Here is a 186,352-nt window from a genome sequence, read left to right on the forward strand (position 1 = left end):
AAATATTCGCTGTTGCTGTTTACCACATCTTTAATGTGATTTGCATCTTCTGCACTCAAACGTCCCTGCGCGGTTGCACCGTTATTACGTATTTTATCGGTATATGTTATTTTTTTCTTCGCCATAAATTGGTATTGGTATATAGTAGTTAGTGTTGCAATCGGGGTAATTGCTACAAACATGAAAACCCCATTACGGGGTTTCTCATGTTCTTTATTCAGTATTGGTTTGTTAAAATATTATGTCCAAGTCGTAGTCAAAACCAGCCTTTACAACCACCTCTGGAATCTGCATCATTTCCAAACTCAAATTCGCATTACTTGAAAAATCTAAGATCATCCTGTTGTGCTGTTTGGTGTACTTTCTTTTTAAAACGTCAACGCTGGAAGTATCCAAAACGATTGGATATAATTCACCACTACCAGCTAATTCACAATAGACATCCCGACTATTGATAATACTACTCATATATGTAAATTCCTGATCGGTTAGTGATTGACTGGTGATGTTATACGTGTTGGTTATACGATTAGATATTACTTTTTGAATTGGACTATAAACACCGTTGGTACGCTCTAAATACCCATTAGTGTTATAGGTGGTTTTCTCAATCTGCTTACGCTCTTTTGGTGCTTGAAACGTGTTACTTGACATACCGCCAAACTCATTGATCCAATTCACATTACAGATTGATATCCCACATTGGTAGTTTACTATATTATATTGACGGATTTCAGATATCGCTGTACCTGCTGAATTATGTAGTGATACTTTTAAGTTTTTTAGATTCCTGACTTGGAAATTTAGTTGACTTGATAACGTCCGTGGACTAAGATTTAAACGGTGAAGCTTGTGATTTGATGGATTGGTGAATGCAGTATTTATTGTTCTTGACGTACCATCCTTGTAGCTTAAAACAGTTCGGATATTTGCTATACCAGATGTATTATCTGCCAAAAAATATAAGTGTTCATTCGCTACATAATGTAGATATGATGCAGTTGGCTTATCGGATAAAAAACTATGCTGGTAACCCGATTGTATGAAGTAACTATTCATTTTGTTGTTGAACAGATCAAAATTATTCAACCGTCCATTGAACGCGTGGAATGTACCAGATGTTACTTTATTGTCTGTTGTTGTACCAGTTGCACTAATTCCTGTAACTTCAACTATATACGTTACTGTACCGTTCAGATTTGATAAAAATTGCGATCTGTTATCTATTGGAGTAGATGTGATATTATCAATAATCTTACTGATATCAGTATAGCTAGTACGTGCATTTGGTGCTATAAATAATTTTAGTTTACTAAGTATCTCGTTACTTCCAGATCGCTTGATTATTAGATCAAAATATAGCGTATTGGCATTATCGGTTGTGAACTCAAATACCATCGGGTTCTGTGATGGTGCGTATGTATAGGGTTGTTTGGTTATTTGAATCATTAAATATCTAAATTTGATAGTATATCGGTCACGGTTATTTGCCCGACAATTTGTGCGGCATCTGCTACAAGCTTTGGAATTTCTTTACTGAAGATCGGCACTGGTTTAGCACCGTTTTTATATCTGTTTAAGGCCATCGCATACGCGGCTTGCTTTATCTGTTTGTCATCATCGCCAACATCTATTTTGGTATCTGATCCTTGCCCCGTGTAATACTTGGTGTTTCTAACTTTGATGTTTTTGCTTTTTATCCATTCTTCAAAAATGGCTGGATCTGGCATCTTGGTTGTGTACTTATAAGGACTAAGCGGTGCGCGTGTGTTATTTACTGCACCCTGCACACCTTGATCAATAAAGTTGATGTATTTTTGTCCCGTGATCTGTAGTTGGATTGGACTGACTACGACAATGTTTAAATCTTGTATTCTACCACTATCAACAGTATCGGCTTGATTGATGTTCTCAATTACACGTTTTACAAAGTCACCTGCAACAGATTCTAAGCCTGCACTAGGATCACGGAAATTTGATTTATCCGATCCAAGATTATCTAAAAAATCAAGTGATTGCTGTCTCGCTTGTGATTGTGATGCCATATAATAATAGTGTTGTTATTGAACATGGAAAAACCCCTTTCGGGGTTTGTCATGTTCTTACTTGCTATTACTTTGGATTGTATTTAACTCACCTTCCATTATCATCATTTTGGCAATACCAAAAACTTCAACCGCCAACCGATCAAAGATTATAAAGAGTGAACAATTGCAATGATCTGCGACATCTTTACACATCTTAATCCATCCGAATTGCGCATTAAACTCCTTCTTCTGCTCCGCTATTTCTTCTGCCAAAACCGAAATTTGTCCTTCAGTCTTTGCTTCGTCACTCGCCAAAGTAATGACCTCGCTGAATGCTGTATATATTTCGTTGATACTTTCTGAAGCAAAAAAAAACCGTTCAATACATCTATCGTTGACATCTTCAATATTACATCTACCTTAATTCCTGACATCATTGATAGCAATGCTGGATAATGATTATAATCTTTTTTCATTGTTTCGAATTCAATAAAATTGTCCATTGTCAATGTATCAAGTGTTTTGAGCGGCCAAAAAACTGTAGATGTAGATGTATCTGGTGTCTCTAACAAAAAATCTGCATTCGCAACAAGGGGTTCAAATTTGAACTTTGGAATATTGCCAATTTCTTTAACATCTTTATCAGCTAGAATAGCAATCAGGTTGATCGCGTCGGTAAGTTCACAATCCGTTTTTTCGAGGTGAATTATCTCTAAAAATTTTGAAAATGGCAATGATTGCCACGTGTTAATTATTTGCATATTTTAAATTTTATAAAAACGACATCGTCCAATTTGATGATCGTCTGGTTCTGCGGTTATAGATGTGCCAACATAAGGCAAGCGAAATTACACGGTCATCGTGTCCTGTAACTGACTCATATTTAGTATGTCCGTTACTTTGTATAAAATATTCAAAATTTAACATCTGATCCGCAACCTCTTGGTTATACTTTACCTTCCCTTGCTCCACCGCTGTAATCAATTCTCGGATCAATTGCGGCTTTGTTTGTGCAGTAAATTTGAAAGAATGTAGATTGGGTATTGTTAACTTTAAATCATCGTACAAAACTTGTCCAACACCACTAGTATCTAAGTTTTTAGGTGCTGATCTTGGCAACTCGGTTATCCTAGCCTTGGTTACATTCCAATCCCCTTGCCACTCGCTGTAATAGGACATTAAGCCTTCATCGTCTAACCCAATTGCTACGGAAAAATCGACCGTACTAGCAACGTCAATACCAAAACAGGTACTTCTTTTTTTGGATAATTTGTCTATTACATTCTTCTGGATGTGTAAGCCAAAACAGTTTGCACCACTCGCTTGTGGTATTGCTAAATACTCCTGTGCAAAGATTAATTCTGGTAACTCTGCTTTTGCTTCGTCAATAACTTCTTTGCTGATATACGGATTTTCATACGTGGAATATCTAAAACTTTCCCACCCTAATTCATAACTCTCACCACGCATATAATAGCGATAAAAATCTCCTTGGCCTCTTGGTGTACTAATAAATACGGCATCACCGTTATAGTCGGCTAGTGTTGGCTGGATTGCTTCATCAAATACGCTTTTTAGATTTTTGATGTATGCACATTCGTCTAGGATAACTAAATGGAATTTATGACCACGAAAATTATCGGGCGCTTCTCCAGTGAAGAATCTAATTGATCCACCTGTGACCAGTTTGATGTAAAGGTCTGTGGTGTTTGATTCGGCTATGATTTCACGTGGAATGGTTTCTAATAACTCTTTAAAGAAAACTTTACCTAGTGCAAAGGTTGGGGTTACATAGGCTACAAGCTGCTTTTTGGCGATCGCTCGTTCAATCGCTAAAGATTTGCAAATCAAACTCTTTCCCCAACGCCTACCGCACATTAGTACGCGTCTTTTTGCTTTACTCTGAAGGAATTTCTTTTGTCCTTTGTGTGGTGTTGGTAATGATATTTTCAATTAAAATGGTTCGGTATCATCGATGTCTTCAACATCATCATCAGCATCGTTAATGCTGTCAGTATCTGCATCCTCAATCGGAGTGATATCTATAGTTTTTTGGTCGGCTTGTGGCTTTTCGTAAGAGATTTTTATCTCGGTTATCTGCTTTGGTTTCTCGTTTTCCTTCGCCAATACTTCAACATCTTTTGATGAAGTTGGGGTAGAATATTTCATCAATTCGGTAAGCATTTTGGCCTGATCACGTGTACCTAACGAATCATATAGGTCATCAATTTTCTGCATCTTTTTGATAACAAACAGATTGATAAGCTTCTTCACTTCTTCTCTTGCTAATTCGCGGTTTTTGGCTAATACAGTTACAGATTTTAATTTATTTGGTGATCCTGCTGGTCTACCTCTACCACGTTTACCACCGTTATTATTGTTTCGGTTTTGATCGTCTGCCATTTGGTTTTGGTTTAATTGGTTTTGTTGCTTCCACCTGTACAGGCTCTTGTGGCTCTACTGATTTTTCAACCTCGGTTTCTTCAACTTTCGCGGATTCTTCCATTTCAATTTCTTTTAATGCTTTCTTGCGGTAGTTGTCGCAAATAATTAATGCTTCTTTTACACACGATCCGCACCCTGAATTAAATTTCAAATACTTCCGTCCTGTAATCTCGTTATATAGGTCTTCCAAGATTTGCACCTCGGTAGCTGGATTGAGAAACTTCACATAGTTCTTTTCAACTAGTGATGTTATATAGGGTTGTATCGTTTGGATTTTCTCCAACATTTGTTCTCTCGTCATAATTTTTTATTAATATTTATATTGGTCTTTATAGATAGTGTATTGGTCTTAAATGCAGAAAACCCCTGTTGGGGTTTTCATGCTAAAACATTAAGTCGATATCATTATCATCGGCTATCTGCCTAATCTTTTCTATCAACGTTGAATGCTTAATTAGTGCGTTTTTTTGCTTTGCACCGTTGTATTGCATAATGTTGATTAATAGATCTTTTTCATCGTCATCCAAGAATGACATTAATAGATAGATTGGGTGATCTTGGTGATCATCTGGATCAATATCTTCTGAAAGATGACAATCGTAAATCTCACCATCGGAGTTTGAAAAGATGTTAGAATTATGCTTAATACCGCATAACATATTATGGCGTGGATTACCATCTGGGTGACTCATTAGTTGGTAGCGCAATATCCCCAATAGATAACCCATCATCCTGTTGTCACCACTTTTCTTTGGTGACACATACATTTGGTAAATGAGTTCCGAATCTTTGGATAAAGCAATCATTGCGACTTGCTGAATTAGGTCATCGATTAAAACGGGATCAGTGATATTGTGCTTTGATCGCTTGCACTTATTTTCTACTTTTTTTCGAAATTCCTCGGACGTGATAACGTCGCTTATTATTTTATTTTTGGCTTTCTCGTAGTCAATTAGCTGTAATCTGCTTTGTACATTTTCAGTCTTTTCACTAGGCTTAAATATATTTTCACCACTAATAGTGACTGGTGTACCGTCCTCTTTTGGCACATAGTTAACAGTCGGATTTTTAGGTTTTTCAAGTTGACTTGTACGATTATCTACATCTACTTGACTTATGTATTTACGTTCTTTTGGTGGGGTTGGTGTACCCTTACAGAATATGTTTTTTGTTTCTTTTTTCAATTGGTTTATAGGTTAAAAAATCATTGGTAACATCTTTACCAATCTTTCAATGATGATCGCAAATAGCGCCCCCATTGGCGCAATCATTAACATTGCTAAGGAGCTATAAGTAGCTATTGTGTAAGCTATTCCCAACCACCAAGACAAACACAAAGCACAATTTAGTGGCTTTCGGTTAAGTCGTAATCTATCTAATAATGATAGATAAGGTGCATTGTAATTCGTGAAAAACACAGCTGTACACGCTATGTAAAGGCTGATAAGTAGTATGTCTATCATTATAATGGGTACTTAAATTGTTGGGTTTTTTCACCAGAATCGGTATACCGCCATTGAGCTTGATCTAACGGTAAATTGATAATGTCTTTGAACTTGGTTTCATTGTAATTTGCGGTACTATCAGGACATCTAACAGGTTGAAATTTTGTTATATCTATGTTCTCCAAGTTCCAAAAAGCGGTCTTGTTGTTCGTGTAGTGCGCAACGTAAACCAAAGTATTAAATTGGGTTTCCTGACGCATCCGAAATAGTTTGTCAACCTCCAAAAAACAGGTATCGAATTGGTATGACTCAAAAGTCCGTGTCTTTATTTCTACACATATTTCTTTATCGCGCACCGATACATAAGCATCATAGGTGCTAAATTCTGGCTCTGTGAAATTCCATTTAATATGGGGTAATGCCGTGGCTAGTTTATTACGCCCTTCTATTTCATAAGCGTAAAATGATTTACAGTAATTGTTTCTATTATCAAAAATTTGCATTATTATTCTCTTTCTTTATTATAAATATCTCTCCAAGTAGTAAATGAAGCTTGGTGAGCAATATTTATTTTCTTATTCTATAATAATGCAGTTCTAAGACACTATAAAGGCTATTTTTGGTCAATAAAAAAAGACCACACATGGTGGTCTTTGATATATGAGTACTAATTTTCAAACAGCGGCCTTATTCGAGGTGACCGCCATACCTCTATCCACGATCTTATTTAGAGTACTGCTAAGACTGCTATTAGCAAGCAGAACAATAGCGTACAAATCCAATATCTTGTATCTTTTTTTCTTTCCATTTTTTATTTTAATTATCGAAATCTCTTAACGCTTCTTCCAAGCTCATTGTATTATCTCCCCAAGCGACTGTTGGATTAAATCCATCATCTGGTATTAGATAATCATTGTTAATATCTACTGGCTTACCCTCTACCGTTACCTGCACTTCTTCTTGTTTGGAAAGTGACGTTATTACATCTTCTACTATTGGTGTAGGTACATCATTTGCCACACCAGCATTTGCCAAATTTGCCATAATGGTATTGATGATGTTATCATCTTCTGTGTTTTCGTTGTTCACATGGCCGTTGGCCATGTTATCACCTTCTGCATTTTTATTAATTTCATTCATATTTTGTTCTATTATTTTCAGCAAATCACCAGTTATTGGTGACTCATCTACCTTCGTATATTTAATTTTATTTTGTTCGTATTTGGCGATATCCTTCTCACTTGCTGGTAACGCGATAACATCTAAAAGTTCCATCAATTCAATACCATAATTACCGATCAATGATCTGGCATCAGATGATAGCAATGTATATCCTACTTTTGCTGTCTGATAAGTACCGATATACATATCATACCCTTTTCTGTAGAATTGACCGTTTGAATCCTTTACATAAGATGCACGATCAGTAGACACTATGATTCCCATACCCAACATATCCAATCTTATATCTTTACCCTTGCTATCCTTAATTCCTAAGTATTTATTAAGGGTTGAAGCATTAACGATTGTATCACTATTGTAGTAGTATTGCGCGAACAATAGATATTTCGCTTGCTCAAACCTATTGAGATTTGATGACAAGATTTTGTTTAACACCTGTTGAGGTAGATGTAATTTTACTTTGATTTTTTTTTCACTTTTTTTCATTTTTATTGTTGTTCTTACTATCTCACCTTTTCAATTCATTGCTTTTAGTAATGGTGGGGTAGCTACTCCCCACCGTAAAAACAACAAAAACGAATATGGTGACCGTGAGACAATCACCCTATTTTTATTATAAATATATGCTCGATTGGAAAGTGATAGTTTTATCATCACTTTTTTTCGAAAATAAATTTATAACTGGCTACCCATGCGGTAGCCTATAAAACGAATATATATCAAAACCCATTTTTACCAAGTCCAACAGTAAATTATTTTATAATAAAAAGTTTCCTGTACGGTAGATGGGTGAAAGTTTCCTATACAGTCATCTTCTAACTAAAAGTTTCCTATACGGTTATATGTACCAAAAAGTTTCCTATCTCCGTCAGATTGCTTTAAACGTGCTTTTTGATGTTGGTAGTGGATGATTAATTTCTTATTAAAGTTTCCTATATGGGTTGAATTGGTGATAAAGGCACTTTAAAAAAGTTTCCTATTATTATAGAAGAATATCAATAACATATTTTTATAAAAGAAAGAAATATAGATAATATGATATAATATAAATCTCACTACGTTCAATTTATATTATATATACCACCTATTGCTTTGTTGAATAAATAAAAATTTACTATCAAGAATCATAATTGAGATATATTTAAATATTGATAATATAAATATATAATTATTAGTAAAATTAATGATAAAAGAAAAAATCAGTAATATTGATGATAATATTGGTAATAGAATAAGTATGGTTAATATTACTTATAAGTAAGTTTAGATAAATCTATCTCAATAGGTATTATTTTATTCTTCAATATTGAATATTACCAATAGTGATAAATATACCGTGAGGTATTGATAATAGATTGGTAATGTTATTTTACTACGATATGGTATCAGTTTTGGTATTATTATTTATCTACTTCAATGGGTAAGAAAATTTGCAATAATTATCAATAGGAAAAAATATAGTTTATCTTATCTCAATAGGTATTACCGAGATGTTGAGGTTAGGACAAATTAGATATCTCAATCATTCACAATGTCTCACGACAAAAGGTTACTGAGATAGAAGGTATGAATAACCAAAAGATTGAGAGAGTTCCGCGCCAGACCACCCACAAAGGGTATTACAGTCACCAAATAATAAAAAAATTGTCTCCGAAAATAGCTTCAACTATTTTTGCTGATTTAGAAATTGTATATATTTGAATTTTTAACCGTATTGTGAAAAACTTTTATGATCCCAAACCTCCCTACAGATAATCTATACAAGTTCTCTTTTGTGGGGTGTTTATTCCTTATCGGTCTTACCGCATACTTAACTGGTAGATACCAAAGTGACTTATTAGCAAGCTACGATAAATATAAACTTGAAAGCATAGCATTAGATTATCAATACGAAGAACTTCTTGAAGAGTATCAAATGATTGATGAGAAGGTAGCGATTGATAGTACACTTTTAAATGGAAAAGAGGTTTTAGACTTTCGAAAAAAGCGTAATCTATTCAAAAGAACTCAAGCCAACCTAAATGCAAGAATTGATATAGCACAAGAGAAATTAGACTACTTTGCTTGTAAGATTTTACCCTCTGCTAGCTTATTTGCGTTTATTTTGTTTCTTTTAGCTATTTATAGTTGTTACCTATGGTATATTCGTCTACAATATTACCAAGATGAGATTTTAAAATCAGAATTAACCAAACCATAAAATATGCTTATAAAATGCCCAAGGTGCAATAATTCTTTCAGGGGTAGATCAATCCATATTGCAAATTCAAAAAATGTAACTTTTCAGAACAACTATTTTGAGGAGATATGTCCACGGTGCGGAAATAGATTCAATGGTGCACCCAAGGATGGTGTCTATGATTTTGTAGGTGACGTACCCGTCCTCATTAAAGATTTATCAAGTTTAGTAATACCGAAGATTGAAAAGATGCAAATTGCAACTTTGCAGTTCAACAAAATTACTACAGAAGAAGATTTAGTAAATAAGACTAAGGACATAGATAGAAGTTTATTTGAAGTAATTTCTAACTGGATCGGCAAGGGGGTTGCATTTATCTCTATAATTGCTGCATTAAACTCTTATAGCACGGAAATAACCAAGAGCTTCGACTCATATACTTCCCAGATAGTAAATACTGTGAATAATGCTAAAATGATTCCAGATAGTGCAAAGAGGTCATATATAAAGTCGTTTGAACCATTAAAGAAAAATCATAATCTTGATGTAATTGATCCAGCAAATTTTGGTAAAAAAGGTAAAGACATCAATAAATAAGTAGCAAAACAGGAATGAGAAACATTTATTATCAACAATTTGTAAATCTTCCTTACTATAAACAAAATGGGGTTAAGAAAATTTTCTTAACCCTATTTTGTTTCTATTTGAATGTGTCAGTCGTTATGTCTAAACACCAAGCAAAAATAAAAGCAAATAATTTACTATCCCTTGGATAAGATGTATTATTTAACGTAATAACTCTTAAAGAATGATCCAACTGTCCAAGAATCTGTGCTTCATCACCCTCCAAAATTGTTTTCTTTAAATTTTCAATATCTTCAAAATATGCGATAAGAGCAGTTTTCGATACGTCACCTTTATGAGGCATCAGGATAAAATTTAAAGCATCATATACTTTAGATTTATTGGATTCAGCTTTATTGAATTTTAACTCTATACACCTTATATCGGAGGTATTATTTTTTTCATCAACAAACTGTTTCTCTCTAACAATTATATTAAACATAATAATATGACTTTGGTTAAATCAAATATACACAATACTATGAATTTATTTATCTTCTTTGCTATTTATCCATCTACCCAAATACCCTTTCACCTTATCAAGAATTTGCACACCCGTATACCGTTCAACAGATGCAACAATTCCCAACGTCTCCGCGATGATTGGTATCGCCACAACCAGCTTAAAGAAATCAAAAATGTCTTCAATTAGATACACTTGAACCGCGTGAACCACGATTACCAATAGACTGTACATAATAATCTTTAATACAAATGGTAAGGTTACGGTGGTATGCTTTGATACTTTTCTTTGGTTGATATACCAAACAGTAATATCTATACAATAGTCTACAATCGTTAAGAATAACAACAGCAAATACAGCTTCATCAACGGTGCGAAAAAAGCACTAAGAAACATTAAAATCTTCATCACCAAAGGCGAAGCAAAGAAGTCAATGAAAAATTGTTTAATAGCTAACATCTCTTAACCCCTCCAAAATCTTGTTCTACCCGTGTCGATGTGAACAAAGGTTTGGTATTGCCCTATTCCACCAGTCTTTTTGTTCTTGACCACTGTAGTAGTCCAGCCTTTAATGTCTCCATTAACAGGGAATGTATCAAGTGCATTTCCCAATACGTGTTGACTAGATGTTGCACCGTTAACGCTCTTATTATAAGCTGGTGATCTGTATGATGAAGATATCCGTACAGGTGATCCAAATAAGGTACGTAGTTTCTGTAATTCTAGTACGATATTCAGGTTGATAATTGTGGTGGTATCCTTTGTGTTTTTAGTTAAAAATTCGTGGAGTTTGAAGTTAGTGGTGATCTGGAAGTTGGATGTATTTTTATCAAATGTGATGTGATCACCATTGATAGTAATGTTATGTTTGGTACATAATTCTTTGATTTGGGATAAGGTCATTAAATAGGTTGATAATTGGGTATTAGTGGCGCACATGCTGTGCGCATTTAGGGAATGATTATAGAAGAAATCTATACATCCAATTGTTAGTTATATTGGTTTGGGTAAGTTTTTGTAGATTAATAAATAATCGCTTATTATCTTCAAAATTGACCGCAATAGATGCGATATAAGGCACTATCTCGAAACTTTGATACCAGTATTCCAGAATGGATTACAGTGTCTTAAATCCCTTTATATTGAGTATTTTCAAACTAGTTAGTTTAAAACGATATTATTGTCTTTATCGTCGGTTAAATCGTCACCTAAGTCACTTGTTAGGATGATTCCAGATGATATTTTTGGCAAAATACAGTTGTTTTTGGTTCTAAACACTGATAACCTTATAGCGAATGTAACCCCTGCGGTACGATCTGTATTTTGGTCGTCAAATGGGTTGATCATAACATTCTCATCCATCTCAAAAAACTCATTGTTTATAGAGTGAAAATCAATAAAATCCTGCGCTAATAGGTTACAATCGTTATGAATTTCATCTACATTACGGTGATCTAAACTGTTATTCTGGATATCTGCAATTGTTATCACGAAATTATACACGTTATACACGCTAGATGTACTATTATTAACGTATTCAACGTGCGCAAATGGATAATTTACATCTCTTTTGTCGTTATAATCAGATTTTGAAGATACTTCTACAGTATTGATGAAAGGTGAAGATGCAAACCATTGTTTCAGGTATAATTTTACTTGATTTAGTGTCATTAAAAACCTCTCCTTCCAAGCTTGTTTGCACGTGCGGTAACAATCTTTTGAGCATTGACACGATTTGGTAAGTACCAACCAGTGCTATATGGAGCAATACTAGTATTACCTACACCACAACTGGTTTTGACAAATACCATTAGTCTTAAACGGTAGGAATCAAATTTGGCGCGGTAATAACGCTTTACATTTTCAATTTCTCCCCCAATTATAGCCGTAGAATTAGCATCTGTGATGTTTTTAACACCTTTATTGGTAAATTTATAGTTTAAACTGGTCGGGATATTCAAAAGAACTCCATAAACTAAAAAATCTTTGATGTATCTATTCAACAAGACCGCTATTTCTGAATCAATGATATAGTTGGGATCAGCAATCTTGTTTTTAATCTCTTCTTCAACCTCATTGTATAATTTTTCGCCCAATATTTGGTATAATTCTAAGTCCTGAAGTTCTTTGAGCGTGATTTTGATCAGCTTACTTTCTAAATTTTCCTCCAAGATCGAATTGTCTTTGATTGATCGTTCGCTTATGAATAGTATTGTCTTACTCATTATTTAGTTCCTCCTTTCTTTACAACTGAATGTGCCACCCATGAGTGGCGACAGTTACGCCCTCCAATATTGACAAAGCAGTCATAACCCATTGTTTCACTGATAGTTTGTATGTCTTCGCGTGACCAGTAACGATCCAAATTTTGGATTCTTTTGCAGAAATTCCTTGTTTTATCATCTATTGGCGCACCTTCATATGTGTACATTACTTGAATCTTTTCGTAATTCGGCCTATTGTCAATAGTCTCAACATCCAAATCCCTTTTCGCCTTATCAACATCGATTTGATCAATGATCTTGGTAGCAGGGATAACTTTGGAAACAACAAGTTTTGCTATTTCTTCCCTGATCGCTTGCAAGCTGTATGAATTATCAAGTGCCGATCTAATATCTGTTAGGCTCTTACCGACAAAAGGACTTTTTTGCACTAAGTAATTGGTCAAACGTGAATCTTCAGCATACTTCAAAGTCTTGCTAAACGCGTGTTTACGCAAATGCACAAAATCCTCTTTCGAATATCCAAGGTGTGAGATTGAATTAAATTTTAGTTCATCCTCGTCTTCATCATCTTTTGAAAATTTGGATGTTGTAGGTGCAGGTGTTGCAATCGGAGATTGCATGACTGCAAATGTTGCAGGTGCTGCTACTTCACTTTCTAACTGATCTCCATTTTTTAAAGGGGGTAAATTTTTCTCAGCTCTCATCTCATTTATGGTCATTATGCCGTTTTTATCAAAGATTTTTACAGCTTCAACAATGTCAATTTCGCGGTAAGTACCTCTAATCAACTTATTGAATGACTCAACAATCTCATCACGTCTATTAGATAAATAGGTTCTGAAGATTTCATACGAGTTTTCAAGCTCAACACCACCGCCTAGTTGCCCTGGTGTTTTAATCCCCAATAATAGTGGATTGGTGACATTATGTGCGGTAATAATATCTTGAATAGTACTATCCTTCAAAGTTACCAATGCTGTATTCCAGTCGTTTGAGTTTAATGACGTAATTTCTGCGCCACGGGAATCATCATTTGCATAGTTGATAATTAGCTTTTTACCAGATGTTCCTGTGAAATTCTCTGTAATTTGCTTTTCTAAATGCTCCTTGATTGATTCTTCTGGCTCTCCATTATGGAATGTGAGAATATTTTGCCCACTAAACCCGTTTTCAAGATTATTCTTATGGAATAGCTGAATACTTATTTCATTTTCTATGCTGATTTTTGAAGAATGATATTCGGGTTCTCGGTAAGTTTGATGTATTGACGGGTTACTGCCAATATGGAAGTATATTTTACTAGTGAAATCATCTTTAACATCTCGCTTCCACGCATCAAATTCTATTACTTGATTACTATTGTAACACCAATCATCGCAATACCAGAATTTGGAATATGATTTATTAGTCCTGATTGCTTCCGCTGGAATGTGATTTAATTGTGTTAATTCACCAACGCTATTATATATACATTCAATACTGTAGTAACCAAAGATTAGGTAATCTTTAGTAACAAGTTTCAATAATTCTTTTACGGTTTTATCTTCGTTAACGAAAAATTCCGCTTTCTCTTTACCGCCTTTATACACCACATCCGCGCCCATAATCATATCGGCTTTGTTCTTAATGATTGCTTGGTGCGTAGTACTATTGGAATACAGATAAAGTAACCAGTTAGGATAAAGGTTATCCACTCCGTGCATCACCATAACGTCACTCCCTCTCCGATTACCTTTATTCCGTTCTGTTGGAATTGGTGTGATATTACTATTGAATTTTAAATTGGATATTTGGTTTTTACCCATAATCATTTGGGTAGTAGTCTTTCTTTTATTCGTCATAAAATTGGTTAATATTGGTCATCGTCATACACGATGTAATCGTCATCCTCTGATTGATAACTTGTATAATTTGGTGTACCGAAATCTTCACTTTGAATCTTGATACTGCCCGATTCTAGGATTCCAAAAGCATCTGTTAAGACATATGTATATAATCCATCAGCGTAATCTTGGAATTGATTAAGTAAAGAATAAGCCGTGTATCTTTCGTTGCTTGTAATTGGTGATGATAGTGTTATGATGGATTCTGTTTTATCATAATCGCTAGTAACATTTAATAGCACATCACCCATTGCAACACGATCAAGTGTAAAAAACAGGTCTACGTATAATTGGTCTTTATTGATTAATTTGGTCATCTATAAGTTAGTGTGCTGACCATAAAAAAACCGCTACACGGGGAGTGCAACGGTTAATAATTGATATAAGACTGTCCAGAATTTATCCTGTCTTATTTTTTTAGTATCGGGGGTTGATACTTATGCTTCGATTAATCCAGTTATGATGGTTGGATCAACAAGGTGTAGAAAATGATTTTCATCGGATGTCAATGTAATTGTATATCCTGCACCGTCACCTGAATTAACACCAGATGTACCAGATATAGCGGATACGTCCATCATTCCCGTCAATCCCAACGCTACAAAACGTCCAGATTTAAGCTTAACTAATGCAGATACTGCACCAGCTTCAACTAATTCACTAATGAAATTTCTACCATCGGGTGTAATACCAGATACATATAAGTTTAAAGTACTAGTAATAGTAAATGAGTTAGTTTCTGGTGTAGATGCGTATTCTTCGGTAATACCTAATGTATTTTTGATTAAGCCAACGGAAACATATTTTTTTCCTGTAGCTAATCCGATTTCATCGATAACATTACCTGTGCTATCGGTTGAGTATTTTTCTAATGAGCCGTCAACATTTTTAAGGTCGGAATATGAGATTAACCATAATTCACTTGCACCACCTTGTTGTTTAGCACATTGTTTTGAATATTTTGTGATTGATTTTAAACAAGCCATTTTAATATAATTGGTTATGAAAAAAGGTGATGGAATACCACCACCTTTCTATTAGTTCAATGATAACCCGTAGGGGTTATCATGTATTTGTTGTTACTTCTTGAAGATGTAAATTTCTTCTGGACGAGCGATTTGAACACCCAATTTCCATTTAAAGTCTAAATACAAGTTTCCACCAGTTTCTTGTGAATGGAATAAATTAACAGAGTTAAATTCGTTTTCCATATCAGTTGCAACGTAGAAATTTGATGCTCTAGCCATAACGAAATATTCAGTATCGACAGCATCAAAACCTTCAACACCTTTAAGGCGTTTAGTTGTACCGTGCAAATGCGTAATACCATCTTCTGCTTTAAAATAGTTATCGTTGCTTACTTCAATACCCATTGCATCCTGATTACCTTTAGACAATAGAATTACAAAATCTTGTTGTCTCTTGATAGCGTTGGGAATAGTGGCTAATGCAAGCTGTAAACGCTTGTACAACTTATCTGCTTCTGGTAATGTAACTGCTTTATTTTCTGCATCCATTAACTTGAAAAATCCATCGAAGTGCATCATATCGGGATCAATACTTTCAGTATCACCAGCCCATATCAAGGCTTCATTACTCAAAGCCAACTTGTCGGCACGTAGATTAGTTACCGAATCGATAAAGTCAAAACTTGTATAATTACTTCCACTTTGAAGCCATTGGTTTTGGTAGGTGGTCTCAAGGTCGGCAATACAGAGGTTCTGGTCTGATTGTAAGGTGTGTACTTTAATATTTACAGCACCTAATTCAGTTGTATTTAATGGTTGACGACCACAACCTTTAGTTGTTTTTCTTACTACTGCGGTAGTATCTAGTAAATTGATTTGTTCTTCATTCTTTACGTTAACTAGAAAAGTACCGTTTTCTTGAATGAATTTAATTGTATCTGATTCGCTTAAAGAACGATAAACGAAATCGCGGCTATTTGCCGTTACGTGGTTTGGTAATCCTTCGATTTGAAATGACATAGTTTAATTAGTTAGTTTTTCTTTTGTTAGCCAAATAATCAGCTAGTTCAGCACGTTTATCAACGGCTTGGAATTTTTCTTTTGTTACTGATTTGCTGAATGGTTGTTTTTTAAATTCTGCCGTAGCATCAACTACTTCAGCTACCGTTTCAGCTACTTCTGCAACTTCTTCGTGGATAGTTGCTACTTCTTCAGCTACTGCTTGGATAGCATTAACACATTCAGCAATAGCATCCATTACTTCTTCAGCTACTTCAGCTGGAGCATCTTCACCTTCAAAGTCTTCAGATACTTCTTCTGCAACGATTTCTGCGATTACTCCGTCTTCAACTCTGATATCTCCGTCCTCCGTGCTGTACCAACCGTCAGGTGCTGGTGTATTTTCATCTCCTGCTGATCCGATAGACACAGGTGCGCCAATTTCTAAAGTTGGGTAAGAAAGTACTTGACCATCTGTATCTTCAACTATTTCAAAGCGATATTTCACTTTGGAAAATTTGGTTTTTGTTTTGCTTGAGAACGCCAACTTTTGAAGTTTGGCAAAAGCCAATTCTAAAGCACTTTTTTTATTTTTTGATTTATTCATAATTTGGTTTATGTCTTATATTATATTAGTGTGATCGGTCAATCACTACTTTGTCAGGTACTTGGAATAAGCAGATATTTGGCGTAATAAAGCATCAATATCTTCGTCATCTTCTTCTTCATCAGGGGTGATATCGATGGTATATTTTTCTTCTTTGTCGATTTGAACCAAGTTAAAAAGTCCTTCAACGCTGAAGCCGTTACGCTTACCATCTTTAATATCTGTCCACAAATCTTCATCCTGTACCTGTACGCCAATAATCCAACTACCGCTAGGAATGTCTTCACCCAAAATGCTTGGTGCTGGTAAGATGTCAGAGGTTATAAATGATTGAAAAATGAATGAATGAGCATCTTTTGCTGAATGTTCTACATTGAGATTGTTGTTTAATCCGCGCTTCATAAACGCCTTTACGATAGTTTCAATTTCTTGTGCAGTGAATACCACATAATACTCTGTACCATCTTCATCTTGTCTGTAAATAGGCTGATCGGGAATCAATGCTAAACCAAGTAATTGATGTTTTTCTTCATCACTAAACTTGTACTTAATCTGTGTTTTTTGTTTACTGTTGAAAGCTTGAAAGTTTCGTTCAATTGCTGGATGCGCAACAATACTGACCATATCAACGATCATATCATCATCTTCGCTAATGTGTATAGAATATACTGGTAAGTCTTTATTCATAATTTGGTTATATAGTATTAGTGTGATCATGGAATCCCCATAGGGATTTCCATGTTACATTAGAAGGATGAATTAGCTTTATAGAAATTCTCTTTATCTGCATTAGTAGATAAGTCTTTGTTTGTTATGTACGCCTTGACAGGTTCAATCTTTATATTCTGTTGTTGTGGTTGGTTTGCAATCCTCACATCCTGTACACCTGATCTACTTAGAGTAGTAGTATTGATTGTTGGCGCTTGTATGCTTGGTGCTGGTGTAGCTCCTTTTGCACCTTCTACTTTAGTGCTTAATATCTTACGAACGTTAGCAAGACCACTAGCAATTACGGCTGTAGCCATTCCAATACCAGCAAAACCACCTTGTGCTAATGCCTTACTTGCTCCGCTATATGTATCGATTGTTGCCGATGCAACCGCCATTGTACGCCCAAAGGCCGTGGTATCACTAGCCAAAGCACCAAGTGATCCAGCTACGGCTGAAGCAACACCAAGATTGGATTCTAATAAGGCATTACGATTATCAGATGTTTCTTTCTCGGTCAATCTGACATTTGCGGCATACTCTGCATCAAGTAACAATAGTTGTTCTTTATTATCGGCATAGAGTTCTTTCTCTGCATCATATTGCAACTTCAAAGCTGATAACTTTGCTTGACCAACAGCTTCAATTAAACTGACTGTATTGAGGTCGTAACCATCAGTATTGAACATTGAGATTTCACCAATCGCAATGGCTTTGTCTAAGGCTAGTTGTTTCTCTTTCTCTTGAATTTCTTTCTTCTTATTGGATAGATCGGTTTCAATTTGCAAGACATCACTAGCGTATTTGACATCAATCAATGCTAACTGCTCTTTATTGTCTGCATACAATTCACGTTCCTTTTGGTAAGTATCAGATAGGGATGATAAACGTGCTTCAGCGATTCTATTTTGATCGTCAATACTAGTAGCACTAGCACCCAAACCAGCCGATAAAACAGATGTTTCACCTTGTAACTTGGTCTTATTTAGTTCGGCTTCTCTATCACTCTTATCATACTTAGCTTTAATTTCAGCTTCTTTGATTCTACGTGCTTCTAATAAATCAGTAGTAGATTGATTAGCTTGTTTAGCTTTATTGATCTGCTCTTGGTAATGAAGATCTAAGTCATTCAACTCCTTTGCTCTCTCTGATCGTCCAGCATCAGCGATATCTTTTTGTGCTTGGGTGATGAATGTCTTTACTTCATCTAGTAATTTTTTATAGTCCTCTTTCGCTTTATCAATCTGCTTCTGTCTCTCTGCATTTGCTTTGTCGCTGATACCTTTGAGAAACTTACCGTATGATGCATTTTCCTGCGATAAATTATCATTCAATTCATCTATTCTCTTTTTATCTGCATCACTGATATGTTTGTTTTTTGACTGAAGTAGTTTGATTTCATTTTGCCATTGCTTAACCTTTAAGGCGTGAATCTCTTTCTCTTTACCACCCTGCTTTTCTAAAAGGGCAATAGACTTTTCTGTCTCTTCATTGAACTTAGCAATAGATTCTGTGACCTCTTTACGGATGATTGCCGTTGACATACCACTTTTGAAATCTTTGACAACACCATTTAATTTTTCTAAAGGATTGATAGCATTTAATATCTCCATACCTGCACCTTTCCAATCACCATCACGTAATAAATTGAATGCTTTGATAGCTTGACCAATTGGTCTAACTATGAATCCAACAATCGCTTTACCAACACCTTCAACAATTGGCATTAGGTTACTAAATACTTTACCTACACCATCTACTTGTGGGATGAACTCCTTAACAGTATTCTTTAATTCTTCCCAATTGTGTGTTAGGTATACAATAGCACTAATTATTAAACCGATTCCAAGGGACTGAAAACCTAACTTCAATAAGTTGGTAGCAGAGGTTGCACCATTAGTAGATGCAGATAACGCTTTCATTCCTGAAGCATATTTACCCAACGATTCTATACCATCTTTCAATGACATCAATGACATCATCTTAGCGATACTTTCGTTTACACTCTCTGACTCGATGCCTAGGATTGATATGCCAGCGGTCAACAATTGTCCAGCCCCAACCACGCCCATAACACTTGCTTCAATCCCTTTGAATATCTTATCAGCTTTCATTCCTGATAGATTATCCTTCAGTTTATTCACGGTTTTACCCATATCATCAAGCTGTTTTGTACTCGCTAATCCAGTATCTTTTAGTGCTTGTAGATTCTGTTTAGCTTTTTCTAGATGATCGCGTAATTCGCCAATTGATGAGTTGTTATAGTCAATCTTTTCAAACTCTTCTGCTTGATCGGATAAGTCCTTAAACTTCTTCTTTAAAGCTTCAGTCTGTTGCTGTGCTTCTTGATTCTGGACTTTTACGTCTATTAATATTTCTTTATGATTTTGATTTTCTTCTGCCATATATAATTGGTTGTATATATGGATAGTGTTGGTATATTTAGTAATCAAACTAATTACATATGAATATCGTCGAAAAACTAGCGGACATAATTGTTACATTACTTGGTACTGGTTTAGGATGGTTTTTAGCAAACACGTTTTATTACAAGCAAAAAAGATGTGCTTTTTATGTGCAAGCAAAATATAATATCAAAAGACGAAAAGCAGGTGATGTGAATTTTAAGAACTTACGTTTTACATTCAAGAATGAAAGTCACGTAGATGCATACGATATCGTATTTACCATTTATTTTAATGATGGATTCCAGTCAATAGAGAAAAAAATTCCTAATCTTAAAAAGTATGAAACTGTTGAATTTGAAGACTCATTTATATCTTTCGACGATGAGCCAATTATTTATTTAGATAAACATATTGATTACTTACGTTTTAAATACATAACAGAATATGGCTACGCGAAAGTGTATACCAAAAGTGCGATAAACAAATTCGAAATAGATGAAATAGCAAGAAAGGAAATAAGCTAATATCAATAAAAAACCCTCACCAGCATTGGTAAGGGTCTAACATAATTTGGGAATTACGATTGGTCTAGTTTTTTAATTTAATTTTCAATCTCTGCATCAGCAACCAAGTATCTATTACAAGATTGGTGTTATCCGATTTAGCCAGTAAAGGGAAACAATGGTCAAGCACCGTTAGCATATACTGGTATTTATTTTCTTTCTTGTTATGCATTATGTCCCATATTTCTGCAACTAGTTTAAGTCCTCTGTATCTTGGATCATCAACAAATAAATCTTGTATCTGCTTGATAATGTCGTTATATCTGTCTTCCATTACTTGCTACCTCCTTTGATAAACTCGCTAATAAAATTACGTCCCACACTTCTCAAGAAATTGGATTCTACTACTTCTTCACCAACATCAAGTAAATATTTTCTGCTGAAAGTCTCATTACAAGATTTTTCAATTTTGGGAAAGTAAACGATGTAAGTTGTTTCAGTAAATGTTTTTTCAACTACAATTTTAGCATCTTCTATAATGCTTTCATAAGCATCACAAAAAGATTTGTAACCTTTTATTAGTTCTGATTTGTGTTTTGCTGTCTTCTCTGCCAGCGTGGTTGTTTTTATATTTTTCATAATCTATTTTTATTATAAATACCACACAGAAATAAATTATACTCTTTTATTTTCCCTGTGATCTACAAAAACTAATATAAACCAACTTGAAAGTTATTTAAAGGTTGTTTTTCCTAGTAAAATATTTTTATAGACTTCTTTGTTTAGCTCCTTCAGATCGCTATCAACCACCTCATTCAAGCGTAGCAAGGTGAACAAATGTTGACCATCATCGGGAATCATTGCGGATGTATGCAGTGCGGTTATTAATGCTTGATGGAATGCTTCGTGGCTGTTGAAATGTCGTTGGTCTGGTTGGATGCAATACGCACCAAGTGCTAGAGATAGTAAAGATTTGTCTACCTCGTAATCCAGACAATACTGATAGAGGATGCCAACTAAATCATCATTGTCTTCGTGATATCCAAGATCATAAAAATCAGTATCGTCAACCTCGTCACTAAGTAATGAATAGATAGATTTTAAAATAAAATAATCATCGGTCACTTCCTCACCATAAAGGGATTCTAAGAGTTCAAATAGTTCGGGGTTGATTTCTTGATCGTAGATGATAACACCTAGGTTGTAAAGTTCGGATCGGTAGTAGCTCATACAAGTATGTTTGGGTTTATACTATGTGAGTGTCTTCCTGCTATTTTTTCGTCAAAATTACCGTAGATTTATGAGAAAGTATTTGGAATACCTCAAAATTCCTAACATACTTTTGATCCTGTAAATCAGAATATTACCAAACAACACATTCGGGAAGCGAACTTTAACCGCTATCGGTATTTAGCTTGTGGAAAAGTCCAGTTAACTTACCCATCAAAAAATATATGATCTTTGTTATTCACCGAAGGGAAAAAACCTGAAACGCTAATACGTGTCGACCAAACTTTGTATTAGCACATCAGGTCTCTGGTAGTGGGATGGTTTCATTAATAACACGTGTAATGTTTTATTTCAACTACAAGGGAGTCCAGATAATACACTCCCCCAAACCACAAGTCAAAACTACGGATAAGGGTTTGACGTTGCAAAAGTTTTTGCTAACAATTGTTAACTTATCCACGATACCTAAGATAGTCAAGGTGGTAATGCCTCTATTCTGGTTATTAAAAAGCTATTTATTGAACCTGATCGAATAGTAGCTGTAACAACAAACTGCTCCTAAAGGAGTTACTTAGGCTGGTATTAATTTATCAGCCTATTCTATTTGCTACCTAATTTATATCTTTATAAAAATATTAACCTGTGGAAATTTTCTCAAATCTTATTAATACGATTATTACTGTTTTCGTTGGTGGTATATCGATTTACGGTTTCTTCTTCGTTCGCGCTTCAAAATTTGTAGCTGTTATCGAGAATGAAAACGATATAGTCAATGTTGATTCTAATTCCGAAATAAAATTTAATAACACATCAATTAAAAATAGATTAAGATATTATAAGATAATCGTTAGTTATACTGGTGTTGCAGATTTTAAAAAAGAAGATGTAGAAAAACCATTTACAATATCAAATGTAAGTGAAAATTCAACATACCATAATCCTAAAATACTTCAAACTTCAGAAGGATTTGAACCAAAACTGCAATGGCATAAGAATGAACTTACAATAGATAGCTCATTATTCAAGATGGGTGATACAGTCGAACTTCAATTTTATTTAGAAAGCGATAAGCATAATCTTAGATTTAAGAATAGAATCTTTAATGTTAATACTCAACCAGAAATTTACAATGATTCATTAAGTACATACAAAGCCACGTCGATCATAGGAATTTTTGTTTTTTTTAGTCTGATCTACACCTTCCTTTCATTATCTGACCATCTAATAGGTAAGTTTGATTATCGTGATGAATTCTTAACAGAATATAATTATAGAGGTTACAAGGCTTCTGAAGCAGAAGATTTCCTAATTTATCTGAAAGTTGATAGTATATATGCTGACCTTGAATTAGCTAAAAATCCACCCGTGGATATCCAAATCATTGCAAGCAACAGACCTTCGAAATTAGCTGATTCAATTTATTATGCAAGAAAGAGAGATCAGACATTAAAGTTTGGAGAAAAAATAGATGTTAATAGTGATTTATCAATAGCATTTATTGACAATCGCAAACGCTCTATACACGACTACATTTCAGATTCACTAATGATATTGTTTTTTGCAACCATCCTAATAGGGGTTGCTTGGATGTCTTTCAAGAGTTTAATAAGTTTTATCTTAGTGAGAAAAGTCCATAAATTCCTGAAATAAAAAAGGCCATTCGTTTTGAATGACCAATATAGCAGTCGATGGTTATAGATTATTACTCTCTGGACCGAATAGATACACCAATAACAACCGAAATAATTAGAGACAGGATATATAACTTGATAACATCGTTAAATAAAAGCGACCATTTATTATTTTCAAGTACATATCTTGGAAGTGATTGATCGCCGTAGGCGTAAACCTCAAATGTAAAACCGACAGGTTTTCTACGTATTGTCTGTACAAAATCTTGAAGATCACTTCTCCAACCAATTTCATCTGAATAATAACTAAGCGAATCAGAATGATAACTACCTTTACTGAAATATGAATACTTTAATAGTTTTTTACTTTCTAACCGCTTGCTGATTAAATACTCACGAAATTTAATATCATTGAAATCGTTATCATCGTATCTAAATTTTTCTCCCCTAGACATCTCTAAATACTCGTTTTCAGTAATTTTTGCGGTTCTCACGTCACGATCTAATGCAACTCGAAAGAGTTTCCATCCGCTAAAGTTGTCCGTCATATCAACTAAAACGACTATCAGAATAGGAATAAAAATCAGTAAATACCTCATTTGGGCAAGTTTGATATTAAATATAATAAGTTTACGATATATCTATATAGCTGGTACTGTTTTCTTCGTGACATCGATATAGTCAAGTAAGTCTTTTAGGTACACTTCGGTAATAGATATTGAACCGTGGCGATTTGCTTTGCTGATCTCGCTCAAAGACCATCCCCCTGTACCATCACCATTTCCAAGGAATTTTTGCACATTGCTGTAATGCTTCACCGAATACAATGTGTACCCTTTACCCTTCAAACCTAACTTATCAAGTATCACAATAAATCGTGCATATGGTCTATTGAAGTGTATCACCTTATCACCCCAAAGCGTATCATCATTACAAAATAGGTAAGCATCTTGTGGTGCATCACCATATATATCATACATCAGATCAAAATAAACATCATCCATATGGCTGTATCCATCTTTCTTATTCTTGCTAATAGATGCAGGTATGAAGATTCTGCGCTTATTGAAATCAATATGTTTTACTTGCAATCCGATAAGCTCCTTTGGCCTGATACACGTGAAATAGATGCTCTTTACGAATGTTGTTAATAGCTTATCCCCCTCCATTGCCTTCATTATCTTCTGGAAATCCTCTTTAGTGAACGCCTTGTTTCGTTCGGACTTACCAACATATTTTATCTTCACGCGTGATACGGGGTTATTCTCAATCCACCGATTATCAATGCAGAACATAAAGAACGCACTATAAATGAGCTTTGTATTATTGTATGTTTTTGGCGACCACTTGTGAGTATTGAATAAGTCTAGTAGTACGTCACTGATCTCTTTATGGTATGCATAGTTTACTGACTGTTCACCCATTGCATCTACTAGATACTTTAGTTTGGAGTTGTATGACTGTACTGTCTTTGGTCTACTACCCTTTTGTAGATGCCATTGCATGAATGCAATGCTTGCATCTTTGATTGATGGTATTAGTGTTGGAGCTTCTTTAACAAGGGGTTTACCATATGTACCATTATTAAGCTTTTCAATGATCTCATCTTGTAGTTTGGTGAACTCCATTAATTTTGTGCTGAAATCTTTGATCCTATTCAGGTTATTGGTTACACGTGTGCGTTTACCATCTAGATAGAATTGAACGCACCAAGATTTAAGTGCTTGTTCCTTGTCATTTTTACATCTCGCACCTTGCAAGATTTGTACATTTTCGCTGTTAAATACCATTTTTTCTAGTGTTGAGGCAGAGTTTATAGTAACTCTGCCAAGATTATTAAATGTTATAACACATAGAAAACATTAGGTAACTAATTGATCAACGGGGGATTAGCTCATTTGGCTAGAGCGCTTCGCTGGCAGTGAAGAGGTGATCGGTTCGAATCCGATATTCTCCACCAATCAAAAAGCGACTAGAAATAGTCGCTTTTTTGGTTTTATAGAATGAATATATTCACTCATATATTGACATCACTCCTCCCACCGGATATAAGTTTCCTCAGATTGAGCATGTGACAAAACTAATGTATCATAGTGAAATTCGACCTTGTATATCCGACCAGCGTAGGTCAATTGATCTTCTACTAGTTCAAAGTTTCCTTCTACAAACTCAATCGACACCTTATTCTGGGTATTATAATGTGTAATCAAGTCCTCACCACCATTTGTTGACACCCGAGTGAGTGTATTGACATAGCGCCACTTGCCTATCAATTTCGCTTCCAGCGATTTGGCGTGACTACGGAAAATAAGACGAGATAGTAGGTTTAAAATTTTCATTGTGTGTGACCAATGTGCAAATCTATGTTATTTTAATATCAAGCGAAAGATATAAATGCCATAAAAACCGTAAATAACATAATCCTATGTTAATACTTAAGGTAACGTGATGTAGCAATTTGGAATAATTCGCACTTATAAATAGTAGAGATTGCATTGTCGGACTACCTCCGTGTAAAGACGATATTGCGAAATTCAATTCTTTCAAGTGGCTGTCTATTTTAGATTTAGTTTTGCTAACTTACGGCAATAAAAAGTGCTTCCATTCAACTGATATTGTTGAGTACGTAAAGATTTTGAGGGATTATATCGTAAATGTTCATTCATAATCACACTAACAAAGTATTGACCTTTCTAATATAGATCGATGAGAGATAGGGATCAGAAGAAACAGTTCGCAGCAAATAGTGACTGGAATAATTTCATTCAACTCTGCCTCCATGTTCATCCGATTATCAGTACCATGCTGGTTGCAACCCAGATGGTTAAATACAATTTGATCAATAATAAAGCGATAATTGTGTTCACCTCTATTCTTTATGAAGTGGGCTTTCTAATTATTTTGCCCTTCTTGGCTGTAAGCCTGATTATATTCCTATTTCAGTTTGTCCGACCATCTATCTCATTCAGCAATAATCTTTGGTTGATCGCATATACGCTTTTGAGCATTGGAATTATTTTTCTGCCTGATGCACTTGGTATTCTGCCCTCTCTAGGTAGTTCAATCCCTTCTAATCCATAAACTACTTCTTCTTCCAGCATAACCAAGCTAATGGTAACTGCGCGCTTAAGACAAGTTAGCACGCGTTGTAGTGCAACATAGATTGCTGATGTTTTTCTAGAAATTTCGGAATTTGAATGTTTTTTTCTAATTGCAGACTTGCATATATGCAGCCCAGCTATTACATTTGTAGTGTTGTTTATATTTAATCTAAATAAATATTACAAACAACTTCTAAGTACATTATCTCTTCTCAATACAAATGTCGTAGTCTCCCAAGCTACGGCATTTTTTGTTTTATATGCTCACGGTGTTTATTGGTGCTACTTTAGTTGTTCACGTCTTTGCGAAGGCGAGGAACGAGGCTGAAGCAATCTAAAACCATAAATCACGTTCAAACAATTTGAGATCGCTTTGTCGTACCTCCGCGCGATGACGACGAAGTAAAGACGTCTTTGTGAAGCCGAGGAACAAGGCTGAAGCAATCTAAGTTTAACGTATCCTGATGTCACTAGGTTATTAGTAAGTCAGAGCATTATCAACCTTCTTAACTTTCTAAACCCTATTAACTCCCAAAAAAACACCAAAATATAAAAGGCGAAACCATCTGGTTTCGCCTTTTATATGTACGGATTCGAAATCTGCTTGGCGCAGATCCATCCAGTTTTACAATTGCTTGTCTAATTTCTCCGTCAATACCGATTTAGGTACTGCGCCAACTTGCTTATCTACAATCTCTCCATTTTTGAAAAACAACAATGCAGGGATGTTGCGGATACCGTAACGCACAGAAATATCTGGGTTGTTATCTACGTTTACTTTACCGATAACCGCTCTACCGTCATAGTCTTTCGCGATCTCATCTACTACGGGACCTACCATACGGCAAGGACCACACCACTCTGCCCAGAAATCTATTAAAACTGGTTTATCCGATTTCAAAACAACTTCTTCGAAGTTGCTATCTGTAATTTCTAATGCCATAATTTTATTCCTATTAATTTATCTCTAATAACAAATATAGCTATTCATTTGTTAGTGCCGTGTCCAAAAAATGTAATTAAATATTCCCAGCGGATTAATTTAATTTGTACTTGACGTATTCCAGTTCTTCTAAGCCCTCTAGGAATTCATTCGTGAGGTTAATCTTGATCTGCTTAGCTGGCATCTCAATAGCCAGTTCATCCTGCATGTCGAATATCTTGAATTTGAGCTGACAGTTTGCTTGCTGATCTTCCACGACGGTGAGCGCAATTAGTTCCTCTAAGTTTTGGACGAACTCATCATTCAATGATTGCAAAGGCACCTGAATGGTAAATGACTTGGCCATTTTATCGCGCAGATCGGACAGCAATTGGATGCTTCTTAATTCAAATCCCCAATTGCCGACTTGCTTGAAGCGCTCTTGTACAATACCTCTTACCTGAATGAAATAGCCTTCCTGCAAATAACCTTTGAACTTCACATAATCCTCACCGAATGCCATAATCTCGAAAGAATCAGAATAGTCCTCGATCACAAAAGAGCCGAATGGCTTGCCATTCTTTTGCGACACACGATGTGAGGCAGCAGCTACGATGCCACCGATTACGATTTCTCGGTTTTTGATTTTAGCAAATTGTTGGGTGACTTCCTCGTCCACTTCCAACGCTTTTGCCTGATTAATAAGCTGTAGGTCTGAAACTTTGTTGGCGCAAAAGTGCGTCATCTCAAACTTATAGCTATCCAAAGGATGATTGGTGAGATAGATACCAATCACATCCTTTTCGTATTTCAGTTTCTCAACTAAACCCCATTGCGCACAAGGCGCAAATACCGGTTCAGGCAACTCCGCTGAACCGCCACCGCCGAATAAACTGGCTTGTGCAGAGCTTTCATTTTCTTTAAACCGTTGGCCGAAGCGGATCGCTTTTTCTAAACCCGTCGCTTGCTCCCCGTCTTTGTTGAAGTATTGTGCCCGGTGCGTGTCCGTGAAACTATCAAATCCCCCCGCGTAGGTCAGACTTTCAAAAGCCTTTTTGTTAGCTGCGCGCAAATCAATGCGCTTAGCCATGTCAAATATGGATTTATACAAACCTTTGTCACGATTTTGCACAATCGTATCAACCGCACCAGCTCCTACTCCTTTCACGGCACCCATTCCAAAACGGATCGCGCCTTCGTCGTTTACCGTAAATTTATAATGTGATTCGTTGACATCTGGTCCTAATACCACCAAACCCATACGCTTACATTCTTCCATAAAGAAGGTGACCTGTTTGATATCGTTCATATTATTGGAAAGCACGGCAGCCATGTATTCGGCTGGATAATGTGCTTTCAAATAAGCAGTCTGGTATGCGATCCAGGCATAACAGGTGGAGTGCGATTTATTAAAGGCATAACTCGCAAAAGCTTCCCAGTCGGTCCAGATCTTCTCCAGCGTTTTCGGGCTATGCCCTTTGGCTGCAGCCTGATCCACAAACTTCGGTTTCATCTTATCCAAAACCGCTTTTTGCTTCTTACCCATCGCTTTACGGAGTACGTCGGCATCACCTTTGGAGAATCCGGCCAGCTTTTGCGACAGCAACATCACTTGCTCTTGGTAAACCGTAATTCCATACGTTTCTTGCAAATATTCTTCACAAGCATCCAAATCGTAAGTAATCGGCTCTATGCCGTGTTTACGTTTGACGAAGGAAGGTATATATTCCATCGGGCCGGGACGATACAGCGCATTCATCGCAATCAAATCGGCAAAAACCGTTGGTTTCAGCTCCTTCATGTATTTCTGCATGCCGGGCGATTCGTATTGGAATACCCCCACCGTTTCTCCACGTTGGAATAACTCATACGTCAGTCGATCATCAATCGGGAATAGATCGGGATCGAGCTCTATATTGTGCCGTAGGCGCACATTGACTACGGTATCTTTGATTAGCGTCAGCGTTTTCAGACCGAGAAAGTCCATCTTCAACAAGCCGGCGCTTTCTACCACCGAGTTATCAAATTGGGTGACGTACAAATCTGAATCTTTAGCCACTGACACCGGCACAAAGTTGGTAATATCATCTGGCGTGATAATAACTCCACAGGCGTGAATTCCGGTATTGCGCATGGATCCTTCCAATACGCGCGCTTGCTTGATAGTTTCTGCTTCTAGACCAGCACCATCGGCAATATCTTTTAGCCGCTTTACCGCTTCCAATTCATCGCCCCGCAAGGCTTCTTTCAAAGCCTTCTCTTCCAGATGGAAGATTTTGCTCAGCTTTAAATTAGGAATCAGCTTTGCGATTTCGTTAGCATCCGACAATGGTAAATCTAGGACACGCGCGGTATCCTTAATGGACGATTTGGCCGCCATGGTACCGTAGGTAATGATTTGTGCTACTTGCGATGCGCCATATTTGTCGATCACATATTGCATGACGCGACCACGGCCTTCATCATCAAAGTCAATATCAATATCGGGCATGGATACCCGATCCGGATTCAGGAAACGCTCAAAAAGCAAATCGTACGCGATCGGATCGATATTGGTAATTCCAAGACAGTATGCTACGGCTGATCCAGCTGCCGAACCCCTGCCCGGCCCTACGGAAACGCCCATTTTTCTTGCTTCTGCAATAAAATCCTGCACAATCAAGAAGTAGCCAGGATATCCGGTATTTTCAATAGTGGCTAATTCGAAATCCAAGCGTTCGCGAATGTCTGGGGTAATCTCGGGATATCGCTTTTCGGCACCTACGTAGGTAAGATGACGCAAAAAGGCGTTCTCACCGCGTTTGCCACCATCTAATTCATCTTCCTCGGATTTGAATTGCTCTGGAATAATAAATTTCGGAAGTAAGACATCACGGTAAAGAGAATAGGGCTCAATCTTGTCGATGACTTCCTGTATGTTGATAATCGCCTGCGGCAAATCGGCAAAGGCCTTTTTCATCTCCGCATCAGACTTGAAATAGTATTCCTGATTCGGAAAACCGAATCGGTATCCACGACCGCGGCCTTTCGGCGTGGAGAGCTTTTCGCCGTCCTTCACACACAACAAAATATCGTGGGCATGCGCATCTGCTTTGCTGACGTAATAGGTATTGTTCGTAGCGAGCAGCTTGACGTTATGTTTTTCGGAAAACTGGATTAGGGTTTCATTTACCCGAGATTCATCTTCCTGTCCGTGGCGCATAATCTCCAAATAGAGATCTTCACCAAATTGTGCTTTCCACCACAGCAAAGCTTCCTCCGCTTGGCTTTCACCCATATTCAACACCTTCGATGGAATCTCGCCGTACAGGTTACCTGATAGCACAATGAGGTGTTCTTTGTATTTTTCGACCGTAGTTTTATCGATACGTGGCACGTAATAAAATCCTTCGGTATAGGCCACCGAAGACATTTTAGCGAGGTTGTGATAGCCTTGCTTATTTTTCGCCAAGAAGACGACTTGATAGCCATTGTCTTTACGCGTTTTGTCTGTACGATCTTCACACACGTAAAACTCACAACCAACGATTGGTTTCAGAGTTTGTCCTTCGAAATGTTCGCCGCTTTCTTCGGCTTCTTTTCGCTTGCTCTCGACAGATTTATTATGATCGAAGATCTTGCTCACAAATTTAAAAGCACCCATCATATTACCGTGATCGGTCAACGCCACGGCCTGATGACCTTGCTTGATCGCGGCATCGACAAGCCCATCCACCGAAATAGTAGATTGCAAGACGGAGAATTGCGAATGATTGTGTAAGTGTGCGAACGGTGCATTTTCTAAATCCGCCAACAAACTTTTGTCGACCACAATCCGGTCTGCATCGCTCGACTGCTGCGCGCGCAGCGCTTGCGAAGCAGCTTTGAGGTTGACGTGACGCAGTCCGACTGTTGGAATAGTTTGTGGATTGTGCGTTTTGAAGTCTACAAAATATCCGGTATCGGCTTGTAGATCTTCTGCTGTGAAAACTTCCTGACGTACCAATTCAAAGAAACAACGCGTAGTTGCTTCCACATCGGCAGTCGCATTGTGCGCTTCCGCGAATGGTACACCGAAAAGGTATTGGTGTAGTTCGGTCAGATTTGGCAGTTTAAAACGGCCGCCTCTTCCGCCCGGAATTTTCAATAAATTGGCCGTTACTTCGGTACAAGTATCGAGCAAGGGCATCGTGGCCATAGGTGAATCTATTCCAAAGCGATAGAATTCACTTCCCATGATATTGATATCAAAGCCCACATTTTGCCCGACCACAAATTTGGCCTTGCCGAGTGCATCATTGAACTTTTGTAGCGCATCAACAATGGAAATACCTTCTTCTGTGGCTAACTCGGTAGATATCCCGTGGATCTTTTCGGCGTCGTAAGGGATGTTGAAACCATCCGGTTGGATCAGAAAATCTTGATGTTCGACCAGATTACCCATCTCATCATGCAATTGCCAAGCAATTTGAATACACCTTGGCCAATTATCCGTGTCGGTAATCGGTGCATCCCAGCGTTTGGGTAATCCGGTGGTTTCGGTATCGAAGATAATATACATGTACTATAAACCTGATTTATGTATAACGACAAAAGCAGCACATGGTATATGCTGCTCTTTCTTTTTTTTATATGTATTGGCAAACAGCCTTTTAGTCGAGGATCACGATCTCTACTCTTCTGTTTTTCTGACGACCTTCTGGCGTTTTGTTATCGCCAACTGGTGCAGTTTGTCCATGCCCTTTGGTACTGATACGAGAACCATACACACCAGCTGACTCAAGATACGCTTTTACGGAAGCAGCGCGTTTCTCGGATAGCCATTGATTGTAATTAGCTTCGCCAGTAGAGTCTGTGTGGCCATCTACACGTATTTTCTTTTTAGTATCTGCGTTCAACAAATCAGACAATTTATCCAACTCCGCTTTCGCTGCATTGGTTAGGTAAGAGGAATTACTTGGGAACAACAAATCGGACGAAAGCGTAAATTTAATACCTTCATTCGTACGCGCTGCGTCTTTGAATTCGCCCTTCACATTATTGAGGCCGTCATCCGTACCATCTTTAGAAATAACTGCTCCTGGATTTACCATGATATTCTTAGACTTACAAGAATAAAATGCGAGGGTAGCAGCGATAGCAACAGGGATAAGGTTGATCCTTTTTATCATGTCTGGTAATATTTAATCGTTTTTGTAAATATAGTAAATCTAATTCAAACTGCTTTGGACAAATATCTTTTCTTGCACGGCTTTGATTTCCGGTATCTCACGATACAGCTTCCAAATCAGACCACTACGTGCATTTTCGATCATAATGGCTACGGACGCCTGATTAATGGATAAGTATTCGTCGGATACGTCTTGATTCTTCAAATCTATCCATGCGCGAAAGCCATACTCGGTCAATAAGATATCTCCATACTCCTTGTATAAAGTCAGCAATGCTTGCAAACCTTTTTGATAGTCTACCGCCACGGAAGCTACACTGATTGCAGGATTAATTCGAGAGATAGCACGAGGATCTGTTTCTGACTGATATCCCCAAACCGCTACATTGCGCGTACCGCGACCAGATTCGTTATCCCTTCTTTTCACGTATTCTGTGTAGCTTTTGAGCACATCGCCAAAAGCAAAATCAGCGGTATTGGCTAAGGCCGGATCAATAGTTAGAAAAGGCATATACATCGACAATAGATTGCGATTATTCAATTCGCCAAATGGAATACGCACACCGTACAACACCGTATCGCGCAACATATTTTGCCTTTCTAATGCTTTATCCAGATCTTTCATATCCGACTCCAAAGTAGCATTAAGCTGGCGTTGATTCTGCTGCAGAAGATCTGAATCAAAATCGTCTATACTATCTGTTAGCAAAGAATTCTGCGTATTGTACTCGTAATTTAGATTATTAACAAACCCACTAGACGAGATACCATTCTTGGTAGATGCCGCCGCTAATATGTAAGTATTCATACTTTCATTAAATCCACCTAATGGTTTAATTTCGGTCAATTCCTCAAGTACGCCCACATCAGCAACTAATACGTCTTCTGTATTGGCCATCACTAAGGCTGGCCAATTGATATTGTCCCAAAGCTTATTAATTTTGTCACGAATATACACCTCATCATCACTTTCGCCCTGTAAAAACTGCCGCACAACCAATAGCGACTGTAGCATCGTTGTGGTTGCTGTTACACTATAATTAGGGCGAGCATCCATGTAGATCGGTTCTTTCTTCCTACCATCATAATATGACGCAAAGACGCCATGTTTTTCGGGGACAGATTCTAAAAAGTCTACCACGCGTTTTACGCGGTGGATAAAGGTATTTTTGGAAACATACCCTCTCTCCACGCCCACCAATAAGGCCAATAACGCAAGTCCCGTTTCATTGGTGGAAACGACGGTCTTCCCTTGTTGACGAAATGGGGTGTGCATGCCACTATTAATATCGAAATTATCCACGAAGTAATTGACATGCGAACGCTGAATGAGATCAAACACTTGTTGATCTGCGAGCTTTACCGGCTTCACTTCTAGAATCGTTGAGTAAGGGGATTCTTTGTAATCGTAATCTACCCAAGCAATCTTATAGTAGTATGTTTTGTCTAAAGCAGGAACATAATCTAACCCGCCTTGCATGCTGATCGGGCGAATAGAAACCGGTTCGAAGGTTTTTTTATCTTCTGAACGATAAATTTTTACGTACCGGATGCTTGGGGTCAAAGGCAATTGCCACTGTAAATGAATATTTCTATCGTAGGGTGTTACTTTAGAAAGTACTGCCGGTGAAGTCAGGCGTACTTTGGAGTAATTGGCAGGAAGAAACTCCACCTGATCAATATAGATATGGTGCGAACCCATACCTTGCTGATGCAAGACCACTGCTTTGATCGCACTTTCGACATCTAAGCCGCGGATCTTGGCGATGGGAATACGTACGTCCAACCACGTATTTACATTGTAGTCTTCGATGAAATTGGCTAAATTAACTTTATCGCTATCTCTATTTTTCTGCCGAATAGACAGTGTAGGCAGCTGTTTACTGGTCGTTTTGTCCGAATGCACGTATAATTTGAGCACCAAAACATCTTTATTCGATATGCGATAATGGTATTTTTGACGGCTGTATTTGATCGCTGCCTCCCAATTGCCACCATCTGCATTCACATAGCGCAGTGAAAGGGAATTCCCAGGGGTGAAAAATATACTGTCGGATACCGGAAGATGTTTGTCGACATTCTCGATCCAACTCCCTCCTTCAGAGCGAATTTCACTTTTAGCATATACTCCCATAATGAGACTATTATCAAAAACAACCTCTGGATACGTATCTGCATGCGCAGTCAGCCCGAGTAAAAGTGCTATGCTTAAAAGTAGATGTGCAATTTTCATATTTCGTAATTATTCCATCAATATGTGACATGCTGAGCAAAAATCAAACCAGTAAGTCGATTCTTTGAACAAAGTGATACGATCCCTAATCTTGAAAGTTCTAACAAAAATAATTAACGCAGTACTAGGCTTTTAGTGTACTTGACTGCGCTGAAACGAACAAATAATTTCTGCATATCATTTTTCTAGCTATATTTGCAGCACCAAAAGCGAAAGTAGCTCAGTTGGTAGAGCACGACCTTGCCAAGGTCGGGGTCGCGAGTTCGAATCTCGTCTTTCGCTCCACAATTGCCTAGGTGGTGAAACTGGTAGACACGCAGGACTTAAAATCCTGTTCCCGTTAAGGGAGTGCGGGTTCGATTCCCGCCCTAGGTACAAATCCCTCTTTATCAGCAAGATAAAGAGGGATTTGTTGTTTTATACCTTTTCTTAACCACCCTCTCAACGTCTTTAAGAACAGTCAATTCCTAGTTTTGCAGACATTTTGAAAACACGATTTAAGAATCCGTCAATTCTGATTTAATTTTCCAATCAAATACGTAGCTTTATAGTGGGCATTGCATCTCATAACCAAATGTATAAACCGAGAATATGTTTACAGCAGAGCAACTAAAAGAAGCACACAGCAAAGTAAAATCAGGTGCTGATTTTCCAGCGTATGTTCAAGAAATTAAGGCATTGGGCGTTACCCACTATGAAGCATACGTCAGTGATGGACATCTTGTCTTTCATGGAGAAAACGACCATACAACACAAGTACCGGCAGAATATGAACCTCTAACGATTACGGATGTGGTACATAGCGATGAATTCAAAACGCAATTGCTTGCCCATCAGCAAGGCAAAACAGATTATAGCACATTCATCAAAATGTGTGCTGAAACCGGAATGGAAAAATGGATCGTTTACACGGAGAAGATGACGTGTACGTATTTCGACACGGAGAAAAATGAAATACTGACCGAGCAAATTCCGCAATAGGATTGTAGTGTGACTGGCCATACTTCGCAAGTTTGCGTAGATCAAACCAGGGCCGTCGGTCAAAGTAGGCCATTCAAAAAAATAGCCGCTATAGATACATCTGTAAAAAATACTGTATGTAATGTACTGATTGAAATGTTTGAAATCTAAGTTTTATATGATGACAAAAATCATTGATGAAGTCGCGCTAATATGCATCAAGGATAGACGTATACTCACTACCCTTTCCAAGAATAAAACCAAACTTTACTTTCCTGGCGGTAAGAGAGAAGGCACTGAATCTGATCTTGAATGTCTCGCGCGCGAGGTCCGCGAGGAACTTAATGTAAAGTTGATTGAAAGTTCGGCTAAATTTTTAGGCGTTTTTGATGCGCAAGCCGATGGCCACGACTCGGGAATTGTAGTTATCATGCGATGTTATTTTGCTGATTATGACGGCACGCCCCAAGCCTCCAATGAAATTGAAAGCTTTGAATGGATTTGTTATCAAGACAAAATAAGAACATCTGCCGTTGATCATCTCATAATGGATCAATTAAAGGAAATGAACTTAATTAATTGAGTAATGGATAAGGAGTTGTATACTATTTGCTATTATTATTATTCAATGCCATTAAGTACTTATCAATATAAAGCTCTTTTTCCCGAGATTTATATTGCTGAATGTAGCGCGGATGATCTACCGTGATCAAACGGTCAAAAAGCTTTACTTCTTGATTGAGCTTGTGTATAAATTGCGTGTTTTTCTTCCCCAATACAATTACTTCTGACGTATCCAACCCCAAACTGATATGCTTGCGAAGTGATGCGATCATAAAATCCTTGACCATCTCAAAAAGCCCCTTATCGTCGTAATAATTAGCATTGATCCACTTACCCTTTTGTAAACGAGTCAATGCTAACGGAAAAGGAGAATTAATATAAAACTGGCGATAGAACGCTTGTGCACCACCATACGCTGCAATCACATCATAGATAAAGACAGATGAAATCTCGTGCGTATGTGCTGACTGCATCGGTATACCACAAACGCTTTCCAATCGTTTGGTATCGGTAAATGGTACGCCCGTGACCCCGGCACCATGACGGCTGGGATTGATACCAATGATAAATCTGCGTTGCTCCGTATCGTTGTAATATTTTTTATAAAACTGCCGCATCACGGGCATCGTTTCCGAATTATCCATATACGGATTGAGCACACGAAATCCATCTGGCAGCAAACCATCGTAGTGTAGTTTTTGATTAAAATCGATCACTCTATCTGCAAAGGTCTGTGCTAACATGATACTTTATTATTCCAATTCTTACCTATACTCTTGCCACTGAACTGCATATACTATACCGCCAACTTGAAAAGAATGTTTGCCTAATTGCAAGACATTTGTTCCCGCATTAATTTTAGCGAAAACGTTATAGTACTGATATTGAGACGATTTTACAATTTATTGAGACAAATTGTAAATTTTATGATCTGCACAATGGTCAAATTTGACTTGTTGAATAATGTCTAACCAACTTATAAACTCAATAAACTTCTAAGCGCAAAGTCCTAATAGGATTATTCAGCAACACAGCGTGGTCAAATTTTATGCATTAGCAATACCCAGAGAAACAGATATAGGACATAAATACGGGCATTTGCCGTAAACCACCAATCCTACAGTTCAATATTCTGTCATCTAGCTTAAAAAAGCGATTTTTTTGAGCAAGGAAGTCTTTTGTCCAAAAATTAAGCATATCACCACACTGTGAACCATTGCCATAAAACCTGTACAATACAGCGTGGATTGGACGACATGTTATTAATTCTAACTAAATAATAATTATGATGGAAAACAGACTTAACAGAACCTACAATCTATGGTTACTCAAAATCGCTGTAATCTTACTCGGGTATCCGCCCGGAGCAGCCGACGCATTTGAGCGAGCGCATGCAGATAGAAAGATCGACGGTCCTATTGATATTTTAGCTTCTCCTATTGACAGCAAAGATGACTATATGCGTGAAGACCACGCGTTGTCCTTCGCTACTGATTCAAAAAGTATTTCAGCGTTTCAACAAGATCAGGAAGTACGCGGTAGTGTACGCGATAGCTCTGGGACTTTACTTCCCGGTGTATCTGTCACCGTCAAAAACAGACCTAGTATTGGCACGACGACCGATCTCAATGGTCGCTACATCTTAAAAGTCCCTGCCAACGCCACTTTAATCTTCAACACGATTGGTTTTGAATCCAGAGAAATCAGCACGGCAGGACGAGAGGTGATCGATGTGGTTCTGATAGAAAGCGGTTTTGTGGTCGAGGAAACGGTCGTCACCGCATTTGGCCAACGGCAAAGAAAAACGGATCTAATTAGTTCAGTCAGCTCCATCAACCCCGAAGAATTGCGCATGCCCAGTAGCAACCTAACGGGAGCGATGCAAGGTCGAGTAGCGGGTATGATCTCCTTCCAGCGAAGTGGCGAACCGGGATTGGACAATGCCGACTTTTTTATTCGTGGCGTCGGCACCTTTGGCGTTAATAGCCGACCGCTGATTCTGATAGACAATATGGAAGTGACGACAGATGATCTCGCGCGGATTCCTGTGGATGATATTGCCAGCTTTTCTATATTGCGTGATGCGACCGCATCAGCAGTATATGGATCTCGAGGCGCCAACGGCGTAATATTAGTCACCACAAAGCTCGGTACAGAAGGTCGTCCAAAGATCACTTTTCGAGCCGAACAACGCGTTTCGTCGCCGACTCAGATGACCAAAATCGCTGATCCGGTCACCTTTATGCGTATGAATAATGAGGCGATCTTAACGCGAGATCCGCTCGCGATCACGCCTTATTCCGACGAAAAGATAGCGCGCACTGCTGCAGGGGATGATCCCATCAATTTCCCTGCCGTAAACTGGCTCGACGAAGTGACAAAACCTAGCACGCATACACAGAATTATAATATCAATATTCGGGGTGGCGGACAGTTAGCGCGTTATATGGTGAGTGGTAACTTGACCCAGGATAATGGACTCATCCGCGTCAACCCCATCAATAATTTTAATAACAATGTGGATTTCAAGGTGTACAACTTACGCAGTAATATTGAAGTGAATGTCACGAATTCTACGCAATTGATGGTGCGAACGATTGCTAACTACAGAAATTACAGCGGACCACCCGAAGGCGGAAGTTCTTCGTTCCGAAATGCGCTGAGAGCTAATCCAGCATTATTCCTCCCAGTTTACGAAGCAGGACCTCAGCAAGCCTACATTAGCCATCCCTTATTTGGCAATTACGACGATGGTAGTGGTAGTTCGTACCTCAATCCGTACGCAGAAATTGTACGAGGTTATTCAGAATGGTCGCAAAGTAATATGCAAGTACAAATCGAACTGCGACAGGATTTCTCCAAATGGATTGAAGGTTTCAGCTATAGAGGACTGGCCAATGCGTCGCGAAGTGCTTACATGGAATACCGCAGACAATACAATCCATTTTATTACTCCCCACAAGGCATAGACCCCAATACTGGCGCTTACAACTTTTTCAACCTCAACCCACTGACCGGTACCGAATATTTGGATTACAGTGACAACGGGCGTGGACAAGAATCACTTTTCTACATGGAAAATGCGCTAAACTACAACCGCACCTTCAACGATGAGCACGTCGTCACCGGGATGGTCATCAATACGATACGCAATCGCATTACGCTCCCACGCGACCAACTTGGTAACGTGATCAACACCCTACCTTTTCGCAATGTAAGTTTTGCAGGATCATTTACCTACGCCTACGACAATCGTTACCATGCCCAATTCTCGTTCGGATACAATGGTTCGGAGGTTTTTGCGCCCAGAAATCGATGGGGATTCTTCCCTTCTGCAGGTATTGCGTGGACGGTGCACAACGAAAAGTTTATGGAACCGCTGCAAGACGTGATCAACACCGCCCGTATCCGTTTTACGCATGGTTTGGTGGGGAATGATAAAATTCATGATAGTCGCTTCTTCTATCTTTCACAGGTGAACCTAAACGATGGTGTGCGACGATTCAACTTCGGAGTGAATGCCGGCGAGGAAAATTATCATCGCAATGGGGTGTCTATCAATCGCTACGCTAATCCGTATGTCAGTTGGGAGGTCTCCCAGCAAACCAATCTGGGAGTAGATTTAGGATTCTTAAATGGCAAATTGACTTTCACAGGTGACGCATTTCAGCAGATCCGATCCGACATTGTGCAAGAGCGAGCGGCACTCCCTTCTTCTATGGGATTGGCTGCACCAGTGCTCGCCAATTTAGGAAAATACAAGAGTCAAGGGTTTGATGCAGAGTTAGTGTATAATCATAATGTGAATCAAAACCTGTGGTTTCAAGGTCGTGGAACTTTCACTTTTACGAAAGGTGAATACCTGTACTATGAAGAACCCACCTTCGATCATGAGTACCTAAGCCGCATCGGTACCGACGTCAATCAGCGACGTGGTTATATTGCCGAGCGCCTTTTTATCGACGACGAAGAGGTATATAATAGTCCAGAGCAATCCTTTGGCGGCGTGGTGATGGGCGGCGATATCAAATACCTTGATGTGAATGGGGATGGTATTGTCAACGCCAACGATGAGCTACCGATTGGTTTCCCGACGGTACCACAGATCAACTATGGTTTTGGTCTAACATCGGGTTATAAGAACTTCGAATTTTCGTTCTTCTTCAGCGGTATGGGCCGGACATCGCTCTTCATCAATCCGCGCTTGCGCGCTCCTAATGATAATAATGTCAATGGAGCAGCACCATTTGGTAGCCAAACCTCTCCCAATGCGGTATTGCAAGCTTGGGCAGATAGTCACTGGTCGGAAGATGACCGAAATGTCTATGCCCTTTGGCCAAGACTGAGTCAAAATCCTTTAGAAAACAACGTCATAAGCAGTACACACTGGATGCGTAATGGCGCTTTCCTCCGCTTGAAACAGGTCGAGCTGGCCTATACGCTAAACAAAGATTTTTCGCGCCGCTTCAAGATAGATCAATTTAGAATCTACGCCAGCGGGAGCAATCTATTTAGCATTTCTGCTTTTGACTTATGGGATCCAGAAATGGGCGATTCTGGCCTGAGATATCCGCTTCAACGCGTTTTCAACTTAGGTTTATTACTCACCTTATAACCTGAAAACATGCCGATTACATCAAAAAATAAGCACATGAAACGATTTTTTAATATCACGGTGGCTACGCTCACAATTCTGTTGGGCAGCTGCAACAAATACATGGATATTGTACCCGACAATATCGCCGAGTTGGAGCAAGCCTTCTCGATGCGCGCGATGGCCGAGCGATACCTCTTTACCTGTTATAGTTATATCCCCAGAGGGAATGATTTACAGCGTAATCCCGCACTCCTATCGAGCGATGAATTTTGGTTAAATTCCATGAGTAACTATTCGCAAAGCGACTACCCGAACTGGTACATTGCAATGGGAGCACAAAACACCAACAGTCCGCTGCTGAACTACTGGGATGGTAATAATCAAGGTGGAAGTAGCGATGATCACATTCGCTTGTGGCGCGGCATTCGCGACTGCAATATCTTTCTAGAAAACATCTACAAGGTACGCGATATGGATGAAATGGAGATCAAGCGTTGGGCAGCGGAAGTGACTTTCTTAAAAGCCTATTATCACTTCTATTTGCTAAGAATGTATGGTCCAATCCCGATCGTAGATGAGAATACGGCGGTATTTGAGGATCCCAATAATGTCAATTTCGAAAGACAGTCGATTGACGAAGTTTTTGCTTACATCGTAAGCAAGATTGATGGCGCAATGCCAGACCTTATGGTCGACGTGATGCAACCAGTGCAAGAAAATGGACGCGTTACCCAAATTGTTGCCAAAGCCATGAAAGCCGAAATCTTGGTAACGGCGGCCAGTCCTCTATTCAATGGAAATGCCGATTATACCACGTACACAGATGCGGATAATCAACCTTTATTCAATGCAACGTGGAGCATGGAGAAGTGGCAAGCTGCCGCTACGGCGTGTCGCGAAGCAATCGAGACAGCGCACGCCGCGGGCAAATCTTTGTACAAATGGATACCTCCTACTACCATGGTCACGCAACCGCAACAAAGTACGATCAATCAGATGAGTATTCGCCAAGCGATTACAGAACGATCCAACAATCCCGAATCGCTTTGGGTAAACAACCGCAGTACGGCCAATCAATCACATCAAGGTCATGCCTACATGCCGCGAAGTATTGATCCCGCCAGAATCACGAACCAACAGACGGGCGGTTTTATGGCGCCGACCATCAATATCGCGTTGGCATTTTACACCAAGAACGGTGTGCCTATGGAAGAAGACTTCACGTACAACTATGCTGGTCGTTTTGACTTGCGAACAGTCCCTCTAGGCAATTCGCCCTACCAATACGATCTAATTCCAGGTCACACCACCGTCGGGATGCATTTTGATCGTGAAGATCGCTTCTATGGTTCGTTATCTTTTGATGGTGGTCGTTATTTCATGAATAACCATACAAGTGATTTTCTGGCTTATCCAATCAATGCTAGACCAGGCGGTAATGCCGCGGCGACCAACTCGCCAACTCGCTATTCGGGCACGGGATACACACCGAAAAAACTGGTGAGTTATTTTAATGTAATTGGCGAGGGGCAAGCCTTCAGCACCTATACCTATCCTTACGTGATGATGCGATTAGGCAATTTATACTTATTGTATGCAGAAGCGCTCAATGAAGTAAATGGACCTTCGGCAGAGATCTTTCAATACTTGGACGACTTGCGTGAGCGTAGCGGTTTACGGGGCGTCATTGAGTCTTGGTCAGATTATTCAATCAACCCCAATAAACCGAATAGTCAAGAAGGTTTGCGAGAAATCATTCGTCGCGAACGCACCATCGAATTAGCTTTTGAATCACAACGGTTTTGGGATCTCCTCAGATGGAAAACAGCACAAGAAGAGCTGAATACACCTATATATGGATGGGATATTCGTCAGAATACGGCGCAAACTTACTACAGAAGAGTCGTCATGTTTACCAGAACATTTACACAGCGTGATTATTTCTGGCCGATCAGCATCAATGAATTACGCCGCAATAATAAACTATTACAATCTCCGCTATGGTAAACAACCATAGGAACGATTCACTTTTAATCTAAAGATATGAGACATTACTTCAATAAAATATCTACTTCCGCATTGCTCTTGCTGTTCTTATTAGTGGGCTGTGCAGAAGACATAGTGCCTGGGCCATCCCGACAGGGAGAGAAACCTAATGGCATCACTTCCTATACGGTGAAAAGTATACCGGGCGGCGCAGTCATAAATTATGAACTACCAAATCATCCTGATTTGCGCTACGTAAAGGCCGTATATACCATGGCCGACGGTCGTGTTCGCGAAAACAAAGCATCTATTTATAACAATAGTATTTTGGTAGATGGCTTCGCCAAAGCAGGCGATTATCAGGTAAACTTGGTGGCTGTCGGTGTTGGCGATGTAGAATCTGAGCCAACTGCTCTTACCGTCACCGCATTAACACCAACCTACCTCCTCACCTTAGAAAAGTTGCGCGAGGAAGGAAACATTACCGCTACCTTCGGTGGCATACGTTTGCTCTTCGAAAATGTGACTGAGACACCTTTGGCCATTCACATCATTGCTCGAAATGATGCCGGCCAATGGCAAACGGCCAGGGATTTCTACACGCGTCTTGGCGAGGGCGTATTTAATGTACGTGGATTTGCAGCACAGGAAAGAGAATTTGGCATCTTCGTAACCGACCGATGGAATAACACCTCAGACACCATCAGGGCAAACTTTTTACCATTACACGAAGTGATGATGAACAAATCTCTTTTCCGAGAATACAATCTACCTACCGATACGTGGCAAGCGCACACTGGATTTCGTACCCCATCGGTATTGTGGGATGGTAATGATCGCGTATCCAGCACGATCTTCCATACGGCACCTGGAACCGGTATTCCGCAGCACTTCAGTTTTGATATGGGAGTGGCGGCCAACTTAAGCCGTTTTCTCATGTATTCGAGATTGAGTTACGAATACCAATTTAATCATCCGAAAGTATTCGAATTATATGGATCGAATAATCCAGACCCTAATGGAGGTTGGGAATCGTGGACGTTGATCGGCACGTACACCTCAGTCAAGCCCTCTGGTTTGCCATTAGGCGAAAGCACCAATGATGATATCAACTACGCTCGAGCTGGAGAAGAATTTGACATTGAATTTCAGGAAGAACCGTACCGCTATTGGCGCTGGCGTACATTAGATACGTGGGGCGGAAATTCAGATGTATCTCTCGGGGAACTCACCTTTTTTGGCACCGTCAATTAGGGATAATTATTTAATTATTAGCATCGAAAATATATGAAACTACAGTATAACCCACTTTTAGCGGCCTTTATTGCCTCCTTGGGATTACTTTTACTCACGCATTGTACTCCCGTAGATCATTTTTATAGTGACTATCTAGCAGATGGCGAACGGATATATCCAGGCCGGATAGATTCGATACAATTTCAACCCGGTGACCGACGCGCGGGCATTCGAGCTAGGATCAGCACCGATGCGCGTGTGGTCAAAATGCGCGTATCTTGGGGACAAGGCAATAGCTTCGAAATCCCCGTATTGCCCAGGGAAATTGCCCAATACAAGGACGTGGTGATTCCAGAAGTAGCGGAAGGCAGTTATACCTTCGATATTCGCACCTTTGATTCGGAAGGCAATCAATCCATGCGTTCCGAAATATTCGGACGCGTGTATGGGCAAAGTTACATCAATAACCTCAACAACCGGATTGTCAATAATCTAGAACGTAGAGCAAATGATGAGATCGTACTTAATTGGTTTGTAGAAACGCCGGACACCACCTTGCTTGGCACCATCTTGCGGTATCCAAACTTAGCAGGCGATAGTGTGGAACTATTTGTAGCATCAAATACAAATCAAACGTCATTACCTGGCATTGATATTAGGGGCACTTTTAACTACCGCAATTTGTACAAGCCTAACTCCTTGGCCATTGATACATTTTACGCCCATCCGGTTAGGTTGAGAACACGAGAATTACTACCACCAGATAGAGAATTGTATCCTTACACCAACTGGTCTATCGCGGGGTTCAGTTCGGAAGAGCCCAACAACAGCCGCTTAGCAGCACGATTGATTGACGGCCGTGATGATACTTTTTGGATTGCTCGCTTTTCGAATAACGCGACTAGTTATCCGAATCATTGGGTAACGATTGACATGGGAGAACCGCTATTGGTGAATGGATTTATGTTCGCCCAGAAAAATGGGGATCGTAAAATAAGAGATCTGGAGGTACAAGTGAGCAACGACAACCAAAACTGGAGCGTGGCCACGCTGATCAGATTAGTTGCAGTGGATCGTACCAAGCAGTATTTTGATTTGCCAGAACCACTCACCTTCCGATATTTTAAAATCGTTCCGATAGATGGACATGATGCGCAGCAGCAACCCGGTTTGGCACTGGCAGGAACGTTCAGAAACGTATTCACCAATTAGCTAAACACGCATAACGCTAAAAGCGGCTCTTTTTGGAGCCGCTTTTCTAATTTCTAAAAAAAGATCTACTGCGTTCTTATTGCGCTGCAATCTTTTCTTCTAGCATTTTGATAAAGTATCCACCAACTACAGAACGGGCTTTGAAACCTCTGCGCACTGGTTTGTCCGTAAATACCCAATCCGACATCGGTGTACGCGTCGTACAGTTATTCATAAAATGATGCACTGGTTTTACAAATTGCTCGAAAGTAGCTTTGTCGTCTGCCATCGTCGCTGTCCAACAGATCCAATCCGTTTTAGTGTACGTTTCGCGATTATCCAATGGCAAACCATATTCGTTTTGCTTCGTCAGGTAATACGCGATCTCTGTATCGATAATGTCCTTATCGAACAAGCCCATATCAAACAACTTATCCCAGACCATATTGTATTTTTGGCTCCAGGTACCCGATTTATCAAACGTCAAGCGGTAATGATCGCCGTCGTTAGCCATATCTTTCCACTTAGCGGCCATATCTTTAGCAATCGCTTCATACTTCGCGGCCACTTCTTTTTTGCCTAACATCGCGGCCAACTTGGCATACGAGCCAATACCTACGATCGCTTTGATGGATAGATTCGCATTGTGCGCAAAATGTCCAGCAAAATCATCTGTACACAATTGATTGTCTGGATCCAAACCATTTTGAACCAAATAATCTGTCCATGTCGTCAATACTTCCCAATGTTTTTCGGCATACTTTGCATGTTGCTCCATGCGCGCAATAGCATAGGTCAGGATTAACATATTACCCGACTCCTCTACAGGCATATCACCACCGTAGGTTTGTCCATTAGCCAATGGATACGTGCCGATATCATGCGCGGCAAATGGTTTCGTCCATTTTCCGCTTTCACTGTAGGCAAAGATGAAGTTCAGGAGCGCTTTCGCTAATTCCGGATTGTAATACAAATACAATGGCGCAGAAGGATAAGTGACATCCACTGTACCGATAGATCCATTACTATCATTCTCTTTGGACAACAACATCAGGTCGCCATTCGGCGCTTCTACCAATTTGTGTGCAGCAATCGATTGGCGATAAGCCAGTGCACACAATTCCGCATACTCTTTACCACCTGTAGCCGTGTATTGACGCATAAAATCTGCATCAAAGGCATCTGCTCGTTTACGTAGTGTTTTATATTGTTGATCTGCTTTGGCAAATACCGCTTCTATGCTGTTCTTTCCATCCACATTCCAATAGCCACGTAAGTTTTCGCCAAAATATTGAATCGAATACACATCATCATAGCCCACCATGATGTGATCTTGATGAGCACCGTTTACACGGAATGATTTTGTGTAGGCAATATTTTGATGGCCATCAGAACCAGCTCCGCTCACCGCAGCAATATCATTGCCCGCAGCAAATGCTTTGCGCAAGGATTGACTGCCACCGGTACCTACGCTACCTTCTTGGTCACTTCCTGCCAGATAGAAATAGCCCCAATCAATATTGATATGATCTCCACTGCGCTGCAATACCGGTTGCGCGGCGCTTCCCGTTTTGGCAAATAGTAAATTTCCTTTTTTACTAGTGGATGAAGTAGAAGCTTGTGAAGGAAGGTTTAAAGCCCAATTAGGTGCTGCCTCAAAATAGATGGATACATCACGCGGTTGATCACTCTTAACATCATACGAGATATAATTTACCGGACGAGAAACCAGATTCAAATCATCCAAGAACAAAGGCGCAGTAAACGTGATTTTTAAATCCACATCGCCACACCGGAAGGTATAATGCGTCTGCATGGCTTGCACATCGACCGAGATCTGCTGTGCTGTTTTTTCAAATGAACGAGGGATATCTTTTTCTACTACGACGCCGACGTCAAATAAGCCATTTCCGCCGGTATTATGGCAGAATCCCGCGATCAAATGTTCCCCTTTGGTCAGTTTCGCTGTTTGTTCTGCCGACAATTTAACACGCTTATTTTTGCCGGTTGCTGGTCCGCTATTCACGATTTCTTGTCCGTCCAAATATAAGATAACATCATCATCGTGAGAATACTCTAAGTAAACCGTTTTACCTTTTAAATCTTGATCTAGTTTAAATGGACGGCGTACCCAGATTTTCTCTTCGTGCCATGCCGTTTTAGAAGACGACTCGCTGTCTGGTGTACCGAATGCACCTTTTCCACTCTGCCAACCTTTATCATTGTATTTCGGCGCAAACCAATTTCCAGAGGGCATTTTGGTCGTGTATTTTCCTTCCCAAGCTGCATCTTCGCCCATAGACAACAACGCATACACTTCTACTTCTTCGGCTCCCATGAATCGGTAGGTTTCCTCGCCCACTTTCAGTACGCCTAATAATGGAAATGGACGTTCTGTCCAGTGTTTCACGGTGGATCCATACAATTCGTCAGTATACGACCAAGCGCTGGTATTCGGGTCGATCGTAATTAATGGATACGCTGGCGCTCTAAGATTACTTTTAGTGGATTGCGCTGTGGCAGAAAGCGTGAGGGCGACCATCACTACGCCCGTTAAAAATCGTTTTATCATAGTATTTGAACGTTTCGGGAATCATCAAACTAATCGATTAGCCAATCAATCCCGGGATTATAATAGGTTATTTTTTGAAATAAGGTGCCGCTTGTCTTGCAAAGCTTGCGGTATCGCCAGCGACCGTAGGCCAATCATCTTTCCAACGAATTGGATCGAGCATCAGGACACGTCTTGACGTACCGCTGCCCACTCGATCATGATGCATATCTATCCCATGGTATAGCATCCAATCTTGCTCTTTATCATCGGTGATAATGCGTGAATTGTGTCCCGTACCGACAAATCTAGAATTCCCTTTGAGCACCAAGGTGCCATTGCCACGCTCGGCAATATCTTTTCCTTCTTTGTCGAGATAAGGACCTTTAAGCGTACGTGAACGACCAACCAAAACACGGTATGTACTTTTCTTCCCTTCGCAACAGCTGCCTTTCGATCCGATAAAATAGTAATAATTGTTTCTTTTGTGGATAATGACGGCCTCAAAATCGCCCGCTGCTACTTTGAATTTTTGTGCATCTGGAGCGATCGCTAAACCATCCTTCGTCAATTCTACACCAAAATTACCTTGTGTTGGCGCATCGCTAAAACTTCCCCAAAATAAATACTTCTTCCCTTGATCTTCGTAATAAAAAGGATCAATGGAATTGGGCACATCCATGCTTTTACTGTCAAATACCTTTCCCTGATCGGTAAATGGTCCTTCTGGCGATTTACCAAGTGCCAATCCAATACCAGGATTGGGATCGCCCCAAGTGGAATAAGCGTAATACATATGGTATTGATCGTTGACTTGCACGACATCGGGCGCCCAGATGCCTCCCTCCGACTTCCAAGTCGGCTTTTCGCGCAAAGCATTTCCCACCAAATTCCATCGTACCAAATCCGTGGACTTCAAAATCGGCACCAAACGACTCCCCTGTCCATCGCCCCAATTATCCTGTGTACCATAGGCATAAAATGACCCCGTCGACGGATCGCGATAGACAGACGGATCTGCCAAAATTGGCTCAAAAACAGGATTCGCATAAGTAGCCACTGAATCGGCAGATTGAATAGCGTTGGAATCGTTAAGCGTAGAATTGGCGAAGCCAAATAACAGCATTGCTCCCGCTGCTATGGGAAAACAAACTTTAGAAAAATTCACAAGCATCTGTACAAGAATTAATTCAATTTATAATGGTCGCAGGGCCGATACAGGTAGTATATCAGCCTGCGGATTAGTTAATAGATAGCAATCCAAAACAAAGTTGAACATTCTTGGCCAGAGAAATCTATCATTTTAGCTCATAAACTTGCCAGATTGTCTCATAAAAAGGTTTTAGCAACTCCAATAAAACTCATAATAAATATCAAATAATGGTGATTAGCGTCTCAGAATCCTCTCACGAAACACGAAATAGGCATGCCATACAACGTACACAACGAAGACTCCATCCAGTACGTGAAGAATAATTAAATCGTTCATAATAATTATTTTGTTGATGATAAAACACTGATATGGATGCCATGGTTTGTCAAATTTTACTAGCCACCAACGCATACAACACCGGAATCTTATTTTCAAGATGCTTAATCCGAAACTTCCCCGGTTCAAATTCATCTGTATGGCTAAAACAATCATAAGGCGAGTAATCAAACTCTTCAAAATGAGAAATCTGTAATCCGTTAGCCAACAAACTGCCCAGCACCTCGCCTAAGCTGTGATTCCACATCACATAGTCTTGATTGATATCTGCGTCCTTGTCCGCATAGGTGCCATTTTCATTTTCTATGATCGCGCCTGAATTGAAGTAATTATAGCCTATTTTAGTGAAATCATCATCAAACATCCACACGACTGGATGAAATTCAACAAACACCAATTTGCCGCCCGGCTTAAGATAGTGGCTGATGATTTTTGCCCAACGATCCAGATCTGGTAACCAACCGATCACACCATAGCTCGTAAATACATAATCGAACTGCTCGTCCAGATGTGCTGGCAAATCATATACGTCACTACAAATAAATTTCGCAGAGGAATTGGTCTGCTTAGCAATATCTACCGCACTTGCTATCGCTTTGTCGGATAGATCCACGCCGGTTACTGCCGCACCTAAGCGGCTTAATGAGATGGTATCTTGCCCAAAATGGCATTGTAGGTGCAAAATGGACTTGCCACGCACGTCTCCCAATAATTGGAGTTCGATCTCTTTCAGCGAACTATTACCTCCCAGAAAGCCCGGCATATCGTAAAAAGTAGATTTCAAATGTGCGTCCGTTCTGTTGTTCCACGATGCGCGGTTAATGGCTAGATAGTCTTCCTTCGTACTCATAACTATAGCTTGTAAACCCGAATATAATTAATTTAATGTAGTCAACATCTTATTAAAGCTTATAAAGCGCTTATCAGCCCTGTAAAATAGTAGAACGTACCATTGATTTTTCGATTATCTCGCCATTGGCGAGCTTGTAGTTTATCAGCCGACAAAATCCATTATCTTTGCAAACATTTCAAGAGCAAATACAGTGATTAGCGTAAATAATATCTCGGTTTCCTTCGGCGGAACCACCCTTTTTAGCGACGTATCTTTTTCGATCAATGAAAATGATAAGATTGCCCTCATGGGCAAAAATGGCGCTGGCAAGTCCACCTTATTAAAAATCATTGCGGGAGCAGGAAAGCCTTCTACCGGTAACATTTCGGCTCCGAAAGAAGCCGTGATCGCTTACTTACCGCAGCATCTTCTGACGCAAGATAATGTGAGCGTGTTTGAGGAAACTTCCAAAGCATTTGATGAAGTATATCAGATGCAATCGCAGTTGGAGGAACTGAATGAACAGTTGACGGTGCGGACGGATTACGAAAGTGATTCGTATATGGAGCTGATCGAGCAGGTTTCGGAGTTGAGCGAACGTTTTTATTCGTTGGAAGAAACCAATTACGATGCGGAAGTAGAGAAGGTGTTGAAAGGTTTGGGTTTTGAGCGAACCGATTTTACGCGACAAACATCGGAGTTTTCCGGCGGATGGCGGATGCGCATCGAGTTGGCCAAAATCCTACTCAAAAAACCAGATCTAATTTTGCTCGATGAGCCGACCAACCACATGGATATTGAGAGTATTCAATGGTTGGAAGATTTCTTGATTAATTCCGCCAAAGCGGTGGTCGTGATTTCCCATGACCGTGCATTTGTCGATAATATTACCAATCGTACCATCGAGGTGACAATGGGTCGCATTTATGACTACAAAGCGACTTACAGCCATTACTTAGAATTACGCAAAGAGCGACGCCAACATCAGCTAAAAGCCTACGAAGAGCAGCAGCGCTTCATTGCCGATAATCAGGAGTTTATTGATCGCTTCAGAGGCACCTATTCAAAGACATTACAGGTGCAATCGCGCGTGAAGATGTTGGAAAAGCTGGAGATTATTGAGGTAGATGAAGTAGATACTTCCGCTTTACGATTGAAATTCCCTCCTGCTCCACGTTCAGGCAAATATCCGGTGATGGTTGAAGAGTTGACCAAACGATACGGCGACCATACGGTATTTGAGAAAGCTTCTATGGTGATCGAACAAGGAGAGAAAGTAGCATTCGTTGGTAAAAATGGCGAAGGCAAGTCGACGATGATCAAGGCAATCATGGGCGAGATCGATTTTGAAGGATCGCTAAAAGTAGGGCACAATGTCAAGATCGGATATTTCGCGCAGAATCAGGCGGCATTATTGGATCAGGAAATGACGGTTTTCGAAACGATCGACCAGATTGCTGTGGGCGATGTGCGTGTGAAAATCAAGGATCTATTGGGTGCATTTATGTTTAGCGGGGATGATACCACGAAAAAGGTGAAAGTGCTTTCCGGTGGTGAGAAAACGCGTTTGGCGATGATCAAATTGTTATTAGAACCGGTTAATGTGTTAATCCTCGATGAGCCGACCAACCATCTGGACATGAAAACCAAAGACATCATCAAAGATGCGTTGCAGGATTTTGATGGCACGTTGATTTTGGTATCACATGACCGCGATTTCTTGGACGGTCTAGCGAAAAAAGTATTTGAATTTGGCAATAAGCGCGTGCGTGAACATTTTGAGGACATCAAGGGATTCTTAGAATATAAGAGAATGGATAACCTCAAGGATATTGAGAAATAGTTAATAATATTACACCAAAATCCTGCGGGAATTTCGTATATTTATCTAAGTAAACCACTGTATCTAGTCACACATGCAGACTTTCATTCGTCAATTTTTCCAATCCGCATCAGCTGCGGGTATCATTCTATTTTCCTGCGTGATCATTGCCCTGATTATTGCGAATTCGCCTCTGGCGGAATCCTTCCATCAGCTATTGCATACAACTATCGGTTTCGAAACTGAGCAGATACACTTGCGATATAGCACGGAGCTGTGGATTAATGATGGTTTGATGGCGATTTTCTTTTTGCTTGTGGGGCTAGAAATCAAGCGGGAACTGGTGAACGGTGGCTTGTCTTCGCCCAAGCAAGCGGCTTTGCCGATCTTGTGTGCATTCGGTGGCGCTATCGTTCCGGCGCTGATTTACTTTTTTATCAATAGCGGCCAAGACACGGTTAGTGGATGGGGAATTCCGATGGCGACGGATATTGCGTTTGCATTAGCGCTATTGGCGATGTTGGGCGATCGCGTTCCCGCATCGCTAAAAGTTTTTCTGGCGGCATTGGCTATTGTCGACGATCTGATTGCGATTCTGGTGATCGCGATCTTCTATTCTAACAACTTAGAGTTTGTATACCTCGCTTACGCATTAGGCATATTTGGTTTGATGTTGATTTTTAACAAACTGGGCATTCGATCACTCTTCTTTTATCTGATTCCCGGTCTATTTGTTTGGTATTTTATTCATCATTCGGGTATTCACGCTACGATTGCTGGTGTATTGACGGCGTTCACTATTCCTATACGCTCTATAAATGGTCAGGAATCTCCGCTGGAACGCTTAGAGCATGCTTTATTAACACCGGTCAATTTTTTGATCGTTCCCCTTTTCGCGCTAGCTAATACCGCGATTACCTTTACACCCGTGATGCTCGATGGACTCACTTCGCCTTTGGGTTTGGGTATTATCCTTGGCCTATTGATTGGTAAACCCGTTGGTATATTCCTGATGTCAAAAACTGTCACGAAAATCAAATTAGGCGTGCTTCCCACTGGCGCTTCTTGGCAACATATTATCGGTGTGGGATTACTCGCTGGTGTTGGTTTTACCATGGCCATATTTATTGCCTTGCTCTCCTTTGGAGATCCAGCGATGATTGCCGAGGCCAAATTTGCGATCCTAATCGCTTCGTTGATCTCGGGTACCGCGGGATATATCTTATTACGAAATACACCAAAGTTGCCGGAAATTGTCGAAGAGAGAACATCGTCAGTTCAGCAGTAAAGCAAGAAAGCGGAAAACCGTATTATTTTCCCGTTGTGCGTACCTCATTGATATACATGCGCACACCGATCTGCGCTTGCCAGCGGCTTCCTTGCGGTACAAAAGTCGGATCTAGATCCGCGCGCAACAAAGGATCTTTCGCTTTACGATAGTCTACTGCCGCAAAGAATCCTAAGTCATTATTCCCAAAAAAGCGACCAATATATTCGCCTTTTAGTTGTGCTCCCCAATAATGCGCTTGATAATAGTAATAATCGGTGAAAACGATATTTTTGACGATTATTTTTTTCACGATTAAATCTATCCTAATAATTCAAAAAAAGAAAAATGCGCACAAGTAACAACTTAAACGCATTTCATTATTGTTTTTTTAATCACCACTTCTCTCAAAGAAAAGCGTTAAGCATTTCAGAAATATACAGCACTAATTTAGTTTTTTCACAACCTCAATTGGATCGTATTCACACCAACAATCCAAATATTTTTGTATAGGAGGCGTCGCCCCAACTATAGTAATCTCAGATCCTGATACATCAACAACCTCCAATTGACCATATTGACTATAATAATGAACATGTAGATTTTCAGAATGATCATCTGGCTCCTCTAATTCCATATAAGTATAGCCTTCCTCAAGCCACAACATTCCATTGCAGCTTGCAGTTGCTTGCTGATCAAAAATATATTCCATTGGCCTAATAATATAAGTTGGACCAGTTAAAGAAGAAGATTGATTATTAAAGAAAACATGAGCTTTGCCGTTAGTTCTCTTAATTATCCCGCCTGGAATAAGAGTGATGACAGTATCTTGTTGCACTTGTAAATCGGCAGGTTGTTCTACAGAACCCTTCTCACAAGATAAAAAAAATGCCAAAGGCAGTAGTAACAAAAGATAGAATTGTTTTTTCATAGAGTTTTTTTATGTTTTGATTCGAACGAATGTACATAAATTTATTAATTAAGACTAATTAAAAATATAAAAACTAACATAAATGTGAAATTTAAATCTTCAGAGCGACTCATTGACTCTACAGTTTTTTTAACGATTTGCCACAATGGACAATTCCTAACGGATGAAGATTTCCATAATATCGGCCTGACCTACTACAAGCGCAAATTCGAAGACCTTGGGCGCTATCATGTCACAGGCAAAGCTGAAGATGTGGGCAAGTTTCGCACACCATCGTTGCGTGACGTGATGAACACTGGGCCTTGGATGCACAATGGTATGTTTTTTAATATCACTGGGCTGATCAACATCTACAATAGCGGCATGCAGATGAATTCGGCAACTGCAGCCCAAAAAGCAGCAGATCCACTTTATCCAGTTACCGATCCTTTGATGCAAAAGCTAAACCTTACCAAGACGGAAATCGCGGCTATAGAATCTTTCATGCATGCAATAACCGCTACATCCTACCATATGCGTCGGCCTGAAAAATTACCGCGGTAGCGAATTACCTAGTCAATTCACTATAATACTGTGACATGGCATTTCTATTAGAAAATGTATTTTTGTGTATAACACTTATTAACTAACGTATATGCACAACTACTTTTCTATGCGAAAGCTCTTGGTGACGGCCTGCCTCTTGGTTCCTATCCTGCTTTCTGCGCAAGAAGCCTTGTGGCTTCGTTATCCCAGCATTTCGCCAGACGGCACTTCCATTGTATTCGGTTATAAAGGCAACTTGTACAAAGTCGCTGCTACCGGCGGAGATGCCACACCACTTACCGTTGGCGAATCCCATAGCATGATGCCCATCTGGAGTCGCGATGGCCAATCCATTGCTTTTGCTAATAATCGTCATGGTAATTTTGATGTTTTTGTCATGCCGGCCAATGGCGGTCAAGCCACTCGTTTGACCTATAATAGCGCGGATGATTATCCGTATGATTTTACAGCAGATAATGCATCGGTATATTTTGGCAGTGCGCGCCAAGCGCCAGCAGCCAGTGTGCGCTTTCCGAGCATCCGTTTGTTTCAAAATGTGTATCAAGTTCCGACGAATGGTGGGCGCGCTAAGTTAGTCTCGGCTGCTGGCATGGATCACGCCAAGCTGAGTCCGAATGGCAAGCAATTGGTATTTCAAGATCGTAAAGGATACGAAGATGCGTGGCGCAAGCATCATACCTCTTCCGTTACGCGCGATATCTGGATCTACGATTTAGCGAAAAAGAATTATTTGGCATTGACAAACGAAGAGATTGAGCATCGCGAACCCGTATTCGCACAAGATGGCCAATCAGTATTTTACCTTTCGGAAAAAGATGGTACGCTCAACGTGTACAAAAAAGGATTACAAGGCAGCAATACACAGCTGACACGCTTCACCAAAAATCCAGTACGTCACTTGAGCATTTCCAAAAACAACACCTTGGCATTTACGCAAGATGGTGCTATCTATACGCTGGCGGAAGGTGGTACGCCGAATAAAATCAGCGTTCGGATCAATACCGATTCTGGCTTGCCGGATGTCAAAAACCTGCCTTTGAGCGGCGATACCAGAGAATTTAAATTGAGCCCTGATGGCAAGCAAATTGCCTACATTACTCGCGGTGAGCTGTTTGTGACCAGTGTAGAAGGTGATTTTACCAAGCGCATTACGGAAACGGCCGGTCAAGAGCGTATGCTCGATTGGTCGCCTGACAGCAAAACACTGATCTACGCAGCCGAAAGAGATAGCACCGGTTGGGGCATCTACAAAACGGAGATTGCGAAAGCGAATGAACCGTATTTCTTCAACGCCAGCTTATTGAAAGAATCTCCCATACTGGTTAACAGCCACAATAACTTTGCGCCTAAATATTCGCCAGATGGCAAATCCATAGCTTTCATCGAAGACCGCAACATCTTGAAAGTGATGCCTGCGGCCGGTGGCAAAGCGATTACATTACTTCCCGAAGGACGCAATCACTCCTACGCCGATGGCGATTGGGGATTCGAGTGGAGTCCAGATAGCCGTTGGTTGTTTGTGGATGATCAGCGTGGTTTCTTTTTGAGCGGCAATACTGCCTTGGTAAAAGCTGATGGCACCGGAGAATTGCGTCATCCGATACTCAGTGGTTTTGGTGATGGCGGAGCCAAATGGTCGCAAGACGGCAAAATCATGACCTGGGAAAGTAGCCGCTACGGTCGTAAATCATTAGCCTTTCAAGGTAGTCGGGAAGTGGATGTATTCGCAGCTTTTTTCGATCAGGAAGCTTACGATCGCTTTCAGCTGAACAAGGATGAATTTAAATTGCTGGAAGAAAGAGAGAAACAAGATTCAACCAAGAAAAAAACTCCGGCGCCAGAATTCGTTCCGAACATTGAAAACCTGCGCGACAGAACGGTACGTCTTACGATCAACAGTTCATCGATTAGCGATTACGTGATGAACAAGGATCTCAGCAAGCTGTTCTACTTAGCAGCCTTCGAAAAAGGTTATGATCTTTGGGTAACCGAACCGCGCACGCGCGAAACTAAAATCTTGGCGAAGTTGGGTGGATCACCAAGTGGATTAGAAATTAGCAAAGACGGCAAGAGCTTATTCATGACCAACCGTGGTAGCTTAGTAAAAGTAGATGCCGAGAGTGGAAAGGTTACTCCAATCAGCAGCAAGAGCGAAATCAGCCTCGATGCTGCGGCCGAGCGGGAATACATGTTTCACCACGCCTGGCTACAAGTGGAGAAGAAATTTTACGACCCAAAGCTGCATGGCATCGATTGGAAAGGTTATAAAAATACCTACGCTCGTTTCTTACCACATATCAACAACAATTATGATTTTCAAGAATTGTTGAGCGAGTTGTTGGGTGAGCTGAATGCATCGCATACAGGTGGTCGCTACTCTCCACGACCGTCTAATCCCGATATTACGCCAAGCTTGGGATTGTTATACGATGAGCTCTATACGGGTGATGGATTACGCGTTACGGAAGTGCTCGCGGGCGGTCCTTTGGATAAAGCGAACAGCAAAATCGACAAAGGTAGTACGATCACCGAGATTGATGGCAAACCGCTGAAAGCAAATGAAGATTGGGCAAAACAATTCAACCGCAAAGCGGGACAATATGTACATATTAGCGGAAAAACCGCTAACGGAGCTGATTTCTCGGAAAACATCAAGCCAATTTCGCAAGGCGAAGAAAATGGATTGATGTACAAACGTTGGATCAAATCTCGCCAAGCGTATGTAGATAAAATCAGTAATGGACAGATTGGCTACGTGCATATTGAAGGGATGAACGATGGTAGCTTCCGCGAATTGTACGAGCGCGCCATGGGCGAAAATGCCGATAAAAAAGCATTAGTAGTCGATACGCGCTTCAATGGTGGTGGTTGGTTGCACGATGATCTCAATACCTTCTTAAGTGGCAAACAATACCTGCAATTTGCTCCGCAAGGCAACATCGTAAAAGGTGGTGAACCGGCCTCTCGTTGGAACAAACCTTCTATCGTCGTGATGAGCGAAGGAAATTACAGCGATGCGCACATTTTCCCATACATCTACAAACAGAATGGATTAGGTAAATTGGTCGGCATGCCAGTACCGGGAACCGGAACGGCCGTGTGGTGGGAATCACAAATCGATCCGACCATCGTGTTCGGTATCCCAATGATCGGAACAATTGGCAAAGAAGGTCGCACGACAGAAAATATGCAAGTAAAACCGGATATCCGTGTTCCACTTCCGTATGAAGCTTTCTTAAATGGCGAAGATCCACAGCTGAAAACTGCTGTAGAAGAGATGATGAAAGAAGTGAAGTAGTTCGATATCGTTTCCTTCTAATATTCAAAAGCCTCGACGAAAGTCGGGGCTTTTGCTTTGGAGGATACTTCTGGTAGATAGTCCATAAACAACTATAAAGTTTAACTTATTAAATTTTAAAGAAATATATTATCTACATTAAATATTTTTTTATAAATTTAACTGACTAATCTTATAACTGATATGAGAACAACAGCTAGAATCAAAAACATAGACAACCTGTCTCTTCTATTTTCTGAATTAGACGATAAGACAAAAATCGCTATCAAGGGTGGAACTATAGATATACAGGAAGTGGAGATCTATGGACCAAACTCAACTGGTAATGGTTCGCCTGGCATGGTGGTACTACCTAAGCCTCCTGACTTTGATGGCGGCGGCGGAAGTCCAGGTGGCGGCGGTACTGGACCTGGTAGTCCACAACCAAATGAGAAAACATATGATGGCGGAACAATAGAAGAGGTTGTAGTAATCGGAATTACTAATAATAACGCCTATGATATTATGCAGTCAATTAGTAATGTCTTTACTGCGTTAGGTGCCGCCGCCAGCCATGCAGAAGTTAATCGTGCGATTGCTGGAATAAAAAGCATTCCCGGTTTAACTGCTGCGGGAGGAATACTAGGAGGTGCTGGAATCTATTTTAACATCGTTGAATATAGAGATAACCCAAACTGGCAGGATGGGGGTCAAGTGATATTAGGCGGAGTTGCACTTATTTTAACTGCTATCCCAGTGACTTCACCAGTGGGTATTGGAATGGGACTCGCATTATCAGCATGGGAGCTCTATGAAGCCTATCAAAAAGCTCAAAATAATGGAGGAAACCAGTTACCACGATAGTTGTTATGAAATTAATCTATAAAATCTATTATGTGATTTTCTCAAATTTTCAAAATCAAAAAGTAGATTTTCCATGGATTCTCGCGATGGTTTATATGGTTATTGGAACTGCTTCTTTTATTACTGGATTTGCTGTGATAACTAATCTATATGATCCTTTGAGAGATTTATTTGCTTTTCCAAAATTACCACGAAGATTATCGAACTTCATATTCAGTATCTGCGTATTAGGCTTTTATTGGTTATTGCTATATTACATACTATTTAAAAAATTGAAAATTTCCAAGAAAGATGGAAGTAGTCCATATTATGAGTTTAATCCTACAAGAAAAGAAAGGTTGTTGATATGGATATTTATTTCTTCGTTGATTTTCTCTGCTCTCCCCTTAATAATCATTGAAATGGTTTTTATCAAATATTAGATGCATTGAACACCATGTATCATTACTTGGCTTCATGCACAAATATCTTTAGTAAACAAGGTTATGTATAGATTAATCTATAAGCTCTATTATGTTATATTCTCCAATTTTTACAATCAAAAAATAGATTTCCCATGGGTTCCTGCGGTCTTTTATATATCTCTTTGTACTGCTTCTTTTACACTTGGAATTGCTGTAATAACCGATCTTTATTACCCTCTGAGAGATTTATTTTCTCTCCCAGAATTACCACAAAAAGTATCGAACATGATAATAAACATATGTATATTAATATCTTACTGGCTACTTTTTCACTATATTCTATTTAGAAAAATGAAAATCCCTAAGATAGATGGAAGTAGTCCATATTATGAATTTACTCCCACAAGACATGAAAGGCTTTTGATATGGATTTTTATTTTTTTGTTAATTTTTTCTGCTATACTTTTCAAATTGATTGAAATGGTATTTATCAAATATTAGATGCAAAATATATACAAAATTTTTTATGTAGCATTCTCCAATTTTCACGCAAGGAAAGAGTTACCCTGGCTCAGTACCATTACAATGCTAATTCTGCTTCTATTTTGTCTGTTTGTAGGATTATTGGACTTGCTTGGTATATTGAGCCAAACAATTAATCTATTTGCTTTTACAGAAGGGTACGGACATTTAGATAAAGTACCCTTTTTTATTTTCTTTTCGACATTGTTCTGGTGGATGTTGTCGTATCTATTTGTAAAAAAAATGAAAATATCGAAGAAAGATGGTACAAGTCCATACTATGAATACACACCTACAAAGAGAGATAAAATTCTTGCTCCGATATTAGTGTTTATTATTGTAACGTATCCGGTAATCATATTCGGAATCAAACAATTGTTTGGTAGATGAAAACTCTAGATCATTAGTTCGATGCAACAAGCTCTATTTTTTAATGAGATGAATTTGTAAATAGGCATTATGTATCGATTAATCTATAACGTTTATTACGTGATATTCTCCAGTTTTCATATATCATTAGCATAACACATCATGGTAAAGTATGGTAAAATGCAGTGGTTATCTTTAGCATGTCTATTTCTTTTTCTATCACCACTATTCGCACAACAGACTATCACGCTAAATGACGCTATACGCTTGTTGGAGGAAAACAATATTGAAATTCGACAGATGCAATACAAAACGTCGCTATCTCACCAAGACGTGAAGGATGCAAAAAATGCCTTACTACCAATAATATCACTAGGAGCAAACCATAATTACATTTATGGTTTGACATTTGACCAAATCTCAGGACAGCTGATTACTGGCAATCGCTGGACAAACTCGGCAAATGCTAATTTAGGCACTCAGGTTGTATTGTTCCAAGGATTTGCTTTACGCGATCAAATACGCACAACGGTCTTGACCCTGCAAGAGAATCACGCGCAAACACGTGTGTTAAACCGTGCCCTAAAATTACAAATGCTGCAGTTCTTCTTTAATGCTACCATAAACCAAGCACTACATTCATCCAGTCTAAGTCAATTGAGATTTTCTCAAGAACAATTAGTGACACAAAAGGAACAGCTAGCCTTAGGGAGCAAAACGCTTGTAGATGTCTCTTTGGCAGAAAGCCAAGTAGCGATAGATGAATACAATGTATTGACGAGTAAAAACAATAAGCAAGAAGCTTTGGTTAACCTCAAACAACTAATCAACATGCCATATACAGACAGTATTCAATTAATAATACCACAAGAATTTGTCTCCCAAGATGATATGCTGAGCACCGAAACAACGCTTTTTTTGTCTATCGCTCAAACCCCTGAGATAGCGCAAGCCAATGCTCAACTGAAAAAGGCCATACTGGAAAAAGCAATGGCAAAAAACAGATACTTACCTTCACTATCATTTTCAGGAGGATATGGTACAAATTATTCATCTGAGAGACGGGACTTCACAACCGGAAGGTATATGTCGCTTTTGGATCAAATAGGGCAAAATGAATCACTAAATCTAGGCGTTTCTTTATCTGCACCTATTTTCGATGGCTTCAGAGTGAAAAGTGCAAAGAAGAGAGCACATTTACAATTTTTAATTCAGACCGAGGAATTACAAAAAGTAGAGGTTGAACAAGAAAAGATTTATAGGCTGGCGCTCCAAGAGATGCAAAGATCTCATCAAGAACATTTAGTGTCTCAAAAAAGATTTGAAAGCCTAGAAACAGCACTAAATGCTATGGCCGCTAGGTATGAACTCGGTGTAGCATCTGCTATAGATTATAATAAAGCCCTATTAGATCGAAATCTTGCTGAATTTAATGTCATTACTTCAAAATATAGTAAGATCTATGCACAATATTTACTTGCCATTCTATGTGACTACTATTGACTTCTTGTATATTCTAAACTAATTAAACCAGTTAGTTTGTTCTATATTTTAAGTTGTCAAACAATCTTTCTATCAATCTTCTATCATTAGTAATGATTTCTGCTATCCCTTTTGCCTCGTATTTAAAGTTTAAAACCGATCCATAGTTTGTTTTCAGCTGTTCTGGAAAAGACACCGCAACGAGATAATTATTAATCTCACCTTGCGTGGTTCTGACGACATTCGTAGTTAACGATATCGCTTTGACAACACCTTTGATTGCGCCGTACTCATTATAAGGGTAATCGTCTAATTTCACGATGACTTCTTGACCTATTGCTATCTTTCCAGCTCCTTTATTCGGTAACATCACCTCTCCCACTAATTGATTATCCTTTGGAATAACCGTAAAAATCTCTTCGCCGGCTTGTATAAATTGATTATTGTTCCAAAATTTCAAAAACTGTACTTGTCCGTCAAATGGAGCCTTGAAAACATACTTTTGTTCCCATAATTTAATCTCATCTAACAATTTATTATAACTAGCTATGACATACGATCTAATCTCCTGTTCTTTCTCAGGATTTTGTACTTCAATCTCTTCAATTTTGCCTTTTGTCAGCATGGATTGCTGTCTTGCATTTATCAAATTATTCAAATTATTTTGGTAACTCTCTCTGCTATTATTATACGAGACCTTACTATTATCCAATTCAGATTCACTTATCACTTTTTTTAAAAACAACAGAGAATCTCTTGTATAAATCCTTAGTGCATGTTCCAAAGAATTGGAACCCATATCTAACCGATTTTGAGCGACACGAATTACCTCTTCCTGCTCTACTAGAGCTCGATTGAGGGCCGCATGTTGTTTATCAAGAAGCCTTCCTTCTCTATAATTTTTAAACTCTTCTAATGAATTTAAAAAAATAAAATACTTCTCGTTTAATTCCCCAATTGAAAAATTTTGCGGCATTGCTTTTTTTAAGTTTAGAATATCCTCACCAAATGGGTTGTAACGCTTCAATAAACTATCAATGAAGTACACATTTTTGGGATTTGCAGCATTCCTCAGGTACGCAAGCATCTCCCCTTCTAATACTTTGTCGGAAGATTCAAACAAAGTAAGATTCAGCCGTCCATTAACTTCAGCCACTAACTTTATAGGGGAGACATTCGAATTAATTACAATTTCCCCAACAATGACGTCAGGATATCTTACAACCCAACCAAAAAATAAAAGCAACGTTAGGACGAACATTACTACACCTGTGACATATAGTCCAAAAGTGGTCGGAATCCTTGTAATGATCTCTTGTACATGCTCGGTTCTCCCGTAAACATCATTTAATTTTTCTTCGGAATTATCCATTTACATCGGATTACTGTTTTCAGATGACTCTTTTAAATCGTACTGTGCTTGTACTAATGTCAAGTACCTGCCCTTCCTTGACATAAGACTTTCGTGATTCCCCGTTTCAACGATAGTGCCATCCTGCATTACTATTATTTGATCAGCCTTCATGATCGTACTTAACCGATGAGCAACTATAACTACTGTCTTTCCTTTAAATACTTCATCTAAAGCATCTACAATTTTTTGTTCATTCACCATATCTAAAGCGTTAGTTGCCTCGTCAAAAAACAAGTAATCAGGATCTTTATATAATGCTCTAGCAATCAAGACGCGTTGCTTTTGTCCTCCGCTTAATCCTCTCCCCTGCTCTCCCATCATTGTTTGATATCCTAATGGAAGTCGCTCAATTTCCAGAGCAATATTGGCAGTACTTACCGCTTTTTTAAGTAGCTCGTAATCAACAAATTCATCATCTAATACAATATTATTCAGGATAGTGTCGTTGAAGATTTTTCCATCCTGCATAACTGCCCCACACTTTTCTCGCCATTGCTTTAAACTGATATTATTTACATTCATGTTTCCAATCATAACTTCCCCATACGATGGTTTATACAAACGAAGTAAAAGTTTTAACAATGTAGATTTACCACTACCACTATCTCCTACAATAGCAGTAACTTTTCCCTCAGGAATTATCATATTTACACCCTTTAAGACCAAATTTGAGTTTGAACTATATTTAAATGCGACATTAAGTACCAATAAGTCTTTCCTATCTGGTAAGCTCACATGATTACTACCAACTTCGTCGTGTTCATCGGACATTTGATGAATTTCATTTAAGCGAAGAAAACTAATCTGCGCAAACTGAAAAGATATAATAAACTGAATAAATTGCGTTACTGGTCCATTTAGCATTCCGATAATGAATTGGGTTGAAATCATGACTCCGAAAGTAATTTCTCCAGCAATAACAGCTTTAGCGCAATAAAAAGTAATCAATAGGTTTTTTAACGAATCTATAAATTGTCCTCCCGAGTTTTGGGAGTTGGTGACATTTAAAACTCGCAAATTTACCTTATACAGTCTTGCTTGTATATCTTCCCATTTCCACCGTTTCTGCTTTTCGTAATTGTTTATCTTAATATCTTGTATACTGCTAATAGTTTCCAGCCAATAACTTTGATTTTTAGAAACAAGTTCAAAGTACTCCCAATCCAATTTCTTTCTTAGACCTAAAAAAGCAAGTACCCAGCATACATAGAGGATACTTCCCAAGAGGAAAATGAGAAATATAGTATCATTATAAATCAAAAGAATTACACCAAACACAACAAAGGTTATGGTAGAAAATATCATGTTTAGAGAATTATTCATAATAAAACTCCTGATTCGTTCATGATCATTCGCTCTTTGTATGATATCTCCTGCCATTTTGTTTTCGAAAAAGGTAATAGGTAATTGCATCAACTTTATCAAGTAGTCTGAAATTAAAGCAATGTTGACTCTAGATGTAATATGTAGCAGAATCCAATCGCGCACAACATTCGAAAGTAAAACACTAAAAATAATCGCGATATTAGCCACTAAAACTATGTTGATGAAGTCTAGATCATTTATCTGTATTCCGACATCGATAACGGCCTTAGAAATAAATGGAAGAAATGCTTGCAGTATGGTTACTAGCAACATTATCACAAGAAGGTTGGTGAAACTTTTTTTGTAAGGTTTAAAATAGGATAAGAAGTTTTCTAAAGTCTTTTTACGTTCTATTTTCTCTGATACTTCCCTTTGGTAGAAATCACCTTGAGGTTCCAAAGCTATTAGTGCACCTCTTCCTTCATTTTTATTATACCATTTCTCAATAAAGTCTGAAACATTATATTTCAAAAACCCTTTTGCGGGATCTGATATATAGACAACGCTATTTAACATCTGCTTTTTTGGCAGAATTTTATATACAACAACAAAATGACTATTATCCCAGTGAATTATAGCTGGTAATGGAACTTTTAAAATTAAATCATCAATCAAACACTTGATAGATAATGTTCTCAAACCTATGCTTTCTGCTGCATGACTGAGATCTAAAAATGAAACTCCTTCTCTCGTACTGCCGCACCTATCTCTTAAATACTGAAGTGAATAAAATTTTCCATAGAACTTAGCAATCATTTTTAGACACGCCGGACCGCAATCCATTATATCCAACTGTCTGTCATTTGGGAATGATCGCATTTATTTAAGTTAAATTTTTTTAATAATTAAATATAATTAAAAAGAAATATAGTAAATAAAAATATAAAATATAAATTTAATATACATTAAAATTACACATCAAAGCGATTAGTTATAATTTACTCATGCAGCTATTTATATAAGTATACACTCTATTAGTTTCGCCATGAGATCAGCAATTAACGAATGTTTACGCTGAGATATATATTGTAATTAATTAATGAGATATTTACATTCTTAATAAATAATACAATCCTCTCTTAAAAAAATCAGATTAAGTTCTTGAGCAGCATTCAAAAATGCAAAAGCCCCGACTTTCGTCGAGGCTTTTGCTTTCTTGGCACTTTTTATAAGCTAGATCTTCTTCAATTTATTACAATACCTCTACCACCACGCCATCTTCCACAGGATGCGACGTGCAGATCAAGCAACGGCCATTGTCCACTTCCCGATCGGTCAATACTTCGTTGTAGGTCATGCGCACCGATCCGGCATGCACTTGCGATATACAAGTACTGCACATACCCGATTTGCAGGAATACGGCAGCTTGATCTTTTGTTCAAGTCCTACATCCAAGATGGTTTTATTATAAGGAATTGCGAGATCATAACTTTGACCTTGAAATTTCAAGACCACCTGATAGGTATTGGTATCTACTTCTTCCTCTTCGTGCTCATCATCATCCGCTTCTTCTTCTGGAAAGAAAAATGTTTCCTTGTGAATATCTTCGTCAGGAAAACCCATTCCCAACAGGGTAAACCGACAAAGATCCATGTAAAACACAGGCCCACACAGGTAAATAGCCGTTTCTTTTGCTGGATCGTCGAATTGCTGTACCAAGCGAATAATATATTCGCGATTCAAACGAGCCGTCAATAAGTTTTTAGAATTCGAAAAGATCCACTCTATGTGCAGACGATCAGGATATTTGGCTTGCCATTCGCGGAGCTCATTCCAAAAGAGCGTTCTCTCCGACGAGCCATTGCTGTATACTAAGACCACTTTCGTATCTGGCTCAGCCACCAAAGCTGTTTTTAGAATAGAAAACAACGGCGTGACGCCCACTCCTGCCGCAAATAAGAAAAGCGTTTTGGGTACATCTGCTTGGGGCTTGTACGCCAACAAACCTTGTGCGGCCATTACCTCTATCGTATCTCCGACTGCAGTGCGGTGATGCAATAATCTCGAAATCTCCCCATTATCTACTCGCTTCACCGTAATCGCCATCGGTTCATCGACTACCGGTGAAGAACTAAACGAATACGAACGTCGAACTTGTCGGCCATTGAAATCAAATATCAGCGTCAGAAACTGTCCTGCCAAGTAAGGTGGAAAATCCTTATTAACATCATCAAAAGTTATCGTGATATTATCATTGGGTTGACGGATGATCTGAGAGATTTGAAATTTATGCATGTATGACGACGATTCGTTATGAAAAACTGCTTCAAATTTAGGGTATAATTGTCAGAATACCTGACAGCCAAGTGTCAAGTGAATGCGCCCAATGAAATTACAACCAACGAAATCGCGGATTTCGAGAATTATGTGTAACTATGCAAAAGATGAATCACGGACCTATCGGAATTTTTGACTCTGGATTTGGCGGATTGACCGTTTTCAAATCCATTTGCGAGCGCTTGCCACAATATGACTATATCTATTTGGGTGACAATGCACGCGTACCTTATGGTAACCGATCTTTCGAGACCGTATACCAATACACCAAAGAATGTGTGTTCAAGCTCTTCGAGATGGGCTGTCCCTTAGTGATTGTGGCTTGCAACACGGCATCAGCGAAAGCATTGCGCAGCATTCAGCAAAATGATCTTCCGCCAGGCAAAAAAGTATTAGGCGTGATTCGTCCGACCACGGAGATCATTGACCAATATACCAAAACAGGGCATGTCGGCATTTTAGCCACACAAGGCACGGTACGATCAGAATCTTACAAAATCGAAATTCAACGTTTTCATCCGCAGATTGTGGTACATCAGCATGCTTGTCCAGTGTGGGTGCCCTTAGTAGAAAACAATGATTTGGATAGTGAAGGCACGCATTTCTTCGTGAAAGAAGACGTGGAAGCTTTATTGAGTCAATCCCCCGAGATCGACACCATCTTGCTTGCCTGCACGCATTATCCTTTATTGCTCCCTACGATTCAAGCGCACACACCAAAACATATCAAACTAGTTCCGCAAGGGGATTTAGTAGCCGATAGTTTGGTCGATTATCTGGAAAGACATCCCGAAGTAGAAGCGCAATGCCAACGAGGCAGTGCTTATAGTTTTTACACCACAGATGATCCGGCAGACTTTGGTGAAAAGGCTAAATTATTCTTTGGACAAGAAGTAATTGCCTTTCACACGATCGTGGATGCCGTCGATTAAGCGATAGAATCGCGCACTTCGACTCGAGTCCAGTACTTTGAGAATTTTTCAGCAGCCGCTAAGTGATCAGGATGCTTTTCGTAGATATTGACTTCGTCCATAGAAGGGAACACGGCAATCCAGTGATAGGAGAACGAATTATCTACCACTTCACGAGGTGTAGTGGGTGCTGGCGTCGCTACACGACAGGCCGTAAAGCCTGGAACTTTCTTCAACGCTTCAAAAAATTGTGGAAATTCTTCTTTTTCTTGATCCGTAAGATCGGTGCGCAACCAGAAGTAGACCGAATGTACGATGGTACCTTCGCCCCACGCTACCGAACCTTCAGAAGATTGTGCTGCTGGAGAACCACATGCGGCCAATACTGCGCCCGACAACACGGTGGCGCTCACGCCTTTTAAAAAAGATTTTCTTTCCATAATGAGTAGATGCTTTCTCGAATGTACTATTATTTCATCTGTAATGCAATAGCATACAGCTTCATTTGCTTGACCATAGCCAGCAAACCGTTAGCTCTAGTCGGAGAAAGATGGTCTTTCAACCCGATTTGATCGATGAAATATAAATCGGCGTCGGCAATCTCTTTTGGTGTATGGCCCGACAATACTTTCACCATTAAGCTTACTAAACCTTTGGTAATAATCGCATCGCTATCGGCCGCAAAATCTACCTTGCCTTGCTCATTCATATCAGGGTGCAGCCAAACTTTGGATTGGCAACCTTTGATAATGTAGTCTTCGGTCTTATATTTTTCGTCGATGAGCGGAAGTTCCTTGCCCAACTGGATGATGTATTCATATTTTTCCATCCAATCTTCATAGAAAGCAAAGTCTTCTATTAATTCATCTTGTTTTTCGTTGATCGTCATGTTGTAATCTTATCGTAACATATTTGCGGCGCGTGTCACACCTTTTACCAACGCATCCACATCCTCTTTACTATTGTATAGTGCAAAGCTGGCACGAATGGTGCCTGGAATACCATAATAATCCATAATTGGCTGCGCACAATGATGTCCCGTACGCACGGCAATACCCATTTTGTCCAATAACACACCCACATCATAAGGATGCGTACCATCAATTAAGAAAGAAACCACAGAACTTTTTTCCTTGGCAGTACCGATAAATCGCATCCCTTCTATTTTGCCTAATTCGATAGTGGCGTATTCTACCAATTCTTCTTCGTGCGCTCGAATTGCATCCAAACCAATGTCGTTGATGTAATCAATGGCTTGCGTCAAGCAGATTCCAGCTTCGATATTTGGTGTACCGGCTTCGAACTTGAAAGGCAGTTCATTGTATGTGGTTTTTTCTAGCGTCACTTCCTTGATCATGTCGCCACCACCTTGGTAGGGAGGCATAGCGTTCAACAGATCTTCTCTGCCGTACAACACACCTACGCCTGTTGGCCCGTACATTTTATGTCCGGAGAAAACCAAAAAATCCACATCTAAATCCTGCACGTCTATTGCGATATGCTGAATGGCTTGCGCTGCATCAACCAACACCACCGCACCATAACGATGCGCTTCGGCAATCATTTCCTTTGCAGGATTGATCGTGCCCAACGCATTCGACACGTAATTGAAAGTGACCATTTTTGTCCGCTCGCTCAGCAGTGTGCGGTAAGCTTCCAAATCCAGCTCGCCATTTTCCAACATCGGAATTACCTTTAGCACGGCTTTCTTTTCTTCACAGAGCATTTGCCAAGGCACAATGTTGGAATGATGTTCCATCGCGGTAATGATAATTTCATCGCCCTCGTTTACAAAGGCTTTTCCATAGCAATTAGACACCATATTGATACTTTCTGTCGTGCCTTTGGTAATGATGATTTCGTGATCATATGCCGCATGAATGAATTCTTGCACCTTGCGGCGCGTCACTTCAAAAGCGTCGGTGGATATCTGACTCAGATGATGCACGCCACGATGCACATTACTATTCATGTTGGTATAGTAATCCGTAATCGCCTGTATAACCTGAATTGGTTTTTGGGTGGTCGCGCCATTATCCAGATACACCAGCGGCTTATTGTGTACCTGTGTACACAATATTGGAAAATCTGCGCGAATTTTATCTATATGAAATGGTTTCAAATGTTTCCTCTCTTTCTAATCTCAAACAAAGTTACGATATCTCCTCGCAAATCACTCGTCCGAGTGCCTCGTTTTCTAGAAAGCTTGACGATTAGATGAGATAACAATCAGGTATACGGCACTTTACACTCAAGAGCTTATTAATTACCGATTATAGACGACATACAATCCAATTATTAGTGTAGATTATACACATTTGCAGTAATCCATGTAACTATCTTTATTTTAATACTTTACAACAAACAATAGACATCACTAGTTTGTATTAAGTGTAATAATTCATTTTTCTTTATCGAAATGAGATAATTAGTCGGATATTTGCAGAAAAATCATAGTTAAGGTTTACATTTCATCGAAATCATTATGTTGCTAAATCGATCTGAGAGAAAATTCCCAAGAGTCATCGTAATCGGAGGTGGCTTCGGCGGTATAGAAGTAGCGCGTCGCTTAAAAGACAAAGAAGTTGAAGTTTTATTGATCGATCGCAACAATTTTCATACGTTCCAGCCGCTACTTTATCAAGTAGCTACGGGTACATTAGCGTCCGATTCTATTGCGTTTCCGCTACGTAAAATGTTCAAGTCTCAATCGAATTTCCGCTTTCGCATGGCGGAGGTACTACGTATCGACAAGGATGCTAAAATAGTACACACTTCGGTAGGCGAGTTTGATTACGATTACTTAGTGGTAGCTAGTGGTGCTACATCCAATTTCTTTGGAAATGCCAACGTAGAGAAATATTCTCTAGGCATGAAGAGCATCCAAGAAGCACAAAATATCCGCAGCTATGTATTGCAAAACCTCGAAGAGGCCGTATTGCGCAAAAATGCAGACGATCGTGAGCGTTTTATGAATTTCGTGGTCGTTGGTGGTGGCCCTACTGGTGTAGAGCTTTCTGGAGCGATCGCAGAAATACAATTGCACATGCTGAAGAAAGATTACCCAGAATTATCCAAACATGAGATGAATGTGTATCTCGTGGAAGGGCTGGGTGAAGTATTAGCAGCACTTTCTGACAAATCTTCGCGCGATGCGAAACGCTATCTAGAGGAATTAGGCGTCAAAGTGATCTTGAACACGGTCGTAAAAGAATACGATGGCATGACGGTTACTTTATCCAACGGCGATCAGATCCCAACAAAAACGGTAATCTGGGGTGCCGGTGTGAAAGGTCAATTCCCAGAGGGAATCAATCCTGATCTAGTTCAGCGCGGTAATAGAATTAAAACAAATGGCCAATGCCAGATCATTGACATGCCAGGTGTATATGCCATTGGTGATGTAGCCGCTACTGTCACCGAAAAAACGCCAAACGGACTTCCAGGTGTAGCACCTGTTGCGCAGCAACAAGGTAAGTATGTGGCTGATCACATATTGAGCATCTTGAAGAATGAGAATAACACCGAAGATTTCAAATACTTCGACAAAGGATCTATGGCGACCGTAGGACGTAATCGTGCGGTAGTTGATATGGGCAAGTTGCATTTGAAAGGATTTATCGCTTGGTGTACGTGGATGTTTGTCCACTTACTATCGATCGCTGGCTTCCGCAATCAATTGGTTACGTTCATCAACTGGACGGTTAAGTTTTTCACGAAAAACTCTGGAATTCGACTGATTATTCACAAGTATCATCGTCCCGATCCTTTAATGAAAGTAACGGAAGATACGGAGCAAGTATAAACGTCGCATCTTTCGTTTATAACGATAATATTTATTAAATGGTAGTAAGCAATAGCTTACTACCATTTTTGTTTGTCAGCGATACTGTATAGCATAAAGATTGCCGCGGCCTCGTGCCGCGGCTGCGGAAAAGACATGGCATTTACAGGGATTAAGGATTGCACATATTTCCCTATCTTTGACTTTCAAACACACAAAAACAACACCCTATTTCCATGGATAATAAAAGCGTCGCAAAGGTTTTCAAACTATATGGTCAGTTGATGGAACTCCTCAATGAAAATCCATTTCGCACCAAAGCCATTAGCAGTGCAGCTTTTAAAATTGACAAGCTTCCTTTTGCTGCCGAGAAGGCTAGCATGGAAGAACTAAGTCAGCAACCGGGAATAGGAAACAGCACGGCCGAAAAAATCAAGCTGATCATCCAATCGGGCACGCTGCCTGAATTGGACAAATTAAAGGAGCAAGTGCCCGAAGGAGTGTTAGAAATGCTTAGCATTAAAGGCTTAGGACCAAAGAAGATTCAGATCGTTTGGAAAAATTTAAACATCGAAAGCATCGGTGAACTGTACTATGCCTGCAATGAAAACCGATTGGTAGAAGCCAAGGGATTTGGCTTGAAAACGCAGGAAGAAATCAAGAAAAACATTGAGTTCTCGATCGCCAACAAAGGTTGGGTATTGTATGCGCGAGCGACGCATTTTGCTGAAGCGGTGTTAGAAGCACTGAAACAAAATTTCCCAGACAATCAAATTGTTTTTACGGGCGATTACCGTCGTAAAGCAGAAGTGTTGCAATACATTGATTTATTGATCGATCTCCCGCAACATGTGTTGGTATCGACTTTAGAAAGCAAAGATTATATCTTGCAGATTGACGCCGACCGCGAAGCCGTACATTTTAAAGATGACAACAATATTGCGTATCGCATTTTCACTACTGCGACGGATTCTTTTGCCAAAAACTGGCTGTTGACTACGGGGTCTACTGAGCATATCGATTTATTGACAGCACGAAACAAAGACATTCCTAATCTAGCGAACGAAGCTGCTATTTACGAAGCGCTCGGCTTGACGTATATAGAACCAGAATTGCGCGAAGGATTTAATGAAATTGATTTAGCTGCGGATAATGCCTTGCCAACCTTGATTCGCAATCAGGACATCTTAGGCACATTGCACAATCACTCCACCTACTCAGATGGCGTGCATAGCTTAGAGCAAATGGCAACCTATTGCAAAGAGAACATGGGCTTGCAATACCTAGGCATTTGTGATCACTCCAAAACGGCCGTGTATGCGAATGGCCTTTCTATAGAACGTATTGAACAGCAATGGCAAGAAATTGACCAACTCAATCAAAAGCTGGCGCCGTTTAAAATATTCAAAGGTATCGAGTCCGATATCTTAGGTGATGGTTCCTTGGATTATCCAGATGAAATCTTAGCAAAGTTTGACTTTGTAGTCGCTTCGGTACACAGTAATCTAGGCATGACGGAAGAAAAAGCAACCGAACGATTAATCAAAGCCATTGAAAATCCGTACACCACAATCTTGGGTCATCCGACAGGTCGATTATTGCTTTCCAGAGCTGGATATCCAATCGACTACAAAAAAGTGATCGATGCCTGTGCCAGCAATCATGTAGTGATTGAGATCAATGCGAATCCGCTTCGCCTCGATTTGGATTGGCGCTGGCATCGCTATGCGCTACAAAAAGGCGTGTTATTATCCATCAACCCAGATGCGCATCGTATGGAAGGATTTCACGATATGCAATACGGCGTATTGGTCGGTCGCAAAGGTGGCCTATCGGCCGAAAAATGCTTGAATGCATTTAATCTAGAAGCGATTCAGGAGTTTTTCGAACAGCGAAAGACTAAGAAAGCTTAGCTAATTACAAATTAAACTGTAGTCATGTTCTTCTATCATGGCTACAGCGTAATATCTACCAGCTTTCCATCAGATAAAATCTGCAATCGTTCTTTAGCGCGCGGAGAAACTTCCAGCATGCGGCACGGTTCCAACTTGCTCAGATCGACACCATCCACACTAATAATCTGATCACCAGGCTTCATCATTGATTTCAAATCATCTCGATAGATAAAGCCAATTACCATTTTCTGATCCCGAACGCCAGGCGTATAAGCTGGCAATTCTGTAGTCAAATCAACAATCTTGTCAGTGCTTTCAAAATAAAAATGCTTGTGTTTATAATCCAAAATCATATCGCCATACGCCAAGAACTTCGTTCCGATTTTACTACTACCGTTCGATGTGGCGATGTTCATGTTTGTTAGATCGACTGCACCAATACCAATACGATTCGCGGTTACGGCATATTGATGACTATTCGCAGCCCCATAAATGCCCGTTGACCCAATACCCTCCAACTCCATTACTCGACTAAAAAAACCTGCTTTCTGAGCTTTTTTCTCATACTCTTTCTTGTTCAACATCAGCTGATGATTATATCCAATATCTACTAATACCGGCAGATTTCTTTTTTTATCAGTACCCAATGAAAGCGAGATATAAGGTAATAGTTGTGAACCGACCAGCTTCATTTTTATGGGCGTTGTAGTAGGATTTACCTTAGCCAAATCGTCCGTAACTATCAGCTTTTGCCCCTTCCAATCAATTTTCACTATCAGATCACGAAACAAATTACTTCCAATAAATCCAGCAATATCATAACAGCTGAATGGAAAGTTTTCGGAAAAATCGTGATCTAGTGCAGCATATTCGTAAAAATTCACACCGCATAACGTAAGCGAATCAATAATTCCAAGTGCCATTTTACCCTTTTGATTTTGGCTATCGCTAATCTTTTGCGATTTAGGTTTGACTTTGGTTGATAAAAATTCGCCTCGAATCATATTTGGAGCACCCGTATCAAAAAGAAAGCGATGGATAGCACCCTGAATTTCTGCCTGCACAATAATATGGCCATGAAAAACTTCAAAAGGCAATTCGAGATAAATATCCTTTTTCACCTTGCCCTTTAAGAAAAGGTGCGATTGCGCAAGAGAAGAAAATCCTGACAGCATCCATATCAAGATAAACAAGCTGTATTTGTACATGGTTAAGAAATTGATTACCCTAATTTACCCAATTATTTACTGATAATAGCACAAACCTCAAAGATTCACCGATCCATAGCGATTTTTTGTAGATTTACTACAAAACACATTCTTCCATGATTCAAAAGTTTGCCGCGATACTACTTTTCAGCGTTCTGACCACACCATTTTATGCATCAGCGCAGCTGATGAAAGCCAAACAGCTATTCACCAAAGCCGATTCCCTACGCGGTGAACTGACTTCATACAGAACCTGCTATGATATCCAGTATTATCATCTTGACGTGACCGTCGATATTGAAAACAAGCATATTGCGGGAACCAATTTATTTCGTTTTGCCGCGCTGAATGATTTCGACACCTTGCAGTTCGATTTATTTGAGAATCTTTCGGTGGATAAAGTGGTTTACAAAGGCAAAGAACTAGATTTTGACCGCGAGTACAATGCTGTTTTCGTGGCCTTTCCAAATACGATTCCGAAAGGGAAACTCGATTCATTTGTGGTGCATTATTCGGGCAATCCTATTCAAGCTACGCGCGCGCCCTGGGATGGCGGGTTTGACTGGAAGCAAGATAGCAACGGCAAACCTTGGGTAGCAACCGCTTGCCAAGGTTTGGGCGCTAGTGTGTGGTGGCCAAATAAAGATCATCAGTCGGACGAAGTGGATAGCATGCTCATCTCCGTCGCCGTACCTCAAGGAGTGATGAATGTCTCGAATGGTCGATTGGTGAAAACTGAAAAACTGAAGAATAAATACACAAAATATCATTGGAAAGTGCGTAATCCAATCAACAACTACAACGTAGCCTTGAATATTGGAGATTATGTGCACTTGAACGAGAATTATAACGGAGAGAAAGGACCGCTAACGGTGGATTATTACATATTGCGGGAAGATGCTGACAAGATGAGTCATCTGCAAAAGAATGTGCGCGAAACCTTGGAATCTTTTGAGCATTGGTTTGGCCCCTACCCTTTTTATGAAGATGGATACAAAATCGTACAAACAGCGCATTTGGGCATGGAGCATCAAAGTGCCATTGCATACGGCAATCGTTTTGGCAATGGCTATTTGGGTAGAGATAATTCGGGCACGGGTTGGGGATTAAAATGGGATTTCATCGTCGTGCATGAATCTGGACATGAATGGTTTGGTAACAATATCACTTCCAAAGATCTCGCAGACATGTGGATTCACGAAAGCTTCACCAATTATTCCGAAGCGTTGTTTATCGATTACTTTCATGGCAAAGAAGCCAGCGGAGCATATGTACATGGCAACCGTAGAGGTATTTCAAACGATGCACCTATTCAAGGTCCGTACAATGTAAACAAAGAAGGCTCTGGCGATATGTATCCAAAAGGTGGCGTCATGCTTCACATGATGCGGACGATTATCAATGACGATGCGAAATGGCGCGAAATTCTGCGTGGACTAAATAGTACATTCTACCATAAAACAGTCGACTACAATGACATTGTGCAGTACGTCAACAAAACGTCGGGCATCGATTTTTCAAAAACATTTGAGCAGTATGTACAACATGCTGGCATACCAACTTTGGAAGTCATCCGAATGCCTGAAGATCAGATCGCTTATCGTTGGATTGCCGAGGCAAAAGGTTTTGACATGCCTGTGGATATTCTAGTCGGTAAAGAAAAAAGAATCCGCTTAAAACCGACCGATAAATTTCAATTCATGAAGCTGGCGGATAGTAAGGATAAGCAGATTACGGCTGATATTTTCAACTATTATATAGGCACATCTATACAATAAACCAACCATTTATTCGTTGACCTATCGCACTGATCAGACACGATCTTATATTCGAGAAAGTTCCTCATTTTTTATGAATGAGTATAGCCGAAGAAAAGATTTTTTTCAGTAGGTTTGCATTTAAAATAAAACTTAGAAAATTCGCGCTAGATGGGTCTTTTTAATTGGTTTACGCAAGAAATTGCGATTGACTTGGGTACGGCGAATACCCTTATCATACATAACGACAAAGTAGTGGTGGACGAGCCTTCTATAGTCGCATTTGATCGCACCACCAACAAAGTGATCGCGATCGGTCGTCATGCGATGCAGATGGAAGGTAAAACGCACGACAACATAAAAACAGTACGCCCGCTTCGGGATGGTGTTATTGCAGATTTTACAGCTGCAGAACATCTGATCCGCGGTATGGTGAAGTTGGTAAACAATGGCAAAAGCTGGTTTTTCCCTTCTTTGCGTATGGTGGTTTGTATTCCTTCGGGTATTACTGAAGTAGAGAAACGCGCGGTGCGTGACTCTGCGGAGATTGCTGGAGCAAAAGAAGTGTATCTTATCCACGAGCCGATGGCCGCTGCTGTTGGTATCGGTATCGATGTGGAAGAGCCTGTTGGTAATATGATTATTGATATCGGTGGTGGTACTACAGAGATTGCGGTCATTGCCTTATCAGGAATTGTCTGCGATCAATCTATTCGCGTAGCGGGAGATAACTTCGACTCGGATATCGTACAATACATTCGCCGCCAGCACAATATTATGATCGGTGAACGTACGGCAGAGAAGATCAAAATTGAGGTCGGCTCCGCATTGCCTGAGCTACAAGATGCTCCAGACGATTTCCCGGTACAAGGTCGCGATTTAATGACGGGTATTCCAAAGCAAATCACCGTTTCGTATACCGAGATTGCGCACTGCTTGGACAAGTCTATTTCTAAAATTGAAGAAGCGATTCTTAAAGCTTTAGAGATCACACCTCCAGAGCTATCTGCGGACATTTATCAAACAGGTATTTACTTGACTGGTGGTGGTGCTTTGTTGCGCGGTTTAGATAAACGTGTACAAGCGAAAACCAAACTTCCGGTTCACATTGCAGAAGATCCACTTCGTGCAGTAGTACGTGGTACAGGTATCGCGTTGAAAAACATCGGAAGATTCAAGTTTTTAATGCAGTAATTCATCTCCAATAAGGAGTAGTAATAAGACACGTTTGCGGATGATGATTGCATGATTCCGTAAACGTGTCAAATAATTTTAGGGACAGGCTACACAGAGGCATTTCCGCTCGTTAGCCACCCATAGGAGCAAAAGCAGGAAATTAAAACAACAGGATGAAAAACCTTTGGCTTTTCTTTATTCGTTATAACGCCTTTTTCTGGTTCTTGCTTTTTTTTACGGTGGCCGTCATCCTTGCCATCCGAAATAATTCTTTCCAGCGCTCTTCTTTCGTCAGCTCTTCTAATGTCATAGTAGGTTCTTTCTATGATCGATTGAATTCATGGAAAAGCTATCTGGATCTTAGTAAAACTAATGAGGATCTCGCACGCGAGAATGCACTACTCAGACAAAGATTACAAAAATACATCCTGCGTGATACGGTAGATTCGATTCCGCTGGCTGATTCTATAGACGAAAGCCGGTATGAGTTTATCGTAGCCGAGGTGGTGAACAATAGCATACACCAGAAAAGCAATTACCTCACGTTGAGCAAAGGCACCAAGGCGGGTATTGAAAAAGGTATGGGCGTCATCACATCCAATGGTGTAGTTGGTATCGTGTTGCATGTTTCGCCTAACTTTTCGACCGTGCGGTCATTATTGCACCCAGATTCTCGCGTTTCGGTCACATTAGATAGTACAGAGGCTTTTGGATCTTTGGTTTGGGGAAATAATATTGATCCTAAATTGGCCATGCTGCGTGACATTCCGAATCATATCAAAGCAGAAAAAGGTCAGGTAATTCGTACCTCTGGATTCTCCTTGTTCCCAAAAGGCATTAAAGTGGGTGAGGTGGCAGAAACGGGTATTGCTTCTGGAGAAAGCTTTTTGGATATTCGGGTGAGGTTAAGCACCAACTTTTACAACTTACATCACGTATACGTAGTCAAAGATAATTTGGAGGAAGAAAAACAAATGCTAGAAGCAGAAAGGGAAGATAATGGCTAGGATCATGTTCTACAATATCATTCGTTTTATCGCTTTGATTACCATGCAGGTCGTTTTGTTTAAGAACATCGGGTATTATAACCTGGCGACTTTCTTTCCTTACATTTTGATTATCCTTCTATTACCGCTAGGCACTTCGAACTTCTTTGTATACGTGCTAGCCTTCGCTACAGGGTTAGCCATCGATGCGTTTTATGACTCGATGGGCATCCACACCGCAGCATGCATTGCATTAGCTTGGTTCAGAATTGTCTTTATACGCATCACCTTAGAAATGGATGTACGCCAATCTTCAGACAGCCCTTCATGGGGCGATTTAGGATCGAAATGGTATATCTCGTATGTTTTCTTTGGCACATTGATTCATCATTTGACCTTATTTGTGATCGAGGTATTTTCTTTCCAAAATTTCTTGATGACCAGTTTGAGTATTTTACTAAGTAGTTTAAGTACCTTTGCCATCATCTTATTAATCAGTCTGCTGTTCTACAAACGGAAGTCTCGATTAGGTATATAATTATAAACAGCCATCGCGTATATGAACAATAGCTTCTTTACACGCAAGTATATTATTCAGGGTATTTTCCTTACGACAGCCATTCTGATCGTGATTCGGCTATTTTATATCCAGATCATAGACGATAGCTACATCCTATCCGCGAACAATAACGTTTTGCGCAAGGTCATTGTTTATCCGGCGCGTGGCGCTATCTTGGATCGCAATGGGGAAATATTGGTACAAAATGAACCAATCTATGATTTGCTAGTCACGCCACGTGAAGCCAAAGATATTGATACTTTATTGCTGTGTGAGTTGATCGGGATTGATAAAAAAGGTTATATACAGCGGATCGAAAAAGCGAAAGCGCATTCACCGTATCGCGCCTCACAGTTCGAGAAACAGTTGTCTTCGACGACCTATGCACGCTTGCAAGAGCACCTGTATAAGTTTCGCGGTTTTTATGTGCAAAATCGGACGGTACGCAGTTATCCCGACAGCATTGCCGCGCAATTTTTAGGCTATATTCAAGAAGTCAATCAACGCGATATCGAGCGTTCGGAAGGATTCTACAGACCAGGCGATTACATTGGTGCCACTGGCGTAGAGCGGGCATATGAAGATTTGTTGCGAGGCAAGCGAGGCATTAGAAACCAAATGGTAGATGCGCTCAACCGCCCACAAGGCTCTTTCATGGATGGCAAATACGACACATTAGCCGTTACGGGTGATGGAATGGTTTCGTCTTTGGATAAAGATCTCCAAATCTTGGCCGAGCGACTGATGAAGAACAAATTGGGATCTGTCGTCGCGATTGAACCATCCACTGGCGAAATATTGACCATGGTGAGTAGCCCTACCTACGATCCTAACCTGATGGTAGGCCGTGATTTGGGAAATAATTACATGGATTTGCTGAACAACGAAGACAAACCGATGTTCATTCGCCCAATACAGGCTTCTTATCCTCCAGGATCAATTTTTAAAGTCGTGGCAGCATTGACGGCACAGCAAGCTGGCATGATCGACGCGCAAACTAGATTTACGTGTAGTGGCGGTTATCGCTACGGTGGCGGACGAGGATTGATGCGCTGTACAGGCGTGCATGGCACGATCGACTTAGCACGATCTATTCAGGTTTCCTGTAATCCGTATTATGCCAATGTATTTGCGCGCATGATCGATTCTCGTGGCATGTCGGGTCCAAAAGCGTATGATTTATGGCGCGAGGCGCTGATGAAATTTGGCTTGGGAAACACCTTAGGTATTGATTTGCCCGGTGAAAAACCTGGACTCGTACCTACATCAAACTATTACACCAAAATTTACGGTAGTGGAAAATGGCGCTCTTCGTTCAATATTTCCCTGTCTATCGGACAAGGTGAATTGGGTATCACGCCTTTGCAAATGGCAAATATCACCGCGATTGTAGCTAATAGAGGATTTTATTATCGTCCGCACCTGATCAAAGGGATTGGTGACAAACAGATTGTAAAACCAGAATTCACGGAGAAGATTTCGGCAGGTGTAGATGCCAAATACTATGAACCTGTGATCGAAGGAATGAGTCGCGTGGTGAACCAGGGTGGTTCAGGACGCGCGGTGGCCATTCCCGGTATAGAGATGTGTGGAAAAACGGGAACGGTACAAAATCCACATGGTGAAAACCATGCGGTATTCTTTGCATTCGCGCCACGCGAAAACCCAAAAATTGCAATCGCTGTATTCGTAGAAAATGCCGGGTATGGTGGTACTTGGGCAGCGCCAATCGCCAGTATGTTGGTCGAAAAGTATATTCGCGATACCATTTCGTTGCCTAAATACTTGCAAGACCGCATCTACAACGGTGATTTACGACCAAAGCCGAAAAAACCTGTTGCACCAGCGAATACGGCATTGAACAAGCCTGCGGATAGCCAAAAGCAGAAGCCAGAGCAAGCGGCTTTAGTGGTACACCACAGTCAAAGACCGCGCAGATCGTAGTCATAGCATTATATAACACAAGAAACAGAGAGATCGTACACCTATGAATAGTTTACAGAAGAAGAGCTTTTTTGGACAGATCGACTGGTGGACGGTCTGCCTGTGGTTCATGCTTTGTATGATCGGTTGGTTCAACATCCATGCAGCCGTGTACGATCCAGATCAAGCCAGCTTATTCAACTTGAATACGAACTATGGCAAGCAATCGATCTTCATCGGTACAGCACTTATTATTGGATTTAGTATTCTAATTATCGAGGCCAACTTCTTTATCTCCTCTGCGCCGGTCGTTTACTTTATTGTCACGTTGCTGCTTATCGCTGTACTAGTCGTAGGGCGAAACGTCGGTGGTAATCAAGCTTGGATTCCTTTAGGAAGCTTCCGACTCCAACCTTCTGAATTTGGTAAGCTGGCGACATGCCTGCTCCTCGCCTTTTACCTCAGCAACCAGATCACCAAAAACCCTAATCTAAAAACATTGTTTTTTGGATCATTGATCGTTCTTTTCCCGGTAATGCTCGTGATGCTGCAACCCGATACCGGTTCGGCATTAGCTTTCTTTGCGTTGATATTTGTTTTTTATAGGGAAGGTTATGTCGGCACGCAAGTGCTGGTAATCGGCGGCTTAGCGATCGTGTTGTTTCTATTAGCCTTGCTATTTAATCAGTGGATATTGATCGGTGTGCTGGCTGCGACAGCTGGACTTTTTATGTACTTGCTGCGTCGGAAGCGGAAGAACCTGATTAATATTGCGATACTATTCTTGGCCTCTTCCACCTACATCTTGTGTGTGGATTTTGCCTACGACAATATCCTTCAAACGCACCAGAGAAATCGTATTGATATTATTCTAGGCAAGATTGATGATCCGCGTGGACAAGGTTATAACCTCAACCAATCCATGATTGCGATTGGTTCTGGCCAATTGTTTGGTAAAGGTTATTTGCAGGGAACTCAGACCAAATACAATTTCGTACCCGAGCAAAGCACCGATTTTATCTTCTGTACCGTGGGCGAAGAATGGGGTTTCGTCGGTTGTGTTGTACTGATTAGCGTGTACATTGCTTTACTCATGCGACTGGTTCACATTGCCGAACGGCAGCGATCAGCCTTTGGCCGAATTTACGGTTACGGTGTAGTTTCCATTATCTTCTTCCACTTCTTTATCAATATCGGGATGACGATTGGAATTGTACCCGTTATTGGTATTCCACTGCCTTTTATCAGCTATGGTGGATCTTCTTTATGGTCCTTCACCATCCTGCTATTCATTCTCCTGAAATTCGATTCTTCCCGCAAAGGTTTATCGAATATTTAAGCTATTTCATACAGAATTATGATCTGCCCAATATCGGAGATAGCGAAATGCTATAGATTAGAATTTGAGGGAGAAAAGAAAGATTAAATAGCTTGCGCAATGGCATAGCCAGATGCCCACGCCCACTGAAAATTATAACCGCCCAGCCAACCGGTAATATCGACGGCTTCCCCACCGAAGTACAGTCCTTTGACCTTGTTAGATTCCAGTGTTTTGGCATTCAGTTCATCGGTAGCTACACCACCAGACATCACTTCTGCTTTGTCGTAACCTTTATCACCTGCCGGCTTTACTTGAAAGCGATGAATAGTATCTTGAATACGTTGCGCATCGGCTTTGCTTAGCGAAGCGATCTTTAGCGTTAATGGTAACATATCCGCCATGGCATCTACCAATTTCTTGGAGAAATGATCTTGTAATAATTGTGCAACCGTACGCTTGCCACCTAGCTGGCGCTCGTCTTTAATCAATTGATCCAGTCGATGTGTCGGGAGTAAGTCGATAGAAAAGGTTTCGCCGGCACGCCAATAGGATGAGATCTGCAAAATTGCAGGACCACTCAGTCCCCAATGCGTAAATAGAATATTTTCCTCGAAAGAGATCCGCTCATTCCACACGCGTGCAAACAGCGAGTTGCCTGATAACGCCGCGTACCAAGCCGCATCTTTGCCTGTAATCGTGAGTGGTACCAACGCGGGTGCAGTACGCACGATGCGATGTCCGAAATCACGTGCTACACGAATGGCAAAGTCCGATGCGCCCAATTTCTGTACCGGCAAACCACCAGAAGCCATCACGACTTTCTTGGCGCTGAGTTGCTGTACTGCGCCACCTCGCTCTACGGTAATTTCAAAGCCTTCGTCTATCTGCTTCACCCCTCTCACCAAGCTATCCAACCACAGCTCCTGCCCTGTTTGATTCATGAGACGAAGAAATACGTCGACAATATCTTTGGCTTTGTTAGACGTGGGAAATAATTGACCTAATGTCTTTTCTGCACCTTGAATAGATCCGTATCCTTCGAAGAAAGAAATCGTATCATCTACCGTCCACTGGCTAAACGCAGCATGCAAGAAGTTCGGATTTTCGGTCACGAAATTATCGACCGAAGTATGCAGATTGGTATAATTGCAACGGCCGCCACCAGAGATCAAGATCTTCGCGCCCGGTTTGCTATTGCGCTCGAGCACCAGCACACGCTTGCCCAATAAGCCCGCTTGTGCAGCACACATCAGGCCACAGGCGCCAGCACCAATGATGATCGCATCATATTTAATCATATGCAAGGAGTTCTCCGGCTAAAGAGATGACGGTTTTTTCATTCCACGATTGCTCACAAAGCTCCAATATGCGGATCACATCGCGTGCTTGCTCAGGCTGTACAGTCAGTGTACTTTTACCTTGCAACACATCGACCACATTGGCATAGAAATCTTGTCCAGATCCACGTTCACTTACCACTTGCTTTGTAGTTTCTACTTGATCGGCATCGACAACGGCTAATGTACCATAAGTCGATTCCGGTTCTATTCCCCAATCGGAATTTAGGTGCGGTAAACTGCCACTGCGAAGTAGATCTTCTTGCGGATCCGTTCCCGGTTTCACAAAACAACCAGCTGTTCCGTATAGCGCGTAGCGCGGTGTCGGCAATTTGGCCAACATCTGCCCTTTCAGAGAAACTTTATGCGTAGGATACGAAAGAATAATTTCAAAATCATCCACGGCTGCTGCTCCATCTCGCTGTACGCGAAGATCCGCAAAAACTGACATTGGCGCACCGAACAATTGCAACGCTTGATCGATCAAATGTGCTCCCAAATCATAGTGAATACCAGAACCAGGCAAATTCTGCTCGCGCCAAGCGCCGCCGCGCAAATAATTGCGAAAACGATCGTATCGCGCTTCATAATTCGTCAATCTGCCGACCGCTTTTTCTAGTATGAGTTTGCGAACGGTCTTAAAATCCGAATGAAAGCGTGCATTGTGATGTACGGTAAGCAACAAATTCTTTTGTGCCGCCAACGCGATGAGTTCATCAGCTTCTGCGCTCGTATTGGTAAATGGTTTTTCAACGACAACGTGTTTGCCAGCAAGCAAAGCTGCCTTGGCAAAATCGTAGTGTACGTCATTGGAAGTTGCCACAACGACAATATCAATGGCAGGATCATCAAAGATATCCGCCGCAGATTGTACCGCAATCGCCTCTGGATAGCGTTCGGCAAGCAGCGCTTGCTGTTCCTCCTTACGTGCTGTGACTTTGTAGAGCTGCAAGGCAGGATTTCCCGCGATAAAAGGCGCATGAAAAACCTGACCACCAATAGAGAAACCGATTAAACCAACTTTATACATCTTCGACCATTACATACTTTCTGGAACCGTGATTCCCATTAAACTCATACATCTAGCAATCACCGATGCCGTAGCAGTAGATAGTTTTAAGCGGAATGTTTTTATATGCTCTTCTTCCACTTTTAGAATACTCAACTCGTGGTAAAACTTATTATAAAGCTTAGCCAATTCGTATACATAATTGGCAATCTGTGCCGGACTAAAATCTTTGGCTGCCGCTTCGACTGTTTGTGGGTAGTTGGATAATGCTTGAATCAAGTCACGCTCGTACTCCGTAATCGTATCTACAGACTGGCTCGAGTTCACCTCACCTGCTTTGCGTAATACCGATTTGATACGCGCGTGGGTATATTGAATAAACGGACCCGTATGGCCTTGGAAATCGACGGATTCGTTTGGATCGAATAGCAAGCGTTTTTTAGGATCTACTTTTAACAAGAAATACTTCAAAGCGCCCATACCGATCGTGCGATACAGTTCCTGCTTTTCTGCTTCTGAAAATCCTTCCGTCTTGCCCAGTTCTTCGGTACGTGCTTGCGCCGTTTCGATCATCTCTGCCATCAAATCATCGGCATCAACGACCGTTCCTTCGCGGGATTTCATTTTACCAGATGGTAAATCAACCATACCGTATGACAGGTGGAAAAGACCATCTGCCCAAGCTTTACCTAATTTTTTAAGAATCAAGAACAATACTTTGAAGTGGTAATCTTGCTCATTACCCACCACATAGATCGATTCTTCCATACCAAACTCATCGTATTTCAATTGAGCGGTGCCCAAATCCTGTGTAATGTATACCGAAGTACCATCACCACGCAATACGAGCTTTTCATCCAGACCATCTGCCGTGAGGTCGATCCAGACCGAGTTATCTTCTTTTTTGAAGAACACACCTTTATCCAGTCCTTCTTGAATAATATCTTTTCCTAATAAATAAGTATCCGACTCATAGTAGAATTTATCGAAAGAAACACCCAAAGAATCGTAAGTAACACCAAAACCAGCGTACACCCATTCGTTCATGGTTTTCCATAATTGGATGACGGCTTCATCGCCTGCTTCCCATTGTTGCAACATGTGTTGCGCTTCTTTGATCAAGGGCGCATTCTTCTTAGCTTCTTCTTCTGTTTGGCCTTGCGCTTTGAGTGCGTCAATTTCGACTTTGTAAGCTTTATCAAAAGCGACATAATATTTACCCACCAAATGGTCACCTTTCAATCCAGCTGTTTCTGGTGTTTCGCCATTGCCAAATTTCTGCCAAGCCAACATCGACTTACAGATATGAATACCACGATCATTAATCAGATTGGCTTTGATCACATCATAACCGTACGCTTTCCAGATCTCTGCCACCGAAAAACCTAAGAGGTTGTTGCGGATATGGCCTAAGTGCAAAGGTTTGTTTGTATTGGGCGATGAATACTCCACCATGATGCGTTTGCCCGTCGGCTCAAATACACCAAAGTCCGAAGCTGAAATCGATTCGTGCAATAGTTTGATCCAATACGCATCGGAAAGCACAATATTCAAAAATCCTTTAATCACATTATAGGATACTACTTCCGCAATTTGTTGCTGTAGTATTTCACCAATTTCTTGCCCAGTTTGTTCCGGAGATTTCTTTGAAAAACGGGTGACGGGAAAAATTACAATCGTAAATTGTCCTTCAAACTCTTTTCGAGTTTCTTGCAAACTAATTTGAGTATCAGGAATATCCGCTTGATAAAGCGATTTTACCGCGTTCACGGTCTCGGCAACGAGTCTTTGTGGAATTGATGAATCCGCCATATAAATGTAAGAATGTTATAAAGCTTCTGATAATGAGGGTGAAAAATTACGGTGTTTGTAATAGGTATTCATTACGAAAGCATATCTTTGCCAAAAATAACAAAAAATGCAGAGCTATCAGGAATTTCTTGACTTAAGTGTCGGTTTCCCGCAAGACGGATTCGACATCATTGATGACGAATTATACTTCCACGATCTAAACCTCATGGAGTTAATAGAGACGTATGGCACGCCCCTGCGTTTTACCTACCTCCCAATCATCAGCAAAAAGATCCAACAGGCTAAAATACTCTTTCAAACTGCCATCTTAAAGCATAATTACCGCGGTTCGTACAAGTATTGTTACTGTACGAAATCTTCGCATTTCAAGCATGTGGTGGAAGAGGCGTTGAAAAACGATATTCACCTCGAAACTTCTTCGGCATTTGATATGCCGATGATCGATGCATTGGAACGCCAAGGCACGGTGACGAAGGATATCACGGTAATCTGCAATGGTTTCAAAACCTATCAATACAAGCAGTATATCGTCGATATGTTGCACGATGGATACACCAATATCATTCCGGTACTGGACAACAAAGAAGAGTTCAATATGTACGATGATGAGGTCGAATTGGGCACACCTTGTAATCTAGGAATTCGTATTGCGGCAGAGGAACAACCTGATTCGCAATTTTATACGTCTCGCCTAGGTATTCGCATGGAAGATGTGATCGATTTTTACAACTCCAAAATCTCTGAAAATCCAAATTTTAAAGTAAAACTATTACATTTCTTCATCAACTCGGGTATTTCGGATACGCCGTATTACTGGAATGAGTTGGAGAAATACGTGACGTTGTACTGTAAATTCAAGAAAATTAATCCAGATCTAGATACCTTAGATATTGGTGGCGGTATGCCATTCAAAGATTCTTTGGTACATGATTTCGACTTTGAATACATGGTGAATGAGATCGTGAACCGCATCAAACAAATCTGCGCACACCACGAAGTATTGGAACCAGATATCATTACGGAGTTCGGAAAATACACCGTGGCTGAAGCTTCGGGTATCTTATACAAGGTATTGGGTCGTAAACAGCAGAATGATCGCGAGAAATGGTTGATGTTGGATGGTTCATTCATCACTAACTTGCCCGATGTTTGGGCGCTAAACCAAAAATACATTTTGCTTCCGATCAATAACTGGGATTCCGAATACGAACGCGTCAACTTAGGTGGTATCACCTGTGATGGACAAGATTATTATAACCAAGAAGCGCATATGAACTCGGTATTTATGCCGAAAACTCGTAAAGTGCAGTATTTGGGATTCTTCCATACGGGTGCTTATCAGGAAGTATTGAGTGGTTATGGTGGTATACACCATTGTTTGCTGCCTTCTCCTAAGCACGTGTTGATTCGCAGAAATCGCGACGAGACATTCAACTACGAAGTGTTTGGTGAGGAGCAAAATTCGAAACAAGTGATGAAATTACTGGGTTATCAATAACCTTTTATCCATTTAATAGATACCAATCTTTGAAACGTTTTATGTGGATTCTTATAATCGTACTGGTAGTTATAGCCTTGGCTTTTTACCTGTTTAGCAAGCAAGATAAGATTGGATATTATGCCAAAGGCGAGCGCCTGCAACGTATGGAGGCGGCGCCTAATTTCAAAAACGGCGTGTTTGACAATCTCGAAAACACGCCTAGTTTAGCCGAGGGGGAAACCATGTTGACCGTGATGCGCAAATGGCTTTTCACGAGCAACCCTAACAAGCAACCACTATCCGAGCTACCACATGTACAAACGGATCTTAATGCTTTGCCTTTGGATAGCAATGTGTTAGTTTGGTTTGGTCACTCCTCCTATTACCTACAGTTGGATGGCAAACGTATTCTGGTAGATCCAGTTTTTAGTGGAAATGCATCGCCTGTTAATAACATCAAAGCATTTTTGGGTACGAATACATTCGGCGTAGCCGAAATGCCCGAAATAGATATCCTCATCATCAGTCATGACCACTGGGATCACTTGGATTATGCCACGATCCGTGCTTTAGAACCCAAAGTGAAGCAGGTATTGACTGGGCTGGGTGTAGGTGCACATTTCGAAGGTTGGGGTTATCCAGCAGCCAAAATCACGGAATTGTATTGGGGAGAAACCGCAGATATCGATGGCTTGCATTTCACCAGCTGTACTGCGCGTCATTTTTCAGGACGCTGGCTCACACGCAATACTAGTTTGTGGTCTTCTTTTGCTGTTCGCTCTAGCAACCTCAACCTGTATTTGGGTGGCGATAGCGGTTATGGCAAGCATTTCAGGGAAATTGGTAACGCTTTGGGGCCGTTTGATTGGGCGATTTTGGAAAACGGACAATATAATACTTCTTGGAGATACATCCATATGCTGCCTGATGAGGTGGTACAAGCGAGCCAAGATTTGCGTGCAGAGAAATTCATCCCGGTACATTCTGCCAAGTTCGTCTTATCCATTCACGATTGGGATGAGCCTTTGAAAGAAGTCACACAATATGCCAAAAATAAGTCGGCGCTAGCCGCCACGCCCAAAATTGGCGAAGTGGTATATTTGAACCAAAATCAGTCTTTCGACGCCTGGTGGGAAAATATTTAGCAATTACTTAGCACCGCTTTAACATCGGCTTAAAGTAGCCTTAGTACCTTCGTGCACATCAGAGAACTTACCTACCAGCCAAACTTCTAGGTATTCGTTACAACAATCGACGTCAGATTGTTGTTTTTAGTTTTGCTTTTGGTTAAATTTGGTATTCTCTACCATAAGATCTCAATCTTACAATGAAGAGTACATGACGAGCCCAACTATTGACAATAAAATCTACCTGCATGACGTGGATCATTTCCAGTCTGTATACCGTGATTTTTTTGCGCCCTTATGTCTCTTCGCTTCCAAATTTATTCCCGAGAATGAAAAAGACCTGGTCAACTCTCTTTTTGTAAAACTCTGGCAACGTGAAATGGCCTTCGAAAGCTACGAACATTGTCGAAATTACCTGTACAAAGCCGTACATCATGCCTGTCTGGACGAGTTGAGCCTACAAAAAAACAGTAAATTACGCGAAGATGGTTATGCACGATCTATGCCATTCGAAGATGCAGCCGTAGATCATGTCATCATCGAGAATGAATACTGGGCGATGATCTTTCGCGGACTGGAAAAGCTACCAGCGGCCTACAGCAATGTACTTACCATGAGCTATGTGGAAGGCTTGAAAAACCAAGAAATCGCACAAGAGCTCAATTTATCGATGCAAACGGTGAAAAACCAAAAGTCGAAAGGACTGAAATTACTGCGCTCCCTCCTGCTGAAGCATGCTTCGATCCCTACTATCCTATACTGGTTATTCAGTTTATAAAAAAATCTTTCTTTTTTTTAAGGTACTTTCTGATTGGCTAGCCGTATATAGAATATATGACTACCAAGTATCGAATTATTGAATTGCTCCACAAAGAGCGAACAGGTGCATTGAATGCACAAGAACAACAGGAGCTCACGAACTGGTTGTCGACCTCAAAAAATGCTACCTTATACCAGCAACTCAAAAATAGCGCATCTGAGAAAGAAGCACTGAATAAATTACAGGCTTACGATACAGAGACCGAGCTTGCACAGATTTTAGGCAGGATTACTACACAACAGCGCAATAAAAAGACAAAGGGCAACTGGTTTAAAGTTGCAGCGTTGAGTGCAGCATGCCTCGCTGCCGCTTTAATACTTATCTCCCTTTTGTTTAAACCGGCGAAAGAAGTAAGCGCCGTAATCGCGGCGGGAACAGATAAAGCGGTACTCACATTAGAAGACGGTACCATCGTGCCCTTATCCGATTTTGAAACAAAGGTAAATCATTCTTCTGGCACGATGCGTGTATACGCGGATGCCGAAGGACGCCCCGTCTATGAATATACCGGTACAGATAACAATAGTGCAGGATGGCACACGATCACTACGCCAAAAGGCGGACAATACACGGTAAAATTACCTGATGGCTCGACCATATGGTTGAATGCAGCGTCCAAATTGAGTTATCCGCTCAACTTTTTGGCCGATAGAAAAGTGAAATTAGAAGGTGAAGGATATTTTGATGTGCAGAAAATGTCTGTCAACAGGGGTACATTAGCTCCTTTCACGGTAGAGTTATCGGGACATCAGGTACAGGTACTTGGCACACAATTCAACATCAACGCGTACAAAGAAAATGCGCAAACACAAACGACCTTGATCGAAGGAAAAGTACAGATTACCGCGCAAGCGGGCACAAGTATGTTGCGCCCCGGACAACAAGCGATGGTATCCTCCTCCGGATCCGGTGCTATTCATGTACAAGAAGTGGATACGCGCTCTTTTGCCGATTGGAAGGAGGGTTATTTCTACTTCGATGAAATCTCTATCCAAGATATCATGAAAAAGATTGCGAAATGGTATGATATCGAGGTTGCCTATGCAGGTACTATTCCTACGGAAAAATTTGGTGGAGAAATCTCCCGTTTCGAAAATCTGCAGGAACTTTTAGACCTGTTAGAAATGACCGAAAAAGTTCATTTTAAAGTGGAAGGAAGGAGGGTAACTGTCATGCCATAAATGCTATGTGCAAATAAATATGTTACCCTAGAGAATATAACAGGACATTGTTGCAGCAATGCCCTGTCAAATATAGGGTCAACAGCTATCTAATCGTGAAAATCGTAGTTTTCTAACCCTAATCAAATATATGAAATTATCAAAAGCCAAAGGTATCCTTATGCGCTTAAATTTAATCGTTGCCCTACTGCTCACCTGCGCGATCGGCACCTATGCAACAAACACCTTCGCTCAACGCGTTACCTTAAGCAAAAAGGACGCCAAGCTGAAAGATGTATTCTCGGATATTCGCAAACAAACATCGTATAGTTTTATCTATACGCAAGAATTGCTTGACAAATCGAATCCTATCAATATTGAGGTGCTCAATATGCCCTTGGTTGAGGTATTAGATTTATGTCTAAAAAATCAGCCACTCACCTACAAGCTCTCTGGGAAAAGCATTATTCTTAAAGAAAAAGCACTTCCGGTAGCTACTAAAGCAAATGCTAGTGCAAATCAGCAAGAAACATTTCCGCTACGTGGCACGGTGTATATTCGCACCGATGATGGCACGGCTACAGTAGCTGGCGCCAGTGTGCGAAGCAACTCGCAAGCGGTCGGCACAGGAGCGGATGGCGTTTTTAACCTTTCGGTAAAACGGGGTGACAACATTGTCATTTCCATGATGGGCTATAATACCAAAACGGTGGTTGTCGGTACAGCTCGCACCATCGACATCATACTCGAACCAGCGATCAACGAAGTGGAAGATGTGGTCATCACCGGTTACATGACACAGGAAAAACGCTCTATTACGGGCGCGATGTCTTCCATCAAATCGGATGTACTTGAAAATGTACCGGTACAAAGTATTGACCGCGCGATGCAAGGCCAATTATCCGGTGTAAATATTATGGCTGCCAATGGTGTACCAGGCGGTCCTGTAAATATCAACATCCGTGGTATGGGATCGATTACCGCTGGAAATGAGCCTTTGATCATTGTTGATGGTGTGCAACTAAATATGTCTGCAAGTTCTGGACAAACAGCCAGTAATCCGTTGGCTTTCTTGAATAATAATGATGTGGAGAGCATCGAAGTATTGAAAGACGGTGCTGCGGCATCTATTTATGGTGCACAAGCTGCCAACGGTGTGGTCTTGATCACCACGAAACGTGGTAAAGCGGGCAAGACAAAAATTGGCCTCAATTACTACAACGGTATCACTACGCCGATGCCAGAAGTGGCTATGATGTCTACTGAGCAATATTTTACATCACGATTCGAAGCCAGAAACAATAGATATCCAACACGTACGCTGGAACGTAACCGTGCAGATATGCTGACCGCAGTTGGATTGCCAGCAGATTTGACTGATGAGGATATTGCTGCATTAGGAACATACAACTGGCAAGAAGCAGCTTTCCGTACCGGGAGAACTAACAATGCAGATATTTCGGCTAGTGGTGGTAATGAGAAAACACAATTTTTCGTATCCGCTTCCTACAACAAAACAGATGGCAATGTGGTGGCGATCGATTTTGAACGCGCTACGGCTAAAATCAACTTGAGACACGAAATTTCGAAGCGTCTTTCTTTTGATTTGAATACAAACTTAAGTAGTATCGTACAGAACGGTACTTCTGGAAGTAACGGCTCTACGGGTGCATATGCTGCACCGCAATATGCCGCACCTACCATGTTGCCTTTCATCCCGATCTATAATCCTGATGGCTCTATGAATGCGCCAATTGAAGGTTTCCCCGGATCGTCCAATAGAAATCCTATTCAGGAAAGTTTACTAGGAACCTTACAAAGTCGCACCAAAGCTTTGGTGACTAATGTAAGCGCGACGTACAAAATATTAGACAACTTATCGTTCAAATCATTCTACGGATTAGATTTTCGTCTGATTGACGATGAGCGCTACGTAGATCCACGCACCAGAAGTGGATTTGCAGCACAAGGTTCATTGACTGTTGGTGCTCGCCAAAACCGCAACTTCATCACCAACCAGACCTTACAGTACAATACCAGCTGGAACGATCAGCATAATATCTCTGCCTTATTGGGTTTTGAGTACCGTAACGACAATCGTGAGATGAACTCGATCTCCGCAAGTGGTTTTACCACACACCAATTTCGCACATTACAATCTGCGGCAGTGATCGGTAGCGCTTCTGGAAGTTGGACTGGGTTCAAACGCGCTGGTCTATTTACACAAGTCAACTACGATTTCAATAAAAAATATTTGTTGAGCGGTGTGTTACGCTATGATGGTTCATCCCGATTTGGTGCAAACAATTACTTTGGATGGTTTCCAGCCATTTCAGCAGGTTGGAATATCTCGGAAGAATCATTTATGGATGACCAAGCTTGGATCAACCAATTGAAAATACGAGCAGGTTATGGTGAGACAGGTAACGATGCCATTGGCAATTTCGATGCTAGAGCATTGTATGGCAGTTCCAGCTCTTCAAACTACAATCAGGAGCCCGGACTTCGCCCCTCTGGATTGGCCAATACAGACCTTAAATGGGAGAGAAATTTAACATCTAACATCGGTTTGGATTACGGTTTCTTCAATAATCGTATTTCAGGTTCTATCGAGGTATTTAGACGCGTTAGTAGCGATTTACTATTGGATAGACCTTTACCTTACTTGAGTGGTTTTTCCAATGTAACCAGTAATATTGGCCGCGTAAAAAACGAAGGGGTGGAATTTGATATTCGCACTACGAATGTAAAAGCGGGTCATTTTACTTGGACAACCAACTTCAACATTACCTTTTTACGTAATCGCGTTCTACAACTCTTGGGCGACGACCAAGTGCTGCCGGGCGACCAATCGGTACGCGTAGGTTATTCATTGCGCACCAATGTGACTTTAGATTATGCTGGTGTCAATTCAGCAACGGGTCGTCCGATGTGGTATGATGCGAATGGAGAGGTAACGTATACGCCCAGCAGTCCGAACGATCTGAAGATCTTTGGAAACCAGATGAGTGATTTCTTCGGTGGATTCACCAACACCTTTAGCTACAAGGGATTCTCTGCAAGTGCATTTTTCCACTATGACTACGGCCGGGAACTCAGCAATGCGGGTATGCACAGCCGTTGGTTCTTGAATGGTGGCGACAACCGTAATACGTTAGAGCGCATCTTCTTGAATCGTTGGACTACGCCTGGTCAAGTCACCACCGTACCGCGTCCATTCGATGCTAATACCGAGGTCGGCAGTATTTCACACGCCACTACCAGCAGCCGATTTTTGGAAGATGCTTCATTCATCCGCTTAAAGAATGTCACGGTATCTTATCAATTGCCGACAGGCATCGCACAACGTCTTGGCATGACCAACCTAAAAGTATATGCGCAAGGAGAAAACCTAGCAACATTTACCAAATGGACAGGTTACGACCCAGAACTCATGATTGGTTTTGGTGAGTTTTCATCGACACAAGGCACTATCCCACAAACAAAAGTGTTCACGTTTGGAGTACAGGTTGGATTTTAATAATACAGGAAACGACAATGAAAAGAATAGTATATATCACCGCCATAGCTTGGTCTACCCTACTATTTAGCGGATGTGAAAAAATGTTGGAAGTGAATCCTCGGCAATCTATTGATGCCGCAGATGCGCTAACCAGCAAAGAATCCATTACGGCAGCTACCAACGCCGTGTATGCTCGATTGCGAGAAGTAAGTTTATATGGCCGCGACCTGATTGCCATACCCGATGTATTGGCAGATAATACCATAAACACCTTAGCAGGAAATCGCTTGGTGCGGGAGTGGAACAATCAAATTGGATCGCACCTGAGCAATTGGCAACAATCGTACTACGGCATCAACCAAATCAACTTGATTTTAGCCGCACTAGACGAATTCGATACCGATCAGGCTTACAAAGACGGTATTCGCGGACAGAATTTGTTTCTCCGCGCTTTGTATTACCACAATCTCATGCGTGCGTATGCCTATGATCCTACAGCCATAGTTGCTGCACAAAATCGTGGTGGTGTTCCGATTATGCAACGTGGTGCTATCGCCGTCGAAGAGATCGAATTTAGCTCTCGCGCTAGCATTGAAGAAACTTACGCCTACATCTATCGCGATCTTCAAGAAGCTTATGAACTGATTCCAGCATCTAACAACAGTAGAGGCCCATTCTTCGCGACCAAAGGTGCGGTAGCAGCATTATTTTCCCGTGTTGCATTGTACAACGGAGATTATGCACGTGTGCTAGCGGAATCAGAAAAAGCGATGAATAGTGGCGTGGCTACCTTTCCAAATGCGGCACAACTCGAAGCTTCTTGGCGCAGTGAACGTCATCCAGAATCATTCTTCGAAATTCCATTCGCCACGCCAGATAACATTGGGAGCAATGAATCATTACGTGCTACCTACATGACCAGAACGACGGTAGGTTCTACCGCGACGGCATCACATGGCAATGTCGTGATGAGCGAAGAATTGCTGGCGCAATATAGCGCAGCTGATGCACGTCGCGCCTTTATACAAAGCGGATTAGGTGCCAACCGTGCTTATTTTGAAATTAACAAATTTGCAAGTAAGAATGGCGTACCAAACTTAGACAATGTTCCTGTGATTCGTTACGCAGAAGTAGTACTGAATCGTGCAGAAGCGTTAGCAGCGCTTAACCAAACTGCCTTGGCCAATACAGAATTAAATAAAATACGGACTCGTGCCAACCTGACTTCGGTAAACTTGCAGGGCGATGCGCTGAAAGCAGAAATCCTGCAGCAACGCCGTTTGGAGTTTGCCTTTGAAGGTCATCGCTTTTTCGATCTAAAAAGATTGGGATTACCGATCGTCAAGGAATCGGAAACGATTGCCTTCGAAGACCTACGCATACTGAGCAGAATTCCAGTTCGCGAGGTAGAAATCAACAGTAGTCTCGAACAGAATTTCGGATATTAAACTAGCAAAAAAATGAAAAATAGTATAATCATAGCGCTATGTCTTCTTTTGACATCTTGCTTCAAAGACTATGAAGATAAGCTCATCTTTAAGGACTTTATGGTCGAATTTCAAGATGCCGTAGTCGTAAGTAACGCCGTCGGCAAGACCTACCCGATCATTACCGCTCGCCCAGGCGAGCACAAGCTACAGGTGAATCTGTTGGGCGGCTTGTCCGAAAGCGCGCAAACGATTCGTGCTACCGTGGTAGCGAGCGAAACGACGGCAGTACAAGGTCAGCATTATGAACTGAGCCAAGATGGACAAATTCAATTTCCAGCCAATACGGCAATTAGTTCATTGAATTATGCGATACCTTCGCTAGCTCCACAAACGGATGTTGTTTTGGTCATAGAGCTTCAGGCAAACGATCAGGTAAAAACAAGTGGAAACTACAAGACCGTAGGTATTCGGATTCAGAATTAAATAACTCCTTAATCAAAGGTTTGATGAAGTCTCTTAACTTCATCAAACCTTTTTTTGCTTGATAAAGACATGATACAATATTTATTTTTAATAATGGCCTTAGCCAGCTCCCTAAGCTATGCACAGACTTCATCATTAGCAGTGAGTTCGACGCTAGCACAAGACAGCATCCAGGAGCTACCACATCTCTTCTTTAACGCCGATGACACCCTCATTCGTTGGGTAAAAGACGGCGCTTTACAACAGATATCCAGCACAGAAACGCCTGACTTTAGAAAAGATGTCGCACAACTCGCGGCCACATTCGATTTGCCCTTGTTAGCAGCTTTAAAAGAAAATGAGGCTTACAGCAACTTATCCGATCGTTCATACGAATATTCGGACGTGCCAAATTGGTTGGCCATTAGCGATATTCATGGTCAATATCCGCTATTTGTTGCATTATTACAGCAACATCAGGTAATTGATTCCAAAGGGAATTGGATCTTTGGAGAGGGACATTTGGTGATCAATGGCGACATCTTCGATCGAGGCACTGGCGTAACCGAAGCCCTTTGGCACACCTACAAATTGCAGCAGCAAGCGCTATCTGCTGGGGGCAAAGTGCATTACTTAATCGGTAATCATGAATTGATGGTATTGGATAATGATTTGCGCTATGTGCATGATCAATACAAACTGATTGCGGAAATTCTCGACAAACCTTACGAAAAACAATTTGGAAGACAATCGTTTTTCGGACAATGGATCAGACAGCAGCCCATTACGATAAAAATCAACGATACCTGGTTTGTACATGCGGGTATTTCTCCAGAAATCGTTCAGGAAAACCTGACTCCTAAAAAAATCAACAGCTTATTCCGAGATAGCATCTTTACGCAGCTACGGGCAGATTACCGCGCGAACCCAACATTGAACTTATTGGCCACGTCCAATGGACCTGTCTGGTATAGAGGCTACTTTAAAGATGAAACAATAAACCAAGGCAATATAAAGCGAATACTTCAATTCTGGAATGCCGATCGCATGGTCATTGGCCACACGTCACAAAAACAGATCACACCATTATTTGAAAATAAAGTAATAGTGATCGACTCCAGTATTAAAAACGGCAAGACTGGTGAAGTGTTAATATATAACGAAGGTCAGCTATTTCGAGGTTTGCTCAACGGAAGTCGGCTTGCATTGTAAATGCAGTCTATTAGAACTAAATGGAAGAGTCGAGAGGACTATTGTAAGCGTGCATTACAAAAGATCCTTTCGAATTTTTTCAATCGCCGTTTTCATATTGGAATTAAAATGCTCTTTATCTAGGCGAATAGGTGGCGCCTGCCTTACCTCACAATCTGCAATACTACACGATTCGCAAGTAACACCCACATTGATTGTTTTCAAACTTGGAGATTTGACAAATCGAATCTTTTTGATCGTCTGAGAATTAAGCAAAATACCCAGACAGTAACTCCTATTACTACCGTCTGAGAACGGGTTTTTTTGAGAAGTAGAAATCACCAAATAACTTATACCCAAATCTTTATAATGAGATATCTGGGCATCCGTCAAGGTTTCATTTTCTTTGAGATGCGCTAGATTCTTCACGGCAATCCAACGTCCACAATAATGCTCGTTGGTGGCGTTGGCATGTGGCGCTTGCTGATGATTGAGATGTAGTTCCTTTAATATCTGAATTTTGTCTGAATTCTTCTTCTTCACCAAACACAGATAAAACAGATCTTTGATACCCAATTCCGAAGACAATACATTGGTCGATCGATAATAAAAAGTCTCTGGAGAGTGTGTGAAACTATCAATAAGGCCTTCAAAGCTTTTCGGGCGCCAGCTGTTATGAGAAAAGAAATTAGCGATGCTGTCGCGTATAGCACTCTTTGAAATAAGCAATGCTCCTGCAAAATAGGATGCATAAAAATTATTTAAAATCTCTTCAAAATTTCCAAAATGTAACCATGAATAGGTTGTAGGACGATGCTTTAATTCCAGCACATTAAACCCAATCTCTTTTGCTAGAATAAAAGTCTTCTTATCGGTATCTAATTTATTATTGAGCAATAATAATTTTTTTTCAGGCAAAAACATCGATCTTAGATTATCCAAAACGCCATAGGATTCGAAATCGCTCGATTCAATCGCGTAATCAAACTTCTCAACTAGAACCTTCTCTAAAATTTCAATCTGTATATTCTTGCCAATTACGAGTTGATTCTCCTCCGCAAAGCGCAACACTTCTTCTTCAATCTCAGGAAAATTATTATCGTACAACTCTTGAAATGATCGCAGTACTGCAAAATAAAATCGCTCTTTTCCCAGATTATAATTCTGCGCTATCTCTATCAATGCATTGATGAATGCGGTCACTTTCTTAGGCGCATCACTGATGATACTAATGAGATCATTTTTATTAATTCCAAAAAGATCGAGTGGAATTTCTTTAAAAAAATCAGACTGCAAAATCTCATTAAACGGCGCGAGGCTTTTGTCCAATTTCGTGGATACCAATTCATCAAACGTACAATTTAACGATTCAGAAAGCAAGATTATCTTTTCATGCTTTGGATACTTCTTACCATTTTCAATCTCATTTAAGTACGATTTAGACAGCCCCGTTTTGACCGCAAGATCTTGCAGAGACCAGTTTTTTTTCTGGCGCTGTTGCTTCAATTTAAGTCCGAAAATTGTCTTGATATACTCACTTTCTGATGTCATTATCAAATGTAAATAATTACAATCGTTTATTCATAAAGAAATTTTTTTAACAAAAACAGCGAACGTTCGCTAAATTTTTTAAATATTTGTTTATGTTTGTATTGTTAAACCATAAAATCAATGAGTTATGCATGCTAAAAATAAATTCGTAATAAAATCAGAGAATGAAGCTACAGATATCTTCAATTCAGAATTAATAAAATTTCTTACTGAATTACATCAACTTTTCAATTTGCAGCGTTTGCAGTTACTAGAAGCCCGCAAATTAAAACAGCAAGATTTTGATGCTGGCCATCTACCAAAGTTTCTGGAAGAAACAGAAAAAATACGCCAAGATAATTGGGTTTGCTCAGCACTTCCTGCCGATTTGCTAGATCGTAGGGTTGAAATTACTGGCCCTGTTGATAGAAAAATGATCATCAATGCTTTAAACTCTGGTGCGGCAACTTTCATGGCCGATTTTGAAGACAGCAACTCGCCAACATGGCAAAATTGCACTCAAGGACAGATTAATCTTTCGGACGCCATTAACGGAAAAATCGATTTCACAAACGAACAAGGCAAATCGTATCAACTCAATGAGAAAACAGCCGTCTTGATCGTTCGCCCACGCGGTTTACATCTGAACGAAAAACACATCGAAATAGATGGCGAAGAGGCATCTGCATCTTTAATTGATTTTGGTATCTACTTTTTCCGAAACATCAAACAGTTGATAAATAATGGTAGTGCTACATACTTTTACCTCCCAAAACTAGAACATTATAAGGAAGCCCGCTGGTGGAATGAAGTTTTCGTTTTCGCCCAAAATTATCTAAATATTCCGCAAGGCACAATCAAAGCGACCGTACTCATCGAAACGATTACCGCTTCGTTCCAAATCGACGAAATCCTGTACGAATTAAGAGAGCATAGCGCAGGATTGAATTGTGGCCGTTGGGACTACATATTCTCGTATATCAAAAAATTTAGAAACTTACCACAATTTATCGTTCCTGATCGTGACCAAGTTACGATGACCTCTCCCTTCATGAGCGCATACTCTAAACGCGTGATTGAAATATGCCATAAAAGAAACGTACACGCCATTGGCGGAATGGCAGCCCAGATCCCGATCAAAGGTGATGAAGAAGCTAATAAGCAAGCGTATGAAAAAGTAAGCAATGACAAGAAGCGCGAAGCGCAAAATGGACATGACGGTACTTGGGTAGCGCATCCAGCGTTGGTCGCGGTCGCTAAAGACATATTTGATGAACACATGCCTTCGGCCAATCAGATCGATAAGAAATTTGATTATCAAATCAAAGAAGTCGATCTGCTAGAGATCCCACAAGGCGAAATCACAGAACAAGGTGTGCGCAAAAACATCAATGTCGGCATCCTGTATATCGAAAGCTGGCTCATGGGTGTAGGCGCTGCTGCCATCTACCACCTCATGGAAGATGCAGCTACCGCGGAAATCTCCAGAACACAGATCTGGCAGTGGCTCAAAAACAAAGCGAAGCTTCAGGATAATCGTACGCTAACTCAAGAACTCGTCTTAGCATGGGAAGCTGAAGAATTAACTAAGATCGAGCAATACGTCGGTGCAGACCGATTCAAAAATGGACAATTCGCACGTGCAACAGAACTACTCAACGAACTCATCTTTGACGAAAACTTTGAAGAATTTCTCACGCTAAAAGCTTACCCATTCATTACTAGCAATTAACAACGCACCGCACCATGGTTTTAAAGAGAAAAAATCACTAACAAATAATAAAACGTAAAAAAATAGCATCATGAAAACTAAACAAGAGCAACTTCAGGCAATCGAAAACGACTGGAACAACAATCCGCGCTGGAACGGCATTACAAGAACCTATACCCCAGAAGATGTATTAAGACTGAGAGGATCTTATACGCAGCAGTTTACCATTGCATCTGAAATGGCGAAAACTTTTTGGACCAAATTGAACAATCAAGATTTCGTAGCCGGATTGGGCGCACTAACCGGAAATCAAGCGGTACAAGAAGTAGATGCAGGATTGGAAGCGATCTATTTATCAGGCTGGCAAGTAGCCGCAGATGCCAATCTATCTGGTGAAATGTACCCCGATCAATCCCTTTATCCAGCCAATTCTGTACCATCGGTTGTCAAAAAAATCAACAATGCACTATTAAGAGCAGATCAAATTCAGTCGGTGAATGGTGGCGGAGACAAAGAATATCTGGTACCGATCATCGCAGATGCAGAGGCTGGATTTGGAGGCAACTTAAACGCTTACGAACTGATGAAGCAAATGATTGAGGCGGGCGCTGCAGCGGTACATTTTGAAGATCAATTATCTTCTGCCAAAAAATGTGGTCATTTAGGAGGCAAGGTACTCGTTCCTACACAAGAAGCCATCAACAAATTGATCGCCGCTCGCTTGGCATCTGATGTATTGGGCGTACCAACGTTGATCATCGCCAGAACGGATGCTGACGCAGCTGATTTGCTGACTTCGGACGTAGACGATCGAGACAAAAAATTCGTTACGGGTGAGCGTACCTCCGAAGGATTTTATTATGTAAACAACGGCGTAGCGCAAGGCATTGATAGAGGACTGTCTTACGCTCCGTATGCCGACCTCATCTGGATGGAAACTTCTAATCCCGATTTAGAGCAAGCTAGACAATTTGCGGAAGGCATTCACGCCAAGTTTCCGGGTAAAATGTTAGCCTACAACTGTTCTCCTTCTTTCAATTGGGCAGCAAGGCTTTCTGTTGATGAAATGAAAAATTTCAGACAAGAATTAGCGAAACTAGGCTATAAGTTCCAATTTATTACATTAGCGGGCTTCCATGCTTTGAACACCGCCATGTTTGAGTTGGCATCTGCCTACAAAGAAAGAGGCATGGCAGGCTATTCCGAACTGCAAGAACGTGAGTTTGCGCTGCAGAAAAAAGGTTTCAGAGCCGTAAAACACCAATCTTTTGTAGGAACAGGCTATTTCGACGAGATACAAAATGTAGTGACCAATGGCGCAGCGACTACCGTAGCGATGAAAGATTCGACCGAGACAGCGCAATTTCACTAAACCACTATTTCAAGTTTAATGGTTCGTGCACTTCTTAAAAATTAAGACATCAGATATAGCAGATACACCGTGTACACCATAATAGCATCAAGGCCCGATCAACTTTTAGCGTTGACCGGGCCTTGATGCATTTCGCATTACCGAACGTAAATTATTTATGCTTCGTGATGCTCTCTTGTCGTAGAATTATTCGCCTTTCCCTTCTTAGGAATCATCGTTCCAAATATGCGATCCCAGAAATACGAACTCACCCCAAAACCCTTATCAGGATCTGAATAGTGATGTAGCATGTGATGATCTTTGATTTTCTTCAGAAAACCGGATTTAAAGTTCGCGTGATGGATCGCATAATGGCATTCGTCGTATATCAAATAGCCAAAAAGAAATCCAGCAAAAAATCCCGCTAGATAAAACGTAGAAAAGAAGAAACTAAATAGTAAATAAATAATGGCTGCCATCGGGATACTTGCCGATAATGGCATGACCAATCGCATGCGATCTCGCGGATAATCGTGATGTACACCATGAAATATAAAGTGAATCCGCTTACCTAATTTGCCTGGAGGTTCGTAGTGAAATACCCAACGATGCAACACGTATTCCGCTAAGGTCCAAAATGCTAAACCATATCCAAAATACAGCGCCGTAGCTGCACCTCCTATTTCTCCCTGAGCATATGCTCGCCACAAGAAGAAAATAATGACTGGTATCCAAAATATTAAAGGCACCGCATAATGCACCTTGGTAAGTGAGTTCAGAAAATTGTTTTCAAACATGCGAACTGACTCACCCGAGTTCGAAATATAATGTTTTTTGGCCATACGAAAGATGAAAAGTAACTACCTTGAAAATATACCGTGTGGAGCAAAAATACATACCTTACCACAATAATCATGACAAAACACTCTACTTTTGACCAAAAAGTTACAATGGTCAGAAAAAAAAGTAAATGTTACAACAGGTAATAGGTAACTACGGCATGTAGATATAATATCCTGCTTCAGAGGGATGATCTAAAATCAAGGTATCTGCTTTCAATTTACGCATTGTATGCACCACCATCACATCTCCGATGGCCGATACGGTAAAAAAAGTGCCAAATAAGAGAAAAAACCAATTACCACTAAACCAAGCATAGATCACCGGCGCGAATCCTAAAACAACCAAGGGAGTAAGTGCGCCAATGATATATTGGCGAAGCCGCAATGGTTCCTGACAATGGCAATACGGCACAAAATGTGGACGAAGAACACCAAAGCGAATAGACGACCAACCCTTCTTTGCAAAAAATGACCATGGTAAACCATGCAATAGTTCATGTAGCACAATGCCTAGCACTACCACCAATAGGGTAACAATAGGATAAAGCCAGAAAGCCATCACATCCAAATAACCATCAATAAAAAAAGCTACGGAGAGCGATTCTTTCCAAAGTAAAAAGTATGGTAAAAAAAAACCTAATAGTACAGGAATCATCAAAGAGCAACCCAGCCGACTGGCTGCTTGTACATCAATTATGTGTTCTTCTTTGTGATGTGGTAACACGCTGAATCTTTTTTGATATAGAGCCGGATCGTGAAGATCGCAGCAAAAATTTTGCACCAAGATACATAATTATGCTATACCGAGTAATAGATCAGTAGCCTCCGGCCAATGAATTGTCATTGATTCTGTCGATAATTTTACCAACTTCCCACGTACACCGCATATAAAATAGATATCTTTGCATCTGGAAAAGCAGAGAAGAAACTATGAATAAAGTAAAAGTTGGCGTCGTCCAGATGTCGTGCGTACGCGACAAGCAAGAGAACTTAGATAAAGCAATTACTAAAGTACGCGAAGCAGCAGCCAAAGGCGCGCAAATCGTATGTCTTCAGGAACTATTTACGTCCTTGTATTTCTGTGACGTCGAAGATTACGATAATTTCGACTTGGCAGAAGCTATTCCTGGGCCATCCACCGACGCACTATCTGTCGTAGCGGCCGAATTGGGCGTTGTAATTATTGCTTCGCTTTTTGAGAAGCGTGCACAAGGATTGTATCACAATACCACCGCGGTACTAGATGCAGACGGATCTTATTTGGGCAAATATCGCAAAATGCATATTCCTGACGATCCGGCATTTTACGAAAAATTCTATTTCACACCGGGCGATCTTGGGTATAAAATCTTTCCAACCAAATTTGGCAAGATCGGAATTCTGATTTGTTGGGATCAGTGGTATCCAGAAGCATCACGCATAACAGCATTGATGGGAGCAGAAATGCTATTCTACCCAACGGCAATTGGCTGGGCAACGGATCAAGATGAAGAAACCAACAAAGACCAGTATAACGCTTGGCAAACGATTCAACGTTCGCACGCCGTGGCGAATGGCGTACCAGTGATCTCTGTGAATCGTGTGGGTTATGAGCAGGATGGCGCGATGAAGTTTTGGGGCGGTAGCTTTGTAACCAATGCACAAGGTCGCTTACTATACCTTGCATCTCACGATCAGGAAGAAGTAGAAGTGGTAGAAGTAAATCTTCAGGAAACGGATTATTTCCGCAAGCACTGGCCATTTTTACGTGATCGACGTATTGATTCGTATAGCCAAATCACTAAGCGATTTATCGACGAGGACTAAGATTTTTAATACGTTTTTTTACCGGATAGCACAATGTGCTTCCCAGCAATAGATATCAACATGGTAGAGCAAGGTGCTGACATGAACTGGCAACAGGATTTTTTAACAACACCAAAAGATTTAGGATTTACTTTCCCGGCAGAGTGGGAAGCACAAGATGCACTTTGGCTAAGTTGGCCGCACAAAGAAGCATCTTGGCCTGGCAAGATCGATTTGATTTATGCACCTTATTGTGCGTTTATAAAAGCGGTATCTGCGCATCAAAAAGTGCGTATCAACGTAGAGAACGAAGCTATGCATGAATTCGCCTTGCAACATTTAGAAGCTGCTGGCGTTGCTACCGAAGAAATTGAGTTCTTTTACCATGCCACCAACGATGCTTGGTGTCGCGATCACGGCCCAGCATTTGTCATCAATCGCGAAACGGGTGAGAAAGCCGTTGTCGATTGGGGATATAATGCTTGGGGTGGCAAATATCCGCCTTACGATTTAGACGATGTGATCCCGACACGGATTGCTAATCGCTTTGGTCATCGCTTATTCACACCGTCCATCGTGATGGAAGGCGGTTCTGTAGAATTTAATGGCGCCGGCACGGTGTTGACAACGACCGCTTGTTTGTTGAATGAAAACCGTAATCCGCACCTGACTAAAGAGCAAATTGAACGTTATTTGCTGGAATTTTATGGCCAAAAGCAAGTGTTGTGGCTGGGCGATGGGATTGTGGGAGATGATACCGACGGACATATTGACGATATCACGCGTTTTGTAAATGAGGATACGGTACTTACGGTAGTCGAGCAAAATCCAAGCGATGAAAACTACGCTATTTTGCAAGAAAATCTACAAACGCTAAAAGAAATGCATTTGCCCGATGGCAGACCGCTAAATATTGTAGAGTTGCCGATGCCAAAGCCAGTTATTTACGATGATCAACGACTTCCTGCATCATATGCTAACTTCTATATCGGCAATAAGGTTGTGGTAGTGCCTACTTTCCAAGATGAGAATGATGCTAAGGCGTTAGAAATTATCAGCCGTTATTTCCCAGATCGGGAAGTGATCGGCATTGATTCGGTGGATTTGATCTGGGGATTGGGCAGTTTTCATTGCTTGAGCCAGCAAGAACCCAGTATTTGGGGCTAATACGTATAAAGTTAAAGGCTCACAAACTGTAGTTTGTGAGCCTTTATATGGTAGATTGAGAATCTGTTGGCAGCAGATCTCACGTAAAGGGATCACAATCTTTTTTCCATCTTTATATTCGCTCGCTCGTACAATCCTTGCTCCATTTCAACTTCCTCAAATCCATATCTTCGGTACATCCTAATTGCTGTTTCTAACATTGTATTAGAGTAAAGAATCAATTTTTGGGCGCCTTGGGCTTGCGCGAACTTCAAAGCATGTTCCAATAGTAAAGTACCAATTCCGTATCCTTGGGCTTTGTTGCTTACCGCCATTTTGGCCAACTCATACAAACCTTTATCTTTCTTTAATAGTGCCGCTGTCCCAACAATATCCGCTCCCATTTTTGCATAAAAGATATACCCACCTTTATCAATGATTTCTTCTTTCGGATTAGAAAGGGAAAGTACATCCCCCGCTTCTACTTTAAAAAACTTTTCTAGCCATTCGAAGTTCAAGACCTTAATAGCATCTTTATATTCATCCGAAAAATCGATTATCTCTATGTTATGCTGATGCTTATTCATTTGATTTTGACATGGTAACTGTACAACAAAAATTCATTTCACTAATAAAAAAAGCTAAATCACTACTTCTAAACATATTGACTGGAAGACATTCAATGGATTTAAACAATGTCTCTTCATAGACGGAATTGCCCCTAAAAAACAACAGACTCTGATTGCTCAAAGTCTGTTGTTTATATTTTCGTATTGAAGTACCCGAGAGCAGATTCGAACTGCCACGCCGTTGCCAGCACCAGCCCCTCAAGCTGGCGCGTCTACCAATTTCGCCACCCGGGTTTGAAGTGTTACAAAAATAGCGGTTTTTCCGATACTTGCAACAGGAATAACTTACAATTTCTCCTTATTTCGATCGATTAACGTCTGGATAATTCCATCTGCAAGGCCGACGCGTGGAGCGACAATATTTTTCAAACGGCCAAACTTCATCACCGTCAAGAAGATTTCTGCTGCCGGAATAATCACATCTGCACGGTCGTTTTTCAAACCCAATACATTGATACGATCTTTTAGCGAATAAGAGCTTAAATACAAGTACATCGCCTTCAATTTCGCATAAGAAATTGGCTGATCTGGCTTATCACTAGAAAGCCGCGCCAATTTATTGATATTACCACCAGTACCGATGCCATAGATCACTTTATGTGATTTAGTCAATTCGCGTAACCACAGCTTCATCTCTTCCCAAGTCTCTGATCTATCTTGATTATCGAGGATACGGATCGTGCCCAAATTAAACGATTTAGAATCGATCAAACGCCCGTTGGCAAACAAAGAAATCTCTGTACTACCACCACCAACGTCGACGAATAGGTATACTCTATTTTTATCCAGCTTCGCTCCTAGATAACTGTTATAGATGATCAGTGCTTCCACTTTTCCATCGATAATATCGATATCTACCCCGACTTCTTTACACGCTTTGACAACATCGGCACCATTCGCGGCATCGCGCATGGCCGACGTAGCACAAGCCATATAATCCGTCACTTTGTATACATCCATCAAATCTCTGAAAGAACGCATTGTCTTCACCATGCTCTCAAACTTGGGTTCGGAAATATAGTGCTGAATAAATGCATCATCTCCAAGTCGCAGTGGCACACGCAACAACGTGTTTTTATTGAAGGAGATCTCCTGATCTTTGACAATGATATCGGCAATTAAAAGCCTTACGGCGTTAGATCCAATATCGATAGCAGCGTATCTCATAAAATGAATAGAATAATAGTATACAACCTCTGGCAGAAGTCTGCAATTTGCTTGACGCAATGTTACAGAATCAAGGTTATTTAAATGTTAACAAATCATTAATTAACCTTATTTTCTTTTTGCAGGTGCTAGAATTTCTAATTGCCAACGAATTTGATCCGCAGTTACATAATACGGAGCGTCATGGCGAATACTATCATACACGTGTTGAAACACTTGCTCATAACGTCCTTTTTCAGATGGCACGATCAACTTTTCCAATTCGCCATCACCTTTATTAATTGTCAGTAATCCGTCTACATTCGCTTCTTCCAACCCATAAATGGCATCTTGTGGCTTAATGCCAGCTAGTAGCTGCGCTTCCTGCACATCGGTTCGTTGCTTTACAAAAGAGCCCTGCGTGCCATGTAACACAAATGCTGCTTGCGGATCGGCCACCAATAAACTAGTGGTGATAAACACATTTAACCCATCGACGTAGCTAAGGATAATCGTACCATAATCATCGACTTCTGAACCGGCGCGATAAGCACCCGCAATCTTAGTCATAGATTTAGGCTTGCCAAAGAGCGAAATGGCTTGATCTAATAAGTGCGAACCCAAATCATAAAGTACACCTGCTGCTGGTCGTTTGGTTTCTTTGAAAACTTTGGGACCAATAGCTGTTTTATAACGATCAAAACGGAGATGTAATTCTATAGGTTGTCCCACAAAATTCTTATCCAGCACATACTGTAGCGATAGAAAGTCAGAGTCAAACCGCCTATTGTGGTAAGCGAACACATGCTTTCTGTATTTCTCGCCCAAAGCGAATAGCTCATTGGCTTCTTCTAAAGTGGGTGCAAATGGCTTTTCTATCAATACATGTTTACCATATTCGATGGCGCGCTTCGCGAATTCGAAATGCGTATCATTCGGTGTATTGACGATCACGAGCTCGATCAGCGGATCGAGCAGTAGCTCGTCGACAGAATCATAGCTAGTGATATCTGGATAATCCTTATGCGCATTTTTGTGCGTTCGCTCGACCACCGCATGGAGATCAAACAAATCATTATCACATAAAAAAGGCGCATGGAACACCTTACCGGACATTCCATACGCCAAAAGACCTGTTGTTATTTTGCCTTGCTTATTCAAATAAACTATCAATTAGTGGTGACCACCAGCTTCTTCTTTTCCACCGGCATCCTTATACAAAGTGCTCAGCGCTTCCAATTTTGAAGCAGCGTAGTCTCTCAAATCTTTATTCGTATTTCTACTCAAACGCGTGAAGTGATCTTTGATCACAGCCACTTCATGCTGTACATGGTGTGCGTAATGCTCATCAGATACATCGCTGTTTGTCATTACAGGATGTGCTACAGTCGAATCAGCTACGGCAACCGAATGATTTTGATTTCCAGCTTCAAACTGTTTTGCACCACGTATCGGGAAATCTACATTATAGCGTGTAGCCAATGTGTCTAAATCTACAATCATCTCACCCAAGGTTGCTCTTACCTTTGCAGCCAATGCACGATTTTCACCGACAGAACTGTTGTTTTCTACGTAAGTGGCGTAATCTGTTTCGTAAGGCACTTTCGCTCCAATGGTTTGAAGTGCCAAATAAGCATCACCATCAACCTGCGTCGTGTGGGTATACTTCAATTGCCGTTCTTTCATAGAAGGTTGGCAAGACGTCGTGAATAAGATGCCTGCACATGCCCCAACAGCTAAAATTGTATTTATCTTCATTATGATTCGATTTTGATAACAAAAATAATAAAATATCCCTTATAACTTCACAAAGCGAGTAATTGAAATTCGTTCTAAGCTAAATTTCGTCCTGCATTTACCACACCATACACCGTCCGTGCAATCAATTTTTCGTAAACAGCTTTCTTTTCTTCGCTGATATTTCCTTCATTGAGCACCCGTATTGCATAGTGCTGAATCGTTAGCAATGGCAAAATGATTTTCTCACGCTCCAAAATAGACAAACGTTCTACCGGATAGTTTTCCATCAGATGCTTAGCCCCTGTCAGCTTCAACACATACTCTTTGGTCCGACAATATTCTTCGTACAAACCTTTCCAGAACTCGCCGAAAGTCTTATCGTCCTGTACGTACGACGTGATATCGAAATTGGATTTGGTCATAGACATCATACAGTTGTCGATGATCGTGCTGAACATGCCTGAGGTAGCATACAAGTTTTGAACGACGGACCAGAGATTATTGTCCTCTGCCCATTGCAAAGCCGTACCTACACCGTAGAAACCTGGAATATTTTGTTTCAACTGACTCCAGGAAGTCACAAAACTAATCGCACGCAAATCTTCTAATCGTAGTTCGCGATCCGAGTTACGTTTCACTGGGCGACTACTGATGTTGATCGAAGATAGCATCTTCAACGGACTAAGTACTTCCAAATATTTCAGGAACAAAGGATCATGGCGAAGGTTTAAGAACTTTTGATGACTCTCGTGCGCCAACTGATCGATCACGCGTTTTTGTTGATCAGTCAGGGTATCGCCTTCCCGTTGTTTCAACTCAGAAATAATTCCGGCGTGCATCAATTGTTCGATATTATAGCGCGCTGTATCTAGTGAGCCGTATTGACTACTGATTGTTTGCCCTTGAATCGTTAGCTGAATGTGCTTGTTCTCAATCTCACGCCCCATGCTCGCGTAGAATCGTTGTGTTTTACCACCACCACGTGCTGGCGGCCCACCGCGTCCATCAAAGAATACCAAATCAACCTCATGCTCTCTGGCCATGGCTGTTAGTTCGATTTTCGCTTTATAAATCGACCAGTTGGCCATGAGATATCCGCCGTCTTTGGTACTATCGGAGAATCCCAGCATGATGGTTTGTTTGTTTCCGCGCGAGCGCAAATGTTCGGCATACCAAGGATGTGTATATAAGGTTTGCATCACTTCAGCAGCATGCTTTAGATCATCGACTGTCTCAAAAAGCGGCACAAAATCCATATGCAACTCTTCTTTCGTCCAGCCTTGCCACAAGAATAGTTGTACTAATCCTAATATATCAGCTGCTTTTTGGCAGTTACTAATGATAAATCGTTGTGCTGCGCGCTCACTTCCTGAACGCTGAATATCTTTCACCAAACGGATCACGTTGACGGTATCCTCGATTAAAGAGTCTGGAGACTCTTCTAGATCTAGTTTGGCTTCGGTGAATGTAATGGCTGCTTGTTTCGCCTCTGCCGATTCTTGGTGCTCAGTTCCAGAAATACCTGTTTCTTTCGGATATTTGGCGCTCAAGTGATTAAAAGTTTCCCGCAAAATGGAGCTGTCTTGACGCATATCTAAGGTCGTGAAGTAACAACCGAACGTATTGACTTTATGAATCAAATCATCGACCAGTTCGACGAACAAGCTACCGTGCTGCTCTACGATTACCTTACGAGCCGCATGCAAATTAGCCAAGATTTCATCCGTAAGATCTACGGCATCCTCTTTAGGATTAAAACTATTTTCGTAGAAGATATCCTGTAGTTTTTGTAATGGTTCTTGTACACCTTGGAAAGTAATCCGGCGTCTTACCACACGAAAATCACGGTAATAGCAACGGAACAAGATCGTGCGTAAAAGAGAAGCAACCTTACGCGTGCTTTCCCACGTTACGTTAGGGTTACCATCACGGTCGCCACCTGGCCAGAAACCCAGTTCTACCAACTGCTTGCCACTTGAATCAGTATCTTCTAATTCTGCATCTACGCGAAGATGAATTTCTGAGGCGACTTTATAAAATACGTTTTCCAGATACCAAGCTAAACTAGCAGCTTCGTCTACTGGAGTTGGTTTTTCCTTATTCAAAAATGGTGTCTTGCCTAATTGTTGCAATAGCAAATGTATATTTTGAATATCATCTGCCTTTAACGATTCAATCAAGTCGTTTATAATACCTAAAACCGGCCCCGGATAGAACTGGGTGGGATGCGCTGTCAAAACCAATCGAACGGAAAAATCTTTGAGCTTTTTGGCGATTTGTTTTTTCAGTTCAGGGTTATTCTGCACGGATTTGAATAGCGCATCCAAACCTTCCGTATCATCGGTCTTGCCAAGCGCTTTGAAAGAAGAATCTTCTACCGCATCAAAAAGCACGACTTGACGCTCGATATACTGTACAATTCGGAACAGAAAATCAATGCGATCATCTTCCTGCACATATTGTTCGTACTGTCCAAAAAAGCTATCAATAATTTCTTCCGGCGGTAATTTGTCTGCTACCCCTTTCTGACAATGCGTGGCGAAAAACGGCAGAATCGTACCGGTATGCTTTACACGCTGAAATGGCAATGTCAAAAAGAGACTTTTGAACAAATCGAAGCGTACAAGCACTTCATTTTCGAATATAGCTTGTTTCTGTAATGATTTCATGTATGTATACTGTTATTACTAATTGTCCTATTTACACTATCTTCAAATATAACATTTTGTTACCATCAACCAAGTTTAATTGCTAATAACATATTTTATAAATATTTTTTTTACGATTAAAACAAAAAACAATGCTTAATCTTATCAGTTTTTCTACAAGAGATAAGTAGGTTGATAAATAAAAAACAATAAAAAAAGGGGCGTCTCCCCTTGCCAAATCGTCTGCCGACGAATAGCATTTTATTGCTCATAAAGATGTTTTGTACAACTCATTATGGTTATCTTTGTAACCGAATACAGAAATGAAACAATCCAAAGAAATAAAAAGTTTTTTTTACGGACAATATTTCGCTGAAGGGCTGCGTATCACCATAGGAAGCATTATTCCTGTTGTCGTGTGCGCGCTGCTGGATCAGCTTTTTGTTGGCACGCTAATTTCTTTGGGCGCATTACTTGTAGGTTTATCCGACACGCCGGGACCACCTCATCATCGTCGCACCGGTATGCTGGCCTGTCTTGGTGTTTGCTTGTTTACATTTTTAGTAACCATCTCGGTCAATAACTCTTTTATTTTGATGGGCGTTGTGCTCGCCATTATTTCCTTTTCGTATTCCATGTTTGGCGTATTCAATGCTCGGGCTGCGACGGTTGGTGCGATGGGTATTTTGATGATGCTTATTCACATCGAAGGTGAATATACGCTGAAAGAAGAAATGCAATTTATTCTCTTTTTTATCATCGGCGCCGTTTGGTACATGATAGTGAGTTTTTCTTTCAACAAGATCCAACCTTATCGGCTGGCACAACAAGAATTGGCAGAATCCATCCGCCATGTTGCCGAATTTCTGCGTTTGCGTGCTAATTTTTACAACGTAAAAACAGATCACAATCAGAATTATTTAAAAATTATCGAGAAACAGATCGAGGTACATCAGCACCAAGAAAATGTGCGTGAACTGCTTTTTCGCAGCAAAAGATCTGTAAAGGATACTACAAAATTAGGCCGCTTGCTGATCTTGGTTTTTAACGATATCGTTGATCTGTATGAGCAGAGCATGACGACTTATTATGATTACGATGCCATTCGCAAAATGTTTAATGATACTGGAGTGCTGCATCATTTTCGCTATGTCGTTGTCAAACTTACACATGAGCTAGATCATTTTGCGTATCAGATCAATGCTAATCAGATGCCGCGCCCTATGCACGATTTTACAAAGGATATCGAGCACTTACGCTTCAAAGTCGAGCAGATTGACAAGAACTATGATCGGAATACCATACCGCTAAAGAAGGTAATCGTGAACATTCGAAAAATGGTTGCGCTGATCAACAATATGTATAATTACAGTCAGGTCAATGCCTCATCCATCATAAAAGAGGAAATAGATGATGCAAGCAAGTTTATCCAAACTTCGCACATAGACTGGAAAAGCTTTAAAAGCAATTTATCGAAAGATTCTTCGATTTTTAGGCATGCGGTGCGCATGGCTATCGTCATGACGGTGAGCTATTTTGGCATGCATTTTCTCAATTTTAATGATAAGGGCAGTTTTTGGGTACTATTGACGATTTTGGTCATCCTAAAACCGGGATTTGGACTTACTAAGGAACGCAATGTGCAACGATTGATGGGCACCGTAATCGGCGGAATTGTCGGTGCGCTCATTTTAATTACCATTCACAATCAAGCTGTACTTTTTGTATTATTGGTCCTATTCTTTCTTATTGCGTATAGCATCTTCAGGATTAACTATATTTTATTTGTGGTCTTCCTAACGCCATATGTACTCATTATGATCAGCTTCACGGGCGTAAATACCTTTGAAATGGCCAAAGAGCGCATATTCGACACATTTATTGGCGGAATGGTAGCTTTCTTATCGAGCTATATTATATTCCCCAACTGGGAAAGTACAAAAATCAAAGAAACGATATACAAATTGCTCGTAGCCAATTTCGTTTACTTAGAGCAGGTAGCTAAGATGTTTACTGATGAGCCAATCAATATCACAGAATACAAATTGGCACGCAAGGAACTGTACATTGCGTCAGCAAATATGGGATCTACCTTTCAGCGAATGTTGACAGAACCCAAATGGCGACAAAAGAATACCAAAGATGTCAATCGGTTCGTGATTCTGAATCACATCTTTTTCTCCTATTCTGCTTCGCTGTTTACAGAAATAGATAAATCGAGCAATCTGCACATTTCTAATAACCAATATGACCTGTTGAAGCGGACGGCTTTCAATCTGTATCGTCTTATTCAGCGATTTGAGGAATATGAAGCACCCGTAGATTGGACAACAAATTTCCAGGGATCATTGGATGAAGATGAGAATCATGAAGATTCCAAACTCATCACAGAACAATTGCAGTTCTTATTGAAGATATCAAACGATTTACCTGTAGCAACGGATGACGCGATCAAGAGAGATGCTATGAAGTACGACAAGGAAATGGAGGTAACACATGCATAAGAAGATTTATGATGTACTGATTATCGGCGGAGGGCCAATTGGCTTGGCTTGTGGCATCGCTGCGAAAGAGAATAATTTTTCGCACATCATCTTGGAAAAGGGTTGTTTGGTCAATTCCTTATACAATTACCCGGTGAATATGACTTTCTTCTCTTCTGCCGAAAAGCTAGAAGTAGGGAGAATACCCTTCGTCACGACGAATCCGAAACCAAAACGAGCAGAAGCATTAGAATATTACCGCCGGATCGACAGTAATTTCGATCTTAATACGCACTTGTTCGAAGAAGTGCGCGATGTGATCAAAGATCAAGATACTGGCCTGTTTACCGTAAGCAGTTCTCGATCTGCCTATCTGGCTAAACATGTCATCGTAGCGACTGGATTCTATGATATCCCGATGCAGATGAACATTCCAGGTGAAGATCTTCCCAAGGTTCGGCATTATTATGATGATCCACATTACTACGCCAAACAAAATGTGGTAGTTATTGGCGCGAGCAATTCCTCTATCGATGCTGCTTTAGAAACCTATCGCAAAGGCGCAAATGTCACGTTGGTGATTCGGCGTAGCGAGATTAGCCCGCGGGTCAAATATTGGGTACGACCGGATATCGACAATCGATTGGCTGCCGGCGAAATTCAAGTGTATTTTGAAAGCTGTTTGTCAGAAATTTCGGAGCATGCCGTAAAAATCAGAACACCACAAGAGGAAATCGAAATAGAAAATGATTTTGTGTTGGCTCTAACAGGTTATCGGCCAAATTTCGCATTCTTAGAACATATTGGGGTTGAAGTTCCCGAAGATGGTGCGCGTATACCGCAGCATAATGATGCGACCATGGAGACGAATATCGATGGATTGTATCTAGCTGGCGTGGTTTGCGGCGGACTTAATACACATCTATGGTTTATTGAAAACTCACGCGTGCATGCTGACCTAATTATAAAAGATATCGCCAATAAATTAGCACTTCTTTAGTCCGTTAAGAAAGATAGCAGCTAATCTCTTCTGCATAGTCAACATTTGCAATACTTCCTCTTTTGTAGGCGGCGTGAAAATCGCTTTGAAGTCCTTCAGCAATCCTAATCGCATCCCTAAGATAGATACCAAGAATATACGCGCTGTCTCCTCCTCATCGTCCATTTCAATTTCGCCATTGGCGACACCAATCTGTAGCAAGCGCACAAATTGTTGCAGTTCTTTCTCAAATATTTTTGGAATGAGATCTTGTAGATCGGAAGGAATATCAAATCGAAAAGAATACGCATCAGCAAATACATTATAATAATCATTTAAAAAATGCATACGTTCTTCCAACAACGCATTGGTCACTGCAGCCACCTTTCCTCCGCGCGCAATAATAGCATCTCCTCGATCCAACAATTCGTCGAGCAAGTGATTCCACACGGCAGCATACAGATTATTCTTATCCGGAAAATAGTAATAGAGTAGTGCTTTAGAAAATGCCAAGTCTTTGGCAATCTCTGCCATCGTAGTTTTTGCCATGCCAAAATGGGAAAATCTGCGCAAAGCGGATTCAATAATTTTAACGCGTTTTGCATCAGCACTCTTCATAGTCTTTCTTAGTTTTTTTAGCTTATAAGTATCACAATGGGTATATTTACCTTTGGAATATTAAAGGTAAATCTTTTCTTTGATTTTTCCGTACAATTAGTCAAATATGGGTATACAGATTTTGGAAAACGCGGCGCTGGATCATATCAACACCTTTCGAATTTCGGCATCCGCTGATCGTTACGCAAAGATCACCAAAGAGACAGAGCTTATAGCATTATACAACCAAGGCTTATTTGCAGCACCTTTTTTTGTGTTGGGCGGTGGTAGCAATGTCTTATTCACCCAAAATTATGAGGGATTGATTGTACACATGGTCATAACAGGCAAACAGCATTTCATCGAAGGCAATTATGTGTACGTCACTGCTGCCGGCGGAGAAGTGTGGAACGACTTGGTTTGGTATTGTATAACACATCAATTCCCAGGTTTGGAAAACATGGCATTGATCCCTGGATCCGTTGGCGCTTCACCCGTTCAGAATATTGGTGCTTATGGTGTAGAGTTAATGGATGTATTCTATTCTTGTAGAGCGTTTGATACAATGACGGGCGAATATGTCACATTCGACAAAGAAGCTTGTGGCTTCTCTTATCGCGACAGCATCTTCAAGACAGAATATAAGGGCAGGTACATCATCACCTCAGTAACTTACAAGTTGCACCTCAACGCCGCAAAAAATACATCTTACGGCGCGATACAAAGCGAATTAGAACTACGCGCTATTAGCAACCCGACGATTCGCGATATTGCGGAGGTGGTATCACACATTCGCGTAGAGAAACTTCCAGATCCAAGTATGATTGGTAACGCCGGCAGTTTTTTCAAAAACCCCATTATTTCAGCATCCGCTTTTGACATGCTGATGAAAAAATTTCCCAATGCTGTTTACTATAGTTTGCCAAATCAGGAATACAAGATTGCAGCAGGCTGGCTTATCGAACAATGTGGATGGAAAGGCAAGCAAATCGGTCAAGTGCTGATATGGCCAAAACAGGCACTCGTAATGACAAATGCTGGAAAGGCCTCCGGATCTGAAATTTATGCAGTATCCGAAGACATTATACAAGATGTTGACTCCAAATTTGATATTTCTCTTGAACGCGAAGTCAATATTCTATAATTAATTATTTTTTTTGATAAAAAAATGTTAAAGGGCTTAATTGCTCCTAAATCATCTGCTAAGCCCGAAAATAAATACTTTTTGACCGGATATTAACACCTGATCGCCCCCAATTTCTACTTATAAAACCGGTAACTATTCATTTTTGCACGGTATTTGTTTTTACCCTAGCAACCGTGTGCTTCATTGCGCTAGCGATATATTTAGAATGCTATGCCATTCGTGTATCGCTGAGGTTAGTCGTTTAAAATCACACATTTAATAAACACATAAATAACCAGTAGTATGAACAAGTTAGAATTTAATACACTCGTAATACAACATTCGGATTCGCTGAAATCTTACGCGAGAAACTTCACGAAAGACGGTGACGATGCTAACGATTTAGTTCAGGATACGTTATTGAAAGCCGTTACTTATTTCAAAAACTTCCGTGAAGGTACCAACCTAAAAGGCTGGTTGTATACTATCATGAAAAATACGTTTATTAATAATTATAGACGGGTTGTCAAAACAAACTCTTTCATCACCAAAGAAGAAGAAATCAGCAATGCCAATCTAGTGGTGTCTGCTACGCACAATAAAGGCGAAAATAAATTCATGATGGAAGACATCAATAGTGCCTTAGGAAAGCTGAGTGAAGAGTATTATATCCCGTTCACCATGTACTACGAAGGGTATAAATATCATGAAATTGCCGTACATTTGGCGATTCCGATTGGTACTGTAAAGACTCGTATCCACGTAGCACGTAAAACCATGAAGAAGAGCTTAAACGCCTACAGCTAATAAATGACAGACAGCCTACCCTCATTCAGTAAAAGCATGCTGGCTCGCCGCAATGGCCAAGACAGGCCGGAGATATGGGTAGCCTATCAAGGAGTTATTTATGATGTCAGTGTAAGTAGGCTTTGGAAAAACGGCAAACATTACGAACATTGGGCTGGTCAAGACCTGACCGATGAACTCAAAGATGCGCCGCATTCCAGTAAAGTATTCGAAAGATTCCCCGCCGTCGGGATTCTAGCTATATAGAAATAGGGAGTAAATGATATACTCCCTATTTTATTTCAAATTTAGCAAGCGCCACAAACTGCTCAATTCTGTGCGCAATTTCTTCTTTATTTAACTGTTGCAATTTTTCCGTACCAAACTTCTCGACACAGAATGAAGCCAACGCCGATCCATAAATGACGGCATTCTTCATATTGTGGAAATTGACCGATTGCACATGGGCTAAATAACCTATGAAACCACCCGCAAAAGAATCACCTGCTCCCGTTGGATCAAAAACATCTGCCAGAGGCAATGCTGGAGCTGAAAAGATCTGTCCTTCGCCGAATAATAATGCGCCATGTTCCCCTTTTTTGATAATCAAATAAGATGGACCCATCTGCAGAATCTTTTCTGCTGCTTTGACCATAGAATACTCGCCAGACAACTGCCGGGCTTCTCCGTCATTAATGGCTAAAACATCAACTCGCTTAAGAACCGTTTTTAAATCTTCCAGAGCTACGTCCATCCAATAGTTCATGGTATCCATCACGACTAGTTTTGGGGCTGCTGCGAGGCGATCTAAGACAGCCATTTGCACTTTAGGCATCAAGTTGCCTAACAAAAGATATTCGCAATCTTGGAACGAGGCCGGAATCTTCGGATCAAAGCCGGCTAGCACATTGAGTTCTGTCGTCAATGTATCCCGGCTATTCATATCCACATGATACTTTCCAGACCAGAAGAAAGTTTTTTGATCGTCTACGATTTCAATGCCATCAATATCAATTCCTTTCGCAGTGAGGATATCTAGATTATCTTTTCCAAAATCTCCTCCAACTGTACCAATCAATTTCACCTCATTGTACAAATAAGAGGCCGCTAAGCCTGCAAATGTGGCCGCTCCCCCCACAACCTTATCCGTCTTACCAAAAGGCGTCTCAATCGCATCAAATGCTACCGAACCAACGATCACTAAACTCATGTCTATCCCGTTTTAAAAATAAGTTCAAAAAAAAATGCCGACAATTATTTGCCGGCATTTAACGAGTGCTCCTGAAGCTGGGCTCGAACCAGCGACCCTCTGATTAACAGTCAGATGCTCTAACCAACTGAGCTATTCAGGAATATCCTTCTTAAGAGCGTTACCCCTCTAAAGCGGTACAAAATTAGTAATTGAGAATTAGACTTCCAAATGCTATTTTAAAAAATTGTTCAAATTGAAAATAGGCTGTTTTAGTTCAAACAGCCTATTTTCACGTGTCTCTAAAAAGTGCTCTTGCTAACCATCTTCAGATTAGTATTTGGATGCAGAAATGACCTACTATGCTCAGGAGTTCTTCGTAATGTACAGTCACCTGAATATCTTATGAACATAAAAACACAGTCACTTAAATAAAATAATTTATAATAAAGTTTAATAATGTTTTATTTATTAATAAATTTACAATATTAAAAACTATATTGCCTTTAGAAATAATGCTGTTTTTTTGTAATAGCAGTTGTTTATTCTTCTATCGGACTTGATGGCGGCAGTAGTTACTTGGCTATTTTGACCATGTCTACTCTTCCATATCAGCCCATGAATATGGTGAGATCGCCCCTTTATAGGCACAGTCCGTAACCACCCTAAAGGCAAAAGACTAATTCGATTAGAATACGAATGCTATGAAAGCATGACTCTAAAAGAATTTCGAAATATATGCGAGCAAACAAAGATCGCTTTATGATCAAAATACCGCTGTACATCATCGCATAGGCGTCTTATATTCTGGTAACAGTGCGATCATTATTGCAGTGGCAGATGCACACCGTGATCGGGTATTTGAAGCTTGTAGTTTTCTAATCGAGAGCATAAAAGAAAGAGTTCCTATCGGGAAAAAGGAATTTTTTGACAACGGCGAAGAGTGGGTTTCAGATCGGCTGAGGAGGCGGAGGAATACCACTCTTACCCAAATGAATAGCAGTAAAATGGATACAAAATGGATAAATCCCTATACGCAGCGATAAGAAAGATTGATATTATCAGGCTTCTGAATGGAACAACGTCAAATGTACTAGACGACATCGCCATAGAGGAACCGTTGGAAATACAGATTTCTTTTGACAACGCTATGAAAAGAGAGAAGAAAAACATTTCTGTCACGATGCGGACTCCCGGCAATGACGAGGAACTGGCAGCGGGATTTCTGTATACAGAAGGAATCATTTCCTCACGGGATATCATTCAATCTATACACCATACAGAAAGAATCTGTTCTCGAAATGCAGAAAATGAAATTATCGTAAACTTAGCGCCCGACTTCGTTCCTCAGCTGACAAAAGTCGATCGAAACTTTTACACCACCTCAAGCTGTGGTGTTTGTGGCAAAGGTTCTATTGAATCCATCCGAACAGTGAGTGCTTTTCAGCATCAGAAACGAGAAGCATGGAATATGAAGACAAAAATATTAGGTCAATTACCCGACCGTCTTCGATCAGCGCAAGACAATTTTAGTACGACTGGGGGCATTCACGCTTCAGGAATTTTTGATAAGAATGGGCAGCTCCTCGAACTGAGAGAAGATGTTGGCCGACATAATGCATTGGATAAATTGATTGGTCATGCCCTGATGAATAACCTACTCCCACTTCAGAACACGATTTTACTGCTGAGTGGAAGAGCGAGCTTCGAGCTCATTCAAAAAGCCGCAATGGCTGGTATTGTAGTCGTCGCAGCGATCGGCGCTCCTTCTAGCTTAGCGGTGGATCTAGCAAGGGAATTTGACATCACGCTCATCGGATTTCTAAAAGACAACCGAATGAACGTATACCATCAGGGCAATCAGCACTACTTGGAATAGCATGTCAATTCAACAACCATGATTACTTCGTCTGATCGATAAAAAAATAATATATGAAAATAAGAATAAAAGACAATTCCGTGAGATACCGACTTACGCAGTCGGATGTTCGACAACTAGCTCAAACCGGCTTCATTTGTAATCTCACTAAATTTATCAACAGGACATTTATTTACGCGATCGAATCTGTAGACGATACCGATCTATCAGCGGCATTTGTAGAAAACAGTATTATACTTAAAATGCCCAAAGTGATGATAGAAGCGCTAGACAACACCGATAAAGTTGGTTTTGATGGAGAAAACGGCAAACTAAAGCTCCTTGTTGAGAAGGACTTCACCTGCCTAGATAATACAATAGAAGATCAAAATGATAACTACCCAAATCCAAAATTAATTTAATAGAAAATAATTAATTACATAATTATAATTTATATATTTGATATAATTTATTTTAACAATAACAATATAAGCCATATCAGTTTAATTTTAAAATGACTGATAAACAAAAACGGATACAATACGCCGATTAAATGGATCTAGCATGTAATCCAACCCAAATATTAGTTAATACTTGATTAGGAAGGTTAGTATTTGACGGATACAGCAACTAATACTGATAAAACAGCTCCAAAACTAAATGCTATGGCAGACAAGCGAGATGAGAAAAACACCAAAGAAACCAATGCAGAAAATCCTATTGAACTAACAGGCGATCTGAAAGTCACTCGCCCGAAAAAATCGGCTGCTGGAATGACGGCTCTTGCAGCTTCGCTGGCCGATTTAGTGGAGGAAAAAACATTGATAAGAGGTGGAAAGGCATTATTTCAAATGAACCAATTTGGTGGTTTTGATTGTTCTAGCTGCGCTTGGCCCGATCCCGATGATGATAGATCTGCCTTGGGAGAATATTGTGAAAATGGTGTAAAAGCACTTGCAGAGGAGGCTACATCAAAGAAAGTGACTCCCGAATTCTTTGAGAAAAACTCGGTTTATGAGCTTTCTAAATTAGATGATTATCGGATTGGAAAAATGGGGAGATTAACCGATCCGATGTACTTACCAAAAGGAGGTACACATTATGAGCCTATCAGTTGGGTGGAAGCATTCAAAAAAATTGCGGAACATTTTCATGCACTCGACACTCCGGATGAGGCTGCATTTTATACTTCGGGCAGAACCAGCAACGAAGCCTCTTTCGTTTATCAACTTTTTACAAAAGAACTCGGAACTAACAATATGCCAGATTGCTCGAATATGTGCCATGAGACTTCAGGAACTGGGCTAAGGCCGACGATAGGTATCGGTAAGGGAACCGTAAAATTAGAAGATTTCTATGAGGCAGAGCTTGTCATTATTGTGGGGCAAAATCCAGGCACCAATGCACCAAGAATGCTGAGCGCGCTGCAAAAATGTAAGGAAAACGGAGGGCAAATAATTGCAATCAATCCCCTACCAGAAACTGGATTAATGGGCTTTAAAGATCCACAAGAAATAAAAGGATTAATTGGGGGAGGCATAAAATTAGCAGATCTCTACCTCCCAGTCAAGATTAATGGTGATATGGCATTGCTGAAAGCCCTAGAGATATTGCTTTTGGAACTTGAAGAACAATCCGCTGGCCATGTGTTGAATCGCAAATTCATAGCGGAGAAAACGATAGGATACGAGGACTTCGTGAGAGAATTGGGTCAGTACAATTTAGAATTTCTAGCGGAGCAGTCTGGCGTATTGCTATCTCAACTACGTAAAGCTGCAAAAATATTAGCGTCCAAACAACGAATAATAATTTGTTGGGGAATGGGAATTACCCAGCAACCAAATGGCGTAGATATGGTCCGAGAAATGCTAAATATTCTACTGATGAAAGGAAGCATTGGTATCCCTGGAGGAGGAGTGTGTCCAGTGCGGGGTCACAGCAATGTCCAAGGCAATAGAACAATGTTGATCGACGAAAAACCTACGGAAGACCAACTTGACATACTTGAAAAATTTTATGGATTTAAGATGCCACGGAAGCACGGATACGATGTGGTGCGCGCCATCAAAGCGATGCACCAAGAAAAGATTAAAGTGCTCTTTTGCATGGGAGGAAATCTCTTATCTGCTGCGCCAGACACAACCTATACCGCCAACGCATTGCGAAAGTTAGATCTCTTGGTGTCGGTATCTACCAAATTGAATCGAGGCCATTTGGTGCATGCAAAGGAATCAATAATCCTTCCCACGTTCTCTCGTTCTGATTTTGACATCATACATGGAGAACTACAAATCATTAGTACGGAAAATTCTATGGGCGTCGTACAGTCTTCGAAAGGCGTTTTGAAACCTGTTTCTGATAACCTTATCAATGAGATGCAGATTGTTTGCAGACTGGCTATGACCACATTTGGTCAAGGAAGTAAAGTAGATTGGCAGCGTTATCACGACAGCTACGATGCGATAAGAGATGACATCGAACAATGTATTGCTGGATTTGAAAACTATAACGAGCGAATACGACAAAAAGGTGGTTTCTATCTTCCAAATGCAGCAAGGGACGAACAGCGCTTCGCAAAACAGCTTGATTACAAAGCGCCCTTTACCATTACAGAAGTTCCTGAAAATAAATTGGCGGAAGATGAATACATGATGGCGACTACACGTACACACGACCAATTTAACACCACAATTTACGGTCTAGATGACCGCTACCGCGGTGTTTACAACGAACGCCGTGTCATTTTCATGAATAAAATTGACATCGAAAAAGCAGGATTGAAAAATGGTGACAAGGTCGATCTGTTTAATTACGATGATAATGTCACTAGGATTGCACCTTTGTTCGTGATTGTCGAATATGCTATCCCAGAAAAAAACACCATGACCTATTTCCCTGAAACAAATATACTCGTACCAATCAACAATGTGGTGAAAGAAAGTAATATGCCCGCTTCCAAATATGTAAAGATTAAGATCAAAAAACATGATCCCAATATTTACGCGCAAATAGATCAAACACTTGGTAGAAACAACACTCCTGCGAATCTAGAGGTAGAGGACACAGTACTCCACTAACTATAAGAGGAAGGATACGAGTGTTCTTTTTCTAACGCTCGTACCTTTTTTATAAAAAACCAAGCTGAGCTAAAGACCCTAACGTAGAACAGCTATTAACAGCGCAGTTATGCAGATAACAATGCAATAAGGACGTCGATAGATCATTAAGTCCGACAATTAAAAGTGGTCAAACCAACCAAAATTTATGCCTGATAAAACCAATAAAAATCGCTGGCTTATAGCCTTATGTGCCGTAGGAATACACATTTCCATCGGTTCAGTGTACGCTTATTCTGTCATGACTAACCCGGTTAAAGATATTTTTGGGGTAGATGACAGCTTACTCAAATGGTCTTTTAAAATTGCTATTTTCATGCTCGGTTTCTCTGCTGCGTTATTTGGAAAATGGGTAGAAAAAGTGGGGCCCAGAAAGAGTGGCACCGTAGCGGGCATACTGTATGGTGTTGGTATTTTGGGTTCCGGATTTGCTATTCAAATTGGTTCACTTTACTTATTTCTTGCATGCTATGGTTTTATTGGTGGTATAGGTCTAGGAATCGGCTATATCACGCCAGTAAGCACTCTAGTAAAATGGTTTCCAGATAAGCGCGGACTAGCGACAGGAATGGCTATCATGGGTTTTGGCTTTGCCTCGCTTATATTTGGCCCTATTATGCAAAGCCTATTTGAAGGAGTTGGTGTTATTAACGCTTTTTACATTTTAGGAATAGTTTACTTGCTGGTCATCCTGTCGTCCGCTCAATACATGGAAAGACCACCCGAGGGATATCTCCCCAATGCTTATAATCCGGGTGAGGGTAAAAAGGTTAAATCTGATCTATCAAATTTAACCAGAAATGAGGCCGTCAAGACGGTACGTTTTTACTATATATGGATCATGATTTTCATCAATATATCTTGTGGCATAGCGATTATTGCTGCTGCAAGTCCAATGACGCAGGAGTTATTAGGATATAGCGCCATGCAAGCAGCCGCAATTGTGGGCTTAATGGGTGTCTTTAACGGTATTGGTAGAATACTATGGTCGAGTATTTCTGATTATATTGGCCGAGCAAACACCTATATATTATTTTTTTTCTTTCAAATATTAGCCTTTTACTTCCTTCCCTACATCGAAATCGAAATGCTATTCTTAGCCATACTATTTTTGATTCTAACTATGTATGGAGGCGGATTTGCTACATTACCTGCTTTTCTTGGAGATTTATTTGGCACTAAACAGTTAGGAGCTATCCATGGTATGGTATTGACCGCTTGGGGTATAGCCGGCATCGCTGGGCCATCAATCTATGATTATGTACGAGAGCACACAGGATCGTTAACCACGACTTTACAAGTTTTTGCAGGAATGTTTGTCGTTGCGCTAATTATTTCTTTATTAATGAAGGTATCTATCAATAGAGCTCAAAAAGAACAACTTTGATCATAATAGAAAAACTCACACTCGACCTATTTGAATACTTGAAATGAGGAGGTTTAAAAGAAAAATGAAACTAGATGACATCTTAACCGATTTGATCTTTGCCACCTTTCAAAGAGTATATTTCACCTATAACCTCCCTACGTCTGCTGGAGAATACAGAATTTGGCAATGGAGATTACTTTAACGAAACAATGTCGCGATCAGCAATACACCAGCGTTCCTATTCCTAATAATGCCAGATACTGCACAGCCGGACAGCCTATTCTGCCTTCGCCAATCACCAATTCGCGTGCATTTTGTAGTTTTTTCTACGCTACCTCTCCAAAATCCGGCAAGGTGATTTTGGCAAGCATATCATTCAAAGTAATTATCCATGTATTAGTTCTTCACTAGCTATTTATTACTTTCTTCTATGACTTGAAGCTTTTTGGCGCACTTTGTCTGTCGATCTATCTTTCAGCCAATATAGCTTTGGCAATTTCCGCGTCCTTTGGTGTGTTCACATTCATCAAAGAAATATCGTCTAACGGTTTCAATATCAGAATCTCATGATTGAGAAGCACTCTTCGAGGGCAAGTAATGCCTTCTCCGAGAGATTGCAACAGCGCGGTATAACTACACGGTTCCCAAATCGCAATCAGCGGCTCTGGCTTTCCATCAAAAGAACTTTCAAACGTTGTAGCTAATTTGGTATAATCCCGATTGCGCAATAGGAAATCCAGCGTTTTAGCGCTGAGCAACGGTAGATCACAAGCGACTATTAGCCAAGCGCGATCAGGTTGCACACGAAATGCGGATAGCATACCTCCCATCGGCCCCATATTCAAAAACGTATCGGGGAGTGAGTCATAACTTTGATTGATTTCAGAAACCTGCTCTAAGCGACAAGAGATATAGACTTGCTCGCAAAAATACTGCAACAAATCCGCTGCAAAATATCTTTGCTCTTTCCCATGCCAGTGTATCCTATCTTTTGCGGTTCCCATACGTTCACTTTTACCACCAGCGAGTATTAAGCCATTAACCATCGGAATATTATTCTCTGTTGAAATCATTCTTCCCTCCCGACTTTTCGATCAAACATATTTCTTTAATAATCATATTGTGGCTCAACGCTTTGCACCTATCGTATATTGTAAGTGTGGCTACGTTAGCACCAGTCAAGGCATCGATCTCCACACCTGTCTCGGCTTAGGCAAGTAATCATATTTTCCCATAAAGACACCTCCGATCGTGATAATGACGTCGTATTCATGAAAGCTGCTTTCTACCTTCTCCTTGATCTTTAAATAATCAGCCGGGAGATGAACGGAATCTGCAAGGATGTTACTTTTAACGCGAAACAGATTGAATCATAATGCCATTTGAACGCCTAAGCGGAGCCGGAGAAGGCACCGTATGTGCATCGAACATTTCATCAGCAGTAGAAATAATGAGAATTTCAGGAAGTTTTTTGACAGAAAGAACCGTTTTTCCGACAGAAGATACTACGCGAATAACCGTAGGCGTTATATTTGATGGTCGTGCACTACTATCTTTCCTTCCGATCTATCACTTCCTGTACCGCGTAAGTTCTACCCCCCCCTTGTTAATTCTACATTCAATCTCGCCCATGCGCATTAAATCTTTCTGAGGTATCCACGAAAGGCCTTTTTCAGACATACAGTACGTACAACGAAGCTTAAGTGATCCCCAACCGAAAATCTGAGATAATTTATCGCTCTTCCAAATCTATCAACCAGCATTTTAAACAACACTATTAATACAAATATAATTACTATTTCTTTAAAATTTATTTAAATAATAAAAGAGATATTTTATTAACAAAAGAAAACATCAAGTGATCCTGCACGCTTTGCGCGAAAGCTACGTTTAGAATTGTTAGATAGGTTTAGTTTTTTGATGACGTATCGTCAAAGCAGATCGGACGAGCATAGTATATTAACAAATAAAGCTGTTTTTCATCATGAAAAACAGCTTTATTTTGTCGCTCCTGAAGCTGGGCTCGAACCAGCGACCCTCTGATTAACAGTCAGATGCTCTAACCAACTGAGCTATTCAGGAATATTGCCCCGTTTGCTTTCGGTGACACAATATTCGGAAGATTTGAGGACTTATCAAAATATTCCCACTCAAAAAATCACAAGTTATTCAGTACCAACCAGAATAATTAATGCACCACATCTTTCAAGATGAGCGAAATGAATGTAAAGTAAATAAACAAGCCCGAAACATCCACCAAAGTAGATACAAAAGGCGCTGATGAGCTTGCAGGATCTGCTCCTAAACGTCGCAGAATGAATGGCAACATAGAACCGATTAATGAACCCCACAACACAATACAAACCAAAGAAAGAGAAACAGCTCCCGCTAGTAATTGCCAGTGATCTCCATAGGAAGCGGTAAAAGCCTGCCAAGCTCCGATGCGCACAAATCCTAAAGCGCCAAGAATGACACCCAATGCTAGTCCCGATAATATTTCCCGTTTCATAACACGCCACCAATCACCGATCGTCACTTCTCCTAAAGCCATAGCTTGAATGATCAACGTCGATGCTTGAGAACCACTGTTTCCTCCACTGGACATAATCAGCGGCACCAAAGCCAAAAGTGCAACCGTTAATCGCGCTTCGTAATGCTCGATTACCGACGCTGTGAATAGTTGTCCCACAAATAGCACCACTAACCAACCAGCCCGCTTTGAGACGAGTTGGAAAATGGAAACATCCATATATGGTTCGTCCAACGCTTCCGTACCACCGAAGCGCTGCATATCTTCTGTATATTCTTCGTTTGCTACCCAAAGGATATCATCAATCGTCACAATACCCAACATGATGTCTTGATCATCGACCACTGGAAGTGCTACACGATTGTTCATACGGAAGATTGTTACAGCCTCTTCTTGTGGGTCGTCCGCATACAATTTGATTAGTCGGTTGTCAATCAAGTTTTCAACGAGATTTTCGGGATCGGCCAACAAAACATCTTTGATCCGAATATCATCTATAAGCTTGCCGTCTCCATCAATGACATACAGCACATCAATTGTCTCAGAAGCCTTACCATATCTCCTAATATGATCAAGTACGCGTGGAATAGACCAATGTGATTTTACTGTGATATAATCGGGCGTCATCAAACGACCAACACTATCTTCTGGATATCCCAAAAGGGATAGGGCTTCTTTACGCTCTTCAGGTGAGAGCAGGATGATGATTCGTTTAACCGCGTCTCCTTTTAGTTCACTTAAAAAAGACGTCCTGTCATCGGGAGGCATTTCATTTATCAACTCTCGAACCTTAGGAGCAGAGAGTTTTTTGATAATCCGTTCTTGCGTAGGAAAGTCAAGAATCCGGAAAACATTGATCGCCCTTTTAATACTTAAGGTTTCTAAAAATAGCGGGCCATGCTCCGGCAGTTCGTCGATGAGTTCCTCGACATCAGATATATTTAAATCATTTAAATAATCCTCCAACGAGAGCATGTCACCTTGTTTGATGAGCAGCTCGATCCGCTCTACCTGCATATCTAGTTCTTCCATAATGCCCTCCTTTTATTAATACCCTACATTGGTGTTGATCTGATAATTTGCTTGCAAAAGTCGGGTATTTTAAGCGGAATCGCTAATTAAATTTTACTGCACATGAAGCTCATTTGGATCATCTCAATCATGAAAAAATACTGCGATTGGCAACCATAAGTTCACTAGCATAAAGACACAATGTCAGTAAAAACTAGTAAACAAAAGAGTTTCCCAACTTTGAATTTTATTTATAAAACCATAATCCCACAAGCATCGAGAAGTCTTGGTTTTGAGACGATCGTTTTTCCATTCAAGCAAATCGGATGAACTGGCTGTTTTTGGATGGCTAACATTTTTTAAGAACCCGATCTTCCATAAAATGCAACGCTGCAGAAATACAATGTGCTATAAATATTGCGAATATCGCTGCACAAATATTTATCACCGATGAGGAATATATCGCAAAATAGTTTAGCTTTATCTTATGATAAATACGAACTATAGAATTGATGATAAAGACAATTTTACAACAGTTTTCACAATAAATTACCAAACACAATAAACATCATAAAACTCTTAATATAAGTTATTTATAATTATTAACTAATCTATTTATACATATATTATAACGTATTTTTACTAAAAAAATTAGCTAATCCATTTTATGCGCAATAAAAATATATATAAAACCCTATTTATCAGATCATTAATATTAATTACATTACTACATAGTTCATATGATATTTTTGCACAGATAATTGACAATGATCAAGTAGATCCACGCATCAAATGGGAGCAATTTAACTTGCCGCACCACAGGGTTATATTCCCGAAAAAATATCGAAAGCAAGCTTCTTCTTTAACACATTATTTGGACAGCATGCGTTATTTTGCGAATGCTGATTTGGGTAGTAATCCTAGAAAGATACCCATTATTCTACATGCTAATCATATCCTTCAAAATGGTTTTGTACAAATGGGGCCGCGAAAAACGGAGTTCTATCCCCTACCTAGTGGTGTAGCTAGCAATGTAGAATGGTTACCCAACTTGGCTCAACATGAGTTAAGACATGTTGCTCAAATGGACAAATTGACAGGTCGTTTGAAAGCACCATTTTTTGAACAATTAGCATTTGCCATGTTCGGCATTCATTTGCCAGCATGGTATTTTGAAGGTGATGCCGTGGCTACCGAAACGCAATTTTCTACTGGTGGACGTGGACGAATGCCCTCGTGGTTTATGCCTCTTCGTGCCAACGAACTGAGTGGTAGGTCTTATACTTTTGACAAAAATATCTTAGGTTCTTTTAAGGACATCACACCATCATTTTATCTCACAGGATACTTGATGAACGTCCATTTGACCAACCAATTTGGTTATGATATTCGATCCAACATACTAGATGAAATGCGTGGAAAACTCTTCCGACCATTCAACTTTTACAAAGCCTTGCACCATAATTCGGGAAGTTATAATAGCCAAAGATTATATCAAAGCACAATTGATTCGATGAAGGCAACTTGGAAAAACGATGCTTTTGGAAAGATTTTAATGAATCCGGTAGCAACACCATCGAGTCGTTATCCCCAAAACTTTATGCTCCCACAATACGATGATGGCAACCTTTTTAGTCTACTCCAAGGACCACAAAAGATCGCTCAAATTGTCAGTATTTCCGAAGGAAAAGCAAAGCATATTGCCTACACAGGACAGCAACTTATGCCCTATTTTCATATCAATAAAGACCTGATCGTGTGGGACGAAGTCCGGAAAAATGCACGCTACGGCAAGAATACTTTTCAAGTTATTCATGTAATGAATTGGAGAACTGGTGCTAAAAGAACGCTTCAACTCAACGATTTTGTGTACACTCCCGTCATATCACATGACAATAGGCAACTTGCTGTCGTGCGTGTGGACCCTGCAGGCCAGAGTAGTTTACAATTATATAATCTAGAGACGGCAACTTTATTAAGCACATTTCATCTTCCAGAGGGCATACATATTCAACAACCTCAATTCCATAGTGATGATCAAAAAATAGTGTGTATCGCAGTTTCTGAGCTAGGAACGAGCTTATTCGAATTGGATATCACAAATGGACAGCACACCCAGATTTTACCGTGGGGCCAACAAACTTTAGAGCGTCCTGTCTATGCTACAGATGATGTTATTTATAAAGCGCACTATAATGAAGTAGACAATATTTACCGCTGGGATCGTAAGAATAAATCGATCCATCAGCTGACTAATGCCTTATACGGTGCATTTAATCCTACGCTCACGACTTCTGAATCGATCGTATTCAATGAGTATACACCCGATGGATATAAGATTGTACAACGGCCTTTCGTCGATTTAGAAGAGGTTACCACGTCTTATATGAAGCCAACAGTATACGATCGCTGGGATCAAAAGACATCTCAGACTGAGCGATCTATTTCGGCGCAGATCGAAACAGACACCACAATTATTAAGCCTTACAATACTTTATCGAGTTTGCTGAATTTCCACAGCTTGTCTATAAGCAGCAATAATTTTGAGAGTCTAGATAATTTTAGACCAGGCATTTTTTGGTTGGCAAACGATTTATTAAATACATCGCAGATTATGCTAGGCTACGAGTATGATACAGATATTCGTAAAAGCATATATAGTGCAGACTTTACTTATGCCAAATATTACCCAAAATTCTCTTTACGCTACGAGAACAGAGGGCAAATTGGTCAAGCTCGCGTGAATGATGGCAGCTTCACTCAGTTTGATTGGAGGGAACATGTTTACTCGGCTAATATTCAGATTCCTTTTTCCATCTATCGTCAACAAATTATTTATAGTTATGGTATGAATTTGGGCACTTCTTATCTAAAGCGTTACGATGTGAATATGCGTTTAAATAACTTTAACGATGAGATCGCTTTTCCATTGAATTACCAAGCATATTTCAATCGCAATATGCGACGCAGTACCATGGATTTGCAACCAAGATGGGGACAAAACTTCAGTATGACTTACCGGCATCTACCATTTGCCAACGAGTCTTTGTCTGGCAATATCCTTTCATTGAGGACGGGATTCTATTTCCCAGGAATTATGCTTAATCATGGCTTGCAAATACGTATGAGCTTTCAACACAAGACAGGCACATACCTGTTCAACAACGACATTCCAGTGGTGAGTGGTTTTGGTTATTTTCCATCTCCTCGAGTAGACAATACGTTGTTGCTTTCATACCGGTTGCCCATCGCGTATCCAGATTGGACTGTAGGACCGCTAGCCTACGTAAAACGTATCCAAGCACGCTTGTTTTCGGATTATCAAAACATGCAAAACTCCGGATTAACTCCTAAAACGTTTGGATTGGGACTATCTGCAGATGTTAATTTCTTACGTTATGTCTTGCCTGATGTTAATATCGGTGTACAAGGGATTTACATCAATGATAATCGGGCATCGCAACGCGTTGTACCTGTTTTCAATCTGAGCTACACCTATTAGCTGCAAACTCTTTACGAAAAAGGCTCATCTGAAATTAATCGGATGAGCCTTTTTTATGAATTTATCTTCTGATCGATTATTCACTCTCAGAGATGGCTTTAACACCAGGAAGTGTTTTACCTTCCATATATTCTAGCAAAGCACCACCGCCAGTACTTACGTAGCTTACATGCTCAGTCATACCGAATTTAGAAACGGCAGCTGCAGAATCACCACCACCGATGAGTGAAAATGCGCCTCTTTCAGTGGCAGCTACGACAGCATCAGCTACTGCACGCGTACCTTTAGCGAATGTATCCATTTCGAATACGCCCATCGGGCCATTCCACAAAAGTGTGTTTGATGCGCTAATCACTTCTGCAAAGTGCTCACCAGATTCTGAACCGATATCCAGACCTTGCTTATCTGCGGGAATAGCATCGTTTGCGCCATTATATACGGCTGCATCATTGGCAAAACGATCTGCGATTTGTGCATCCGTCGGTAGTATCAAGTTTACGTTTTTCTCTTCTGCTTTTTTCACCAAATCGTTAGCTAAATCTAGTTTATCTAGCTCCACTAAAGATTGGCCAATTTCGCCGCCACGTGCTTTTACGAACGTGTAAGCCATACCACCACCGATAATTAGATTATCCACTTTATCCAACAATGCTTCGATCAACTCCAACTTGTCAGAGACCTTCGCCCCACCCATAATTGCAGTGAATGGTCTAGTCGGATTGTTCATCACTTTTTCGGCATTCTCTATCTCTTTAGCCATTAAATAGCCAAATACCTTATTATCTGAAAAATTCTCCGCAATAACGGCGGTCGATGCGTGTGCGCGATGTGCTGTCCCGAATGCATCATTGACATAAACGTCACCCAGTGCAGCTAATTTCTTCGCAAACGCCTGATCACCTTTTTCTTCTTCTTTGTAGAAACGTAAATTTTCTAACAATAATACTTCACCTGCTTTGAGTGCAGCGGCTTTTTCGACCGCTTCACTACCGATACAGTCATTAGCGAACTGCACATCTACACCTACTACTTCCGAAAGGTGTTTTACGATATGCTTTAGCGAGTATTTATCTGTTGGACCTTCTTTTGGTCTTCCTAAGTGGGACATCAAAATCACAGACCCGCCATCTTTCAATATTTTTTGTATCGTAGGTAGAGCACCTTGTATACGGTTATCATCAGTGATGTTAAAATCATCGTCTAACGGCACATTGAAATCCACACGAACAAGGGCTTTTTTCCCTGAAAAATTTAAATCGTCAATAGTCTTCATAGTTCAAACTTTAAGGCCTAAATATACAAAAAAGCAGGTCTTTTAAAAGCTAAAGCCATGTTAATTTAAATGTTCGTTGTAAATAAAACACAAAAAAACCTACAGAAATATTTCTGTAGGTTTCCTTATATAGTCCCACATGCGTGGTGCTAACGGTATGTGTTATGCTTTGTTTGCAACAAGGTTAACTTTGAAGTTGATTTCTTTTGAAATCAAGTCATCTTGTTTGCCTGAGTAATTGACACCCCATTCTGCACGTGTAATGTTGAAATCTGCTTTAACTTTTACAGTAGTTTCTGTAAGCTCTTCTACATCTGCGTCGAAAGTAACGTTTTTAGAAATACCTTTGATCGTCAAGTTACCTGCAATCACCACGTTGTTAGCAGATGAACCTGCAGTAACTTGTGTAATTTGGAAAGTAGCCTCAGGGAATTCTGTTACGTTGAAGAAATCTTCATTTTTCAAGTGACCATCTAAGTTACCTTTGTATTCACCTTCTAAGTCAGTAGAACTGATTGTGTTCATATCCAACACAAAGTTACCGCCAGAGATAGCTTCGTTATCTACCAATAAAGAACCAGATTTAATATCTACTGTACCTTCATGAAATCCAGTTACTTTAGTACCTTTCCAGATTAGAGAAGATTGTGTTGTATCCACATTGTAAGCAGTTCCTACAGATTCGCCTGCTTCTACTGCATCTGCTGTTTCTGCTTTTTTACCTTCTGGATTGCCAGCACATGCCGACAAAATTAACGCAGCTGCAGCTGCTACTACTGTCATTCTATTCATGATTGATCTATTTAATGTTTAAACATCTAGTTTCAACAAAGATAAAAAGTATTCTGTAATAAGTGAAAAAAATCAAAAAATTGCTAATGACCTTGTGGTGAAGCATCTACACGACGAATATCAGCACCTAAAGCTTTCAAACGTTTTTCAATATGCTGGTAGCCACGCTCAATTTGTTCGATATTATGAATCACGGAGGTACCCTGCGCAGACAATGCGGCAATCAAAAGTGATACTCCAGCACGAATATCTGGTGAAGTCATCTCGATACCACGTAAGGTATTTTGTTTGTTCAATCCAATCACCGTAGCGCGATGCGGGTCACATAGAATAATCTGTGCTCCCATATCAATCAATTTATCGACAAAAAATAAGCGGCTTTCGAACATCTTTTGATGAATCAATACATTACCTTTAGCCTGTATAGCGGTAACTAACACAATGCTCAATAAGTCTGGCGTAAAACCAGGCCAAGGCGCATCGGAAATGGTCAAGATAGATCCATCAATAAAGGTATCGATCTCGTAACTCTTTTGTGCAGGTATATAGATATCGTCTCCGCGTAATTCGAATTGTATACCTAACCGAGCAAAAATAGACGGTATAATCCCCAATTCGGCAAAGCAAACGTTTTTGATCGTAAGCTCCGATCCTGTCATCGCGGCTAGACCAATAAATGAACCAATTTCGATCATATCGGGCAACATACGGTGCGTTGTACCGCCCAGCTTCTCAACGCCTTCGATTGTCAGTAAATTAGATCCGATACCAGAGATATTCGCGCCCATACGGTTCAACATCTTACAAAGCTGCTGCAAATAGGGCTCACAAGCTGCGTTATAAATGGTTGTTGTGCCTTTGGCCAACACCGCAGCCATCACAATATTAGCTGTACCAGTAACAGACGCTTCGTCCATTAGGATGTACGTACCTTTTAATTGAGTTGCGTCTACATTGAAAAAGTTCTTTTCAGCATCGTAGTTAAATTTAGCTCCTAGCTTTTCGAAACCCAAAAAGTGCGTATCTAATCTTCTACGGCCAATCTTATCACCTCCCGGTTTTGGAATCGCAGCTTTACCAAAACGAGCCAACAGCGGACCAACGATCATAATAGATCCGCGTAGGCTACCACCTTTTTTCTTAAAATCTTCGGATTGGAAGTAATCGATATTGATATCTTTTGCTTCAAACTCGTAGGTATCTTCATTCAACCGATTGACCGAGACTCCCAAAGCCGCCAATAGATCGATTAACTTATTTACATCTTTAATATCAGGGATATTACTGATCGTGATTTTTTCTGGAGATAGCAAAACAGCAGAAATAATCTGCAATGCCTCGTTTTTCGCTCCTTGTGGAATGATCTCTCCACTCAATGGCTTACCGCCACGTATTTCAAATGCGTTCATAGGTAAAATAGCATTCCATTGTAGAAACAGAAGAGGTAAATTGTGATCTACCTCTTCTATTTTTTACAACTTATTGAAACTTCTTTCGGTTGTTATTGTAATTGCTGTTGTTGTTATTCTTATTGTTGCTGTAGCTTCCGCCGCCGACTTTCTTTTTCATCATCGGTTTCTTACCTCCACCCGTATTTTTCTGATGACTATTCTGCGGGCCGGTGCTGGTAGATTTTGTGCGACTTCCCGGAGGCGCGGATTTGAAATCCAATTTGGTCAACACAGTATCACTTGGCAAAGTAAGAGCTCCTTTAGACAGTTCTTTTAAGTCTTGAATGATGTGCTCATCTGATACAGAATCCTTATTCCAGGAAAGGTAAGCCATCTTCATAAAGTTGGCGATGGATAACGCCATACGTTCCGTATATTCAGGCTCTGGTTGCGCAATCGCTTTGCTAATCATATCCTCTACCGTACGTCCGTAGTGTTTGTAACGAATCCGTTTTTGCGGATATGCTAAGGTTTCTGGCTTTTGTCTAATCTGACCTCTTTCTGGAATGGGGTATGGAGAATCAACATCGATTTTAAAATCAGAAATAATGTATAAATGATCCCACAGCTTGTGCTTGAAGTCAGATACATCACGCAAATGAGGGTTTAATACGCCCATCATATCAATAACGACCTGCGCTAATCGATTGCGCTCTTCACGATCAGAAATCGTGCAGATATAATCGACCATATTTTGCACATTACGCCCATATTCGGCCAATATCAAGTGCGACCGAGTACTATTATAATCAAAATTCATAGTGTTATTTTATATACAAACGTCTGATTATGAAGCTAATGACGTCGTTAAATCTTATTAATTGTGCTTAATTATACAATGCGAAGCTTAGCAAATTTAAGCAACAATTGCTTCTGTCCCAACTCTTTGAAAAAAATAGTTGCTTTTATATCAGGTCGGTTACCTTCTAAGTTAACGACTTTGCCAAAACCGAAGCGTTCGTGCTCCACTTCCATACCTACTTGCAGTCCGCTGGTATCCGATGGGGCGAAGCCTGCTGTTGGTACGTGTGCCTTAGGCAAAATAGAGGTTGTTTTCACTATTTTTGGCTTCGGCTTGCTAAACGATTCTTCGCGCTGCCATGCCATCCGCTCTGATGAAAAACCACCTTCCTGCTGAGCCGGCACGCGTGGTTTGAAATCTAACTCTAAACATGAAGGCGCCAATTCATCTAAAAACCGACTGGGTTCACAATTGTTTAATGAGCCCCAACGATAGCGCGAAGTCGCATACGATATATGCAATTTTTTCTCTGCCCGTGTTACCGCTACATAAAACAAACGGCGCTCTTCTTCTAATTCCGACCTCGAATTAAGAGACAGTTGAGATGGAAAAAGGTTTTCTTCCATGCCGACAATAAATACGGTATTAAACTCCAAACCTTTGGATGCGTGAATCGTCATTAGCGATACCGTATCGGCATTGGGATCTTTGTCTTTATCATCGTTGGTAAGCAAAGCCACATCTTGCAAAAAGATATCCAATCCCTTTTCTTCCAGATCTTCTCTTTCCGAAAACTCTTTGATACCATTGAGCAATTCCTGAATGTTTTCGTAGCGGCTAAGCCCTTCCACTGATTTATCTTCGTACAGGCTTTTCAGTAATCCCGAATGTTGCGCGATGTGCATCGCGGTATCGAAAGCTGATTGGTTTTTAGCGACAGCCTGAAAACTTTGAATCATAGTCGCAAAATTGACTACCGCCGTCGCGCTTCGTCCATCCAGAATACTGCCTGCATTCGCCAATACATCCCACAAACGATAATTATTTTGATCTGCTGCGACCATCAATTTTTCAATCGTGGTGTCGCCTATTCCTCTGCGCGGATAATTGATCACGCGCTTTAACGCTTCCTCATCGTTAGGATTGAAGGTAAGTCGAAAATAGGAAATTAGATCTTTGATCTCCTTACGTTGGTAGAACGAAGTACCGCCGTATAGTTTATAAGGCACGTTCAGCTTGCGCAATGCTTCCTCGAGCGATCTGGATTGGGCGTTGGTACGGTATAGAATAGCAAAATCCTTATACACCAAGCTTTTTAATGCTTTCTCTTGCATAATGGCCTCGGCCACGATTTTCCCTTCTTCATTGTCCGAAAAAGCGCGGCTTACCTTGATCTTTTCGCCATCTTCATTATCCGAAAACACATTCTTCTCCAACTGATTTTTATTGTTGGCAATAATGCTATTGGCAGCATTCACGATCATCTTGGTCGAACGATAATTCTGCTCTAATTTGAAAACTTGTACGTCGGGATAATCTTTCTGAAAATTTAGAATGTTTTGAATATTCGCTCCGCGAAAAGCATAAATACTTTGTGCATCATCCCCTACTACGCAGATATTTTCGTGTACAGCCGCCAAACGCTTCACAATAAGGTATTGTGAAAAGTTGGTATCCTGGTACTCATCCACCATCAAGTATTTGAACTGATGTTGGTATTTATGTAAGGTATCGGGATGTTTGTTGAGCAACACATTGGTTTTGAACAACAAATCATCAAAATCCATCGCTCCGGCACGGTAACAGCGCTGCGCGTAGGTCATGTAAATTTCGCCTAGTTGCGGGCGACCATTGGCGCGATCCTCGGCCATGATGGCTTCATTTTTATTGTATTCCTGCGGAGAAATTAGATTGTTTTTAGCCGAAGAAATTCGACCATAAACGTGATTCGCATTATACAGCTTATCATCCAAGTTCATTTCTCGGAGAATAGCGCGCAATAAACTTTTGGTATCGTCGGTATCGTAAATTGTGAAATTGCGCGGATAGCCAATCAATTCGGCTTCCGAACGCAAAATCCGCGCAAACACCGAGTGAAATGTACCCATCCATATATTTTTCGCTTCTGATCCAACGACTTTCATGATCCGTTCACGCATCTCTTTGGCCGCCTTGTTGGTAAAGGTCAGCACCAAAATATTGAAAGGATCGACTCCTTGACGAATCAGATGTGCTACCCGATACGTAATAACGCGAGTTTTGCCAGATCCGGCACCCGCTACAATCATAACTGGACCCTGAGTTTGTTCTACAGCACCGCGTTGAGAGGGGTTGAGCCCCGCTAAATAATCCAAAATAACTTCCTTTTAATTGATAAAAAGTAATGAAACCAAGATGTAAAACTAAGAAAAATCCGGCAAGAAGCCTAGCCAACATCCGCGTAAGCGGATGCTTGTGTAGAAAAATCTAAAACGGCGCGTCGTCTGGCATATCGTTCATACGAGATGGCATGGTGATGCCACCGCCAAAACTATCGGATGGCGTCATCGCTGATGGAGACGGAGGCCCGCCGAAAGCGCCAAAACCGTCATCCTTGCCGCCTTCCATGCCATAAAAATCGTCTTCAAGATCGACGAACTTCACATATTTACCAACAAACTTCAGCGGTACAATACCGGTTTCACCATTACGGTGTTTCGCAATAATAACCTCACCCACACCAGCAGTTGGGCGACCTTCTTCATCTTCCGTCATTCCGTAATATTCCGGACGATATAAGAACAATACCATATCGGCATCTTGCTCAATAGATCCAGATTCACGCAAATCGGAAAGCATCGGTCTTTTACTATTTCCTGGCCTTGATTCTACCGCACGGCTTAACTGTGATAGTGCCAAAACGGGCACATTCAATTCCTTGGCTACGGATTTCAGCGCACGAGAAATACTACCGATTTCCTGCTCCCGGTTACCTCCGCCTTTGCCTTCGCTCTTGCCATGCATTAGCTGCAAATAATCCACGATCACCATTTGAATATCGTGTTGTGCTTTTAGACGGCGACATTTAGCACGAAATTCAAATACATTTAGTGCAGGCGTATCATCAATAATAAGCGGCGCTTCGGTTAACCGGCCTATGCGAGAATGTAACTGTTGCCATTCGTGATCGGCGAGATTTCCTTTTTTCAGTTTCTCTTGTTCAATTTCTGTTTCCCCTGCAATCAGACGATTCACTAACTGCACGGACGACATCTCTAGAGAGAATACTGCTACCGGACGCTGATGATCCACCGCCGCATTCCGTGCTACTGAAAGTACAAAAGCTGTTTTTCCCATCGCCGGACGAGCCGCGATAATCACTAAGTCGGAAGGTTGCCAACCTGATGTCATTCGATCTAAGGCCGTCAATCCGCTAGGAATACCTGTCAAACCATCGGTACGATCACGTAATAGTTCCAACGCATTAATAGCTTCACGCATGATATCGTCCATCTTGCGCGAATCACGACGCAAATTGTTTTGCGCGATATCGAAAAGACTTTTCTCGGCGTGATCCAGCAAATCGAAGATATCGCTGGTCTCGTCGTAAGAGGCATTGATAATCTCCGTAGATACCTGAATCAATTCCCGCTGAATGTATTTCTGCGAGATAATACGTGCGTGAAACTCGATATTGGCCGCTGAAACGACACGATCGGTCAATTGCGTAATATAATAGGCTCCGCCAACCATCTCCAAAGCACCCATTTGGCGCAATTCGGTGGTCACGGTCAACAAATCTATTGGAGATGTTTTCTGAAATAGATTGTAAATCGCCTGAAAGATTTTTTGATGTGCTTCTTTATAGAATGACTCCGGTTTTAGGATGTCAATCACTTCACTCAACGCATTTTTTTCTAACATCAGCGCGCCTAATACTGCTTCTTCCAGATCCGGAGCTTGTGGAGGTAACTTGCCCAGACCGCCGATCAAACTACTAACGCTTGTCCGCTTTCTGTTCAGATTAGCCTTCCCGGATTTTCCGAAATCACTAGGATTATTTTCGCTCTGCTGTGACATATAGATATAATGGATTTTTGAGGAGTTTTTCACACATTTCCTGCTTCCGTTTCGCGGCAAACATTGATGGGACAGCAAAAGTAACAAAAATAGCCACGACGTATCATTTTAGTTTTAAACACTCCTTTTCATTAAACGCGCTAGCACTCTATTTAGCGTACCGTATGATGCACCTATATTCCACAAACAAATTTAGCACGATGTTAGTAAACCACCTAACAATCTGAAAATAAACTTTATAAAAACATGTTTAATTCACATCGTCATTGTGGATAAGCTATTTGTAGTGATTTAAAATATTCCTACTTTTTCAAATTTTGTCCCTTTCTGCGATCTGTATTTTTTTACATAAATAGCAAGCCTTCTCCGACCGCTTTATTGTATCTTTGTGCGTATGACAGCTCCTAATTCAACAGTAAAACCTTATTCTGTAGACGGCAATAAAAAGGAACAAGTAGCTGATATGTTTAACAACATTTCGGCTACTTACGATATGCTTAATCGCTTCATGACGATGGGCATCGATATCATTTGGCGTCGCAAAGCAATTCGATCGTTACGCACCATAAAGCCACAACACATTCTAGACGTTGCTACAGGTACAGGGGATTTTGCGATCGAATCGGTCAGGCTGTTAAATCCTAAAAAGATTACCGGGATCGACATTTCTGAAGGCATGCTAGCTGTTGCCAAAGAAAAGATTAAGAAAAAAGAATTGACGGATCAGATTGAGGTCATGCTCGCCGATTCGGAAAACCTTCCTTTCGCCGAAGGGCATTTTGATGCTGTCACCGTGGCATTTGGTGTACGTAACTTCGAGAATCTTCAACAAGGGTTAAACGAGATTCATCGCGTGATTCGCCCTGGCGGAAAAGCCATTGTATTAGAGCTCTCCAATCCAACGGCCTTTCCGATTAAGCAGTTGTTTCATTTCTACTTTCACAAGTTCACACCAGCAATGGGCAGACTGATCTCTAAAGATAAGCGCGCGTACAGTTATTTACCCGAATCGGTGGCTCAGTTTCCGAGTGGAGCTGTGTTTGCGAAGATGATGCAAACAGCCGGATTTAAGGAAACAAAAGTGCGACCACAAACTTTTGGATTTTGCACCATTTACGAAGCCACCAAATAATATGAATAGAACGGTACTTATTACTGGAGCAAGTTCAGGTATTGGCCAAGCTTGTGCATTGGTACTGGCGAAAGAAGGCTATCGCTTGGCGCTTTGTGCTCGCCGTACGGAACGACTAGAAGCCCTTAAAAATGAAATTTTGAAAGATCTTCCGGAAACGGAAATCTATACGTTCACGTTGGATGTACGCGACGCAGATGCTGTACAACAAGCGATGACGGCTTTACCAGAAGCATGGCAACAAATCGACGTCTTGATCAACAATGCTGGCTTAAGCCAAGGTTTGGATCCTATTCAAAAAGGCAAACTAAGCGATTGGGACACCATGATCGATACGAATATCAAAGGTCTTTTATACGTAAGCCGAGCGGTGATTCCGTTGATGGAAGACAGTAAAAATGCACACATCATCAACATCGGATCGATTGCTGGCAAAGAGGTGTATCCAAATGGAAACGTGTATTGCGCGACCAAACATGCGGTGGACGCATTGAACAAAGCGATGCGAATCGATTTACTGGAAAAAGGAATTCGTGTATCAGCCATCCATCCCGGTATGGTAGAAACCGAATTTTCGGAAGTACGTTTCCATGGCGACATCGACCGTGCCAAAGCAGTATATAATGGTGTGGAAGCTCTTAGCGGACAAGATATCGCTGAAGTCATTGCCTTCGTATTATCCCGTCGGGCCCACATCAATATTAATGATCTACTCATCATGCCTACAGCGCAAGCTACCGGTACTATTGTTAATAGAAAATAAATAGAATATGTCTTTAGAACAAACGATTAATCAAGATATCAAGGCGGCCATGATCGCCAAAGACAATGTTAAGTTAAGAGGTTTACGCGCAATAAAGTCGGCCATCTTGTTAGCAAAAACAGAGAAAACACACGTAGAAGATATTTCGGAAGATGCCGAAATCAAAGTATTGCAGAAATTGGTAAAGCAACGCAAGGAATCTGCTGAGATCTACAAAACGCAGAACCGGGAAGACTTGTACCAAGTAGAAATCGAGGAAAAGGAAGTCATCGAGGCGTATTTACCAAAACAATTGGATCGAAGTGAGATCGAAGCAATGGTGAAAGAGATCGTTGCAGAGACTGGCGCTTCTTCTATAAAAGATATGGGTAAAGTAATGGGCTTAGCCAATCAACGTTTGGCCGGCAAAGCGGATGGCAGCACGATATCACAAGTGGTAAAAGCCATCTTGGGATAATATGGCTAGCTCAAGCCTAGATTGAATTTCTTTCTAAGGGTCTCCAAAGCTGGGTTTTTGGAGACCATAGCTTGATATTTTTCTTGAGAAGTGTAAGGTTTACGAACTTTTGTTTTCTCGATCACGACTTCGCGGATCTCTAACGCGTAGTTTCGCAACTGCACGCGCAAATGGTTTAAGATATCGACCTTTCCCAGTTTCATCTCTTCCATCTGCACCATATTCTCTACCTCGACCTCAATCATATTACCTTTGAGTATCGGCGTACTTGACGACATGATGGTGTATAAGGTAATTTTATTCTCCTGCTTCACAAATTCTGCATAAGCATTCCATTTCTTTAAGAAATCTTCGGTTTCCACTTCAGCAAATTCCGAACCTTGTAGCAGTTCATTCTCCTGCTCTTCCTCGTCTTTCTGATCGAGAATGGTATTGAGATCCGGCAGGAGCTTTTTCGCGGGCATCGCTCCCCATCCTTTGGAAGGCGTCGGTTTTATCTCCACGTCCTGGGCTGCGGATGTATTATTTCGCGAAGTTAGTGTATTGGCATTCGACGGAATTGCTTCAGCTGCTGATGGTGTAACTGGATTTGTCGTAGCTGGAGCCGAGTGGGCAGGAATCGGTTGTACACCTGGTTTAGCGATCGTCTCCGTTTCCCGACTATTCTGCGCAGAAGCAGTGCTGACCGCATCGGCCGGTTTATCCGTTAGTTTTTTTTTTACATCAACTTCCGTTGATGTTTCTGTGAGGCTCATTCGAATCGCGGTAGCGATATGGCACATTTTAAGTAGAGCGAGCTCCACTTGAAGCCGATGATTTTTGCTGGTTCGGTAATTGATCTCACATTGGTTGGCGATATTCATAGCCGACAATAGCAAACCGCTATTCAACTGCTGCGATTGTTCCAGATATTTCTTCCGAATGTTCTCCCCTACTTCCAACAATTTCAGCGTAGCGGGTTCTTTGGCAACTAATAAATTTCGTAAGTGAGCAGATAAACCGGCAATAAAATGCCCGCCATCAAAGCCATTGGTCAACACCTTATCAAATACCAACAAAGCTTGCGCAGCATCCTGTTGCACGATGTATTGTAATAAGTCGAAATAGTAATCGTAATCCAGAATGTTGAGATTGTCGATTACTGCTTTGTAAGTCACTTCCTTGTTTGAGAAACTCACGATTTGATCGAACATCGACAGGGCGTCTCGCAATCCACCGTCGGCTTTTTGCGCGATCACATGCAGACCATCATTCTCATAGCTGATGCCTTCATTCTTGGCTATCCTAGCCAAATGATTGGCCATGTCTTCCACTTGAATGCGGTTGAAATCAAAGATTTGACAACGCGATAAGATCGTTGGAAGGATTTTGTGCTTCTCGGTGGTAGCCAAGATGAAGATCGCATAACTTGGCGGTTCTTCCAATGTCTTTAGAAAAGCATTGAAGGCTTGCTGCGATAGCATGTGCACCTCATCGATGATGTAGATCTTGTATTTACCGGTTTGCGGTGGGATGCGAACTTGATCAATGAGCGAGCGAATATCTTCTACCGAGTTGTTTGAAGCGGCATCCAGTTCGTGAATACTGAACGAGTTGCCATTCTGGAAAGAGCGACAGCTATTGCATTCGCCACAGGCTTCGGTATTTTCGGAGATCTGTTCACAATTTATTGTCTTCGCCAAAATACGCGCACAGGTAGTCTTTCCCACACCTCGGGGACCACAAAATAAGAATGCTTGCGCCAACTGATTGTTGTGTATTGCGTTCTTCAGCGTATTGGTGATGTGCGACTGCCCTACAACCGAATCAAAGGTGACTGGGCGGTATTTTCGGGCAGAAACAATAAAATTGTCCATTGCAACGAAGTTACGGAAATATTCGACCCTACGCAATATGAGTACCGCAAAAAAGGGCACAAAAAAAGCCACCTTAGGGGATGGCTTTCTGATAACTCAGCGGCATGTTTCGCAACAGACCTGTAACTAACTAAACACAAGTATATAAAACAAATAATCTACTTGCTCAAAGATAATAGCGTCGTTTGAAGTCTGTGTTATCCATGCGTTATGATAATAATTTTTTGTAGCCGATCAACGAGCCTGTGCCTCGGCAATCATTTTCATGACCTCATCAATGGTGGTCTTTGCGGCTTCTTTCATTTTTGGATTACCCGGATAATCAGTATCCAAAGTCACTTCTTTGGATTTTTCCTTATACGTAAACTTCAGCACAAAGCGAGCGGCAGTAGGCTCACGATCTGCCTGTGGCGTAGTCATATCATTATCTACATTCCAAAAGCCCAATTCTTGTGCTTTGCGGTGTAGATACAACAAATCATTATCGCGCAGCTTTACCGTATCTAGCGCTACCGTTCCATTTTTACGCTCAAACTGATACAGATGTGTTGTAGAGCTGTAATGATTTTGCATCGAATCGGGTGTACCGTAAGTTAGCTCAATGGCTTCGAAGTCGGTAAAGCGAAACGGTGCATTTTTTACCATCGCAGAATAATAGTAAAAACAGTAAATAAAGAATGGAACGATGATACAAATTCCGAGAAAAATCCGTTTTCCTCTGTCAGACATAATGTTTAAATGTAAAGTGCGCACAAAAGTACGCATTTATACACACTTTCTGGTTGAAAGTCTACAAACAGACGATTCACTGACTAAGTTTTTGGGCTACCGGCACGCTTAAAATAGCGGTAATACCAGGTATCTTTTAGATCAGAGATGATGACGCCTTTTTTGGTGGATACATGGACAAATTTACCATTGTGTAAATAGATCCCGACGTGGTCGATATTGCGCCCCCCAAAGGAAAAAAATACGAGATCACCTTCTTTTAACTGGTTTTCATATTTGCGTTTAACATTGTCGGCCATATCTCTGGAGGTACGCGGTAAATTTTGACTGAAGACTTCGCGATATAACAGTCCTACAAAAGCGGAACAATCCATGCCATTGCGATCCAATCCACCGGTACGATGTGGCGTTCCCATCCAATCGTCAATGAAAAGATAGAGGTCGCTACTTTTGGAGATATCGCGACTATTGACACCTAATAATTGTGCGTAATTATCGAGTTTATTGCCTGAATAAGAAATAGAACGCGCTTTACTCGCATCAGATACAGGTGCTTTTGATGTATTTCGATGTTTACTACTTTCTAGTTTTCCGTAACGATAATTGGTATTACTTTTTTTGCGCACGCCGCATGATCCCAATAGTAGTGCACCGCAAAGGATAAATACGACGTGGTATACCTTATAAGAAGTAAGTTGTAACATGCTATGTGTCATATTTACAAATGTATTTTCGTGACACGAAAAAGCAAAGCACTTTTTTCCACAATTGTTATTTACTTTTGCGAGATAATGGAAAAATTAAAAGGATCATTAGCCGTATTTTTTGGAGCAGCAAGTTTCGGCGTGCTATCTACTTTTGTGAAGAAAGCATACAAAGCTGGATTTACGCTGGGTGAAGTAACAGGCTCTCAGGCGCTCTTTGGCGTTGTTTTTTTATGGCTGGTGTATGCTATTTTACAAATAGGAAAAGCTCCCGCACAGAGCCCTGTGCGGAAAGATCCGAAGTGGTTACTGTTCGTTGCTGGATTAAGCTCTGGTCTTGTCAGCGTACTGTATTATCAATGTGTACAACTTGTACCTGCTTCGATCGCGATCATCTTGTTGATGCAATATATCTGGATTGGCGCTATCTTGGAATGGCTGTTATTCAAAAAAGCTCCGAGCCAGATACAATTAATCGGGTGCGTGCTTATTATTATAGGCACCTTATTCTCCACCGGTTTGCTCGAAGAAGAAGTGCCTAACCTCTCCATTGAAGGATTGCTTTATGGTTTTGGTGCTGCTACGGCTTATTCGTTATTCATTATGCTTAATGGCAGAATCGGGAATGATTACCCAACCGTGTTAAAAAGTGCTCTGATGATCACCGGTGCATTAGTACTTATTCTAGTTTTGTTACGACCGGTTGGATTGCTGTCCTTCGAGGTTATGTATCGCCTGTTGCCCTACGGACTTTTACTGGCTCTATTTGGCACCGTGATACCACCATTGCTTTTTGCTTACGGAATGCCTAAAACAGGCTATTCGTTGGGAAGTATTTTAAGTGCCGTAGAATTGCCCGTGGCAGTCTGTATGTCGCACGTGGTATTAGGGGAATATGTATCCGGCTGGCAATGGTTTGGTTTGGTCTTTATCTTGGCGGTCATTGTCACTATCCAGTTGCAAAAACCTAAAAAAGCTCCGACTGTTTAATGTCGGAGCTGTCCTATTCATAATTAGCAGATAGCTGCTAACGTAACTTTTATTTTATTAAAATGCGTATCGAATTCCAAATTGAATTTGGAAAGGATTACCCGAAGGTGCTACCCGACCAACGCTATTGACATTGTAATTAAACTGTCCGTCAGTGAAAGCATTCGTCGCGGGCAATGCGTACAAGGCTTGCGATCCCAGATTATGCATTACGCCCCATTCTTTATTGAGCATATTCATAAAGTTGAAGATCTCGCCAGATATTTCTATGCTATGTGTTTTATACAATTTGACATTAGTCGCTAGACGAACGTCCACTGTTCCGTAAAATCCGTTGATCCCGCCATTACGCTCCGCAAATGTACCCTTGTATTCTTCAATATAATTTTTCATGCTTTGACTAGCTTCGGGATTATCCAAAATCGCTTGCAATCCGGTACGGATGTTCTGTGGCGTGTTTGGATTAGTATAATCAAAAATGTATGCTAAATTATTAGCTGCACCGCCAAAATCTCCACTCGTATTGGCTCCAGCTAGCAAACTGTATCTTGTTCCGCCAATTCCGGTGTATCTGACCCCCACCTGCACACCATAAAAGGTTGGCAAATTTCCATAAGCCACCAATTTGTGACGAAATTGGTTGGACGAATAGGTTACCATACTCAGATCGCGTGGATCATTAACCACGGCCTGTGATAAAGTCGCAGAATTGGCGACGTTTCCGTTGTATGAAGTATTGTCTTTTGTATCATTCCACGTATAGCTAACGGTAATCGTACCATCTTTAAAATAATTGTACGTACCGTCTAGCACAACCGCATAGTTGTTTACTTTCCCTATACTTGTTAATTCGAGCACACGGCCCAATTGGTCGGAAATTCTACCTTGTTGCCAATCGGGTTGTCCATTGTTTGGAATACTTTCTCTAGGAACAAATACGGTACGATTGCCTTCATTCGCTAAGCGGAAGAAAGGATCTGCTACCATATTGCGATCAATGTAGGTGTAGTTATTGCGCCCAAGCGTCATGTATCCTGTAGCACTCACTTTGAACCGATCGGTAATAAAACGTGTATAGGATAAGTTGGCTTTGTACACCGTCGGTACGGCTGCATTTTCTCCTGTATAGTTGATCGTAGGAACTCCGCGATCCAACACAGTCGGAATGGAATTCATATTCTCTCGGTAAGCATTGAAATCCACTGTTGGCACTGCATCACCACGTACATCGACGGTTGCAAAGTTAGATCCATCGAAAGTGAGGTTATTAATAATCATATAATTATTAATATCAGAAGCAAAGATACCGGCACCGGCACGAATGATATCTGTGCCATTCTGATTAATATCCCAATTAAATTGCAAGCGCGGTTGTACGATAAATGTTCCTAATTTATTATCGGTACGAATCCCAAGTTGTTGATCCACTAAAGCATTGTATTGCGCAGTAGGATAACCAGCGTAATCGAAGCGAAGACCAGCAATCATTTCCATACCTGGACCAACATCTTTACGCATTTGTCCATAAAGACCCAAATTGGCGATCGTTCCACGTACTGCCACATCATCTTTTAATGGCACTTCGCGATAGTATCTATAGGCATTACCTTGCTCCAAATTGTCTAAACCAGAAAAGTGAAAGCGTCCATTAACCTCAGAGCCATACACTGATTTAGACGTGGTCGTCATCAAATCCACACCAAAGACATACTTTGCCCAATCCGTATCATAGTACACATTGTTCATCAATTGCACCACATGATTTCGGAAATTCTCTTGACCAAAACGATGACCTCCCAATTGCAAATTGGTACGCAAAGTACCACCCTCGATGGTGGACTCTACTCCTTCGACAATAGCTCTTGGAATATAGCCAGGTGCAATTTGATCGCCTTGCGTACTGTTTTGATATAGATACAGATATTGCAATTTTAGCTCGTTGGTTAATCTTGGTGAAATAGAAGTCCGTAAAGTAGCCAAAAAGTTATTATCTACGTTTTTATCCGTTCCGTACGACTCTAAGAGATTGATACTGGTATTATCCGCCAAACCTAATGGATTGTAATCGTAGGTAAAGTTGTTGCGCACGGTCAATAGATTTTTATCATTGATCTGCCAATCCAATCTTAAAAATCCAGCATCAGAAGTCCGTTTCTTATCAATAGCACCCGTCTGCGGCTGCTCGGATACGCCGTAGCGATTTCTGGCAATATCAAGGTATCGATTGAGTGTAGTTTCATTGATTCCGAAAACTTGCTGATTCAGATCGCCCCGTAAATCGGCGATGAGCAATGCTCGGTTGTCTTGTTGACGATCCCATACGGCAAAAAAGTGGAGTTTATCTTTTATAATAGGACCTCCTAATGAGAATCCGTACTGGTAGGTTCCATAACTTCCTAAACGTGGATTTCCGGCAATGTCATATCTACTGCTAGACCAATCGGCACGACCAAACATAAATGCCGATCCGGTTAAGGTATTCGTTCCGGCTTTGGTTACCGCGCTAACGGTACCACCACCGCTACGGCCAAACGTAACATCGTATTGGTTGGTGACAACTTTAAATTCGCGCACGGCTTCCATCGATAAGGAATAAGGAGCATTACTTCTGGAGGTGGTAGATCCAGCCGATGTCGGATTCTTCGCGCTCATCCCATCAATGGTGAAGTTGGTGGATGAAGCTAATTGCCCAGAGATAGAACCGCCTGGTGTAGCCAATGGAGAAAGCTCGGTTAAGGAAGTGAAGTTCCGTCCATTTACCGGTAAGGAGCGTATTACTTTGGAGGAGAATGCCGTAGCCGCTCCTAAATAATCTTTGGTATTTACTAAGCCCGAAGCATTTACTTCGACCACATCTAAGTTGGAAGTGCGAGAAACGACTTCGATTTCAATACGCGCCACATCACCTTGGTTCAGTTGAATTCCAGTTACAGCGCCTTCGCCGCTACTCAGATGTGTAGCCACAACGACGTAAGGGCCACCTAAGGGCAATTGTTTGATATCAAAATTTCCGCGATCGTTACTGATAGAGCTGGTGGTAAAACCGGTAGATTCGTTCCGGATTTGAATAGTTGCACCAGCAACTGGCGCACCAGAAGCGTCTAAAACACGGCCAGCGATCGCTGCTTGCGTCCCCTGTCCATAAACGGCATTGACCGTGATACACAGTAAAGCAACCAAATAGAAAATACAAAAGATTGAATTTGTAGTTGTTTTTTTCATAAACAATTAGTGAGTATAGTGCTGATTAATTATCAGCAAAAATACTCCGGTATCGTTACGTGAAAAACAACCTAAGGTTATGTTAAGGTTATGAATACGTCGTTTATATCTTCGAGAAAATTGCATCTCCAAAACGCCTCTAATCGAAGCTTAGGTATCGACAAATACCACTTAAAACAAAAATCAAGAGGAAATTAATGCACTAGCAATTCAGGAAGTTCTTCCATATCCATCTCACCAGAATCGGTAACGCTGGTGAAACGTACGGGAACAATCTCATTCACCAATAATGGATCGTAAGGTGTGCGGACTTTCACATAGTTTTTGGAGAAACCATGCATATAGCCTTCTTTCTCATCGCCTTCGAATAGTACATCACCAATGGCATCTACCTGCGATTCGTAGAATGCGCGACGTTTCTTCTCGGATAAGATATGGAGCATTTTGCTTCTGTCGCTACGTTGTGCACCAGGAACTGCGCCTTCCATTTGTGCGGCAATGGTATTTTCACGCTCTGAGTACGTAAAGACGTGCAAATAGGATATATCTAGCTCATTGAGGAAGTTATACGTATCGAGGAAATCTTCCCGAGTTTCACCTGGAAAACCAACAATCACATCCACACCGATGCAGCAATTAGGCATCAAAGATTTGATCTTTGCCACACGCTCTGCGTACAATTCGCGTTTGTAACGACGACGCATCGCCGCCAAGGTTTTATTGTTACCGGATTGCAATGGCATATGAAAGTGTGGCACAAAACGCTGTGATTGAGCTACAAATTCGATAATTTCATTAGACAGCAAATTGGGCTCGATCGAGGATACCCGAATCCGGTCAATTCCTTGTACCTCATCCAAGGCTTTCACCAAATCCAGAAACTTATCTTGTCTTTTGCCATCACGAATACCGTAATCACCAATATTTACGCCTGTGAGCACGATTTCCTTCACGCCAGAAGCGGCTATATCTTCTGCTTGCTGCACCAAATCAGGAATGCTACCTGAGCGACTCGCGCCACGCGCCAGCGGAATCGTACAGAACGTACAAGAATAGTCACAACCATCTTGCACTTTCAAAAAAGTACGGGTACGATCGCCAATAGAAAAGGCAGATACAAACTGCTGCGTCTCCGCAATTGGTGCGTTGTGTACGACGGCTTTTTCCTGCTTGGTCAAATCATTGATATGCTCAATGATATTAAATTTTTCGGCGGCGCCCAACACCATATCGACGCCCGGTATTTCAGAAATTTCTTTGGGTTTGAGTTGTGCATAGCAGCCTACAATAGTAATGTACGCGTTTGGAGAATGTTTTAAGGCTTCTTTGACTACTTTACGGCATTTTTTATCCGCATTATCAGTTACCGAACAAGTATTGATGACATACACATCTGCCTGACTGTTGAACGGAGTGGTATCGTAGCCAGCATCCTTGAATAAGCGTCCAATAGAAGAAGTTTCCGAAAAATTCAGTTTACATCCCAGCGTATAAAACGCTACCTTCTTGTTCATTGTCATCTCATCCATGTGCTTACTCTTCTACGCTTCGCTACCTGACGAGTTCGTCAGATACCTGCTTTACATTTTGCAAAAATACACAAAATGCTCGAAATGTGCTTTGTGGAAAAAATATGATCTCTGCATGATATGAAAAACCGTTATCTTCGCAGATAGTGGTTTCTACTACCACATGTTATGCAATATGCACGATGTTTTACCGTCATTATCTTTGGATAGGCAAGCCATCGTTTTTAAGAATATGACAAAATAAGACTATGAAGCAATATCTGGATCTATTGGATCATGTATACCGCACCGGCACCGAAAAGACAGATCGTACGGGAACAGGCACGCGCAGCGTATTTGGCTATCAAATGCGTTTCGACCTGAAAGCTGGCTTTCCGTTGGTCACTACCAAGAAGTTACACATGCGATCCATTATCCATGAACTGATCTGGTTCTTGAAAGGCGAGACGAACATCAGCTATTTGAAAGAAAATGGTGTTAGCATTTGGGATGAATGGGCTGATGAAAACGGGAATTTAGGTCCGGTTTATGGCTCGCAGTGGCGCTCTTGGCCTACGCCAGACGGCCAGCATATCGATCAGATTGCACAAGTTATCAATCAGTTGAAAAATTCGCCAGATTCTAGACGAATCATCGTGTCAGCTTGGAACGTGGCCGAAATTGGTAATATGGCACTTCCACCCTGCCATGCTTTCTTTCAGTTTTATGTGGCGCGAGCGCAACCCGAAAAAGGCATCTTGAAACCGCAATTGTCTTGTCAGTTGTATCAGCGCAGTGCCGATATTTTCTTGGGTGTACCGTTTAATATTGCATCCTACGCTTTGCTAACGATGATGGTGGCGCAGGTTTGTGATATGGAAGCAGCAGAATTTATCCACACGCTGGGCGATGCGCATATCTATAGCAATCATTTTGAGCAAACGGAATTGCAACTGTCCAGAGATCCGAAACCGATGCCGACGATGAAGATCAATCCGGATGTGAAGGATATCTTTGATTTCAAATTCGAAGATTTTGAATTGGAAGATTATACTTTTCATCCACACATTAAGGCATCAGTTGCTGTTTAGTTAGTACACACAAAGCATTCACCATAGCGTGCCTCCGGTTACGCTATCATTATAAGGCATGAATAATATTACAATTACACTGATTGCGGCAGCATCAGAAAATAATGTCATTGGAAAGAACAACGATCTCGCTTGGCACTTGCCCGATGATTTTCGCTATTTTAAAAATATGACCAAAGAGCATTCGGTGGTAATGGGTCGCAAGACGTTTGATTCGATGGGCAAAGCATTGCCAGATCGTCGCAATATCGTGATTACGCGTGATCAGAAATGGTCGGCGGAAGATGTAGACGTAGCCAATTCGTTGAACGAAGTGTTTACCTATTGCCGCGATGAGCGCGAGATTTATATTATCGGCGGAGCCGAAATATACAAACAAGCGCTTCCGTATGCACACAAAATCCTGCTGACACGCGTACATACAACAATTGATGGCGATGCCTACTTTCCTGAGTTCGATGAGTCGCAATGGAAATTAATCGATTCGAAGCGACATGAGAGCGACGAAAAGCATGCTTTCGCGTTTACTTTCGAAGTATACGAACGTATCGAAGCCTAAATTATTTATTTCTCCTTATTACCATCCATGAGCGAACAGACGACACCGACAATCTCCTATACCCTATCATTCACCGAACCGCAAGCACATTATGTGGAAGTGAGCCTTTCTTTGAAAGGTTTCAGTGCTGATTTTATCGATCTAAAGATGCCCGTGTGGACACCAGGATCGTATTTAGTAAGGGAGTTTGCACGTCATGTCGAATCTTTTTCTGCGGAGCAGGATAATGGAGAAATAGTACAACAGGAGAAGATTAGCAAAAACACGTGGCGCGTATATCATCAGCAAAAAGATACGATTGTACGCTATCGTGTATATGGTTTCGAAACGTCGGTGCGCACGAATTTCATTGATGATACGCATGCATTCATCAGCCCGGCGGGTACTTTTTTATATGTAGATGGTCATTTGGATCTGCCCTGCACGGTGCAAATCGAGCTACCACAAAATTGGTCAACCATTACAACAGGTCTGCCCGAAATTGCCCAGCATAGATATGAAGCCGAGCACTTCGACATCTTATTTGATTCTCCAATAGAAATTGGAAACCAAGACGTTTGGTCGTTCGAAGCAGCAGGAATACCGCATGAATTTGCGATGGTCGGCGGCGGGAACTACAATAAGGAACAGCTTGCTGCTGATATTCAAAAAATCGTAGCGGAAGAAACACGCATCTGGGGGTCCAATCCCAATGATCGCTATGTGTTTATCACGCACAATTATCAGCAAGGTGCAGGCGGTTTAGAACACCTCAACTCCACCGTGCTCGGCGCTAGCCGAAATGGCTACGCACAGGCGGCTTCGTACAACAACTTTTTGAGCTTGGTCGCGCATGAATATTTTCACTTGTGGCATGTGAAACGATTGCGTCCAGCGCCACTCGGACCTTTCGACTACGAAAACGAAAACTACACGGCACTACTCTGGATCATGGAAGGATTTACCTCCTACTATGATAATTTGATCACCTACCGGTGCGCATTCCGCGATGAGGTGGATTACTTGCAGATGCTGGCGCAGGAGTTTAATCTGGTGTACAATCGCCCGGGCTATCAAATACAATCCGTCGGTCAGTCGAGTTTTGACACTTGGATCAAACAATATCGCCCGGATGAAAACTCGGCTAATACCAGCATTTCATACTATAATAAAGGTGCGATGTTAGCTGTGGCGATGGATTTGAAAATCATTGCGGAAACTGGTGGTGAAAAGCGGTTAGATGATGTGTTAAAAGCAGCTTATAATCAATTCTATTTAAAAGAGCAACGCGGATTTGCCGAGAAAGAATTCCAAGACTTAGCAGAGGCCGTATCTGGCGTGGATTTATCCGAAATCTTTGCGGCAGTATACACTACGGAAGAGCTGGATTATAACGATTACTTCAATCGCGTGGGGTATGAACTGATCGATCAATTAGCCGATAGCAAAACGCTTAGCTTGGGTATTCGTACGATGAATAACGATACCCGGATTTACATTAAAGGCGTCGATCGGAATTCTTCCGCTTGGAAGGCTGGTCTGAATGTAAATGACGAAATATTAGGTATTAATGGGGTTCGGATGGATCCTGCCGGAAGAGAATTGGAACTGGCGATCCAACAAGGTATACTCGGACAGCCTATCGACGTCTTGATCGCACGCGACGGTATTATTCGAACCATTAGCACTCCGTTAGGCTACAGCGATAAAAAATCGCTTATCGTGCAGCGACGCGAAAACGCTTCGAATTTAGAACAAAAATTAGGGGAAATTTGGTTGCAGCGTTAATGTGAGGCTGATCGCTTTTAGATTGCTTTACCCTCTTGCCTCGGATTCGCAAGGACGCAGAAATCACAACGTGTTGCAAAGGAGATAGCTAATACGCCCTTAACAAAAAAAGGTAGAGATTCTCATCTCTACCTTTTTTTGTTAGCGCTATCGCGCGAATATTTATAAGCTACTAGCTTGACAAAGCTGCTGCACCGGAAACGATCTCGGTCAGCTCTGTCGTAATCGCAGCCTGACGGGCTTGATTGTACGATAACTTCAACTGCTTGATCAAGTCACCTGCGTTATCGGTTGCTTTATCCATCGCGGTCATACGAGCACCATGCTCCGAAGCATGCGAATCCAATACCGCTTTGTATAATTGTGTTTTGATGGTTTTAGGAATCAACTCCTCAATGATCTTCTCTTTCGAAGGTTCAATGATGTAATCGATCTCTTCTACCTTGGTATCTTCTGCTTTCTCCGCTACTAGTGGCAATAACTGCTCTGAGGTAAGAATCTGTACTGCTGCATTGCGAAACTGGTTGTACACCACTTCTACGCGATCCACATTGCCTGCTTTGAACTCCGACATCACCATATCGGTCACTTCAGATACATTCTCAAAACTCAAGTTGCTGAACAGCTCTGTGTGATTACCTACTAGCGTAAAGTTGCGTTTACCGAAGAATTCATGACCTTTCTTACCGATAGCAATAATACTTACATCTCCACGAGCAAATTGATCCGCATATTTTGCTGCGATCAAGTTGTTAGCCGTTTTGATTGCATTAGCATTAAATGCACCTGCAAGACCTCTATTAGAAGTGATCACAATAATCATTACCTTAGTAGGAATACGATCTTCCGTATACGGAGAATCATTGCCTTCCACAGATGCAGATACCTGTGTCAAGATCTCTTTCAGCTTATTAGCATAAGGGCGTAACTGTACAATAGCATTGGTTGCTCTCTTCAACTTTGCTGCCGAAACCATTTTCATAGCTTTGGTAATCTGCTGTGTAGAGCTCACCGAGGTAATCCGGTTTCTAACTTCTTTTAAATTCGCCATTTTTCAGATGTAAGATATGAGATATGAGATGTGAGATGTGAGAAAAATCTCACGTCTCGCACCTTTTATCTCCTATCTAAAATTAATATTTTGACGCTAATTCTTTAGCTACTTTTTCTAATACACTTGTTTGCTCGTCAGAGAATTTACCTGCTTTCAAAGCGGATAATACTTCTGGATGACGTTGCTCCAATTGTGTTACGTATTCCTCTTCGAACTGACGTACATCTTTTACTGGGATGCTACGCAACAAACCTTTGGTACCGATGTAGATAATAGCTACTTGTTTCTCTACAGCAACTGGAGAGAATTGACCTTGTTTCAAGATCTCTACGTTACGAGAACCTTTGTCCAATACCGCTTTAGTTGCTGCATCTAAGTCCGAACCGAATTTAGAGAACGCCTCTAGCTCACGGTACTGTGCCTGATCCAACTTCAAGGTACCCGCTACCTTTTTCATGGATTTGATCTGCGCGTTACCACCAACACGAGATACCGAGATACCTACGTTGATCGCTGGGCGAATACCTGCGTTAAACAAGTTAGACTCCAAGAAGATCTGACCATCTGTAATCGAGATTACGTTGGTAGGAATGTATGCAGATACGTCACCTGCTTGTGTTTCAATGATTGGCAATGCCGTCAATGAACCACCACCTTTTACTAAATGCTTGATAGATTCTGGCAAATCGTTCATTGAAGCAGCGATCTCATCATTGCTATTGATTTTCGCAGCACGCTCCAATAGACGGGAGTGAAGGTAAAATACATCACCTGGATATGCCTCACGTCCAGGAGGACGTTTCAACAATAGAGATACCTCACGGTATGCTACAGCTTGTTTTGACAAATCATCATAAACGATCAACGCTGGGCGACCTGTATCACGGAAAAACTCTCCGATTGCCGCTCCTGCCATCGGTGCATAAAACTGCATCGGCGCAGGATCTGCCGCAGATGCCGCAATAACTACCGTATAGGCCATCGCACCATTTTCTTCTAACGTACGAACGATATTCGCTACCGTAGAGTTCTTTTGGCCAACAGCTACATAAATACAAAATACTGGCTCGCCAGCTTCGTAAAATTCTTTTTGATTGATGATCGTATCGATACACACCGCAGTTTTACCTGTTTGGCGGTCACCGATAACCAACTCACGTTGGCCACGACCAACTGGAATCATCGCATCAATCGCTTTGATACCTGTTTGCAATGGCTCTGTTACTGGCTGACGGTAGATAACACCTGGCGCTTTACGCTCAATCGGCATTTCATACGTTTCACCAACAATAGCTCCTTTACCATCGATCGGCTGACCTAATGTATTGACAACACGACCTAATAATCCTTCACCTACCTTGATAGATGCGATACGGTTTGTACGTTTGATCGTATCACCTTCTTTGATCTCATCCGATGAACCCAAGATTACAACACCAACGTTGTCTTCTTCTAAGTTCAAAACGATACCTTGCAATCCATTTTCAAATTCAACCAATTCACCGGACTGTACTTTCGTCAATCCATAGATGCGAGCGATACCGTCACCGACTTGCAATACGGTACCTACTTCTTCCAGTTCCGCGTCTGATTTAAAGCCTGACAATTGCTCCCTAAGAATTGCCGAAACCTCATCTGGTCTTACCTCTATCATTTTATTATTATAAGGGGGTTTTGAATTTAATTTATACTTATCGCTGGTTATCTAAAATTAGATAACATTTGCAGCAAAGTGTTTCTCCAATTTATTTAATCTGCCAGCGATGCTCACATCCACTTGGCGGTCACCTACCTTGATCACAAATCCACCAATTAAGGCTGCATCTACTTTTGTATCTAGCACCACCTCATTGGCTTTGATTTCTTGTGCAATCTGTGCTTTCAACTGTGCTAGGTTCTCTTCCGATAAAGGTACCGCCGAAGTTACTGTAGCTTGTACAATTCCTTTTTCAACGCGGTATTCACGAATGAACTCAATTGCGACATCGACTAAGATATCAGCACGACCTTTCGTAACCAACAAGTGAAAGAAACTCATCACCGATGGTTGCACTTTTCCGTCAAACAAAGCAGATAAAATACTACGTTTTTTATCTTGTTTGATAATAGGATTCTTTAGTACAGCAGCCAACTCAGCGTTTTGCTTCACCACTGCAATAAATTGCTCTATATCGCCCTTCACGGCGTCCAAATTGCCCTGCTCTTTCGAGAGGTCAATAAGTGACTTGGCGTAACGGGAAGCAACTGTAAATACTGACATAGAAATACTTTAATAATGGGTGAACTAGCTTAACTTAACGTCTTTTAGCAAATCAGCTACTAGCGATTCTTGCTTCGATTGATCGGCAAATTCTTTCGTCAATACCTTACGGGCAATGTCCAAAGATAGAGAAGAAACCTCAGATTTAACTTCTGCTAATGCACGAAGTTTTTGTTCGTCGATCTCACGCTTAGCATCTTCGATCAAGCGAGCACCTTCCGTTTGCGCATGCTGTTTAGCTTCGGCTACGATCTTATCTTTCAATTCTTTTGCTTCTTTCAAGATTAAGTCACGCTCTTCACGTGCTTCTTTCAGCAATTGCTCATTTTCGTTGGTTAGGCGTGCCATCTCCAACTTTGCTTTTTCGGCAGAAGCCAATGCATCGGCAATACCATTCTCACGCTCCTCTAAAGCATTTACGATAGGTTTCCACGCAAACTTTCCTAAAATAAAGATAACGATAAGTAGGATGATAAGCTGCCAGAAGAACAAGCCGTACGAAAACTGATTAATAAGTGCTTCCATTATATTGTGTAGTCTTAAACTGTTATATTTTTCTTTTTTGTTACATTTAAGTAAACATAGTCTGCAACCAACCGTTGCAAACTATGTTTGTACTTTTAGTTGATCTGAGCTTATTTACCCAAGATCAAAGCACCGAATGCCAAACCTTCAACTAAGGCACCGATGATAATCATAGCAGTCTGGATTTTAGATGCTGCTTCTGGTTGACGAGCGATCGCTTCCATAGCTGAACCACCGATTTTACCCAAACCTAAGCCTGCACCAATTACGATAAGACCTGCTCCAATTAAGTTGTACATAATAATTAATTTATAAAATTTAACAAAAAAATGCGATTAATGATGAGCGTGTTCTTCCACGGCCATACCTATAAATAATGATGATAACATCGTGAAGATAAAGGCTTGCAAGAAAGCAACCAGTAACTCCAAGAAAAACAAAAGCAATGTTAACAACATCGAAACACCGATACTACCTGGGATCGTTAATTGTTGCTGGAACAAATACACGATAGCGATCAATCCCATCACCACGGAGTGACCTGCCGTAATATTGGCAAACAAACGTAACATCAACGAGAATGGTTTGGTAAACATACCCAACACCTCGATTGGCGCTAATACAAATTTAAATGGAACTGGCACACCTGGCATCCAGAAAATGTGTTTCCAGTAATCTTTATTTGCTTTGAAAGTCGTAATGAAGAAAGTAAACAAAGCCAAACACAAGGTGATGGTGATGTTACCTGTTACGTTGAAACCTAGCGGAGTCAATCCTAATAAATTCAACAAGAAGATTAAGAAGAACACCGATAATAGGTATGGCATAAACTCTTTGTAACGGTGGCCAATATTTGGGATAGCCATCTCATCACGTACATATAGCACTAATGGCTCCAATACACGACCAGCACCTTTTGGCAAGTTGTTAGCTCCTTTTTTATATGTCTTAGCTAAGCTAATGAATCCAATAAACAACAGTAAGGCAGCAAGCATCAAACCTACTACGTTTTTAGTAATCGAAAAATCTAAGGGCTTAGCGTTCGTTGGGTGATGGTGTTCGTCCATATCCAATGTACCCGCAGCATCCGTTTTGTAGATCTTACCGTGGAACAGCGTATAATGTTGACCATCTTTCTCTACGATATGCTCGCCGTGATGAAATTCTGAAGATGAAAAAACTTTCAATCCATTATCAATCAATATCACTGGCAATGGAAATCCATAATGTACACCAGCTTCACTATCTACAAACAAAGAAAAGTAATGGTCATCCTGCAAGTGATGCTGGATGTGATGGGAAATTTCTTCTGCTTGGCTGTGTGAATCTCCCTCATGCGCATCTGCGGCACGTAGTGAAAATGGACTTACAGCAAGTAAACATACTGTGAAAAGGATAAGAGCTTTCTTAAAATTTAGCATTTTAGATTTCGATTGAAAAACAAAAATTTTGCGCAAAAATACAACTTTCTTTGGCATATGTCTCCATTTCCTAGAACTTTTATTAAAATTTAGTTCCAAGATTTGGCTCTGCCTGATTTATAGCACGATAGGCCATATATACATCCATAAAAAGAAACAGGAAATAGGTCACGAGGAAGTGCGTTGCCAAAAATTTGTCATCCGACATTTCCAAGCCTCCCCGTATAAAAAGATAACCCGCAATAGCCTTTAAGAAAATTAATCCCAGAAAGATAAAGCCAAGGTTTTTAGGCATCGCATATTGTGCCAATAAGATCATCATCGCAACAAAGACGCTGAGCAAAGTCTGAAACGCATACAAACCAAGTAATGAATAACCTGTACCAGCCCATCCAACCGATAATTTCAGCAAGTATTCGAAACTGTAATGTATCACAAATACAACGACTGCAAAACGCAGTACCAGCAACAAAGATTTAAGATATTTATTCATCGCGATTAACGTAATTTACTAAGCGGATAAAATGATATAATGATACGATGACACCCAACATCGTGAAGGCTTTCATCCACCATTCGCCGCTTCCGCCGTACTTGCTATCCAACCATTGTCCCACCCAATAAAACAGGTAAATGGTCACGCCCATCTGAAAGGGCATACTGGCAAATACCAACCATTTGTTTGCTTTCCGTTTATCGTTTGATGACATGGTTAATTTGATCAAGTCGACAAATATACACTATTGCACTCTCCTACCCTAATCCCAATAGTTTTTGTCCGATACGGATGTCTGGATAATCAAAATTACTTCCCAGAATGACTTTGATTTCGGAGGATGATTTACCCTCGTTCTCGCGCAACACGGTAAGTACACGATCTAACTTATCTTTTTCGATCAGATCTTCGGCATCGATCTCCTCGCCTACGAAATGAATCAAGTGACCGTAAATCGTACCAGCAACCATGCCGCGCTTGGTAGCAATCTGCTCGATCGAAGCCCCATCCTGATACATCATCAAGGTGATGGCTTTGGTATCGGTCGGCATTTCTTCGCTATCTGCATTGGCCACACCTTCATCCTTCACCTTTTCTGCTTGCAGCAGTTCTTGCGCGAGCACCGTGATATCTCCTGTTAACGCCTCGGCAATCGTCAAGCTATGCTTGATCTGCTCATACTTGCGCTTGTAATCCAACAAGATTGCTTTCAGTTCGGTGATGTATTTTTTCGTCCGCTTCTTGATCTGCCACTCGGCAATATGCGCTTCCATCGGCGCAATCAATCCCGATTCCATTTTGGGGGCAAACCAACCAACGGCTGACTGGGTACGGGCATGGATATCGTCGTAATTGACATTCTCGGCATCACGAAACATATTATACAATTGTGTCACAAACTTATTAGCCACGCCTTCCTGCGCTTTGGCCTGTTGTACCAAATTGTTGAAAAATGCTTGTGCCGCTTCTTTACCATCAATATTGCGATCTGCCAATGCGTTGGCTTGTGTTTCTGTAGCTTCGACCAAATTCGCCCAGCGAAAGCTTTGCAATAGGATTTGCCCTAAATACTGTCGCTGATATTGCTGCAATACATCCTGCAACCTATCACTATCTAATGCGCGATTCATATACCCGACCACCTGCGCGTCCGTACGTATCGCATGCGATACGATTTGGCTACGTAATACAAGTCCATCTAAACCGCGCAAACGCGACAGCGCCACGTAAACCTGTCCAGCAGCAAAGGATGTTCCAGCATCAATGATCGCGCGATCAAAGGTCAGCCCTTGGCTCTTGTGTATGGTGATTGCCCAAGCTAAGCGCAAAGGGAATTGCGAGAAGGTACCCATGACCGTTTCTTCGATCTTATCATCGCCTTTATTGTAGCTGTATTTGATATTTTCCCAGGTTTCGCGTTTCACGGTGACCTCGTCAGAGCCATCAGCAAAACTCACAATCACCTGTTGCTGATCCAACTTCAATGCTTTAACGGTGCCAATCTTACCATTAAAGAATTTGCGATCTTCGCCCACATCATTTTTAATGAACATCACTTGTGCGCCTTCTTTCAAGGTAAGTGTTTCCTCAGTCGGGAAAGAGCCTTGCTGAAAATCGTCTTTCACCACGGCCTTCACATTAAATAGCTTACCGGACAATTGCTGTAAAGCTTCTTGATTGATCTGATCGGCGAGTCGGTTGTGTGAGGTCAGCGTGATGTATTGCTCTTCTTTGGGCGGCACGAAGTCGGCCTTGTAATAGCTGTTCAAATGTGTTAGATCCGTTGCCGTGGTTTGGTTGTTCCGGATATTGTTTAATATCGTGATAAAGTGATCGTCCTTTTGGCGGTATATCTTCTGCAATTCGAGAATCACTGGTGGATGCTCACGCAGCACTTTGGCATCGAAAAAGAAGGGACTTGAATAGTGATCGCGCAATACTTGCCATTCGTGATCGCGCACTACCGGTGGCAACTGGTATAAATCTCCAATAAACAATACTTGCAGACCGCCAAATGGGCGCATATCGCGGCGTACTGATTTTAGAATCACGTCGATCGCATCCAACGTATCGGCACGTACCATAGATACCTCGTCGATCACCAGCAATTCCAATTCCTGCAGAATAGCACGCCGTTGTTTCGTCAGCTTAATGGTGCTAAACAAGCGGCTTTTGTTGTAAATATGGCTATCTGCCTGATCCCATTGTAATGGATAATCTTCGATGAACGTACCGAAAGGCAACCAAAATAATGCGTGCAAGGTGGTACCACCAGCGTGCATTGCTGCCACGCCTGTTGGCGCCGTGATCGCCATTTTCTTGTAGCAATTTTGCTGTATGTATTTTAAGAAAGTAGTCTTTCCAGTACCTGCTTTTCCAGTGAGGAATAGGGGTTGATTGGTTTGATTGACGAAGGCTACTGCTTGTAAAAATGATGGGTTTTCGGTATCTAAACTTTCCATTGCCATAAGTTACAAAGCTACAAATATTTCATTCTGGCAGGGAGTTTTCACAATATTTTGGCCGTTTTATAGAGAAATCCTATATTCACTCGATAAACATATAATAGATGGCAACTTATACGGATAAAAGCGAGCTTTTTAAGCAAATTGAAGAAAAATTAACGAGCGAAGGCTTTGGTATTGATAAAATTGATCAAACTCGCCCTTGGGGTGGTTTCTTTGTGATCAACGAAGATCAGGCTCAAGAATTTGCAAACACATATTTTGATGGGCTAGATGTACAAGATTTGAAAATCTCAGGCAAATTGAGTCCAAAGATTTTGGTCGTAAGCCCAAACAAAAGACTCTCATGGCAATATCACCACAGACGTGCCGAAATCTGGCGCGTAGTGCAAGGTGAAGTGGGTGTAGTAACTAGCCCGACTGATGAGGAGCACGAACTGAAAATGTTGAAACCACAGGATACGATCCGTCTGAGCCAAGGTGAACGCCACCGTTTGGTAGGATTAGATGGTTACGGTGTATTGGCCGAGATCTGGCAACATACCGATGTAGACAACCCGTCTGACGAAGAAGATATCGTACGCGTACAAGATGACTTTGGTCGCTAGTAGCTTTCGCGATTAGTCGCATCATAAAAAAGTCCCGATCTCATCAAAAGAGATCGGGACTTTTTTATGAACGGCATTACTACTTATTATCCTCTTCGCTATTCTTACTTTTGTCTTGCAAAGTACCGTAGTTCAGTTCATTTTCCTCGGGTGACTCGTGCCTATTGTCGTACACTTTCTTTGTGCGTCTCAACTTATAGAAATCATAGAACGCGATAAACATGAGCATAAAACACACGACAAAGAAGGTGGCATTGCCTAAGAAATTGTAGGATACACCACTAATAATACCTCCAGCAACGTAGCAGGACATGATGACTAGTAACAAATGAAACTTTTTGACCAACTGCTCATCACTGCGATTATTTCGTTTGGTAAACATCGATACCAGAATAGCCAAATCGGTGGTCAGACCGGTTAAGTGTGTTGTCTTGATGACAGAATTAGAAATACTAGCCGTCAAACCATTTTGAAGTCCCATCGCAAAGAGTAAAATCCCGACCAGAAACTCGGTTTCTAACAAAGTATCGGTGTAGAAAAACTGAAGATAGATACCAACTGCTAATATTCCCAGGAATTCTAACATGATTGGAATAGCGTGCGCTAAATAGGAACTGATGCGATCCTTGCCTTGAATGATGACAAAGTTGGACAGAAAACTTCCAGAGAAAAATAACAATATCCAAAACAGAACTACCGCAGCTTGGTATACGTTTCCGCGAGATACTTCTTGTGCAAATACGGCATAATGTCCGGTAATGTTGGAGGTATAAGAGAAGAAAACAATAACAGACACCACATTTGTCATCCCGGCAGAGAGTGCCGTTAGTGCGCCTAACTTTAAATTATCTCCTTGGGTTCTATGGTTACTGTATTTTCTTAACATTTTACTGAACTAAATCCTCTCGTTTTAATAGTATTTTGATAACCCCCTTGATCTGTATATCCAAATTGAGGTGGAGTTCCATCTCGTCATTATTTAAGGTTTGAATCTGAAAACTTTCGATGGGTGTACCATCTCTACTTATCTCTAAAATATGGCCGCGCCCTTTGATTGACCAAGTCATGTTGGCGACCGAATGGTCATCGACCTCCAGCGTACCATTTTCCCTGAAAATCCACCGATTCACATGTAGAATTTCGAGCTTATCCAAGATCTCAATACGGATATTCTCTTCGAGCACCTCTGCAAAGTTCTTTTCTTCCAGCCGATAATCTGGTTTCTCGAAATACCAACCTTTCTCTTTCCACTCGCCAACGATCATTTTCTCTGGACTAGCTACATAAATTACAATAAGCAAGGAGACCAGTAATAGCCCTCCGACTAATAAGTAATTGAGCTTATATAGGGAATCCCGATTTAATCGTAACATGTATACTTCTCTTAAAAAATAGCTGGCGCTGATAGCGCATTAGCGCACATTGTAATAAAAGACTTTTCGTCCTATTCCTCCCAGTCGATCCATCCCTTCTACGACTACCTTGTAGCGGCCATTGCCATCCCCGTTATAGTAATCCAAGGTCATCTCTTCTGTTCCCTCAATCAATACATCTGGATTCCAATAAATTGTAGATCGGTAATCTGCGGTATTTTTACTGGCAGGTGTATCATATTTCGGCGAATAGAAAGAACGTGTCTTCACATATCCTAATGGATACAGATCGATAACATTCGTTTTTGGCAACATGGCCTCAATCTCTGCTAACGACATACGTGGGCGTTTTGGCGTATCGTCTTTTTTCGTGATGATAGATACCACACCATCATTCTGGTAAGTACGACTGACTGTACCCAAATCATCGCGTAAGAAAATCTCGATGGCCTCAATATCTGCCGGCTGAATAGAATTCAACGACGGCTCATCTATCGGCATACCATTCAAAAAGAACTGCACAGGAACGCGGCTACCTTGATTGTAATTGCGTGATATGAAGTACTTCTGCATATTGGTATCATGCGTAATTCCCGTTAATAACGTACTCAAACACATCGTCAAAACATTACAGCCTGTAATACGATCTGCTTCGATCCGGTGCTCTGGCATATTCAATCCACTTAAAGAACCAAAATCACGACTACTTTGTTTTTTTACGACCGTTCTATTTACTTGAACTTCATCAATGAGTATCGAAGTCCGGAATTCATTTTTACTATTAGCTAAATAGGACTGCAACTTTTCGTCAATATTCTGGATGTAGTCGCCTTTATAAGGCGAGTTGGCGTCGATTTCTGGGAAAAATGTTTGATCCATATTGATGACCAATGCGCGATAGTTATCATTTCCTCTGGCATTCACCGTGACGCGAGCCGAATCTGGAAAAACCAAATTATCGAAAGAAAATCGCCCTTGTTGATCTGTGTACGTATCTTTTCGCATGCCCAATGAAGGAATGGAAAGCAACAAACCACCATTCGGTTGAGTACGCCCTGTATTCATTCGCAATGTTCCCGAAAGAGAAATCCCTTGCTCCGGCATAAAAGATACTTGTGGATAATTACCTTTCAGCAATTCTTTGTACTCAAATCTTCGGAAACCTTGCGTCATGAGTAAAGCTTCCAGCGCTTCTGTTCTATTTTTATTTTCTGGATTGAAATAATAATTTGGCTTTTCTACATACCCTTGCAAATCGGAAACCAACAACAGATTACTCAAAATACTCAAATCCTGATCGTCATTGTAAGGTACTTTTGCTTCGTCGGTAACGGTAACAGAGAAGGAGCCCATCACGCTATCCGTACCATTTTTAACGCCGATTCGTAGTTTTACAGGATCTTTACTGTTGTACGTGGTTTTGTCGGTCGTCACGTCGATATCTAGCAATTCTTCGGTCGTGGATTGGCAGAATACTAAGCGTTCGCTTAGTGGCGTACCATCTGCCGCGAACAGCGTGTATTGTACAATTCCGTTGGGCATATTTTCTCTTGGAACTTTAACCAGTACCGAAGAATTTTTTAGAGCTACTTGCGCCGCGTAGACCAGATGTCCGTTGGACTGCCCCAACACATAGTACGCATTATTTTCAACTTTTTTGAAGTGATTATCACTCGTCACGATTCCCAGCTGCATATGCGTGTCGTCTGGTTTTAAACTCACGAGATTGACTGCTTCATCCACTGGAGCTGGCAGATCGTAGGTACGTTCCTGTCCATTCTCAAAGGTGATTACTGCTTTATAGGTTTCGCCAGACATGGGGATAAAAGAAAAATATCCCATTCCCATGCCTAAATCTGAAAACTCCAGGATTTCATTTTTCTTGCCATCAATGAGCTTTCCTTTGACCGCAGCACTTTTACCATCGTTGCTCACTGCTTTGAAGGCGACATTCTTGGCCAAGCCTGTGATAAGATCACCACCTTCCGGAAAGAATTGCACATCAGCATCCCACAGCGCTGTGGCTAAAGAGTACTGTCCGACTAATTTTTCTTCATTATTGTCGATTTGTACCAAGAGACGCCCCGTTTTCATGAGCTCTTTGTTCTTAGCAGAAAGACTGATGGATACGCGCCCCATATCATCGGTTTCGGCTCTGCCTTTGTCAAATTGATCCCAACCATCGTTGGCTTCCCAAGTTAGTTTTTTACGTGAAAGAATAGCGCCCGACTTATCTCTAAATTGCAGTGAAGCTTTGGTTTTGTTGCCATCCGGAGTAAAGGACACTATTGCTCCTAGCTTTTTATTGATCGCATCACCTACGGTCACGATCTTATTATAGAAATAATCTTGCTTGAAATTGACCATCCACTTGGTGTATGCGCGGAATCTATAATTATCTTGACTCCAAAATTCGGGATCTAACACCAATTGACCTTTTCCTACACCTTGCTCCGATTGGATTCGTAGCGTTTGCATCAAAGAATCTCGGCTATTAAGCACTTCTACATATACGACTTTACTCGGATCGTATGTACCTAAATTATAGTTGAGATATGATTTGAACCAAAGTGTATCACCGACAGCATAATACGGTTTATCGAAATGTAAGTGTACTTTTTCTACTGGATAAACGCCAAAATATCCCTGTACTTTCTCCACTACATCATTGATGGGGATCGCTGGTTTTTGTTGTGCATATGAGATTGTGGAAATCGCAAAAAGAAAAATTGTTAAATATAGACTGGTATAAAATTTCATGTATTGTACTTTCAGAACAGATAAATATATCGTTTTTCTGGAAAACCTTAAGAAACCTTACCATTTTTTAACATTATAATAAAGCTACAGCAATGGAGCTAGAAGACGACATACAGAGTCTAACCCTCGTTTCCATCGCGACCTTGCCGCCCAAAGTCCACTCGTCAGTAATCGGCTATTGGCCACATCTTGCGCATAACTTAGTCCCATTTGTTTTCCAATTTTTTGATCCGCTACCACCGCAGCAATCTCATAGTTGATATAAAAGCTCCGTGTATCCAGATTTACTGTACCAACGAACACCATCGTATCATCGATGTTTACCGTCTTGGCGTGTATAAATCCTTTTTCGTACAGATGCACCGTTACACCTCGTTGCAATAGGGGCTTTAGAAAGGAGAAAGAAGCGTGTTGTACAATCCACGAATCACCTTTGGAGGGAACCATTAGCTCGACCGACACACCAGCCGCGGCAGCGACCATTAAGGCAGTTTCTAATTCGGGACTTGGTATATAATACGGTGTACATAATTGGATCTTATGCTGCGCTGCCGCAATAGCAATCAGCAAAGCTTCCATATTGTAGGGTGCGGCCGAACCTGGATCGCTTGCCGCGAAAGATACGGTGGCATTGCCCTCAACTTCAACTTCTCGTTTCAAATAATAGTCGTCGAGTGGAAAAGAATCGGCCTCGGTCTCGTTCCATAGTGTCCAGAAATGCAATTGCAACAACCCGACAGAGGTTCCTCGTATATGCAAAGAAGTATCTCTCCAGTATACGCCATCTCTATTCAGGTTATTGTAATTATCGGCAATATTAATCCCTCCTATATAGGCACTCACCCCATCGATAATACAGATCTTGCGGTGGTTTCGATAATTGCTATTGGCTAAGGAAGTAAAGGTAACCGGTAAAAATGCTTGAAACTGAATTTTAGAAGGATGCTTTTTGTGATAACGCACGATACTAGAGGAGCCAAAATCATCTACCAACAGTCGTACCGATACCCCTTCCTGCGCTTTCTCTTCCAAAATAGACATGACCTTACTACCGATCTCATCGTGTTCGAAGATGTAGTACTCCATATGGATAGAGTGCTGCGCCCGCCGCAAAGATTCGATAAGATGAGCAAACTTCTCTTCTCCATTTTGCAAAAGCGTTACATCGTTGCGCAAGGAAGGAAAACATACTTGCTCATGCCTTAGGTAATAATACACACGACTGAGGTCTCCAATATCCTGTTGAATCTGTTTGAGGGAATCTTGTATTTTAGGTTCAAGTTGGTTTAACTCGCTAGTAATACGAGCAGATTGCGCTTCACTAATGCGCCTAAACCGACGCTCCTTCTTGAATTTTTGACCGAATAAATAGTATAGGATAATACCCACAATTGGCAGAAATATAATAACCAAAATCCAAGCGATGGTTTTCGTTGGATTTCGATTTTCAATTAGAATCGTCGAAATAACGCCCAAATAGAGAATGGATAAGGGTACCCAATACCATTCCTGAATAATTGGCCATGCCACCTCTATGATTTCCTTCATACCTTATTAGCTGTTGAACTTAGCTCATCACCCTACAAGTTATGAAAATACTTCGGAGAATAAATGAATATAAGGTTTTTAAAAATTAGCCTGCTAAACGCAGTGAGCAGCTCCTACCGGATACAAGATGGGGCTCAGATAGGGAATATCCAAATTAGCACCACGTAGAATGAACCACATTCCCATCAAAAGATATAGCATCGGTAACACCCACGCAAAGCGCAACTTCATATAGCGTTTGGACCACTGCGCAAAAAAAGAGAATAAGAACAACATCGGCCACGTACCGAAACCAAATGCAAGCATAAATAAAAAACTAGACCAAATCCCATCGGCATTGACCGCAGAAGTGAGCGACATGTAAACCATACCACAGGGTAACATTCCGTGGAACATTCCTGCAACAAAGGAACCGCCGGGTCGATTTATCCAGCGCCCCATAGCGCGCGCAAAAGGTTGTACTGCCCACGATTGCAATCGTTGCACGGCACCCGACTTCCATCCTACTATTTGGAAAATGCCGATGAGCAACAATAATATACCACTGATCATACTCATCGTCTGTTGCCATCCGCCTATTTTGCTAGCTTGACCAATGAGCCCTAACAAAAGCCCTAGTATACCATATGTAAGCACCCTGCCCGATTGGTATCGCAACTGAAACAGCAGACTAGTGTAAAAAGTAGGCTGCCGCTGCTGTAGACCAAAGATCAGCGGCCCACACATCACCGCACAATGCAGGCTACCAAATAGTCCCATAAAAAAGGCAAAATAGGCGTAATGCATCGCACGAGGAATTTAAGGTATAAACACATGATGGATGGATTGATACGCTTTGCCAGCGCCATCCCAAGTGAGTTTTATTTCCCAATGCCCACGCTCTCGAGATGCCAATGGCAGCATAATGGAATCACCCATCGTCTGAAAAACTTGCTCTTTATCTAGCTTCGCATCAGATCGCCGCTTCCAGTGCACATTTCCAGTATTGCGCGAAGACGAAAAATGAATACACAGGCTATCGCCTCGCAGGCGCAGCTTGGGCATCGCGTGATCGCGTTGCACATTTTCTTTCAGCTCATAGACTTCGCCATAGTGCATCCCCTGATCGTAATAGTTATCTTCTTCTAGCGTATCGGTATCTTGCTTGACCATATAAAAGACAGATCCCACTATAAAAGCCATAAAAGCTCCCATACCCAGTACAATACTTCCTCCCCAATTCATATCACTTTGTTTTAAATTCACTACTGTCACATGGCAACCGGCGCGATAAACGTGGTCTTCAAAGACTTTATCTTTTTGTTATTCGACATGATCGCTACAATCACTTCCGATTTGTATTGCTGTATGCTATGCTTAGGTCTGATGATAAAGAAGCTTAGCATGGCCGTGCCGTCTCGTTTCAAAGAATCGATAACGTTTACGCGCTGCACCAAAACCGTACTATCTTCGCTCGACACCATAAATGGGATATCCTTACCCGATTTATTCGTCAGTTCCAGCGTATAGAGATTGCTCACCGTGCCATCCGCTCGCAATTGATAGGAGCTTCCAGTGGCACGCAATAATCGGGCATCAATAATCGAACGGTTGGCCAGAAGAAATGCAAAACCTATGGATAAAGCAATCAAGACACCAGCGTATGCTAGTGTCCTTACACTTACTGCCTTAGATTTTACCGCCGCATCTCCTTCCAATGTAGCCGCACTGTAGAAACCGACTAGACCCGTTGGTTTTTGCAACTTCAGCATTACTGCGTCGCAGGCATCCACACAAGCCGTACAATTCACACATTCTAGTTGTATGCCATCTCTAATATCAATGCCCGTTGGACAAACATGTACGCAGAGCTTGCAATCCACGCAATCTCCTTTCAAATGGTGCGCATCTACATGACGCTGCTGTTTACCACGAGGCTCACCACGGCGATGATCGTACGCGACCGTCACGGTTGATTCGTCTAATAGCACACTTTGCAAGCGCCCATAAGGACAGATCGTGGTACATACAATCTCGCGCAAGTGCGCGAATACGCCATAAAAAACCAGCGTAAACACGATCAATGATAAGAAGCCAATCAGGTGCTGCTCCACCGGTTCACGTATAATTTGCCACAGCGCATCTACACCAATAATATAGGCTAAAAATAGATTAGCAATGATAAATGATAAGAGTAGAAATATGCTGTGTTTAGCCAACTTCTTCCAAGCGCGGGCATCCGTATCGGGCCCTGCATTCAATTTACGTTGTTGCTGCCAATCGCCCTCAATCCAATACTCGATCCGCCGAAATACCAACTCCATAAAGATAGTTTGCGGACAAGCCCAGCCACACCAGACACGGCCGGCCATCGCTGTGATCAGGACAATGGCTACGAGCATAATCATCATCCCGAAAACGAAAATGTAAAGATCTTGCGGATAGAACAAGGTACCAAAGATGGAAAATTTACGCTCTACCACGTTCAGCATCAACATCGGATGCTCGCCAATCTTGATAAAAGGAAGCACGAAAAAGATCAACAGCAACGTATATCCTACCCATTGTCGGCGTTGAAACCAAATGCCTTTCGGCTTTTTGGCATAAATCCATTTGCGCTTATTTTCCATCGCTATTGCTGCCATCTCCCTACCTCTTTAAACTATCCAATCCTTATTCGTAAATCACTTCAGTACCTTCTGGCGCTTTGGGGTTAGCGGGCTTGCTATCACGCAATGTGATAATATAATTACTGACTTCTGCAATCTGCCCAGGTGTGAGCGTTTGTTCCCACGGCACCATCCCTTTGGCTGGCACACCGTATTTCACCGTTTTGAAAATATCGCGTATCTCGCCACCGTGCAGCCAATGCCTGTCGGTAAGATTAGGCCCAATCGTTCCTTCGCCTTGCGCGCCATGACAGGCGGCACAATTTGCCGCAAAGATGGCTTGGCCAGCTGTGGCCATCGTGCCCGTAGAATCTACCGTGATCGATGACTCATCGACCAGATCGGCGGCCTGACTGAGATACAACTGCCGCGCCTCTTCGGCTCGCTCGACCTCCACCACGTATTCCTGATCCTGATTGAGCCCCCAAGCAAATACATGATAAGAAAGCAGATAACCCAAGCCGAAAATAATGGTGGAGTAAAACAAAGCATTGAACCAAAGCGGAATCGGATTATCCAACTCCACGATCCCATCGTAATCATGATCTTCGATCACCAATGTATGTTCTTCCTCGAGTTTATGCAAACCTAGCAGACCGTCCCAGCGTCCTTTCGTCCGTTGTGTTCGAGCGGCACGGATGATGGTTTTTTCAGCCAAATCTTTCTGGTAGCTTTCCGGAAAACTAATGCGATAAATCGCTTGCAAGGCGCGATGGATTCGATAAACAGCTAACAACAGAATCAACATCGCGACAACCAACGTGATTAAGAATATAGTATGATGTAGATCGCCATCTGATAATAGAAATGATTTGACACCGGCTAATACGTCTCCTGTACTTAAAATTACTCTCATAATAAATGTGTTAAACGGTCTCTTTCTCTATTTCTTGATCCGGTTCGTCTAATGGTATTTGCTCCATGTAGGCGGTAAAATCTTTGCGCATCGTCAATAGCATGACAATCACCACGGTAAAGAAGATCAGAAAGATCCACAGCGATAAGATGAGGTATATCTCGTCACCATGTAGGTTGGATATTTGCTTAAACATGAGCTAATGGATTTGATTGTTATTAATTATCGGTCGCTTGCGGTGCTGTATTGACTTTGATATCTGTACCAAGCCGTTGCAAGTAAGCGATCATGGCGATGATTTCCCGATCCGAATCTACTTCGACTTGGTTTGCGCGCAAAGCTTCGGCGATTTCTTCGGCTTGTTTTTTCGCCTCCGGCAATGCCTGTTGGATCTGCTGATCGGTATAAGGCACGCCCAATGTTCTCATCACAGATAGTTTTTTCGATAAATCGGAATAGTCGATTTCTTGCTCGATCAACCAAGGATAGGCCGGCATGATACTTCCCGGTGAGGTGATGGTCGGGTCCAACAAGTGATCCAAATGCCATTTGTGCGGATACTTGCCTCCGATACGTTGTAGGTCAGGTCCTGTACGTTTGGATCCCCACAAGAATGGGTGATCGTACACGAATTCCCCTGCTTTACTGTATTCTCCGTATCGCGCGGTCTCCGAGCGAAATGGTCGAATGGTTTGCGAATGGCAATTCACACAGCCTTCACGGATATACAAGTCACGACCTTGAATCTCTAGTGCCGTGTACGGTTTTACCGATGGAATGCTTGGCACATTGCTACTCATCGTGAATGTCGGAATCATCTCCACCATACCACCTATAATAATAGCTATAAGCGCTAATACCATAAAGAGCATAGGCTTGCGTTCTAAACGGCGATGACGATATTTTTCCCCGTGAATAGCATTGTCTAAGGCTGGCGCTTCGGCTTTTTCATTTTTTAGCAGCTGTCCTTTACGCATGGTTTTAGCCAAATTAAACGCCATCATAATTGCACCGGTAAGGTATAATGCTCCTCCAAACGCGCGCATCATATGCATCGGAAGGATTTCTAGTGTGGTAGCCAAAAAGTTTGGATGGCGTAGCACGCCCTCGGGCGTAAAGTCTTTCCACATCAAACCTTGCACCACGGCAGCCCAGTACATCGGGATCGCATAGAACAAGATGCCAAGCGTACCGATCCAAAAGTGTGCGTTCGCCATTTTTTTTGAATACAGATCTGTACGGTAGATGCGTGGCACAATCCAATACAAAATGGCAAAGGTCATAAAGCCATTCCAACCTAATGCGCCAACGTGCACGTGTGCTACAATCCAATCGGTAAAGTGCGCAATGGCGTTGACTTGCTTCAGAGACAATAACGGACCTTCAAAAGTCGCCATACCGTACGCCGTTAGCGCCACAACCATAAATTTCAAGGTTGGCTCGCTACGTACTTTGTCCCAAGCACCGCGCAAAGTCAATAAGCCATTGATCATACCACCCCAAGATGGCGCGATGAGCATGACGGAGAATACGACACCTAAAGACTGTACCCAACCCGGTAGCGCGGTATATAAAAGATGATGCGGACCTGCCCAGATGTAGATGAAGATCAATGACCAGAAATGCAGAATACTTAGTCGATAAGAATAGATCGGTCGATTGGCCATCTTTGGCAAGAAATAATACATCATGCCGAGATAAGGCGTGGTCAGGAAAAATGCGACCGCATTGTGGCCGTACCACCATTGCACCAAGGCATCTTGCACACCAGCATAAATGTAATAGCTCTTCCAAAAGCTGACGGGCACTTGCATAGAATTTACGATATGCAGTACGGCAATGGTGACAAAGGTGGCAATGTAAAACCAAACGGCCACGTACATATGTCTTTCGCGACGTTTGATGATAGTGCCAAACATATTGATTCCAAAAACAACCCAGATAATAGTAATCGCTAAATCTATTGGCCATTCCATTTCGGCATATTCATGTGAGCTGGTCAATCCTAAGGGCAAGGTGATAGCGGAGGCTACGATGATCAGTTGCCAACCCCAAAAGTGGATTTTGCCAAGCATATCGCTGAACATACGCGATTTCAATACGCGCTGCATAGAATAATAGACACCCATAAAGATCCCATTGCCCACGAAGGCGAAGATCACTGCATTGGTATGCACGGGGCGCACACGTCCAAATGTGGTGTATTGCGTTAGGAAGTTCATCTCCGGCCAGATGAGCTGTAATGCCACGAGTAGGCCGACTGACATGCCGATTAGTCCCCAAACGATGGTGGCCAAACCAAAATCGCGCACGATTTTGTTGTCATATTCAAATTGCTGTAACTGCATTATTCTCTGCTTTTGTTTGTCATCCAAAAGTAGAAAAGCCCCATCACAGCGCTAATGACCAACTATACCGAAAAAGGTGATCTTTATCATAATTTTCCAGTACAAAAAAATGGCTGATAGACATTGTGTCTATCAGCCATTCTATAAGTTAAATTAGATCGGGAATTACATCATCGCGACATCTTCCTGCACATCCGTATTTGCCTTGGCCAATCTTCGATAACCAAAACGATCTGGATGTTCAATAACGGATTTCACAGAGATAATCTTGTACACGTACGACCCGGTCTCTTTATTGAGATTTAGGTCGTAATAACTTTCCGTACCTTGGCGACGAATAGACCGCTTTAAGCTACCTCCGCCTACATTATAAGCGGCTGCAACTAAGGTCCAATCACCAAATTCCCGATGCAAAGCTTTGAGGTATTTCGCGGCTGCGTGCGTAGATTTGGTCAAATCCATGCGATCATCCACATCCCCATTTACGCGCAGTCCATATAACCGAGCCGTAGCTGGAATAAACTGCCAATAACCACCAGCACCTTTATGCGATGAAGTACGCGGATCCAAATCACTTTCCACCACAGGAATGTATTTGAAATCTTCTGGTATGCCATGAGACGCTAGGATCTTCGCGATACGCGGAAGATACTCATTCGCTTTGCGATGCATCTTATACGATTGGATCTTCTTGTAGGAAAATCTTTTGAGGTAAGTATTCAGCTTTGTTTTTACAGCTGGATCATCTAGGGGTACTTCCTCTTCGGCAAATGTAACATCACTCCAGTAGGGGTCTCTTTCGGCCGAGTCTACTGTTGCCGTTGTTTTTTGTTGTTTGTCGAACTCCCATGCCACTGGATTGGTCCCTTTAGGCACATTGTCGACATTGGAGCTTGAGTATAATTTTGTCAGCAAAACAGCGACCAGCACTATACTACAAGCTAATGCTTTATTTTTTATCATTAACTTCCTTAATGTTATCCGTCCCCAAATTCTTGTGTATGCAAGGGGAAAATGATAACTTGGTAAATTGAGCCGACAAAGATAAGGACGATTTCTTTAATTACCAAATAGTTATCTGATGCCCTCTCTAGCCGAATACAAACAACTCCCACAAAATCAATGCACTTATAGTAATAAATACAGATAAAAGCGTACCTTTGCAGCCTAATTTAATTTCTATATGCCATTCAACAACAAAAGGAACAGTCGTGACGACAGCGCCAGAAGAGGTAGAAACAACGAAGAATCCCGTTCTCGTAGTACTGATCGTCCAAAATCAAATTTTTCATCATCAGACAAACGCTTCAACAAAGAAGGTCGTGGAGATGATAACAGATCAAGAAACACAGGTGAAGGATTTGCCAAAAAATCTTTCGGCGATCGTACGGAACGTAAACCATACAACAGCGACAACCGCAGATCTTCCGAAGATCGCAAACCATATAACAGCGACAACCGCAGATCTTCCGAAGACCGCAAACCATATAACAGCGACAACCGCAGATCATCTGAAGATCGCAAACCATACAACAGCGACAACCGCAGATTATCTGAAGATCGCAAACCATACAACAGCGACAACCACAGATCATCTGAAGACCGCAAACCATACAACAGCGACAACCGCAGATCATCCGAAGACCGTGCTGGTAGCGCAAGAGGTAACGACAAATTCAAGAAAGACGGATTTAGCCGAAACAACTCCGCTCGTCCCGACTTCAAACAGCGTGATGGAGGATTCAAAAAAAGACCTTTCAACGATCGTGATGAGCAAGGGCAAGGCGGAGATAGAACTAATTTCCGCAGCAGAAAGACTTTTGGATCTGCTGATGGAGACGAAAAGACTTATTTCCCAAATAGAAGATTTGCACAGGCACGGAAACCTGCCTCAGGACAAGCCATTGATGATGGCACGATCCGTCTGAACCGCTATATTTCAAACTCAGGCATTTGTTCGAGAAGAAAAGCTGATGAATTAATCGAGCAAGGCTTAATCTCGGTGAATGGTGAGATCGTGACCGAGTTGGGTACAAAAGTAGATCCGGCGAAAGACGAAATCCGTTACAACAACGAACGCCTTAAGCGTGAAAAAATGGTTTATGTTTTATTAAACAAACCTAAAGACTACATCACGACGACCGACGATCCACAAGAAAGACGTACCGTGATGCAGTTGGTAAGCAAAGCGACGAAAGAGCGCATCTATCCAGTAGGACGATTGGATCGTAATACGACTGGATTGCTATTGCTTACGAATGATGGTAACTTGGCAGAAAAACTTTCTCATCCAAGAAATAATATCAGCAAAATGTACCACGTGGAGCTAGACAAAAGTCTTTCTCAAGGTGACATGAACAAAATCGAATTTGGTATCGAACTAGAAGACGGATTGATCAAACCAGATGAGGTAAGTTATGTAACTGGCGCGAGCAAGAAAGAAGTCGGCATCCAGATCCACAGCGGCAAAAACCGTATTGTTAGACGTATTTTCGAACATTTAGGTTACGAAGTAGTCAAATTGGATCGTGTGGTGTATGCCAACTTGACCAAGAAAGATTTGCCTCGTGGTAGATGGCGTTACTTGGAAGAGCGTGAGTTGATCCAACTAAAACACTTGATGAAATAGAGATTTACGAGGCGCTAGAAATAGCGCCTTTTTTATTGCCTGCTAAAATGTGTATTTTTGGCAAAATTATAATAGCACATGACAGATCCTAAAAGCTTAACATCGGTATCCGAGTTTCACAAAACATTTCAACACCCTATTTTAGAGAGCCCACAAATCCCTGCTCCTAGCAGGTCGGCGTTACGCGTTTCTTTGATAGCAGAAGAGTTGAAAGAGCTCGAAGAAGCGATACAAAATAATGATTTGGTAGAAGTAGCCGATGCGCTGTGCGATATTCAATATGTACTTTCGGGTGCTATCCTCGAATTCGGATTACAAAACAAATTTAATGCGTTGTTCGAGGAAGTACAACGCTCTAATATGAGCAAAGCTTGTAAATCAGAAGAAGAAGCGATACAAACGCAAGAGCACTACCGTGCAAAAGGAGTAGAATCGTATTATAAGAAAGTGGATGATCTTTATTTAGTATTCCGAGAAGGAGATCACAAGACGTTGAAGTCGGTCAACTATTCGCCAGCAGATCTAAAAACAATCTTGGCAGAGAAATAGCAAAACTTGCTATAGAGCAAAAATATTGTCAGGGATCAGCTTGACCAATTAAGCTTGGTAAGCTGATCCTTGTTTTACCCCACGCGCCTCCAAACCTTTGTCAATGACGGTTTGGATCTTTGATTTTGGAAAACCCCAATTCGGCGCGATCAAGAGCTCCTTATCCGCGATACCAAAAATCCGTTGAATAATGATATCTGGTCGAAGCAATGGAATGAACTTCGCTAAAAAATCCGTATATTCTTCGATAGTAAATAATTTGAAAGGCTCGCGTTTATATTTAGCCCCCATGATGGAGCCTTCCACGATATGCAGGTGATGTAATTTCACAAATTTGATATGGGGCTGCTTGTTAATTTCGTCCGCATATTTAAGCATCATCTCCTCGGTCTCCCATGGAAAACCAAAGATGGTATGTACGCAAATCTCTAACTTGGAGCCTTCCAATAGCTTCATGATATTGATAAATTCGTCGTGCAGGCAGCCACGATTGATACGCTCTAAGGTATCGTTATAGATCGACTCCATGCCCATCTCTAAATCCACGTCATAGCGATCGGTATAGCTCTCCAACAAAGCAATTTTTTCAAAATCTAGACAATCTGGTCGCGTGCCGACCGATAAACCTACAGTATGCTCTGGACAAACACTCAACGCTTCGTCGTACATCATCTTGAGCAAGTGCGTCGGGGCATAGGTATTGGTATTGGGCTGAAAATAGATTACAAACTTCTCTGCACCGTAAGATTTACGCGCTCTTTCGATACCATTTTCTACCTGCTCTCGCATAGATGGAATCTTGCGCGCCGTATCAGGGGTAAAAGAATCGACGTTGCAATACGTACAACCGCCATATCCCTTGCTCCCATCCCGATTAGGACAGGTAAAATTTCCGTCTACAATGACTTTGAAAACTTTTTGTCCTGCGTATTTCTCTTTGAGGTACGCGCCGTAATGATTATACGGTTTTACGCCTGTATCTAATAGTGTTGCCATCTTGTGCTGCAAAGATACGCATACTTGCTGGGTATGCAACAACTCGTAAAAGGCGCCCCGCTAAATTTAGTTTTGAACTGGCAACTGATCGCCCAGTAATTCTGTGTTGATGTCGTGTCTTGACTGATCTCGCTTTTTGTAAGGCACTACGAAAGTCGCCTTCACTCGCTCGGATTGACGCAAATAAGACAACCACATGATCGTCGGAATAATATTTCTAGTCAGCACATTCCATGATTCTTGCGCACCTTTCACACTTTCAGGCATGATATACATAGCATTCATACTACTGACAACATCAAATACAGCGACAGCTAATAAGGTGTAAAAACAGGTCTGTGGAAAGAGATCACGTCGTTTATAAAGCAAATACAGACAATAGCCTAATGCGAAGGTTAAGAAAAAGCTAATGACAAACTCAAGGGATAATAATACCTGCCACTGTATAGGACTCACATGTCGTAACTCCATAAAGTCATAGGCAATCCAGATTTGATAATTAGTCACATAGTTTAACATATTAGACAATAGACTGCTTATGAGATTAATAATCATCACAATACCAAGCACATAGAGCCAGCCTCCTAATTTTGGAGGCAGTACCTGTTCACCATCCGATGCAACAGTATTCCTTGGTTTTTGCTTATTGTACCATCTTACAAACAAGGCAAATGCACCACATACCAATGTGAACAACACAATAGGATATAATGTAAATTGTCCCGAAGAGGAAAAACCTTCCGTATTCACGCTGTAATCGTCATTGAGGTAAAATCCAGAGAAGAAAAATCTGTTGCGATCTTGAAATGTCTTTACATATAGAGGCACCTGCTCTTCGTCTATATAAGATTTATAGGTATAAAAACTATAACTGAGTTTCAACGTATCTTGACTATTACGCATAAATCTGCTATAGAAATAACTTTCATGCTGCTCATTGTGCGTATCAGAGGCAGATGACATTTGTTTACCATCAGGATTGATGATGCAAATATCATGTTCAAATTTCAATGGAAAAGAGAGAGCGATTGGGGCAGGCCGCACGGTATTCACTGCTGGCAAATATTGATCCGTATGTTGCGAATAAAAGTTGATATACTTTTTACCCGTTTCTTGCTCCACATCATACAGCTGATCTATTTTGTAATGCTCATATACCGTTAAGGTATTTTTCTCTAAGTCATCTTCGTATTTTAAGTTAGATACTTTCTCTAGATTTTTATGCTTATTCTGATAATAGACGAGATACTGTTTTTGTATTTCAGTCTTAGAATTACTCTTGAAATAAGAACGCATTGATTCTGCTTCGGCTGAGTTATAATCGCTTTTCACCGTTAAGGTAGCGGAGCCATCTTTGTGCATTTGGTACACTTCTGAAATATGGGTTACAGCTTCTTGGTCTGCACCAAGGTTTTCTACCTTACCAATCGAGAGATTGAGTGCCGCACCATACCAAGGAAAATACCGATATAAAATATTGCCACCTTGCTGCGTGACGGTGGCATCGATCCATTGTTTACGACCATCGACTGAGGCCCATACAACCATGTGGTTGAAACTTTGTGGTGATGGTATTTGATTCTTCAACCCGTGATCGACATAGGAATTTACTAGACCCAAACCACTATCGATCTTCTTATATTTAAGCAGAGTCGCTAGCACTACAGACTTATCTTTACAATCACCATAACGTTGGCGAAAAACCTTTTCTGGATCATTAGCACGATGCGAGAACTCTCCCATTTCTACACCCTGGTAACGAATTTCATTCTGAACGAAATCCGTAACCAGCTTAAAATAATTTACCTTATTGCCACCTGCCTTCTTCCACAATTGATCAGCAAATACACTCAAAGATTGCGCTGATGTCAATTCTGGAATAGGATTGACTTTTGTTGCCCAAGCAGCCACTTCTTCCCAATTGCGAAATTCGGAACAACTCACCGTTGGCACACTGACATACCAAGAAGGTACATAATCATAGAAAGTTCCTTTCTTCACTTGATTCTCTTCGTGGTAATAAGAAGTCGTCGCATCTTCCTGTTTTGCTTTGAGGGCTTGAGCACCACCCGTGTAAGAAAATTGGAGCTCGCGATTATTAGGAACGACGTAGTTTACCAGTAACAATCCAATTGGTTCAGCGCCTTGCAGATAGGTGTAGTCGAAAAATTTATTATCAAAAACTGGATTAGAACCTTTGATCGTATAGGAGATGGAAATGCGATCGTCTTTTCTTAAATCATCAATGATACAATAGGCTGAATAAGTCCCGTTGTAGATAGCTCTGGACAAATCTGACTCTGTCGCAAGAAGTTTAAATAGTTTGGTATCCGTTTTATCAATACGTTTACCATCACGTATAATACTCAGGTCGTGCAAAAAAATGCTTTGATAACTAGGATCGAACAATAGAGATACCTGCCCAGCAGAAGAAAGACCTTCCTCATCGTGGATCACACGCACTGAGCTGTGATAACGTTCTTGAAGTCCTAAATGAACCTGGTATTCTTGTCGTTCAATGTAATACCCATCACTCACATCGTCAAGATCTACGGCAGAAGGAGTTAGTGTAGATACCCGTATCCAATCGGGCGACCTAACTTTTTTAATAGTAGATTGCGCCATTGAGTTTAAGGCACATAGAAATAAGACTGCGAAAAGCGTCAAAAACTTCGTTGTTTTGGTCTGGAACATACGGTCAATAAAGATTGCTCAAATATAACGTAAAATTCAGATCATGGCAGTAAGAAATTTACTAGAATACCAGGTGCACAAACTCACTTATAATGTCGGATTTAAAAGCAAAAATCAGGATTTACGATTCGCTCTGTCTAATTAATGTATATCTAATTCAGTTGTATAACCACTAATTTGCCACTTCTAAAACAATGACATGAACATCATCCTTAACGTCCGCTGATTTTGTCGATACAAAGGCATTACCCTGACGGATTTCTGTCTTCACTTTGGCATCATCTGCTAAAGAGTAAGCCTTCTTTATCTTTTTGTACGGAAATCTATCTAGAATGATATCGTCTCCATTATTATCAAAAACATGAATATACATTTTGTCATTATACTGCGTGATACAGCCCCAAGTTTGAGGAGGGAGATAGCCGGCAGACGTGCCATAAATGCTCTCACCATTGACTTGAAGCCATAATCCGATGTCTGACAATCGATCTTGAAATTCGGATTGAATTTCACCATTGGGCATCGGACCAATATTGAGCAATAAATTAGATCCCAGCGCCGCTGACTTTGCTAAATATTGAATTAATTGTTTAGATGACTTATAGGTAGTGTCATTAAGATTAAATCCCCAAGATTCACTAATCGTTTGACAAGCCTCCACGGGTAAATTATCAGAAGCTTCCTGGAAGCTTAAGCCTGATGTATTTTCTCCAGGCAAATCTCGTTCGAACATTTGAAAATCTTCTCCTGGTAACGGGTTAAGATGATGATTATTTCCAATCAAACACTGTGGCTGTAGTTGATGAATCAATCCGTAAAGTTCTTCATACTTCCAATCAAGCCTAGAGCTACGATCGCGCTCTCCTTCTGGAGCAGTCTGATCCCAGTGTCCATCAAACCAAATTCCTCCAATCTCTCCATAATTGGTGAGTAATTCGGTTAATTGATTCTTCATAAATCGCAAATAGTTTGCATAATCACTTTTACTCGCGCGACCACTATGCTGTCCGGTACGACCTGTTTCATAAGGATAATCATCCCTCCGCCAGTCTAATAAAGAATAGTATAGAAACAATTTGATGTTTTGCTTCCGACATTCGTCCGCTACCATTTTCACTATATCCTTTCTATACGGTGTATTCATTACATTAAAGTCGGAATATTTTGTATCCCATAAACTAAAACCATCATGATGCCGCGTTACTAAGGTGACATATTTCATCCCAGCGTTCTTCGCCGCACCAACCCATGCTTTTGCATTGAATTCTGAGGGATTGAAAAACCGCTCTAATAGCGTGTAGTTTTGTACAGTAATTTTTCGGTCATTCATCACCCATTCTCCACTACCCGGAATACTAAATAGCCCCCAATGGATAAATAATCCAAAGCGAGAATCAGAAAACCATTGTCGCGCTTCAAGGTTTGTTGCTGAGGGAGTATAGGATTGTGAAAGAGATATTTGCACAATGCTAGTAATAAATAAAACAGATAAAAGTGCCCTATAAATCATACTAGTAGGTTATGGTTAAATAATCTCTAATTTAAGCTATTTTATACTAGTTAGGGTAACAAAAGGCTGTTTAAATATTTTTACAATAATGAATGGCTTATTTTATTAACCCATCTTCTATAAAGACTTGATCTTAAAATAGTTAATAGATGACATAGACACTTTTCACCTAACACAGTGAATTCAATTGCAGCAGCATAACTAATACTTGGAGTTCTATTTTTATCACTATTTAATAGAGAGCATTGATGCCAGCGTAATCTCCTGCCGTGAGTCTAGTCCGTTGGCTGTTCCAGGTAGAGCCATCCAACCTAGTCAAAACAGGTAAACTACGATCAATCGAGAAATCGAATGATCCATACATCATCACCGATTCGAAATCAAATGCACCATGATCAACATAACCCGGTAAAATATTGAAATTATTGCGCGCAGCGACTGGTACACGGTCGATATAGACATGAATATAGGAATCACGGTCTGGACGAGTCTGCTCATGCATAATTGCCATCGAATGCATGATCTCATGCGCTATGATAGCCGGAAATGTAATATTGAAGATGTTGATTTGATTAACCCGCCCTCTACTCCAGCCTAGTGGCGAGCTATTGACATTTGAATAAACAAAATTTATATACTCCGGTTCCGTAGTACGCTCTACAAAGCGAACAGAAGTCTCCGCGGTAATCAGATTAAAAGCATTCCGTATGTTAGATAGGAAAATATTATAATTGTTTGCAGATAGAGATCCTTGTTCTGGTAATCTGTAAAAAACAGTGCGATTGGGCCACGTTTGATTTAAATTACGGGTAATCGTAGCACGTTCTGTGGTAGACAACCTAGGATTGGTCATCTTCCGCAAGATATCAAATTGCTCTTTGGTAATCGTTAGATCCTCGGAAAAGAAGTACTCCCCATTTACTTCCTTGACGTAAGTATCGTTGCCTTCAATGATCAACTTATGCAGTTTCGTACTATCCGACAATACCGTCGTACTAAAATACTCACTCTCATCGGACACAGATTGAACGAGTTCTTGCTTACAGGCTCCCATCAGGAAAACAGTAAAACAAATCAAATAAATAGTTTGCTTTTTCATAACATCAAAATTTATTAAACAAAATAAATCAATAATAATAAAGCAAAATATAATTTTAAATTTTAATAAAGAAATTAATTTTCTAAAATATTACAATATTTAATCAATTAGGTTTGTGCAAAAACGAAAAAGCAGCGTCATAAACAAAGTAATAAATCGTGGTATCTTTCATTTATTTTCTTGAAATAGTCAAATCTAATGCTGTCTCGACAAATCTTTAGAGAAACCCTATCTACCAATTAGATACGATATCGACACCTGTAGAGGATCAGACTGGTCATTACTTCACGTCTCCTTCACCATTACTTGGCCTTTGATTCACGGTTAGTGTATTAAGAATCCACTTTATTCGGGTATTGCTACCTACAAATGGTATACTACAGGTAAGAGCTTGGTAAAGCTATATAGGCGCTATCCAGTAATACAGCGCGCAGCTAGATGTACTTACTAAAGCGGAAGGCCTTTGCGCGATAAAAAAGTATTAAACACAAAAAAGCCCTTGCAAAGTTGTTGCAAGGGCTTTGGTATAAAATTAGGCACCGACCTACTCTCCCACCTGTTACGGCAATACCATCGGCTCTGGCGGGCTTAACTACTCTGTTCGGAATGGGAAGA

Annotated in this window: 156 protein-coding genes, 6 tRNA genes and 1 rRNA gene (1 of these 163 cut by a window edge); 64 read left to right on the top strand and 99 right to left on the bottom strand. The window is 41.0% G+C overall.

Features of this window, described 5'->3' with window-relative positions:
- From GKO22_RS09925 to GKO22_RS09970, 10 genes are all read right to left on the bottom strand, one after another.
- Positions 1–125, bottom strand: partial view of a hypothetical protein gene (locus GKO22_RS09925; RefSeq protein WP_166334606.1) — the 5' portion only. The gene continues 4,450 nt to the left of window position 1, outside the view; 125 of the gene's 4,575 nt are visible here — the first part of the coding sequence; the start codon lies at positions 123–125; its stop codon lies off the left edge, out of view.
- A gap of 106 nt (positions 126–231) precedes the next feature.
- Positions 232–1,449: a hypothetical protein gene (locus GKO22_RS09930; RefSeq protein ID WP_166334608.1), complete on the bottom strand. Its 1,218-nt coding sequence runs from the start codon at positions 1,447–1,449 to the stop codon at positions 232–234.
- The gene (locus GKO22_RS09935) at positions 1,449–2,045 is read right to left on the bottom strand and encodes a hypothetical protein (RefSeq protein ID WP_166334610.1); all 597 of its coding nucleotides are present in this window, start codon (positions 2,043–2,045) and stop codon (positions 1,449–1,451) included. The genes GKO22_RS09930 and GKO22_RS09935 overlap by 1 nt, the downstream gene beginning before the upstream one ends.
- Positions 2,046–2,284: 239 nt before the next feature.
- Positions 2,285–2,788, bottom strand: coding sequence for a hypothetical protein (locus tag GKO22_RS09940; RefSeq protein WP_166334612.1), 504 nt, complete (start codon positions 2,786–2,788; stop codon positions 2,285–2,287).
- A 10-nt stretch (positions 2,789–2,798) separates the two neighbouring features.
- Positions 2,799–3,980 (bottom strand): terminase large subunit domain-containing protein, encoded by a 1,182-nt coding sequence (locus tag GKO22_RS09945; RefSeq protein ID WP_166334614.1) that lies wholly within the window; start codon positions 3,978–3,980, stop codon positions 2,799–2,801.
- Positions 3,981–4,430, bottom strand: a complete 450-nt coding sequence (locus tag GKO22_RS09950; protein ID WP_166334616.1) for a hypothetical protein — start codon at positions 4,428–4,430, stop codon at positions 3,981–3,983.
- Positions 4,402–4,773, bottom strand: coding sequence for a hypothetical protein (locus tag GKO22_RS09955; RefSeq protein WP_166334618.1), 372 nt, complete (start codon positions 4,771–4,773; stop codon positions 4,402–4,404). Before GKO22_RS09955 ends, GKO22_RS09950 begins: the two co-directional genes overlap by 29 nt.
- 82 nt (positions 4,774–4,855) lie before the next feature.
- The gene (locus GKO22_RS09960) at positions 4,856–5,656 is read right to left on the bottom strand and encodes a hypothetical protein (protein WP_166334620.1); all 801 of its coding nucleotides are present in this window, start codon (positions 5,654–5,656) and stop codon (positions 4,856–4,858) included.
- 278 nt (positions 5,657–5,934) lie between these two features.
- The gene (locus tag GKO22_RS09965) at positions 5,935–6,420 is read right to left on the bottom strand and encodes a hypothetical protein (protein ID WP_166334622.1); all 486 of its coding nucleotides are present in this window, start codon (positions 6,418–6,420) and stop codon (positions 5,935–5,937) included.
- A 313-nt stretch (positions 6,421–6,733) separates the two neighbouring features.
- Positions 6,734–7,585, bottom strand: coding sequence for a hypothetical protein (locus GKO22_RS09970; RefSeq protein WP_166334624.1), 852 nt, complete (start codon positions 7,583–7,585; stop codon positions 6,734–6,736).
- A gap of 1,243 nt (positions 7,586–8,828) precedes the next feature.
- Between GKO22_RS09970 and GKO22_RS09975 the strand changes: the two genes are divergently transcribed.
- Positions 8,829–9,299: a hypothetical protein gene (locus GKO22_RS09975; protein WP_166334626.1), complete on the top strand. Its 471-nt coding sequence runs from the start codon at positions 8,829–8,831 to the stop codon at positions 9,297–9,299.
- 3 nt (positions 9,300–9,302) lie between these two features.
- Complete coding sequence (locus GKO22_RS09980; protein WP_166334628.1) at positions 9,303–9,875, top strand: hypothetical protein; 573 nt, start codon at positions 9,303–9,305, stop codon at positions 9,873–9,875.
- A 103-nt stretch (positions 9,876–9,978) separates the two neighbouring features.
- On the opposite strand, the gene GKO22_RS09985 is transcribed toward GKO22_RS09980, so the two are convergent.
- The 12 genes from GKO22_RS09985 to GKO22_RS10040 all read right to left on the bottom strand — a co-directional run bounded on the left by GKO22_RS09985 (position 9,979) and on the right by GKO22_RS10040 (position 20,160).
- Positions 9,979–10,344, bottom strand: a complete 366-nt coding sequence (locus GKO22_RS09985; RefSeq protein WP_166334630.1) for a hypothetical protein — start codon at positions 10,342–10,344, stop codon at positions 9,979–9,981.
- Between the two features lie 45 nt (positions 10,345–10,389).
- Positions 10,390–10,824: a phage holin family protein gene (locus tag GKO22_RS09990; RefSeq protein WP_166334632.1), complete on the bottom strand. Its 435-nt coding sequence runs from the start codon at positions 10,822–10,824 to the stop codon at positions 10,390–10,392.
- 3 nt (positions 10,825–10,827) lie between these two features.
- Positions 10,828–11,268: a YcbK family protein gene (locus GKO22_RS09995; RefSeq protein ID WP_166334634.1), complete on the bottom strand. Its 441-nt coding sequence runs from the start codon at positions 11,266–11,268 to the stop codon at positions 10,828–10,830.
- A gap of 258 nt (positions 11,269–11,526) precedes the next feature.
- Positions 11,527–12,036, bottom strand: coding sequence for a hypothetical protein (locus GKO22_RS10000; RefSeq protein WP_166334636.1), 510 nt, complete (start codon positions 12,034–12,036; stop codon positions 11,527–11,529).
- Entirely contained in the window at positions 12,036–12,536 is a 501-nt protein-coding gene (locus tag GKO22_RS10005; RefSeq protein ID WP_166334638.1) for a DUF6712 family protein, read from the bottom strand. The genes GKO22_RS10000 and GKO22_RS10005 overlap by 1 nt, the downstream gene beginning before the upstream one ends.
- Before the next feature lie 53 nt (positions 12,537–12,589).
- A complete protein-coding gene (locus GKO22_RS10010; RefSeq protein ID WP_166334640.1) occupies positions 12,590–14,431 on the bottom strand; it encodes a phage portal family protein in 1,842 nt (613 codons plus the stop codon).
- 8 nt (positions 14,432–14,439) lie between these two features.
- Positions 14,440–14,790, bottom strand: coding sequence for a hypothetical protein (locus tag GKO22_RS10015; RefSeq protein WP_166334642.1), 351 nt, complete (start codon positions 14,788–14,790; stop codon positions 14,440–14,442).
- Between the two features lie 120 nt (positions 14,791–14,910).
- The gene (locus GKO22_RS10020) at positions 14,911–15,459 is read right to left on the bottom strand and encodes a hypothetical protein (RefSeq protein WP_166334644.1); all 549 of its coding nucleotides are present in this window, start codon (positions 15,457–15,459) and stop codon (positions 14,911–14,913) included.
- A gap of 93 nt (positions 15,460–15,552) precedes the next feature.
- Complete coding sequence (locus GKO22_RS10025; RefSeq protein WP_166334645.1) at positions 15,553–16,461, bottom strand: hypothetical protein; 909 nt, start codon at positions 16,459–16,461, stop codon at positions 15,553–15,555.
- 7 nt (positions 16,462–16,468) lie between these two features.
- Complete coding sequence (locus tag GKO22_RS10030; RefSeq protein WP_166334647.1) at positions 16,469–17,047, bottom strand: hypothetical protein; 579 nt, start codon at positions 17,045–17,047, stop codon at positions 16,469–16,471.
- 45 nt (positions 17,048–17,092) lie between these two features.
- The gene (locus tag GKO22_RS10035; RefSeq protein WP_166334649.1) at positions 17,093–17,734 is read right to left on the bottom strand and encodes an XkdF-like putative serine protease domain-containing protein; all 642 of its coding nucleotides are present in this window, start codon (positions 17,732–17,734) and stop codon (positions 17,093–17,095) included.
- A 59-nt stretch (positions 17,735–17,793) separates the two neighbouring features.
- Positions 17,794–20,160: a hypothetical protein gene (locus tag GKO22_RS10040; RefSeq protein ID WP_166334651.1), complete on the bottom strand. Its 2,367-nt coding sequence runs from the start codon at positions 20,158–20,160 to the stop codon at positions 17,794–17,796.
- A 59-nt stretch (positions 20,161–20,219) separates the two neighbouring features.
- On the opposite strand from GKO22_RS10040, the gene GKO22_RS10045 reads away from it, so the two are divergent.
- Positions 20,220–20,687, top strand: coding sequence for a hypothetical protein (locus GKO22_RS10045; protein WP_166334653.1), 468 nt, complete (start codon positions 20,220–20,222; stop codon positions 20,685–20,687).
- A gap of 312 nt (positions 20,688–20,999) precedes the next feature.
- Here the strand turns inward: GKO22_RS10045 and GKO22_RS10050 are convergent, their stop codons facing one another.
- The gene (locus GKO22_RS10050; protein ID WP_166334655.1) at positions 21,000–21,305 is read right to left on the bottom strand and encodes a hypothetical protein; all 306 of its coding nucleotides are present in this window, start codon (positions 21,303–21,305) and stop codon (positions 21,000–21,002) included.
- Positions 21,306–21,398: 93 nt separating this feature from the next.
- Positions 21,399–21,896, bottom strand: a complete 498-nt coding sequence (locus GKO22_RS10055; RefSeq protein WP_166334657.1) for a hypothetical protein — start codon at positions 21,894–21,896, stop codon at positions 21,399–21,401.
- 642 nt (positions 21,897–22,538) lie between these two features.
- On the opposite strand from GKO22_RS10055, the gene GKO22_RS10060 reads away from it, so the two are divergent.
- The gene (locus GKO22_RS10060) at positions 22,539–23,546 is read left to right on the top strand and encodes a hypothetical protein (RefSeq protein WP_166334659.1); all 1,008 of its coding nucleotides are present in this window, start codon (positions 22,539–22,541) and stop codon (positions 23,544–23,546) included.
- A 52-nt stretch (positions 23,547–23,598) separates the two neighbouring features.
- Here GKO22_RS10060 and GKO22_RS10065 read toward each other — a convergent pair whose 3' ends face one another.
- Both GKO22_RS10065 and GKO22_RS10070 read right to left on the bottom strand, forming a co-directional pair.
- Entirely contained in the window at positions 23,599–24,126 is a 528-nt protein-coding gene (locus tag GKO22_RS10065; RefSeq protein ID WP_166334661.1) for a hypothetical protein, read from the bottom strand.
- A gap of 42 nt (positions 24,127–24,168) precedes the next feature.
- Positions 24,169–25,317, bottom strand: a complete 1,149-nt coding sequence (locus tag GKO22_RS10070; protein ID WP_166334663.1) for a tyrosine-type recombinase/integrase — start codon at positions 25,315–25,317, stop codon at positions 24,169–24,171.
- 93 nt (positions 25,318–25,410) lie between these two features.
- Between GKO22_RS10070 and GKO22_RS10075 the strand changes: the two genes are divergently transcribed.
- Positions 25,411–25,487: transfer RNA gene (locus tag GKO22_RS10075), tRNA-Ala, on the top strand.
- Between the two features lie 70 nt (positions 25,488–25,557).
- On the opposite strand, the gene GKO22_RS10080 is transcribed toward GKO22_RS10075, so the two are convergent.
- Entirely contained in the window at positions 25,558–25,866 is a 309-nt protein-coding gene (locus tag GKO22_RS10080) for a hypothetical protein (protein WP_166334665.1), read from the bottom strand.
- A gap of 367 nt (positions 25,867–26,233) precedes the next feature.
- Here GKO22_RS10080 and GKO22_RS10085 point away from each other — a divergent pair, with 367 nt between their 5' ends.
- Positions 26,234–26,608 carry a hypothetical protein gene (locus tag GKO22_RS10085; protein ID WP_166334667.1) on the top strand — a complete coding sequence of 125 codons (375 nt, stop codon included), beginning with the start codon at positions 26,234–26,236 and terminating at the stop codon, positions 26,606–26,608.
- A gap of 645 nt (positions 26,609–27,253) precedes the next feature.
- Here GKO22_RS10085 and trxA read toward each other — a convergent pair.
- From trxA to GKO22_RS10105, 4 genes are all read right to left on the bottom strand, one after another.
- On the bottom strand, positions 27,254–27,571 hold the full coding sequence (gene trxA, locus GKO22_RS10090; protein ID WP_166334669.1) for a thioredoxin: 318 nt from the start codon (positions 27,569–27,571) through the stop codon (positions 27,254–27,256).
- A gap of 94 nt (positions 27,572–27,665) precedes the next feature.
- Positions 27,666–32,090, bottom strand: a complete 4,425-nt coding sequence (dnaE, locus tag GKO22_RS10095) for a DNA polymerase III subunit alpha (RefSeq protein WP_166334670.1) — start codon at positions 32,088–32,090, stop codon at positions 27,666–27,668.
- Between the two features lie 91 nt (positions 32,091–32,181).
- Positions 32,182–32,700 carry an OmpA family protein gene (locus GKO22_RS10100; protein ID WP_206367869.1) on the bottom strand — a complete coding sequence of 173 codons (519 nt, stop codon included), beginning with the start codon at positions 32,698–32,700 and terminating at the stop codon, positions 32,182–32,184.
- 39 nt (positions 32,701–32,739) lie between these two features.
- On the bottom strand, positions 32,740–34,932 hold the full coding sequence (locus tag GKO22_RS10105; protein WP_166334672.1) for a glucoamylase family protein: 2,193 nt from the start codon (positions 34,930–34,932) through the stop codon (positions 32,740–32,742).
- 209 nt (positions 34,933–35,141) lie between these two features.
- Between GKO22_RS10105 and GKO22_RS10110 the strand changes: the two genes are divergently transcribed.
- The 4 genes from GKO22_RS10110 to GKO22_RS10125 all read left to right on the top strand — a co-directional run bounded on the left by GKO22_RS10110 (position 35,142) and on the right by GKO22_RS10125 (position 36,475).
- A tRNA-Gly gene (locus GKO22_RS10110) sits at positions 35,142–35,217 on the top strand.
- A gap of 5 nt (positions 35,218–35,222) precedes the next feature.
- Positions 35,223–35,307: transfer RNA gene (locus GKO22_RS10115), tRNA-Leu, on the top strand.
- A 216-nt stretch (positions 35,308–35,523) separates the two neighbouring features.
- Positions 35,524–35,913: a DUF1398 domain-containing protein gene (locus GKO22_RS10120; RefSeq protein ID WP_166334674.1), complete on the top strand. Its 390-nt coding sequence runs from the start codon at positions 35,524–35,526 to the stop codon at positions 35,911–35,913.
- Positions 35,914–36,070: 157 nt separating this feature from the next.
- The gene (locus GKO22_RS10125) at positions 36,071–36,475 is read left to right on the top strand and encodes an NUDIX hydrolase (protein WP_240920241.1); all 405 of its coding nucleotides are present in this window, start codon (positions 36,071–36,073) and stop codon (positions 36,473–36,475) included.
- Positions 36,476–36,497: 22 nt separating this feature from the next.
- Here the strand turns inward: GKO22_RS10125 and GKO22_RS10130 are convergent, their stop codons facing one another.
- A complete protein-coding gene (locus GKO22_RS10130; protein WP_166334676.1) occupies positions 36,498–37,199 on the bottom strand; it encodes an SMUG2 DNA glycosylase family protein in 702 nt (233 codons plus the stop codon).
- A gap of 542 nt (positions 37,200–37,741) precedes the next feature.
- Here GKO22_RS10130 and GKO22_RS10135 point away from each other — a divergent pair.
- From GKO22_RS10135 to GKO22_RS10150, 4 genes are read left to right on the top strand one after another with little or no spacing between them, the layout of a single operon-like run.
- A complete protein-coding gene (locus GKO22_RS10135; protein ID WP_206367870.1) occupies positions 37,742–41,071 on the top strand; it encodes a SusC/RagA family TonB-linked outer membrane protein in 3,330 nt (1,109 codons plus the stop codon).
- Between the two features lie 36 nt (positions 41,072–41,107).
- Entirely contained in the window at positions 41,108–43,060 is a 1,953-nt protein-coding gene (locus tag GKO22_RS10140) for a RagB/SusD family nutrient uptake outer membrane protein (protein WP_166334677.1), read from the top strand.
- 36 nt (positions 43,061–43,096) lie between these two features.
- The gene (locus tag GKO22_RS10145; RefSeq protein ID WP_166334679.1) at positions 43,097–44,293 is read left to right on the top strand and encodes a DUF5000 domain-containing lipoprotein; all 1,197 of its coding nucleotides are present in this window, start codon (positions 43,097–43,099) and stop codon (positions 44,291–44,293) included.
- 33 nt (positions 44,294–44,326) lie between these two features.
- Positions 44,327–45,487 carry a DUF4998 domain-containing protein gene (locus GKO22_RS10150; RefSeq protein WP_166334681.1) on the top strand — a complete coding sequence of 387 codons (1,161 nt, stop codon included), beginning with the start codon at positions 44,327–44,329 and terminating at the stop codon, positions 45,485–45,487.
- Between the two features lie 76 nt (positions 45,488–45,563).
- Here the strand turns inward: GKO22_RS10150 and GKO22_RS10155 are convergent, their stop codons facing one another.
- The 3 genes from GKO22_RS10155 to GKO22_RS10165 form a co-directional block, all read right to left on the bottom strand.
- Positions 45,564–48,038, bottom strand: coding sequence for a glutaminase family protein (locus tag GKO22_RS10155; RefSeq protein WP_166334683.1), 2,475 nt, complete (start codon positions 48,036–48,038; stop codon positions 45,564–45,566).
- Positions 48,039–48,105: 67 nt separating this feature from the next.
- On the bottom strand, positions 48,106–49,185 hold the full coding sequence (locus tag GKO22_RS10160; protein WP_317165708.1) for a family 43 glycosylhydrolase: 1,080 nt from the start codon (positions 49,183–49,185) through the stop codon (positions 48,106–48,108).
- Between the two features lie 370 nt (positions 49,186–49,555).
- Positions 49,556–50,356: a class I SAM-dependent methyltransferase gene (locus GKO22_RS10165; protein WP_166334685.1), complete on the bottom strand. Its 801-nt coding sequence runs from the start codon at positions 50,354–50,356 to the stop codon at positions 49,556–49,558.
- Positions 50,357–50,549: 193 nt separating this feature from the next.
- On the opposite strand from GKO22_RS10165, the gene GKO22_RS10170 reads away from it, so the two are divergent.
- Positions 50,550–52,181 (top strand): ABC-F family ATP-binding cassette domain-containing protein, encoded by a 1,632-nt coding sequence (locus GKO22_RS10170; protein ID WP_166334687.1) that lies wholly within the window; start codon positions 50,550–50,552, stop codon positions 52,179–52,181.
- A gap of 73 nt (positions 52,182–52,254) precedes the next feature.
- Positions 52,255–53,448 (top strand): Na+/H+ antiporter NhaA, encoded by a 1,194-nt coding sequence (gene nhaA, locus GKO22_RS10175; protein ID WP_166334689.1) that lies wholly within the window; start codon positions 52,255–52,257, stop codon positions 53,446–53,448.
- Between the two features lie 22 nt (positions 53,449–53,470).
- Here nhaA and GKO22_RS10180 read toward each other — a convergent pair whose 3' ends face one another.
- Both GKO22_RS10180 and GKO22_RS10185 read right to left on the bottom strand, forming a co-directional pair.
- A complete protein-coding gene (locus GKO22_RS10180) occupies positions 53,471–53,740 on the bottom strand; it encodes a DUF6850 family outer membrane beta-barrel protein (protein ID WP_166334691.1) in 270 nt (89 codons plus the stop codon).
- 132 nt (positions 53,741–53,872) lie between these two features.
- Positions 53,873–54,358, bottom strand: coding sequence for a hypothetical protein (locus GKO22_RS10185; RefSeq protein WP_166334693.1), 486 nt, complete (start codon positions 54,356–54,358; stop codon positions 53,873–53,875).
- Positions 54,359–54,442: 84 nt separating this feature from the next.
- Between GKO22_RS10185 and GKO22_RS10190 the strand changes: the two genes are divergently transcribed.
- From GKO22_RS10190 to GKO22_RS10205, 4 genes are all read left to right on the top strand, one after another.
- Positions 54,443–54,901, top strand: coding sequence for a cytochrome-c peroxidase (locus GKO22_RS10190; RefSeq protein WP_240920242.1), 459 nt, complete (start codon positions 54,443–54,445; stop codon positions 54,899–54,901).
- Positions 54,902–55,010: 109 nt separating this feature from the next.
- On the top strand, positions 55,011–58,202 hold the full coding sequence (locus tag GKO22_RS10195) for a S41 family peptidase (RefSeq protein WP_166334695.1): 3,192 nt from the start codon (positions 55,011–55,013) through the stop codon (positions 58,200–58,202).
- Positions 58,203–58,385: 183 nt separating this feature from the next.
- Positions 58,386–59,045 (top strand): hypothetical protein, encoded by a 660-nt coding sequence (locus GKO22_RS10200; protein ID WP_166334697.1) that lies wholly within the window; start codon positions 58,386–58,388, stop codon positions 59,043–59,045.
- Between the two features lie 1,475 nt (positions 59,046–60,520).
- The gene (locus GKO22_RS10205) at positions 60,521–61,843 is read left to right on the top strand and encodes a TolC family protein (RefSeq protein WP_166334699.1); all 1,323 of its coding nucleotides are present in this window, start codon (positions 60,521–60,523) and stop codon (positions 61,841–61,843) included.
- Between the two features lie 31 nt (positions 61,844–61,874).
- Here the strand turns inward: GKO22_RS10205 and GKO22_RS10210 are convergent, their stop codons facing one another.
- The 3 genes from GKO22_RS10210 to GKO22_RS10220 all read right to left on the bottom strand — a co-directional run bounded on the left by GKO22_RS10210 (position 61,875) and on the right by GKO22_RS10220 (position 66,837).
- Positions 61,875–63,194, bottom strand: a complete 1,320-nt coding sequence (locus tag GKO22_RS10210) for an HlyD family secretion protein (RefSeq protein WP_166334700.1) — start codon at positions 63,192–63,194, stop codon at positions 61,875–61,877.
- On the bottom strand, positions 63,195–65,420 hold the full coding sequence (locus GKO22_RS10215; RefSeq protein WP_166334702.1) for a peptidase domain-containing ABC transporter: 2,226 nt from the start codon (positions 65,418–65,420) through the stop codon (positions 63,195–63,197).
- Positions 65,421–65,793: 373 nt separating this feature from the next.
- The gene (locus tag GKO22_RS10220; protein WP_166334704.1) at positions 65,794–66,837 is read right to left on the bottom strand and encodes a ferredoxin--NADP reductase; all 1,044 of its coding nucleotides are present in this window, start codon (positions 66,835–66,837) and stop codon (positions 65,794–65,796) included.
- A 149-nt stretch (positions 66,838–66,986) separates the two neighbouring features.
- Here GKO22_RS10220 and murI point away from each other — a divergent pair, with 149 nt between their 5' ends.
- Positions 66,987–67,811 (top strand): glutamate racemase, encoded by an 825-nt coding sequence (gene murI / locus GKO22_RS10225; protein ID WP_206367879.1) that lies wholly within the window; start codon positions 66,987–66,989, stop codon positions 67,809–67,811.
- Here the strand turns inward: murI and GKO22_RS10230 are convergent.
- The 3 genes from GKO22_RS10230 to GKO22_RS10240 are packed head-to-tail and all read right to left on the bottom strand — an operon-like array spanning position 67,808 to position 69,912.
- Entirely contained in the window at positions 67,808–68,230 is a 423-nt protein-coding gene (locus tag GKO22_RS10230) for a Dabb family protein (RefSeq protein ID WP_166334708.1), read from the bottom strand. The two genes, murI and GKO22_RS10230, sit on opposite strands and share 4 nt — an antisense overlap.
- Before the next feature lie 29 nt (positions 68,231–68,259).
- Positions 68,260–68,679 carry a SufE family protein gene (locus tag GKO22_RS10235; RefSeq protein WP_166334710.1) on the bottom strand — a complete coding sequence of 140 codons (420 nt, stop codon included), beginning with the start codon at positions 68,677–68,679 and terminating at the stop codon, positions 68,260–68,262.
- A 9-nt stretch (positions 68,680–68,688) separates the two neighbouring features.
- Positions 68,689–69,912 (bottom strand): aminotransferase class V-fold PLP-dependent enzyme, encoded by a 1,224-nt coding sequence (locus GKO22_RS10240; protein WP_166334712.1) that lies wholly within the window; start codon positions 69,910–69,912, stop codon positions 68,689–68,691.
- A gap of 363 nt (positions 69,913–70,275) precedes the next feature.
- Here GKO22_RS10240 and GKO22_RS10245 point away from each other — a divergent pair, with 363 nt between their 5' ends.
- Entirely contained in the window at positions 70,276–71,595 is a 1,320-nt protein-coding gene (locus GKO22_RS10245; protein WP_166334714.1) for an NAD(P)/FAD-dependent oxidoreductase, read from the top strand.
- Positions 71,596–71,810: 215 nt separating this feature from the next.
- Positions 71,811–73,487: a DNA polymerase/3'-5' exonuclease PolX gene (locus tag GKO22_RS10250; RefSeq protein WP_166334716.1), complete on the top strand. Its 1,677-nt coding sequence runs from the start codon at positions 71,811–71,813 to the stop codon at positions 73,485–73,487.
- Between the two features lie 41 nt (positions 73,488–73,528).
- Here GKO22_RS10250 and GKO22_RS10255 read toward each other — a convergent pair whose 3' ends face one another.
- On the bottom strand, positions 73,529–74,677 hold the full coding sequence (locus tag GKO22_RS10255) for a pepsin/retropepsin-like aspartic protease family protein (RefSeq protein WP_166334718.1): 1,149 nt from the start codon (positions 74,675–74,677) through the stop codon (positions 73,529–73,531).
- Between the two features lie 116 nt (positions 74,678–74,793).
- Between GKO22_RS10255 and GKO22_RS10260 the strand changes: the two genes are divergently transcribed.
- The 6 genes from GKO22_RS10260 to rodA all read left to right on the top strand — a co-directional run bounded on the left by GKO22_RS10260 (position 74,794) and on the right by rodA (position 82,417).
- Positions 74,794–76,455 (top strand): M1 family metallopeptidase, encoded by a 1,662-nt coding sequence (locus GKO22_RS10260; RefSeq protein ID WP_166334719.1) that lies wholly within the window; start codon positions 74,794–74,796, stop codon positions 76,453–76,455.
- Positions 76,456–76,605: 150 nt separating this feature from the next.
- On the top strand, positions 76,606–77,628 hold the full coding sequence (locus GKO22_RS10265; protein ID WP_066750435.1) for a rod shape-determining protein: 1,023 nt from the start codon (positions 76,606–76,608) through the stop codon (positions 77,626–77,628).
- A 155-nt stretch (positions 77,629–77,783) separates the two neighbouring features.
- On the top strand, positions 77,784–78,617 hold the full coding sequence (gene mreC, locus GKO22_RS10270) for a rod shape-determining protein MreC (RefSeq protein WP_166334721.1): 834 nt from the start codon (positions 77,784–77,786) through the stop codon (positions 78,615–78,617).
- Positions 78,610–79,134: a rod shape-determining protein MreD gene (locus GKO22_RS10275; protein WP_166334723.1), complete on the top strand. Its 525-nt coding sequence runs from the start codon at positions 78,610–78,612 to the stop codon at positions 79,132–79,134. The genes mreC and GKO22_RS10275 overlap by 8 nt, the downstream gene beginning before the upstream one ends.
- A 21-nt stretch (positions 79,135–79,155) precedes the next feature.
- The gene (gene mrdA, locus GKO22_RS10280) at positions 79,156–81,099 is read left to right on the top strand and encodes a penicillin-binding protein 2 (RefSeq protein ID WP_166334725.1); all 1,944 of its coding nucleotides are present in this window, start codon (positions 79,156–79,158) and stop codon (positions 81,097–81,099) included.
- Between the two features lie 43 nt (positions 81,100–81,142).
- A complete protein-coding gene (gene rodA, locus GKO22_RS10285) occupies positions 81,143–82,417 on the top strand; it encodes a rod shape-determining protein RodA (protein WP_166334727.1) in 1,275 nt (424 codons plus the stop codon).
- 83 nt (positions 82,418–82,500) lie between these two features.
- On the opposite strand, the gene GKO22_RS10290 is transcribed toward rodA, so the two are convergent.
- Genes GKO22_RS10290 through argS form a run of 3 tightly spaced genes read right to left on the bottom strand, consistent with a single transcriptional unit; the run spans position 82,501 to position 86,557 of the window.
- Complete coding sequence (locus GKO22_RS10290; RefSeq protein ID WP_166334919.1) at positions 82,501–83,694, bottom strand: BaiN/RdsA family NAD(P)/FAD-dependent oxidoreductase; 1,194 nt, start codon at positions 83,692–83,694, stop codon at positions 82,501–82,503.
- Positions 83,690–84,766: a Gfo/Idh/MocA family oxidoreductase gene (locus GKO22_RS10295; protein ID WP_166334729.1), complete on the bottom strand. Its 1,077-nt coding sequence runs from the start codon at positions 84,764–84,766 to the stop codon at positions 83,690–83,692. Before GKO22_RS10295 ends, GKO22_RS10290 begins: the two co-directional genes overlap by 5 nt.
- A 9-nt stretch (positions 84,767–84,775) precedes the next feature.
- Positions 84,776–86,557: an arginine--tRNA ligase gene (argS, locus tag GKO22_RS10300; protein WP_166334730.1), complete on the bottom strand. Its 1,782-nt coding sequence runs from the start codon at positions 86,555–86,557 to the stop codon at positions 84,776–84,778.
- Between the two features lie 106 nt (positions 86,558–86,663).
- Here argS and GKO22_RS10305 point away from each other — a divergent pair, with 106 nt between their 5' ends.
- The 8 genes from GKO22_RS10305 to GKO22_RS10340 all read left to right on the top strand — a co-directional run bounded on the left by GKO22_RS10305 (position 86,664) and on the right by GKO22_RS10340 (position 97,750).
- A complete protein-coding gene (locus GKO22_RS10305) occupies positions 86,664–88,055 on the top strand; it encodes an arginine decarboxylase (protein ID WP_166334732.1) in 1,392 nt (463 codons plus the stop codon).
- A gap of 41 nt (positions 88,056–88,096) precedes the next feature.
- Positions 88,097–89,182 (top strand): MBL fold metallo-hydrolase, encoded by a 1,086-nt coding sequence (locus GKO22_RS10310; RefSeq protein ID WP_166334734.1) that lies wholly within the window; start codon positions 88,097–88,099, stop codon positions 89,180–89,182.
- 193 nt (positions 89,183–89,375) lie between these two features.
- Positions 89,376–89,942, top strand: a complete 567-nt coding sequence (locus GKO22_RS10315; protein ID WP_166334736.1) for a sigma-70 family RNA polymerase sigma factor — start codon at positions 89,376–89,378, stop codon at positions 89,940–89,942.
- Positions 89,943–89,998: 56 nt separating this feature from the next.
- On the top strand, positions 89,999–91,165 hold the full coding sequence (locus GKO22_RS10320; protein ID WP_166334738.1) for a FecR family protein: 1,167 nt from the start codon (positions 89,999–90,001) through the stop codon (positions 91,163–91,165).
- A gap of 130 nt (positions 91,166–91,295) precedes the next feature.
- A complete protein-coding gene (locus GKO22_RS10325; RefSeq protein WP_166334740.1) occupies positions 91,296–94,664 on the top strand; it encodes a TonB-dependent receptor in 3,369 nt (1,122 codons plus the stop codon).
- A 17-nt stretch (positions 94,665–94,681) separates the two neighbouring features.
- Positions 94,682–96,094, top strand: coding sequence for a RagB/SusD family nutrient uptake outer membrane protein (locus tag GKO22_RS10330; protein WP_166334742.1), 1,413 nt, complete (start codon positions 94,682–94,684; stop codon positions 96,092–96,094).
- A gap of 12 nt (positions 96,095–96,106) precedes the next feature.
- Positions 96,107–96,559 carry a DUF4843 domain-containing protein gene (locus tag GKO22_RS10335; protein ID WP_166334743.1) on the top strand — a complete coding sequence of 151 codons (453 nt, stop codon included), beginning with the start codon at positions 96,107–96,109 and terminating at the stop codon, positions 96,557–96,559.
- 69 nt (positions 96,560–96,628) lie between these two features.
- Positions 96,629–97,750 (top strand): metallophosphoesterase, encoded by a 1,122-nt coding sequence (locus tag GKO22_RS10340; RefSeq protein ID WP_166334744.1) that lies wholly within the window; start codon positions 96,629–96,631, stop codon positions 97,748–97,750.
- A gap of 54 nt (positions 97,751–97,804) precedes the next feature.
- Here GKO22_RS10340 and GKO22_RS10345 read toward each other — a convergent pair whose 3' ends face one another.
- Positions 97,805–99,280: a helix-turn-helix domain-containing protein gene (locus tag GKO22_RS10345; RefSeq protein ID WP_166334746.1), complete on the bottom strand. Its 1,476-nt coding sequence runs from the start codon at positions 99,278–99,280 to the stop codon at positions 97,805–97,807.
- Positions 99,281–99,407: 127 nt separating this feature from the next.
- On the opposite strand from GKO22_RS10345, the gene aceB reads away from it, so the two are divergent.
- Both aceB and aceA read left to right on the top strand, forming a co-directional pair.
- Positions 99,408–100,991, top strand: a complete 1,584-nt coding sequence (gene aceB / locus GKO22_RS10350) for a malate synthase A (RefSeq protein ID WP_166334748.1) — start codon at positions 99,408–99,410, stop codon at positions 100,989–100,991.
- A gap of 70 nt (positions 100,992–101,061) precedes the next feature.
- Positions 101,062–102,342, top strand: coding sequence for an isocitrate lyase (aceA, locus tag GKO22_RS10355; RefSeq protein WP_166334750.1), 1,281 nt, complete (start codon positions 101,062–101,064; stop codon positions 102,340–102,342).
- A 155-nt stretch (positions 102,343–102,497) separates the two neighbouring features.
- Here the strand turns inward: aceA and GKO22_RS10360 are convergent, their stop codons facing one another.
- Together GKO22_RS10360 and GKO22_RS10365 are read right to left on the bottom strand one after the other, a co-directional pair.
- Positions 102,498–103,163, bottom strand: coding sequence for a sterol desaturase family protein (locus GKO22_RS10360; RefSeq protein ID WP_240920246.1), 666 nt, complete (start codon positions 103,161–103,163; stop codon positions 102,498–102,500).
- Positions 103,164–103,314: 151 nt separating this feature from the next.
- Positions 103,315–103,887, bottom strand: coding sequence for a DUF3267 domain-containing protein (locus tag GKO22_RS10365; protein ID WP_166334752.1), 573 nt, complete (start codon positions 103,885–103,887; stop codon positions 103,315–103,317).
- A 206-nt stretch (positions 103,888–104,093) separates the two neighbouring features.
- Here GKO22_RS10365 and GKO22_RS10370 point away from each other — a divergent pair, with 206 nt between their 5' ends.
- Positions 104,094–104,969 carry a carbon-nitrogen hydrolase gene (locus GKO22_RS10370; protein ID WP_166334754.1) on the top strand — a complete coding sequence of 292 codons (876 nt, stop codon included), beginning with the start codon at positions 104,094–104,096 and terminating at the stop codon, positions 104,967–104,969.
- 81 nt (positions 104,970–105,050) lie between these two features.
- On the top strand, positions 105,051–106,115 hold the full coding sequence (locus GKO22_RS10375) for an agmatine deiminase family protein (RefSeq protein ID WP_166334922.1): 1,065 nt from the start codon (positions 105,051–105,053) through the stop codon (positions 106,113–106,115).
- A gap of 92 nt (positions 106,116–106,207) precedes the next feature.
- Here GKO22_RS10375 and GKO22_RS10380 read toward each other — a convergent pair whose 3' ends face one another.
- The 6 genes from GKO22_RS10380 to GKO22_RS10405 all read right to left on the bottom strand — a co-directional run bounded on the left by GKO22_RS10380 (position 106,208) and on the right by GKO22_RS10405 (position 112,278).
- Positions 106,208–106,681 (bottom strand): GNAT family N-acetyltransferase, encoded by a 474-nt coding sequence (locus GKO22_RS10380; RefSeq protein WP_166334756.1) that lies wholly within the window; start codon positions 106,679–106,681, stop codon positions 106,208–106,210.
- Positions 106,682–106,873: 192 nt separating this feature from the next.
- Positions 106,874–106,957 (bottom strand) — tRNA-Leu (locus GKO22_RS10385).
- A gap of 51 nt (positions 106,958–107,008) precedes the next feature.
- On the bottom strand, positions 107,009–107,890 hold the full coding sequence (locus GKO22_RS10390) for a Ppx/GppA phosphatase family protein (protein ID WP_166334757.1): 882 nt from the start codon (positions 107,888–107,890) through the stop codon (positions 107,009–107,011).
- A gap of 108 nt (positions 107,891–107,998) precedes the next feature.
- Entirely contained in the window at positions 107,999–109,030 is a 1,032-nt protein-coding gene (locus GKO22_RS10395) for a Gfo/Idh/MocA family oxidoreductase (protein WP_240920249.1), read from the bottom strand.
- A gap of 12 nt (positions 109,031–109,042) precedes the next feature.
- Positions 109,043–109,627 (bottom strand): hypothetical protein, encoded by a 585-nt coding sequence (locus GKO22_RS10400; RefSeq protein WP_166334759.1) that lies wholly within the window; start codon positions 109,625–109,627, stop codon positions 109,043–109,045.
- A gap of 74 nt (positions 109,628–109,701) precedes the next feature.
- Positions 109,702–112,278 (bottom strand): phosphoenolpyruvate carboxylase, encoded by a 2,577-nt coding sequence (locus GKO22_RS10405; protein WP_166334761.1) that lies wholly within the window; start codon positions 112,276–112,278, stop codon positions 109,702–109,704.
- 302 nt (positions 112,279–112,580) lie between these two features.
- Here GKO22_RS10405 and GKO22_RS10410 point away from each other — a divergent pair, with 302 nt between their 5' ends.
- Both GKO22_RS10410 and GKO22_RS10415 read left to right on the top strand, forming a co-directional pair.
- The gene (locus GKO22_RS10410) at positions 112,581–114,761 is read left to right on the top strand and encodes an FUSC family protein (protein ID WP_166334763.1); all 2,181 of its coding nucleotides are present in this window, start codon (positions 112,581–112,583) and stop codon (positions 114,759–114,761) included.
- Positions 114,754–115,740: a YpdA family putative bacillithiol disulfide reductase gene (locus GKO22_RS10415; RefSeq protein ID WP_166334765.1), complete on the top strand. Its 987-nt coding sequence runs from the start codon at positions 114,754–114,756 to the stop codon at positions 115,738–115,740. Before GKO22_RS10410 ends, GKO22_RS10415 begins: the two co-directional genes overlap by 8 nt.
- Here the strand turns inward: GKO22_RS10415 and GKO22_RS10420 are convergent.
- Positions 115,726–116,337: a TetR/AcrR family transcriptional regulator gene (locus GKO22_RS10420; protein ID WP_166334767.1), complete on the bottom strand. Its 612-nt coding sequence runs from the start codon at positions 116,335–116,337 to the stop codon at positions 115,726–115,728. The two genes, GKO22_RS10415 and GKO22_RS10420, sit on opposite strands and share 15 nt — an antisense overlap.
- 106 nt (positions 116,338–116,443) lie before the next feature.
- Here GKO22_RS10420 and murB point away from each other — a divergent pair, with 106 nt between their 5' ends.
- The 3 genes from murB to GKO22_RS10435 all read left to right on the top strand — a co-directional run bounded on the left by murB (position 116,444) and on the right by GKO22_RS10435 (position 118,495).
- Positions 116,444–117,460: a UDP-N-acetylmuramate dehydrogenase gene (murB, locus tag GKO22_RS10425; protein ID WP_166334769.1), complete on the top strand. Its 1,017-nt coding sequence runs from the start codon at positions 116,444–116,446 to the stop codon at positions 117,458–117,460.
- Between the two features lie 285 nt (positions 117,461–117,745).
- Positions 117,746–118,249: an RNA polymerase sigma factor gene (locus tag GKO22_RS10430; protein ID WP_116777136.1), complete on the top strand. Its 504-nt coding sequence runs from the start codon at positions 117,746–117,748 to the stop codon at positions 118,247–118,249.
- A 3-nt stretch (positions 118,250–118,252) separates the two neighbouring features.
- Positions 118,253–118,495 (top strand): cytochrome b5 domain-containing protein, encoded by a 243-nt coding sequence (locus GKO22_RS10435; protein WP_166334771.1) that lies wholly within the window; start codon positions 118,253–118,255, stop codon positions 118,493–118,495.
- 25 nt (positions 118,496–118,520) lie between these two features.
- Here the strand turns inward: GKO22_RS10435 and GKO22_RS10440 are convergent, their stop codons facing one another.
- Entirely contained in the window at positions 118,521–119,438 is a 918-nt protein-coding gene (locus tag GKO22_RS10440; RefSeq protein WP_166334773.1) for a PfkB family carbohydrate kinase, read from the bottom strand.
- Positions 119,439–119,506: 68 nt separating this feature from the next.
- Positions 119,507–119,580: transfer RNA gene (locus tag GKO22_RS10445), tRNA-Asn, on the bottom strand.
- Between the two features lie 480 nt (positions 119,581–120,060).
- Between GKO22_RS10445 and GKO22_RS16880 the strand changes: the two genes are divergently transcribed.
- The 7 genes from GKO22_RS16880 to GKO22_RS16950 all read left to right on the top strand — a co-directional run bounded on the left by GKO22_RS16880 (position 120,061) and on the right by GKO22_RS16950 (position 126,171).
- A complete protein-coding gene (locus GKO22_RS16880; protein WP_166334926.1) occupies positions 120,061–120,183 on the top strand; it encodes a molybdenum cofactor biosynthesis protein MoaE in 123 nt (40 codons plus the stop codon).
- The gene (locus GKO22_RS16885) at positions 120,152–120,463 is read left to right on the top strand and encodes a molybdenum cofactor biosynthesis protein MoaE (RefSeq protein WP_166334928.1); all 312 of its coding nucleotides are present in this window, start codon (positions 120,152–120,154) and stop codon (positions 120,461–120,463) included. The genes GKO22_RS16880 and GKO22_RS16885 overlap by 32 nt, the downstream gene beginning before the upstream one ends.
- Positions 120,436–121,296, top strand: coding sequence for a formate dehydrogenase accessory sulfurtransferase FdhD (fdhD, locus tag GKO22_RS10460; RefSeq protein WP_166334775.1), 861 nt, complete (start codon positions 120,436–120,438; stop codon positions 121,294–121,296). Before GKO22_RS16885 ends, fdhD begins: the two co-directional genes overlap by 28 nt.
- 53 nt (positions 121,297–121,349) lie before the next feature.
- Positions 121,350–121,697 carry a DUF7009 family protein gene (locus GKO22_RS10465; protein WP_166334777.1) on the top strand — a complete coding sequence of 116 codons (348 nt, stop codon included), beginning with the start codon at positions 121,350–121,352 and terminating at the stop codon, positions 121,695–121,697.
- Between the two features lie 243 nt (positions 121,698–121,940).
- Positions 121,941–124,352, top strand: coding sequence for an FdhF/YdeP family oxidoreductase (locus tag GKO22_RS10470; protein WP_166334779.1), 2,412 nt, complete (start codon positions 121,941–121,943; stop codon positions 124,350–124,352).
- Positions 124,353–124,539: 187 nt separating this feature from the next.
- Positions 124,540–125,778 (top strand): L-lactate MFS transporter, encoded by a 1,239-nt coding sequence (locus GKO22_RS10475; RefSeq protein WP_166334780.1) that lies wholly within the window; start codon positions 124,540–124,542, stop codon positions 125,776–125,778.
- A 168-nt stretch (positions 125,779–125,946) separates the two neighbouring features.
- Entirely contained in the window at positions 125,947–126,171 is a 225-nt protein-coding gene (locus GKO22_RS16950; RefSeq protein WP_166334782.1) for a hypothetical protein, read from the top strand.
- Positions 126,172–126,227: 56 nt separating this feature from the next.
- Here the strand turns inward: GKO22_RS16950 and GKO22_RS10485 are convergent, their stop codons facing one another.
- From GKO22_RS10485 to mgtE, 4 genes are all read right to left on the bottom strand, one after another.
- A complete protein-coding gene (locus GKO22_RS10485; RefSeq protein WP_166334784.1) occupies positions 126,228–126,833 on the bottom strand; it encodes an NTP transferase domain-containing protein in 606 nt (201 codons plus the stop codon).
- Positions 126,814–126,957: a cyclic pyranopterin monophosphate synthase MoaC gene (locus tag GKO22_RS10490; RefSeq protein WP_166334786.1), complete on the bottom strand. Its 144-nt coding sequence runs from the start codon at positions 126,955–126,957 to the stop codon at positions 126,814–126,816. The genes GKO22_RS10485 and GKO22_RS10490 overlap by 20 nt, the downstream gene beginning before the upstream one ends.
- 811 nt (positions 126,958–127,768) lie before the next feature.
- Positions 127,769–127,842, bottom strand: a tRNA-Asn gene (locus GKO22_RS10495).
- 106 nt (positions 127,843–127,948) lie between these two features.
- Positions 127,949–129,322, bottom strand: coding sequence for a magnesium transporter (mgtE, locus tag GKO22_RS10500; RefSeq protein ID WP_166334788.1), 1,374 nt, complete (start codon positions 129,320–129,322; stop codon positions 127,949–127,951).
- 646 nt (positions 129,323–129,968) lie between these two features.
- On the opposite strand from mgtE, the gene GKO22_RS10505 reads away from it, so the two are divergent.
- The gene (locus tag GKO22_RS10505) at positions 129,969–132,803 is read left to right on the top strand and encodes a hypothetical protein (protein WP_206367872.1); all 2,835 of its coding nucleotides are present in this window, start codon (positions 129,969–129,971) and stop codon (positions 132,801–132,803) included.
- 76 nt (positions 132,804–132,879) lie between these two features.
- Here the strand turns inward: GKO22_RS10505 and GKO22_RS10510 are convergent, their stop codons facing one another.
- The 6 genes from GKO22_RS10510 to dnaB all read right to left on the bottom strand — a co-directional run bounded on the left by GKO22_RS10510 (position 132,880) and on the right by dnaB (position 141,120).
- A complete protein-coding gene (locus GKO22_RS10510) occupies positions 132,880–134,076 on the bottom strand; it encodes a phosphoglycerate kinase (protein WP_166334790.1) in 1,197 nt (398 codons plus the stop codon).
- A 162-nt stretch (positions 134,077–134,238) separates the two neighbouring features.
- A complete protein-coding gene (locus tag GKO22_RS10515; RefSeq protein WP_166334792.1) occupies positions 134,239–134,868 on the bottom strand; it encodes a YceI family protein in 630 nt (209 codons plus the stop codon).
- 83 nt (positions 134,869–134,951) lie between these two features.
- Positions 134,952–136,277 carry a UDP-N-acetylglucosamine 1-carboxyvinyltransferase gene (gene murA / locus GKO22_RS10520; RefSeq protein ID WP_166334794.1) on the bottom strand — a complete coding sequence of 442 codons (1,326 nt, stop codon included), beginning with the start codon at positions 136,275–136,277 and terminating at the stop codon, positions 134,952–134,954.
- A 70-nt stretch (positions 136,278–136,347) separates the two neighbouring features.
- Entirely contained in the window at positions 136,348–137,079 is a 732-nt protein-coding gene (locus GKO22_RS10525) for a DUF4290 domain-containing protein (RefSeq protein ID WP_166334796.1), read from the bottom strand.
- Positions 137,080–137,150: 71 nt separating this feature from the next.
- Positions 137,151–139,415, bottom strand: coding sequence for an ATP-dependent helicase (locus GKO22_RS10530; protein WP_166334798.1), 2,265 nt, complete (start codon positions 139,413–139,415; stop codon positions 137,151–137,153).
- Between the two features lie 112 nt (positions 139,416–139,527).
- The gene (gene dnaB / locus GKO22_RS10535; RefSeq protein WP_166334800.1) at positions 139,528–141,120 is read right to left on the bottom strand and encodes a replicative DNA helicase; all 1,593 of its coding nucleotides are present in this window, start codon (positions 141,118–141,120) and stop codon (positions 139,528–139,530) included.
- Between the two features lie 394 nt (positions 141,121–141,514).
- On the opposite strand from dnaB, the gene ubiE reads away from it, so the two are divergent.
- From ubiE to GKO22_RS10550, 3 genes are read left to right on the top strand one after another with little or no spacing between them, the layout of a single operon-like run.
- Positions 141,515–142,252: a bifunctional demethylmenaquinone methyltransferase/2-methoxy-6-polyprenyl-1,4-benzoquinol methylase UbiE gene (gene ubiE / locus GKO22_RS10540; RefSeq protein ID WP_166334802.1), complete on the top strand. Its 738-nt coding sequence runs from the start codon at positions 141,515–141,517 to the stop codon at positions 142,250–142,252.
- Position 142,253: 1 nt separating this feature from the next.
- Positions 142,254–143,015, top strand: a complete 762-nt coding sequence (locus tag GKO22_RS10545; protein ID WP_166334804.1) for an SDR family NAD(P)-dependent oxidoreductase — start codon at positions 142,254–142,256, stop codon at positions 143,013–143,015.
- 7 nt (positions 143,016–143,022) lie between these two features.
- The gene (locus GKO22_RS10550) at positions 143,023–143,472 is read left to right on the top strand and encodes a GatB/YqeY domain-containing protein (RefSeq protein WP_166334806.1); all 450 of its coding nucleotides are present in this window, start codon (positions 143,023–143,025) and stop codon (positions 143,470–143,472) included.
- 5 nt (positions 143,473–143,477) lie between these two features.
- On the opposite strand, the gene GKO22_RS10555 is transcribed toward GKO22_RS10550, so the two are convergent.
- From GKO22_RS10555 to GKO22_RS10565, 3 genes are all read right to left on the bottom strand, one after another.
- Positions 143,478–145,328 carry a DNA polymerase III subunit gamma/tau gene (locus GKO22_RS10555; RefSeq protein WP_166334807.1) on the bottom strand — a complete coding sequence of 617 codons (1,851 nt, stop codon included), beginning with the start codon at positions 145,326–145,328 and terminating at the stop codon, positions 143,478–143,480.
- Between the two features lie 234 nt (positions 145,329–145,562).
- Complete coding sequence (locus GKO22_RS10560; RefSeq protein ID WP_240920250.1) at positions 145,563–146,057, bottom strand: hypothetical protein; 495 nt, start codon at positions 146,055–146,057, stop codon at positions 145,563–145,565.
- A gap of 83 nt (positions 146,058–146,140) precedes the next feature.
- Complete coding sequence (locus tag GKO22_RS10565) at positions 146,141–146,761, bottom strand: C40 family peptidase (protein ID WP_166334809.1); 621 nt, start codon at positions 146,759–146,761, stop codon at positions 146,141–146,143.
- Between the two features lie 87 nt (positions 146,762–146,848).
- Between GKO22_RS10565 and GKO22_RS10570 the strand changes: the two genes are divergently transcribed.
- A complete protein-coding gene (locus tag GKO22_RS10570; RefSeq protein ID WP_166334811.1) occupies positions 146,849–147,751 on the top strand; it encodes an EamA family transporter in 903 nt (300 codons plus the stop codon).
- 57 nt (positions 147,752–147,808) lie between these two features.
- Here the strand turns inward: GKO22_RS10570 and GKO22_RS10575 are convergent, their stop codons facing one another.
- Both GKO22_RS10575 and mtaB read right to left on the bottom strand, forming a co-directional pair.
- Complete coding sequence (locus GKO22_RS10575) at positions 147,809–150,973, bottom strand: TonB-dependent receptor (protein ID WP_166334812.1); 3,165 nt, start codon at positions 150,971–150,973, stop codon at positions 147,809–147,811.
- A gap of 194 nt (positions 150,974–151,167) precedes the next feature.
- On the bottom strand, positions 151,168–152,487 hold the full coding sequence (gene mtaB / locus GKO22_RS10580; RefSeq protein ID WP_166334933.1) for a tRNA (N(6)-L-threonylcarbamoyladenosine(37)-C(2))-methylthiotransferase MtaB: 1,320 nt from the start codon (positions 152,485–152,487) through the stop codon (positions 151,168–151,170).
- A gap of 263 nt (positions 152,488–152,750) precedes the next feature.
- Between mtaB and GKO22_RS10585 the strand changes: the two genes are divergently transcribed.
- From GKO22_RS10585 to GKO22_RS10595, 3 genes are read left to right on the top strand one after another with little or no spacing between them, the layout of a single operon-like run.
- The gene (locus GKO22_RS10585) at positions 152,751–153,572 is read left to right on the top strand and encodes a thymidylate synthase (protein WP_166334814.1); all 822 of its coding nucleotides are present in this window, start codon (positions 152,751–152,753) and stop codon (positions 153,570–153,572) included.
- Positions 153,573–153,630: 58 nt separating this feature from the next.
- A complete protein-coding gene (locus GKO22_RS10590) occupies positions 153,631–154,131 on the top strand; it encodes a dihydrofolate reductase (RefSeq protein WP_166334816.1) in 501 nt (166 codons plus the stop codon).
- Between the two features lie 27 nt (positions 154,132–154,158).
- Positions 154,159–155,898 (top strand): M61 family metallopeptidase, encoded by a 1,740-nt coding sequence (locus GKO22_RS10595; protein WP_166334818.1) that lies wholly within the window; start codon positions 154,159–154,161, stop codon positions 155,896–155,898.
- Between the two features lie 172 nt (positions 155,899–156,070).
- On the opposite strand, the gene atpG is transcribed toward GKO22_RS10595, so the two are convergent.
- The 9 genes from atpG to GKO22_RS10640 form a co-directional block, all read right to left on the bottom strand.
- On the bottom strand, positions 156,071–156,949 hold the full coding sequence (atpG, locus tag GKO22_RS10600) for an ATP synthase F1 subunit gamma (RefSeq protein ID WP_166334819.1): 879 nt from the start codon (positions 156,947–156,949) through the stop codon (positions 156,071–156,073).
- Between the two features lie 82 nt (positions 156,950–157,031).
- Positions 157,032–158,606 carry a F0F1 ATP synthase subunit alpha gene (gene atpA / locus GKO22_RS10605; protein WP_166334821.1) on the bottom strand — a complete coding sequence of 525 codons (1,575 nt, stop codon included), beginning with the start codon at positions 158,604–158,606 and terminating at the stop codon, positions 157,032–157,034.
- Between the two features lie 57 nt (positions 158,607–158,663).
- Positions 158,664–159,212: an ATP synthase F1 subunit delta gene (gene atpH, locus GKO22_RS10610; protein WP_166334823.1), complete on the bottom strand. Its 549-nt coding sequence runs from the start codon at positions 159,210–159,212 to the stop codon at positions 158,664–158,666.
- A 24-nt stretch (positions 159,213–159,236) separates the two neighbouring features.
- Positions 159,237–159,737 (bottom strand): F0F1 ATP synthase subunit B, encoded by a 501-nt coding sequence (locus tag GKO22_RS10615; protein ID WP_116777165.1) that lies wholly within the window; start codon positions 159,735–159,737, stop codon positions 159,237–159,239.
- A gap of 110 nt (positions 159,738–159,847) precedes the next feature.
- Positions 159,848–160,036, bottom strand: a complete 189-nt coding sequence (gene atpE / locus GKO22_RS10620) for an ATP synthase F0 subunit C (protein ID WP_028070619.1) — start codon at positions 160,034–160,036, stop codon at positions 159,848–159,850.
- A gap of 36 nt (positions 160,037–160,072) precedes the next feature.
- Entirely contained in the window at positions 160,073–161,158 is a 1,086-nt protein-coding gene (gene atpB / locus GKO22_RS10625; protein WP_166334825.1) for a F0F1 ATP synthase subunit A, read from the bottom strand.
- 82 nt (positions 161,159–161,240) lie between these two features.
- Positions 161,241–161,651 (bottom strand): hypothetical protein, encoded by a 411-nt coding sequence (locus tag GKO22_RS10630; RefSeq protein ID WP_166334827.1) that lies wholly within the window; start codon positions 161,649–161,651, stop codon positions 161,241–161,243.
- Positions 161,644–161,868, bottom strand: coding sequence for an AtpZ/AtpI family protein (locus tag GKO22_RS10635; protein ID WP_166334829.1), 225 nt, complete (start codon positions 161,866–161,868; stop codon positions 161,644–161,646). The genes GKO22_RS10630 and GKO22_RS10635 overlap by 8 nt, the downstream gene beginning before the upstream one ends.
- Before the next feature lie 43 nt (positions 161,869–161,911).
- The gene (locus tag GKO22_RS10640; protein ID WP_240920251.1) at positions 161,912–164,116 is read right to left on the bottom strand and encodes a helix-turn-helix domain-containing protein; all 2,205 of its coding nucleotides are present in this window, start codon (positions 164,114–164,116) and stop codon (positions 161,912–161,914) included.
- Positions 164,117–164,223: 107 nt separating this feature from the next.
- Here GKO22_RS10640 and GKO22_RS10645 point away from each other — a divergent pair, with 107 nt between their 5' ends.
- Positions 164,224–164,727, top strand: a complete 504-nt coding sequence (locus GKO22_RS10645) for a cupin domain-containing protein (protein WP_166334832.1) — start codon at positions 164,224–164,226, stop codon at positions 164,725–164,727.
- 79 nt (positions 164,728–164,806) lie between these two features.
- Here GKO22_RS10645 and GKO22_RS10650 read toward each other — a convergent pair whose 3' ends face one another.
- The 11 genes from GKO22_RS10650 to GKO22_RS10700 all read right to left on the bottom strand — a co-directional run bounded on the left by GKO22_RS10650 (position 164,807) and on the right by GKO22_RS10700 (position 177,223).
- Positions 164,807–165,613, bottom strand: a complete 807-nt coding sequence (locus GKO22_RS10650) for a YoaK family protein (protein WP_166334834.1) — start codon at positions 165,611–165,613, stop codon at positions 164,807–164,809.
- Between the two features lies 1 nt (position 165,614).
- Complete coding sequence (locus GKO22_RS10655) at positions 165,615–166,100, bottom strand: hypothetical protein (protein WP_166334836.1); 486 nt, start codon at positions 166,098–166,100, stop codon at positions 165,615–165,617.
- Positions 166,101–166,139: 39 nt separating this feature from the next.
- The gene (locus GKO22_RS10660) at positions 166,140–168,860 is read right to left on the bottom strand and encodes a carboxypeptidase-like regulatory domain-containing protein (protein WP_166334838.1); all 2,721 of its coding nucleotides are present in this window, start codon (positions 168,858–168,860) and stop codon (positions 166,140–166,142) included.
- An 84-nt stretch (positions 168,861–168,944) separates the two neighbouring features.
- Positions 168,945–170,408 carry a cardiolipin synthase gene (cls, locus tag GKO22_RS10665; RefSeq protein WP_166334840.1) on the bottom strand — a complete coding sequence of 488 codons (1,464 nt, stop codon included), beginning with the start codon at positions 170,406–170,408 and terminating at the stop codon, positions 168,945–168,947.
- 93 nt (positions 170,409–170,501) lie between these two features.
- Complete coding sequence (locus tag GKO22_RS10670) at positions 170,502–171,194, bottom strand: sulfite exporter TauE/SafE family protein (RefSeq protein ID WP_166334842.1); 693 nt, start codon at positions 171,192–171,194, stop codon at positions 170,502–170,504.
- A gap of 12 nt (positions 171,195–171,206) precedes the next feature.
- Positions 171,207–171,632 carry a FixH family protein gene (locus GKO22_RS10675; protein WP_166334843.1) on the bottom strand — a complete coding sequence of 142 codons (426 nt, stop codon included), beginning with the start codon at positions 171,630–171,632 and terminating at the stop codon, positions 171,207–171,209.
- A gap of 26 nt (positions 171,633–171,658) precedes the next feature.
- On the bottom strand, positions 171,659–173,032 hold the full coding sequence (ccoG, locus tag GKO22_RS10680; RefSeq protein ID WP_166334845.1) for a cytochrome c oxidase accessory protein CcoG: 1,374 nt from the start codon (positions 173,030–173,032) through the stop codon (positions 171,659–171,661).
- A gap of 28 nt (positions 173,033–173,060) precedes the next feature.
- Positions 173,061–173,912, bottom strand: coding sequence for a c-type cytochrome (locus GKO22_RS10685; RefSeq protein WP_166334847.1), 852 nt, complete (start codon positions 173,910–173,912; stop codon positions 173,061–173,063).
- 10 nt (positions 173,913–173,922) lie between these two features.
- A complete protein-coding gene (locus tag GKO22_RS10690) occupies positions 173,923–174,108 on the bottom strand; it encodes a hypothetical protein (RefSeq protein ID WP_116777179.1) in 186 nt (61 codons plus the stop codon).
- Positions 174,109–174,130: 22 nt separating this feature from the next.
- Entirely contained in the window at positions 174,131–176,260 is a 2,130-nt protein-coding gene (gene ccoN / locus GKO22_RS10695) for a cytochrome-c oxidase, cbb3-type subunit I (RefSeq protein ID WP_166334849.1), read from the bottom strand.
- Positions 176,261–176,425: 165 nt separating this feature from the next.
- A complete protein-coding gene (locus GKO22_RS10700; RefSeq protein ID WP_166334851.1) occupies positions 176,426–177,223 on the bottom strand; it encodes a lytic transglycosylase domain-containing protein in 798 nt (265 codons plus the stop codon).
- 220 nt (positions 177,224–177,443) lie between these two features.
- Here GKO22_RS10700 and GKO22_RS10705 point away from each other — a divergent pair, with 220 nt between their 5' ends.
- Positions 177,444–178,889, top strand: coding sequence for a pseudouridine synthase (locus GKO22_RS10705; protein WP_166334853.1), 1,446 nt, complete (start codon positions 177,444–177,446; stop codon positions 178,887–178,889).
- Between the two features lie 78 nt (positions 178,890–178,967).
- Positions 178,968–179,438 carry a pyrophosphohydrolase domain-containing protein gene (locus tag GKO22_RS10710; RefSeq protein WP_166334855.1) on the top strand — a complete coding sequence of 157 codons (471 nt, stop codon included), beginning with the start codon at positions 178,968–178,970 and terminating at the stop codon, positions 179,436–179,438.
- A gap of 48 nt (positions 179,439–179,486) precedes the next feature.
- On the opposite strand, the gene GKO22_RS10715 is transcribed toward GKO22_RS10710, so the two are convergent.
- The 5 genes from GKO22_RS10715 to rrf form a co-directional block, all read right to left on the bottom strand.
- The gene (locus tag GKO22_RS10715) at positions 179,487–180,434 is read right to left on the bottom strand and encodes a TIGR01212 family radical SAM protein (RefSeq protein WP_166334857.1); all 948 of its coding nucleotides are present in this window, start codon (positions 180,432–180,434) and stop codon (positions 179,487–179,489) included.
- Positions 180,435–180,500: 66 nt separating this feature from the next.
- Positions 180,501–183,059, bottom strand: a complete 2,559-nt coding sequence (locus GKO22_RS10720) for a DUF3857 domain-containing protein (RefSeq protein WP_166334859.1) — start codon at positions 183,057–183,059, stop codon at positions 180,501–180,503.
- Positions 183,060–183,300: 241 nt separating this feature from the next.
- The gene (locus tag GKO22_RS10725; protein WP_166334861.1) at positions 183,301–184,638 is read right to left on the bottom strand and encodes an alpha-L-fucosidase; all 1,338 of its coding nucleotides are present in this window, start codon (positions 184,636–184,638) and stop codon (positions 183,301–183,303) included.
- A gap of 232 nt (positions 184,639–184,870) precedes the next feature.
- A complete protein-coding gene (locus GKO22_RS10730) occupies positions 184,871–185,737 on the bottom strand; it encodes a M12 family metallopeptidase (RefSeq protein WP_206367873.1) in 867 nt (288 codons plus the stop codon).
- A gap of 531 nt (positions 185,738–186,268) precedes the next feature.
- Positions 186,269–186,352 (bottom strand): 5S ribosomal RNA (gene rrf / locus GKO22_RS16955); the annotation flags it as partial.

This window comes from Sphingobacterium chungjuense, assembly GCF_011316935.1.
Taxonomy (GTDB): domain Bacteria; phylum Bacteroidota; class Bacteroidia; order Sphingobacteriales; family Sphingobacteriaceae; genus Sphingobacterium; species Sphingobacterium chungjuense.

Coding starts and splice junctions, on each gene's coding strand:
- GKO22_RS09930 (WP_166334608.1), bottom strand. CDS start 1,449: ATGATTCAAATAACCAAACAACCCTATACATACGCACCATCACAGAAC.
- GKO22_RS09935 (WP_166334610.1), bottom strand. CDS start 2,045: ATGGCATCACAATCACAAGCGAGACAGCAATCACTTGATTTTTTAGAT.
- GKO22_RS09940 (WP_166334612.1), bottom strand. CDS start 2,788: ATGCAAATAATTAACACGTGGCAATCATTGCCATTTTCAAAATTTTTA.
- GKO22_RS09950 (WP_166334616.1), bottom strand. CDS start 4,430: ATGGCAGACGATCAAAACCGAAACAATAATAACGGTGGTAAACGTGGT.
- GKO22_RS09955 (WP_166334618.1), bottom strand. CDS start 4,773: ATGACGAGAGAACAAATGTTGGAGAAAATCCAAACGATACAACCCTAT.
- GKO22_RS09965 (WP_166334622.1), bottom strand. CDS start 6,420: ATGCAAATTTTTGATAATAGAAACAATTACTGTAAATCATTTTACGCT.
- GKO22_RS09970 (WP_166334624.1), bottom strand. CDS start 7,585: ATGAAAAAAAGTGAAAAAAAAATCAAAGTAAAATTACATCTACCTCAA.
- GKO22_RS09975 (WP_166334626.1), top strand. CDS start 8,829: ATGATCCCAAACCTCCCTACAGATAATCTATACAAGTTCTCTTTTGTG.
- GKO22_RS09980 (WP_166334628.1), top strand. CDS start 9,303: ATGCTTATAAAATGCCCAAGGTGCAATAATTCTTTCAGGGGTAGATCA.
- GKO22_RS09985 (WP_166334630.1), bottom strand. CDS start 10,344: ATGTTTAATATAATTGTTAGAGAGAAACAGTTTGTTGATGAAAAAAAT.
- GKO22_RS09990 (WP_166334632.1), bottom strand. CDS start 10,824: ATGTTAGCTATTAAACAATTTTTCATTGACTTCTTTGCTTCGCCTTTG.
- GKO22_RS09995 (WP_166334634.1), bottom strand. CDS start 11,268: ATGACCTTATCCCAAATCAAAGAATTATGTACCAAACATAACATTACT.
- GKO22_RS10000 (WP_166334636.1), bottom strand. CDS start 12,036: ATGACACTAAATCAAGTAAAATTATACCTGAAACAATGGTTTGCATCT.
- GKO22_RS10010 (WP_166334640.1), bottom strand. CDS start 14,431: ATGACGAATAAAAGAAAGACTACTACCCAAATGATTATGGGTAAAAAC.
- GKO22_RS10015 (WP_166334642.1), bottom strand. CDS start 14,790: ATGACCAAATTAATCAATAAAGACCAATTATACGTAGACCTGTTTTTT.
- GKO22_RS10020 (WP_166334644.1), bottom strand. CDS start 15,459: ATGGCTTGTTTAAAATCAATCACAAAATATTCAAAACAATGTGCTAAA.
- GKO22_RS10025 (WP_166334645.1), bottom strand. CDS start 16,461: ATGTCATTTCAAATCGAAGGATTACCAAACCACGTAACGGCAAATAGC.
- GKO22_RS10030 (WP_166334647.1), bottom strand. CDS start 17,047: ATGAATAAATCAAAAAATAAAAAAAGTGCTTTAGAATTGGCTTTTGCC.
- GKO22_RS10035 (WP_166334649.1), bottom strand. CDS start 17,734: ATGAATAAAGACTTACCAGTATATTCTATACACATTAGCGAAGATGAT.
- GKO22_RS10040 (WP_166334651.1), bottom strand. CDS start 20,160: ATGGCAGAAGAAAATCAAAATCATAAAGAAATATTAATAGACGTAAAA.
- GKO22_RS10045 (WP_166334653.1), top strand. CDS start 20,220: ATGAATATCGTCGAAAAACTAGCGGACATAATTGTTACATTACTTGGT.
- GKO22_RS10050 (WP_166334655.1), bottom strand. CDS start 21,305: ATGAAAAATATAAAAACAACCACGCTGGCAGAGAAGACAGCAAAACAC.
- GKO22_RS10055 (WP_166334657.1), bottom strand. CDS start 21,896: ATGAGCTACTACCGATCCGAACTTTACAACCTAGGTGTTATCATCTAC.
- GKO22_RS10065 (WP_166334661.1), bottom strand. CDS start 24,126: ATGAGGTATTTACTGATTTTTATTCCTATTCTGATAGTCGTTTTAGTT.
- GKO22_RS10070 (WP_166334663.1), bottom strand. CDS start 25,317: ATGGTATTTAACAGCGAAAATGTACAAATCTTGCAAGGTGCGAGATGT.
- GKO22_RS10080 (WP_166334665.1), bottom strand. CDS start 25,866: ATGAAAATTTTAAACCTACTATCTCGTCTTATTTTCCGTAGTCACGCC.
- GKO22_RS10085 (WP_166334667.1), top strand. CDS start 26,234: ATGAGAGATAGGGATCAGAAGAAACAGTTCGCAGCAAATAGTGACTGG.
- trxA (WP_166334669.1), bottom strand. CDS start 27,571: ATGGCATTAGAAATTACAGATAGCAACTTCGAAGAAGTTGTTTTGAAA.
- dnaE (WP_166334670.1), bottom strand. CDS start 32,090: ATGTATATTATCTTCGATACCGAAACCACCGGATTACCCAAACGCTGG.
- GKO22_RS10100 (WP_206367869.1), bottom strand. CDS start 32,700: ATGATAAAAAGGATCAACCTTATCCCTGTTGCTATCGCTGCTACCCTC.
- GKO22_RS10105 (WP_166334672.1), bottom strand. CDS start 34,932: ATGAAAATTGCACATCTACTTTTAAGCATAGCACTTTTACTCGGGCTG.
- GKO22_RS10120 (WP_166334674.1), top strand. CDS start 35,524: ATGTTTACAGCAGAGCAACTAAAAGAAGCACACAGCAAAGTAAAATCA.
- GKO22_RS10125 (WP_240920241.1), top strand. CDS start 36,071: ATGATGACAAAAATCATTGATGAAGTCGCGCTAATATGCATCAAGGAT.
- GKO22_RS10130 (WP_166334676.1), bottom strand. CDS start 37,199: ATGTTAGCACAGACCTTTGCAGATAGAGTGATCGATTTTAATCAAAAA.
- GKO22_RS10135 (WP_206367870.1), top strand. CDS start 37,742: ATGATGGAAAACAGACTTAACAGAACCTACAATCTATGGTTACTCAAA.
- GKO22_RS10140 (WP_166334677.1), top strand. CDS start 41,108: ATGAAACGATTTTTTAATATCACGGTGGCTACGCTCACAATTCTGTTG.
- GKO22_RS10145 (WP_166334679.1), top strand. CDS start 43,097: ATGAGACATTACTTCAATAAAATATCTACTTCCGCATTGCTCTTGCTG.
- GKO22_RS10150 (WP_166334681.1), top strand. CDS start 44,327: ATGAAACTACAGTATAACCCACTTTTAGCGGCCTTTATTGCCTCCTTG.
- GKO22_RS10155 (WP_166334683.1), bottom strand. CDS start 48,038: ATGATAAAACGATTTTTAACGGGCGTAGTGATGGTCGCCCTCACGCTT.
- GKO22_RS10165 (WP_166334685.1), bottom strand. CDS start 50,356: ATGAGTACGAAGGAAGACTATCTAGCCATTAACCGCGCATCGTGGAAC.
- nhaA (WP_166334689.1), top strand. CDS start 52,255: ATGCAGACTTTCATTCGTCAATTTTTCCAATCCGCATCAGCTGCGGGT.
- GKO22_RS10185 (WP_166334693.1), bottom strand. CDS start 54,358: ATGAAAAAACAATTCTATCTTTTGTTACTACTGCCTTTGGCATTTTTT.
- GKO22_RS10195 (WP_166334695.1), top strand. CDS start 55,011: ATGCGAAAGCTCTTGGTGACGGCCTGCCTCTTGGTTCCTATCCTGCTT.
- GKO22_RS10200 (WP_166334697.1), top strand. CDS start 58,386: ATGAGAACAACAGCTAGAATCAAAAACATAGACAACCTGTCTCTTCTA.
- GKO22_RS10205 (WP_166334699.1), top strand. CDS start 60,521: ATGCAGTGGTTATCTTTAGCATGTCTATTTCTTTTTCTATCACCACTA.
- GKO22_RS10210 (WP_166334700.1), bottom strand. CDS start 63,194: ATGGATAATTCCGAAGAAAAATTAAATGATGTTTACGGGAGAACCGAG.
- GKO22_RS10215 (WP_166334702.1), bottom strand. CDS start 65,420: ATGCGATCATTCCCAAATGACAGACAGTTGGATATAATGGATTGCGGT.
- GKO22_RS10220 (WP_166334704.1), bottom strand. CDS start 66,837: ATGCATAAATTTCAAATCTCTCAGATCATCCGTCAACCCAATGATAAT.
- murI (WP_206367879.1), top strand. CDS start 66,987: ATGAATCACGGACCTATCGGAATTTTTGACTCTGGATTTGGCGGATTG.
- GKO22_RS10230 (WP_166334708.1), bottom strand. CDS start 68,230: ATGGAAAGAAAATCTTTTTTAAAAGGCGTGAGCGCCACCGTGTTGTCG.
- GKO22_RS10235 (WP_166334710.1), bottom strand. CDS start 68,679: ATGACGATCAACGAAAAACAAGATGAATTAATAGAAGACTTTGCTTTC.
- GKO22_RS10245 (WP_166334714.1), top strand. CDS start 70,276: ATGTTGCTAAATCGATCTGAGAGAAAATTCCCAAGAGTCATCGTAATC.
- GKO22_RS10250 (WP_166334716.1), top strand. CDS start 71,811: ATGGATAATAAAAGCGTCGCAAAGGTTTTCAAACTATATGGTCAGTTG.
- GKO22_RS10255 (WP_166334718.1), bottom strand. CDS start 74,677: ATGTACAAATACAGCTTGTTTATCTTGATATGGATGCTGTCAGGATTT.
- GKO22_RS10260 (WP_166334719.1), top strand. CDS start 74,794: ATGATTCAAAAGTTTGCCGCGATACTACTTTTCAGCGTTCTGACCACA.
- GKO22_RS10265 (WP_066750435.1), top strand. CDS start 76,606: ATGGGTCTTTTTAATTGGTTTACGCAAGAAATTGCGATTGACTTGGGT.
- mreC (WP_166334721.1), top strand. CDS start 77,784: ATGAAAAACCTTTGGCTTTTCTTTATTCGTTATAACGCCTTTTTCTGG.
- GKO22_RS10275 (WP_166334723.1), top strand. CDS start 78,610: ATGGCTAGGATCATGTTCTACAATATCATTCGTTTTATCGCTTTGATT.
- mrdA (WP_166334725.1), top strand. CDS start 79,156: ATGAACAATAGCTTCTTTACACGCAAGTATATTATTCAGGGTATTTTC.
- rodA (WP_166334727.1), top strand. CDS start 81,143: ATGAATAGTTTACAGAAGAAGAGCTTTTTTGGACAGATCGACTGGTGG.
- GKO22_RS10295 (WP_166334729.1), bottom strand. CDS start 84,766: ATGTATAAAGTTGGTTTAATCGGTTTCTCTATTGGTGGTCAGGTTTTT.
- argS (WP_166334730.1), bottom strand. CDS start 86,557: ATGGCGGATTCATCAATTCCACAAAGACTCGTTGCCGAGACCGTGAAC.
- GKO22_RS10305 (WP_166334732.1), top strand. CDS start 86,664: ATGCAGAGCTATCAGGAATTTCTTGACTTAAGTGTCGGTTTCCCGCAA.
- GKO22_RS10310 (WP_166334734.1), top strand. CDS start 88,097: ATGTGGATTCTTATAATCGTACTGGTAGTTATAGCCTTGGCTTTTTAC.
- GKO22_RS10315 (WP_166334736.1), top strand. CDS start 89,376: ATGACGAGCCCAACTATTGACAATAAAATCTACCTGCATGACGTGGAT.
- GKO22_RS10320 (WP_166334738.1), top strand. CDS start 89,999: ATGACTACCAAGTATCGAATTATTGAATTGCTCCACAAAGAGCGAACA.
- GKO22_RS10325 (WP_166334740.1), top strand. CDS start 91,296: ATGAAATTATCAAAAGCCAAAGGTATCCTTATGCGCTTAAATTTAATC.
- GKO22_RS10330 (WP_166334742.1), top strand. CDS start 94,682: ATGAAAAGAATAGTATATATCACCGCCATAGCTTGGTCTACCCTACTA.
- GKO22_RS10335 (WP_166334743.1), top strand. CDS start 96,107: ATGAAAAATAGTATAATCATAGCGCTATGTCTTCTTTTGACATCTTGC.
- GKO22_RS10340 (WP_166334744.1), top strand. CDS start 96,629: ATGATACAATATTTATTTTTAATAATGGCCTTAGCCAGCTCCCTAAGC.
- GKO22_RS10345 (WP_166334746.1), bottom strand. CDS start 99,280: ATGACATCAGAAAGTGAGTATATCAAGACAATTTTCGGACTTAAATTG.
- aceB (WP_166334748.1), top strand. CDS start 99,408: ATGCATGCTAAAAATAAATTCGTAATAAAATCAGAGAATGAAGCTACA.
- aceA (WP_166334750.1), top strand. CDS start 101,062: ATGAAAACTAAACAAGAGCAACTTCAGGCAATCGAAAACGACTGGAAC.
- GKO22_RS10360 (WP_240920246.1), bottom strand. CDS start 103,163: ATGGCCAAAAAACATTATATTTCGAACTCGGGTGAGTCAGTTCGCATG.
- GKO22_RS10370 (WP_166334754.1), top strand. CDS start 104,094: ATGAATAAAGTAAAAGTTGGCGTCGTCCAGATGTCGTGCGTACGCGAC.
- GKO22_RS10375 (WP_166334922.1), top strand. CDS start 105,051: ATGAACTGGCAACAGGATTTTTTAACAACACCAAAAGATTTAGGATTT.
- GKO22_RS10380 (WP_166334756.1), bottom strand. CDS start 106,681: ATGAATAAGCATCAGCATAACATAGAGATAATCGATTTTTCGGATGAA.
- GKO22_RS10390 (WP_166334757.1), bottom strand. CDS start 107,890: ATGAGATACGCTGCTATCGATATTGGATCTAACGCCGTAAGGCTTTTA.
- GKO22_RS10400 (WP_166334759.1), bottom strand. CDS start 109,627: ATGAAGATAAATACAATTTTAGCTGTTGGGGCATGTGCAGGCATCTTA.
- GKO22_RS10405 (WP_166334761.1), bottom strand. CDS start 112,278: ATGAAATCATTACAGAAACAAGCTATATTCGAAAATGAAGTGCTTGTA.
- GKO22_RS10410 (WP_166334763.1), top strand. CDS start 112,581: ATGAAACAATCCAAAGAAATAAAAAGTTTTTTTTACGGACAATATTTC.
- GKO22_RS10415 (WP_166334765.1), top strand. CDS start 114,754: ATGCATAAGAAGATTTATGATGTACTGATTATCGGCGGAGGGCCAATT.
- GKO22_RS10420 (WP_166334767.1), bottom strand. CDS start 116,337: ATGAAGAGTGCTGATGCAAAACGCGTTAAAATTATTGAATCCGCTTTG.
- murB (WP_166334769.1), top strand. CDS start 116,444: ATGGGTATACAGATTTTGGAAAACGCGGCGCTGGATCATATCAACACC.
- GKO22_RS10430 (WP_116777136.1), top strand. CDS start 117,746: ATGAACAAGTTAGAATTTAATACACTCGTAATACAACATTCGGATTCG.
- GKO22_RS10435 (WP_166334771.1), top strand. CDS start 118,253: ATGACAGACAGCCTACCCTCATTCAGTAAAAGCATGCTGGCTCGCCGC.
- GKO22_RS10440 (WP_166334773.1), bottom strand. CDS start 119,438: ATGAGTTTAGTGATCGTTGGTTCGGTAGCATTTGATGCGATTGAGACG.
- fdhD (WP_166334775.1), top strand. CDS start 120,436: ATGGATAAATCCCTATACGCAGCGATAAGAAAGATTGATATTATCAGG.
- GKO22_RS10465 (WP_166334777.1), top strand. CDS start 121,350: ATGAAAATAAGAATAAAAGACAATTCCGTGAGATACCGACTTACGCAG.
- GKO22_RS10470 (WP_166334779.1), top strand. CDS start 121,941: ATGGCAGACAAGCGAGATGAGAAAAACACCAAAGAAACCAATGCAGAA.
- GKO22_RS10475 (WP_166334780.1), top strand. CDS start 124,540: ATGCCTGATAAAACCAATAAAAATCGCTGGCTTATAGCCTTATGTGCC.
- GKO22_RS16950 (WP_166334782.1), top strand. CDS start 125,947: ATGGAGATTACTTTAACGAAACAATGTCGCGATCAGCAATACACCAGC.
- GKO22_RS10485 (WP_166334784.1), bottom strand. CDS start 126,833: ATGATTTCAACAGAGAATAATATTCCGATGGTTAATGGCTTAATACTC.
- mgtE (WP_166334788.1), bottom strand. CDS start 129,322: ATGGAAGAACTAGATATGCAGGTAGAGCGGATCGAGCTGCTCATCAAA.
- GKO22_RS10505 (WP_206367872.1), top strand. CDS start 129,969: ATGCGCAATAAAAATATATATAAAACCCTATTTATCAGATCATTAATA.
- GKO22_RS10510 (WP_166334790.1), bottom strand. CDS start 134,076: ATGAAGACTATTGACGATTTAAATTTTTCAGGGAAAAAAGCCCTTGTT.
- GKO22_RS10515 (WP_166334792.1), bottom strand. CDS start 134,868: ATGAATAGAATGACAGTAGTAGCAGCTGCAGCTGCGTTAATTTTGTCG.
- murA (WP_166334794.1), bottom strand. CDS start 136,277: ATGAACGCATTTGAAATACGTGGCGGTAAGCCATTGAGTGGAGAGATC.
- GKO22_RS10525 (WP_166334796.1), bottom strand. CDS start 137,079: ATGAATTTTGATTATAATAGTACTCGGTCGCACTTGATATTGGCCGAA.
- dnaB (WP_166334800.1), bottom strand. CDS start 141,120: ATGTCACAGCAGAGCGAAAATAATCCTAGTGATTTCGGAAAATCCGGG.
- ubiE (WP_166334802.1), top strand. CDS start 141,515: ATGACAGCTCCTAATTCAACAGTAAAACCTTATTCTGTAGACGGCAAT.
- GKO22_RS10545 (WP_166334804.1), top strand. CDS start 142,254: ATGAATAGAACGGTACTTATTACTGGAGCAAGTTCAGGTATTGGCCAA.
- GKO22_RS10550 (WP_166334806.1), top strand. CDS start 143,023: ATGTCTTTAGAACAAACGATTAATCAAGATATCAAGGCGGCCATGATC.
- GKO22_RS10555 (WP_166334807.1), bottom strand. CDS start 145,328: ATGGACAATTTTATTGTTTCTGCCCGAAAATACCGCCCAGTCACCTTT.
- GKO22_RS10560 (WP_240920250.1), bottom strand. CDS start 146,057: ATGTCTGACAGAGGAAAACGGATTTTTCTCGGAATTTGTATCATCGTT.
- GKO22_RS10565 (WP_166334809.1), bottom strand. CDS start 146,761: ATGTTACAACTTACTTCTTATAAGGTATACCACGTCGTATTTATCCTT.
- GKO22_RS10570 (WP_166334811.1), top strand. CDS start 146,849: ATGGAAAAATTAAAAGGATCATTAGCCGTATTTTTTGGAGCAGCAAGT.
- GKO22_RS10575 (WP_166334812.1), bottom strand. CDS start 150,973: ATGAAAAAAACAACTACAAATTCAATCTTTTGTATTTTCTATTTGGTT.
- mtaB (WP_166334933.1), bottom strand. CDS start 152,487: ATGAACAAGAAGGTAGCGTTTTATACGCTGGGATGTAAACTGAATTTT.
- GKO22_RS10585 (WP_166334814.1), top strand. CDS start 152,751: ATGAAGCAATATCTGGATCTATTGGATCATGTATACCGCACCGGCACC.
- GKO22_RS10590 (WP_166334816.1), top strand. CDS start 153,631: ATGAATAATATTACAATTACACTGATTGCGGCAGCATCAGAAAATAAT.
- GKO22_RS10595 (WP_166334818.1), top strand. CDS start 154,159: ATGAGCGAACAGACGACACCGACAATCTCCTATACCCTATCATTCACC.
- atpG (WP_166334819.1), bottom strand. CDS start 156,949: ATGGCGAATTTAAAAGAAGTTAGAAACCGGATTACCTCGGTGAGCTCT.
- atpA (WP_166334821.1), bottom strand. CDS start 158,606: ATGATAGAGGTAAGACCAGATGAGGTTTCGGCAATTCTTAGGGAGCAA.
- atpH (WP_166334823.1), bottom strand. CDS start 159,212: ATGTCAGTATTTACAGTTGCTTCCCGTTACGCCAAGTCACTTATTGAC.
- GKO22_RS10615 (WP_116777165.1), bottom strand. CDS start 159,737: ATGGAAGCACTTATTAATCAGTTTTCGTACGGCTTGTTCTTCTGGCAG.
- atpE (WP_028070619.1), bottom strand. CDS start 160,036: ATGTACAACTTAATTGGAGCAGGTCTTATCGTAATTGGTGCAGGCTTA.
- atpB (WP_166334825.1), bottom strand. CDS start 161,158: ATGCTAAATTTTAAGAAAGCTCTTATCCTTTTCACAGTATGTTTACTT.
- GKO22_RS10630 (WP_166334827.1), bottom strand. CDS start 161,651: ATGAATAAATATCTTAAATCTTTGTTGCTGGTACTGCGTTTTGCAGTC.
- GKO22_RS10635 (WP_166334829.1), bottom strand. CDS start 161,868: ATGTCATCAAACGATAAACGGAAAGCAAACAAATGGTTGGTATTTGCC.
- GKO22_RS10640 (WP_240920251.1), bottom strand. CDS start 164,116: ATGGAAAGTTTAGATACCGAAAACCCATCATTTTTACAAGCAGTAGCC.
- GKO22_RS10645 (WP_166334832.1), top strand. CDS start 164,224: ATGGCAACTTATACGGATAAAAGCGAGCTTTTTAAGCAAATTGAAGAA.
- GKO22_RS10650 (WP_166334834.1), bottom strand. CDS start 165,613: ATGTTAAGAAAATACAGTAACCATAGAACCCAAGGAGATAATTTAAAG.
- GKO22_RS10655 (WP_166334836.1), bottom strand. CDS start 166,100: ATGTTACGATTAAATCGGGATTCCCTATATAAGCTCAATTACTTATTA.
- GKO22_RS10660 (WP_166334838.1), bottom strand. CDS start 168,860: ATGAAATTTTATACCAGTCTATATTTAACAATTTTTCTTTTTGCGATT.
- cls (WP_166334840.1), bottom strand. CDS start 170,408: ATGAAGGAAATCATAGAGGTGGCATGGCCAATTATTCAGGAATGGTAT.
- GKO22_RS10670 (WP_166334842.1), bottom strand. CDS start 171,194: ATGCATTACGCCTATTTTGCCTTTTTTATGGGACTATTTGGTAGCCTG.
- GKO22_RS10675 (WP_166334843.1), bottom strand. CDS start 171,632: ATGAATTGGGGAGGAAGTATTGTACTGGGTATGGGAGCTTTTATGGCT.
- ccoG (WP_166334845.1), bottom strand. CDS start 173,032: ATGGCAGCAATAGCGATGGAAAATAAGCGCAAATGGATTTATGCCAAA.
- GKO22_RS10685 (WP_166334847.1), bottom strand. CDS start 173,912: ATGAGAGTAATTTTAAGTACAGGAGACGTATTAGCCGGTGTCAAATCA.
- GKO22_RS10690 (WP_116777179.1), bottom strand. CDS start 174,108: ATGTTTAAGCAAATATCCAACCTACATGGTGACGAGATATACCTCATC.
- ccoN (WP_166334849.1), bottom strand. CDS start 176,260: ATGCAGTTACAGCAATTTGAATATGACAACAAAATCGTGCGCGATTTT.
- GKO22_RS10700 (WP_166334851.1), bottom strand. CDS start 177,223: ATGATAAAAAATAAAGCATTAGCTTGTAGTATAGTGCTGGTCGCTGTT.
- GKO22_RS10705 (WP_166334853.1), top strand. CDS start 177,444: ATGCCATTCAACAACAAAAGGAACAGTCGTGACGACAGCGCCAGAAGA.
- GKO22_RS10710 (WP_166334855.1), top strand. CDS start 178,968: ATGACAGATCCTAAAAGCTTAACATCGGTATCCGAGTTTCACAAAACA.
- GKO22_RS10715 (WP_166334857.1), bottom strand. CDS start 180,434: ATGGCAACACTATTAGATACAGGCGTAAAACCGTATAATCATTACGGC.
- GKO22_RS10720 (WP_166334859.1), bottom strand. CDS start 183,059: ATGGCGCAATCTACTATTAAAAAAGTTAGGTCGCCCGATTGGATACGG.
- GKO22_RS10725 (WP_166334861.1), bottom strand. CDS start 184,638: ATGATTTATAGGGCACTTTTATCTGTTTTATTTATTACTAGCATTGTG.
- GKO22_RS10730 (WP_206367873.1), bottom strand. CDS start 185,737: ATGAAAAAGCAAACTATTTATTTGATTTGTTTTACTGTTTTCCTGATG.